Below are 219,306 nucleotides of genomic sequence, written 5' to 3' on the forward strand. Positions count from 1 at the left end.
TACGAGTACCGCGTTCCCGACGACGCGGGGACACGGAGCGGCCCGAAGGGCGTGTTCGTCTGGCACATGCGCGTCGCCGACGAGCGCCCGTTCGAACCCGACGGCGAGGTCGACGCGCGCCAGTGGGCCACCCCCGCCGCAGCGCTCGAACGGCTCACCTACGAGACCGAACGGGCGCTGGTCAGACGGGCGTTCGAACCCAACGACTGAGCACAGATTTTGGATAGAAATACATGTTACTGGTTTTTCGACGCGCGTCGGTGTGTGGACCGTACCCAAATTGGGGGGTCGACATCAAGACTTATTAGCCCGACCTCGTTATGCCCGTTCCACCGTGATCCGCACCTCGGCGGACGAGCCTGCAACCCACACCGTTCACCACGCCTACCCCAACGGAGGCATTACCTGAATGGTCCGCGGATTCGAGCACGGAGTGCTCGATAGTTCGGGCGACCACCGCACGCCGGCCCATCCGGCGTGCGACGCGGTCGCATCCTCGGGAGACGGTGAACACGCGCGGGTCGGTGCCGCTGATGACTCGGCGAACGGGCTGTTTTCGACGTGCCACTCCACGCGAGTGCACGCGAACGCTACTGCGTACTGATAACAACGAGAACCATGAGCTCTCAGTCTCTCAGTCACGTCCAGAAGTCGTTCCTGAAGTACCAACACATCCTCGTGTTCATCGCTCCCCTGCTGTTCCTCGCCTCGGTGTTCACCATGGCACCGACGCCGTCGGGTGCAGGCATGGAGTACTGGCTCCAGTACTGGTGGCTGTTCCCGGTGTTCCTCACCGGCGCGACCATCGTGAACACGGTCGGCATCAGCGGGTCGGCGCTCTTCGTCCCGTTCCTCATCTTCATCTTCCCCATCTTCGCGCACCCGCTCGACTCGTCGACGCTGGTGAAAGTTGGCCTCATCAGCGAGGCGTTCGGCCTCTCCAGTTCGGCCGTCGCTTTCATCCAGTACGGCCTCGTCGACCGGCGACTGGCGCTGACGCTCGTCGGCGGCTCGATTCCGTTCGTCGTCGGCGGCGCGCTCCTGTCGTTCGTCATCCCCGACGTGGTGTTCCACGCGCTGCTCGGAATCGCGCTGCTCGCCGCGTCCTACCTGCTGTTCAACGCCGACCTCGGCCACGACGAACCCGGCTCGTCGGACTCCGACCACGCCGCGGCCACCGACGGCGGCACCGTCTCCGCGAGCCTCCCCAACGACCCCGGTAAGCTCGGCCCCGCGGGCGTCCACACGGCCGACGACGGCACCGTCACCCGCGTCGACCGCGAGGGCGACGACTACACCTACACCCGCGGCGGCTACCTGCGCCGCTTCGCCAACTACAGCGTCGGCGGGATGTTCCAGGGCCTCGCCGGCTTCGGCGTCGGCGAACTCGGCATCATCTCGATGCTCAGCACGAAAGTCCCCGTCCGCGTCGCCATCGGTACGAACCACATCGTGGTCGCGCTGACCGCCATCCTGGCGTCGCTCGTCCACGTCTTCGGCGGCGGTATCGTCGGCGGTCACTCGTTGAGCCTCGCGACGACGCCGTGGAACATGGTCGTCTTCACCGTCCCCGCGACGGTCCTCGGCGGCCAAATCGCCCCCTACGTGTCGAACGCGCTGGAGACCGACGTCATCAAGAACTTCGTCGGCGTCCTCTTCGCCGTCATCTCGATTGCGCTGTTCATGATGGCGCTGGGCATCTAACGACCCACTCGAACCGTTTTCACCGGCACCACTTTCACAGTCCTCGATTCTGAACCCTCACCCATGTACGACCACATCCTGCTTCCGACCGACGGTAGCGACGCGACCGATGCGACCATCGAGCACGCGGCGACCCTCGCCGAAACGTACGGCGCGACGGTCCACGTCCTGTCCGTGGCCGACTCGCGTAACCGCTTCGAGTCGCCCTCGGCCGGCATCGCGCCGGACGTGTGGGAGAAGTCCGAACTCGACCGCGCGGAGTCGGCGGCCGACGCCGCCGTCGAGGCGCTCCCTGACAGCGTCGCGACCGAACGCATCGTCGAGGAGGGCGTGCCTCACTCGACTATCGTCGACTACGCCGCCGACGCCGAGGTCGACCTCGTCGTGATGGCGACCCACGGTCGAACCGGCCTCGACCACTACCTCGTCGGCTCCGTCACGGAGCGCGTCGTCCGCCAGTCCGACGCACCGGTGTTGACCGTCCGCGCGGCGGACGAAAAATAAGCGCTGCGACCCCTCGCGGTCCGCGTTACTCGAACTCTTCTGCCAGCGCGGCGCGGTGCTCGCGGCGCTTCTGAAGCGCCGCGTCGCGCAGTTCGCGCTCCTCTTGGGAGTCGCAGACGAGGTCCGGAACCGGAATCGGTTTCTCGTCGTCGTCGAGCGCGACGAAGGGGAAAAAGGAGGTGATGGTCTCGCGGCGGTCGCCCTCGCTCGGTCGCTCGGCGGTCACGTCGACCTTGATGTCCATGCTGGTGCGACCGGTGTCGAAGACGTACGCCTCGACGGTCACCACGTCGCCCACGTCGATGGGTGCGAGGAAGTCCACGTGGTCCATCGACGCCGTGACTACCTGCCGCTCGGCGAAGCGTCGCCCGGCGATGGCCCCGCAAACGTCCATCCACTCCAGAATCCGCCCCCCGAGGGCGCGTCCGAGGTTGTTCGTGTCGTTGGGCATCAAAATCTCGCTCATCTCGGCGCGGGACGCCGACAGCGACCGCGTGCCGACCGACGACTGCTGTTGCATACCACACGGTCGGAGTCGGACGTGGTTAAATTATTCTACGTGGTGAAAAATAGAAATAAAGGTGATTAATCGCTCGGGTTGTCGATTGTCGACAAACGCGCCTCACATTTCAACAACCTAGACAATTAATAGTGTTTATTACGTATCGAACGGTGTCTGCGCGAACCGCAGACCGGTGGTGGGACGCCGACGCCCGTCTCTCGCCTGCGTTCGAGGGAACGTTCCCGAGGGTTCCGACTCCCGTTCGACCGCGACGAGCGACGGGGAATCAGTCGCCGATTCCGACTCCGACGACCCGAGCGGCTCCCGTTTCACGTCCGTCCCGCGCCTCGCCGAACCGCGACGGCCGGACGACGGGGCTCGCGCCGGTCGCCCCGCAGACCGGACACGACGCTGCACCGGCCCCTCGGCGCGTCGGTGGAATCGCGACTGCTTCGCGTATTCGATTTTTGGCTCACTCGACCCGCTCAGCCTCGACGCCGCCGTCTTCGATTTCGATGTCGACCGCGTCGGCGGAGATGTCCGCCGTCTCGATGCCGTCCAACTCACCGAGTATCTCACTGATGTCGTCGAGGCCGAGGAGTTCGCGGGTCTCCTCGTCGAACGCCTTGCTTTCGAGGCCCGCTGCCTGCTGTATATCGGAGCCGGTCAACCCCTTTCCGTAGCGGCCGAGCAGCGACGTGAGTTCCTGCGGGAGGATGTACGTCGTCGACGGCGAGGTTCCGATGTTCCCCAGCGTCTCCATGCCCTTGTCGATGATGGCGCGCTCGCCCATCGACTCCGCCGCGCGGGCCCGCAGAACCGTCGAGATGGCGTCACCCTGCGCTTCGAGAATCTGTGACTGCTTTTCCCCCTGCGCGCGGATGATGTTCGACTGCTTGTCGCCCTGCGCCTTCTCGACGGCGGAGCGACGTTCGCCCTGCGCTTCGAGAATCATGGCGCGGCGGCGGCGCTCGGCGGAGGTCTGTTGTTCCATCGCGGTCTCGACGTCCTTCGAGGGCTTCACCTCGCGGACCTCGACGGATTCGACGCGGACGCCCCACTCGTCGGTCGGCTCGTCGAGTTCCCGGCGGATGCGCGCGTTGATGTGGTCCCGGCGCGCCAGCGTCTCGTCGAGTTCCATGTCGCCGAGGGCGGCCCGCAGCGTCGTCTGCGCGAGCAGCGAGACGGCCCGGCGGTAGTTGTCGACCTGCAGGAAGGCGCGTTCGGGGTCCATCACGCGGATGTAGACGACGGCGTCCGCCGTCACGGGGGAGTTGTCCTCCGTGATGGCCTCTTGGGAGGGCACGTCGAGCGTCTGGGTTCGCATGTCGAAGCGGTAGGTCTTCGAGACGAACGGCGGGACGACGTTCAGCCCCGGTTCGAGGATGCCCTTGTAGTCGCCGAACACGGTCAGCGTCCGCTTTTCGTACGCCTGCACGATTTCGACCGCGTCGTACACCGCGGCGACGGCGAGCGCGAGGACGACGTATCCCGCGAGCGTCAGCGGCGTGACGGGGAAGACGACGACGGCGAGGCCGAAGACGATCACCGCGACGGCGAGGGGACCAAGCCAACGCGGGATTCGGCCGGGCTCGCTGTCGACCCGCCCCGCGCCCGACGACGAAGACGACGAGGACGCCGAGAGCTTCCCGAGTTGGTAGAACAGGCTGTCCATGGTGGAGAGTGACACCGAAGCGGAATAAAGCTACCCGGCCACCAGCTATTTGTCCGCGAACGCCCGACCGCCCCGTATGCGAACGAACCGCGGCCGAATCGACGTGGAGGACCTGCTGAAAATCATCCTCCTGCTCGTCCTCGTCTGGCTCGTGCTCGAAATCATCGGCGAGGTGCTCGGGCTGTTCGGCGCGTTGCTCGGCCCGCTCCAGCCGATTCTGGGACTCGTCGTCGCGGCGCTCATCGTCCTCTGGCTGCTCGACCGAATCTGACCCCCCGCGGCGACGATACGCCTTTGTGTCTCTCGCGTGAGTCACGGGCGTGTACAGTCTGAACGTCCCGGTTCCGGGGCGGGTCGCCCGCCTCGCGTCCGACCTGTTTCCGTACCTCGCCCCGTTCGACCGGGTTCGCGACCGGCACACGCTCGTCTGCAAGCGGTTCGAAGACACCGAGTTCGACCGCTTACACGAACAGTTGCGGCGCGTGCTCGCCGGTCAGCCGGCGTTCGAAGCCCGCGTGACCGACATCCGGTTCTTCGAAGCGCCGCCGCGCGGAGCCGCGCCAGTCGTCTATCTCGCTGTCGAGAGCCCCGGCCTCGCCGACCTGCACCGCGCGCTCACTGACGAGTTCGGCGCTGTCGACGGACTGGAGGGCGACGAGTACGTCCCGCACGTCACGCTCGCCCGCGGCGGCAGTCTCGCGGACGCCCGCGCGGTCGCGAGCCAGTCCATCGAGCCCGTCGAGTGGACCGTCTCGCAGCTCGACATCTACGACTCGTCGTTCCGCGAGACCGCGGACTCGATTTCGCTTCCGGCCTGACGGCGGCGATTCGACCGCGTCGCCGTCGGCGAAGCGACGACCGCCGGTGTGTCGCCCCGCCCCGTCAGTCGCGCGCCCGGAGCCGCATCCCCATCGGCTCTTCGGGGTGCATCGTCAGCGACCCGCGAAGCGAGAACGGCTCGTCGCGGACGTAGTCGAGTTCGTACCGCTGGGCGACGGTGCCGAGGATGAGCCGCCCTTCGAGCAGCGAGAGGTGCTTACCGATGCAGTGGCGCGGCCCCCCGCCGAACGGGAAGTACGCGAAGCGCGGGCGGTCCCCGGCCCGCTCGGGTGCCCAGCGGTCCGGGTCGAACGAAAGCGGGTCGTCCCACCAGCGCTCCGACCGGTGGACGACCCACTGCGGGAGCATGATGGCCGAGCCTTCCGGGACGCGGTAGCCGCCCAGACGAACGTCCACCTTCGGCTCGCGGAACATGACGTACACCGGCGGGTACAGCCGCATCGCCTCGTTCAGCACGCGTTCGGTGTACTCCAGCTTCCGCACGTCTTCGAACGTCGGCGTCCGCCCGCCGAGCACCTCGTCCAGTTCGCGGTGGAGCTTCGCCTCCGCCTCGGGGTGTTGCGAGAGCAGGTACCACGCGTACGTCAGCGTCAGCGCCGTCGTGTCGTGGCCCGCGAGGAGCATCGTCATCAGCTCGTCGCGGAGGTTCTTTTCGGTCTGCTCGCCCTCGTCGTGGGCGCGGAGCAGAATCGAAAGCAGGTCCATCGGCCGGTCGTCGCTCGTCGCGTCGGCCGACACCGACGACGCCGGCGTCTCGCCGTACTCGGTCCCGCGGCGCTCCTCGACGATGTCCCAGACGAGCGATTCGAGTTCGGACAGCGCCTCCTTGTACTGGCGGTTCTCCCGCGTCGGGGCCCAGTCGGGCGTCAGGAACCGAAACGGGTCGGGTTCGAACCGCGCCCCGAGCGGTTCGAGGTTCTCCTGTACCCGCCGAATGCGCTCGTCGTCGAGATCGGTGCCGAACATGGCGTCGACGATTATCTCGACGGTCAGCCGCGCCATCTCCAGTTGCACGTCGACCACGTCGCCGTCGCCCCACGACGACAGCATCGACTCCGTCCGGTCGGTCATCATGCCGGCCATCGTCGAGATGCGCCGCACGTCGAACGCCGGCTGGGCGAGTTGGCGCTGTTTCTTCCACGTCGCACCCTCGCTCATGAGCAGGCCGTCGCCAAGCAGGTCGCCGATGGCGCGGTCCTGGAACTGCGGCTTCCTGAACTTCGACGCCTCGCTCACGAGCACCGTCTCGACGTCCGCCGGATTCGTGAGCATGTAGGTGTCGAGCGGGCCGAGGTCGAAGTGGACCACGTCGCCGTAGGCGTCCGCGACAGCCGTCAGGAACGTAAACGGGTCGCGGGCGTACTGTCTGCTCGCGCCGAACAACGGGAGGCCCTTCGGTCCGGGAGGGGTCGCACTCATCACCCTGTGTTGGTTCGAACAGGTAAGAATTGCACGGCGGTCGCGACCGACGTTTCCGTGCCGACCGCGACCCGCTCAGGGCCGCGGCGGGTCGCCGTCGTAGGCGTCGCGGTCGTTGTAGAAGTTCAGCATCGCGAACTTGAGCTTGTTCGGCGCGATGTCGACCATCTCGGCGCGCTCTTCGACCGGGAACGACCCGCGGACGCCGTACTTGCCCATCGAGGAGCTCTCGCGGGTGTAGCGCTTGTCGGCCAGCACGCGGACGCCGAAGTCGTCGGGCGCGCGGATGACCCGGCCGAGCGCCTGTCTGGTCTTTCGAATCGTCGGAATCTCGACGGCGTAGCGCCAGCCGGCGTCCTTCTTGCCGCGATAGGCGCGGTCGTAGGCGTCCTGTACCGCCTCCAATCGCTCGGAGAGGTGCGGGTAGGGCACGCCGACGACCACGACCGTCCGGGCGTCGTCGCCGTCGAAGCTCACGCCCTCGGCGAGCGTCCCCCAAAGCGAGGTGAGAAGCACCGCGCCGTCCTTGCCGACGAACTCGCGGCGAAGCTCCTCGGCGCGGACGCCCGGCTCGTCCAAGAACAGCTCCGCGTCGACGTCTGGGTTCGCCCGTAGGCGCTCGTGGTAGCGCTCCGCCTCGGCGTACGACGGGAAGAACACGAGCGTGTTGCCCGGCGTGAACGTGGCCGCGTCGGCCAGCATCCCCTCGATGGTCTCCTGCGTGCTCGGCTCGTCGCGCTCGGAGGAGAACAGCGCGGGCAGCGACACCGAAAATGTCCGGCGGTTCTCCTCGGGGTATTCGAGGCCGTAGGCCATCGTGACGGGGTTTTTGAGGCCAAGAGTCCCCTCCGTCACGTCGAACGGGCGGAGCGTCGCCGACATCAGGATGCTCGCGTGGACCTCCTCGAACAGTTCTTTCGTGACCTCGCGCGGGATACAGGTGTACAGCTCCGCGCGGCCGTAAATCTCGTCGGTGCCGCCGTCGCGCCGGACCGACAGCATCGGATGGCGGCCGAGTTCGCCGCCCATCTCCGTCCAGTCGGCGATGAAGTTCGCCGCCTGTAGCGTCTGGCACTCCTTGCGCGTCGTCGCCTCGCCGTTCTTGTACGCGTCTTCGTACTGCTCGTCTAACTGCTTGCCCAACTGGAGGGCGAGTTCGACTTCCACGTCGATGCCGCGGCCCTCGTAGGACTGCAGGAACTCCATCGTCAGGTCGTCGCGGCGGCCCTGATTGGCGATAGAGAGGTCGTACCAGTTCTCGCCGACCTGCTCGCGCTCGCCGAAGCCGAACGCTTCCTCGTAGCTGTCGCGAAGCGAGTCGAGGAACGTCCCGATGACGTTGCGGGCGCTCTCGGCCCGCGAGTCGTCCTCGTCTTCCAGCTCGTTCATCGCGCTCTCGAGCGTGTTCTCGGTGAGCGCGCGACTCGCGTGGTCGCGGGCCGCGCTCTCGATGTTGTGCGCCTCGTCGAACACCGTAATCACGTCGTCGGGGTCGCGGTCCAACCACCGGAAGAACTGCTCGCGTATCATCGGGTCGAGCAGGTGGTGGTAGTTGCAGACGACGAGGTCGATGCCCTCCATGCCCTCCTTGAGGAGTTCGTAGCCGCAGAGGTTCTGTTTCCCGGCGTACTCGAAAATCTCGTCGGGCGTCCGCACGTCGTCGAACAGCCACTGGAAGAACTCGTCGGTGTTCCGCGCGAGATTGTTGTAGTAGTGCTCGCAGTAGTTGCCCTCCTTCAACTCCTCTAGCTCGTCGTCGATGCTGTCGAGTTCGTCCGTGACGGCGCTTCGCGCGTCGGCCGCGCCGGACTCGCCTTCGCGCATCCCGTCGAGGAGCGACTGCGCCTGCTCGGAGAGCTCGGCCTTGTCGGACTCCTTTTCGACGATGCTCCGGGTCGTATCGCGGAGGGTCTGGCACTCCTGAAAGCCCACGTCGATGTGGCACATCGAGGACTTCCCGCGGAACACCACCGCGCGGATGGCCTCCTCTCTGGTGATGGCGCGGGCGTCCTCGACGAACTGGCGCATCTGCTGGTGGACGTTCGTCGTGATGACGACCGTCTTGTCGTGCTCGCGGGCGTACGAGAGCGCGGGCACGAGCGCGGAGATGGTCTTCCCGGTCCCGGTCGCCCCTTCGAGGAGGACGTTCCGCTCGTCGTCGAGGGCGTCTGCGATGCCGGACATCGCCGCCTCCTGGTTGGGGTACGGCTCGTCGTACGGGAAGAACCGCCACGCTCCGTCCGCGTCGCCGTCGTCGGGTGCGCCGTTGGCGTGGGCCACGGGAGAATCTCGGCCGCCATCCGATTAAAAGGCTCGGAGCCCTCGACACCGCCGGACTCGACAGGTCCGGTATAATGGTACCCCTGCGGTGCGGCGGTGCCGCCCGTCCGAGTGACCGTTATCGTGCCAGACGTTGGCACGCTAACCATGGCCTCTGAAACAGCCACGACACGACTCGAATCGACGACGGCCACCTCTTGGCGCACCGGCGTCGCCGCCGGCTCGCTCGCCGCCGTCGTCATGGGAGCGATGATGGTCGTCCAGATGCGGCCGGTCCTCGAAGTCGCTATTCCCTCGATGTACGGCTTGACGGGCGGGGCCGCCGGCTTCACCATCCACGTCGCCCACGGCGCGATTCTCGGCGTCGCGTTCGCCGGCCTCGTGAGCGCCCTCGACTTCGACCTCGACGGTTCGCTCAGGTCGCTCGGAGCGGGCGTCGGCTACGGCGTCGTCCTCTGGGTCGTCCTCGCCGTCTTGGTAATGCCCGTGTGGCTCGGTGCGGTCGGCTCGCCCGCGAACCCGCCGCTCCCGAACGTGAACGCGACGAGCCTCGTCGGCCACGTCGTCTACGGGGCCGTCCTCGGGGCGTCGTACCCCGCGCTCGACGGCGTCTTCTGAGACGCTGAAAAGAGCGGCGACCGCTGCAGACCCGGACTATTCTTCGAGCAGTTCGACGATGAGCCCTTTCTGGGCGTGCAGGCGGTTCTCCGCCTGGTCCCAGACGAGCGAGCGCTCGCCTTCGAGCACGTCGCCGGTAATCTCCTCGCCGCGGTGGGCCGGCAGACAGTGCATGACCTTCGCGTCGGTGCTCGAAAGCAGGTCCTCGTTGAGTTGGAATCCCTCGAACGCCTGCAGTTTCTCGTGGCGCTGGTCCTCCTGACCCATCGAAATCCAGACGTCGGTGTAGACCACGTCCGCGTCAGCGACGGCCTCCTCGGGGTCGGTCGTAATCGTCGGCGTCGAGCCGAGTTCCGCCGCCTTCTCGAGCACGTCGTCGTCGACGCCGTACGCCGGCGGCGTCGCCACGGTGAGGTCGATGCCGGCCATCGCGCAGCCGAGGACGAACGACTGGCCGACGTTGTTGCCGTCGCCGACCCACGCGGCCTGCACCTCGTCGAAGTCGCCGACGTGCTCGCGGATGGTGAGCAGGTCGGCGAGCGTCTGGCAGGGATGGGCGTCGTCGGTCAGACCGTTGATGACCGGCGCGTCGGAGTGTTCGGCGATTTCGAGCAGGTCCTCGTGGTCGAACAGGCGGACCATGATGGCGTCGCCGTAGCGACCCAGCACGCGCGCGGTGTCCGAAAGCGGCTCGCCGTGGCCGAGCTGGATGTCCTCGGGGCCGAGGAACAGCGCGTGGCCGCCCAGTTCGGTCATCCCCGTCTCGAAGGAGACACGCGTCCGGGTACTCGGCTTCTCGAAGAGCATCGCCAGCGTCGCTCGGGTGAGTTGCGTCTCGTCGTCGCCGGACTTGATGTCGGCGGCGCGGGTGAGGACGCGGTCTAACTCCGATGCGCTGATGTCGTCGATGTCGGTGAAGTGGGTGGTTTCGAGCATTGTGTCGTGTGTCGTGTCTCCGTGTCGGTTCGTCGTCTCGGTCGGTCGTCCTCGCCGCTCGCCTCAGTCGTCCGCGAGGCGCTCGCACACGTCGACGAGCACGTCGATGGCGCTGTCGAACTCGGCGAGGTCGAGGTGTTCGTTCGGGGCGTGGTCGAGGTCCGAGTCGCCGGGACCGTAGGTCGCCATCGGGCAGTCCCACGTGCCGGCGAAGATGTTCATGTCGCTGGTCCCGGTTTTCCGGAGGAGCCGGGGTTTCACGCCGCCGACGTTGCGGATGGCGACGCGGAACGCCCGCGCCACGTCGGTGCGGGGGCTCATCATGACCGGCGGGATGGGCTTGTTCCAGTGGACGCCGCCGCGGGTGAGTTCGCCCTCCGCGACCTCGCGCACGTCGTCGATGGAGAGCCGCGGCGGGACGCGGAACTGCACGTCCACCGTCGCCTCGACCGCGAGGCCGTCGTCGGTCGGGCCGCCGTCGAACGTTACGGGCTTGGTCGTCACCGTGTCGAAGACGCCGTCGCGCTCCTCGTCGAAGAAGTCGGCCACGCGGGACCACCACGCGACCGCGGACTGGATGGCGTTCTCCTCGGGGCGCGAGGAGTGGCCGAGTTCGCTCGTCGCGATGTACGTTCCCGAGAGGAACCCGCGGTAGCCGAGCGTGACGCCGTCCCAGCCCGAGGGCTCGCCGTTGACGACCGCGTCGGGCTCCTCGCGGTCCTCCACGAGGTGCCACGCGCCGCGCGAGGAGGTCTCCTCGCCGACGACGCCGACGAACGAGACGCCCGTCTCGACGGCCGCCGCGGCCATCGAGCAGAGCGGCCCCGTCGCGTCGACGCTGCCGCGACCCCAGAGGACGCCGTCTTCTATCTTCACCGGCACGTCGCCGGGGACGGTGTCGACGTGGGAGGTGAGAAGCACCGCGTCGTCGGCGGGCGCGCGGACGTTGCCGACCTCGTCTATCCAGACCTCGCGGTCGTGCGCCTCGAAGAACGCCTTCAGGACCTCGGCGGCCGCCTCCTCGTCGCCCGACACCGAGGGCGTCGAGACCATGTCGTAGAGGAGGTGGCGCGCGTCGACCCACTCGCCCTCGTCGAGAGCGTCGGTGTCGGCGTCTGCGCCGGAGGTCACGCTGGCGTCGGCTTCGGCGTTGGCTGTCGTCTCCGCCGTCGCCTCCGCTTCTGCTTCTGCCGCCGCTTTCGCCTCCTCGCCGTCCTCGCGGTCGATTTCGGCGTTCATGATAACACGTTCGTCATGGCGTCGACCGCGCGGTCGGCGTGTTCCTCCTCGATGACGAGCGGCGGCAGGAACCGGACGACCGTCCGGCCCGCGGGGAGCGCGAGCAACTGCTCGGACAGCGCGAGGTGTTTCAGCGTGCGGTTCGCGCCGCGTTTGACCTCGACGCCGACCATGAGGCCGTCGCCGCGGACCTCGCGGACCGGCAGGTCGTATTCCTCGACGGCGGCTTCGAGCTCCGTCGTGAGGTAGTCGCCCACCGCGGCCGCGTGGCCGGGCAGGTCCTCTTCGACGATGGTGTCGAGGGTGGCGTTCGCCGCCGCACAGACTACGGGACCGCCGGAGAACGTCGAGCCGTGAGAGGCCGCGCCGTCCGCAATCCAGTCGGCACAGAGCGTCGCGCCGAGCGGCAGGCCGTTGGCGATGCCCTTCGCGCTCGTGAGGATGTCGGGGACGACGCCGGCGTTCTCGCAGGCCCACAGCGCCCCGGTGCGACCGATACCGGTCTGAATCTCGTCGAAGACGAGCGCCGCGCCGGCGTCGTCGGTCAGGTCGCGGGCGGTCTGGAGGTACTCCGCCGCGGCGGGGTTGATGCCGCCTTCGCCCTGAATCGGCTCCAAGAAGACCGCGGCCGTTTCGTCGTCGATGGCCTCGGCGAGTTCCTCCTCGTCGCCGTAGCTGACGAACTCGACGCCGCCGGCGACCGGCTCGTAGGGCTTCTTGTACTTCTGTTTCCACGTGAGCGCGAGGCTCCCGAGGGTGCGGCCGTGGAAGGCGCGCTTCGTGGCGATAATCTTCTGGCGGCCGGTCGCCGAGCGGGCGAACTTCATCGCCGCCTCGTTGGCCTCCGTGCCGGAGTTACAGAGCCAGACGTTCGAGATACCGCCGGGCGCGAGCGTCGCCAGCTTCTCGTAGAGTTCGGTGCGGACCTCGACGGGGTACGACGCCTGCACGTAGGTCAGCTTCGCGGCCTGCTCTTGAATCGCCGAGGTGACCGCGGGGTGGGAGTGGCCGAGCGCCGCGACGGCGTAGCTCGCGCCGAAGTCGAGGTACTCGGTGCCGTCGTCGGAGTAGAGATACGGCCCCTCGCCGGACTCGATGGCGATGGGTTTCTCGTTGAAGACGAAGCCGCTCATTGTTCGGCCTCCTCAGCTTCGACCAGCGCGCCGGGCGTCACGTGCGTGCCGCCGTCGTTGAGCGCCGTCACGATGGGGTCGTTCAGGTTCGCGTCGGAGACGATGACCTCGGCGGCCCCGCCGTCGAGCGCCTCCTTCGCGGCCATGACCTTCTTCGTCATGAACCCCTCGGCGGCCGATTCGAGCGCCGAGAACTCCTCGGGCGTGTCGGCCGTCTCGATGAGCGTTGACTCGTCGTCGGGGTCGGCGTAGACGCCTTTCACGTCGGTGAGGACGACGAGTTTCGCGCCGAGCGCGCCCGCGACCGCAGCGGCGGCGCGGTCGGCGTCGGCGTTGACCGGCACGCCGTCGTCGGCGAGCATCGGAACGGTCACGACGGGCGTGTAGCCACCGTCGAGGAGGGTTTCGAGGAGCGTCGCGTTCACCGAGGTGATCTTCCCGGAGTGGTCGCCGCGTTTGATTTTCTTCTTGCCGTCTTCGATGACCCGGACGGCCGACTTGCGCGGGCCGGTCAGGAGGCCGCCGTCGACGCCCGAGAGGCCGAGCGCGTCGACGCCCGCCTCGCGGAACAGCGCCGTCAGGTCCGTGTTGAGCTTGCCGGGCATCACCATCGAGAAGACCTCCATGGTGCGCTCGTCGGTGAAGCGGCCGGAGACGCCCGAGGGCGACTCGACGTACGTCGGCTCCTCGCCGAGTTCTTCGAGCGTCTCGTCGACGGCGGTCGAACCGCCGTGGACGACGACCACGTCGGTGCCGTTGGCGACGAGGTGGGCCACGTCGGAGACGGCTCCCTTCGGGTCGACGGCCTTCGCGCCGCCGATTTTGACGACGACCGGCGGCTCGGAACCGCCATCCGTGAGTAGGTTCGCTTCGTTGTCGACGAGCTGTTCGTGTGCCGCGAGCAGTTCCTCGCGTGTGTATCCTGTCATAGTCGAAATGGTGCGTAAATCGTGGGTCGGAGCGAGCGTTCGGGGGCGGTGCGGTCAGGGCGAGCCGATGGGGTGGAAGCCGGTGAAGTCGAGTCCGGCGGTCTCCTCCAGCCCGAGCGCGATGTTGGCGGCGTGGACCGCCTGCCCCGCGGAGCCTTTCATCATGTTGTCGATGGCCGAGAAGACGACGAGTCGTCGGTTTCCGGGGTCGATTTCGAAGCCGACCTCGCCGAAGTTCGTCCCGGCGACCGACTTCGGTTCCGGGTAGCGGTAGACGCCGCCGCCGCCGGCGACGGTGCGCATGAACGGTTCGTCGCCGTAGGAGCCGCGGAACGCTTTCCACATGTCGCCCTTCGAGACGGGGCCGTCGGGGAAGACGTGACAGGTCGCCGCCGCGCCGCGGACCATGTCGACCGCGTGGACGGTAAACGAGACCGAGAGGCCGAGGTACTCCTCGATTTCGGCCTCGTGGCGGTGGCCGGTCGGCGCGTAGGGGCGGACGATGCCCGAGCGCTCGGCGTGCGACGACGCCTTGCTCGCGCCCGCGCCGCCCTCCGACGAGCCGACTTTCACGTCCACGACGACCTGCTCGTCGCCGGAGAGGATGCCGGCGTCGAAAAGCGGCTTGAGGCCGAGAATCGTCGCAGTCGCGTTACAGCCGCCCGCGGCGATGAGGTCCGCGCCGGGGAGGTTCTCGCGGTTCAGTTCGGGGAGCGCGTACTCCGACTGTTCGAGGTATTCGGGGCAGACGTGGCCGTCGTACCACTCGTCGTACTGCGCCGCCTCGGAGAGACGGAAGTCCGCAGAGAGGTCGACGACGGTGTCCGCCGCGTCCTGAAAGGCGTCGATGTGCTCCATCGAGACGCCGTGGGGCGTCGCCGTGAACAGCACGTCGACTGATTCGAGGTCCTCCGGCGAGGTGAAACGGAGGTCGAGGTGACGAAGGTTCGGGTGGACGTGACCGACGGTCTTGCGCTCGTAGGAGCGGCTCGTCGCCTGTTCGACGTCGAAGTTCGGGTGGCCGTCGAGCAGGCGGAGCAGTTCGCCGCCGGTGAAGCCGGAGCCGCCGACGACGCCCGCGGTGAGCTGTTCGCTCACGCCGAGACCTCCGCCAGCGACTGCTCGCCGTCGGCCTTCGCTTCGAGCCAGTCGACGACCGTCGCGGGAACGTCCGCCTCGACGGCGTCGTTGAGCGCCTTGAACTCGACGGTGTGGTTGACCTCGTGGACGGTGTAGTCGTCTCCGGTCTCCATGAGGTCGACGCCGAGGAGGCCGCCGCCGACCGCGTCGGACGCCTGCTTGACGAGTTCCTTCGCGCGGTCGTCGAGTTCGAACTCGTCGACGCTCGCGCCCTTCGCGGCGTTCGTGAGCCAGTGGTCCGACGAGCGGACCATCGCGGCCACGGGTTCGCCGTCGGTGGCGAGCACGCGGATGTCGCGGCCCGGCTTCTCGACGAACTCCTGGATGTAGAACACCTTGTGCTCGTAGTTCCCGAGCGTCGACTTGTGTTCGAGGATGGCCTCGGCGGCCGCCTCGGAGTCGATTTTCGCCATCAGGCGACCCCACGAGCCGACGACCGGCTTGAGGACGCAGGGGTAGCCGAACTCCTCGACGATTTCCATGGCCGAGTCGACCGTGAAGGCCACTTTCGTGTTCGGCGTGGGGACGCCCGCGTCAGCGAGCGCGAGGCTGTTTTTCGCCTTGTCGGCGCAGATGTCGGCGGTCTCGTGGGAGTTGACGACCGGGATTCCGTACGACTGCAGGAAGCGCGTGATGTAGATGCTCCTGCTCGTCGCCAGACAGCGGTCGACCACCACGTCGAGTCCGTCGAACGATTCCGGCGGCTCCGTGAGGTCGAACTGCTCTTTCCGAACGTCTATCTTCGTCACCTCGTGGCCGCGGTCGCGAAGCTCGTTGAGCAGGAGCTTCTCGTCGCGGCGAATCCGGGAATAGAGCAGTCCAACGTGCAATTTACTCTCCCCAGTCCTCTTCGAGTTCGGGCGCTTCTTCGAGTGTCACGGGGTCGAGGGAGACGACCTCAAGCTCTGCGCCCGTGGCGGGGCTGTCGATGATTTCGCCGACTTCGACGTCGGCAGGCAGCTCGATTTCCTCTCCACTCAGCGGGTCTTCCGCGGTGATGGTGTCGCTCATTACATCCGTGGCTGGTCGACGGACGGTATTAAAGCCGTCGAAAATTACACGTCGAAAATAAACGCAAAGAAGTCTCTAGCGGGTGTTATCTGTCGAATCGGCCGACAATACGGGTCAGCCGAACGACGCGTCGAGCTTGGGTGCCACGCTCACTCGACGCCGGAGACGGGACCGGTCGTCGGACCGGTCGACCCGTCCCCCGCGTCGGGCGTGGTCGTCGTCGGGGTTCCGGTCGGGGTCGCCGGAGCCCGGCCGGTCGTCGCGGCGCGGTCGCTCGCGGTCGTCGGAGCAGACCGGCGGGCGTCGCGTCGGTGAACTCAGACATAGCTCGAGACCTCCTCTTCGAGACCCTCGGCCGCCGCGGCGAGCGAGTCGCGCGCGTCGGCGACGGCGGCGGCGTCGTCCGAGAGCTCGTCGCGGGCCGTCGAGAGCGTCGCCTCCACGGCGGCGGGTGCGGGCCCGCCGACCGAATCGCGACTCGCCACGCTCTCGGTCGGGTCGAGCGCGGCTTCGACGGCCTCGGCTGTCACGTGCGTAAAGAGTGACTCACCTAATACGTCCGTAGCGACGGCGTCAAGTGTTGCCACGTCGGGCGTTCCCTCGGAGCGGGCGGCCGCCTCCGCGACGACCTCGTGGGCCGTGCGGAACGGCAGGCCGGCCATCGCCAGCAGGTCCGCCACGCCGGTCGCGGTCGAAAAGCCGTCGCCCGCGGCCGCGGCGAGTTCGTCCTCGGGCCACGTCGCCGACCCGACCGCGCCGGCGGCGACCGCGGCCGCCTCGGCCACGTCGTCGACGGTGCGGAACGCGTGTTTGTGGGCGCGCTGTAGGTCGCGGTTGTACGCGCGCGGGAGTCCCTTCAGCGTCGTCAGGAGGCCGGTGAGTTCCCCGACGGCGTCGCCCGCGACGGCGCGGACGAGTTCCATCGTGTCGGGGTTCTTCTTCTGCGGCATGATAGAGGAGGTCGACGAGTAGTCGTCCGACAGCTCGACGAGGCCCTTGTTCGAGAATATCACGAGGTCCTCGGCGAGGCCGGAGAGCGTGACCGCGTGGGTCGTGAGCGCCGACAGCGTCTCCGCGAGGAAGTCGCGGGTCGCCGAGGCGTCCATCGAGTTCTCCATCACGCGGTCGAAGCCGAGCAGGTCGGACACGAGTTCGCGGTTCACGTCGAAGGGCGTGCCCGCGAACGCCGCCGACCCGAGCGGCGACTGGTTGATGCGCTCGTACGCGCACATGAGGCGGGCGCAGTCGCGGGCGACCGCCCGTTCGTACGAGAGGAGGAAGTGCGCGACCGTCGTCGGTTGCGCGGGCTGGAGGTGCGTGTAGCCGGGCATTACCGTCTCGGTGTGTGCCGCGGCCGTCTCGAGTAACGACTCGCGCAGAGCGAGCGCGGCGTCGAGGGCCGAAAGCACGTCCTCGCGCAGACGGTAGCGGATGCAGGTCGCCACCTCGTCGTTGCGCGAGCGGGCGGTGTGCATCTTCCCGCCGTCGGGTCCGACGATGTCGATGACGGCGGCCTCGATGGCCTCGTGAACGTCTTCGCCGCCCGAAAGCGCGTCGTGGCCCGCGGCCTCGACCTCGTCCAGCGCGGCGAGAATCTCGCTCGCGACCTCGGACTCGATGATGTCCTGCGACGCGAGCATCACGACGTGCGCCCGGTCGACGGCGAGGTCGGCCTCGAAGATGCGTTCGTCGGCCGCGAGGCTCGACATGAACCCGCGGGCGGGGCCGCCGCTGAAGCGGTCCCGGCGGATGACGCCCTCGGAGTCGCCGTCCTCGCCTGCCATCTTACTCGTCGCTACCGCCGTCTGCGGCGAGTTCGGGCTTCTGCTTTTTCGCGCTCTGGTTGGCGAGGCGCGCCTGGAAGCCGTGGTACTTGGCGACGCCCGTCGCGTCGGCCTGTTCGATGCCGTCGACCGTCTCCGTGTTGAAGGAGGCGGCGGACTCGGAGTACGCGGCGTACTCGGATTTGCGACCGACCGGGCGGGCCTGCCCGCCCTCGAACTTGATGGTCACGGTGCCCGTGACGCGCTCTTGGGTCTTCTCGAGGAAGGCGTTCAGCGCGCCCACGAGCGGGGCGTCGATGAGGCCCTCGTAGGCCTTCTGGGACCACTCGTTGTCCACGGTGGCCTTGAAGTCGCGTTCCTCCTTCGTGAGGACGAGCCCTTCGAGCGCCTCGTGGGCGTTCAGGAGCGTCGTCGCGGCCGGGTGCTCGTAGTTCTCGCGCACCTTGAGGCCGAGCATGCGGTCTTCCATCATGTCGGTGCGGCCGACGCCGTGCTTGCCGGCCTTCTCGTTGAGGAACGAGATGAGTTCGAGGGGTTCCATCTCCTCGTCGTCGACGGCGACCGGGTAGCCGTCTTCGAACGCGATTTCGATGAGTTCCGTCTCGTCGGACGGCTGGTCGGTCCACTCGTAGATGTCCTCCGGCGGGACGTAGCCGGGTTCTTCGAGGTTGCCGCCCTCGATGGAACGGCTCCAGAGGTTCGTGTCGATGGACCAGACGCCCTCGTTGCCGCCCTGCACCGGGAGGTCCTTCTCGGCGGCGTACTCGATTTCCCACTCGCGGGTCATGCCCATCTCGCGGACGGGTGCGATGACTTCGAGGTCGGAGGCGCGCCAGACCGCTTCGAAGCGAAGCTGGTCGTTGCCCTTGCCCGTACAGCCGTGGGCGATACCGTCACAGTCCTTCTCTTCGGCGAGTCCGAGGATGGCCTTAGCGATGACCGGGCGCGCGAGCGCGGTGCCGAGCGGATAGCCCTGATAGTCCGCGTTGGCGCACACCGAGTCGAGACAGAGCTGTGCGAACTCCTGTTTCGCGTCGACGACGTAGTGTTCCAGCCCGAGGGCCTCGGCCGTCTCGTAGGCCTCCTCGAACTCCTCTTCCGGCTGGCCGACGTCGACGGTGACGCCGACGACTTCGTCGTATCCGTACTCCTCTTCGAGAATCGGGACGCAGACTGTTGTGTCGAGTCCGCCCGAGAACGCGAGTGCGACTTTCTTCATGTACTCGTCTGTGGCGGGGACATACAGATAAATTCTTTGCATTCAATTTCTGAAATTAAGTAGTAGAGATGCCTATAGGCACGAAAATAGGTGATTAGCGATTTCGACGTGTCCCGAAGGAGATGATGATTGTGGCCCTAAAGGGCCCGTCGTCGGGGTCGGACAGCCGCGGCTCGCAGCGGGGCAAAAGTGGCGAAGGTGCTGCGAGTCGCCATGGTTGCGAAACGCTACGACGTCTTCCCTATTAAACGCTTCCGGCGACGCAAACGTTTCCTCAGTCGAGCAACTCCCCGGCGAGTTCGACCAGTAGTTCGTTGTCGACGAGCGCGACCACGAGCGCGATAATCGCGAGCACGACGACTGCGATGACGAGCCACTCGATAAGGGTCATAGCACCCGCAACGTGGCGACTCCTCCGGTAAGTGTTCTGTGGCCGTTCGGGTCGGTCGGCGTCGACGGGTCGAAAACGCCGCGCCGGGACGAATCAGGCGCTCTCGGTCGAGGCGTCTCCGTCTGCCGCGCGGCCGCGGAACACGAGTCGCTCCACGAGGTCAGACCGCTGCATCAGCACCGTCCCGAGCGCGCTCATGACGAAGACGTAGCCGACCGCGAACGCCGGGATGATTTCGCGCATCACCGGCGTCGTCCCCGCGGCGGCCAGCGCCGCGATGACAAGCGAGAACTCGCCGCGCGGCACCAGCCCGACGCCGACCCGGAGCGACCGGTGTGCGGAGAGGTCGTACGCCCGACCGCCGAAATAGCCCGAGAGAATCTTCGACGGCGTCGACACGACGACCGCGATGGCGAGCGGGACGGCCGCCGCCGCCAACAGCGTCGGGTCGGTGCCGAGGCCAATCCAGAAGAAGAACACCGCGGCGAACACGTCGCGGACCGAGACGAGCAGGTGTTCGAGTCGCTCCCGGTGGCCGCTCGTCGAAAAGCCCATCCCGACGAAGAACGCCGCGACGGCCTCGCTCACCCCGAGCGCGAGCGCCGCACCCGAGATGGGAACGACGACCGCGAGCGCCCGCAGGACGAACGCCTCCTCGTTCTCCACGTCGAGGACGCGGGCGAAAAGCACCGTCCCGTACTGGACGGCCACGAACAGGAGGCCGAGGAAGCCGAAGGCGATGGCGAGCGAGCGACCGATGGCCGCGATGCCGCCGTCGCCGCCGAGCACGAGCGAGGTGACGACCGCGAGGTAGACCGCGATGGCGAGGTCCTCGAAGACGAGCGTCCCCAGAATCGGCTCCGACTCGGGGTCCGCAATCCATCCGAGGTCGATGAGCGTCTTCGTCACGATGGCCGACGACGAAATGTAGACGATGCCACCGAGCAGCAGCGCCTCCACCGGCGACCACCCGAGAACGAGACCGATGGCGATGCCGATGGGGAGGTTCACCGCGAGGTCGATGACGCCCGCGCGGCCGATTTTCGCTCCCGACGACCGGAGTCGGTCGAGGCTGAACTCCAACCCGAGGAAAAACAGGAGGAGGACGATACCGAGTTCCGCCAGAATCGCCACCACTTCGCCGTTCGGGACGTACGGGAGGCCGAACCGCCCGGCGACGTACGGTCCGGCGACGACGCCGCCGACGACGTAGAGGGGAATCACCGACAGGCCGACGCGGAGCGCGACTGCTCCGACGACCGCGAGGACTGCGAACAGGTAGCCGAATTCGAGCAGCGCCGCTGCCATCAGGTCCCTTTCACGAGCGCCGTGAAGTCGCGGCAGGCCGCCTTGGGACCGATGACGACGAGCGTGTCGCCGGCTTCGATCATCGTGTCGCCGCCGGGCGAGGTGATGACCTCGTCGTCGCGATCGATGGCGATGACGGACGCGCCGGTCGCCTGCCGGAGGTCGGACTCGCCGAGCGTCTTGCCCGCGACGTCGGAGTCAGCGCCGACTTCGACCCACTCGATGAGCGTGTTGTCGCCGAGGAGCGTCTCGATGGTCTCCGTCTGGACCGGCTGGAAGTACGCGCCTTCGAGGAGCGTCCCCACCTGTCGGGCCAGCTTGTCGGTGAGTTCGAACAGCTTCTCGGAATCGCTGTCGGCGCTCGGACGCCGGAACACCTCCCGTTTGCCGGTGTTGTGCGTCACGATGACGAGTCGGGAGCCGTCGCCGAGTTCTACCTCGTGTTTCTTCCCGACGCCCGGAAGGTCGCTCTCGTAGACAGTCATGACTGTCCGGTTCGTCGCCGACCGAAATAAAATCGCATCACGGACCGACACCCGAACGCCGACCGCGTTCCGTTCAGGCGACCAGCCAGAGCGTCACCGCGATGGCGGTACAGGCGACCGGCGGAATCGAGAGGTTGTCGTCGATGACGTAGCCGGCGACAACCGGTTTCACGCCGTCGGCCAGCGTCGCCCCCGCGGCTCCGACGGCCGCGGCGAGGCCGCCCGCGACGACCCCCGACACGGGAATCACGAACGGGGCGGCGAGGACGAAACAGACCGCGAACATCGCCGCGAGCGTCCGCGCCGACTTCAGTTCGCCGACCGGGGCGGAGCCGAGGAGGCCGCTTATCGGGTCGCCGATGGTGAGCATGAACATCCCCGGAACCGCGACGTGCGGGTCGAACACCAACGCGACGGCGGTCTGGCTGTAGACGTACAGCGCGTAGCCGGCGACGTTGTCCTGTTCGTACTCGCGGGTGAGTTCGTCGTAGACGACCCATTCGAGGCCGCCGAACAGTCGAAGCAGTTCGAGGACGCTGACGACCGCCGCGAGGAAGACGAACAGATACCCGAGGGTACGCCACTCGACCAGCCCGAGGAGGTACAAAAGCGGCATCCCCGAGCCGCTCGCGTGGACCAGTCGCCGTTTCACCTCGGCGGTGCTCGGTCGCCCCACGGCGGGTTACGCCTCGACGACCTCGTTCTCGTCGAGCACGTCGTCGAACGAGGCGGTGCCGGCGCGCAGGCCGACGAGCGTTCCGACGAGGTCGTCGACGGGCAGTCGGACTTGCTTTCCGCTGTCGCGCTCGCGGATGGTGACGGTGTTCGCGCCGTCGCCTTCGAGCCCGTCGCGGTCGATGGTGATGCAGAACGGCGTGCCCACCTCGTCCTGTCGGCGGTAGCGCCGACCGATGCTCCCCGAGTCGTCGTAGACGACCGCGAAGCCGGCCGCGCGGAGTTCGGCGGCCACGTCGTCGGCGAGGTCGACCAGTTCGTCGACGTTGCTCACGAGCGGGAAGACGCCGACGTTCGTCGGCGCGACCGACGGCGAAAGCGAGAGGTAGCTCCGCGCCTCGCCGTCGACCTCGTCGGTCTCGTACGCGTGCGCGAGGAGCGTGTACACCGTGCGGTCGATACCGAACGAGGGCTCGACCACGTGCGGGGTGATGTGCTCGCCCGCCTCGGTCTGCGTCTCGACCGAGAAGTTCGCCACGTCGGTGTCGACGGTGATTTCCTCGCCGTCGATGTCGAGGGTCACCTCGTCGGCGTCGAAGGCGTCGGGGTCGCGCTCGGCGAGCGTCTCCAGCGCCTCGGCCACGTCGGCGGCCTGCGCGCCGAACTCGGGCCCGAGCCTGTCTCTTATACACATCTCTGATGGCGCGAGGNAGAGATGTGTATAAGAGACAGTGCTTCGAGAGGTCGTAGTCGCTGCGGTACGAGAAGCCCGCGATTTCTATCCAGTCGCCGTCGACCTCGCTCTCGGCGTCCCAGCAGTCCGAGGAGTAGTGGGCGCGCTCGCCCGCGAGGTGCTGGCGGAAGCGGAAGCGGTCCATGTCGACGCCGACCGTCTCGTACCACTCCTGGGCGATGCCGAGGAAGTAGCCGAGCCACGCGTTGCCGATGACGCCGTCTTCGACGGCCTCGCCGATGGTCGTCTCGACGTAGTCGCCGTCGTCGGCCTCCTGCTCGGTCGCGGGGTACAGAAGCACCTCCACGTCCTCGACCGCAGAGAGGTCGGCCTCGTCGCGCTCGGGGTCGATGAAGTGCTCCAGTTCGGCCTGCGTGAACTCGCGGGTGCGGACGATGCTCTTCCGCGGCGAAATCTCGTTGCGGTAGGCGCGGCCGACCTGCGTCACGCCGAACGGGAGGCTATTGCGCGCGTACTCCTTGATGCGCGGGAACTCCACGAAGATGCCCTGCGCCGTCTCGGGGCGGAGGTAGCCGGGCGTCGAGGAGCCGGGTCCGATGTTCGTCTCGAACATGAGGTTGAAGTCCTCGACCGACTGGCCGGCGAGGTCCGCGCCGCAGGTCGGACAGACGAGGCCGAGGTCGGCGATTTTCTCCGCCGCCTCCTCGGGCGACAGTGTCTCCGCGTCCTCCAGTTCGGAGTTGTCCTCGATGAGGTGGTCCGCGCGGTGGGACTCGCCGCACTCGGCGCACTCGACGAGCATGTCGTCGAAGCCGTCGAGGTGGCCCGACGCCTCGAAGACGGGCTCGGGCATGATGGTCGGCGCTTCGATTTCGAGGTTGCCCTCCTGGACGGCGAAGCGCTCGCGCCACGCCTCTTCGACGTTGGACTTCAGGGCCGCGCCCTGCGGGCCGTAGGTGTAGAACCCGCCGACGCCGCCGTAGGCCTCCGAGGAGCCGAAGAAAAAGCCGCGTCGCTTGGCGAGTTCGGTGAGCGCTGCGGACTCGTCGCCCTCACTCATACAGCGCCTCCAGCAGGTTGATGTCGCGGACGATGCCGATGAGTTCGTCGCCGGAGACGAGCGGAATCTGCTCGATGTCCTCGCGAATCATCGTCTGGGCGGCGTCCTTGGCGGTGGCGCGCGTCGGGACGCTCACGAGGTCGTCGGTCATGAACTTCGAGACCGGCTCGGCCGGAATCTCGACGTTCCGGGTCGGGATGTAACGGTTGCCGACCGCCTTGATTCCCTCCCACATCCACTCGTCGTCCTGGTTTGCGACCGAGTCGCCGGTGCCGGCCTCGCCTTCGACGACGCGGGCGACCTCGATGATGTCGACTTCGGTCACGATGCCGGCCAGCGAGGCCTCGTCGTCGAGGACGACCGCGTAGGGAACGTTCGCGTAGAATATCTCGCGCTCGACGATGTGCAGAGGGACGTCGACGTACGTCGTGTTCACGTCGCGGGCGGCGAGGTCGCCGACCTCGGTCTCGCCGTCGATGTCGCCGCGGGCGATGGCCCGGACCACGTCGGTGACGGTGAGGATGCCCTCGATGGCGTCGCCGTCGACGACGGGGATTCGGCGCGCGCCCTCCGAGACCATCGTCGCGGCCACCGCTTCGAGGTCGTCGTCGGCGCTCGCGGTCGGCACCTCGCGGACGAGCACCGCCAGCTGGTCCTCGTCGGGGTGTTCGATGAGGTCCTCCCGAGAGATGAGCCCTCGGTACTTCGTCCCCTCGTCGGTCTCTTTCACCACAGGAACAGAAGAGAACCCACGCTCTTGGAGGTATTCCAGAACGTCGTCGCGGGTGCCCGGCAGGGACACCGTCACGACCTCCTCACCGCGGGTCATCGCGTCGGCTACTTTCATACACCCGCTTTCTTCCCCCCGCCTAATGTACTCTGCGAACGCTTTCGGCTCGTTGACAGGCGTCCGCCGTCGCTCGCGGGAGCGTCGTGAGTCCTCCGAAAACGAAAGCGGAACGGCCCCGACTCAGTTGTCGTCGCTCGCGTCGCCTTCGGCCTCGTCGTCGCCGCTGTTCGGCGCGTACCGCCGAATCGCATCGAGGTTGGGGAAGAACTTCTCGGGGTCGTCGTGTTCGACGACGCCGACGACGGTGCCGTCGAGCTTCTGCAGGTAGGTGTACATCCGCCCTTCCTCGACGGCGACGGTCGCACACTCGAGCGCCTCGCGGAGGTCCCACGCGCCCGCGAGGAAGATAGCGGTCTCGGCGTCCGGCGAGAACAGCGCCGTCACCATGTAGACGCGGCCGTCGTTCTCCGCGCGGTACACCTCGTACTCGGGGAACGACGTCGCTTCGAACAGGTCGGCGACCGTCTCGGCCTTGTCGCCGGGAATGACGTACGCGAGGCCGAACGCCCCCTCGTCGCCCTTGCCGCTGGAGGGACCGAACGGACCGCTGTCGCCCGCCGGGATGCGGACCGTCTCCCACCCGTCGGCTTCGAACTCGTCGGCCATCGCTGTCATGTCGTCGAGCGTTGCGCCCCACGCCTCGCGGCGGCGGTCCGCCTCGCCGGCGATTCGTTCGACATCGGGCGTCTCGTCGTCTCCGAGTTCGGCCATACCCGTTCTGGACGACGTATATGGTAAAAGGCATCGAAGGCCACGGGGGTCCGAGGCGGTCAGTAGTTGATGCCGAAGACGACCTCCATCGCGTACGAGGCCGCGAGGATACAGACCGACGCGAGGAGGAGTTTCCCCCCGCTCGACGGCCGCTCGTCGCTGTTCGCGGGTCGCAGTCGCGGCGGTAGTATCGCGTCGAGCGCGTTCCCGACGAGTTTCTCGACGCCGACGGGCTCGTCGCTCCCCGAAAACAGGCCGCCGTCGTTGTCGCTGTTTTCGTCGCCGCCCTTCCAGGCCGCCTTCGGGCGGACCTTCAGCGACGCGTAGCCGAACATGGCGAACCCGAGAAAGAACATGAGCCACTTCGCGCCGGGCAGTCCGTTGCCGGCGAGCGTGCTCAGGAGGGCGGTCACGACGAACACCACGCCGGTGAGGGAGACGGCGTAGACCACGGCGTCGATGGTCTTGACGCCGAAGCGGCGTGGGTCGAACTCCATGGCTATTGAACGAGCGTCTCGAAGACGGCCGCCGGCTCTTCGTACTCGGGTTCGTGACGGTGACAGAGGCTCAAGCGCCCCCGGTTGCCGACCGTGAGCTGGTCGGGTCGCTCGTGGTCACAGACGCTCCCGAACTCCTCGTGGAGGTAGGTCTGCGCGGCGTCCTCGTCGTCGTTTTCGGCGTAATCGGCGGCCTCGCGGATGTGGGTCATCACGCTCGAGGGCACGTCCAGTTCGCCGAACAGTTCGGGGATGATTTCGTCCATCCCGGCGCGGTGGCTCTCGCGGCCGAGCAGTTTCCGGACGCGGTCGCTCAACGAGGGGTCGGCGCGCGAGCGCTCCCGCAGAACTTCGCGGAAGACCTCGATGCGCTCCCAGAGCTCTGGGTCCATGTCTCTGTACGCCTCCGGGCGAATCTTCACCGGACAGCGCGTCGAGAACGGACAGCCCGCCGGCGGGTCGCGCGGGCTCGGCGGCGTCCCGCGGAGGGTGATGCGGTCGCGCTCGATAGTCGGATCCGGCTCCGGAATCGACGACAACAGCGCGTGCGTGTACGGGTTCGCCGGTTGGTCGAACATCTCGTCCGCCGGTCCGATTTCCATCATGTTGCCGAGGTACATCACGGCGACGCGGTCGCAGATGTGGCGGACGACCGCGAGGTCGTGGGCGATAAACAGGTACGTCAGCCCGAACTCGTTTTGCAGGTCTTCGAGCAGGTTGAGAATCTTCGCCTGCACGGACACGTCGAGCGCCGACACCGGCTCGTCGAGGATGATGAACTCCGGTTCGAGCGCGAGCGCGCGGGCGATGCCGATGCGCTGGCGCTGGCCGCCGGAGAACTGGTGCGGGTAGCGGTAGTAGTGTTGTTCCTGCAGGCCGACGGTTTCGAGCAGTTCGCGGACGCGCTCGCGGCGCTCCGACGGCGTCTTCCAGTCGTGCACGTCGAGCGGCTCGCGGACGATTTCGCCCACGGTCATCCGCTCGTTGAGGCTCGAATCGGGGTCCTGGAACACCATCTGTACGTCCTTGCGGAACTGCTTGAGGTCCGAGCCGGACAGCGTGGTGATGTCCGTGCCGTTGAGTTTGACCTCGCCCGCGGTGGCCTCTTCGAGGCGCATCAACGTGCGCCCGAGCGTGGACTTCCCGCAGCCGGACTCACCGACGAGTCCGAGCGTCTCGCCGCGCTGGATGTCGAACGAGACGCCGTCGACCGCTTTCACGGGGTTGCTGCCGAGGAAGCCGCCGTCCTCGTAGTAGGTTTTGAGGTCGTTGACTTCGAGGATGGTGTCTCCGCGCGCCTCGGTGCTTCGCTCTTCTTCGGTGGATGTCGTACTCATCGCGTGTCACCTCCGCGCTGTCCGCCCTCGCGGTGGACGGCGACCGCCTCCTCGGACGGGAGGTCCTCGGGGTACAGCAGACACGACGCTCGGTGGTCGTCCGCGCTGTCGCCCACGTCGACGGGGACCGGATGTACCGTGTCGCACTCTGCGAACGCCTTCGGGCACCGGGGGGCGAACCGACAGTACGTCGGGTCCTCGTTCGGTGTCGGCACGTCGCCCTCGATGGTCGCGAGGCGCTCGTCCTCGTCGAGCCCCTGTCCGGGAATGGAGTTGAGAAGCCCCTGCGTGTAGGGGTGTTTCGGCGACTCGAACAGTTCGACGACGGGTGCGCTCTCGACGATTTCGCCCGCGTACATCACGTTGACGCGGTCCGCGATTTCGGCGATGACGCCCATGTCGTGGGTGATGAACATGATGCCGAGGTCGCGTTCCTCTTGGATCTCTTCGAGGAGTTCCAGAATCTGCGCCTGGATGGTCACGTCGAGCGCCGTCGTCGGCTCGTCGCAGATGAGCAGTTCGGGGTCGCACGCGAGCGCCATCGCGATGACGGCGCGCTGGCGCATCCCGCCGGAGAACTGGTGGGGGTACTCGCGAACGCGGCGGTGCGCGTCCGGAATCCCGACCGCTTCGAGCAGTTCGATGGCCTCTTTCGTCGCCTTCGACCCGCTCAGTCCGCGGTGGAGTCGGAGCGCTTCCTTGATCTGGTTGCCGACGGTGTAGACGGGGTTCAGGCTCGTCAGCGGGTCCTGGAACACCATCGCGATGCTGCCGCCGCGGATGGAGCGCATCTGCTTCGGCGACTTGTCGAGGAGGTCCTCGCCGTCGTACATGATGCGGCCGTTCTCGATGCGGCCGGGATTTTCGACCAGCCGCATGATAGAGCGGGCCGTGACCGACTTGCCCGAACCGGACTCGCCGACGATACCCACGGTCTCGCCGCGGAAGATGTCGAACGAGATGCCGTCGACCGCGCGGATGACTTCCTTGTCGGTGTAGAACGACGTTCGGAGGTTCTCGATTGAGAGCAGGGGCTCTCCCTCGGTGCGGGTCGAACTCGCCTGTTCGGTGCTCATGCGCCACCTCCCGTGGCCGCGGCCTCGTCACCGGTGTCCGCCTGCGGGTCGATGGCGTCGCGGATGCCGTCGCCGAAGGCGTTCAGACCGGTCACGACGAGCGTGATGAGGAGGCCGGGGACGAGCGAGATGTGCCACGAGGGACTCGCGACGTACTGCTGTCCGTTCGCGATGAGCCGGCCCCACTCGGGGGTCGGCGCGGTGATGCCGAGCCCGAGGTACGAGAGCCCGGCGACGCTGATGATGATACCACCGAGACTGAGCGAGGCGTAGATGAGCATGTAGCTGAACACGTAGGGGGCCATGTGCTTGCGCATGACCTGCGTCGGCGTCTGGCCGAACGATTTCGCGGCGTCAATCCAGTCCTGCTCGGAGACCTGGAGCGCTGGCCCACGTATCGACCGCCAGATGAACGGCCAGTAGACGATACTGAAGATGAGGATGATGAGCACCGCGCCGTCGTACAACTCCCTCACCCAGGTGTTCTGGAAGATGACGAGCATCAAGATGAGGACCATGATGACCGGCAACGCCTGTATCGAGTCGGAGACTAACACCGTTGCCAAGTCTGCCAGTCCCTTGTAGTACGCCGTTATCATGGCCAAGGCGAGTCCGATGAGGCCGGCGATGCCCATGGCGACGACGGCGATGGTCAGGGATATCCTGGCCCCGAACACCACCTGTGTGAACAAGTCCTTCCCGTTTGTCGCCGTGCCGAACGGGTGGAATCTGCCGAAGTCGTCGTACGTCAGCGGCGCGACGTTCTCGTCACCCGCTCCCTGCGACCCGGAGCCGAGATTGGCCTCGCCGACGAGGACGGTCTCGACGCTCTGGGTGTCTTCGCTCCAGTAGCTGACCTCGTAGTCGTACGGCTGGAGGATGTTCTGTTCCATCGTGGTCGGCCCGAGCGTGGGCGCGAATACCGCCATGACCACAAACGTGATGACGATAATGAGCCCGAACTTGCCCCAGGAGTGGCCCCGGAAGCGGTTGACCACGTCGTCCCGCGGCGTCCAGTCGACGCGGCGGTAGTGGCGGCGGAACCGCTTGTAGCCGTTCCACGCCCACGCCAGCACCGCGAAGGCGTACGCGTAGACGACCGCGACGCGGATGGCCCACGCGACCGCGGGCGAGAGCCCGAGGAACGTGTTCTCGTAGCCGGTCCCGTTCCAGTAGCCCTGGTTCGGAATCACGTCGCGGGAGATGAGCGTCGGAATCGCGTCGAACGCCGCCTGCAGCGACTGGACGGCCGACGCGCCGGGGTCACCGGGGATGAGGTTGACGACCACGCCGGCGACGGCACCGACGACTTGGAGGATAGCGCCCAGCTCGGCGCCGATGAGGACGGCACCGATGGCGGCCCAAATCAGCGCGGGCTGGGGGTTCTCAGCGACTCGTTGTCGGAGCGGAATTTCGGTTTCGGTTGTCGTGCTCACTGTGGTTCACCCGTCGTACCCGACGCGCGGGTCGATAATCGTGTACAGGAAGTCCTGTAGGATGTTCGTGCCGACCAGGATGAGGATGAAGATAAACATCAGCGTCCCGATGAGCGGCAGGTCCCCGTTGATGGCTGCGTTGAAGAACAGCCAGCCGAGGCCGTTGATGGCGAAGACCGTCTCGACGAACACGGACCCGCCGAGAAGCAGGAACGCCTCGCCCGTGATGATGGGCACGAGCGGGATGAGCGCGTTCCGGAAGATGTGCTTCCAGACGAGCGAGCGCCCGGAGACGCCCTTCGCGCGGGCGGTCTCGACGTAGTTCGAGTTGATGGTCTCGAGGACGGCGGTGCGGCCGATGCGCATCTCGTTCCCCATCGACGCCGACCCGAGGACCAGCGCGGCCGGGGCGATCTGCTTCGTCGCCCGGACGAACGACTCGGTCCACCCGCCGGGGTCTTCGAGGAACTGTTCGACCGGCGACTGGAAGAAGCCGAGCGCCGGCGGCGTCACGACGTTCGTCCTGACGATCCACGTCTGCCACGTGAACAGGCCGTTGGTCCACGTCCCGAGCTGCGAGAGGGCCGTGACGAGCATGATGGCCAGCCAGAAGTTCGGCATCGCGCGCCAGACGATTCCGCCGAAGGAGGCGGCGTAGTCGGAGGGCGTGTTCGGGTTCAGCCCGGCGTAGAAGCCGAGGGGAATCCCGACGAACAGCGCGATGATGACCGACCAGAAGCCGAGCCAAATCGTCCGGGGCGCGTAGATTTCGATGAGTTCGTACGCGGTCGTCCCGGGTGCGATGACCCACGACTGGCCGAGTTGGAAGGTGAACAACCGATACATGAAGTCGAGGTACTGACTCCAGAGCGGCTGGTTCAACCCGAGGTTCGTCCGAATCTGTTCTGCCGCCTGTGGGTTGTATTGCGTCCCCAGAATCGCCGAAACGGGGTCGAGTGGCCCCAGGCGGATGAGGGCAAACGTAATTGTCGTCCCGAAGATGACGACAGGAATCGACATCAGTACCCTGCGGAGGAAGTACTGCCATCGACTCATGGCATCACCTCGCAGACCGTTCGAGCGGACATTATTGTACTGGTTTAATGAGTGGTATGGATATGTCTTGCGCTTCGAAGTCCTAATGTCGCAGTTTCAGCAACTCTACTGCCAGATTATACTATATAGTAGGGACTAATTGTACGCTTGTCAAAAATAACCGGACGTTTCAATTGGGACGGGACGCGAGGGTGCGCCCGTGCTACCCAGTCTTACCGGTTGAGGGTGACGTTGTTGAGCTTCTGACGGCTCGGACCCATCCCACCGAACGGTTCGATGTTGACGGTGTCGTACCAGAACGTCTCGTCCTTGCGGTTGTAGATGGGCAGCATCGCGACGTCTTCCCAGTTGGCCGTCTCGATGTCGACGTAGGCCTCGTCGCGGATCTGCTGGGCCTCGTCGGTCGGGGCCGGGTTGTTGACGACCTGCTGGTAGGCGTCGGTCGCCTGCTGGTAGGCGTCGCCGTTTTCGGCCGTCCAGTTGACGTACGAGATGGGGCCCTGCTTGGAGGTGTCTGTCTGCGGCGGGTTCAGGAGCTGCAGGAAGTTGTCCGGGGCCGGCCAGTCGGCGATCCAGCCGAGGGTGTACGCTTCGAGCTGGCCGTTGCGGCCGCGCTCGAGGAGCGTCGAGAAGTCGGCCTTCTGAATCTGCATGTTGATGTGGGCGGACGCGAGCTGGTCGCGGAGGATACTCGCCATTTCCTCCCACGTGTTGGAGTTGTACTGGGTCCACTGGACCTCGAACTGGTTGTCCTCACCGTAGCCAGCTTCCTCCATAACCTCGCGGGCGGCCTGGATGTCCGTCTCGTCCGCGTTGTACGGGTATTCGGAGTCGATGAGGTCGTTTGCGGCCTGCGCGCCACCGGGGAAGATAGTCGGCGGCGTGAAGAGCTGTGCGGGGGAGCCGCGGCCCTTGAAGACCTCCGAGACCATCTGGCCCTGGTTCAGGACGTAAGCGAACGCCTGACGGACCGGCTTCGGGACCTTCTCCATGTTGAAGCCGACGTAGAAGATCGACAGCGTCGGGACGCCGACGTAGTTGAGCGTCTTCCCGTTGCGGACGGGACCGTACTTACCGATTTCACGACCGTACTCGTCGGTCGACTCCACCTGAACGAGACCGGGGTCGTACTGCGCGGTGGGCAGTCCGAAGTAGTCCGCGTTCTCGTTCATCGCGTAGTTGTAGCGAGCCGTGTCGTCCTCGATGACCTGCCAGCGGACGTTGTCGACCTGCGCGACCTGTCCGTAGTAGTCGTCGTACTTGGAGACGGCCGCGGCGGTACCCTGCTCCCAAAAGGCGAACTCGAACGGGCCCGCGCCGATGGGGTTGTTCGAGGCGAATTCGGTGTACTCCATCTCGCCGTCGTAGCCCTCGACGTCGCCGAGGACGCCCTCGGGGAGGGCGGCGAACGAGGTGTAGGCGAACATCTCGAGGGTGTCGTGGAACGGCTCGGAGAGGTTGACGACGAGTTCGGTCTCGGTCTCGCCGACTTCGACGCCGAGCGAACCGGGCACGTAGTTGCCTTCGTCGTCCGTCTCGTGTTCCACGCCGATGGAATCGAGGATGAAGTAGGCGCGGCGGCTGTTCGAGGAGGCCGCGAGGCGCTCCCACGCGTAGATGAAGTCGGACGCGGTGACCGTCTCACCGTTGTGGTAGGTCGCGTCGGCGAGCTGGAACGTGTAGGTCGTGAAGTCGTCCGAGACCGTGTAGTCCGCGGCGAGCTCGTTTTCGACCGTCGGCAGGGCGTTCGGGTACGACATCAAGCAGTCGAAGACCTGCTGGATGATGATGCCCGACGACGTGTCGGTCGCGGCGACGGGGTCCATCGTCGTGATGGTGCCCGAGAGGATACGGTTGAACACCGAGCCGGACAGCTCCGTGCCCGTGTCCCTTCGGTCGTCGTCGCGGTGGTGGTCTCGTCGCCACCGGATTCGGTCGTCGTCGTCTCTTCACCGTCACCGCCGGTACAACCGGCGAGGGCGGCGGCCGTGGCGGCCCCACCCGTTGCCTTCAGGAAACGGCGACGCGAGAGTTTGTTAGTGTCTGGCATTCGAACCAATCTTTCCGGGCCGCGTGGATAAACTTACCGTATTCGATTTGTTTGATATAGTGTAGCGTGGAAGGGATGTAGTACCATACATAAGCGGCGAAAACTGCCACGAGAATCCCCACAGAACTCGTTTTACATTTTAAACCACTTTTCGGAACGACAGAATCGGGTAACGGGCTCCCTCTCGCCCTGCCGTTTCGGTCCACTTATATAGGGGTGTCACTATGTATCATACATGACGCCGGATGCGACGGCTTCCGTCGACGACTCGGGCGCCGAGGTCATGGCCTCGGTGGATCGCTCTCAGACGGGCCAGCGTCTTATTATCGCGGACATCTCCCGCGACGACGCGTGGCTCGCTGCTGACGTAGCCGACGCGCTCGCGCTCGACGAGTGGCGATAATCGCTCCGGCCCCGTAAGCCCGCCGCCGGACGCCCGGCGGCCAGACCATTCACATTTTAGTCCGACTCGCTCGTGGTACGCTGCATGAACGCTCGAGCGGTGACGGTGAGCGAGGAGTACCTCGCCCGCCTCGAACACGGTGCGGACTGGCGCGAGGAGATCGAGGAGTTCTGCGCGCGCAAGGACATCGAGTCCGCGTGGTTCAACGCCATGGGTGCCGTCCAAGACGCCGAACTCTGGTTCTACGACCAGACGGACCAGGAGTACCAGTCCGTGACGTTCGACGAGCCGCTCGAAGTCGCCGCCTGCGTGGGTAACGTCGCGCTCCTCGACGGCGAACCCTTCGCACACACGCACGCGATTCTCTCTCGGCGCAGCGGGCAGTCGCTCGCCGGCCACCTCGACTCGGCGACCGTCTTCGCCGGCGAAGTGAACCTCCGCGCCTTCGAGGAACCGCTCGAACGCGACCACGACGCGGTGACCGACCTCGACCTCTGGTTGTAACCGTGCGCGAGGAGGACTCCCGGTACTTCCGCCGCATCGAAGCTCGCCTCGACGAGGCGTTCGACCTCGCGGAGGCCGCGAAGGCGACGGGGTACGACCCGAGGACCGAAGTCGAGATTCCGGTCGCCAAGGACATGGCCGACCGCGTGGAGAACATCCTCGGCATCGACGGCGTCGCAGAGCGCGTCCGTGAACTCGAAGGCGAGATGTCCCGCGAGGAAGCCGCGCTCGAACTCGTGACCGACTTCGTCGACGGCAACGTCGGCGACTACGACTCTCGCGAGGGCAAAATCGAGGGCGCGGTCCGCACTGCCGTCGCCCTCCTCACCGAGGGGGTCGTCGCCGCCCCCATCGAGGGCATCGACCGCGTCGAAATCCTCGAAAACGACGACGGCACGGAGTTCGTCAACGTCTACTACGCCGGCCCGATTCGCTCGGCGGGCGGCACCGCGCAGGCCCTCTCCGTGCTCGTCGCCGACTACGCCCGGTCGCTTCTCGACATCGACGAGTACAAGGCTCGAACCGACGAGGTCGAGCGCTACGTCGAGGAGATTAACCTCTACGACAAGGAGACCGGCCTCCAGTACTCGCCGAAGGACAAGGAGTCGCGCTTTATCGCCGAGAACATGCCCATCATGCTCGACGGCGAGGCCACCGGCGACGAGGAGGTCTCGGGCTACCGCGACCTCGAACGCGTCGATACCAACTCCGCCCGCGGCGGTATGTGTCTCGTCGCGGCCGAGGGTATCGCCCTCAAGGCCCCGAAGATTCAGCGCTACCCCCGCCAACTCGACGAGGTCGACTGGCCGTGGCTTCAGGACCTTATCGACGGTACCATCGGCAAGGACGACGAAGACGCCGAAAAGGCAGACGACGCGGGTGACGACCCGGACGCCGACGAGGCCGACGCAGACCCGGCCGACGACGACGTCGAGAGCGACGCGCCGGACGGGCCGACCCGCGTCGAACCCGCGACCAAGTTCCTCCGCGACCTCATCGCGGGCCGCCCGGTGTTCGGTCATCCTTCCGCACGCGGCGGTTTCCGCCTGCGGTACGGCCGCGCCCGCAACCACGGCTTCGCAACCGCCGGCGTCCACCCCGCGACGATGCACATCGTGGACGACTTCATCGCCACCGGCACCCAAATCAAGACCGAGCGTCCCGGCAAGGCCGGCGGCGTCGTCCCCGTCGATTCTATCGAGGGACCGACGGTGAGACTCGCCAACGGCGACGTGCGCCGCATCGACGACCCCGAGGAGGCGGAGGAACTCCAGAACGGCGTCGAGAAGATTCTCGACCTCGGCGAGTACCTCGTCAACTTCGGCGAATTCGTCGAGAACAACCACCCGCTCGCACCCGCTTCGTACGTCTTCGAGTGGTGGATTCAGGACTTCGAGACGACCGAGGCCAACGTGCAGGCGCTCCGCGACGACCCCGCCGTCGACCTCGAAGAGCCGTCGGTCGAACAGGCCCTCTCGTGGGCGACCGAGTTCGACGCCCCGTTGCACCCGACGTACACCTATCTCTGGCACGACATCTCCGTCGAGCGGTTCGACACACTCGCCGACGCCGTCGCGGCGGGCGATGTCGTCGCCGCCGAAGCCGACGGCGGCACGGCCGGCGCGCTCGAACACGAGAACGAACCCGAGCGCGGGCTTGAGGGTACGCTCGTCCTCGACAACACGCCCGAGATTCGGGAGGCGCTCGAACACCTGCTCGTCGCCCACCGCCAGACTGACGAGACGCTCCGGGTCCCCGTTTGGCGACCGCTCGCCCGGAGCCTCGGCCTCACCGACGACCGCGAGCGGACGTGGGAACTCGCAGACCTCTCGGAGCGCGCCCGCGAGTGGGACGACGGCGACAACGCCGTCGAGGCCGTCAACGAGGTCGTGCCCTTTACCGTCCGCGAGCGCGCGCCCACCCGCATCGGCAACCGGATGGGCCGCCCGGAGAAGTCCGAGCGCCGCGACCTCTCGCCGGCCGTCCACACGCTGTTTCCCATCGGCGAGGCCGGCGGGAGCCAACGCGACGTGGGCGACGCCGCCAGACACCGCGGCGAGTCCGGTAGGCGCGGGCAGATTTCGGTCCGACTCGGTCGGCGCAAGTGCCCCGACTGCGGCGCGTTCGGCTTCAAGTCGAAGTGCCCCGACTGCGGCGGCCACACCGAACCCCACTACGAGTGCGACGACTGCGGAACCGTCATCGAACCCGACGAGTCGGGACGCGTCTACTGCGAGCGCTGCGAGTGGGACGTCGAGAGCGCCGAGTGGCAGGAAATCGACCTCAACACCGAGTACCGCGACGCCCTCGAACGCGTCGGCGAGCGCGAGTCGTCGTTCCAGATTCTCAAGGGCGTGAAGGGACTCACCTCGGCGAACAAGACGCCCGAACCTATCGAGAAGGGCGTCCTGCGGGCGAAACACGACGTATCGTCGTTCAAAGACGGCACCGTCCGCTACGACATGACCGACCTGCCCGTCACCGCGGTCCGCCCCGAGGAACTCGACGTGACGGCAGACCACTTCCGCGAACTCGGCTACGAGACCGACATCGACGGCGAACCCCTCCGGTTCGACGACCAACTGGTCGAACTCAAAGTTCAGGACATCGTCCTCTCGAACGGCGCGGCGCAGCACATGATGCAGACCGCCGACTTCGTCGACGACCTCCTCGAACAGTTCTACGGCCTCGACCGGTTCTACGAAATCGAAGAGCGCGACGACCTCATCGGCGAACTCGTCTTCGGGATGGCTCCCCACACCTCCGCCGCGGTCGTCGGCAGAGTTGTCGGGTTCACGACAGCAGCAGTCGGATACGCTCATCCGTACTTCCACGCTGCGAAGCGTCGGAACTGTTTCCATCCGGAGACGAAGGTCTGGTTCCGAGACGAGTCCGACCGGTGGCGATACGACGAGGTTCGATCGCTCGTCGAGGAACGGCTCGATGACCCGGAGACCGACGACTTCGGGACGCTCGTTCAGGAACTGGACGGGAACGTGTACGTCCCGTCTTTGGACAGAGACGGCCGAGAGACGATGAAACCGGTCGAAGCCGTCTCTAAGCACGTCGCACAGGACCACCTCGTACGAATCGAGACTCGTGGTGGAAGAGAACTAACGGTCACTCCGGACCACACGGTGATTCGAGCCGACGACGGCGGCTTCACTCGGATTCCCGCGCACGAACTCGACGAAGGTGACGCACTTCCGTCGCCCAAGCGCGTCGACATCGACGCGGGCCCGGCGCAGTTCGACCTGCTCGCGGAGTTCCTGCACGGTGAGTCGATACCGGTCGAAGACCTGATGATTCGGGGGCTCGGCGCGGACCGAATCCGGTCGCTCTTCGACGAGCATACCGAAGCGAGCGGCTACCTGAAACCGGTCGCTGAGCGACTCGGACGGAGCGATTCGACGGTTTACAACTGGATCGCTCGCGACAGCGTTCCGGCATCGGTATTCGTGGCAGTTCTCGGAGACGTCGAAACGGTCGTCGACGTGCTTCCGCGTGAGCTATCTCTCGGCGTTCGTCGCGATACTGCGACTGTTTCGAGAGTGCTCGATATCGACGAGGCGTTCGGAACTGTACTGGGATACTACGCCGCGGACGGCTTCACGAGAGCGTCGCCCGGAAACTTCTACCAGACGACGATCTGTATCCCGGACGAACTCGCCCGCGAACACATCCTCGACACGGTTAGCGAAGCGCTCGGTGTCGACGCGTTCGAGGAGAACGAATGGAAAGTCACGATTTCGAGTCGGCTCGTTCAGTCGCTGTTTGCGGACGTCATCGGATGCGGGTCGCGTGCCGAGGACAAACGCGTCCCGGAGTCGATACTCACCGGTCCCGAGCCGGTTCTTCGGTCCTTCCTGTCTGCGTACTTCTCCGGCGACGGAAGCGCGTCTTCGGACCGTGTCGAGATTCGCGCGCACACCGTGAGCGACGACCTCAAGCGCGACCTCGTTGCCGCGCTCAAACGCTTCGGTATCGCCTCGAAAACCTACTCCGAGCGCCGAACGCCGCAGACGGGTGCAGTAGCGGAGTTCTACGACGGAGACGAGGTCCCGACGTTCGACTCGTGGGTCCTCAAAGTCACGTCGGAGAACGTGGTTCGATTCGCCGAGGAAGTCGGTTTCCACCTCCCTCGAAAGAGCGAGGCGCTGGCGAGCGCTCTCGACGACACGGATATCCGAAGCCAGCGTCTCTTCTCGGACGGCGGCGATACGTGGCTTGACGAAGTCGTCTCGGTCGAATATCTCGAAAGCGATGTCGACCACACCTACTCGTTGACCGTCGAAGATACCAATTCGCTGGTCGCCAACGACCTCCACGTCGCGCAGTGCGACGGTGACGAGGACTGTGTCATGCTCCTCATGGACGGTCTTCTCAACTTCTCGAAAGAATACCTCCCCGACAAGCGCGGCGGGCAGATGGACGCGCCGCTCGTCATGTCCTCGCGCATCGACCCGTCGGAAATCGACGACGAGGCGCACAACATGGACATCGTGCGGCAGTACCCCCGCGAGTTCTACGAGGCGACCTTGCGGATGGAAGACCCCGACGACTGGGAGGACGAGGTCACCATCGCCGAGGAGTACTTGGGCACCGACCGCGAGTACACCGGATTCGACCACACCCACGACACCACGGATATCGCCGCCGGCCCCGACCTCTCCGCGTACAAGACGCTCGGGTCGATGATGGACAAGATGGACGCCCAGTTGTTCCTCGCACGGAAGCTCCGGGCGGTCGACGAGACGGACGTGGCAGAGCGCGTCATCGAGTACCACTTCCTGCCGGACCTCATCGGGAACCTCCGCGCCTTCTCGCGACAGGAGACGCGGTGTCTCGACTGCGGCGAAAAGTACCGGCGGATGCCGCTTTCGGGCGACTGCCGGGAGTGCGGCGGTCGGGTGAACCTCACGGTCCACCAGGGCTCCGTGAACAAGTACATGGATACCGCGATTCAGGTGGCCGAGGAGTTCGACTGCCGCGACTACACGAAACAGCGGCTCGAAGTGCTCGAAAAGAGCCTCGAGTCAGTCTTCGAGAACGACAAGAACAAGCAGTCTGGCATCGCGGACTTCATGTAAGATTCGGGTGGGTTTTTCCTCCAGGTTTTCGAGCCGAGCGGCCTTGCCGCTCGGCGAAGAAAAAGTGGACGAGAACAAGCAGTCTGGCATCGCGGACTTCATGTAAGATTCGGGTGGGTTTTTCCTCCAGGTTTTCGAGCCGAGCGGCCACGTCGCGGGGGTCTCAGTTCCGCGCCGGTCCCAATCCGTGGAAGCCGTCGGCAGCGACGACGTACACCGCCCCGTCGAGCGGGACCGCCGTGCCGACGCCCTGCGATATCACGTCAGCCACCTGCACTTCTGGTGTCTGATGTATCCATAGCCGACGTTCTTCTACAGAATCGTACGCAACTAGCTGTCCGTGTTCATCGGAGGACAATATTGTTTCTCGTGCGCGCGCGTGAGGAACGCCGTGGAAGCGCGCCGCCACTTCCTTCCCGTCGTCGCGCAATAGCGTCGCGGTCTCTCCGCCGACGGCGATGTGGAGCACGTCGTCGGCGACGACCGGCGTGCCACTCCCCGGCGCCCGCCACAGCTCGGTGCCGTCGGTCGGGGCGAGCACGAGGAGTTCGTCGTCGCGGGTGGACAGGTACGCCGCCTCTGTCGTCGCGACCGGCGTCGTCCACTCGCTCGCCCGGGATTCGACGCGGAAGCGCCGCTCGCCGGTCGCGAGGTCGACGGCGTGGACGGCGTCGTCGGTGACGACGAACACCGCGCCATCGGCGACGGCCGGCGCGCCCTTCGCGTCGCTTCCGAGGTCGTAGCGCCAGCGCTCGGTCCCGTCGCCGAGTTCGAACGCCCGTAGGTGGGTTGGAACGCCGTCGAACCCGCCGCCAGAGACGGCGGCGACGCCGTCTCCCACCGCGGGCGGGCCGTGGATGCCGTCCATCTCCGGCCCGCGCCACAGTACCTCGTCGCCGTCGGCGGCGAGGCAGAAGGCCTCGATGAACGTCGTGACGACGACCCGGTCGCCTGCGACGACGGGCGGCGAGTTTATGCCGTAGCGGACGAGAGTGGTCGCGCTCCGCTCGGCCATCGTCGAGGGGTCGCGTCGAACGAGCGCGCTCTTGTCGCGCCCGCGGCCGTGAAGGTTGTAGAGGCGCTCCCCGTCGAGGACGGGCGAGCCGCCGGCGTTCAGCCGCCAGTACTCCTCGACGACGGGGGGGACCGAGACGTCGGGATTGTAGCCGGTGTTACCCCCGTCGAACTGGTACTGCGGCCACGTCCCCGATGGCGAGAGCGCGGGGTCACCCGGTGGCGTGGCCGTCACGCGTTCGTCCGGTCCGGAGGTCGGACCGGAGGTCGTGGTTGGCTCAGCGGTGGTGGTGGTCGTCTCCGTGGTCGTCGTCGGACTCGACGACCCGCCGTCGCGGCCGAGACAGCCGGCGGCGCCGAGAGATGCACCCCCGAGCAGTTGGAGGAACCGGCGACGGCTCCGAAATCGGGACATGTTACGAGCGTGACACTGATTCGGTAAGTGTCTTGTCGCGTCCTCTAATTCTATATCGCGATATTCAGTTTATTGTTTATGCTGGGTCCACACCCCTCCGAGCATCCCGCGGATTCTTGAGGGCGAACCGGCCGTTCCTTTTTATTCGCTCGCGCGACGAATAGTCTGGTATGGCTGACGAGACACAGCCGACGGTGGGAATGACGGTGTACGCGGAGGACGGAACCGAACTCGGGAGCATCCGTGGCTTCGACGACGACGGCTTCTTCGTGACGACCCGCGACGGACTCGCCGGGATGTCCGTCGAACACGAGCGCGCGGGCGGCGAGTTCGGCGAGGCCGAGTTGATGTGGCGGTGCAGCGACTGCGGCGAGATGGGCGACCTCGACGGACTGCCCGACACCTGTCCGAACTGCGGTGCCGAGCGCGAGAAACTCTACTACTGGACTGAGGACTGAGGGGTCGCCCCCGATTCGACCGCCGCGCCGCGACACTCGCCATTTTTGTCGTCCGCTGAGTACGGGTAGCCATGCGAATTCTCGTCTTCGGCGCGGGCAGTCTGGGCACGCTCGTCGGCGGCCTCCTCGCGTCGGTCCACGACGTGACGCTCGTCGCCCGCGACCCGCACGCAGCGCGGGTGTCGGCGGCCGGTCTCGACATCGTCGGTGCCGAGTCGGCGCACGTCTCACCGGCCGCGACGACGACCGAGACGGGCCACAGCGCGGGTCTCGCACTCGTCACCGTCAAATCGTTCGACACCGCGGCGGCGGCCGACGCGCTCGCCGACTGCGACGTGGGTGCGGTGCTATCGCTCCAAAACGGGCTCACCGAGGAGATGCTCGCCTCTCGTCTCGACGCACCCGTCCTCGCGGGGACGGCGACCTACGGGGCGCGGCTCGTCGAACCGGGTCGCGTCGAGTGCACCGGGGTCGGCCGGGTCGTCCTGGGCGCGCTCGACGGCGGTCCCGACCCGCTGGCCGAGCGCGTCGGCAAGGCGTTCCGGGACGCGGGGCTCGACACGCTCGTCGCCACAGACATGCCGAGGCGGCGCTGGGAGAAACTCGCGGTCAACGCCGGCATCAACGCGGTCACCGCGCTCTCGCGGGTCGAAAACGGCGCGCTCGCGGGCGATGACGCCGGCGAACTCGCACACCGGGCTGCCCGCGAGACGGCCCGAGTCGCCCGATTAGAGCGCGTTTCGCTCCCGAACCGGGTCGCCCGCGAGGCGGTCGACCGGGTGGTCGAAAAGACCGCCGCGAACCGCTCGTCGATGCTGCAGGATGTCGAGTCGGAAAAGCAGACCGAGGTCGACGCCATCAACGGTGCGGTCGTCGATATCGCCGCCGGACACGGCTTCGAGGTGCCGACGAACCGGACGCTTGCGGCGCTCCTTCGGGCGTGGGAGCGGGGAGAAGGGATACGCTAAGACGTAGACTCGGCGTCGGTCGCTATTCGAGGTAGCCGAGGTCGCGCAGGCGGTCCTGCGTCTCGTCGTCCATCTGGTCCACTGAATCGTCCGATACGTCGGTATCGAGCGCGTCGGTCCACGCGCCGCCGATGGCGTCTTCGAACTCCGCGAGGGCGGCCTCCGTCTCGGCGACCGCCTCGTCGTCCGAATCGGCGACGTTCTCGGTCTCCTCGGGGTCGACGTCGATTCGGTAGGCCTCGTCGGGTATGCGGTCGATTCGGACGTACTTGGCGTCGGTCCGCCGCGCCGCCCGCATCCGCGAGTAGAACCGCGAGTCCTCGGGGAGTTCGATGCCGGCGCCCGCGGCCTTCTCCTCTAACTGCTTGAGTTCGACCACGGGACGAGAGTACTCGACGAAGGCGTACTCGCCGTCTCGCCGCTGGCCGGGGTCGTCGTTCGACGCCCGCGCGAACTCCCGGTAGTCGGCCGACAGGAGCGAGCGCGTACGGTCGAGGCCGACCGCGTCGTCGCCGGGGCTCGCGGGTTCGCCGCCCTCGACGCCGAGCGAGTCGAGGACCGTGTGATAGAGGTCGACCAGTTCGACCTGGTCGTCGCGTCGGTCCGCGCCGAGGTCGGGGTGTTTGACCATGAGCGGGACGTTGATGAGCGGGTCGTACAGGCAGAACTCGTGGCCGTAGAGGCCGTGTTCGCCGTGGAGTTCGCCGTGGTCGGCGCAGACGACGACCATGGTGTCGTCCCAGCGGCCGGTCTCTTTCAGGTGGTCGAACAGCCGGGTGAGTTGGTCGTCGATGTGGGCGATTTCGGCGTCGTAGAGCCCGCGGATGTCCTCCCACTCGTCGTCGTCGATCTCGTAGGCTCCGGCGTTGTACTCCTTGGAGTTCTGGCAGACCTCGGTCGAATCGACGCCGGGCGCGAAGCGCTCTTTGTACTCCTCGGGCGGGTGGTACGGCAGATGGGCGTCCATGAGGTTGACGAACGCGAAGAACTCCTCGGAGTCGTCGATGAAGTCGATGGTCTGGTCGATGACCGCGGGCGTCTTCGAGTCCGCGCCCTCGCCGCCGGCGAGGTACTCGTGGGCGGTGTTGCCGAGGCTGACGAGCTTATCGGCGAGCGTCCGGAGCGCGTCGCTGTCGTTCATCGTCTTCCACGCCTTCGCCAGCGGGCCAGACAGGAACTCGCCGGGCATGACTTCGAAGAAGTTGTCCTGGTCGGCGAAGCCGTCGGTCAGATGCGTGTACGGCGTTATCCACGCGTTCGAGGAGTAACAGGCGGTGTCGTAGCCGGCCGCCGAGAGCGTCTCGGCGAGGGTCGTCGCGCCTTCGAGGTAGGGGTTCTCCTGGTCGGCCCCGTGTTGGCTCGGGTACATCCCGGTGAAAAGCGAGGCGTGGACCGGGAGCGTCCACGGTGCGGGCGCGACGGCCTGCTCGAAGACGGTCGCCTTGTCGGCGAATCGGTCGAGCCCCGGCGTCGTCGGGCGGTCGTAGCCGTACGGCGTGAGGTGGTCCTTCCGGACCGTGTCCATGACGACGAAGAGGACGTTCTCGGGCGACTCGGCAGTCATACCCGAGGGTGGGGAGTAGTCGCCGATAAAACTCCTGTTCTCGGCCGACGACGGGACGAAAACGTCCGAAACGCCGACTTAGAACGGGGCCTGCGGGCCCTGGTCGTCTTCGATGTCGGTCGTGTCGTCGCTGGTGTCGCCGGGGAACGACGGACTGCCGCCGCGGCTGTCGCCGCCCATGCCGCCGTCGTCGCCCATGCCGGTGTCGGCGTGGACTTCGTTGATCTCGGGAATCTCCTTGACCATGCGGGTCTTGATGGCCTGGATGGTCATCGGGGAGATACCGCACCCGGAGCAAGCGCCACCGAGGAGAACGGTGACCTCGCCGGTCTCGCGGTTGAGGTCGCGGATGGCCGCGCTGCCGCCGTGCATCTGGATCTGCGGGAAGTTCCGACGGAGGAAGTTCACGACACGCTCTTTGAGGTCGTCCTCGCCGTCCTGCGTCTCCGTGCTCATGCACGCGGCTTCGAGGTGAACGTGCTTAGGCCTTTGGTTCGGGGTTACGCCTCGACGCCGAAGACCCGCCGAAGCTCGCCTTCTATCTCGTCGACGTAGCGGTCGAGGACGGCGTCGAGTTCGTCGTCGTCGATTTCGACCGCCGTCAGTCGCTCGGCGGGGTTCTCGGGGAGCCGCACGGAGAAGTCGCCGTCCTCGTAGAACGGCTCGGATTCGTTGAGAATCTGCTGGTCGACCCCGTGGATGAGCGACGAGTCGAACTCGTCGTTCATCGTCTCGAAGGCGTTCTTGTACGCGCGCTGGAGTTCGGGGAAGTAGTTGGCGTACTTGTCCTCGAACTTCTCGGGGTCGAAGTCGGTCATACCCGGAGCTTTCGGGCTCCCGGCAAAAAATCGGACGGTTGTTCGCTGGTGTTTCCGATTCTATATAGCAGAGTGTGATTTATCACGGGTAGTCTCTCGAACAGCGATTCCGCTCTCTGTGCGTCTCAAATGCGGAAAATCGAGCGACGCGGGGCGTCACTCGATGAGCGGGCTGTCCACGCGCGCGGCGGAGAGTTCGCTCGCCGCGAAGATGGACACGAGCTCGGTTATCAGTTCGTCGTACGACTCGTCGTCCTCGCGCAGCGCGTCGAGTCGCTCGACGGTTCGACGGTCCAGTTCGACCATCTCTGTCTGTACCTCCGGTTCGTAGCCGACCGGGTAGTCGTATTCGGCCTCGTTTGAGTTGGCAGTCGCCATCGTTCACCCCACTCCGGCATGCGTGCCGGTGCCATGTCATACACAAGCATCCGATATGAGGATTTCGTGGATTTCGTGCCCGAAACCGAACGCGAATCCGGTTTGGCGTCGGTTCGTCACTCTCCGATTTCGAGATATAAATCATATTCTGCTATATCGAATAGTGTTCGAGAGCGAATCAGGGAGTCATAGCCAGAATATTGGGTTGTTTAAGGACAAACGGTTTTATACTCGAACGGTTGTCGAACACTAGATACATGGCCGAATATACACTCAAACACGAGTCAAACTTCTCCAAACGTGGACAGACTAGTGACTCTTCACTGTCGAGACGCCCGATTCGTCGCGATTGCGGGCCGCACGAGCCAGACCGGTCGCGCTCCCACGAGGTGTCCGCGCCCCCGTGACGTACGACCGCCGCATTCTCATCGACGCGCTGGCGCACAGGCCGTTGCTCCGGCGGATGGTCCGGCCGCTCGTCGCAGTCGCGGCGTTCGTCGTCGCCGGCGTCGGCGGATTCAGCGCCCTCGCCGGCGCGTCCCTCGTCGACGCGGCGTTCTGGCTTCTCGACCCGACCAGCATCGAACTCCACTACCAGACGCACGAGGGGCCGGCGACGCTGGTCAAGGCGTACGCCATCGTGATTCTCACCGGCCTCATTGGAACCGGACTGTGGGCCGGCGAGACGTTCGTCTCCGCGGCCTTCGGCGGGCAGATACGCGAGGAACTCGACCAGATGAAACTCCAACGAGAGATAGCGGAACTCGAATCGCACGTGGTCGTCTGCGGCTACGGAACCTTCGGTAAGACGGTGGCGGCGCGGCTCCGCGAGATGGGGCGCGACGTGGTCGTCGTCGAGAGCAAGGAGGCGCAGTACCAGCGCGCGCTCGACGCGGACCTGCTCGCGGTCGAAGGCGACGCCCGCCGCGAGGACAGGCTCATCGACGCGGGCGTCGAACGCGCCGCGACGGTCGTCGGGGCGATCGACGACTCCAAGGTGAACATCCAAATCGCCATCGCGGCGAGCCGGTTGTCCCCCGACGCCAAACTCGTCGTCCGCGCGGGCGATCAGATGGACGAGGCGCTCGCGCGCCGCGCCGGTGCCGACGAAGTCGTCGTCCCGGAGATCGTGAGCGGCGAGCAGGTCTGTTCGGACCTCTGAACCGCCGCGCCGACCCCATCTCTCCGCCTGCTATTTGTTCACAGCGCACGCAGTTCGCCTATGCCCACCGACAAACCTCGCTACAACGACGAGGGCGTCCTGAAGAAGAAACAGTACAAACGCGAGTTGAACCGCCTGCAGGAAGAACTGGTGAAACTCCAGTACTGGATAAAGGAACACGACCTCAGGGTCTGCGTCGTCTTCGAGGGGCGGGACGCCGCGGGCAAAGGTGGCGTCATCAAGCGCATCACCCGCCGGCTCAACCCGCGGGTGGCGCGGGTCGTCGCGCTCGGCAAACCCACGGAGCGAGAGCGCGGCCAGTGGTACTTCCAGCGGTACGTCGAACAGCTTCCGACCGAGGGCGAGATGGTGCTTTTCGACCGGAGTTGGTACAACCGCGCGGGCGTCGAGCGGGTGATGGGCTTCTGTACCGACGAGGAGTACGAGGAGTTCCTGCGAACCTGTCCCGAGTTCGAGCGGATGCTCGTCCGGTCGGGCATCGTCCTCGTCAAGTACTGGTTCTCCATCAGCGACGAGGAACAGGAACGGCGGTTCCAGAAGCGAAACGAGGACCCGAAGCGCCGCTGGAAGCTCAGTCCGATGGACCTCGAAGCGCGCTCGCGGTGGGCCGACTACTCGGAGGCCAAAGACCGGATGTTCGAACACACCGATACCGACGACGCTCCGTGGCACGTCGTCAACGCGGACGTGAAGCGCCACGCGCGACTCAACTGCATCTCGCACCTGCTGGAGCAAATCGACTACGAGGACCTCACGCCCGACCCCATCGAACTCCCGTCCCGACAGGACGACACCGGTCACGAGCGCCCGCCAATCGACAGTCAAAACTGGGTTCCGGCGAGGTTCGGGTCGAATCCGGTCGACGACTGAGCGCCGTCTTCCGTCGCCGGTGGGAGATTTTGTTTCAGTCGTCGCTGTCGTCGCTATCGGCGTCTCCCAACTGCTCGCCGACGATGCGGTCCGCCTCGGCGATGAACGCCTCGACTTCGCCCTTCGGAATCGTCGCGCCCGCGGCCACGTCGTGGCCGCCGCCGTCGCCGCCGACCGATCGAGACGCCTCGCGCATGACCGCCGAGAGGTCCAACCCGTCTCGGACCATCACGTACGACCCGCGCGAGGAGACTTTCACCTCGCCTTCCTCGGTGTCGGCGAACGCGAGGACCGGAATCCCGTTTCGGGTCGCGCCGGTGCCGACGGCCATCCCGGCGACGATGCCGACGATGGTTTCGCGTATCTCGTCGCCCGCGTCGAACCACTGGAGGTTGTCTTCGACGTGGACGCCGTGTTCTTTCACCCACTGGAGGCCGTTCGAGAGGTTCTTTCGGTGGTTCCGAAGGAGCCTGCGCGCCCGGTCGAGCGCCGCGTCGCGCTCGCCGAGACAGACCGCGAGGCCCACGTCGGCGCGGTCGTAGCGCGCGGTTGCGTTCAGGAGCGTCGAGAACTCGCTCACGTCGCGGAGTTCGGTTCCCTCTTGCTCCCGAGAGAGCACGTAGGTCGTCCCCACGAGGTCGTCGATGCGGGACGCGGGCACGCCGCTGGCGATGGCGCGGCGAATCAGGGCGCTGGCGAGCGTCTGGCGCTCGTCGCCGGTGAGGTCGACCCACCGCTTCCACTCGCCGTCGTCGTCGCGGCAGGCCACGTCGAGTTCGGTGAGGAACTCGATGGCTCCGGCCTCGTTGTTCGAGATGCCGGGGATGCGAACGTCGGTCGCGTACTGGAGGAGTTTGGGGAGCGCGCGGGTCTGGCGGCCGTAGATACGGAGGTCGGTGCCCTCCTCGACGACGCCGGCCTCGACGCCCTCGTCGACGATGCCCGCGTTGGCCCCGCGGAGTTCGCCGTTCGTGTCCTGCATGTCGCCGACCGCGCCGACGACGGCGAGGGCGGCGAGGTCGCGGTTGTCGACGCCCTCGGGTTCGAGCGCCCGCGCGAGGACGTAGCTCGCGCCCGCGCCGGAGAGTTCGCTCGCGCCGTTGAGGCCGAACCGGAGCGGGTTGAGGTGGTGGTCGGTCTCGACGCCCTCGGCGGGCTGGTGGTGGTCGGCGATGACGGGGTGGAAGTCGCCCGCCGCCTCGTACTCGGCGACGATGTCGAGTTGGCCGCTCCCGAAGTCCGTGAACAGCACGGTGTCGTAGTCGGTCGCCGCGATATCGGCGACGGCGGCCTCGTCGAGTTGGCGGCAGAACACCGTCTCGAAGGGGATTTCGGCGCGTTCGAGCGCGGTCGAGGCGATGCCGGCGCTCGTCAACCCGTCGGCGTCGATGTGCGAGGCGAGGAGCACCCGGTCGGCGTCGCGGAGGCGGGCCGCGCAGGCCGCCGCGTGCTCGGCGAGTTCGGGGACGGGTCCGTCCATTGGTGTGGTACTCACGCCCTCTCCGGCATAAACGCTGGTAGTTCGGGCACGGAACCCCTTCGTTTCCACTCCAGTTCGGCGGCGAACATGTGTCGTGGTTGCCGCGGTTCGGTATAAGAAGCCTCGCCCGCGGGGCGGGGGATTGGTCGACCGCGACGCCGGTCAGATTCGCCGTCTGACGACGAACAGGAGGACGGTCGCGAGCACCGTCGAGCCGGCGACCAGCGCCCAGCCGGCCCCGTATCCCGTCGATTCCACGACGAAGCCGAAAAGCGGCGGGGCGACGAGGCCGCCGACGTTGAGCGCGGTCTGGCCGCCGGCGGTCGCCGCGCCGATGTCGCCGTCGTCGACGACGCCGCTCAGACAGGAGTAGAAGACGCCGGTCGAGCCGTGGATGGTGAGGCCGAGCGCGACGAAGACGGCGATGGTGAGCGCGAACGAGCCGCCGGTTCCGACGAGGAGCGAAAAGAGCGCGACCGCGCCGGCCAGTTGGACGAGCGCGACGGTGGCCGCGCCGCGGGCCCCGCCGAGTCGGTCCGCGAGGCTCCCCGCGCCGATGCGGCCGACGCTTCCGGTCACCTGCGTCGCCGCGAGGACGCCCCCGGCGAGGGCGGGGCCGGTTCCGACCACGTCCTGCACGTACAGGACGGTGTAGCCGAGCATCGAGAAGATGGACGCGCCGATGAACAGTCCGGCGGCGACGAGCGCGACGTAGGCGCGGTTGTCGCCGAGGCCGGCGAGCCGGGGTCGTTCGAGCCGGCCGGTTCCCGGGTTCCCGCGGTAGCGCGTCGCGAAGACGAGCGCGTAGCCGGCGGCGAAGACGCCGATTGCCCAGAACCCCACCTGCCACGCCGCGACGACGGCGACGCCGGTGACGACGAGCGACGACGCTCCGCTACCGAGGGTGACGCCGACCTGTTTCAGCCCCATGGCGAGGTTCTTGCTCCCGGCGGGCGCGGCCGCGACGATGCCGCGGTTCGACGCCGGCATCGCGGTCGAGTACGCTGCCCCGAGGAGCGCCACCGTCACCAACAACAGGAGATACGACGGCGGCGCGAACGTGACGCCGACCAGCGCGACTGCGAGCGCCAGCAGGCCGACGACCATGACGGGCTTTTCGCCGTAGCCGTCGACGGCCGCGCCGCTGGGGAAGAGAAACACCGTGTAGCCGAGCAGGCCGGCGGTCAGAAAGAGACCGACGAGCGACTCGGAGACCGAAAACGCCTCGCGGACGAAGCCGGTCGCCGCGAAGATGGCGTAGTAACAGAGGCTCGCGGCGGTCTGCCAGCCGGCGACCGAGCCGACGGCGCGCCACGAGCCGTCTCTCGTCTCGGCTCCCGCCTCGGTTCCCGTCACGTCACTCGTGATACGTCGGCGCGGCCGTCTCGACCGCGGCCACCGCGAGTGACTCGAACGTCGCCTCGTCGGGGACGACGGTCACGTCGATGCCGTGGGACGCCGCGGTGTCGCGGGTCGGCGGCCCGATTGTGCCGACGACGGCGTCGTTCAGGCCGGCGATGGCCTCCTCTCGGATACCTCGCTCCGCGGCGGCGTCGAGGAAGTGTTCGACCGTGAGCGACGAGGTAAAGAGGGCGGCTTCGAGGTCGCCGGCCGCGGCCAGTTCGGCCGACTTTCCCGCTCCCTCGGGGCGGACGAGGCGGTAGAGCACCGTTTCGTGGACGTCCGCGCCCGCGTCGCGCAGGCCGTCGGTGAGGACGGGACTGCCGTGGTCGCTCCGGGCGACTTCGACCGTCGCGCCGTCCACGTCGGGCGCGAGGTGGTCGACCAGTCCCGCCGAGGTGTACTCGTCGGGGACGCGGTCGACCGTCCAACCCGCGTCGCGGGCGGCGTCGGCGGTCGCGGGGCCGATGCAGCACAGCACCGCGTCGCCGGGTTCCCAGCCGTCGGCGGCGAGGAGTTCGACGCCGGTCTTGCTCGTTAGGACGACGAACTCGCCGGCCTCGGGCGTCGCGCCGGTCGGTTCGATTGCGAGCATCGGGTCGGGGACCGGGGTCGCGCCGAGCGAGTCGAGGAGTTCGACGGCGCGCTCGATGCGGTCGTCGTCGGGCCGGAAGACGGCCGCGCGGACCTGCTGGCTCATTCGTCTCCTCCCGAACCTCCCGCGGTCGCGTCAGTCTCGGCGATGGCGTCCGCGCCGCCGCCCTGCAGGAACTGCTTCACGCGGTCGCGAGTCGCGGCGACCTCGCCGATGACGGTGATTGCGGGCGGTTCGATGTCGGCCTCGTCGCGCACGTCGACGATGGTGTCGAGGGTGCCGGTGGCGACGCGCATGTCGGGCCACGTGGCCCGCTCGATGAGGGCGACGGGCGTGTCGCCGTCCATCCCCGCCTCGCGGAGCTCGGCGGTGTACAGCGGGAGTTTGCCGACGCCCATGAGCACGACGAGCGTCCCGCCGGTCGCGGCGAGCGCGTCCCAATCGACCGCTGACTCGTCTTTCGTCGGGTCCTCGTGGCCGGTGACGAACGACACCGACGAGACGTGGTCGCGATGGGTGACGGGGATACCCGCCGCGCCGGCCCCGGCGACCGCCGAGGTGATGCCCGGCACGACTTCGAAGGGAATCCCGTTGTCGGCGAGGTGTTCCATCTCCTCGCCGCCGCGGCCGAAGACGAACGGGTCGCCGCCCTTCAGGCGCACCACGTCCTTGCCCTCGCGGGCGAGTTCGACCAGTCGGTTGTTCGTGTACTCCTGCGGGGTCCACTCGCCGCCGGCGCGCTTGCCCACGTCCTCGCGCTTGTCGGCCGGAATCATCCCGAGAATCTCCGGGCCGGGAAGCTTGTCGTGGAGGACCACGTCAGCCTCGTCGATGAGGCGGGCGGCCTTCATCGTCAGCAGTTCCGGGTCGCCCGGGCCGCTACCGACGAGGTGGACCGTGCCGACGCCGTCGCCGTCGGTCGCGTCGCCGGTCGACCGTTCCTCCGCCGTCCCGGGTTCCGCGTCGTCGGCCGTCATCTCACTCCTCGGCCTCCTCGCGGGCGGCGTCGACTAACTGGCCGGCACCACGGTCGCGCAGGGCCGCCGCGAACTCGCGGGCGGCGTTAGCGTGGTTGCCGACGGGGAGGTCCCGAGAGGTCTTGATGGACTCCGAGCCGTCCGTCGCGAGCACCTGCACGTCGACGTGGACGTGCTCGCCCTGCAGGAGGGCGTGGACCCCGACCGGGGCGATACAGCCGCCGCCGAGTTCGGCGAGAATGGTCCGCTCGACGGTCGTCTCGACGCGGGTCCGCGGGTGGTCGAGTTTGTCGCGGATGAGGTCGATGACCTCCGAGTCTGCGGCGGTCACGGCGATGGCCCCCTGTCCGGGCGCGGGGACGAACGTCGTCCGCGGCAGGCGCTCGTAGTTCACCTTCTCCGAGAGCCCGCTGCGCTTGAGTCCCGCCTCTGCGAGGACGATGGCGTCGTACTCGGTTTCGACCTTCCGACCGAGCGCCTGCCGTTCGAGCTCGGTGAGCCCCTCGAACCACTCGTCTGCGGTCTCGTCGAACGCCTCTTCGTGGTCGGTCTTGCCCTTCTTCTCTTGCCGTTCTTTGTCGTTTTCGACGCGGGCCTCGTGTTCGCGCTGGAGGTGCGTCGCCAGCAGTTTCTCGATGCGGGTGTCGACGTTGCCCCGGAGCGGTTCGACTTCGAGGTCGTCGCGGTAGTTCAGCAGTTGGGCCTGCCGGCGGAGCGACGACGTGCCGACGACGGCTCCCTCCGGCAGGTCGTCGATGCCGTGGCCCTCTGCCGTGACGAGCACGTCGCCGGCGGGCGCGCGCTCGGGAACGCCCGCGACGACGAGGTCGGCGGGCTTCTCGGTCGGCATGTCCTTCATCGAGTGGACCGCGGCGTCGACCTCGCCGTCGAGGACGCGCTCGTCGAGCGCGCGGACGAACGCGCCGGTCTTGCCCAGTCGGTGGATGAGTTCGTCCTGAATCCGGTCGCCCGTGGTCTCGACTTCGACGAGTTCGACGTCGAGTCGGCGGCCCGCGAGCGCCCCCTGCACGCTCGCGGCCTGCGCGCGAGCGAGCGCCGACCCTCGCGTCGCCAAGCGAAGTGTTGTAGTCATACGCGTCAGTCCGGCCCCCGCGTTGAAAAGCCCTCCAGTTCGCTCCCGCGCGCCGGGTCGAATCCGAACGGAAGACCGATACAGTCCCCGTGCGACGACCCGGACGATGCCCTCCCTCGATTCGGTCGTCCGGCAGGTCGGCGACCTCGTCGTCGTCGCGCTCCTCCTGTTCGGCCTGACTTCGGTCGTCGCGCCCCTCGACCTGCTCCTCTCGGCGCTCGGCGTCGAACCCCCGTGGTTCGCCGGCCTCGCCGCGGCCGCGCTCGTCGCACTCGCGCTCCTCCTCGCGCGCCCGCTCCGCCTCCGCCTCGTCGCCCGCGTCTGGGGTATCGGCCTCGTCGTGACCGCCGTCTGGATTCCGCTGTTGGTCCTCTTCGAACTCCAGGGGAACCCGGTCGGCATCCTCGTCTCGTGGGCGGTCTGTCTCGGCGTCGGCGTCGCCCTGACCTATCCGCCGCTGTGGCGGGCGGCCGAGGCGCGACTGCGGGCCGAGTGACCGGGTTCGCGCCGGGTCGCAGTCACGGCGAGTGACTCTCGCTCGCACGGCCGAATCGCGCCCGTATCGAAGTGCCGAACAGTTATGCGCCTCCGCGGCGACGCCTCCGACGTGAACAGGTCCGTCCGTCTCGCGCTCACCTTCGGCGTCGCGTTCGTCGTCGCGCTCCCGCTCGGATTCATCTTCGCGCCGGACCCGACGGGGGTCGTCCCGCTTTTCCTCACCGTCGGACTGGCCGCCGTCTTCGGACTCCCGGCGTACCTCGGGCTCTCTCGGGCGATCGCGTCGTAAAAAAGCTCCTTCGGCGGGTCGCAGGGCGGGACGCGCCTACAGCGCTTGCTTGTACGCTTCCAGCGTCTCCTCGATGTCCTCGTCGGTGTGGGCGTAGGAGACGAACTGCGACTCGAACTGGTTCGCCGTGAGGAACACGCCCTGGTCTTTCATCTCCTGCCAGAAGACGCGCTCCCAGCGGTCGGTCTCCGCTTTCGACACGTCCGCGCCGGTCTTCGGGCAGACGTCGTAGTTGGGACACGACTCGACCTGCGCGCAGCCGTCGGCGCAGGCGTCGGCGCGCTCGGCCGTCCCGTGGCGCGTGAACACCGTCTTGAACATCGAGTCCGTGCCGACGACGGTGTACTCGGGGGCCTGGTCTTCGAGGATGTCCGTGATGCCCGACCGAAGCTTCTCGCCGAGGCGGTCGACGTGTCCGTACACGTCGTTTTCCGCGGCGTACTTCAGGTACTCGTGGCCCGCGGCCATCGTGACCGGATGGCCCGAGAAGGTTCCCGACTGGAACACGTCGCCGCCGGGGGGGAACTGCTCGACGAGTTCGGCCTTCCCGCCGACCGCGCCGACGGGGAAGCCGCCGCCGATAATCTTTCCGAACGTCGTGAGGTCGGGCGTGACGCCGAACTTGCCTTGGGCGCACTGGAGGCCGCCGACGCGGAAGCCGGTGATAACCTCGTCGAAGATGAGGAGCGCGCCGTGCTCTTCGGTGACGTCGCGGAGGGCTTCGAGGTAGCCGTCGACGGGGTGGACGATACCCGTGTTCGCCAGAATCGGCTCGGTCAGCACCGCGGCGATGTCCTCGCCGTGTTCCTCGAACACCTCGCGGACCGTCTCCTCGTCGTTGAACGGGACGGGGATGGTGTGTTCGGCGAACGAGGAGGGGATGCCGGGCGTCGAGGGCTTCGCGTTCCCGGGGCCGCCCTCGACGAGCGTGGACTCCTGTGCGCCGTGGTAGCCGCCCTGCATGACGACGATTTTGTCGCGGCCGGTGACGCCGCGGGCGAGGCGGACCGCCGAGACGGTCGCCTCCGTGCCGGAGTTGACGAACCGCAGCATCTCGACGGAGGGGACGTGTCGCGCGACGAACTCGGCGTGTTCGACCTCGATTTCGGTCGGCGCGCCGTACATCGGCCCGGCCGCGGCGTGCTTCTGGACCGCCGACTGGACGGGTTCGGGGGCGTCGTGGCCGTAGAGGAGCGGCCCGTAGCCCAGCACGTAGTCGATGTAGCGGTTCCCGTCGGCGTCGATGACGTGCGCGCCGTCGCCGCGCTCGACGAAGAACGGGTACGGTTGCGTCGCCCGGACCGAGGAGTTCACGCCGCCCGCGAGCACGGACAGCGCGCGGTCGTACAGCGCCCTTGACTCGTCGTGGTTCATGCGCGCCGGTTCGACCGCTCGCGGGAAAGACCTTACTGGGTCGGCCGCACCTGCCACCGGCGAACCAGTAGACGACACGGCCGGCATGAACTGTCGGGTGTCGGGACTGCGGCGCCCACCGAGACCTACCTCGCCGTCCCGTCGGCGGCGGCCTCAGCGCCGTCGGCGTCGTCGGCCTTCTCCACCGACCCGGCCAGGAGCAGTCCGACCGCGTCGTTGAGCGCGTGGATGCAGGCGAGCGCGACCACGTCGCGCACGAGGAGGTACACGACCGTCGTCAGGAGCGCGGGGACGGCGATTCTGGCGACCGCGCCGCGCTCCCAGCCGACGGCGTGGCTCGCGGTGAACGCGGCGAACGAGACGCCGCCCGCGAGAAGCGGGCTGCCGGTGAGTTCGAGGAGCCGCTCGACGGCGTAGCCGTGGAACAGCACTTGCTCCGTGACGCCGGCGGTCCCGGCCACGAAGAGCCGGTGTCTGACCGACAGCGAGGCCAGTCCGGTCATCCCCTCGTCGAGGCCGCCCACGCCGAGTCGGTCGAAGACGGGCGTCGTCACCGCGTTCGCGGCGAACAGGAGGAAGACGCCGCCGCCGACCACCGCGACGAACGCGAGGGGGTCCAGCGAGCGGCCGGTCATCGAGGACAGCGGTCGCCCCTCGACGACGAGGACGTAGCCGCACAGGAGGGCGAAGACGGCCCACTTGTTCGCGTCGCTGACGAGGAGGTCGGCGCGGAGGTCGTCGGGTTCGGAGAGGTACCGGTCAGCGAGCAGTCCGGCGACTGCCATTCCGAACAGCGCGACCGCGAGTCCGCCGAGGACCGCGACAGTCACCACGTGGAGCCACCGCTCATCGTCACGACGCTCGGTGCGGAGCGGAAAAACGGTTTCGCGTGGGTTCGGCTCTCGCCCCGCGAGGGGCCACCGGTACGTTCGACCGAACCGATATAACCCCGTCGCCGGTCGGAGCGACGGGCGTGGGGACGGTACGAGGACCGCCGACAGAGAACGAGCGGCTCAGACCGCGTCGCGTCCGGTCTTGCCGGTGCGGACTTGGACGGCGCTCTCGACGGGGAAGGTGAACACCTTCCCGTCGCCTTTCTCGCCCGTGTGGGCGGCGTCGGCGATGGCGTCGACCACGTCGTCGGCCGGGATGTCGGCGACGACGCACTCGACTTTGACCTTCTGGTGGAGGTCGACGGTGTACTCCTCGCCGCGCCACTGGCTCTTTTTCGCGGGCTGAGAGCCGCGGCCGGAGACGTTGGTGACGGTCAGCGACGGCGCGCCGATTTCGGCGAGCGCGGTCTTCACGTCGGAGAGCTTGTCGGGGCGGATAACGGCCATGACGAGCTTGATGTCGCCGTCGTTCGGAAGGTCGGAATCACTCATAACTCAGTCCTCCCGGCCCGTCGTCATGAATCCATCCCCGCTCGGGACGCCGGAGCCGTCGGTGCGGATGCCGGTGTCGGCGTCGGGCGAACCGAACTCGGGGTAGGTGTCGACGCCGTGTTCGGCGGTGTCGAGCCCCTCGCGTTCGTGGTCCGAGGAGACGCGGACCTGTCCGATGGCCCGGAAGCCGCCGAAGACGACTGCGGTCGCGGCGAACGTCCAGACGGCGATGACGCCGACGCCGATGACCTGCGGGACGGCGAGCGAGACGAAGGACGCGCCGTCGTGCCACAGCGGGACGGCGAACACGGGGTAGAGGAGCGCACCGAGGATGCCCGCGGAACCGTGAACGGGGAAGACCGCGCACACGTCGTCGATGTGGAGGCGCTTTTCGACGAACTCGAAGACGACCGGGAGCTGTGCGCCGGCGAGGAGGCCGACGGCCAGCGCGCCCGGCCAGACGATGTCGTCCGCGATGGCGGTGACGCCGACGAGCCCGGCGAGGAGGCCGTTTGCGACGTAGAGCGTGTCGACCTTGCCGGTCTTGTACATGGCGACGCCGCCCGCGCCGATTGCGCCGGCGGCCATGCCGAGAGTCGTCACGAGGGCGACGCGGCCGACGTAGGCGAAGGAGCCGAGCGTGACCGCGCCGTCGGCGTACGCGAGGGGCGCGGCGGCGGTGCCGACGTTGAAGCCGTACCAGCCGAACGCGAGGATGAGCGTGCCGAGGACGGCGAACGTGATGGAGTGGCCGGGAATGACGTTCGCCGTGCCGTCGGGCTTGAAGCGGTTCATGCGTGGGCCGATAATCCACGCCGCGGTGAGGCCGGCGATGCCGCCCATGCCGTGGACGATCATGCCGCCCGCGAAGTCGTGGAAGCCGAGGGCGTCGAGGAAGCCGCCGCCCCAGGTGAAGCCGACGACGACGGGGTAGATGACGCCCGCGATGAGGATGGTGTACGTGAGGTACGCCCGGAGCCGGGCGCGGCCCGCCACGGCACCGGAGACGATGGTGGCGGCGGTCATGGCGAAGACGGCTCCGAACAGCCAGTCAACCCACGCCGTCGTCGCCGAGGCGTCGGGCGCGTAGAGGCTCATGAACGCCCCAGAAATCGTCGTCGCGGGACCGCCGGTGAAGGCGGCGACGATGGACGACACCGCCGCGCCGAGCAGGAAGAACACGATGACGCCGATACTCCACGTCAGCAGGTTCTTGGTCAGTTGGTTGGCGACGTTCTTCGCGCGGACCTGCCCGGCTTCGAGCATGGCGAAGCCGGCGTGCATGAAGAAGATGAGGAACGTGACCGTGAGGACCCACACGAGGTTCACGCCCTCGACGACCGAAGCGAGGTCGGCCTGCAGGGGTGTCAACATACGATTCCTCCGGCGAACAGTTCGAGCTGTGAAGTTGGACAGTCGTTCATATTGGTGCTCGATTCGCGACCGAATGTCTCGCGAACCATGAGAGATGCTATCTACAGACGTTCATATAACGGTTCGCGTTGACAAATGACCACAAAAAGACGTTCTGAGAGACGTATGTCCGATATAGGATGAAGTATGTGTTGTATAAGGACGTAAGGCTAGCACTCAGTAAACAAATGTTGCCACGTAATCCGACGAATGTAGTGTAGAATTAGTAATAGGAATAGTTCGGGGGCGTTCATCGAACCCCAGTCGGGTGCGCACTCACGCGGGCCGCGGCGGGAGTGGCAAACAGAGACGTCGAGCCGGTTTCGGTCGCAGGTGCGCGCTCAGACTGCCGGGTTGCCCTCCTTGCCGGTGCGGACTTGGACGGCGCTCTCGACGGGGAGGACGAACACCTTTCCGTCGCCTTTCTCGCCCGTGTGGGCGGACTCAGCGATGGCCTCGACCACGTCGTCGACGGGAATATCGGCGACGACGCACTCGACTTTGACCTTCTGGTGGAGGTCCACGGTGTACTCCTCGCCGCGCCACTGGCCCTTCTTCGCGGGCTGAGAGCCGCGGCCGGAGACGTTGGTGACGGTCAGCGACGGCGCGCCCGCCTCGGCGAGCGCGGTCTTCACGTCGGAGAGCTTGTCGGGGCGGATGATGGCCATCACCATCTTGATTCCCTGTTCTTCGTCGCTCATTGGCTGTCACCTCCGTTGGCTTCGACAGCTTCGTCTTCCTCGACGCCGCCGTCGGTGCGCACGTCGCTGCCGCCGTCGGTCGCCGTGGGCGAGCCGAGTGCGCCGTCGGGACCGGCGTCGCCGACGAATTCGGGGTAGACCGAGACGCCGTGTTCGCCGACGTCGAGGCCTTCGACTTCCTCTTCTTCCGAGACGCGGAGGCCGAAGGCGGCGTCCGCGATGGCGAAGACGACCGCCGAGGCGAGGATGGTCCACGCGGCGATGACGACCACGCCGATGACCTGCATCGCGAGCTGGGTTCCGGAGAAGCCGCTCACCGCGAAGACGGGAATGAGTGCCGTGCCGACCGCGCCCGCGACGCCGTGGACGGCGAAGACGCCACACACGTCGTCGATTTTGAGCGAGTCGACGGTCCAGCGGTACGCCGGCAGGACGATTGCGCCGCCGAGCGCGCCGAGGATGAGACCGCCCCACCACGTGACGTGGGGGACGGCGCCGGTGACTGCGACGAGACCGGCGAGCAGGCCGTTGGCCATCCAGAGGGGGTCGGGCTTGCCCTGGTAGCTCGTCGAGACGATCATCGCGGCGACCGCGCCGGCGCCCATGCCGAGGGTCGTCACGAGGGCGACGCGACCGAGCGCGGCACCCATGAACTCCAGACCGCCGCTTTCGGTGGTCGCGAGGACCGTCGCCTGCGTGCCGACGTTGAAGCCGTACCAGCCGAACGCGAGGATGAGCGTGCCGAGGACGGCGAGCAGCATCGAGTGGCCCGGGATGGGCTGGCTGTCGCCGTTGGCGTCGAAGCGACCCTTACGCGGGCCGACCATCTTCGCGCCGACGAGGCCGGCGATGCCGCCGCACATGTGGACGACGGTCGCGCCGGCGAAGTCGAGGTAGCCGACGCCGAGGGCGGCACCGATGTAACCGCTCCCCGAGAGGAGGCCACCGGACCACGTCATGCCCTGCACGACGGGGTAGATGAGCCCGGTGATGGTGGCCGCGAAGACGATGTACGCGCGGAAGTCCATGCGTTCTGCGACCGCGCCGGAGACGATGGTGGCGGCGGTCATGGCGAAGACGGCTCCGAAGAGCCAGTCAATCCACGCGCCGGAGTCGCCGATGTACGAGAACGCGGCGGCGACGTCGAAGCCGCCGGGCGACGTGAGGCCGCCGACGATTGTCGCGACCCCCGCGCCGACGAGGAAGTAGACGAGCACGCCGAGCGCCCAGTCGGTCATGTTCTTCATCAGTACGTTGCCCACGTTCTTCGCGCGTACCTGCCCTGCCTCTAAGAGCGCGAAGCCCGGCTGCATGAAGAAGATGAGGAACGAGACGACGAGGATCCAGACGTAGTTGACCCCCTGTGCGATAACGCTCGGGTCGACCTGTAGTGGAATCACGACTGCCCACCCCATGCGGCCACGAGTGACCGTTCAGCTACTTTTGCTCCGTATCCGTGTGGATTCTGGTGCTTCATCACGGTTCGGCTTCATGGTGAGTTAGTACATAAAGTGTGGGGTTGATTTTGTCAAATTTAGTGGGACGTAATACCACAACTGCACAAAATAGGCTAGAATATTACGCATATAAGGTTGTATATCGTCCAAGGATTTTGAGATTCTCGGGTCTTCTGTGGACGAACGTTCAGGAAAATGTTGCCTGACAAGTGTGTTTTGGCCGTGCGCACCGCGGTATCGTGTCACGTAGTTCGGAGTTCGAATTGGCGGGTTCGGGGCGTTCGACTCGGCCGTCGACGCCTCAGTCGAGCTGCCGCGCCACGCGCTCTGCGAAGTACGTGATGATGAGGTCCGCGCCCGCCCGCTTCATCGACAGGAGCGACTCGTGAGCGACCCCATCGAGGTCCAACCAGCCCTTCTCGGCGGCGGCGTGGAGCATCGCGTACTCGCCGGAGACGTTGTAGGCGGCGACCGGGTGGTCGTAGCCCTCGCGGATGGCGCGGACGATGTCGAGGTACGGCAGGCCCGGCTTGACCATCAGCACGTCCGCGCCCTGTTCCACGTCGAGCGCGACCTCGCGGAGCGCCTCGCGGGCGTTCGCGGGGTCCATCTGGTAGTGCCGCCGGTCGCCGAAGGCCGGCGCGCCGTCGGCCGCGTCGCGGAAGGGACCGTAGAAGGCGCTCTCGTACTTCGCGGCGTAGGACATGATGGGAACCTCGTCGCGGCCGGCGTCGTCGAGGGCGGCCCGAATCGCGCCGACCATCCCGTCCATCGAGGCCGAGGGGGCGACCATGTCAGCGCCCGCTTCGGCGTGGGAGACGGCCGTCTCCGCGAGCAGGTCGAGAGTCGGTCCGTTTTCGACGGTTAACGTCGGGTCGTCCTCGGCGTGGTCCTCCAGGACTCCGCAGTGGCCGTGGTCGGTGTACTCACAGAGACACACGTCGGTGATGACGTAGGCGTCGGTCTCGGCGGTGATGGCTCGAACTGCCTCCTGTACGACTCCGTCTCGCGCGTACGCGCGCGAACCCTCTGCGTCTTTCGACTCGGGGATGCCGAAGACGATGACGGCCTCGACGCCCGCCTCGCGGACCTCGGCGACGCGGTCGGCGGCCTCGTCGACCGGCACGCGCTCGTGACCCGGCATGGACTCGATGGGGACGCGCTCGTCAGTCGTCGCGTCCACGAAGACTGGCGCGACGAGGTCCGTCGCGTCGAGGGTCGTCTCCGAGACGAGCGGGCGAATCCCGTCGGTTCGAAGCCTGCGGGGACGGTCGGTGAACTCCATACACCGGGTTCGGCTGGCGGCGGCAAAATGCCGTCGCTCCCGTCGCTTCGCGCCGCATTATCCACCCCATAATGAACACAGTACCGTTCGAACCGCGCACACGACATGAGCGCCTTCACCGCCCAACTCCCCGACGTCCTTCGGGAGCTCCTCGCTTCCGACCTCGCTCTCGTCGCCCTCTTTTTCGTGTTCGTGCTGGAGGGTGCGATGCTCCTCTACGTCGCGCCGAGCGAACTCCTCGTGCCCGGGGCGCTGGTGCTGGTCGGCGAACGACTGTTGATTCCGATTCTCGCCGTCGCCGTTCTGGGCGCGACGCTCGGTCAGGTCGCGCTGTTCTCGGTCGCCAAACGGGGCGGCCGCGAGTACCTCCTCTCGCGGTCGTGGTTCCGCGTCGGCGAGGACTCGCTCGACCGGTTCGACGGCTGGTTCGACCGCTGGGGGCCGGTCGTCGTCCCGCTGAGCAACGCGATGCTGTTCACGCGCGGGATGCTCACCGTTCCGGCCGGTCTCTCGGATATGTCGACGAAGCGGTTCGTCGCCCTCTCGGCGGCCGGAACCGTCGTGTTCGAGAGCGCGCTCGCGGCGCTGTACGTGTTCGGCGGACAGGTCCTCGCGTAGACGGGTTCTCCGTCGCGGGCAACGCTCGGCGTCGCGGGGTAGGAAGGCGTTAGTGGAGGGACACCTGCTGACCGGCCGCTACTTTGTTCGATTAATGTCGAGTTTTTCCTTCAGGGCGGCGAGTTCCTCGGATTCGGCGAGTTCCTCGACCCGCTTGCGGAAGTGTCGCTCGCAGAGACCGACCTTAATGTGGTCCTTCTCCGCGGCGTATGCGGCCTCACGGTCGCAGTAGTGACACTGCATATCCCCCCTTCAGTTCCGATAGGATTTAACTCTACGCCCCACGGCACATTCGGAGTTATTCACGGACTAACACGGTTAGAGACCGTCTACCGCCGCGGCGAACCGAGCGAAGTCGGCCGCCGGCGGTCCGGCGCGGCCGAGGGTTTCGTCGTGGGCGTCGCTCCCGCCCGTGGCGAACAGGTCGTAGCGTTCGATGGCCTCGTCAACGAGGTCGCGGTCGACTGCGAAGCCGTATGGGTAGTAGCGTTCCACGGCGTCGAGGTCGGCACAGAGGTCGAGCGCGCCCGCCGGGTCGCGGTAGCGGAACGGGTGCGCGAGGCCGACCACGTCGCAGGCGTCCCGGAGGGCCGCCACGCCATCGTCGAACGTCGGGAGTTCGCGCGGGACGTAACAGGGGCCGTCCGCGCCGATGAGCTCGTCGAACGCCCCTTGGTAGTCGTAGGGAGCGTCGCTGGCGTCGATAGCGCGGGCGACGTGCGGCCGACCGACGCCGTCGTGGATGTCGATGTCGAGGCTGACTCCGATCTCGGCTTCGACCGCCGCGACGATGTCGCTGGCGCGCTCCACGCGGTTCCGCTGGAGGCGCTCGACCGTCTCGACGAGGGCGGGTCGCTCTCTGAGCCCGTAGCCGAGGAGGTCGACCCGACGGTCGCCGGCGTCGACGCGCAGTTCGATGCCCCGAACGATAGTCACGCCGTCGCGTTCGATAACCGGGGCGTCGAGGTCCGGGTGGTAGCGGTCGTGGTCCGTCACGGCCACCACCTCGACCCCGCCCGCGCGGGCCGCGTCGGGGAGCGCGTCGATAGTGAGCCGGCCGTCCGAGGCGGTCGTGTGGAGATGGAGGTCCGCGACCGGCGGGCTGTCGTCCATGCCACGTGGTCGGGGCGAGGGAGGGACAAACGTTGCGCCCAGTATATCATTAAGGACGATTAAGGACTGCAAGGGCACTAATCAAATACATGGAAAATCATTAAGAATGATGACGACACAGCTGTGGGTGTAATGCGCCTGAACGGACTCGGCGACGCCATCGATCGCCACGAATACCCGATTAGCTCGACCGACTTCGCCCAACGCCACGGCGACGAAGTAATCGAGCTCCAGAACGGTCAGGAGACTGTCGCACAGATCCTGGCCCGTCTCGGCGACGAGACGTACACGTGCCCGCAGGACGTGCGGGACGCCCTCTTCACCGGCGTCGGTCACGAGGCGATCGGTCGTCGATACTACAGCGACCGCGACCCGTCCCCGCTCGGTGAGAACGGGCCCGAGATGGTCTCGTTCTGAGGCAGGCTCTCGTCTCGTCTCGATTTTTTCTTTCTGACTGCGACCCGTGAGCCGTCGGCTCGGGGTCGGGTTCGGCGACTCGACCGCGCGCCCGCGATGCGCTCGGTCCACAACCGGTCAGAACGAACGTCAGTCAGCGAGCCACGGCAGGTCCACCGGGACCGACCCCTTCGAGTAGCCTTCGACCTGTCCCGACGGGCGGAGCCGGAAGACCACCGCGGGTCGGTGCCGCACGTCGGGCTTCTCGCCCATGATGGCGGACCAGTCGTCGTCGGGGAACGACGAGCAGTCGACGAACAGGGTCACGCCGCCGCCGTGTTCGGCGAGTTGGCCCTCGCCGTTAGTCTTGGTCTGTGCCGTGTCCCGAATCGCGGCGATTGGGTTGCTCACGGAGCGTCGGTTCGGCGGGAGCGGCCGCGTCACCTCGATGAGCGCGCCGCCCGCGGGGGTGTTCTCCGCGCGGAAGTCGATGGAGTGGCCGGTCGTCACGGCGATTTCGGGCGTGATGTCGTACCCCGCCTCGTCGAGGAGGTACGCCACGTCGAACTCGCCCATCGCCGCGGCCATCCGTATTGGGTCGAAGTACTCCGAGGTGCCGAGCTTTCCGGCCATGACCTCGCGGTACTCGTCGAGGACGCCCGTGGCGAAGAACGACTCGTAGAACTCCAGGGCCTCCTCACGGGTCGCGTCCGGGAAGCCCGCCGCGTGGTCGTAAAAGAACTCGCGGGTCGTCTCGCGGCCGTCCTTCGAGAGGAACACCGGGAGGAAGAACCACGAGAGGTGCGGATAGGGCTTCAGCCACGGCGACTGGTCGAACAGCTCGGCGATGAGTTCGCGCTGGGCCCACCGAGAAACCTCGAAGGGGGCTTCGTCGAAGCCCTCCTTGTCGGTCCGCCACAGCGAACTCGGCGTCTCGGTGTTGCCTATCCAGTAGGCGTGGTCGTCGGCCCACGCGAAGAGCGCGGTGTCGCCGTTGTCCATGTCGAACCGACGGGCCTCGTACCCCTCGGGCGGTGCGTACCACGGTGCACCCATCTCTGCGCCGAGGTTGGCGTCGAGCGGCTGGAAGATGTCGCGGGTGATGCGCGAGTCGTCCCAGCGTCCGGGGGCGTAACGAAAGCGAAGCGGGCGTGCCACACACGGTGTAGTTCGGCGATTGTTTTTACCCTTTCCTGCCGCGGGGCCTGTTTTCGGCCACTCCCTCCCCCTTCTGCCCTCGGTTACCTCCGGATATCCCCGAGTATCACGATTGTGAATCTCTCCGATAGCTATATGTGGCACACACCCACATGGTAAGTCGAACCATGTCAATGGGGGCATACGACGAAGCCGAACACGAACGCCGCGAGCGGATGACGAGCCAGGTCGAACCCGGGACCGACGACGACCGGAAGACCTACCGCGGGAGCGTCGAGTACGACTCCGGCGACTCGACCGATGCGCTGCTCAAACAGTTCAAGCGGATGAAGTCCGACGACTGACCCGTACCCTCTCTGTTCCTGCGTACCCTCACGTCCTCGTCAGCGCCGCGGCCGTCACCGACACGACGGTCACGGCGACGACGTGCCCGCCGACCGCGAACAGGAGCACCGGCTGGTCTGCGACGAACGGCAGCAACAGCATCTGCGCGACCGCGAAGCCGACGTTCAGGAGGTTCACCCGCCTGACCGTCCCGGCGGTCGGACCGTCGAACCGATAGCGGACCGCCCCCCAGAGGCCGACGACGGCCGCCCACCACGACGTGCCGATTCGGTAACAGAGGTCCCAGAGAACGAGCAGCGTCAGGTAGACGACCACGACCGGCGGTTCGGGGCCGAACAGCGTCGTCATGAGCGCCGTCCCCGGCTGTTGCGGGTCGAAGACGAACAGGTGCGTCACGAGCGCGACGAACGCGAGCACGCCGAGGACGACCTCGATGCTCGACCCGAAAAGCAGGCGTCGATAGGGCGCGGGCACCCTCGCGGCGCGGGTCCACTCGCCCATGCGGAGCATCACGACGCTGCCCGCGGCCGCGACGACGATGGCCGCGGTGCCCGCGACCGCCGCGGCCCACAGGTCGTACACCCACGCGAAGACGAGCACGGCGACCTCGAAGACGGCGATTTGGAGGGCGATAGCGCCCGCTTCGCCGATTCTCACGCCCGGGAGCGCGCCGACGATGCTCTCGTACACCCACGTCTCGCCGTACTCCGGGGCGTCGTTCATATCCCGCCCCTACGGCCCCGCGGTATATCAATCGCTGCCGCGCTCGGGGCGCGCAGGCGGGCGGTTCGAGTCCCGTTCACGTCGGGGTCGTCGACGCCGGTTCGGCGGCTCGCTCCCGCAGCTCGCGCTCCTCACGGAGCGCCCGCTCGACCGCGGCGTCGAACGTCGTCTCGTCCACCTCGACGATGTCGCGGATGCGGTCGTCGCCGACGACGACGGGATTTTTCAGCCCCTCGATGAGCGGTCGGGCGACCCCCGTGTCCACGTCGGTCACGAGGCCGATCCAGTACGACGAGAGCCGCGGCGTCAACACGGGCACGGCGACGATTCGGGGCGCGTGGCCCAACTGCGCGCCGACGCGCTGGAGCATCTCCCGGTAGGTGAGCACGTCCGGGCCGCCGATTTCGTAGGTCTCGCCCGCCGTCTCGGGATGGTCGAGGACGCCCGCGAGGTAGGCGACAACGTCGGTGATGGCGATGGGTTGACACCGCGTTTCGACCCACTGCGGCGTCACCATGACCGGGAGGCGCTTGGCGAGTTGGCGCACCATCTCGAAGCTCGCGCTCCCCGCGCCGACGATGATGGCCGCCCGGAGGGTCGTCAGTTCGGGCGACCCCGACGCGAGGATGTGTTCGACCTCGCGGCGCGACCGAAGGTGCGGCGAGAGCTGGTCGCGGTCCTCGCCGAGACCGCCGAGGTAGACGATTCGTCCGACTCCGGCGGACTCGGCGGCGTCGACGAAGTTGCGGGCGGCGAGCCGGTCGCGCGCCTCGAAGTCGCCGCCGGAGTGCATCGAGTGGATGAGGTAGTACGCCGCGTCGACGCCAGCCATCGCGGGGGCGACCGTCGCCGGTTCGAAGATGTCGCCTTCGACCACGTCCACGCCCGGCGGACCGTCGTAGCGCGCCGCGTCACGGACGAAGACGACCACGTCGTGGCCGGCGTCGAGGAGGAGGGGAACGAGGTGCCGACCGACGAACCCGGTCGCACCGGTCACGAGCACTTTCATGATATACGGTAGCGCCGCTCACGATGTTAACGTATCGCTCGTTGACCCGACCGCGGTCCGTCCGCCCCCGTCGCTCGCCACCCGCGGTTCAGTCGTCGCGGCGAACCGCGTCCCAGCCGGGGGTTTCCGGCGCGCCGCGAGCGACTTCGACCTCGTCGGGGTCGGGTGCCTCGTCGGCCGCGCTCCCGAGACGACCGGCGACCGCATCCCACGCCGCGACGGCTTCGTTCGCCCACGACTCGCTTTCGAGCGTCTTCGCACGCGCTCGCGAGGCGCGGTCGTCGTCGACCTCCGTCGACCCGGGGTGCGACCCGACCGCGACGCCGACGAACTCCGCGCGGTCCTCCGGGGTCAGGTCGCGAGTCTCGAGGTGCTCGATGGTTCCCGCCAACCGCTCGGGCTCCGGGTGGACGAACACCTTCGCGCCGAGGGCGTGTGGGCCGAGGAGCAGGCCGTGAAGGTCGTCCGGGGGTGCGTCGTCGAGCAGACGCTCGCCCCCGTGGTGTCGCTCGACGCGCTCGCACTCGGTCTCCTGTCCGAGGACGAGGTTGTGCCCCGGATACTCGGCGCACTCGTCCGGATAGAGCTCGGTGTCGTGGATGCGGCACTGGAGGGTCTCGGGGTCGAGAAACGCGCAGGCGCGGAGCCACGTCCGCTCCAGACCGAACGGCGCGACGGGCTTCGGCGGCTTGCGCATGCCGACGAAGAACGCCGGCTTCCCGGCGATTGCGGCGACTTCGACGCCGTCGATTTCGACGCCCTCGCCCGGCGACGCTTCCCACAGCCGCGGGGTGAGGACGTCGCCCAGTCCGGCCTCGACGAAGTCCCGAATCTCGTCGCGGGTCAGCGGAACGAGGTTGTAGGTGTCGTCGAGCGGCGCGCGCGGCCCGCGGCGCTCGTGGTCGAGCGGGACCGGCGCGACCGGTCGCCAGTCGATACAGCAGCCCGCACAGCCTTCGCAGTCGACGCGCATGCCCCGAAAGTTATACGCCAGCCGACAAGAAGCTCCCGGCGGGTCGGTCGTGTCGGCCGATTACGCGCCCGGCGTCGCGGCGGGGCGCTTTTGCCGCCTCGGGCCCTCGGTTCTTCCATGACCTCCGAACCGTGCGACGCCTGCGGGAAGGGCGTCCGCATCGCCGGCGGCATCGGCGACCTCTGGAACTTCCCCACCTCCTCGTCCGGGGGAATGACGCTGGAACTCGTCGACGGCTCCGAGCACTTCCTCTGTTTCGACTGCATGGAGCGACTGCCGGGCGACCGCGAACCGACCGCTGAGGACGTCGCGGCGCTTTAGACCCGAATTCTACCGGTTTATCGACGCCACGACCGCACCCCGGAGCGGTGGATTTAGGCCCGTCCGAAGACTCCACCAACCGTGGATCCGTCGCGCATCATCGACTCGTTTCCGGCCCCCAGTTTCCGCGGCGCGCAGGAGCAGGCCCTGCGCGACATCCGGGACGCCTTCGCCGACGGCAACGACGTGGTCTTGGTCCGCGCGCCGACCGGGAGCGGCAAGTCGCTGCTCGCCCGCGCCATCGCGGGCTCGGCGGCGACCGTGGACGAGACCTCGCCCGCGCAGGCGACTGACGCCTACTACACGACCCCGCAGGTGTCGCAACTCGACGACGTGGCCGAGGACGACCTGCTTTCGGACCTCAAGATAATCCGCGGCAAGTCCAACTACAACTGCATCATCCGCGGCGAGGAAGACACCCCGGTCGACCGCGCTCCCTGCGCCCGCAAGCGCGGCTTCGACTGCTCGGTCCGGCACCGCTGTCCGTACTTCTCCGACCGCGCCATCGCCTCGAACCGCCAAATCGCGGCGATGACGCTCGCGTACTTCATGCAGACCGCCGGCTCCGACGTATTCAGAAAGCGCGACGTGGTCGTCGTCGACGAGGCCCACGGGCTGGCCGAATGGGCCGAGATGTACGCGACCATCGACCTGAAACCCCGGACCGTCCCGGTGTGGGACGACATCGGCGTGCCGGACGTCGCGGCCGCGGGCGACCCCGTCGAGCGCGCCTCGCGCTTCGCGGAGACGCTCGTCGGCGTCTGCAAGCGCGAGAAAGACGAACTGCTCACGCAGTCCGAACTGACGCCCGAGGAGGCCGCCCGCCGCGACCGCCTACAGGAACTCATCGGCGAACTGAAGTGGTTCGTCGAGGACTACCGCGACCCCCAGAGCCCGACGACGTGGGTCGTCGACCAGCACGACGGCGAGGGGTCGCCCATCGCCATCAAGCCGCTCGACCCCGCGAAGTACCTCCAGCACACCGTCTGGGACCGCGGGAATAAGTTCGCGCTCCTGTCGGCGACCATCCTGAACAAGGCGGCGTTCTGCCGCTCTGTCGGCCTCGACCCCTCGAAGGTCGCGCTCGTGGACGTCGAACACACCTTCCCCGTCGAGAACCGACCGCTGTACGACGTGACGCAGGGGAAGATGACCTACGAGCACCGCGACGAGACGCTGCCGAAAATCGCTCGCCTCGCCGTCCGCCTGATGGCGAAACACCCCGACGAGAAGGGCCTGATTCACTGTCACTCCTACGCGATTCAGGCGGAGCTTCGCCGCCGCCTCGCCGAGATGGGCCTCGGCAACCGCGTCCGCGGCCACGACCGCGACGACCGAAACGTGGAACTGGAGACGTGGAAGGCGACCGACCGACCGGAGGTGTTCCTCTCCGTGAAGATGGAGGAGGCGCTGGACCTGAAAGGCGACCTCTGTCGCTGGCAGGTGCTCTGCAAAGCGCCCTATCTCAACACGAACGACTCCAGGGTCGCCCGCCGTCTCGAAGACGGCCAGTGGGCGTGGTACCGCCGCGCCGCCCTCCGGACTGTGATTCAGGCGTGCGGCCGGGTCGTGCGCGCGCCCGACGACTACGGCGACACCTACGTCGCCGACAGCAGCCTGCTCCAACTGTTCGACAAGACGCGGACCGACATGCCCGACTGGTTCGCGGCGCAGGTCGACCGGATGACGAAACCCGACCTCCCGGAGTTCGACCCCGTCGCGGCGGGCGGCCGCGGGGGCAACGCGGGCAACGCGCTCGGTGGGACCGCGAATCTCGGCGGCTCGACGAGTCGGTCGTCCGGAGCGTCAGGTGGTAGCGCTGGCTCGCGGGGCGGTTCGACTCGCGGGTCGGGTTCTTCGGGGAGTCAAGCGGGTGGTTCCGGCGACACGTCGTCCGGCGGTTCCGGCGGTCGCAAGAGCGGTGGCTCGTCCGGCGGTTCGGACGACGGCGGCCGGAGCAACCACCCGCTTTCCGACGTGTGGGGCGAGTGATTACAGGAAGAGGCTAGCCCCAGAGAGCAGCGCCGACCCAATCATGAGCGCGACGAGCGTCAGCGCGATAACCTGCTGTCGGTCCATGGCTGTGGGTTGGGTGGCCGATAATTAACGCTTCTGCACCGGTTCGCACGAGTGATAACATCGTCTCCCGAGACTGCGCCATCTCGGCGGTGTCATGTCATCTCGTCCCGTTCGAACGGCAAAAATCGCCATAGTGTCCAAGAGAGTCGCCGCCTCCGACACATTTCCTCAATGATTGTTAATGTGTTTGGCCGTTTGGCGAACGAGATGCGGAAATAGAGTGAAGTTTGTAAAGCTATAGTTCTCCTAACTTTGTCTTTGACACGCTTTCTCACGAAATAGTTAACACCAATGCCATTGAATGATGGAGTATCGGCCATGCACACCAACGCACTCGCCACGGCGATGACACTGTATCGTAGTGGGACGCTCACACTCTCGCAGGCGGCCGCCCGCTCCGGCTACTCCGAGGACGACCTGCTCCTCGCTCTCCAGCGCCACGGTGTGCCCGTGCACGAAGACGACGCTCCGGCCGCGTCCCTCTCGACGGACCGGCCGGCCAGCGCCGACTGATTCTGCTCCGTCGTTCGATTATCTCCCGTTCCTGAGCGACCGCTTTTCGTGTTCAATTGCCGGTCGCCGACGATTCGTAAAAACGCAAACGCCGTCGCCACCGCGTTCCGTCTCTCTTCGCTGCGGTCTGCTTACTCCTCGTCCTCGTCGTCGACGGCCTCGTCCGGGAGGATGTGCAGTCCCGACTGGCTCTTGAGGACCGGCACCATCGCGGCGTCGGCGTCGAAGTAGTCCGGCCGAGGGATAGTCTTCGCCTCGTACGTCTCGGGGTCGAGCACCTGCACGGCGTGTTCGTCCTCGACGGTGACGACGGTGGTCTCCGCCGCATCCTCGACGGAGCCGAGGTCCTCGGCTTCGGGCCGCTCGCCCTCCTCGAACTCCGACTCGTAGGGGTCGCCCGAGGTGAGACGCGTCCCCTTGAGCCGACCGCGGTTGCTCCGCACGAGGACCGGCCCGTCGCCGTCTTCGGGGTCGATGACGTCGCCGGCGGTGAACCGCGGCAGGCGGGCGACGAACGTGACGCGGTAGACCTCGTTGCCGTCGCCGTCCTCCGTGACGAGCGTCGGGTGCTCCTCGATGGTGCCGCCGAAGCGCTCGCGAATCTGCTTGGCGACACCGCTTCCCATCTTGTTGGTCGAAATCTTGATGTTCGGGCCGTTGGGCGTCCGTTTGATACTCGAGATGAACGCGTCTCGGTCGCCTTTCTCCTCGCGCTCCGCGATGTAGGACTCGGCGATTTCGATGGCCGTCTCGGCCTCGTCCGTCGTCGGCGTGCGGTCGTCGGCGCGGACCTGCACGAGGCTGGCGAAGTAGCCGCCGGCGATGCGGCCACAGCGCTGGCACGTCTCGCGAGCGATGCTCACCGGGACGACGACGGACTCCTCCAGCGGCGTGCCGCGGACGACGCCCGAGAAGTGGCAGTGCATCCGGATGTTGTTCTCGTCGATCTGCTCGGGTTCGACGCCCCAGCGGACCTCCTCGGCGTTGAGGTGGACGCCGAGCGAGTTCGACACCTCCTCGATGGCGATGTCGGTGTAGTCGCGCGCGCCGACGTCGACCCACCGGTTGCCCCGGTGAATCGCGCCGCACTGCGCGCAGACGCGGACCTGCACCTCGTCGGGTGCGTCCACGAGGTCGAAGTCCTCGAAGTAACACGAGTCGCAGAGCACGTCGTCGCGCTCGCGCGGCATCCCGGGGAGCGGTTCCGGTCGCTCCGGAACCGGGTCACCGCACCGAGGGCAGAAGTCGCGGGATTCGCTCATTGACGGCTCTAGTCCGTTCGACCGCTTAAGTTCGGCGTCACGGCCGCGCCGGTGACTCCCGGCTGTCGTCGATATGTGCCTCGGCAGCCGTGAGCCGTCTCAGTCCCCGTCCGCCCCGTCGCGGAGGTACGACGCGGCCTCCTCGTCGGAGACCTGCGCGAAGTCACGGTAGAACGCGCCGACGGCCCCGAACGCCTCCGGCGACTCGACTGCGACGACCGCGTCGCACTCGGCTTCGAGGTCCGAGAGGGTGTGCGGGGGCCCGACCGGAACCGCGAGGACGACGCGCTCCGCGCCGCCGGCGACGACCTGCCGCAGGCACGCTCGGGCGGTCGCGCCCGTGGCGACGCCGTCGTCGACGACGACGACGCGCTTTCTGGCCACGTCGGGAAGCGGGTCGCCGCCGCGGTACAGCGACACCTTCTCTCTGGCCGCTCCGGCCTCGCGCTCGCGCTCGCGGTCGAGGTAGTCGTCGCCCACGTCGAGGTACGAGAGCAGGTCGTCGTTCCACCACGCGCTCCCGTCGCCCGCGACCGCCCCCACGGCGAGTTCGGGGTTGTCGGGCGCGCCGACCTTGGACGCGACCACCACGTCGAGCGGCACTCTGAGGCGGTCTGCGACCTCCCTGCCGACCGGGAGCCCGCCCCGCGGGATGGCCAACACGAGGTCGGCCGCCTCTTCTCGCTCGTCGAGCAGGTCCGCCAGTCGGCGGCCCGCGTCTTCCCTATCGGCGAACATGTCACCCGGAACTACGCGCTCCCGCGGCAAAACGATATGTCCCGATTCTTCACGACCCGGGCGCTCGCGTGCGACACCTTCGCACTCCAACAGCGTTTATTAGCCGGATTACTAATCACGTGGTATGAACTGGAAACCGGACTGGGGACTTCGCGGGCGGATGGCGCTCACGATGTTCCTCCTGTTCGCCCTCTACATCGTCTTCGCGGGGGTGTTGTTCGCCTACTTCCAGAAGCTCGCCGTCATGGCCGGGTTCATGGGCGTCTTCCTCTTCGCGCAGTTCTTCTTCAGCGACAAAATCGCGCTGTACAGCATGGGCGCGAGCGTCGTCGACGAGGACGACGGCCCGCAGGCGCGGAAGCTCCACGCGATGGTCGGTCGCCTCTCTCAGCAGGCGGACCTCCCGAAGCCGAAGGTCGCCATCGCAGACACGCGCGTCCCGAACGCCTTCGCGACGGGGCGCTCCCAGAAGAGCTCGGCCGTCTGCGTGACGACCGGCCTGATGGACACCCTCGACGACGACGAGTTAGAGGGCGTCATCGCCCACGAACTCGCGCACGTGAAGAACCGCGACGTGATGGTCATGACCATCGCGTCGTTCCTCTCCAGCATCGCCTTCCTCATCGTCCGCTGGGGCTGGTTCTTCGGCGGCGACGACAACCGACAGAACGCCCCGGTCATCGTCGCCATCCTCGCGTCGCTCGCCGTCTGGATAATCTCGTACCTCCTGATTCGGGCGCTCTCGCGGTACCGCGAGTACGCCGCCGACCGCGGGGCCGCCGTCATCACCGGCCGCCCCTCGGCGCTGGCGTCCGCGCTGCTCAAGATTTCGGGCCGGATGGACAGCGTCCCGAAGCGCGACATGCGCGACACCTCGGAGATGAACGCGTTCTTCATCATCCCCATCAAGTCGGACTTCATCGGTCGCCTGTTCAGCACGCATCCCTCCACCGAGAACCGCGTCGAGCGCCTCCGCGACATGGAGCGCGAGATGGAGACCGTCTAAGCGCCGATGGGACTGTTCGATTCATTCCGCGCCATGCTCGGCATCAGCGCCGAGTCCGATGCGACCACCAAAGCGGACCCCGAGGACCTCTTCGGGATGAGCACCGCCTACCTGACGATGGAGGCGGACCTCCGGTTCGACTCGGCCGACGAGGCGGCGCTGTGTTTCTCTTCCGTCGATAGCACCGACTTCGCCGACACCGTCGACGCCGTGGAGGACATCCTCACCGCCGGGGGCGAAGAGACCGGCACCGAGTTCCGCCGCCACACCGACGGCCACGGCTACAACTGGGTCGTCCTCGCCGACGACGACCCCGAGGACCTCGTGACGAGCGTCCACTTCGCCGCCGACGAGTTCATCGAGCGCGGCTACGGGTCGCGCCTGCTCGCCGCCCTGTTCGGCTTCGAGCGCGACGGCGACCGGGCCTACTGGATTTACTCGTTCCGCCGCGGGGCGTACTACCCCTTCGCCCCGCAGGGCACCTCGACGCGGAACCAGAGTCTGGAGTTCAAGCTCGAATCGGTCCTCGACGGCGAACTGACGATAGAGGACGACGAGAGCTACTGGTACCCGCTGTGGCCGTCGACGCGGAACGGCCACCCATGGGAGTGACCACGAACTCGCGCTCCTGACTCGCTCCCGACACACTCCCGACCCACTCTTTCGATTCGGTTCTGGTTCTACCTCCGTACGAGCCCGTACTCTCAGTCGACTTCGGAACCCTTCCAGTCTCTCGTCCGTTCGTCTCCGCCTCCGCGACATCGCCCTTGAACCTCCGCAACCGCCCGACTACCGACCCCACCACGCCCCTCAATTTCACTTTCACCCTGCTGTTAACGAGGGTTTATGAGGGTATAGGCGGAACGACTGGGTATGGCAGAAGACGACCTCGAAAGTCTCCCCGGCGTCGGCCCCGCGACGGCCGACAAACTCACAGATACCGGCTACGACACCTACCAGTCCATCGCGGTCGCCAGCCCCGGCGAACTGTCGAACAAGGCCGATATCGGCTCCAGCACGGCCTCCGACATCATCAACGCGGCCCGCGACGCGGCCGACGTGGGCGGCTTCGAGACCGGTTCCATGGTCCTCGAACGACGCCAGCAGATCGGCAAGCTGAGCTGGCAGATCGACGAGGTGGACGAACTCCTCGGCGGCGGCCTCGAAACGCAGTCCATCACCGAGGTGTACGGCGAGTTCGGTGCCGGGAAGTCCCAGATCACCCACCAGCTCGCGGTCAACGTCCAGCTCCCGCCGGAACTCGGCGGCCTCGGCGGCGGCTGTATCTTCATCGACTCCGAGGACACGTTCCGCCCCGAACGTATCGACGACATGGTCCGCGGCCTCGAAGACGAGGCGCTCGAAGCGACGCTCGAGGACCGCGAGATGGAGGGCTCCATCGACGACGAGGAGACCATGAAGGCGCTCGTCGACGACTTCCTCGACAAGATTCACGTCGCGAAGGCGTTCAACTCCAACCACCAGATTCTCCTCGCCGAGAAGGCCAAGGAGCTCGCCGGCGAGCACGAGGACACCGAGTGGCCGGTGCGCCTCCTCTGTGTCGACTCGCTCACCGCTCACTTCCGCGCCGAGTACGTCGGCCGCGGCGAACTCGCGGAGCGCCAGCAGAAGCTCAACAAGCACCTCCACGACCTGATGCGCATCGGCGACCTGTTCAACACGGGCATTCTCGTCACCAACCAGGTCGCGTCGAACCCCGACTCCTACTTCGGCGACCCGACTCAGCCCATCGGTGGCAACATCCTCGGTCACACCTCGACGTTCCGTATCTACCTCCGCAAGTCCAAGGGCGACAAGCGTATCGTCCGCCTCGTGGACGCGCCGAACCTCGCCGACGGCGAGGCCATCATGCGCGTGCAGGACGCCGGTCTCAAGCCCGAGTAAGCCGACGTTAGCCCGCGAAGTTAGCCGGGCGACGTTACACGACTCCACGAACCCCGTTCCCCACACGCTCTCCGTTTTCACCACACTCTCCCTGCCTCCTCACCGCCCCGAGCGGCCGCGCCGTCCCTCGGTTCCCACAATGTTGGAAACAGCTCGCAATACTATCCCGTCGGCGCCCCACCGTTTAGGTAGGTGAACTCCATGACGAACCGAATCGTAGTCGTTGGCGGTGGCACGGGTGGGACGGTGGTTTCGAACCGTCTCGCCGAGGAACTCGCGTCGGAGATAGACGACGGCGACGTGGAGGTATCGCTCGTCTCCGACGACACGAAACACGTCTACAAGCCGGTGTTCTTGTACGTCCCGTTCGGAGCCGCGGAACCGGAGGACGGCGTTCGCGACCTGCGGGACCTCGTCGACGAGCGGGTGAACATCGTCACCAACCGCGTTCGCCGGGTCGACACCGACGAAAAGCGCCTCTACTGTCAGGACGGCGACGAGGTGCTCGACTACGACACGCTCGTCCTCGCGACCGGCGCGAAGCTCGACCCGGACGCAGTCCCCGGCTTTCGGGAGGGCGCACACCACTTCTACAGCGCCGAGGGGGCCGAACGGCTCCGCGACGCCCTCGCCGAGTTCGACGGCGGCCGCCTCGTCTTGAGCGTCGTCGGGACGCCCCACATGTGTCCGGCCGCGCCGCTCGAATTCACGTTCATCGTGGACGACTGGCTCCGGAGCCGGGGACTGCGCGAGGACACCGACCTCGTCTACACGTACCCGATGGCGCGGAGCCACGGGAAGCCCGAGGTCGCCGAGTGGGCCGACCCCATTCTGGCCGAGCGGGGCGTCCGCGTCGAGACCGACTTCGTCGTCGACGCCGTCGACCCGGACGAACGGGTCGTCTCGGCGAAGAACGGCGCGGAAGTGGGCTACGACCTGCTCGTCGGCATCCCGCCACACCGCGGTGATGAGCTAATCATCGATTCCGGCCTCGGCGACGCTGGCTGGGTCGACGTCGACCAGCGGACCCTCCGCGCGACCGCGACCGAGGACGTGTACGCCATCGGCGACACGGCGGCGCTCCCCATCCCGAAAGCCGGGAGTGCGGCGCACTTCCAGGCGTTCACGGTCGCGGAGCGAATCGCCGCGGAAGTCCGGGGTCGCACGCCGACGAAGCGGTACGACGGCAAGACCGTCTGCTTCGTCGAGACCGGCCTCGACGAGGCGTCGTTCGTCTCGTTCGACTACGAGACGCCCGCGACGATGCGCCAGCCGTCGAAGCCCATCCACTGGGCGAAACACGCGTACAACGAATCGTACTGGCTGACCGCCAGGGGGATGCTCTGAGGTGAGACCAATGCAGGACCACGAATCAACCACAGCGACCGAACAGACGGTGCCCGACGAACTCGTGCGGGCCATCGAGAACAACCCGGAGGAGGTCGCACTCCTCGTCGAGCGACTCGGCCTCGTCAACGACCTCATCGACGTGCTCGAACTCGGCGTCGGCGCGCTCGACGACGAGATGGTGCGGTCGCTCGCGCGGACCGGGACCTCCCTCGCCGAGGTCGCCGACGACGCCTCCGACCCCGACACCGTCGCCGGAATGAAGCGCCTGCTTCGCGCCGTCGGCGACGCGGAGGACGCGGAGGCGACGCCCGTGGGCGCGGTCGGCCTTCTGCGGGCCACCCGCGACCCCGAGGTCAAAGCGGGGCTCGGCTACCTCGTCGCGCTGGCGGCGGCGCTCGGCGCGGGGACGGACGAAGAATAGCTCGACTCGCGCTCGGTTCGGCGGGTCGCCGATTCACCGCTGGCGGGAGGCGGCTCAGTCGTCGTCGCCTTCGGTCTTCGTCTGCTCGATTTCTATTTCGCCGTCGTGAATCTTCGCGCCGTCCTGTGCGACCTGTCGCGCGAGGACGGCGCACTTGATGCGCATCGGCGAGATGTCGACGCCGAGCATCTCGGTGATGTCGTCGGTGTCCATCGCTTCCAGCTCCGAGAGCGTCGTGCCCGGCAGTCGCTGGGTGAGCATACTCGCGGACGCCTGACTGATGGCGCAGCCATCGCCGGAGAACGCGACGCGCTCTATGGTCTCGCCGTCGTCGGCGAGCTGCACGTCCATCGTAATCGTATCGCCGCAGGAGGGGTTCTCCCCGGTGTGGGTGAACGTCGGCGACTCCAGCCGACCGTGGTTCCGGGGGTTCTTGTAGTGGTCCATTATCTGCTGACGATACATGTCTGAGCCAATGCCCATTGGTGTTCGTCGGGGCTACGCCCGAGCGCCGTAAAAGGATTCCGGGGCCGGCGAATCGGCCGAATTCGTCGCTTACGTCGGACCCGCCGCCGACGCGTCCGCGGCCGCCTCCGCGTCGTACTTCGTCCACTTCTTTTCGACGTCGCGATTCGCCACGACGACGGTGTCGCCCTCGTCGTTCTCGAAGCGCGTCTTGCGGAGTTCGATGGAGCTGACCGTCCCCGTCACCGGGTCCGATTTCACGCGGTCGCCGGGGTTGAAATCGGGGTCTCGAAGCAGGTAGACGCCCGCCACCGTGTCGGCTATCATGTTCGACAGCGCGTAGGAGACGCCCAGCGCGATGAAGCCGGTCGCGGTACCGAGGCTCGCCGCGATTTCCGTCATCCCGACGATGTTCAACAGCGCGAGCGTCGCGCCGAACCAGAGGAACACGCCCGCGACGGCGACCCCGAGTTCGACCACGAGGTCCTGCTCTTCGGGGTACAGCCCGTCGAGCACGCCGCGGACGACGAACAGTATCGCCTTGATGCCGACGTAGGCGAGCGCGAGGAAGACGACCGCGGTGAGCACCTTCGGCGCGGCGTCCTGCACCGCGGTCCCGAACTCCGCGACGGTTTCGCGGAGCGTCTCGACGAGGAAGCCGGTCAGCGACTGGAGCATACGCTCCGACGACGTGTCAGCGGGACAAATGTATTGGGACGGTCGCGCTCCGACACCGCGAAAAACCGGGTACTCAGGCGAACAGTTCGCGAGCGGCGTCGATAGCGTCGACCAGTTTGTCGACTTCCTCTCTCGTGTTATAGATGTAGAAGGACGCTCGCGTCGAGGCCGCCACCCCGAGTTTGTCGTGGAGCGGCTGCGTACAGTGGTCTCCGGCGCGGATGGCGACGCCCTGCTCGTTGAGGATGCTCGAGAGGTCGTGGGCGTGGACGCTGTCGAGGTTGAACGCGACGAGGCCGCCGCGGTCGTCGCCCGGCGGGCCGTAAATCTCGATATCGTCGAACTCGCTGAGTTGGTCGTAGGCGTACTCCGCGAGCAGTTCCTCGTGGGCCTGGACGTTCTCCATGCCGATGTCGTCGAGGTAGTCCACGGCCGCGGCGAAGCCGACGCCCTGCGCGATGGGCGGCGTGCCCGCCTCGAACTTCCACGGGAGGTCCTCCCACGTGGAGTCCTCGTAGGTGACGCTCCGAATCATCTCGCCGCCGTAGAGATACGGCTGCATCTCCTCGAGGATGTCGCGCTTGCCGTAGAGCGCGCCGATGCCCGTCGGGCCGCACATCTTGTGACCCGAGAAGGCGAAGAAGTCGGCGTCGATGTCCTCCACGTCGACCGGGCGGGTCGGGACCGACTGCGCACCGTCGACGAAGATGTACGAACCGACCTCGTGAGCCATGTCCGCGAGTTCGGAAACCGGGTTGACGGTTCCGAGGGTGTTCGAGACGTGGACGACCGAGACCATCTTCGTGGAGTCGTCGATGAGTTCCTTCGCGTGCTCCATGTCGAGGCGGCCGTCGTCGTCGACGCGGATGTAGCGCACCTCGGCACCGGTCTTCTTGGCTATCTGCTGCCACGTGACCAGCGAGGCGTGGTGTTCCATCTCGGTCATGACGACCGAGTCGCCCGGCCCGAGTTCGTCGAGGCCCCACGCGTAGGCGACGAGGTTCATCGACTCGGTGGTGTTCTTCGTGAAGACGACCTCCTCGCGGCCGCCGGACGCGCCGATGAACTCCGCGACGCGGTCGTGGGCGTTCTCGTAGGCGACGGAGGCCTCCTGACTCAGGTGGTGGATGCCGCGGTGGACGTTCGAGTTGTAGCCGTGGTAGTAGTCGACGATGGCGTCGACGACCTGCTCCGGCGTGTGGCTCGTCGCGGCGTTGTCGAGATAGACGAGCGGCGTGTCGTCGTCGTCGTGTTCACCCGGCGTCGAGATGTCGCCGCCGACCTTCCGCTCGAGGATGGGGAAATCCGCGCGGATAGCGTCGACGTCGACGGGGTACGACTCCTGCACTCTCATTGGGTGTGAGTTACCCCCGTAGGCACAACACGTCTTCGGTCCGCACGCGGCTCTGCAACCGATTTCGGTTTCGTCAGCCGGCAACTGTGGCCGGTGGCGGTGACGCAATCGCGATGCGGTGGCGACGTGTCGCTCACTCGCCCAAACGAATCAAGTAGCTCACGCCCGTTCATCCACCAATGTCGAACGCCACCTCGTCCTCGCTCGCGTTTTCGAGCCTCGACGCGCTTCCGACGCAGCTCGCGATTCTGGACGAGGACGGCGTCATCCTCTACACCAACCGCGCGTGGCGGGAGTTCGGAACCGAACACGACTATCAGGGCGACAGCAGTTCGGTCGGCACGAACTACCTCGGGGTCTGCGACCTCAGCACCACCGACGACGCGACGACGGCCAGCCAGGGTATCCGCGCCGTCATCGACGGCGAGAGAGACGAGTTCTCCTTCGAGTACCCCTGCGAAACGCCCGACGAGCGCCTCTGGTTCACGATGCGAGCGACCCGCTTCGTCGACGACGGCGACACCTACGTCCAGATTGTGCACCTCGACATCACCGACCGAAAGCGCGCGGAACTGGAGGCCGAAGAGAAGGCCGAACGCCTCCAGAACCTCGCCCGGATGCTCTCGCACGACCTCAGAAACCCGCTTTCGGTCGCGGCTGGGTACGTCGAATCGCTCCTCGACGAGACGGCCGCCTCCGACCGACTCGAACGCGTCGCGGGCGCGCTCGACCGGATGGACGACATCATCACCGACGCGCTGGTGTTGGCCCGCCACGACACGGTCGAAGGGCTGTCGACTGTCGACCTCGAAACCCGCGCGGCGGCCGCGTGGGAACACGTCGAAACCGGCACGGCCACGCTCGTCGTCGCCGACTCCGTCGAGTTCCGGGCGGACTCGAACCTGCTGGGACACGTGTTCGAGAACCTGTTTCGGAACTCGGTCGAGCACGGCGCGAGCGACGACGACCTGACCGTGACGGTCGGCGTCCTCGATGGCGACGCGGCCGAAGCGGGCTTCTACGTCGAGGACGACGGCGTCGGCATCCCCACGGAGACGCGCGACGAGGTGTTCGAAGCCGGTTACTCCACGGGTGAGGAGGGGACGGGTCTCGGCCTGTCAATCGTCGCGCAGGCGGTCCGCACTCACGACTGGGACGTCGCCGTCACCGAGGCCGAGGGCGGTGGCGCTCGCTTCGAGATTACGGGTGTCGAGCGGCCGGCGTAACAGGCCGGAACCCCGAAGAAACTGGGTTTCGACGGCGGCTCAGCGGAGCCAGAGCAGTTGCGCGTGGAGCGTGCCGCCGACTTCGAGGACGGCCTCCTCGTCCACGAGGCCGGCGTCGATGGCGACCGAGACGGACTCCTCGCCAACGATGTTGGCGACGGTCGCGCGGGTGAGGCTGTCCACGACGGCGTCTTCGTCGGCGGTCTCGGCCTCGTCGCCGCCGTAGAAGTCTTCCGTCACGTCCAGCGAGACGCCGTCGTCGGTGTAGGTCTCGCCGATGCAGTCGGGGTCGCAGACCGAGACGAGGAGCCCCTCGGGGGTCTCCCGCTCGCGGAGGAGCATCCTAGTACTCCTCGACGAGCTCCGCTTCTGCCTGCTCGCGGAGGTCGTCGGCCTGCTGCTGGGCCTGTTCTGCTTCCTCGTCGCGGCCGAGCTCTTCGAGCGCGCGCGCCTTCTCCTCGTGGACGCCCGGAGTGCGCATCCCGAGGCGGATGGCGTTGTCGAAGGCGTTGACGGCGTCCTCGTTGAGGCCGCGCTCGTGGAGGAAGAAGCCGCGGTTGTACCACGCCTGCGGGAAGCGCGGGTCGAGTTCGACGGCGCGCTCCGCGTGGTCGAGCGCGTCGGCCGTCTGGCCGGCCTCCCAGAGCGCGTACGCGAGGTTGGTGTGGGCCGTCGCGGCGTGCTCGCTGTCGTCGTCGAGTTTGAGCGCCTCTCGGTAGGAGCCGATGGCCTCGTCCCACTCTTCGAGTTGGCCGTGCGCCGCGCCCTTGTTGACCCACGCCTCCTGGGCGATGTTGTCGTCGTCGCCGGCGTACCGAGCGACGCGTTCGAACGCCCCCGTGGCCTCCTCGAAGCGGTTTATCTGCATGTACGAGAGCGCCACGTCGAGCAGTTTCTCGATGTCGACGTTCTCGGGGTCGATGTTCCGCTGGTCGAGGATGTCGGTCAGGACGCGCGAGTCGACCGGGTCGACCTTCGTCGGGTCCACCGAGAGTTCGGGCGGGTCGAGCGAGAAATCGGAGTAGTCCTCGTCGAACCCCTGCCCTTCCGAGAAGCGGTGGGGTCGCTTGCCGTCGTCGGTCATATAGCCGCGCTTGGGCGTCACGGCGGTTAAACGCTACGTCAGCGGGACGACACCGACCGCTTTTTAGCCTCCCGCGGGCGAGCGTCTCCGAATGCCCGCGCCCCCGACGACGGTCGTGTCGTTCGTCCGGCACGCCCACGCACCGTACGTCCCCGACGCCGAGCGCACCCGCGGCCTCTCGCGTCGCGGCCGCCGCGACGCCGCCCGCGTTACGGCCCGCCTCGCCGACCTCGCGGACGTGGTCGCGACCAGCCCGTACGAGCGCGCCCGCGCCACGGTCGAGGGCGTCGCCGACGCGGCGGACGCCCCGCTCATCGTCGACGAAGACCTCAGAGAGCGCGAACTCGCGGGGTCGCACGTCGACGACTTCGAGCAGGCGGTCGAACACCTCTGGGCGAACCCGAACGCGTCGCACCCCGGCGGCGAGTCCCACGCCGAGGCGCAGGCGCGGGGCGTCGCCGCCGTGGACCGACTCGTCGAGGCCTACCCCGACCGCCACGTCGTCGTCGGCACCCACGGGACGCTCATGGCGCTCGTGTTCAACGCCTACGACCCGCGCTACGGCCGCGAGTTCTGGCCGGGCCTGACGATGCCCGACGTGTACGAGGTGACGTTCGTCGACGGCGAGGCGTTCAGCATCGCCCGGACGTGGACGCCCGAGGGGGACGACCGCGCGGGCGACGCCGACCGCGACCCGGCGGAACGTTAACGTCCGATTCGGGTCAAACATCTGCCATGCGTTGCTTTCTCGCCGTCGACCTTCCGGACTCGCTCGCGGCGGGCGTCGCCGCGGTGCAAGACCGGCTTTCGGACGCGGACGGGCTTCGATTCACCGACCCCGCGGGGGCGCACGTCACACTGAAATTCCTCGGAGAGCTGTCGTCGGACCGCGTCGGCGAGGTGGAAGACGCGGTCGAATCGGCTGTCGACGCCGCCGGGGTCGACCCCTTCGACGCCTCGGTCGGCGGACTCGGCGTCTTTCCCTCGCTGGACTACATTCGAGTCGTCTGGGCCGGCGTCGACGACGGCGCAGCCGAGCTGACGCGACTACACGAGGCTATCGAGCGCGAGACGACGGCAATCGGTTTCGACCCCGAAGAACACGACTTCACGCCGCACGTCACGCTCGCCCGCATGGACGACGCCCGCGGGAAGGGCCTCGTCCGGCGCGTCGTCGAGGACGAGTCGCCGACGGTCGGAACGTTTCGGGTGCGCGAGGTGCGACTGAAGAAGAGCGAACTCGGTCCCGACGGTCCCGAGTACGAGACGGTGACGCGGTTCTCGCTGTGAGGCGCGTCAGTCGTCGGTCGACCGCCGCCCGCGACGGCGGTCCACGATACGCCGCAGTTCGCCCCGAATTACCTCGCGTTTGAACAGGAGGAAGCCGGCGAAGATGAGCGCGAAGCCGGCGACGGTGGCGCGCGTCGGCACGCGCCCGAGGACGGTCCAGTCGGCGAGGGCGGCGAAAAGCGGGATGACGTATTCGAGGAGGCTCACCTCGATTGGGCCGACCCGGTCGAGGAGCCAGAAGTAGAGCAGGAAGCCGCCCGCGCCGGCGACGACGGCGAGGTAACCCGTGGCGACGAGCGTCGTCTGGGTCCACGCCGCGTCGGCGGCGGACTCCCACGGGAGGGCGGCACTCGTGACGTGGAGCGTGACCGCGCCGACGAGCATCATCCACGCCTGCACGGAGAGCAGCGACATCTTCGTCTCGCTGTCGTGGGTCAGTACCGCGCCGAGGGCGAAGGCGATGGCCGACCCGAACACGAGCGCCGCGCCGACGAGATTCGACGACAGCAGGTTCTCCGGGTCCGGGTTGGCGATGACGACGAGCCCCAGAAAGCCGAGGACGAGCCCGACAATCTGATGCGCAGACACCCGCTCGCGGGTGGCCGTCAGGCGGGTGAGCGTCGGCGTCGCGAGCGGGATGATGCCGAGAAGGACCGAGGCCACGGACCCGGGGACGTACACCTGTCCAGAGAACAGGAGCGCGTGGTGGGCCCCGATGCTGAACACCCCGCCGGCGAGAATCGGTCGCCACTCGTCGCGTGCGGCGGGGCGGACCCGGTCACCGCGGGCGACGGCGACGGCGAACAACAGGAGCGCAGCCACGTCGAAGCGGACCGCGCCGAGAAACGCCGGCGGGACGGTCCGGAGGGCGATGTCGGTGGCGAGGAAGGCGCTCCCCCAGACGGCGGAGAGCGCGAGGAAGGCGACGGCGGTTCTGGCCCGACTCATTCGCGTCGGCTTTCGCGCCGACGGTACTGAATGAGTCGGTTCGGCCGCCCCGCAGCCGTGCCGCCGGCCCGGGAGAACACCGGGTTCTCGCCGATTCGGGCGTGCGGACGCCCCTCACACGTCTGAAACGCGAAGGAACAAGATTTTATGCGGAGGATGGAAAGTACAGCCCACTATGGGTAAGAAGTCGAAGTCTAAGAAGAAGCGTCTGGCGAAGCTCGAGCGCCAGAACAGTCGTGTCCCCGCGTGGGTCATGCTCAAGACGGACATGGAAGTCACGCGAAACCCCAAGCGTCGCAACTGGCGGCGAAGCAACACGGACGAGTAAGCAATGAGCGCAAACGACTTCGAGGAGCGCGTCGTCACCGTCCCGCTCCGAGACGTGCAGGCGGTTCCGGCACACGAACGCGCGGGCCGCTCGATGACGCTCATCCGCGAGCACCTCGCGAAGCACTTCAAGGTCGACGCCGAGAACGTGCGTCTCGACACGCAGATCAACGAGGACATCTGGGCGCACGGTCGGCAGAGCCCGCCGAGCAAGTTCCGCGTCCGCGCCGCGCGTTTCGACGAGGACGGCGAGTCGGTCGTCGAAGCGGAACCGGCCGAGTAAACGGTGCTTCGCGCCTCCTTCGCCGGTTCGTCCTACATCGGCGTCTTCGCTCGCGCGACCGACGACGCGCTGTTGGTCCGCCCGGACGCCGACGACTCGCTCGCCGAGCAGATGGCCGAAGAACTCGACGTGCCGCTGGTCAAGACGACCGTTGGCGGGTCGGGAACGGTCGGTGCGTTAGCGACGGGTAACGAGAACGGACTTCTCGTGTCGAGCCGCGCGACGTCCCGCGAGAAGGAGGCCCTCACCGACGCCGTGGACCTCCCGGTCTACGAGCTTCCCGGTCGCATCAACGCCGCCGGCAACGTCGTTCTCGCGAACGACTACGGCGCGTACGTCCACGCGGAACTCTCCGACGAGGCCGTCTCGGCCGTCGAGGAGGCCCTCGAGGTCCCCGTCGAACGCGGCGACCTCGCCGACGTTCGAACCGTCGGGATGGCGGCCGTCGCCAACAACCGCGGCGTCCTCTGCCACCCGAAGTCGCGCGAACCCGAACTCGAAGCGCTCGAAGCGCTCCTCGACGTTCGCGCCGACATCGGCACCATCAACTACGGCGGTCCGCTCGTCGGCTCCGGCCTCGTCGCCAACGACGAGGGCTACATCGTCGGCGAGGACACGACCGGCCCCGAACTGGGTCGCATCGAAGACGCCCTCGACTACATCGACTGAGGGCCTCGCGTCCCCCCGTTTCTCGCTTCAGTTTCGCTCCGAGTAGGAAGACCTTTCCCGCTCGCCACCCGACCGACGTGCATGAGCCAGTTCATTATCGCGGGCAGCTTCACGAGCCGTGGCGTCGTCCACGAGTTCACGAAGACTGTGGAAGCACCGAACGAGAACGTCGCACAGGAACGCGCCTTTTCGCTCATCGGGAGCGAGCACGGAATCAAGCGTACGAAGGTCGAACTCAACGAGGTGTCCGCAGCATGATGGGTGGCGGTCAGCAGCAACTTCAGCAGCTCTCCCAGGAACTGCAGGCCCTCGACGAGGAAATCGAATCCCTCGAAGGCGAGGTTTCGGACCTGAACGACGAGAAGGACGAGATCGACGAGGCCGTCGAGGCCATCGAGACGCTCGAGACGGGCTCGACGGTACAGGTCCCCCTCGGCGGCGACGCGTATCTCCGCGCCGAAGTCCAGGACATCGACGAAATCGTCGTCTCCCTCGGCGCGAGCTACGCCGCCGAACAGGAACAGGGTACGGCCATCGAGACCCTGCGACGCAAGCAGGACGCGCTCGACGAGGAAATCGCGAGCATCCGCGGCCAGATCGAGGAGCTCGAAGAGGAGAGCGACGAGATCGAAGAGCAGGCGATGCAGGCCCAACAGCAGATGCAGCAACAGCAGATGCAGCAGATGCAGCAGATGCAGGGCGAGGGCGGCGACGGCGACGACGAGTAAGGTAACCCCCACCTCCTACTATTCAGATGTTCGACGGACTGAAGAAGAAACTCAACCGCTTCCGTAACGACGTTGAAGAGACCGCCGAAGAGAAGGCCGAAGCGGCGGCCGACGAGGCCGAGACCGAGGCCGACGCGGAAGCGGAATCAGCACCAGCAGACGCGGCGGTCGAACCCGAGGCGTCCGAACCCGCTGACACCGACTCCGTCGGCGACGCGGACGCCGATTCCGAAGCCGACGCGGTCGAGGACGCCTCCGCGGACGCCGAACCGGCGACCGACGCGGACTCCGCGCCCGAACAGGCCGCGGCGACCGCGGAGGGAGACGCCGACGCCGAACCGGCGACGGCGACGGCCGACCAGCAGATGGCCGACGAACCGGCGGCAGACGCGGACGAACCGGCGCCTGACGAGGCCGAGCAGCGCGAGTCGCTCGCTTCCGACGCCGCGAAGGCGGCGCTGACCGAGGAGGACGACGATTCGTCCGGTCCGGGTCGGCTCCGCCGCGCCGCCGCGTTCGCCACGGGGAAGGTCGTCATCGAGGAGGAAGACCTCGAAGACCCCCTCTGGGAACTCGAGATGGCGCTCCTCCAGAGCGACGTCGAGATGCAGGTCGCAGAGGAGATTCTCGAGACCATCCGCGAGAAGCTCATCGGCGAGACGCGAAAGCAGGTCCAGAGCACCGGGCAACTCGTCTCCGAGGCGCTTCACGACGCGCTCTACGAGGTCATCAGCGTCGGGCAGTTCGACTTCGACCAGCGCATCGCCGAGGCGGACAAGCCGGTCACGCTCATCTTCACCGGCATCAACGGCGTCGGCAAGACGACGACCATCGCCAAACTCGCCCGCTACTTCGAAAAGCAGGGCTACTCGACGGTGCTCGCCAACGGCGACACCTACCGCGCCGGCGCGAACGAGCAGATTCGCGAGCACGCGGAGGCGCTCGACAAGAAGCTCATCGCCCACGAGCAGGGCGGCGACCCGGCGGCGGTCATCTACGACGGCGTCGAGTACGCCGAGGCCCACGACATCGACATCGTCCTCGGCGACACGGCGGGTCGGCTCCACACCTCGAACGACCTGATGGCGCAGTTGGAGAAGATAGACCGCGTCGTCGGCCCCGACCTCACCCTCTTCGTGGACGAGGCGGTCGCCGGGCAGGACGCGGTCGAACGCGCCCGGCAGTTCAACGACGCGGCCGCCATCGACGGCGCGATTCTGACGAAGGCCGACGCCGACTCCAACGGCGGCGCGGCCATCTCCATCGCGTACGTGACGGGCAAGCCCATCCTGTTCCTCGGCGTGGGACAGGGCTACGACCACATCGAGAAGTTCGACCCCGAACAGATGGTCGAACGCCTGCTCGGCGAAGACGAGTAATCGGTCCGTCGTTCTTTTCTCGCGGACGCCTCACTCCAGTACGAGCACGACCCCGAGCAGCAGCATCGTCCCCGCGCCGACGTAGTTCAGCGCGCTCGCGACCCGCGTCTCCGCGAGTCTCGACCCGAGTCGGTTCGCGCCGAGCGCGACGACCGAGAGGTACAGGGCCGTGAGGACGGCGTAGGTCGCGCCGAGACTCGCCATCCGTATCCCGGTTCCCGCGCCCTGTCCGGCGAAGCCGGGGAGGAACGCGAGGAAGAACAGCGCGACTTTCGGGTTGAGCGCGTTGACGAGGACGCCGCGCCGAAAACTCGCCCCGGCGTCGGTCTCGACCGAGGGGTCGAACTCGTCGTTCCGGAGGGCGGTGACGCCGAGGTAGCCCAGATACGCCGCGCCGACGTACTTGAGCGCCGCGGCGGCCTCGGGGACGGTTCGAAAGAGCGCCGCCGCGCCGACCGTCGCGAGGAGCGTGTGAAAGAGGACGCCCGTGGCGATGCCGAGCGCCGACCGGACGCCCGGCCCGCGACCGTCGAGGCCGCGGGCGAGGACGTACATCGTGTCGGGGCCGGGCGCGAGGATGAGCGCGACCGCCGCGCCGCAGAAGGCGAGATAGGTCGCGGCGTCGAGGCCGAACGCGAGCGTCGTCATCGCCCGGGCCTACGATTCGTCGCGGGAAGTAGCTCAGGGGTTCGCGTCGGGGTTCGACGTCGAGTCCGAATCCGAGTCCGCGTCCGCGTCTGCGTTCGATTCCGGTGTCGGGACCACCTGATTGCGGAGCGTTGGTGTTTTGCCTTCCGACGCCGACGCCAGTCGCCCGACGTTCTCGGCGAGGATGTCGGCGACCCGCGTCCAGTAGTGCGGCGTGTGGCCGGAGACGTGCGGGGTGATGTAGACGTTCTCGAAGCCCCAAAGCGGGTGGTCTTCGGGCAACGGCTCCGGGTCGGTCACGTCGAGCGCGGCGGCGCGGAGTCGGTTGCTTCGGAGGTGCGAGACGAGGGCGTCGGTGTCGACGATACCGCCGCGGGCGACGTTGACGAGGATGGCGTGTTCGGGGAGCGCGCTCAGCGCCCGCCGGTCGATGAGATCGCGCGTCTCGTCGGTCAGCGGGCACGCGACCACGAGGAAGTCGGTGCGGACGAGCGCCGACTCGAGGTCGTCGAACCCGAGTACCTCGTCGGCCGGGCCGCCCTTCTCCGGCGTGTAGCGGACGCCGATGGTCTCGACGCCGAACGCGTCGAGTCGCTCGACGACCGCTTGGCCGATGGCACCGAGGCCGACCACGGTGGCCGTCGAGCCGCGCAACTCGCCGTGCGACTGGAAGTGTCGCCACTCGCGGCGTCGCTGGCGACGGAGGCCCTCGTCGAGTCGGCGGGTAATCATGAGCAGGGAGCCGAGGACGTGTTCGGCGATGTTGGGGCCGTGGACGCCGGAGGCGTTGGTGACGAGGACGCCGCGCTCGCGGAGTGTCCCCAGCGGGAGGTGGTCGTAGCCGGCGGCCGCGCCGGCGAACAGTCGGAGTTCGTCGGCGGCGGCGAGCACGTCGTCGGGGAGCGACGTGCTGGTGATGACGGTCGCGTCGCGCGCGGCGTCGAGCGTCTCGGCTGTCGTCTTCGGGTGGCGGACGGTCGCGTCGGGCAGGCGCTCGCGGAGGGCCGCGGCGTACTCCGACGCCGGGATTCCGTGCGTGGGGCGGTCGAGGACGAGAATCGTGGTCATCGAGTGCGTTGTCGGTGCCTCGCGCGAAAGGTCTTCGGCCCGCTCGCGCTCAACGCGACGGATAAAGCCTTTACCGACGCGACGGCGTAGGAAGGGACAATGGTACTCGACAATCTCGGGAGTTCCCTCCGCGGCAGTCTCGATAAACTGCGAGGGAAGTCCCGCCTCGACGAGGACGACGTTCAGGAGATCGTCAAGGAGATACAGCGCTCCTTGCTCTCCGCCGACGTCGACGTCAGCCTCGTCATGGACCTCTCGGACTCTATCAAGACCCGCGCGCTGGAAGAAGAGCCGCCGGGCGGCACGAGCGCGCGCGACCACGTCCTGAAAATCGTCTACGAGGAACTCGTCGGCCTCATCGGCGAGTCGACGGAGATTCCGCTCGAATCGCAGACGATTATGCTCGCCGGCCTCCAGGGGTCGGGGAAGACGACCACCTCCGCCAAGATGGCGTGGTGGTTCTCGAAGAAGGGACTTCGCCCCGCGGTCATCCAGACCGACACCTTCCGACCCGGCGCGTACGACCAGGCCAAGCAGATGTGCGAACGCGCCGAGGTCGACTTCTACGGCGACCCCGACTGCGACGACCCGGTCCAAATCGCCCGCGACGGCCTCGAAGCGACCGAGGACGCCGACGTGCACATCGTCGACACGGCCGGTCGCCACGCGCTCGAAGACGACCTCATCGCCGAAATCGAGGAGATAGAGGGCGTCGTCCAGCCCGACCTGAACCTGCTCGTCCTCGACGCGGCAATCGGCCAGGGCGCGAAAGAACAGGCCCAGCAGTTCGACGAGTCCATCGGTATCGGCGGCGTCGTCATCACCAAGCTCGACGGGACGGCGAAGGGTGGCGGCGCGCTGACCGCCGTCAACGAGACCGATTCGTCTATCGCCTTCCTCGGCATGGGCGAGACCGTTCAGGACATCGAGCGCTTCGAGCCGAACGGCTTCATCTCCCGCCTGCTCGGCATGGGCGACCTGAAACAGCTCTCCGAGCGCGTCGAACGCGCCATGTCCGAGACCCAGGCCGAAGACGAGGACTGGGACCCCGAGGAGATGATGAAGGGGAACTTCACCCTCAAGGACATGCAAAAGCAGATGGAGGCGATGAACAAGATGGGACCGCTCGACCAGGTGCTCGACATGATTCCGGGCTTCGGTGGCGGCATCAAAGACCAGCTTCCGGACGACGCGATGGACGTGACGAAAGACCGGATGCGCGCGTTCGAGGTCGTCATGGACTCGATGACCGAAGAGGAACTGGAGAACCCGCGTAAGGTCGGTGCCTCCCGCGTCAAGCGCATCGCGCAGGGGTCGGGACAGGACGAGGAGACGATTCAGGAACTCCTCGAACAGCACCGCATGATGGAACAGACCATCAAGCAGTTCCAGAACATGGGCGACGGCGACATGCAGCGCATGATGAAGAAGCTCCAGAATCAGGACGGCGGCGGCGGCATGGGCGGTCTCGGCGGCATGGGTCCGTTCTAACTTCGCAGTTCCCGTTCTATTCCCCGTTTTCTGCGATTCTAATTCTACGACGCCGCGACCGCGCGGTTCTCGCGGCTCGCCGTGATACCGCCGACTTTTAACGCTCGGGGCCGTCACACCCCACAATGACCGTGCGAGACGTGGCGGTTGAGGCCTACAAGGAAGCCTTGCCCGCGCTCACGGCCAGCCTCGTCGGCGGCCTCATCGCCGGTGTCGTCCTCGGCGGGATGCGGGCCGAACTCCGGGCCGTGCCGGGGCTTCTCGTGCTCGTCCCCGCGCTCTTGGCGACCCGCGGGAACGTCTACGGCTCGCTCGGCGCTCGCATCGCCACCGCACTCCACCAGGGGCTCATCGAACCCCGCGTCACCGGCGGCGACGAGCGCCTCCGGGCGGCCGCGACGGCCGCGCTCGCCAACGGCGTGCTCACGAGCACGTTCGCCGCCGTCGTGGCGTACTTCCTCCTCACGTTTCTCGGCAGTCGGGTCGCGCCGCTCCCGATTCTCGTCGGCGTCGCCATCGTCGCCGGGTTGCTCTCCGGCATCGTCCTGACCGTCGTCGTCGTCAGCGTCGTCTTCGCGGGTTATCGCCGCGGGCGCAACCCCGACACCATCGTCGGTCCGGTCGTGACGACCACCGGCGACGTGTTCGGCATCCTCTTTTTGCTCATCGCCGTCAGAACCGTCCTCGCCGTCGCGGGGGTGTTCTGAGTGCCGACGGAGTGGACCGTCCGCGCCATCACGCGGGCGATGCTCCCGGTGCTCCTCGTGCTCACGCTCGTCGAACTCGGCAGCGGCCTCGTCCTCGGGAGCTTCGAGGCACAGCTACTCCGCTACCCGTCGCTTCTCGTGCTCGTCCCCGTCACCATCGGGACCGCGGGGAACCTCGGGAGCGTCCTCGCGGCGCGGCTGTCCACGTCGTTCCACCTCGGGACGCTCTCGTTTTCGCCCCGCGACGACGAACTCGCGGGCAACGCCGTCGCCACGCTCGCCCTCGCGGTGACGGTCTTCCCCGTCATCGGCGCGGGCGCGTGGGCCGCCACGTTCCTCGTCTCCGGCGACACGTCGCTGGCCCTGCGGACGGTCGTCATCGTCGCCCTGTCGAGCGGAATTTCGCTCGCGGTCCTCGCGGTTCTGGTGACGTTTTCGGCGACCTACGTCGCCTACCGGTTCGGCCTCGACCCCGACGACGTGGTCATCCCCGTCGTCACCAACGTCTGCGACGTGCTGGGCGTCCTCGTCCTGTTCGGAGTGGCGCAGGTGCTCGTCTGACCCCGATGCTCGAACCGCCTCCCGCCGACCGACGCCGATTAGTTCGCTCGGAACCGACCCTCGCTCGTGCAGTCGTCGGCCGTCCTCCCGGTGCTGTTCGAGGTGCTCCCAAGAGTCGCGCGCATCGCCGCCTACATCGCCGTGGGCGTCTTCGCCGCGAACCTCGTCGTCGCCTTCGGCCTCGTCGAGCGCATCGCCGGGCTCTCCCGGTATCTGACGAGTCCCGCGAACCTCCCGGACGAGGTCGGGACGGCCATCGTCACCACCGCCGCCTCGACGACGGCGGGCTACGGCATGCTCGCGGAGTTCCGCGAGTCGGGCGTCCTCGACGACCGGGCGACCCTCGTCGCCGTCACCATCAACACGTTCTTCGGGTTCGTCCAGCACATCTTCACGTTCTACTGGCCGGTGCTCATCCCCATCCTCGGCCGCGAGGTCGGCTTCATGTACGTCGGCGCGCGGGCGGCCATCGCGCTCGCCATCACCGCGACCGGCGTCGTCGCCGGCGCAGTGCTCCTTTCTGACCGCAATACGACCCCGGTCGCCGTCGCCGAGACCGACGGCTCGGGCGGCGTGGTCGACGCGGCGGCCACTTCGGACGGCGAGACGACCGATTCAGCCGACGCGGACGACACCGACGACTCCCTCCGAGAGATGCTCGAAGACGCCGCGCGGAGCACGTGGACGAAACTGCGGCGCATCGTCCCGCGACTCGCCGTCGTCTACGTGGCCGTCACGCTCCTCCTGCGGACGACCGACCTCGAATCGTTCGCGGCGCTCGCCAGCCCGCTGACGAACCTCGTCGGCCTGCCGGGCGCGGCGGTTCCCGTCGTCGTCGCCTTCGCGTTCGACACGACGACGGGCGCGGCGACCATCGCGCCGGCCATCGGCGAGACGTTCACGCCGAAGCAGGCCGTGGCGACGATGCTCATCGGCGGCATCATCTCCTTCGCCGTCTCGACGTTCAAGCGGTCGATTCCCTTCCAGTACGGCATCTGGGGCCCCGAGTTCGGGTCGAAGGTTATCGCCGTCAACACGGGGCTAAAAATCGTCTTCATCGCCGTCGCGGTGGCGCTGCTGGTCGCCTGAGCGGCCGAGAAGACGTTGTCTGCGATTCAGCGGTCGTTCGGGTCGACCGGTCGCCCGTCTTCGGTCGGCGGCGCGATGTAGTCGATGACCTCGTCGACCGAGGGGTCGCGGACGGTCACGTGGACCTCGATGTCGCCGAGTTCGTCGGGGTTGCCGACGGAGAAGTTGACGACGCCCTTGAACGCGGCCTGCTTTTTCAGCGCGAACGAAAAGCCGTCGTCGTCGCGGCGCTTCGCGAACTCGCGGCGGGCGGTGTCGAGGATGGCCTGCTCGTGGAGGCGCTCGGAGAACCGCTCCAGTTCGTGGGTCTCTCCGACGAGCGTTCCGGGTTCGTGTTCGAGTTCGACGCCGGGGAAGATGTTCTCGACGGCGTCGCCGACACGGTCGGTGACCTCGGTGTCGCGGACGGGCACCTCGATGCGGACGTCGACGCTGTAAATCATGCTCACGCGTCGGCCTCCGCGACCGCCTCGGGCCCCTCTTCGAACAGTTTCGTGATGGTCTCGCGGTATTCCGCCAGCGTGCCGGTGTTCTGGATGACCACGTCGGCGCGGTCCATCGCGTCGCCCATGCCGAAGTCGAGTTCGCGGCGCTCGCGCTTTTTCAGCGCCTCCACGTCGGTGTCGCTGTCGTCGCGGTCGCGGTCGAGCAGGCGCGCGGCGCGCGTCTCGAACGGCGCTTCGACGCTCACGAGGACGAAGTCGTCGCCGAACGCCTCGCGGAAGCGGTCGAGTTCGACGCCCGATCGAAGCCCGTCGACGAGCACCGCGTCGTTCGATTCGAGGTGCTCTTCGACCATCGGCAGGGACCGCGCGGCGATGGCGTCGTCGCCGTCTTCCTCGCGGAGCGCGGTCGCTATCTTCCCGTGGTCCGTCGCGGGGTCGAGCCCGCGGCGGCGACACTCCTCGCGGATGACGTCGCCCATCGTCACCACGGGCACGCCCGCTTCGCGGGCCACCTCGGCGAGTTCGCCCTTGCCGCTTCCCGGCAGGCCGACCGTCCCGATGACTCTCATAGCCGGTGTTACCGCGTTGGCGCTGTTAAAGCCTCCCTTCACGTCGCTTCGGGTGGCGGGTTTCGCCGCTCTCTCGTCGCCGACTCGGCGCACCCCGGCACCCCGTCGCTTTTCGCCTCGGCCCGCGTACTACGCGTATGTCTCAGCGCTCGTTCGTCGTCCGCGCCATCTGGTTCGTCTTCGTCGGCTGGTGGGCGACGCCGGCCGTCGTCAACGTCGCGTGGTTCCTGAACGCGACCGTTATCGGTATCCCGCTCGGCGTCGCGCTCATCAACCTCGTTCCGACGGTGCTCTCGTTGAAAGAGCCGAAAACCCGACTCGACCCCGACTCGGGCCGCGGCCAGCGGTCGGTCGTCGTTCGAGCCGTCTACTTCGTCTTCGTCGGCTGGTGGCTGAGTTGGGTCTGGGCGAACGTGGCGGTGCTGTTCACGCTCACCATCATCGGCCTCCCGGTCGGCATCTGGATGCTCAACCGGCTCCCGGCGGTCACGTCGCTGTACCGGTTCGACGGGTAGGTCGGGACGGGTAGAACCCGATTCGTTTTTCTTGCAGGGCCGGTTTGTGGGCATCGAGGGCGCGTAGCTCAGTCGGACAGAGCGTCGGACTTCTAATCCGATGGTCGCGGGTTCGAATCCCGTCGCGCTCNGATTCGTTTTTCTTGCAGGGCCGGTTTGTGGGCATCGAGGGCGCGTAGCTCAGTCGGACAGAGCGTCGGACTTCTAATCCGATGGTCGCGGGTTCGAATCCCGTCGCGCTCGCTCGTCGCCTTCGGCTCCTCGCTCGCGCGACGGACATCGCAAACGCTTCGCGTTTGCTCAATCCCGTCGCGCTCTTTTGGTTGGTCGTCGCGCTCTTTTGCTGTGACTGTCCGCCGAGCGACAGCGTCGGCGGTCTCGCCTTCTCCAGCCCTAAACNAATCCCGTCGCGCTCTTTTGGTTGGTCGTCGCGCTCTTTTGCTGTGACTGTCCGCCGAGCGACAGCGTCGGCGGTCTCGCCTTCTCCAGCCCTAAACTGTCTCTGTTCTCGGCGACTATCGGAGCCTGCTCCCGGGTAGTCGTTGGCCAGTCGAGTTAGAAAGACAACATCTTCTTGGTCGGGAGGTACGATACACTTCCCATGGACGTTCTCGGCATCGTCGCCGCGGCGGTCGTCTTCGGCGTCGCCGCCTACAATTTCGCGACGAGCCTCGACGGCCGATTCGCGAGACCCCTGTTCGGTAGTCTGGGACTCGTCGCCGCGACGCTCTACGTCATCGACAGATTCGGCATCGCGGCGTCGCTCGGACTGGACGTCTCCCGCGGCCTCCACCTCGTCGCGGCTCTGCTCGTGGTCTCGGCGCTAGTCGATTTCCTCGCTCGTCGTGCGGGTGCAGACGCTTCCGAGTCGTCGTGAACGCCGCGATTCGCCGTTATTCTCATTACGTGACGGCGAGTTGTCTCTTGTATGGTTTTCGCGTCCGACTCCCCGTTCGGAGGTCGGTTCGAACAGACGATAGACAGCGCGGTCGTCTACGGCAACGCCGAGATGGAGTCCGTGCTGCACGAGGGACCGGTCCGCGTGCTCGTCAACGGCTGGGTCGAGGTGCCGGGCGGCCGGTATCTCTCTCCGCACGCGGTCCACCACATCGACACGCGAGTGTCCGAGTGACGCCGTCGCCGTCTCTCAGACGAGCGACAGTTCCCGGCCGCACTCGGGACACTCGTCGTCGACGATAGTCACCGGCACGTCGCAGTCCGGACAGAACTCGCGGTAACACGCCCTGTCTCCCATACGTACCGCTACCACGGGAGCGGTGGTGAACGTTGGGGCGAACCGGAGGACCGAGCGTCGGCCGGCCCGTCACTCGTCGTCGACGTCTTTTCCCGGGCCGGCGAAGTTCGCGCCGAGTTCGGTACCGTAGCGCCGGGCGTAGACGCCGGGGACCGCGAGGAGATCGCTCGGCGCGCCCGACTCCACGACGACGCCGCCGTCGGCGACGTGGACCCGGTCGGCGTCGCGGACGGCGGCCGCGCTATCGGTCGCTACGACGAGCGGGGCGTCGGCCCGCCGCATCGCGGCGAGGGTAGCGCGGAGGTTCGACGGGGAGGCACTACGGGGCGCGCGGACTACTAAGCCGACACCGGGGAGGAGCGTCGTCGCGAGCGCCGCCGCCTCGGAGAGCCGAGGCGCGACGACGGCGAGAAACGGCGGCCGATTCGTGGGTGTGGTCGCGTCCGAGGCGGCGGCGTCCGCCGAGGACTCGGGAGGGGACATACACCCTGACAGATGCCGTCGCGGGAGATAAGTATAGAGACGAACACCGGCGGTTCACGAACTATTCCGGACGTTTTATAGATATTTGTCAACTTCAGCAACGAATCGGTTGCCGATACACCGACCGTTTCGCGGTGTCTGGTGACGATGCGATGCGGGCGCTCGATTAACGGCGTCCCAATCGCCGCGCGAGCGGACAAAGCAGATGCTAACGGACGTGAATCCGCAAAAAACAGCGTGAATTCGGCCGACGATTCGAGTCGATGCGAAGGTCAGGGTGTGGGTGTGTAGTGGCCTACTGGGGCGCTCACATTGCGCCGCCCATGCCGCCCATACCGCCCATGCCACCCATGCCGCCGCCCATGCCGCCGGGCGCGCCGCCTTCGTCGTCGTCGCCGCCGGTCTGGCCACCGGAGAGGTCGCCAGCGGCGATGACGTCGTCGATGCGGAGAATCATGACGGCGGCTTCGGTCGCGGACTCGATAGCCTGGGTCTTGACGCGGAGGGGCTCCACGACGCCCTCTTCTTCCATGTCGATGACCTCGCCCGTGTAGGCGTCGAGGCCGGCTGCGAACTCGCCGCCGTCGTGGCGCGAGCGCAGGTCGACGAGGGAGTCGATGGGGTCGAGACCGGCATTCTCGGCGAGGGTGCGCGGGATGATGTCCAGCGCCTCGGCGAACGCCTCGACGGCGAGCTGCTCGCGGCCGCCGACGGAGTCGGCGAACTCGCGGAGCTGCAGGGAGAGCTCCGTCTCGGGAGCGCCGCCGCCGGGGAGAACCTTGCCGTCTTCGAGCGTCGTGCGGACGACGCCGAGAGAGTCCTCGATGGCGCGCTCGAGCTCGTCGACGACGTGTTCCGTGCCGCCGCGGAGGATGAGCGTGACGGATTTCGCGTCCTCGACGTCCTCGACGAAGATGCGCTCGTCGCCGCCGACGTCCTTCTGACCGACGGAGCCGGCGAAGCCGAGGTCGTCGGCCTCGATGTCGTCGAGACTGCTGACGACGCGGCCGCCCGTCGCGCGGGCGAGACGCTTGAGGTCGGAGGACTTCGTACGGCGGACCGCGAGGATGCCCTCCTTCGCGAGGTAGTGCTGCGCCATGTCGTCGATGCCGTCACCGACGAAGACGGCGTCAGCGCCGACCTCGACGAGTTGGTCGACCATCTCTTTCAGCTGCTTTTCTTCCTGGTCGAGGAACTGCTGAAGCTGGTCGGGGTCCGTGACGTTGACTTCTGCGTCGATTTCGGTCTCGCGGACTTCCAGCGCGTCGTCGAGGATGGCGATGTTCGCGTCCTCGACGGCGTAGGGCATGTTCTCGTCGACGCGTTCCTTGTCGACGATGACGCCCTCGACGAGTTCGGAGTTGTCGATGGTGCCGCCGACGACCTTCTCGATGGAGACGTTGTTCGTGTCGATGCCGTCGTCGTCCTTGACGGCCAGCACGGCGTCGACGACGAGTTCGGAGAGCAGGTCCTTCGCGGACTCCGCGCCCTTACCGGTCATCGCCGTTGCGGCGATCTTCGTGAGGGTCTCGCGGTCGTCCTCCGTGACCTCGATGGCGTTGTCCTCGAGGACTTCCTTGGCCTTCTCGGCGGCCTGGCGGTAGCCCTGCGCGATGGTCGTCGCGTGGACGTCCGATTCGAGGAGCTCCTCGGCCTGGTCGAGGAGTTCACCGGCGATGATGACGGCCGTCGTCGTGCCGTCTCCGACCTCGTCCTCCTGGGTCTCGGAGACTTCGACGATCATGTTGGCCGCGGGGTGGTCGATGTCCATCTCCTTGAGGATGGTGACGCCGTCGTTCGTGACGACGACCTGCCCGCCGGAGTCGACGAGCATCTTGTCCATCCCTTTGGGGCCGAGCGTCGTGCGTACGGCCTCTGCGACGGCCTTCCCGGCCGTGATGTTCATCGACTGCGCATCCTGACCGGATGTGCGCTGCGAGTCCTCGCCCAGAATGATCATGGGCTGACCCTGCTGCATTCGCTGGCTCATAGTCATCGCCTGATTGTTTGTGATTCTATAAAAAAGCTTCGTTTATTGGTATGCCAAAACGCAACACGGTGGGGTGGTCGAGACTCGGGGACGGCGGACGATTACGCGGGTTTATGTGTGGTTCTCGGTGGGCGGTCTCGTCAGTCTCGAAGCGAGTGCGGTGAAAAGACGATGCGGGCGAGTGCCGTGTCGGCGGTGGACTCGTCGGCGGTGGCGTCTCAGTTGTTCTGCCGGACGTTGAAACCCTGGGTCAGGTCGTTGTGCTTCCGTTCGAGGAAGGAGTACACCGCGCCGTGGGGCGCGCCGTCGAGAATCATCTCGACGGCCCGACGGACGACTTCGACCTCCTCGGGCTGGCCGATGATGCCGAGCGTCGAGCCGTAGATGACCACGTCCGCGCCGGTCAGCTCTTCCATGAGTTCGCGGGTGCGGCCGTTCTCGCCGATGAGGCGGCCCTTCTGCCGCCGCATGTCGTTTTTGTTTCGGGTGTGCCGGTCTATCTCGATGAGTTCGAACATCATCATGTCGTCGTCGAGGAGCGCCATCGCGTCCTCCGGGGCGAAGCCGCGGCCGACCGCTCGAACCACGTCGGGGGCGACCATGCCGAGTACGGGGTCGCCGACGCTGTCGATGGCGACGCTTCCGTTCTCCGAGTCCACGTCGAGTCGGACTTCCGCGCGACTCTCTATCTCTCGGAGCGTCGAGCCACCTTCGCCGATGAGAACACCGATACGGTCCTGCGGCACCTTGACGTGCTGCATATCTCCCGATACCCGTCGGAGTGGTTTAAGCGTTCGCTCGGCGGGTCGCCGCGTGTCTCGGTCGCACACCCCGCCTCGCGGCGGGTTCGCGTCTCTACTCGCTCTCGTCTTCGTCGGCCGTGACGAACTCGAACAGCGAGTCGCCGTCGGCGTCGGCACCCTGCCGCCGGAAGAAGTTGGCCACGTTGCGGCAGTCCCGCCGGAGGAACTCCTCGGCGTTGGGGTGGTGGACCGTCACCGCCTGTCCGAGGTCGATGACGACGAGTTCGCCCTCGTGGATGATGAGGTTGTACTCCGAGAGGTCGCCGTGGACGAGGCCGGCGCGGTGGAGTCGGCGCATGTACTCGCGGACGACCTCGTAGGCGGTCTGGGGGTTCTCGACGCGAACCTCCGAGAGGCGGCGCGCTCGGTCGTCGACGACGCCGACGAGTTCCATGACGAGGACGTTCCGCTGGACTGCGATAGGCTTCGGCACGCGCACGCCGGCGCGCTGGGCGCGTTCGAGGTTGGCGAACTCCTTTCTGACCCACGCGCGGACGACCTGCCCCTTGTCGTGGCCGATGTTCTCGAAGCGCGGGTCGCCTTCGAGATAGTCGCGCATGTGCCGGAAGTCGGAGGCGTTGATGCGGTATATCTTGACCGCCACGTCCGAGTCGTCGCCGCCGAGCGCCTCGAAGACGTTGGCCTCCTTCCCGGTCGAAATCGGCCCGCCGAACGCGTCGATGTACCCGTCTTGGACGAGTTTGTAGATGGCGGCGAAGGTCGCGTCGTCGAACACCGACTGTTCGACTTTGAACTGGTCGGCGTCCTTCAACCGTATCCGGAACTCGTCGAAGTCGCGGTCCTTGCGGCGCGCGATGCGGTCCGCCTCGTCGTCGGAGACGTCTATCTCCTCCCACTCGTCGCCGAACGCCTCGCCCTCTTGGGGTTCGACCATGCCGAACTCGTCAGTCATTGGACTAGGGCTACGAGAGGCGAGATGAAAAGGGCACAGGCTCCGGTTTCGGTGTCGCTCGCTAACCAATCGGCGCGCTCGAACGCGTTACTGGATGTGGCCTTCGCGGCGGAGTTGGTCGGCTTCGGACTTCTCGTAGCGCCAGCTCACGTCGGCCTTCTCGTCCTGCCAGTCCCACGGTTCGACGAGCACCACGTCGTCTTCTCGAATCCAGATTCGCTTCTGCATCCGTCCGGGAATGCGAGCGGTCCGCTCGACGCCGTCGGCACAGCGGACGCGAATACGATTGGCCCCGAGCATGTTCGTCACGACGGCGAACACTTCGTCGTCGTTCGGCATTCGAAGGTCTCGGCGGCTCTCGTTCTCGTCGTCGCTCATGCGCGAGCGTTCGACGTGAGCATGGTTAAATCCGCCGACGTTCGACCGGTAGGAAGCGTCGGACGGAACGACGCGTTTAGGGCGGTCCCGAAACGCCGTCGTGGTATGCTCGACAAACTCGGCACGAAGGGTATCGCCGGCGTCGTCTCGCTGCTCTTGGGTATCGGTATCGTCGCCTATCAGGCACCCGTCGTCGCGGCGGGGCTCGCGTTCGTCGTCGCCGGCCTCGGTCTCGTCGCCAGCGGTCTCGCCGAGGGCGTGATGAAGATGTTCGGCATGGCCTGACGACCCGCCGAATCCCGACTCTGCTCACAGCGATTCGCGGAGGAACGAGAACACTCGCTTTCTGACTGCGGGATAGTGGTACGACGAGTGGAGGAAGACGTGGTCGGCCGCACTGACCCTGTCGTATTCGACCGTAGCCCCGACCGCGTCGAGCGCGTCCGCCAGTCGTGCACTCTGGTCCGGCGCGACGACCGAATCCTCGCTCCCGTGGAGCAACAGCGTCGGCGGCGCGTCGGCGTTGGGGGCGACCCCTGAGTCGGGGTCGCCATCGACATCGGTAATCGGCGAACACCGACGCAACTCGGCGGCCGACGGTCGGCCATCGAACAGCGGCAGCGACTCCCCGGCGCGCTCGTGGTCGTCGGCTCGGAGGTCGTAGACGCCGGAGACGCCGACAGCGGCGTCGATTCCGGTCCGCCGCCCGAACTCGTCACCGTCCGAAAGCGCCGCCAGCAACGCGAGGTGCGCCCCCGCGGAGTGGCCGACGACGGCGACGGCGTCCGGGTCGATACCGAACTCGTCGGCGCGGTCGACGACCCAGTCGATACCCTCGCACACGTCTTCGATTTGCGCGGGGAACGGCGCTTCGTGGCCCAGTCGGTACGACACCTCGGCCGCGACGAACCCCTTGTCGGCGGCGTCGAGCGCCCAGCGGGCGAACTGGCCGGTGGAGCCGGTCTCCCACGCGCCGCCGTAGACGAAGACGACGAGCGGGCGGGACGCCTCGGCCGCCGGCGACGCTGTCGTTTCGGCTATCTCGGTCGCTGCGGGCGATTCGGGGCAGTACACGTCCGCGGTCAGCGTGCGCTCCTCGCGGTCTGCGACGGTTCGGTTTCGATGAACGAGAACGTCGGAAGGGCGGGGCATACCGAGTCGTCGGGTCGGCAGCTTCTATCGGTTTGGGAGACGGCGAGTAGCGGGTCGTCGAGAAGGGGTGAACTACCGGCGGGGCGCGGCGATTACTCGGCTATCTTCGCGCGACCCGGCTCGATGAGTTCGTCGAGGTAGTTCGCGAGCGCGCCCTTCGCGTCGGCGGGGTGGAGTTCGCCGGATTCGAGGTCGGCCTCCAGCGTCTCGTAGTCGTCGTATTCGAGGTTCCCGCCGTACTGCTCGGGGCGCTCGACGACGACCCGCTGGAAGCGCGGGAAGACGTGGTACTCGAAGATTTGGAGGACGGGGTTCTCGCGTTCCTCGCCCTCCTCGGTCGGGTCGGGGTCGGCCGTCGGCGGGCAGAACGCGCCGTTGACCTTGTCTTCGATGTCCTCGGTGGAGTCCTCCATCGAGATGGTGACGCCCTCGGAGGAGGACATCTTGCCGATGCCCGTGCCGAGGTCCGCGATGAGCGGCGTGTGCATGCAGGTCGGCGACTCCTCGCCGATGCTCGGGAGCGTGTCGCGGGCGAGCATGTGGACCTTGCGCTGTTCCATCCCGCCGATGGCGAGGTCCACGTCGAGGTAGACGATGTCGAGCGCCTGCATGATGGGGTAGACCGCCTGCGCGACGGTGACGCCGTCGCCGCTTTTGATTTCGGCCATGGCGCGCTCGGCGCGCGAGAGAGTCGTCTCCAGTTCGAGCGCGTGCAGGTCGAGGACGTAGCTCTCGTCGAGCTGGTACTCCGAGCCGAGGACGAACTCCGTCTGGCTCTCGTCGAGGCCGTAGGCGATGAACTGCGCTTTCATCCGCTCGGCCGTCTCGCGAATCTCCTCGAAGGTGCCCTTGCCGTTGAGGTAGGCGTGTACGTCGGCCAGCAGCACGACTACCTCGAAGCCCGCCTCTTGGAGGTCGATGAGCTTGTTGGCGGTGAGCATGTGACCGATGTGGAGGACGCCGGAGGGCTCGTAGCCCACGTACGCTCGCTTGCCCTCGGGGTCGTCGGCCAGCGCGCGCACTTCGTCCTCCGTGACCACTTCGGAGGCGTTCCGAGTGATCAGGTCGTATGCGTCCATACCTGTTCGGTGTCGGGGATGTGGGATATGACTTCTGATAGGGATTACCGCAGAAACGTGTCGCGTCCCTCGTGAGAACCGCCCCCTCGCCACCCGGCGTCGCAAATCGGCCGGCCGGCTACGATACTCCCTCTGAAACGCCGCGCGCGGGCGAAACGGACAACACGTACCGGTCCCAACTCCGGGTGATGTCCGACTCAGGAAACACGACGCGTGCGCCCGTCATCATCTTCGCCGCGCTCATCCTCGTCGTCTTCGGTCTGCTCGCGGCCATGTGGGCGTCGGTCCGCGGCGGTGACCTCCTCCCGTACATCCTCGGCTTCGCGGTCTACTTCCTCGCGTTCCACATCTACCTCCCTTATCGGGTCCACAAGGACGCGACGTTCAAGGGGCGAAACGCGACGTTCTGGGCCGCCTTGGCTTTCTTCGTGCCGCTCGTCGGCGCGGCGCTGTACTTCGTGGTCGCCGTCGTCGTCGGCCACGACGCGACCGCGGAGTGACGACCCTCGGCGGCCGCGGCTCTCGTCACCGTCTTCAGTGGTGCCAGAACCGATTTACGAACAGCCGCGCATCCCGTCGGTATGCTCTCCGACGACGCGAACCCGATTCGTCGATGGCTCGTGGTCATCTCGCTGTTTCTCGCTCTCCTCACGTACCTCGTCTCCTCGAGTGTGTCCGGTGTCTACCTCGACAACGTCATCCGTCTCGTCTCGGGCGGCGCCGCGTTGGCTATCGGTTTCCTGTTGGTCGTCTCGCTCGTTCGAGCGTGACCGCGGGAGCGAAACCGCGAATGAGGTCCGCCCACGCGTCTCACTTTCGGCCGGTCACCGCCGGTTCTCGGCGCGGTGTTCGGAGATAATCTGGTCAACCATCTCCTCGCGCTGTTCCTTCTGTCGCTCTTCGGCGCGCTCCTTCCAGTCGTCGATGGCGGCGGCCACCTCGGACTCCTTCGCCACGGCGAGTTCGTCTATCTCCTGAATCGTCACGCCGTCGGCCGGTGCGACCGGAATATCGGCCTCGAACAGCACCTCGTCCGCGACCTCCGAGAGGTTGCCCGACCGGAGGACGACCTTGGGGTCGAACTCGGCGAGTCGCTCGGCGGTGGTTCGTCCGGCCCCGCTGGCGTCGCGGAGGTAGACCACGTCGCCCGCGGCGATGCCGTACTCCTCGACGGTGTGGTCGAGCGCGCCGTTGGTGAACTGCTCGACGATTTTGACGGGCACGAGATTTCCGCCGGATTCGTTCGCTTCGCTCTCTCTTCCGGCGACTTCCCACTCGCTGTCGCTCGTGAGAATCCCGTTCGTGTTCACGTCCGCGAAGTTCGAGTGGTCGAGCTTCCACAGCGACTTCAGCTGGTCGAGCTTGTCTGCGAGCTCCGCCTTGTCGGATTCGAGCGATTCGACTTTCCGCTCTAACCGACCGTTCTCGCGTTCCAGTCGGGTAACTTCGCGGCGCTCGCGGGCCTCGCGACGCTCCTCGCGGCGGGCGTCGGAGAGTTCCTCCTTGTACTCCTCGATGGTCTCGTCTTTCTCCTCGATGGTCGACTTCAGGTCCTCGACGTGCGATTCGAGGCGCTCGACCCGCGACCGCAACTCCCGAATCTCGCGTTCTTCGGGCGTGAGTTCGGGTTCCTCGTGAGCCTCCTCGTCGGCGTCGTCGGGGTCGCCCCCGTCGCCGTCGTCGGCCATCTCGCGGAGAACGGCCTCGACCGACTCCTCGCTGGCGAGGACGCGGGCGATGACCTCCTCGCGGTCCACGTCGGCGGGCACCTTCCGGGAGATGCGCTCGAACTGGTCTTCGTGGGCGTCGAAGGCGAACAGCGCCGCCGCGAGGGCGTCGCGCTCGTGGTCGTTGTCGTAGTCGATGTCGCGGGTCCGGTGGAGTTTTTCGTCGACGGGGATGTCGCTCGCGGGAGCCCAGCCGGCGGCGTCGAAGCTTCGCCGGAACTTCTCGACCGTCTCGGGCATCGGCTGCACGTCGGCGGCGACGAGACTCGGTCGCCCGCGCTCGATGAGCCACTCGATGACGGCGGCGGTATCGGCGGTTCGCGTCGAGTGCACGTCGAGGACGCGCCCGTCGAGGCCGACGACGGCGACGGCGGTGGTCGTGCCGGGGTCGATGCCGACGATGACGCGGTCGCGGCGCTTCACGAGCGGTTCGAACTCGATGCCGTCGCGGCGCTCGCGCTCGATTTCGACGCGGGTGTCGCCCGAGCGGTGGGTCGACACGGGGATGTCCTCGGGCCGCGCTTCGACGGTAAACAGCGCCTGCGAGTAGCCGCCGTACTTCTCGGTCACGTCCCGTTCGTAGTCGAGGTTGGCCTCCTTCAGCGAGGACTCGACCTCGCGGGACTGCTGTTTGACCGACCCGTGGATGCGGCGCGTGTAGCGGTCCTGACTCCACCCGCCCTTACCGGTCGAGCGGCCGCGAGAGACCTTCACGGTCGTCGTGTTCTCGAATGCGGCGACCTCGTAGCCGACGTTGGCGAGGGCGAGCCGGGCCGCGGCTTCGGCCTCCTTCATCGGGTCTTTGCCGTAGGGGACGCCGTGGCGCGAGGCGACCCGCGAGAGCGGTTCCGGTCGCTCCGCGCCGGTCACTTGCACCAACTGCGTCTCGTGGGGGAGCCACCGCAGGAAGCGGACTAAATCGTCCTTGTCGGTCGCCAACTCGTACATGTTGTCCGTGGCGACGACGCGCGGTTCGTCGCGCTCGATGAGGCGGCGTAACTTGCGGAAGGAGACCACGTCTCGTTCGATTCGGACCTCGTCTGACTCGGTGTCTCGGGTGTCCAACACGACCAGCGCGTACGACGGCGAGTCGCCGCGGATATCGCCGCTCTGGATGTCGACGCCGAAGACGACCGAGTCGAGCGCACTCGTCCGGTCGTTCACGACGGCGACTAGGGTCGCGCCGAATATATACTCCACGCCGGTTGCGGATACCGACTCGCCTCGGGTGTCGCGTTTGCCCGTCTCGGCCGACGACGCCGTTGCCACCGACGACACCGCCGCCGCGACCCGCGATTGACACGAAACAAACAAGTTTCGGCTATTTGAAAGTAGAGTGATGAGTTCTGACATCCCCGACCCGCCGTCGGTGACCTCCCGGTCGCTGACGCGCATCGCCCTCATCGGTGTCGTCGCCCTCCTCCTTATCGCCGCCCCAATCGCCGGGCTCCTCGCGTGGGAACCCGTCGAGGAAGGGAACGTCAAGGTGGTCAAGAAGTGGGGCGCGACCACCGGCACCGTCTTCGAACCCGGCGCGCACTTCGTCAACCCCGTCTCGCAGTCGACCTCGTCGCTGTCGGTGCGACCGCAGTCGTACACGATGTCGTCGTCGACGAGCGAAGGCGACAGGCGCGGCGACGACGCCATCACCGTCCTGACCGAAGACGGCCTCCGGACGGACATCGACGTGACCGTCCGCTACCGAATCGACGCCGGACAGGCGGTCGAGTTCTACCGCAACTACCGGACGCTCGCCACCGCCGAAGAGCGCCTGATTCGCCCGTCGATTCGGTCGGTGCTCCGGACCGAAGCGGGCCGACTGCCCGTCACCGTCATCTACACCGGCGAGGGTCAGACCCAGTTGAAGGCCGCCGCCGAGCGTGAACTCGCCGAGGAGTTCGCCGACGACGGCCTCATCCTTGAAGCGGTGCAGGTCCGCAACGTCGAACTCCCCGCCGAGTACGCGCAGGCGGTCGAACAGAAGGAAATCACCGAACAGCGCCGCCAGCAGAAGCAGGACGAACTCGCCGTCGAGGAACTCGAAGCCGAGCGCAAGCGCATCGAGGCGCAGGGGCAGGCGGACGCCAACCGCATCCTCGCGGAGTCGCTGTCCGACGAGGTGCTGGCCCAGAAGTACATCGAGAAACTCGACGAGACGGACACCGTCTACATCCCGGTCGGCGACGGCGGCTACCCGCAGTTCGTCCGGTCGCTCGATAGTGACGGGTCGTCCTCGTCGGGTTCGTCCGCCGGTTCGTCGTCGGACACTACCTCGGCGTCGTCGAGGTCGTCGACCTCGTCCGGCTCCGAAAACGAGACGAGCAACTGACGCCGTCGATGCGTCTCCTCCGTGAACTGGCCGCCGCGGTCGTGTTACTCGTCATCGTCGGCGTCCTCGCCCGCTCCGGTGTCGGCCGGTTCGTCCTGCCGGTCGTCGGCCTCGCGGTCGTCGCGGCGCTCGTGGCGCTCCTGTCCAAGCGCCCGGCGTATCCGCGGACGGCCGTCGGCCCGCGGACGAGAATCATCGAGTCGGCCGTCGAGTCCGCGGACGTCGCCTGCGTCGAGTGCGGGTCGCCCGCGACGGCGCGCCGGCGCTACGTCCGCGAGTGGGTCGTCCTCGGGGTCCCCGTCGTCCTCCTCGACGACGGCGAGAACCCGGTCTGCGACGCCCACCGCGACTGACCCGACCTCGCTTTTTGGCTCGACGGCCCGTTCAGCGGCCGCTCAGACGAGCCTGCCCGTCGAGACGAACTCGACGCGCCCGCCGACGCGGACCGCCACCTCGTCGCCGCGGTCCTCGGCTTCGAGGTGGAGGTGCGACGGCCGGCCCATCTCGTAGCCCTGCTCGACCGCGATCTCGATTTCGTCGTCTCCGAAGTAGCGATGGCGGGCGAGATAGCCCGCGAAACAGCCGTTCGCGCTCCCGGTCGCGGGGTCCTCGGCGACGCCGTGGCCGGGCGCGTACATCCGCGCCGCGAAGTCGTTCGCGTCGTCGCGGGGGTCCGGACAGAACAGAAAGAGGTTCTCGACGCCCACGTCGTCGAAGAACGACCGGTACGCCGGGGTAAACACCTCGCTCCGAGCGAGCGCGTCGCGGTCGCAGAGCGGAATCATCACCGCCGGGAGACCGGTCGAGACGACCTGTATCGGCCAGTCGGCGTCGAAGTCGGCCGCGTCGAGCGACAGCACCTCGGCGAGCGTCTCGCGGTCGAGTTCCGCGCCGAACGTCGGCGCGTTCTGCGTCATCCAGTACTGCTCGCTGTCGCTTCCGTCGGACCGGACCTCGACCGAAATCGGACCGACGCCGAGGTTCAGCGTCACCCCGTCGCCCGCGCCGAAGTGTTCGCGGAGGACGGCGGCCGTCCCGAGCGTCGGGTGTCCGGCGAACGGAATCTCGCCATCCGGCGTGAAGATACGAACGTCGTAGCCATCGTCGGGCGACCCGCCCTCGATGAACGTCGTCTCCGAGTAGTTCATCTCGTTGGCGAGCGCGGCCATCTGGTCGGAACCGAGCGCGTCCGCCCCCTCGAAGACGGCGAGTTGGTTCCCGGCGTACTTCGCCGTGGCGAACACGTCGACGGTGTGGAAGGCGTTCTGCGGCACACCGGCGGATGCGCCCGGGCGGGAGAAAAGTGTACTGTGGCCCCTCGAACTACTCCCCGGTCTCGGCTCCGCCGCCGTCGCTGTCGGCGTACGGAACCTCCAGTTTCTGGCCGTCCTCGGCGACGAACGCCTCGCCGTCGTAGACCTCGCGGGCCTGTTCGAGAAGCGGGCTCGGGTCGGCGGCGTACCGGGCGGAGATGTGCGTCAGCGCGAACCGCCGAACGTCGGCGTCGCGGGCGATTCGGGCGGCCTCGCGGGCGGTCGAGTGCGCGGTCTGTTTCGCCCGCTCCGCCTCCTCGTCGGTGAACGTCGCGTCGTGGACGAGCAGGTCGGCGTCGCGGGCGACTTCGACGGTCGAATCGAGCGGGCGGGTGTCGCCGGTGTAGACGACGGTTCGCCCGGGTCGGGGGTCGCCGACGACCTGCTCGGAGCGCACGACCGTGCCGTCTTCGAGTTCCACGTCCTCGCCGGCGTGGAGGCGACCGAACGCCGGACCGACGGGAACGCCGAGTTCCTCGGCCTTCTCGCGGTCGAACCGGCCGGGGCGGTCGTCTTCGACGAGGGCGTAGCCGACGGAGGCGGTCCGGTGTTCGGTGTCGAACGCGCGGACCTCGTAGTCGTCGGCGCGGTAGGCGACGTTGCCGGGGCGGACCTCGTGGACGGAGACGTGGAAGCCGGGTTGATAGCCGCCCGCGTGGACGAGCTTTTCGAGGTGGCGCTTGCTCCCCGGCGGGCCGTGGATGGCCAGCGAGTCGTCGCGGTCGTTGAAGTCGAGCGTCTGAATCAGGCCGGGGATGCCGAGGATGTGGTCGCCGTGGAGGTGGGTGACGAACAGGTGGCTGACGCCGAATCCGGTCCCGTAGCGCATCATCTGGCGTTGGGTTCCCTCCCCGCAATCGAACAACAGGCGCTCGCCGTCGCGGTTCACGAGGAACGCGCTCGGCGCACGCGCCGTGGTGGGGACGGCCCCGCCGGTCCCGAGGAAGGTCGCGCGCATGGACATGCACCACAATGATAGCGGCGGGACTAAACGTGCGTCGAATCGGTCGCGGCCTCGGGGCTCGCCCGCGGGAAACCCGAGTCCGCCCGACGGCCCGGACCGACCGATTCTTACCCGACCGTCTGCTACCGGAGTCCAATGGACGCGCCGCTGTGGACCGAGACGCACGCGCCGGGGCTCGAAGACCTCCCACAGCCGGAGGTCCGCGAACGCCTCCGACGCGCCGTGGACGAACCGATGAACCTCGTCGTACAGGGCCCGCCGGGCGTCGGCAAGACCGCCGCCGTCCGCGCGCTGGCTCGCGAGGCGCATTCGGACCCCGAAAACGACCTCATCGAACTCAACGTCGCGGACTTCTTCAATCGGACGAAAAAGCAGATTCGCGCCGACCCGCGGTTCGAGCAGTTCCTTGACGGCCGCAGTCGCATGGCGAAACGCGACATGATAAACCGCGTGCTCAAGGAGTCCGCCAGCTACGCCCCGATGTCCGGCGAGTACAAGACCATCGTCCTCGACAACGCCGAATCCATCCGCGAGGACTTCCAGCAGGCGCTCCGCCGCGTGATGGAACAGCACCACCGGACCACGCAGTTCGTCATCACCACCCGCCAGCCCTCGAAGCTCATCCCGCCGATTCGCTCGCGGTGTTTCCCGGTCCCCATGCCCGCGCCCGACGACGACACGCTCGAAGCCCTCCTCGCGGACATCCTCGACGCGGAGGGCGTCGACTACGACGACGGCGGCCTCCAGTTCCTCGTGGACGCGTCCAACGGGAACGTCCGCAAGGCCATCCTCTCGGCCCAGCGGACGGCCACCGAGGCCGACGAGGTCACGATGTCCACGGTCCACGCCGCCCTCGGCGACGTGGGCTTCGACGACGAGCTGAAGACGCTCCTCATCAACGCCCGCGAGGGCGACATCAAGGACGCCCGCAAGACCCTCACGACGCTCCTCGACGACGAGGGCTACGAGGGACAGGAGCTCCTGGCTGACATCCTCCGCGTCGCTGACTCGACCCCCGAGCGCTTCGCCGACGGCGAACTCGCCCGCCTGCACGAACTCGCGGGGCAGGTCGACCTCGACATCTCGACGGGCATCGACGACCGCCTGCACATCACCCACCTCCTCACGAGTTGGGGCGCGGACGTCCGCGGCGAGGCATAATGAAGTTCGCACCGGGCTACCGACGGTTCGCGCTCCCCGCCTTCGTCGGCGCGGCGCTCGCGTCGTTCGTCTTCCCGCCGCTCGGGGCCGTTCTCCTCGCCGTGGGAGCGTTCGTCCTCTGGTTCTTCCGTGACCCCGAACGCTCGCCGCCCGACGAACCGGGCGTCGTCTCTCCCGCCGACGGGCACGTCTCCGTGATTCGCGTCGAGGACGGCCGCGTCCGCGTGGGCGTGTTCATGAACGTCACCGACGTGCACGTCAACCGCGCGCCCGTCTCCGGCGCGGTCCGAACCGTCACCCACCGCCCCGGCGCGCACAAGCCGGCGTTCTCGAAGGACTCCGACCGAAACGAGCGCGTCGACATCGAGGTTGCGGACGAACGTGATGGCGAGTACGAGGTGTCTCTCATCGCCGGGGCGTTCGCCCGGCGGATTCACTCGTACGTCGCACCCGGCGACGAACTCGTCCGCGGGCAGAAACTCGGCCACATCGACTTCGGCTCCCGGGCGGACGTGCTGTTACCCCCGGAATACGGCTCCGAGGACGTTATCGTCGAGAAGGGCGAGTCGGTGCGGGCGGGCGAGACGGTACTGGCGCGGCGGGAGTGATGCACCGACTTCCCCCGCCTGAATGACAAGAAATTAACACGCAGACGGCGTTGCGGGCGGCATGTCCTCCACAGTCCACGAACCGTCCCAACCCTCCGCACGGACGCCGTCGCCGTGGTGGTACGGCGTCGCCCTGTTCCCGATTTCGGTCCTGCTTGGCGCACTCATGTTCCTGGCTACCTGGGGATTCGTGCCTCTCGGCCGACTCGGGTCCGAAGCGATGATGCTCAGTTTCTTCGCTATCGTAGTTATCGTGGACCTCATCGGCGTTCTCGTCGGTCTCTTGGTCACGATTTTGCTCGGTATCGACCTGCACGCAGTACGGGGGTCGGGTGTGTCGTGGCGACCGAGTTGGCTCTGGGTCGGCGCGGGACTGATCCACTTCGTCGGGGGCGTGTTCTCGCCCCTGTTCGTCGTCTCGGTGCCGCTTCTGTCGTACTACTTGTATCGACGGGGCAAGCGCACCGGGTCGCCGAGTTTCTGAGTCCGAGTTCCCGCACCTCGACGCCGACGGAATCGGACGCGCCGGTCTCATCGGGCAGACCGGACCGCACCCCACACAAGACACTTAACACAACAACTATTTGACAATCTATGCAGCGCAGAGGTGTCCTCGCGTCTCTCGGCTCGCTCGCCCTCCTCTCCGGGTGTGTCGGTGGCTCAGACGAGTCCTCGTCTGAAACGAAGACCGAGACGAAGACTGCAACGACGACCACCGCCAACCCGGAGACGACCGAGTCCGGGCAGGCCGCGACCACCACGGACGAGTGCGGGTGGCCGCAGTTCTGCGAAGGGTCGGAACTCGTTCGCGTGCGGGTCAGCGGCGGCTTCTCCGGCGAGGTCGTGTTGAAGCCCGCGTGCCGCGAGGACGACGTGGAACTCTCGCCGGGCGAGACGGAGACGCTCACCCGACAGACCGACGCCGAGACCTGCGACGTGACACTCCTCGTCGACGGCGAGGTGGCGTACGACGAACGGATTCAGGACTACGAGTTCGTGATGTTGCGTGTCGGCTCGGACGGCGACCTCACGCTCCAGAAGGAAGAGCTGTAGCGGCCTCGGTCGCCTCGACTACCGGAGCGTCTCGACGGCGAGCATCGCGACCGACACGACGAGCGAGAGGACCGCCACCACGAGACCGAACAGGTAGGACGGGTTCGACACGTCCGGGTTCGACAGGAGCGACACCAGCAGGAACGACGACCCCATCGCGACGATAGCCATCGCTCGCGGGTTGGGGTCGTACGCCTCGGCGAGGGTTTCTCGAACCGTGCGCGACATGCCTTCGCTTCGACGCGCCGGACGATAGTCCTGTCGCGCGATTGAATAGTGGGTCGTCGACCGCGACTACGACCGCGGTTGTGGCCGCGACCTGCGACCACCGGCACCGCCGTCGATTCCGACTACCGATGGAGCAGATGCACGTACCGCACCAGCGACCGGTGAACTCGCCGTTCGAACACCCGTTCGACCTCCCAGCCGGCGTCTTCCGCTTCCTCGGTCCACGACCGGTCGGCGACCATCACGCACTCGGGGGCGACCCGGCGGACCTCCGCCAGCGCCCCGCCGACGAGGTCCGAAAGCGAGTGGCGCGCGATTTTCGACTGCCGGCCGTAGGGGGCGTCGAACACCGCGCCGTCCATCGAGTCGTCGCGGAGGGGGAGCGCGGTGGCGTCGCCGCGGACCACGTCGCCGTCGCCGACGTAGTGGCGCAGGTTCTCACGCGCGCCGCCGACCATCTTCGCTTGGGCGTCGACGCCGACCACGTCGGCGCCGACGAGGCCCGCTTCGAGGAGGACGCCGCCGGTGCCGCACATCGGGTCCAGAATCCGGGCGTCGGGCTCCGCGCCGGCCATGTTGACGAAGGCGCGGGCGTCCACGGGGGCCATGCTCCCCGGCTGGAAGAACGGTCGGTCGGTCGGTTTCCGGTCGGCGAAGTCGCGGACGGTCTCGACGGTGGTCCAGCCGACGAGACAGGTGTCCTCGGAGAAGTAGACCCGAAGCACGTGGTCGGGGTCGTCCAAATCGACGCCGAAGCCGCGGTCGACGAGCGCCGACCCGAGTTCGCGCTCGGCGTCGGTCGTGCTGATGCCCGTGAGTCCTCGCACGTCGCGGGCGCGGACGGCGACGGTTCCTTCGCGGTCGATGTTCGCGGCCGCGACGACGGCGCGCGCGGCGTCGATGTCGGGGTCGCAGCGACCGACCAGTTCGACGACGCGCCGGGTGTAGGCGAGTCGCCTCGCGCGCTCCGGTTCGACGCCGCGGGCGGTGGCGAGGCCGGGGGCGACGACCGTCACGCCCGTCGCGGCCGACTCGGCCTCGCGGGCGGCGAAGGCGTCCTCCTCGCCGGCGAGTTCCAATCCGTACACGCTCGGACCTGACGGGCCGCGGAAATGAGGGTATCGGTCGTCGTCGCACCCGCGAGCGCGGTGACGCGCACTCCGACCGATGGCGACGCCGCCGAACGTGACAATCCGGCGACGGCGAGACTTATACTGGCCGCTCCGAATCCTCCCGCATGGCCTCTCTCGACGCCATCCTCTGGGGCGCGGCGGCGCTCGCCTACGGCCTCGGCGACTACGTCACGACCGTCCTCGGTGTCAGGATGGCCGGCGTCCAGGAAGGAAATCCAGTCGTGCGACTCATCTCGGGCGGCGACCCCGGACCCGGCTCGTTCGCGGTGTTAAAACTCGTCTCCGTCGCCCTGTTCTTCGCCGCCTACTGGGTGCTCAGACCGGCCGTCGCACGGCTCGCAGTTCCCATTTCCTTGACACTTCTCGGTGCGGTCGTTACCGTTCGGAACGTCCGGATTATTCGTCGCCGCGCGTAAGCTGTCAATTCCTTGCACCAATCTTTTTAAACCTTAAATACGTGACTTAAATCGTTGTATGACCGACCCCAAGGACACAATCAACATCGAAAACGTCGTCGCCTCCACGGGAATCGGCCAAGAGCTCGACCTCCAGAGCGTGGCGATGGACCTCGAGGGCGCCGACTACGACCCCGAGCAGTTCCCGGGACTCGTCTACCGCACCCAAGATCCGAAGTCCGCGGCGCTCATCTTCCGGTCCGGAAAAATCGTCTGCACCGGCGCGAAGTCGACCGCCGACGTGCACGAGAGCCTCGAAATCGTCTTCGACAAGCTCCGCGAGCTTCAGATACCGGTCGACGACGATCCCGAAATCACCGTCCAGAACATCGTCACGAGCGCGGACCTCGGCGAGAACCTGAACCTCAACGCCATCGCCATCGGCCTCGGTCTCGAAAACATCGAGTACGAGCCCGAACAGTTCCCTGGACTCGTCTATCGCCTCGACGAACCGAGCGTCGTCGCGCTTCTCTTCGGGTCGGGCAAGCTCGTCATCACGGGNACATCGAGTACGAGCCCGAACAGTTCCCTGGACTCGTCTATCGCCTCGACGAACCGAGCGTCGTCGCGCTTCTCTTCGGGTCGGGCAAGCTCGTCATCACGGGTGGGAAGAAGCCGGAAGACGCCGAAGCAGCGGTCGACGTCATCATCTCGCGCCTCTCCGAACTCGGTCTCCTGAACGGGTCGTTCTAACCTCGTCGGGTCCTCCCGAGCGCGCCGCGTAACCGGGACCCGAATCGACCGAATCTAAGTCAGTCGCGTCCCTCGGACCGATATGGACGCGCTCACCTTGCAGACGGCCGCCGGTGCGCCGGTCACGGCCGTCGCCGGAACGTTCGCGCTGTTCGCGCTGTTCCTCTCTCTCACCGCCCACATCGCCGCGCGGAATATCCTCGGCGACGTGGAACTCAAGAAGGCGTTCGCCGTCGGACCGGTTCCCGCGGCCATCGCCGTCGTCTTCACCACCTTCGGGTGGAACTCCTTCGTCGCGCTCGCGCTCGCAATCGGGCTCGACTTCGGCTTCGTCAAGTACCTCTACGGCCGGTCGAACCGCCTGTCGGCGTACGTGGTGACCATCCACTTCGTCGTCTCGGTGCTCCTCGGCCTCGTCCTGTTCGGTCTCACCGTCATCCTGACGAGCGCGCCCATCTGAGGTCGCGCTCGCCGTACTTTCTTGCCCGCGGCCGCTGAATCTCCCGTCGTGTCTCCCCGCCGTCTCCTCTGGAACGACATGGAACGCCGGCCGCGAGCCCCGTTTCGACTGCTCGCGACGCCCGTCGTCTTCGTCCTCGTCTCGCTCGTGGTCGCCCTCTCGCTCTCGGCCGCCCTCGGCGCTCTCGCCGAATCCAGTCGACTCGTCGCGCTCGTCGTCTCGCTCGTCTCTGTCGGGGCGAGCGGTCTCGCCGCCCTCGTCGTCGCGCGGTACGTCGACCGGCGGACCGTCACGGACCTCGGTCTCCGGTTCGACCGCGAGTGGGCGGTCGACCTCGCGTTCGGCCTCGCGCTCGGAACGGGGTTGATGACCGCCGTCTTCGTCGTCGGCGTCGCGGCGGACTGGATTGCGGTCTCCTCCGTCCCGCTCGGCGTCGACCGACTGCTCGGCGTCGGCTCGCTCCTCGCGTTCTTCGTCGTCGTCGGCATCGCCGAGGAACTCCTGCTTCGGGGCGTCGTCCTCACCGATGTCGCCGAGGGCCTCCGCTGGCGATTCGGCCCGGACGCGGCGGTCGCCGGCGGCCTCGCGGTCTCGTCGGCGGTGTTCGGCGTCGCTCACTACACGAACCCGAACGCGGGGTTCGCCAGCACGACCAGTATCACCCTCGCGGGCGTCATGCTCGGCCTCGGCTACGCGCTCACCGGCGACCTCGCCATCCCGACGGGCATCCACATCTCGTGGAACTTCGTCCAGGGCGGCGTCTTCGGCTTCGCGGTCAGCGGCCTCGACTTCGGCACGTCGCTCGTCGAGACGACGGAACGGGGTCCCGACGTGATTACCGGCGGCGCGTTCGGCCCAGAGGCCGGCCTGCTCGGCGTCGGCGCGATACTGCTCGGCGCGGTCTGTATCGCGGCCTACGTCCGGGCGCGCCGCGGCGAACTCGGGTTCGAGCCGTCGGTCACGGTGCCGGACCTGCGCTGGAAGGAATAACGGGCGCGACGGGCGCGTCGATTACTCGACTAACCGCTCGATTTCGGTGACGAGGATGCCGCTCGCGCCGACGTTCTTCAGGTCGCTGACGACCTCGAACACGTCGCGTTCGTTCACGACGGCGTGGACGGCGACCGTCGAGTCGCCGGCGACGTCCATCACGGTCGGGCCGCCGAGGCCGGGGATGACCTCCTTCACCTCGTCGAGTTTCTCGCGCGGCGCGTTCATCATCAGATAGCGCTTGCCCTCCGCAGAGCGGACGGATTCGAGCGCCATGAGCAACTGCTGGACCTTCGGGTCGTCGACCACGTCGGGGCGGGCGAACAGGCGAACCGACGACGACAGCACCTCGTCGATGACTGCGAGGCGGTTCACCCGGAGGGTCGTCCCGGTCGAGGTGATATCGATGATGGCGTCGGCCATCTCGACGTGCGGCGTCAGTTCGGTCGCGCCCGTGACCTCGACGACCTCGGCGTCGATGCCCTCCTCCTCGAAGTAGGTCCGCGCGATGTGCGGGAACTCGGTGGCGACGACCTTGCCCGACACGTCCGCGACGGTCTCGATGTCGCCGTCCTCGGGCGCGGCGAGGACGAGCCGACACTTCCCGTACTCCAAATCGAGCAGGTCTTCGAGTTCGTGGCCCGACTCGCGGACCTGGTCGAGTCCCGTGATGCCGACCTCGGCGGCCCCGTCGCGGACGTACTCGGGGATGTCGGCGGCGCGGGCGAACAGCACGGTCACGTCGGGGTCGACGGTCCCGGCGTAGAGTTTGCGCTCGGCACCGTTGTCGAGGTGCAGCCCCGCACGCTCCAGAAGTTCTATCGTCGGTTCGTGCAGGCGGCCCTTGTTGGGCACGGCGATTCGCATACCTCTCCGTCACGTCCCGGAGGTAATTGACTTTCGCAAGCCGGAACGGTTTTTGACACGTCTACGAAGTGTCACCTATGGCTCCCGTCTCCTTCGCCGGCGCGCTCGTCGGCGTCTCCCTCCTCGGTGCCGGCTGGTCGCGCCTCAGCGCCGGCCGCCTCGAACGCCGAGACGCGTCTGTCCAGCGGTTCAGACAGCGAGTGCGAAGCAACTGGCTCTACGCCGCCGTCCTGTTCGTCGGCGTCGTCTGGTGGACGAACGCGGACCGGGCGGTCCTCACCGCCGCCGGTCTCCCGGCCGACTGGCCGTGGACGGTTCTCGGCTGGGCGCTCATCGCCGTCGGTGCCGCAGTCGTGGCGACCGTCTCGTACTTGGGCGCGTTTCCCGTGGCGAGGCGCGTGCGGGGCGTCGATATGGGCGCGGGGACGGCCGCCGCGAAGATGTTCCGCTATCACCTCGTCATCGCGGCGCTCGTCTTCTGCGTGGTGACCGTTGTTCAGGCCGAACTTCGGTACGCGGAGACTAACGGCATACTCACGCTTTTCGCCCTCGGAACGGCCGCATACGTCTTTTCGACACCGCTCGTCGGCGTCTCGCAGACGACGACGGTTCCCGACGACACGACGCGCGAGCGACTCGACCGCCTGTGCGACCGCGCCGGTCTCTCGGTCGCTCGGATTCGACTCCTCGACGGCGGCGGTCACCGCTCGGACCACCTCACCCGCGGGCCGGTCGGTCGGCGGACGCTCTTTCTCACCGACTCGCTTCTCGACCGCTACGACGACGAGACGGTCGCGGCGCTCTTGGCGCTCGATGCCGCGCGTCTCGGCCGGTTCGTCTACGAACTCCGACTGTTCACCGTGACTGCGGTCGCCGGACTCGTCGTCTGGGGTGTCGGTCGGTCGCCGTTCGGGTTCGCCCTGTCGTTCTTGGCCTTCGCCGGTGTCGGCGTGATACTACTCGTGACCGGCGAGTACGCGAGCAAACGGCTCATCTACCGGGCTGACGAGGCGGCGGCAGAACGGGTCGGCCGCGCGGTCGTCGCCGACGCGCTCGACGCGACCGCGGACGAGGTTGACACCGGCCGCGCGGGGTCGCGCCTCTCGTTCGAGCCGTCGCTGGCGTCGCGCATCGAGCGACTCCGAGACGGCTCCGGCGCGGGCGAGGCGGGGGCGTAGAGACGCCGCTCCGCGGACCCGAAGTTATCCTTCGACGAGGTGGTCGAGCAGGCGGTCGAACCGGTCGACGAACCGTTCTGGAAGCGACGGCGACACGTCGTCTAAGAGCCGGGTCGTCCGCTCGGGGTGGGTGAGGACGAGCGTCACGCGGTTGTGCAGGTCGCGTTCCTTGCGGACCACGTCGCGTTCGACGAGGTGGTCGAGGTGCCACTCCAGCGTGCTGCGGGCGACGCCGATGTCGTCGGCCACGTCGTCGGGGCGGGCGTCGCCGTGTTCGAGGAGGTGGCCGAGGATGTCGCGGGCGGTCTCCCGGCGGACGAGCGCGAGCGCGCCGCGCTCCCACGCGTCGAACTCCGGCGGGAAGTAGTGCGTCCGCCCGTAGAACTCGGAGCGGCGGACCGTCTCGTCGGAGAGCAGTCTGCGGACGTGGTGTTGTACCTGGCCGGGAGCGAGGTCGAGCGCGCGAACGAGCTCGTTGAAGTGGACTCCCGGATTGTGCTTGATGTGGTCGGCGACGCGGGTTCGTGTCTCACTCATGGGTCGTTGACCCCCGCCTCGCGCTCGATGCTCCGGGCGTAGTAGATGGCCGCGAGGACGAGTCCGGCCATCACGAGGTCCAAGAGGTGTTCGACCACGTGGTGGTCGAACTCGGAGAGGACGCCGCCGAGCGTCAGCGCCGCGACGGCCGCCCGCGACGCAAACGCCAAGAGCGCCAGCGCGACGAGCAGGTGCGACCGCGTCCGTCGCCGGAGGAAGACGGCGACGCCGAGTGCGGCCAGCGTCACCGACGAGACTCCCGCGAGGACGACAACCGCGGTCATCCACGGACTGCCCGCTTGGACGTGCCCCGGAACGAGCGCGAGGTTCCACGGGGGCTCCATATCCCCTCATACTGGGGGTCCGAACCTAAGGGGGCATGCTCGTTCTCGATTTTCGGGAATCGGACTACCGCCGGTATTCGGCCCGCTCACCGGCGAAACCGACGGTCGCCTCTCGCGGCCGCGAGACGGTGGATTCACCACCCCGCCGGCCCGAACGAGCGACATGAACACGCTCCGAATCGCGGGCGGACAGGTGCTCCGCCCCGACGCGACGGTCGAGGACGCGGACGTACTCGTGGACCGAGACGAGGGGACTATCCTCGACATCGGCGCGGACCTCGACGCCGACGAGACGCTCGACGCCGAGGGCTGTCTCGTCACGCCCGGTCTGGTGAATGCTCACTGTCACGTGGCGATGACGCTCCTGCGCGGCTACGCCGACGACAAGCCGCTCGACGCGTGGCTCCGCGAGGACATCTGGCCCGCCGAGGCCGCGCTCACGCCCGAGGACGTGCGCGTCGGCGCGGAACTCGGCCTCGTGGAGATGATTAAGTCGGGGACCACCGCGTTCGCGGACATGTACTTCCACGTCCCCGAGGTCGCCGCCGCGGTCGACGAGGCCGGCCTCCGCGCCCGCCTCGGCCATGGCGTCGTCACGCTCGGGAAAGACGACGAGGACGCGCGGGCCGACATCGACGAGAGCCTCGACGTGGCCCGCGAGTTCGACGGCGCGGCCGACGGCCGGATTCGGACCGCCGCGATGCCGCACTCGCTGACGACGGTCGCGGAGGACTACCTTCGCGAGTTCGTCGCCGACGCGCACGCCGAGGACATCCCGGTCCACTACCACGCCAACGAGACGACAGACGAGGTCGACCCCATCGTCGACGAGCGCGGCGAGCGCCCGCTGTCGTACGCGAAGGAACTCGGCATGCTCACCGCCGACGACTTCCTCGCCCACGGCGTCCACGTCGACGACGCGGAAATCGACCTCCTCGCCGACGCGGGCACCGGCGTCGTCCACTGCCCGGCGTCGAACATGAAACTCGCCTCCGGCATGGCTCCCGTCCAGAAACTGCTCGACGCGGGCGTCACGGTTGGTCTCGGAACCGACGGCGCGGCCTCGAACAACGACCTCGACATGTTCGACGAGATGCGCGACGCCGCGATGCTCGGGAAACTCGCCGCCGCCGACGCGAGCGCCGTCGCCGCCGGCGACGTGGTGCGGATGGCGACCGCCGGCTCGGCCGACGCCATCAACCTCCCCGGCGGCGCGCTCGAAGTCGGCGGCGCGGCCGACCTCGCCGTCGTCGACCTCGACGCACCGCACCTCACGCCCGCCAACGACCTCGTGAGTCACCTCGCGTACGCCGCCCGCGGCTCCGACGTTCGCCACACGGTCTGCGACGGCCGGGTGCTGATGCGGGACCGCGAGGTGCTGACGCTCGACGAGGACGCCGTGATGGCCCGCGCCAGCGAGGCGGTCGCGTCGCTCCGCGAGCGCGTCTGAATCGCCGCCGTCCGGTCCGCCGCCGCACCGCCCTCCGACCTCGCTACCCGGCCAACTCGATGCGCAGTCCGTCGTCGGTCACGCTGACCTCCATGCGCTCGAACGTCCGGTGGTACTGCGCGACGTGTCGGCCGTCGCTGTGGTCGACCATGATTGATTTCTCGAACAGCGACGCCTCGTGGAGCCGCTTGACCTCCCGGTAGGCGGTCGACAGCGGCACGTCGGCCCGACAGCTCAGCTCCTTGACCGTCAGCGGCTCGTCGGCGACGCGCAAGAGGTCGGGAACCGCGGGGGCGCTCATCAGGGCGAACAGCTCCTGCTCGGCGACCGTCTTGCCGTTATCTATGACGAGCATCGGCCCTCGGCGATACAATCTCCCCGTTGACACTTGTAGATTCGGGGGCGGCGACCGCCTTCGGTAGGGTTTTCGGACCCCTCTCCGAACCCACGGGTATGAGCGAACACTACGCTCCCGTCTCCGAGCACCTCGACGACGTCGAGGCCGCCCGGACCGAGGGACGACGCAAGATGGACTGGGCGCTCCAGCACATGCCCATCCTGCAGGAGCTCCGCGAGCAGTTCGAGTCGGAACAGCCGCTCGACGGCGAGGTCGTCGGCATGGCGATGCACGTCGAGGCGAAGACGGCGAACCTCGTCGAACTGCTGGCGCTCGGCGGCGCGGAAGTCGCCATCACCGGCTGCAATCCGCTTTCGACCCACGACGACGTGTCGGCGGCACTCGACGCCAACGACGACATCACCTCCTACGCCGTCCGCGGCGTCGACGAGGAGGGCTACTACGCGGCCATCGACGCCGTCATCGCCCACGAACCGACCGTCACGGTCGACGACGGCATGGACATGGTCTTCACCATCCACGAGGAGTACCCCGAACTCATCGAGACCATCGTCGGCGGGGCCGAAGAGACCACGACCGGCGTCCACCGACTCCGCGCGATGGACGAGGACGGCGAACTGAACTACCCCGTCTTCGCCGTCAACGACACGCCGATGAAGCGCCTGTTCGACAACGTCCACGGCACGGGCGAGTCGTCGCTGGCGACCATCGCCATGACGACGAACCTCTCGTACGCCGGCAAGAACGTCGTCGTCGGCGGCTACGGCTACTGCGGCAAGGGCGTCGCCAAGAAGGCGTCCGGCCAGAACGCGAACGTCATCGTCACCGAGGTCGACCCCCGCCGCGCGCTCGAAGCCCACATGGAGGGCTACGACGTGATGCCGATGGAGGAGGCCGCGAAGGTCGGCGACGTGTTCATCACGACCACCGGCAACCGCGACGTCATCACCCGCGAGGACTTCGAGAACATGAAAGACGGCGTCCTCCTCGCGAACGCCGGTCACTTCGACATCGAAATCGACCTCGACGCGCTGTCGGACCTCGCGGTCGACGAGTACGAGGCCCGCGACGGCGTCGACGCCTACGAACTCGAAGACGGCCGCCGGCTGAACGTCCTCGCCGAGGGCCGCCTCGTCAACCTCGCGTCGCCCATCGCGCTCGGTCACCCGGTCGAGGTCATGGACCAGTCGTTCGGCGTGCAGGCCGTCGTCGTCCGCGAACTCGTCGAGAACGGCGACGCCTACGACGCGGGTGTCCACGACGTGCCCGACGAACTGGACCGCGAAGTCGCCGAAATCAAGCTCGAAGCCGAGGGCATCGAGTTCGACTCGATGACCGACGAGCAGCGCGAGTACATGGGTAGCTGGGCCCACGGAACGTAAGCCGACTCGCTCCCCCACACCCCGCGCGCTGACCGTTTTTCTACTGTTCTCGACCGCGCTCGGTCCACTCGCCGGCCCGCCAGACGCACGCGACGCCGCCTATCCACGCCGCGAGCCGCATCGCCTCGATAGCCGCGTCGGACGGCGTTTTCCACCCCCAGCCGGTCGGGACGCGTTCGCTTTCGACCGGCTCGACGACGTAGTACCGCCCCTCGGACTCGACGTAGTGCGTCTCCGTCTCGTACAGCTCCGACCCACTCACCGTGCTACTGCCGTTTCGGACGGCGTCGCGGACGTACCGCGGCGACTCGTCGAGGTCCTCCGAGAGATTTCGTCTCACCGTCTCGGTCGACACCGGGTGGAGCGAGAGCGTGAGAGTGCGCCCGTCGAGGGTCGCGTTCGGTTCGAAGTAGCGGCCGTCGGCCCGGACGTAGTCGAACGACCAGAACTCGGGATGGACGTCGCGGTCCGGGTCCAACTCGAGTTCGACCGGGTCGCCGCGGGCCATGTCGATGATGCTTGCGCACTCGGCCGACTGGAGGGGGTTCCACCCGCACGATTTGACCCGGTAGAACGCGTCTGCGGTGTGCGGGAGGTAGTCCACCGCCGACGCCTCGTAGGTGTACGTCTTCTCGGAGGAGACGCCGTCGGGATAGAGGTACAGCGGGTTCGCGAGGAGGGCGACCCCGAGAACGAGGAGGACGACGGCGCGCCGGTTCTCGCGGTTCATACGGACAGTATCCGTCAGCCGATGGATAGCTCTGGTGGCGCGTCTCCTTCGACGCCGGCTTCAGTGCGCGGCCATCCCCGAGAGGACGTTGACGCAGTAGACACCCGCGAGGATGAGAAGCAGGCCGACGACGCCAGTCAAGTCGACCGGTTCGTCGAACACGACGACGCCGATGGCCGCGACGCCGACGATGCCCAGCGCGGCCCACGTCCCGTACACCACGCCGATGGGGAGTTCTTCGAGCGTCAGCGAGACGAGGTAGAACGCGAGTCCGTAGCCGACCACCACGCCGAGGCTCGGGAGGGGCTTGGAAAAGCCCGCGGACAGTTTGAGCGCGGTCGTTCCGACCAGCTCCGACGCGATTGCGCCGGCGAGTAACGCGTACGGGTTCATGTCTGTTGGTCACGACACGACCCCGATGAGCGTTCTGCAATCGCCCACCACTTGCGCTCCGTTGCTCGCCGCCGAACGGGAAATATCAAACTACTAACGTGTGGGCGAGAGAGCCCCGCCCATGACCGAACTCGGGGAACTCGGCCTGTCGAACTACGAGGAGAAGGCGTACCGGACGCTCCTCGTCACGGGTGCCGCGACAGCCGCGACCGTCTCGGACGCGAGCGGCGTCCCGAACGGCCGGGTTTACGACGTGCTCAACGGGCTTCGGGCGCGCCGGTTGGTCCGAGCGCAGTCGACCCAGCCGACGCGATACGTCGCCGTCGACCCGGCCGCGGCGGTCGAGCGACTGCTGGCCGAGCGCGCCGCGGAACTGCGCGAGGAGTGGACGCGGTATCGCGACGTGGCCGACGCGGTCCGGTCGAACCTCCTGCCGACGCCGCCGGCCGACGGGAGCGTCTGGCTCGGCCGCCTCGGCGGCGACGAGATGCGGACGGCGATGCACGAGCACGTGCGGGCGGCGACCGAGTCCGTCTCGGCCGCGGTCGGCCCGCCGTACGAGCGGGCCTCGTGGGAGACGCTCCGCACGGAGTTCGACGCGTTCTTCGAGGGCGCTCGCGACGACCTCGACGTGTCGCTGCTCCTCAGCGACCCCGTGCTCGACTCGCTCCCCGACGAGTTTCGGGAACTCGTGGCGTCGAAGCCGCAGACGGTTCGAGTCCGGTGCCTGCCAAGCCTGCCGGTCTCGTTCGACGTCGTCGACGGGACAGTCGCGTCGGTCGACATTCCGCACCCACAGTCCGCCGCCGACCGCCTCGGCGTCGTCGTGGTGACGGACGCGGCAGTCGTCGACGAGTTCGCTCGCCAGTTCCGAGCGCTGTGGCCCGACGCCGTCCCGCTTTTCGAGTGACGCCGGCGTTCCGGTGGCGCTCTCGGACGACGTTCGCCCCATTTATCACCGCCCGCGGCCGACTCCCGACCATGTCTTCGAACAGAAAGGGAGACCGACGCGAGCGCGAACTCGTCAACCGCCTCGACGAGGCCGGGTTCGCGGTCATGCGCGCGCCCGCCTCCGGGAGCGCGACGACGCGCGAACTCCCCGACGTGCTCGCGGGCAACGGCGAGGTGTTCTACGCCATCGAGGCGAAGGCCTCCAGCGGTCGCCCTATCTACCTCGACGGCGAGGAGGTCGAAGCGCTCATCTACTTCTCGCAGAACTTCGGCGCGAAGGCCCGAATCGCCGTCCGATTCGATCGCGAGGACTGGTACTTCTTCCATCCCGGCGACCTCTACGTGACCGACGGCGGGAACTACCGCGTCAAAAAGGAGACGGCGCTGGCGGAGGGCGAGGACTTCGAGTCCTTTACCGGCGGGCCGACACAGACCAAACTCGGCGACGACTGAGGTCGCGCCCCGAGTCTCTTCACCCTCCGCGTTCGCTCACGCCCGAGCGAGTCGCTCACCGAGCGTGCGAGCGCCGACGAACCCGCGCTCGACGCGACTGAGCCGCGAGGCGGGGAACCGATAGGCGTGCAGTCCGCCGAGGTCCGAGAGGCCGGCGTTCACCGGCAGCGAGTCGAGGTAGACGGCCTCGAAGGTCGGTTCGTGGTCGCCGTAGTCGCGGTTGCTCTCGAACGCGGCGACGAGTTTCCCCGTCTCGGTCGGCGTCTCGTCGGCTCGGGTGCCGAGCGCCCGCGTGACGACGAGGAGACCGCCGCTCTCGCGGTCGCGGACGAGGTCGCCGGCGCGGTGTTCGTGGTCGCGGCAGAGTTGGGGCCCCGTCGCGTCCATCGGGACGAACGTCTCGTCGCCGCAGACGGCGCAGGTGGCGCTCCGGCGCCCCGGCGGCGGGACCTCGCCACGGGTGATTTCGATGGCGACCCGGCGGAGGTGCTTACAGCGGACGTGTCGGATGGCGTTGTCGGGGCAGGTGCAGGTGCGGGCTTCCACGTCGACGACGTAGGTGCCGCCGTCGGTCTCGACGACGTAGCGACCGTCGCGGAGCGGTCGGACGGCCATCGGTTCGACGCGGGCGCGGCGGGCGCGACCGGCCAGTCCGTCGGACGGGAGCGTGGTCTTGCGGCGCACCGGGCGGCGAGTCGACGCGGGTGTGTGTGCGATGTGCGTCATGGTGGTGCGGGATTCCGACCCTACCAGCGGCTGTTCGGGGTCAGTTTCCGTCACCTGTGTATAGGTTCTCGAACGACCTAAACCCTCGTTTCACGTGGAAAATCGGGCGCGTGAGTGGCTCTCGTCGGACATCCGCCCATCGAAGACCTTTTAGAACGGCCGCGGATACGTCGTCGCATGGCTATCGAAGCGGAGATGCGGCGGAAGATTGCCGTCTCCATCGTCGCGGTCGGGGTGTTCATCGCCCTCATCGTCGGCATCGGTGCGACCTACAACCAGAGTGGACTCATCTCCACCGGCGGGTTCGCACTCGTCGGCGCCATCACGGCGTTCGTGCTCGTGATGGCTGGTATCGGCGTCTGGCTGTCGCGTTCTTCCTAATCCTCTCGGTCGGTTTCGGCGACCCGGTCGTCGCCACGCCAGCGCTCGACGCGCAGCCGCGGCGCTCGTGGGTTGGGTACGTCGTCAGCACGGACTCCGTCAGTCGGCGGCTTCGTCCGCAGCGACCGCGTCCGCGTCGTTCGTCGCCGTCTCGAAGTACTTCATCGGGTGCTTGATGGTGTCACAGCGGTCGTCGCGGTTCACACAGAGGTCGTACGCCTGCATCGTCTCGCAGGTCGGTGGCGCGTACTGCGACCCGCTCGAGTCCGCGAGGACCGTCGCCCGCTTTTCGAGTTCCTCGGCGTTCGCGTCGCCGACGACGCCACCGACTTCCTCGGGTTCGAGGCCGACGCCGACGAGGAACGCCGCGAGCGCGAACGCCGCCTCGTTCGGGAGGTCCTCGCCGTCCTGCGCCCGCGCCAACAGCGCCCCGACGCAGGGCGGGAAGTGGTCCGGGTCGACCGAGTCGACGTAGACGACGTTGACCGCGCCGCGGTCCGAAAGCAGGTTCCGCAGGCGCTCGACGTGGGGTTTGAGCGCGTCGGCGAGTCGGTCGCCCGCGTCGCTGCCGCGGACGGCGAAGGGAAGCCCCTCTGCGACCCGGCGGCGGACCGCCTCGCGGAGCAGTTCCGAGAGCTCCTCGCGGGTGACGCGGACCGCGCCGTCGGCCAGCGAGCGGTTGACGAGTCGCCAGTCCGCGCCCCAGTCGGTGTCGGAGTAGGTGAGGTACGGTCCCACGTCGACCCAGTAGTGGTCGGGCGCGCGTCGGCTGTTCCGATTCCGGTTCGACCCGGCCCGCACCGCGCCGTCGAGGTCGAACTCGCGGAGGAAGTCGTCGAGGCTCGCGCGGGCCTCGCCGTGGACGTCGTCGTCGCCGGCGTCGAAGTCGGCGAGCATGCGCTCGTAGGCCGTGTCGGCCTCGGCGCGGGCGTACTTGTCCACCGCCGCGGGCGTCTCGACGAGCGAGACGATGATGCGGGAGATGGGGTACGAAAGCAGTTCCGTCTGGGTGTCCCACCCGTAGGCCTCGTCGGGGTCGGGCTCGACGGTGCCCTCCATGAGGGCGCGTTCGACGCGCTCGACGCCACGCTCGACGGCCGGGGCGTCCTCGGCGACGAGCGTCGCGATGGCGACGTCGGCCGATTCGACCGCCTCTCTGGCCGCGGCGAAGAACGGGTATCGGGCGTGGAGCGGGCGCATCCGCATACCGCCACGTTCCGGGTGCCCACCGATAAACGCGACGGATTCGGTGGTGGCGGGCGCGGGCCGTGCAGTCGAGTCCCGTGGCGGGGTGTCGCCGGCGACGGCGCATCACACAACCTATTACCGACCACTTCCTCAGGCTCTCACGTGCCGCACTTCGACTACCCGTGTCCGGACTGCCGCGCCACCACCAGTCTCCACGACGCCGACTGCCGCTTCGAGGGGACCCCGTGGGTCGAAGTCGAGCGCGCCTACGTCGACATCGTCTCGGTCCTCGCTGGCGGCCCGTGCGACGAGGAGACGCTTCGCCGCGAAGCGCCGGGCGAGTGGGGGCCGCTCCAGCAGGCCGCGCTCCGACGACTCAAGCGCGACGAGCGGGTGTCGGAAGCGAACTCGGGCGTCCTCCGCCTTCTCACCGCCGAGGAGTTCAGAGAGGAGGTGTCCGAGCCGACCCGGGAACCGATGCGGACGCTCCACCAGTACGGGAGCGTCCCCGGCTGTCACGACAACGCCGTCTTCGCCATGATCGCGTGGTACGAGATGGTCGGCCTGTCGTGGCCCGAGACGCGCGAAAACGTCGTCAACTGGCTCCGCGACACCGGCGCGTGGGACCGCGGCGGCTTCGAGGAGGCGACGCCCGCCGAACTCGTCGAGAAGAAGCGCCACGTCTACGACGCGGGCTACGGCTGGAAGGAAAAGGCCGTCTCGGCCAAGCGCGTCATCGACAGATACCGTTCCTGAGCGCCGACCCAGTTCTCCCTTCGACACAACGTTCCCTTCGATTCTCCCGCTAACCCGGCGTAACCGTTAGGCGTTTCTCGCGCGTTTGTGGTGTCGTGAGTGCCCCCGAGTCCGCCGTCTCTTCCGACGCCGAGTTCCCCGAGGAGTCGCGGGGAACGCGACGCGCCCTCGCGGTCGTCATCGCCGTTGTCTTCATCGACCTTCTCGGGTTCGGCGTCGTCATTCCCATCCTCCCGTTCTACGTCCGAAGCTTCGGCGTCAGCGACGTGTACATCGGGTTCTTGGCGGCGTCGTACTCGCTCATGCAGTTCCTCTTCGCGCCCGTCCTCGGCCGCATCTCCGACCAGCGGGGCCGCCGGCCGGTCATCATGCTGTCGCTCGTCGGGAGCGTCCTCGCGTGGACGGTCTTCGGCGTCGCCGGCGAAATCGGCCTGCTGTTCGGCACGACGCTCGCGGTGGCGACGCTGTTCGCCTCGCGGATGCTCGCGGGGGCGATGGGCGGCAACATCGCCACCGCGCAGGCGTACATCGCCGACATCACGCCCCCGGCGCGGCGGGCCGGCGCGCTCGGCCTCGTCGGCGCGTCGTTCAGCCTCGGGTTCATCTTCGGGCCGGCTCTCGGCGGTCTGATGGCCTCCGAACCGGTCGTCACCACCGCCCGCGACCTGCTCCCGTCGTTCGTGCCCGCGACGCGGTTCTCGCTGCCGAGTTTCACCGCGGCGGCGTTGAGCCTCGTCAGCCTCGGCTTCGCGTTCGTCTTCCTGCGCGAACCCGAGCGCACCCGCGCGCCGGCCGGCACGCCCGCGACGACGCTCGTCTCGCAGTTCCGCACCGCCCTCGCCGACGACGACCTCCGGGGACTCGTCGTCTCCTTTTTCGTCGTCTCGGTCGCCTTCTCGGGGATTCAGGTCATGTTCATCCCCTTCGCGGCCGACGTGTACGGCTACGGCGAGACCGAGACGGCGCTGTTTCTGACCTACATCGGCCTGCTCGGCACGCTGAATCAAGGGGTCGTCGTCGGCCGACTCGCCCGGCGGTACTCGGAGGCGAAACTGGCGGTCGTCGGCGCGGTCGGACTCCTGATCTCGCTCGCGTTGCTCCCCTTTTCGCCCGACATCGGGGCGGTGCTCCCCGCGGTCGGCGGCCCGCCGTGGCTCACCCGCGAACTCGTGGCGCTCCTCCTCGTCGGGGCGCTCCTGTCGTTCGGCAACGGGATGTTGAACGTCTCGCTGTCGACGCTCGTCTCCACGTCGGCGTCGGCCGACCAGCAGGGCAACGCCTTCGGGGTCACGCAGGGCGCGGGAAGCCTCGGCCGGACGCTCGGCCCGCCGTCGATGGCGGCGCTGTACGTCCTCGCGTACTGGTCGCCGTTCGTCGTCGGGGCCGCGCTCATCGTGCCCGTGGTCTACGTCCTCGCGTCCGTCGCGCGCCGGCCGCGGGCGGAAGCGCCCTGAGTGCCTGAGTGTCGCGGCCGCGATACGGGGAAACCGCCGCTCGAATTTCGCCGCGGCCCGCAAGTGTTACGAGCGCCGAGTCTGAGGTTTATCCGTGCCTTCGGTCGCCGCCGTCTCGCCGCTGGTCGTCCTCTGCCTCGTCGCGGCGCTCGTCTCCGTCTCCATCGCGGCCGTCGCCTGGCGCGAGGGCACCGAACCCGGTTCGAAGTCGCTGTCGGTCCTCCTGTTTTCGGCGGCGCTCTGGGCCGGTTCCTACGGCGTCGCGCTCACGGTGTTCGACCCCGCGCTGCGGTTTTGGTTCCAACTCCCCATCGACGTCGCACAGGCCGTCATCGCGCCCGCGTGGTTCGCCTTCTCACTTTCGTACACCGGCCGCGGTGAACTCCTCTCGCGGCGGCTCATCGCCGGCCTCCTCGTGTTCCCGGCTATCACCGTCGTCGCGCTCGCGACGAATCCGAGTCACGGCCTGCTGTGGACGAACTACCACATCGACCCGGTGTTCGGCGCGGCCACGGTGCGGTTCGACCCGAACCTCTGGTACTACCTCCACGCGGTGTACGGCTACGTCATCATCGGCTCCGGGCTCGTCCTCATCATCGAGATGCTGGTCGAACGGCTCTCGCACTACCGCGAGCAGGCGGTCACCCTCGCCATCGGCTCGACCGCGCCGACGGTCGCCCACGTCGCCCACACCTTCGGCATCGGCCCGCTTCAGATGGTGAACTTCACGCCCATCGCCCTCGCGGTGACGGGCGCGACGTTCGGCCACGCGCTCTACCGGTTCCAGCTGTTCGGGCTCTCGCCGGCGACCGGTCGGCTCGGCCGTCGCGCCGCCATCGACGACGTGGCCGTCGGCATTCTCGTCCTCGACCGCGAGCACCGCGTGGTCGACGCCAACGAGACCGCCTCGTCGCTCCTCGACCTCGACCCGGCGTCGGCGTTCGACCCGCTGTCGTCGGTGCTTCCGGGCGTCGACCTCGATGAGGACCGACAGCTCGTGGACGTGACGGTCGACCGCCGCCGCCGGACCTACGAGGTGACGCTCTCGCCGGTGACGGACCAGCACGGCCGCCGGCTCGGCCGGACCGTCACCGTCTCCGACGTGACGGGGCGGGTCCGCCGCCGCCAGCGCCTCGAAGTCCTCAACCGCGTCCTCCGGCACAACCTCAGAAACGACATGACGGTCGTCATCGGCTACGCCGACATGCTCGCAGAGCGGCTCCCGGCGGACCAGCGCGACCCCACCGACACGATACGAGCGCGGTCGAACAAGCTCCTCTCGCTCGGCGAGAAAGCCCGGACCGTCGAGCGGGTCATGGCCGGCATCGACGGCGGCAGCCGCTTCGACGTCGCCGCGACGGTCCGAACCTGCGTCGCCGAGGTCCGCGCGGAGTTCGACGCCGGCTCGGTCGACGTGGACGCCCCCGAGTCGCTGCCGGTCTCCGGGAGCGAATCGGCGGCGAAGCTCCTCGTCCGCGAACTCGTCGAGAACGCGCTCGAACACGGCGGCGACGACCCGACCGTCTCCGTGTCGATCCGGGCCGCCGACGCCGACCTCGTCCTCGTCGTCGAAGACGACGGCCCGGGCGTCCCCGACTACGAGCGCTCCGTGGTCGAGACCGGCGGCGAGTCGCCGCTCCAACACGGCAGCGGCCTCGGTCTCTGGGCGGTCCGGTGGACGGTCGACGCGCTCGGCGGCGACCTCACTTTCGACGTTCGGGGCGGGCGAGACGAGACGGACGGCGGAGCCGGAGACGCGACCGACGAGTCAGCGGGCCGCGGCGACACCGGCACGACGGCGACGGTTCGACTGCCGTACTGGTGTCGTGACGAGGCGGACGACGCCGCCGCTGGCGGGTGAGAATCGAGAGAAACGAGTGGGACGGCTCGGGTGGTCGGTGAACGACGCGGTGGCCGAAACGTCCGCTCAGTCGCTCTGGATGCGCGGGGCGAGCATGTACGTGATGGTGCCCATCCCTTCTGCAATCTGGTAGTGAAGCTTGACCGGGAACTCCTCGCCGAGTTCGACGGTGACCTCGGCGTCGGTCGGAATCGCCTTGTTCATGTCCTTCAGGTAGTCCAGCGAGAACAGTGAGTCGGCCGCGCCGGCCTCGATGCTGATGAGGTCCGCCGGGGGAAGCGACAGATCCACGTCGTCGGTGTCGCCTTCTGCCTCGATGTGGAACGTCTCTTCCGCGGCGTCGACGCGGAGGCGGATGTGGTCGGAGACCATGTCGGCCGCCTTGATACCGCGGTCGAGGTGCGTCCCTTCGAGGACGATGTCCGCGGCGAGGTCGAGGTCCGGGATGTCGGGTTCCTGGCGAATCGAGTCGGGGTCGATGAGCGCGAGCGTGTACGACAGCCCGTCGATGCGGATGTTGAGCTTGCGCGTCTCCTCGTCGAGCGTGAGGTGGATGAGGTCGCCCGAGCCCGCCATCCCGGCGACCTCTTCGAGGCGAGAGAGGTTGACGCCGATGACGCCGCCGTCGGCTTCGTAGGATTCGAATGCCGCCGCGTCGAGCGTGAGGTCCACCATGCCGACGTTCGCGGGGTCGACGGCGCGGATGGAGAGACTCTCCTCGTTGAGTCGAATCTTACACTCGTCGACGAGGACGCTCACGGAGTCGAGCGCGTCCCGGAGCGTCGCGGCGCTCACGATGGCCTTGAACATATGTGCCGTCGTACGACAGCGGTCTTAAAAATACTCCTGATTTGGACTCACCGCAATATGATGTTCGCACGCTCTCCCGCGTGCGCGCTCCCGCGAGTGCCCCATCGCTCCCGTCGACTCCCCATGTGTGTTGTTGTCACTGTTCGGCTATGCAGCTAATCGACCGATTTCTGGAGTCTCGGGCTTCAAAGCACTCAAATAGCTGATTGTGTAACTCCCGGCTATGGCGAACGACGAGACGAAGACAGCCGCCCGCCGACGAGGTGCCGAGAGATGAGCGACGCCGCCGACGCCGACGCGACTTCCACCCGCGTCGCCTTCGTCTGCGTCCAGAACGCCGGCCGGAGCCAGATGGCGACGGCCTTCGCCCGCCGGGAGCGCGACGAGCGCGGCGTCGGCGACCGAATCGAGGTCGTCACCGGTGGCACCGACCCCGCCGACCACGTCCACGACGAGGTCGTCGAGGTCATGGGCGAGCGGGGGTTCGACCTCGCCGACGAGACGCCCCGCGCAATCGAGCAGGACGAGATTATGCGCGTCGACATCGTCGTCACGATGGGCTGTTCGGCCGAGGGTATCTGTCCGATGACGTGGCGCGGCGACGCCCGCGACTGGGCCCTCGACGACCCCGACGGGCGGGACCTCGACGCGGTCCGGGCGATTCGCGACGACATCGAGGGGCGCGTTGCGGCGCTGTTCGACGAACTCGTCGGCGACGACTGAGCCCGACCGCCTCGACGCCGACGCCGCCGCATGTGGGACTGTTCCGCACGCTTCACGGCGCAAGCCGAAGCCGGTATACGGCCTGATACGCTACTGCTGTCAAGACCATGGCGCGCAAGGACCACTACTACAACAAGGCCAAACAGGAGGGCTACCGCGCCCGCTCGGCCTACAAGCTGAAACAACTCGACGGGGACGCGGGGCTGTTCGGCCCCGGTAACACCGTCGTCGACCTCGGTGCCGCCCCGGGCGGGTGGCTGCAGGTCGCCTCCGAGGCGGTCGGCGACCACGGCAAGGTCGTCGGCGTCGACCTCCAGCGAATCCGCGGCATCGACCGCGACAACGTTCAGACGATTCGCGGCGACATGACCGAAGACGAGACGAAAGAGGAGCTGACGGCCGTCATCGGCGAGCGCGGGGCCGACGCCGTCGTCTCCGACATGGCGCCGAACATGACCGGCGAGTACTCGCTGGACCACGCTCGCTCCGTCTACCTCGCCCGGCAGGCGTTCGAGGTCGCACAGGAACTGCTGGCGACCGGCGGCGACCTCGCCGTGAAGGTGTTCGACGGCCCGGACGTCGCGGACCTCCGCGCCGACATGGAACGGGAGTTCCAGTACGTCCGGTCGATGCGGCCCGACGCCTCCCGCGACAGCTCCTCAGAGCAGTACCTCGTCGGCAAGCACTTCCTCACCGCCCCGGTCCGCAAGGGCGACGAGATCGAGGTCGAAATCGTCGACGTGGGCAGCGAGGGCGACGGCATCGCCAAGGTCGAGGACTTCACGCTCTTCGTCTCCGGGACGGAGGCGGGCGACACCCCGACGGTCCGCGTCACCGACGTGAAGCCGCGGTTCGCCTTCGCCGAGCCGATAGACGACTGAGCGCGCCGATTTCACGCTCATCGCGCCTGCGCGCCCCCGTATCGACGGCTCCGCGTGTTCCGTCCGATTTGTGCCTCACTTCGGGCAAAAATTATTATCCATTGACACAATTCTGTTCGTGAGTCCCCATGTCAGCAGACACCACGACCGCCGAGTCGCGACCGCTGTTCACCGGCCTCCCGTCGGGTATCGCCCCGTACGTCGCTCTCGTCGGGGCGCTGGCCTCGACGTACGTCCACCTATCGATGGCCCCGATGTTGCTCCAGTTCGACCAGACGCAGGCGGTGCTGTTCGTCCTCGCGGGCGTCGGCTTCCTCGCGGGCACCGCCGTCTACCTGAGTAAGTTCTGGCGGCGCGAGTTCTACCTCGTCGCCATCGCGTTCGCGCTCGCCCAAATCGTCGCCTGGGTCGCCATGAGCGGGCGGGTCAGCGACATGGCGATTCTCTCGAAGGGCGGCGAGACCGTTTTCGCCGTCGCGGCGGCGTACCTCTACCTGAACGACCCGTCGGACACTGACGCGGCGGCCTGAGCGCGCGCTATCGCTCTCGCCGGCCCCGCGTCCCAGCGTCTCGTCGCCCCGCCGTCTTTCTCAGTCGTACACCACGAGGTCGAGCCGGAGGCCCGTCCGGCATCCCTTCCAGCCGCCGCGGCAGGCTCCGGTGGCGAGGATGTCGCCGAACGACGTGTACGTCCCGCAGTTCGGACAGCGAACCCCCATCTCCATCCCGTCCCGCTCGGTGAGCCTGTGGCGGTGCTCGTCGGCCATACGTCGTGTGGTATGCTACCAAAAGAGATAAGCCGTCCGTCGTCCCGAGAACGCCTCAGTCCGCGACCCAGCCGTCGGCCGCGGACTCGTCGTCGTCGCGCAGGAGCGCGACGGTCCCGTAGACGAACGGGGTGTCCACGACTGCGATGAGGAGTTTCAGGAGGTACTGACCGACGGCGAGGCCGACGAGAACGTTCCACGGAAGCACGTCGCCGATGCCGAGGACCGTCGGCGCGACGTAGAACGCGACGCCGACGAAGATGACCGTGTCGATGGCCTGACTCGTCGCCGTCGAGACGATGTTGCGGAGCCAGAGGAACGCGCCGTCGGTCATGTCGCGGATGCCGTGGAAGACGACGACGTCCCAGTTCTGGCTCACGAGGTATGCCAGCAGGCTCCCGGCGACGACGTTCGTCCCCGACGACAGCACCGTGGCGAACTGCTCGGCGAACTCGGGGTTCGCGGCGGGCGCGGCGATGGTGCTCCAGACGAGTCCGAGGAGGACGAAGTTCATGACGAAGCCGACGTTCACCATGACCTGCGCCGCCCGGCGACCGTACAGTTCGGAGTAGCAGTCGGACGCGAAGAAGGTGAGCGCGTACGCCAGCGCCGCCCCCGGCATCAGGATGGCCGCGCCGACGTACGGGAGTTCGCCGATTGCGGCCGGCAGGGGAATCGCGAGCAGTTTCGACGCCGTCAACTGCGCCGTCGTCAGCGCGGTGACGAACAGGCCGACGAGCGCGACTTGCCCGACGGCCGACCGCCCCTCACTCATCTTCGACGAGGCGATTGTGTCGGTCGTCTATCTCGTCGAGGATGTCGAGCGTCTTCCGGATGGACGCCCGAACCGCATCGCTCCGGTTCACGAACTTCTTGTCGTCGCCGACGTGCTCGTCCAAGTCCGCGAGCAGTTCGTCGGGAATCTCGACGCTTATCTTGGCCATACTCTGCGATTCTCACGAGAATACTTAACGCCTTTTCAACGGTCTCAACGGCGATATTTGGCGCGTTTTTCGGGTCGGCGAGTCGGCGCGCCGGTCGCTGTGGTACCGGTCTTCACTCCGCTGCGCCGCGGGCGGGCGAGAGATCGCGCCGGCCGCCGACCGTCAGCACGAACAGGATGCCGAGACCGACGCCGTAGGCGGCCATCAGCGGGAGCGTTACCATGAACATCGTCGTGATGCTCGCGGGGGTGAACACCGCCGAGATGGCGAGGATGAACACCGTGACCTCGCGCCAGCGCTTCCGCATCATGCGGTAGCTGATGCCGGCGGTGTTGAGAAGCACCATCAGGATGGGGATGTCGGCGAGGAGGCCGATACCCGCGGTGGTGAAGAAGATGAGCCAGAAGAAGTTGGTGATGCGGTAGGAGATTATCATGTTCGCCGCGATGGCGTCCTCGACGAGGAACGTGATGACCGTCGGCGCGACGTAGCTGTAGCCGAGCGCGAAGCCGCCGAGGAGGCCGCCGACGAGCGCGCCGGTCCACAGGAAGACGGTCCGACGGCGCTTGCGGATGATGTTGCGTTCCCGGAGCGCGGGCCACGCGAAGTACGCGACGAGCGGCAGGGTCGCCAGCACGGCCAGAATCGTCGAGAACTTCACCTCGAAGATGAGCGCCTCCATCGGGTGGAGCGCGACGACGTTGAGGACTTCTTCCGGCGTCACCGCGGCGGGTAGTCGGCCGAGGAAGTCCTCGTAGACGTCCCTGATGCCGCCCGTGTAGAGCCAGCCGAACGTCGACGCGAGGACGAGCATGAACCAGCCGACGACCCAGAACGCCCGCGAGGTGACGGAGTCGACGATGAACGCGATGTCGGTGTAGTAGCCGCCGATATCGTCCTCGTCGGTCTCGCCTCCGGTCAGTTCGGAGAAGAACGCGCCGCCCGCGCGGGTCGTCCGGTCTTCGAGTTCGCCCGGTTCGTCTTCGGCCGCGGCCGCCTCGGCTTCGCGGTCCGCTTCGGCCTCGTCGAACCGGTCGATGAGGGCCTGCGCTTTGGCCTTGTCGCCGTCGTCGATGGCGGCTGACGCGAGGCTCATAATCTCGTCTTCGTCGCGGTCGGCGAAGACCTCGGGCGGCGCGGCGCGGACGCCCGCCACGTCGAGCGCGGAGAGGTCGAGCTTCGAGGGGTCGCCGACGCCGACTTCGGTCCGTTCGAGCCGCTCGATGTCGCGGTAGACGAGGTAGGCGAGGCCGAACGCCAGGCCGACGACGCCGCCGGCGACGACGAACGCGCCCAGCACGAGCCCCGAACCGGGGTCGAGGAACACGTAGTCGCTTCCGACCGCGGCGAGTCCGTCGTTGACGAGACCGACGCCGCCGTACTCGTAGAAGGCGTAGACGAGGAGGCCGCCGACGACGCCGACGCCCGCGAGGAGGTTCCAGTGGTGAGTCGCCGTCGCCTTGACGTCCATCTTCTCGCTGCCGCGTTTGGCCGTGACGACCACGCGGGCGAGATAGAGGCTGAAGGCGTACAGCGTGATGACGGGTACCGCCCACATGATTTGGGTGAACGGGTCCGGCGGGGTGAACAGCGCGCCGAACGCGAAGATGCCGACGACGGCGTGCCGCCACTTGTCGCGGAACAGTTCGTAAGGGACGATTTCGGCGTAGGAGAGCGCGGTCATCGCGAGCGGAAGCTGGCTCGCGAGGCCGAACGAGAGCGTGAGCAGGAAGATAAACTGCGCCCACTTCACGATGGAGTAACTCGGCGTGAAGCCGGCCGACAGCGCGTTCTGCGCGAGGAACGCGAACGTGAACGGGAAGAAGACGAAGTAGCCGTAGGCGACGCCCGCGGCGAACAGCACGACCATCGTCAGCCCGATGAGCGCGAGTTTCCACGGCGCGACGGGCGATTTCGGCCACGCGCCGCGGGCTTTCAGCGCGTCCCGCGAGACGTAGATGAACGGCGGGAGTGCGAAGAGAACCCCTACGACGAGTCCGATTTTCGCCTGCAGGAGAATGACGTCGAACGGCGTCTGGGCGATGATGCTGACGTCGCCGGCGATGCTGGCGTCCATCTGTGCCTTGGTCACGCCCCGGAAGAACTCCCAGACGTAGAGTCGGAGCGCGTAGAACGTTCCGAGGAACCCGACGAGGAAGACGATGAAGACCTTCTGGAGGTCTTTTTGCGCCGCTCGGAGCATCGCACCGGCGGTCTCGCGGCCCGCCGCGATGGTCTGTTGGGTGTCCTCGTCGAGGGCGCTGGACATACGTACGTGGCGAAAGCAGTCTGGCGGTTATCAATCTTTTTCACCGCGGGCGTGATTTCGGCTCCCTCGACGCGCCTCCTCGGCGCGATGCGAAAAGACCTATAACTGGCCGGAAGCGTAGGACACCTGAATGGCGGACGAGGAGCGCGACACAGGGCTCTCTGCGGCCGACGACGAGACGGACGCCTCGGACGACGCCGACCAGCGCTCGTCCGACGAGTCTGACGACGACGGGTCTTCGTCGTCTGACGGTCCGGTTTACGGTCGAGTCACCCCGCGAGACGAGACCGTTACCGACGGGTCTGCCGACGACGCTTCCGACGACGCCGATACCGACGAGACGGAAGACGACGCCGGCGACGCCGACACTGATGCGGCTCCCGAAGAGGACGCGGACGATTCTGCTTCCGAAGAGGACGCGGACGATTCTGCTTCCGAAGAGGACGCGGACGATTCCGATTCGGATGACGGCGTCGAGGACTCCGACGCTGATGCCGATTTTTCCGGAAGTACCGGTGATAGCGACGATGCCGACAACTCCGACGACGAACCGCGTCTCCTCGCCGACGACGAACACACCTCGCACGTGCCCGAGGGGACGTACGACGATTCGAGCGACGAGTCGTCCGACGACGCCGGACCGGACGCGGCGGCCGACGGCGCGAGCCCGGCGCTGACCGGCGAGGACGAGGTGGGCGGCGTGGCTCCGTCGTCCGTCTCCGTCGAGGACGCCGACTTCGACGACCCTGAGTTCGAGGGCGACGACTTCGACGACGAAGACGTTGGTGGCCTCGTCGGCGAGGCACCCGAGAGCGACCAGGAGATGCCGCTGACCGCCCACATCGAGGAGATGATTCGCCGGTTGGCGGTCGTCCTCGGCGTCGCCGGCGCGATTACGCTCGTGCTCTTCCCCGGCGCGGACATCCTCAACGCGCTCGTCGACACGCAGGCCGCCTTCGGCATCCACATCCCGAGCGCGACCGACGTTATCAACTTCCTCTGGAACTCCCACATCCCCGGCGCGGACACCATCGTGGACCGCCGGCCGCGGCTCTACGGTCCGCTCGAACTCATCCTCACCAAACTGAAGGTCGCCGGCCTCGCCGGCACCGTCATCGGCCTCCCCGTGTTCGTCTACGAGACGTACCTGTTCATGCGCCCCGGCCTCTACCCGAAAGAGCGCAAGTACTACCTCGCGGCCGTGCCGACGAGCCTCATCCTCGCGCTCGTCGGCGTCCTGTTCGCGCACTTCGTGGTGCTCCCGGCCATCTTCGCGTACTTCACCTCCTACACCGAGGGGACGGCGGTCGTCGCGTTCGGCCTCAAAGAGACGTTCAACCTCATCCTCATCCTGATGGGCTACATGGCGGTCGTCTTCCAGATTCCGCTGTTCGTGGAACTGGCCATCATGATGAACCTCGTCACTCGGCAGTGGCTCGAAGACCGCCGTCTGCTGTTTTGGGGCGCGTTCCTCGGCCTCGCGTTCCTCGTCAGCCCCGACCCGACGGGGATGGCACCCATCATCATCGGCGCCACGATGATTGTCCTGTTCGAGGGGACGCTCGCGGTCTTGCGTTGGACCGGAAACTGACACCGGTCTGCCCTTCGTTTCTTCCTCGTTCCTTCCTCGTTCCTCCGCCAGTTCTCTCCGTTTCTGCCGAACGCTGACCGGTCAGAAGACCTATTTCAAAATGGTTAGAAAACACACACGATGGCCGACCTCATCGCCCTGTCGGTGGTCGCCCTCCCGCTCTGGTTCGTCGTGAGCGTCTGGGCCGGCATCGACGCGACCAGACACAGTTCGCACAACGCCTTCCTCTGGGGCCTCTCGGTGTTCGTCGGGGGGATTCTGGGCTTGGCGCTGTACCTCAACCTCGGGCGCGACGAACCCGGGATGGGCCGCGGCACGCCCGGTCATTCGGGGTCGCCGAACGGCGTCCCGTCCGCCCGCACCGAGACCGTCTCCTGTCCAAACTGCCACTCGCTGGAGGAAGCCGACCGGGACACCTGCCGTTTCTGCGGCGAGTCGCTGTAACGCGTCGAACATCCCGGAGAGCGCGAGGAATCACGCCGCGTTCGAGGACTCCGTACCCTCTCGCTCCTCGGCCGCGACCGCTCCCTCGACGCGCGTCTTCAGCCCCTCGTTCATGGCGACGAACCCCGCCCGGGTCTGCTCGCCGACGAACCGCAACAGGAGTCCGGCGAAGACGCCGGAGAACGTCTCCGCGTGCTCGAAGCGCGTGCGCTCGCCGCCGTCGAGCGGTTCGAGGCGGAACCGGTGTTCGCCGTCGAACAGCCCCGGGAAGACGAGGTGGCCGAGCCAGCGCAGTTCGCGGTGGTTCTCGCAGCGGACCACGTCGGGTTCGAACTCCGACTCGCGGCCGCCCGGCGGCCGCAGGTGGACGGTGAGCGTCGCGCCCTCGTTCGGTCGCCCGGCGATTCGCATGAACGGGTTCCACTCGGGGTAGCGGTCGAAGTCGACGAGGGTTTCCCACACCCGTTCAGGTGGGGCGTCTATCTCGATGCTCGTCTCGATTTCGTGTGCCATACCTAACAGTTGGCGCGCCGAGACCGTGAATCTCGCGCGGAACGTTCATTGCCGATGGGGAGAGAGACGGACGTATGGCAACCCTCCTTCTCGCCAGACACGGCGAGACGACGTGGAACCGCGCCGGGCGCGTACAGGGGTGGGCCCCCGTGTCGCTCACCGAGCGCGGCCGCGCGCAGGCCGACGCCCTCGCGCGCCACGTCGCGGACTCCTACGAGGTCGACCGCCTCGTCTCCTCCGACATCGAACGCGCCCAAGAGACCGCCCGCCCCATCGCCCGCGAACTCGGCCTCGAACCCGTCCTCGACTCCGCGTGGCGCGAGCGCGACGTGGGCTCGCTGCAGGGACTGGAGTTCGACGAACTCACCGACCGCTACCCGCAGTACGCCCTCTCGGCGGTCGGCACGCCCGCCGCCCGCGAGCGTCCGCCGAGCGGTGAGAGCCTCGTCGAGGTCCGCCGACGCGTCCTCAACGCCCACGAGGGGCTCGCTGACTCGCTCGACGCCGACGAGACGGTGCTCGTCGTCAGCCACGGCGCGCCGATTCGGCTGTCGCTCGGTGAGGTGAAGGGCCTCGACATCGTCGAGGCGATGCTGTCGCAATCGCTCGACAACGGTGGCCTGTGTGAGTTCGAAGTCGAACTGAGCGACGACGGTGACGAACCGCCCATCCACGTCGTCGCCGAGAACGAGACGCGGTTTCTGACGACGTAGGTCGGTTCGGCGGTCTGGTCCGAGTTTCTGACTGTTATCTCTCAGCTACTTCCGCATCGGGTAGTCCTGCGCGAACACGTCGTCCACGAGGAGGTCGTCGCCCGAGTCGGCGTCCGCCTCGGCCGCGGGGCTGACGCTTCCCGTCCGGTAGCCGTGGAGGTCGAGCGTGACGTGGTCGAAGCCGGCGTCCTTCAGGTGGTCGCGGGCGGCGCGGACGAAGTCGGCGTCGAGGGCGCGGTCGAGTTCATCCGGCGCGACCTCGATGCGGGCGAGGCCGTCGTGGTCGCGGACGCGGAACTGCTCGAAGCCCCACGTGCGCAGAATCGTCTCGGCGCGTTCGACCCGCGAGAGCCGCTCTTCGGTGACTTCGAGGCCGGTCGGAATCCGCGAGGAGAGACAGGCCATGGAGGGCTTGTCGGCGACCGACAGGTCGTACTCGTCGGCGATGGCGCGGACCTCCTCTTTCGTGATGTCGTGGGCGAGAAGCGGCGATAGCACCTCCAACTCCTCGACGGCGCGGAGGCCGGGGCGATGGCCCTCGCCGGGGTCCGAGGCGTTCGTCCCGTCGCAGACGGCTTCGATGCCGCGGTCGCGGGCGGCCTCGTACATCCGGCCGAGGCGCATCGTCCGGCAGTGGTAACACCGGTCGTCGTCGTTGGCGACGAAGTCGGGGTTGTCCAACTCGGAGAACTCGACGGTCAGGTGTTCGATGCCGATTTCCTCGGCGACGCGCTTCGCGTCGTCCAACTCGGCGTCCGGGAGGGTCTCGCTTTTCGCGGTGCAGGCGACCGCGTTCTCGCCGAGCGCGTCGTGGGCGAGTGCGGCGACCACGCTGGAGTCCACGCCGCCCGAAAAGGCGATGAGGACGCTCTCGCGCTCCGCGAGCGCCTCGCGTACTGCGTCGGCCTTCGCCGCGGTATCTCGCTCGCTCATGGCCTCCCTTCCCGGCCGACGGTCAAAAGCCCCTCGTCCCCGGCGCGAACGACCGCGAAGGGCGCACGCGCCCCCGAATCGGACGAGACGAGCGCTCCCGCGGCGGCGCGACCGGCGCGTCGTCCCGGAGTCACCACCCCGCGACTTTTTGTCCTATGCCGCGATAGGTCCGGCCGAATGGACTTCGAGACCATCCCGGGCGTCGGCGAGAAGACCGCCGCCGCGCTCGCGGAACTCGACGACGCCGAGCGAGCGCTCACCGACGGCGACGTGGCGGCGCTCGCGCGGGCACCGGGGCTCACGGAGGGCAGGGCGGCGGCCATCGCCCGCGGGGCGATTCGCCGCGACCACGACGACTCCGGCGGCTTTCTCGCCACCGACCGCGCCTCGGAAATCTACCGCGACGCGCTCGGTCTCCTGCAGGCGCGGACGGTCACGACGTACGCCGAGAAGCGACTGGAGACGCTGTTTCCCACCGGGTCGGCCTCGCGTATCGAGGAGGTCCGGACGTTCGCGGCCGACGCGACCGACCTCGACCCCGACCCGGACGTGCTCGCGGCGCTGGCGGGCGTCGAACCCCTCGCGGACCCGAAGCCGCGTCGCGTCCGCGAGCGCTGTATCGCCACCGCCGACGCGGAGCGCTACGCCGCCGCCAAGGAGGCGTTCCCCGAACTCTCAATCGAGGTCGTCGAGGACGGCCGCGACATCGCCGAACTCGCGCGGTCGTACTCGACGGTGGTCGTCCTCGACGAGTCGTTCGCCGGCATCGACGTCGACGGCGACGTGCGCGTCCTCCCCGACGCCGCCGAGCGGACCGACGAGGTCGTCCCCGAGCGACTGCTCGCCTTCTTCGCCGCGAACCGCGAGGCGCTTTCGGCCGCCGCCGCGGTTCACGAGGCCGCCGGACTCTCTCCGCCCTGTGACCTCGCCGACCTCCGCGACGCCCTGTCCCGATTGGCCGACGACGGGACCGTCCTCGGCGACGACGAACTCGAACGCCTCTCGAACGCGGTCGACGACCTCGACACGGCCGTCTCGACCGCCGAATCGGTGGCCAACGACCGCCTCCGCGACGTGATTCGCGAGCGCGACGTGACCATCGAAGGGACCGACTTCCTCTCGCTCGTCGAGCAGGGCGCGCGCGTCGATTCCCTGCTGTCGCGCGAACTCGAAGACGAGTTCGACGAGGCGCTTTCGGCCGCCCGCGACCACCTCGTGGAGTCGCTGTCGCTCCGCCCCGGCGAGGCCGACTTGACAGAGCGCGTCTTCCCCGAGGACCCGTCGTTCCCGCTCGGCCACGACGAGGAGGCGGTCGGCCAGCTCCGGACCGAACTGAAGGCCGCCCGCGACCGCCGCGCCGCGAAGCTGAAAGCCGACCTCGCCGCCGACCTCGGCGACCTGCGCGACCCCGTCGAGACGCTGGTCCGCGACGCGCTCGAACTCGACGTGCGCCTCGCCGTCTCGCGGTTCGCCCGCGACTTCGACTGCGTCTTCCCCGAGTTCACCGGCGCGGCCGGCGACGACGGAGCCGGCTCGTTCGCCATCGAGGCCGGCCGCTCGCCCCTCCTCGACGTGGACTTCGCGGACGTCGACCCCGTGGACTACGAGGTGTCGGGCGTCACGCTCCTCTCAGGCGTCAACAGCGGTGGGAAGACCTCGACGCTCGACCTCGTGGGACTCGTCGTCGTCCTCGCGCACATGGGACTTCCCGTGCCCGCCGAGTCGGTCCGGCTCTCGCGCTTTTCCGAACTCCACTACTACGCCAAGTCGCAGGGAACCCTCGACGCCGGGGCCTTCGAGAGCACGCTCCGCGACTTCGCCGCGCTCACCGACGGCGCGGCCGACCGGCTCGTCCTCGTGGACGAACTGGAGAGCATCACCGAACCCGGCGCGTCGGCCAAAATCATCGCCGGCATCCTCGAAGAACTCGCGGAACAGGGCGCGGCGGCCGTGTTCGTCTCGCACCTCGCCGGCGGCATCCGCGAGGCCGCGGACGTGCCGGTCGCTGTGGACGGTATCGAGGCGGTCGGGCTGGAAGGCGGCGAACTCGTCGTCAACCGCTCGCCCGTGAAGGACCACCTCGCGCGGTCGACCCCGGAACTCATCGTGGAGAAACTGGCCGGCGAGAACGAGACCAGCTTCTACGGGCGACTGTTGGAGAAGTTCGACTGACGCGACCGTCTGTGGCGACGTTCGACTGACGCGGTCGCCCGCGTCGACGCACGATTTATATTGACTTGCCGACAACTTCGCCCGTGCCCTCCGATTCGCTCTCCCCCGAGGAACGACAGCAGTACGATCTCGTCTACCACGCCACGAAGAACGCCATCTGGGACGTGCTCGGGACCGCGGTCTACCTGTTATTTCTGGTGTTCGGCGGGTTCCTCGTGCTGTTCGTCTTCGTACTTCCGGCGCTTAGTGCGCTCTCGCAGACCGGCGGAACGCCGGTCGTCCTCGGCGTCGGCGCGGTCGGACTGATTCTGTTCGTCGCCATCGGCTACCGAATCGTCCGGCTCCTTCAGTAAGTGACGTATCGGCTCGCGACTTCCCACCGAACCGTGGCGACGACGCGCACGCGTCCGCCCCCTGTCGGACGCCGCCGCGGTAAACGATTAAGTCCCCCGCGCGTGGTACTTCACTCGATGAGGGAGGACCCCGAAGAGGGGATGCTGTCGTGGGACGAGACCGTGTTCCGCGACGAACACGTCTTCGAAATCGACCACGTTCCGGAGACGTTCAACCACCGCGAGAGCCAACTGCGGAGCCTGAAGTACGCGCTCCGGCCCGCGGTCCGCGGCTCTCGCCCCCTGAACACGATGGTGCGTGGGCCGCCGGGGACGGGCAAGACCACCGCGGTCCAGAAACTGTTCGGCGAGTTGGGCACGCAGTCGGGCGTCCGGACCGTCCGGGTGAACTGCCAGGTCGACTCGACGCGCTACGCGGTGTTCTCGCGCGTCTTCGAGCACATCTTCGAGTACGAACCCCCGTCGTCGGGCATCTCGTTCAAGAAGCTGTTCGGCCAGATAACCGACCGCCTCGTCGAGGACGACGAGGTGCTCGTCGTCGCGCTCGACGACGTGAACTACCTGTTCTACGAGAACGAGGCGTCCGACACGCTCTACTCGTTGCTCCGCGCCCACGAGGCGCACTCCGGCGCGCGCATCGGCGTCATCATCATCTCGTCGGACCTCTCGCTCGACGTCATCGACGAACTCGACGGGCGCGTCCAGAGCGTCTTCCGGCCCGAGGAGGTGTTCTTCCCCCGCTACGACGTGGACGAAATCGTCGATATCCTCCGCGGTCGGTCGAAACGCGGCTTCCACGAGGACGTCATCGGCGCGCCCGAACTCGACCAGGTCGCGGAGTTCACCGCCGACAGCGGCGACCTGCGAGTCGGCATCGACCTGCTTCGGCGCGCCGGTCTCCACGCCGAGATGCGCGCCTCCCGCACGGTCGACATGGAGGACGTGGAGGCGGCCTACGACAAGTCGAAGTACGTCCACCTCTCGCGGTGTTTGCAGGGACTTTCGGACCCCGAACGCGAGCTCGTCCGGGTCGTCGCCGAGTACGACGGCGAGCGCGCCGGCGCGGTGTACGACGCCTTCAACGAGGAGACCGGCCTCGGCTACACGCGCTACTCCGAACTCGTGAACAAACTGGACCAACTGGGCGTCATCGAGGCGCGCTACACCGAAATCGAGGGGCGCGGCCGGACCCGCGCCATCTCGCTGGCTTACGACGCGGACGCGGTCTTGGACCGCCTCTGACGCCGCCGCTTTCGGGACCATTTTTACTCGCCGGCCGAGTCGGCTGAGCCATGAAGACTACCGGCGGAACCGACGCGCAGAAGCGCCGCGCTGCGGAGGCGGCGGTCGAAGCGGTCGAAGACGGAACCGTCGTCGGCCTCGGCACCGGCAGCACCACCGCCTTCGCCATCCGCGCCATCGGCGACCGCGTCGCCGACGGCCTCGACGTTCGGGGCGTCCCGACCTCCTTCGCGTCCCGCGAACTCGCCCGCGAGTGCGGCATCCCTCTCGCCGACCTCGACGAAGTCGACGCGGTCGACCTCGCCATCGACGGGGCCGACCAGGTGGCGACGACCGACGGTGCGCTCGTCAAGGGCGGCGGCGCGGCCCACGCCCGCGAGAAGGTGGTCGACGCCTTCGCCGACCGATTCCTCGTCGTCGCCGACCCGTCGAAGACCGCGGAAACGCTCTCGCGGCCCGTCCCCATCGAGGTGCTCCCGTCGGCGCGGACGACCGTCGCCGCGGGCGTCTCCGACCTCGGCGGCGAGTCGACGCTCCGCCGCGCCGAGCGCAAGGACGGTCCCGTCGTCACCGACAACGGGAACCTCGTCCTCGACTGCGAGTTCGGCGCTATCGCCGACCCCGAGTCGCTCGCGGCCGACCTCGCGTCGCTTCCCGGCGCGGTCGAACACGGCATCTTCGTCGGCCTCGCGGACGCGGTCTACGTCGGCACCGACGACGGCGTCGAAGTCACCGAATACTGACTCGGTTGGTCCGGCGCTCGAACCGTTCTGAGGTGGACCGAGTGGTCCGGCGCTCGAACGGACGCCTTCGACCGGCGCGGCTCACGGGATGAGTCGACTCACTTCGCGGGACACAACCGGCGCTCACCGGCCGGCGATAAAAGAACGAGAGGTCTAAAGACCGAGTTTACAGGTCGCGGGGCTGGACCGTCTTACGGTCGTTCTGCTCAGCGCGGCGAGCAGCGTCTTCGAGAAGCTCCTTGACTTCCTCGTCGAGAGCGTCGTAGAAGTCCGAGGCCACGTTCTTGTCCTTGAGCGCTTCCTTGACGGCTGCCTTGACAATGAGGTCTGCCATACAGAATGTCCTACCGATTCTCCTTTAATAAACTTTCCTATATTGGACGTTAATACCGCCGGATTTGGGGGTTATGGCGCTTCTATGAGGACGGATTTATCGGGAACAATCTCCACTTATATATGCTTTATCCCCGCGAGGGCGGAACGACGGGTATGAGTACGCCTCGGGCCAACGTGCGGCCATATGCGCGACATCTTGGAGGCGGTCGCGGACGGTTCGCTCTCGCCCGCCGAGGCGGAGGTACGACTCTCCGGCTACGCGACGACCGACGCGGGACGGTTCGACGCCGCCCGAGAGACGCGGCGCGGCGTCCCCGAAGCGATTCTCGCGGAGGGGAAGACACCCGACGAGACGGCGACGCTGGCCGTCGCGGCGGTCGAAACGAGCGGTCGGGCGCTCGTCACCCGGGCCGACACCGCTCACGCGGAGGCCGTCGCCGACGCCCTCCCGGACGCCGACATCGACCGCGACGCCCGGGCGAAGACCGTCGTCGCGGCCGCGCCGGACTTCGAGCGCCCCGACCTCGACGCGACCGTCGCTATCGCCACCGGCGGCACCTCCGACGCCGAGGCCGCGGGAGAGGCGGCCGCGGTCCTTCGCGAGATGGGCGTGGACGTCGAACGCATCGAGGACGTGGGGGTCGCCCACCTCGGTCGCGTGCTCGACCACCTCGACACGCTCCGCGAGGCCGACGTGGTCGTCGTCGCCGCCGGCCGCGAGGGCGCGCTGCCGACCGTCGTCGCCGGACTCGTCGACACGCCCGTCATCGGCCTGCCCGTCTCGACGGGCTACGGCCACGGCGGCGACGGCGAGGCGGCCGTCCTCGGGATGCTCCAGTCCTGTACCGTGCTCTCCGCGGTGAACGTCGACGCCGGCTACATCGCCGGCGCGCAGGCCGGACTCATCGCCCGCGCGGTCTCGGACGCCCGCGACGACGCCTGACTGGACGTTATTCTCCACCTCGTGGTCGTGCGCGATTTCGCGTGCGTACGCACACGCGCGAAGCCCTCATATGGGTGGGGTACTGTGTGTCATACACCGGCTTGGTGGCTGCCGGACCGCAACAATGCCAGTCTGTGACCACTGCGGGTCACACGTCTCCGAGCGCTTCGCACGCGTGTTCGCCGACAAGGACGGTCAGGTTCTCGCCTGTCCCAACTGCTCGGCGAACGCGGGTATCGCGGAGGTCGCTCGGCAGCGTGCCCGCACCGCATGACCACTGAAGCGAGAAAAGACCACCACGCGAAGCCAACACCTCGTGCACGAGGTCGGGCGGTGGGTTCATACCCGCGCCCCTGAACCATTCTCTCGTGCACTTCGTCTACGTCATCGAGTGCAGCGACGGCTCGCTGTACACCGGGTACACGACCGACGTGGAGCGACGCGTCGCGGAACACGACGCTGGCGAGGGCGCGAAGTACACCCGCGGCCGGACGCCGGTCGAACTCGTCCACGTCGAGGAGTTCGACTCGAAGTCGGCGGCCATGTCCCGTGAGTACGAGATAAAACAGCTCCGCCGCCGGGAGAAACAGCGGCTCGTCGAGTCGTGAGCGCGTCCCCTCCCCGTCGGCTCGTAACGTAGTTTTTTGCCCCGCCGCGGAGTGGTGCGCGTATGGACGAAATCTCATTCGGGACCGACGGGTGGCGCGCCACGCTGGACACCTTCACCGACGACCGCGTCCGCATCGTCGGACAGGCCGTCGCCGACTACCTCGCCGACGAGGGCTTCACCGCCCCGGTGCTCGTCGGCTACGACGCCCGCGAGACCTCGCCCGGCTTCGCGGAGTCGCTCGCCGAGGTCGTCGCCGGCAACGGTTTCGACGTGCTCCTGCCCGAGCGGGACTGCCCGACCCCGCTCGTCGCCTACGCCATCGCCGAGCGCGGCCTCTCGGGGGCACTCATGGTCACGGCCTCGCACAACCCGCCGGAGTACAACGGCGTGAAGTTCATCCCCTCGGACGGCGCGCCGGCGCTCCCCGACGTGACCGACGCGGTCGCCGAGCGACTCGCCGAACCGGACCTCCTGCCAGAGTCCGAACGCGGGACCATCGAGCGCGTCGACGTGGTCTCCCCGCACGCCGACCACGCCATGGACCTCGTCGGCGACGACCTCTCGGACCTCACGGTCGTCTACGACGCCATGCACGGCAGCGGCCGCGGCGTCACCGACGCGCTGCTCGAAGCCGCCGGCGCGGAGGTCGTCCGCCTACGCTGCGAGCGCGACGCCGACTTCGGCGGCATCTCACCGGAGCCCTCCGCGGAGAACCTCGAAGGTCTCGCCGAGGCGATGGCCGAACACGACGCGGACCTCGGGGTCGCCAACGACGGCGACGCCGACCGCATCGGCATCGCCACGCCCGACCGCGGCGTCCTCGACGAGAACCTCTTTTTCGCCGCCGTCTACGACTACCTGCTCGAATCCGACTCCGGGCCGGCTATCCGGACCGTCTCGACTACGTTCCTCATCGACCGCATCGCCGAGGCCCACGGCGAGGAGGTGTTCGAGACCGCGGTCGGCTTCAAGTGGGTCGCCGACGGCATGCGTGAGCACGACGCGCTCATGGGCGGCGAGGAGTCCGGCGGCTTCTCCGTCCGCGGGCACGTCCGCGAGAAGGACGGCGTTCTCATGGGCCTGCTCGCGGCGGCCGCGACCGCCGAAGAGGACTTCGACGCCCGCCTCGACCGCATCGAGGCCGAACACGGCGAAATCGTCGCCGACAAGATAAGCGTCGCCTGCCCCGACTCCGAGAAGGCGCGCGTCATCGACGACCTCGAGGACGTGCTCCCCGAGACGGTCGCCGGCCGCGACATCGCCAAGGTCGTCACGCTCGACGGCTTCAAACTGCTCTTAGAAGACGGCTCGTGGCTCCTCGTCCGCCCCTCGGGCACGGAGCCGAAGATGCGCGTCTACGCCGAGGCCGGGAGCGAAGACGCAGTCTCGTCGCTCCTCGAAGCCGGCCGCGAACTCGTCGAACCGCTCGTCTGAGCGGGCCGTTTTCAGGGCTCTCTCGTCTCTTCTTCGTCGCCGACGGGTCTGACGACCCCGCGGTACGCCGGCGTGAAAAGCGGGAGCGTCTCCGCGTGCTCGGTCAACGAGACGCCGTCTCCCGCGGCCTCGACGAGGTCCGCGGCCTGAAGCTTCGGCAGGTGGACGTGGACGATTCCGACCTCGGCCTGCTGGACGACCTGCACGTCCACCTCGTCGGGCGGCAGGTCGGTCGTCCGCACCGCGAGGGCGACCGCGAGGTCCCAGACCGACGTCGGCTCCGTCCGGTCGTGGAGGTACTCCAACACGTAGCGGCGCGACGGGTCGGAGAGCGCGTCGAACACGCGGTCCCAGTCGGTCAGGATACGGTCGCTCCGGTCACGCTTTGCCATGGGCTTGACTTCCTAGCCCTTGACGACCGGCGGCTAAATCTGTGTCGGTTGGTAACATCCATCAATCTCTGAAGCCGCTACGCGTTCCGGAGGACGCCGCGAAATCGGTCGTCGCCCGCGCCCGTGTCTGCGACCGCTCTCGCGTCCCCACCTCGCTCTTCGATGTCGAACCCGAGCGACTCGTAGAACGGTCGGACGCCCTCGTCGAAGTCGGCGACGAGTCGTCCGCTTCGGTCGACAGCCGCCCGGACGAGCGCGGTTCCGACGCCCCGCCCGCGGCGACTCGGTGAGGTTGCCACGGCCTCGACATAGTCGCCGTCGAGCGCCAGCGCGCCGACGACGCGGCCGGACGCCTCGGCGACGAGACAGTCGCCCGCCGCCAGTCGGTCGCGGATATCGCCCGCGTCGGCTTCGAGCAGTCCGGCGTCGAGGACGCGCATCACGGCCACCAGTTCCCCGGGGTCGCCCTCGCGGACGCGGACTCCGTCGTCGCTCCGGGTGGTGTCGTCGTCGGCCCTAGCGGTGTCGTCCATGCCGCCGACTACCCGCCTTTGATGAGGCGGAGCACCTTCACGCGGTCGACTTCGACGGGCTGGTCTTCGGGGACGGGGCGGCCGTCGACGAGGACGGTCACCTCGTGTGGGCTGAGGTCCACCGCCCGCACGAGGTCCGCGTAGGTCCCGCCGTCGCCGACGGCGACCTCGCTGGTCTCCTCGCCGACGACCTCGACGGTCACGTTCATGGTCGCTCGTGGGTCGGGCGCGGGTTTCAGTCCGTCGGCTCGGCGTCGCGGCGGCCCCGCGACCCGGCGTTCGACCTGCCGCCGGGTCGGTGCCACACCGGCTCTCCGTCTCGCACGGTTTATGTGCGGGGCGGTCGGTAGAACGGATATGAGCGAGGCCGCGGAGTCGGGCGACGCCCCGGCGGGTCGTGAGATCTGGATCGAGAAGTACCGACCGCAGACCTTCGACGACGTCTACGGACAGGACGACATCGTCGAGCGCCTGCGGAGCTACATCGAGCGCGACGACCTGCCGCACCTCCTGTTCGCGGGACCGGCGGGCGTCGGTAAGACCACTTCCGCGACGGCCATCGCCCGCGCCATCTACGGTGACGACTGGCGCGGCAACTTCCTCGAACTCAACGCCTCCGACGAGCGCGGCATCGACGTGGTCCGCGACCGCATCAAGAACTTCGCGCGCTCGTCGTTCGGCGGCCACGACTACCGCGTCATCTTCCTCGACGAGGCCGACTCGCTGACGAACGACGCGCAGTCGGCGCTCCGCCGGACGATGGAGCAGTTCTCCGACAACACCCGGTTTATCCTCTCGTGTAACTACTCCTCGAAGATTATCGACCCCATCCAGTCGCGCTGTGCGGTGTTCCGTTTCTCCCCGCTCGGCGACGACGCCGTCGCGGAACAGGTCCGCGACATCGCCGCGGCCGAGGACATCGAGGTCACCGAGGACGGCCTCGACGCGCTCGTCTACGCCGCCGGCGGCGACATGCGCCGCGCCATCAACTCCCTGCAGGCCGCCGCGACGACCGGCGAAGTCGTCGACGAGGAGGCCGTCTACATGATTACCTCGACGGCCCGCCCCGAGGACATCGAGGAGATGGTTCGGGCCGCCATCGACGGCGAGTTCACGACCGCGCGCAAGCAGTTAGAGACGCTCATCGTCGACACCGGGATGGCCGGCGGCGACATCATCGACCAGCTTCATCGCTCCGTCTGGGAGTTCGACCTCGGCGAGCGCGAGGCCGTCCGCCTCATGGAACGCATCGGCGAGGCCGACTACCGCATCTCCGAGGGCGCGAACGAGCAGGTCCAACTCGAGGCGCTCCTCGCGTCGCTCGCGCTCTCGCAGAACTGAACTGAACTGGGCCGACTCGGCCGCGCCGGCCGCCGCACTCCCCGGTCTCTCCTCGTTTTCGCCTCACGCCCGGAACTCGAAGCGCGCGCCGCCCGCCGTCCCCGACGTCACGATAGCCGACCAGCCGTGGGCCTCGGCGATGGATTCGACGATTGCGAGCCCGTAGCCGATGCCGTCGTCGCCGGTCGTCTCGCCGGGCTCGAACACCTCGTCGCGGCGCTCGGGGTCGATGCCGGTGCCGTCGTCTTCGACGTAGAAGCCGCCGTCGACGCCGCCGACCTCGACGCGAACGTCGCTTCCGGCGTGTTCGACCGCGTTCCGAAACAGGTTGGCGAGCAGTTCGGCGAGGCGGTCCTCGTCGGCGTCGACGACGACCGACTGGCAGGTGAGTAACTCGGCGTCTTCGGTCTCGGTGGTCGCCCACGCCTGCCGGGCGACCGCCCCGAGGTCCACGCGCTCCGTCTCGTCGACCAGTTGACCGCGGCGGGCGAGCGACAGCAGGTCGTCGATGAGTTCCTCCATCTGTTCGAGCGCCCGCTTGGCCGTATCGAACCGCGACTCCGCGCCGGTCTCGCGGGCGAGGTCGAGGTTCCCGCGGGCGACCGAAAGCGGGTTCCGAAGGTCGTGGCTCACGATGTTCGCGAACTCCTCCAATCGCTCGTTCTGTCGCTCTAACTCGCTTTCGCGGGTCTTCCGCTCCGTGATGTCGGTGTAGATGGCGTACCCCGACCCACGCTCTTCGCCGGGCGACAGCGGGACGACGTTCAGGATGAACTCGCGGACGCCGCCGTCGGTCCGACGGCGGACCTCGCCGCGGTAGCTCTCGCCGGCGGCGACGAGGAGTTCGGGGATGGTTTCGTCGGCCCTCGGTTCGGGCACCGGGTCTGGGTCGGGCTCCGGCGGGACGATTCGCCCCAGCAGGTCGCTTCCGACCACGTCGTCGGCGTCGTAGCCGAAAATCGACTGGAACGCCCGGTTCACGTCGCGGACGGTGACCGCGCCGCCCTCGACGTCGTAGGCGACGGCGGCGTCGGAGACGTGCTCGAACAGCGCAGTCGAGCGGTCGCGTTCCTCCCGGAGCCGCGATTCCGCGCGGATGCGCTCGGCCGTGACCGCGACGTGCGCCATGAGGAGTTCCGTCAGTTCGGCGTCTCGCTCGTCGAACGCGCCGGGCGTGAACGTCGTCGCCTGAAAGACGCCGAGGTCCCCGATGGGGACGCTCAGGACCGCGCGGTACATCCGCTTGACCGGCCGCGCCTCGGGGTGGTCGCGCACGTCGTCGGTGATGTCCGTCTCCCCCGACAGGTACACCTCGGCCGCGATGCCCCCGTCGTCGAGGGGGACGCGCTCTGCGCCGTCGGCCGGCGCGTCGGACGAGATGGCCGCCGGGACGATGTAGTCGCCCTCGACGAGGCCCACGTAGCTGATGTCGAACTCGAGGATGTCGTCCGTGATTTCGACGGTCCGCTCGAACAGTTCGTCGAGGCTCGTCGCCGCGGCCAGTTCGGTGGCCCCCCGGTGGAGCCGCTCTATCTGCTCGCGGCTCTGTCGAAGCGCGGCCTCGGACTCGATGCGGCTCCGCGTCTCGGAGACGTAGGACACGAGGAGTTCGGCCAGCGTGAGGTCGGTCTCGTCGTACGCGCCGACCTCGTTGGAGATGGCCTGAAACACGCCGTCGTCGCCCAGCGGGACGCTCACCGCCGAGCGGTACGCGGGGTCGTCGGGGTCGGCCACGGGGTGGTCGCGCACGTCGTCCACGAGAAACGAGCGTTTGGTCCGGTGCGTCTCCCCGAGCAGGCCCGTGTCCGAGGGAATCGGCCCCGTCCCGGCCATATCGTCGTTGTTGGCGGCGACGTAGAAGCTGTCCCCGTCGTGGACGAAAAACGAGGTGTTGTCGAACTCGAGGATGTGCTCCGTGAGGCCGATGGCGCGCTCGTAGAGTTCCTCGACCGTCCCGGCCGTGATGAGGTCCGTCGTCCCCTCGTAGAGCCGCTTGAGCCGGTCCCACTCGGCGTCGTTTCGGGCCAGCGCCACCTCCTCGGCGTCTCTGTCGGTGGTCGATGCGAGCACCCATCGAACCTGCGATTCGAGCCCGGAGCGGTCGCCGCGGCTGACGTAGGCGTCGAACCGCTCGGGCCGCTCGACAGTCGCTGGCGGGACGTCGGTGTACAGAATGGTCGGCACGTCGTCGGGAACCGATGCGTCGGGGTCCGTGACGACGGCGCAGGCGGCGTCGGACGGGTCGTTCTCGTCACTCGTTGACGTCACCGTGACCCCGTCGCCGAGGTCGATATCGTCGAAGTCGTCGTCCACGAAAACCGTTGGTTCCGTCGCGTGCACGGCAGTCTCCCTATCGAACGACAACGAGAAATATAATCGTTGCGGCATGTTTCCAATCACCAAGAACGAGCCGAGGTGGGCGATACACGGCGTCGAGGCGGGAGTCACCCGGTCGACTGCTCAGTTTAGCGACCAGAAGCCGTAGTTGAGCACGGTGGCGAAGCACGTCCACAGGAGATAGGGAACGAGGAGCGCGGCGGCGCGTCGGTCGACGGCGTCGAACTCGCGCATCGTCGCCAGAATCGCGAGGATGAGGACCGCGATGACCGCGAGGCCGAGCGCGGGCGACTGCAGTCCGAAGAACGCCGCGGACCACGCGACGTTGACGACGAGGTGACCGACGAAGACGGCGAGTGCCCGTTCGCGGCGGGGATGGTCGCTCCGGGAGACGAGCCACGCGGCGACGCCCATCAGGGCGAACAGCGTCACCCAGACCGGGCCGAACACCCAGTTCGGCGGGGCGAACCACGGGCGGGCGAGCGTCGCGTACCACGACCCGATGGCGGTCGCGGTGAAGACGCTCCCTACCGCGCCCGCGAGTTGCGCGAGGACCACCCACGCGAGCAGTTCGACCGCCGGTCGCCGACGGAGCGAGGCGAGTTCCATACTCCTCGTTGGTTCGGGAGGGAAAAGAACGACACGGCCCGTGCGGGCGAAATTGAGGGGAATCGGGCGTCTGCGCCCATTTCCCGGAACTGTTTTACCCGACGGTAGACCAGAGTTTGGCAATGAGCGAACTCGAAGCGGAGTACCGCCTCGACTACTTCGAGGAGGAGGGCTTCTACCGGAAGCAATGCCCCGTGACGGGCGTCCACTTCTGGACACGAGACCCCGACCGCGAGACCTGCGGTGAACCGCCCGCCGACGACTACACCTTCATCGACAACCCCGGCTTCGACGAGGAGTACACTCTCGAAGAGATGCGCGAGAAGTTCCTCTCTTTCTTCGAGGAACACGACCACGAGCGCATCGACCCCTACCCGGTCGCCGCGAACCGCTGGCGCGACGACGTGCTCTTGACGCAGGCATCTATCTACGACTTCCAGCCGCTCGTCACGTCCGGCGAGACGCCGCCGCCGGCCAACCCGTTGACCGTCTCCCAGCCCTGCATCCGGATGCAGGATATCGACAACGTGGGCAAGACCGGCCGCCACACGATGGCGTTCGAGATGATGGCCCACCACGCGTTCAACGCCCGCGAGGAGGCCGGCGACAAGTACGCCTACGAGGGCGAAGTCTACTGGAAGGACGAGACGGTCCGCCTCTGCGACGAGTTCTTCGAGTCGCTCGGCGCGGACATCTCCGAAATCACCTACATCGAGGACCCGTGGGTCGGCGGCGGCAACGCCGGACCGGCCTTCGAAGTCCTCTACCGCGGTGCCGAACTCGCCACCCTCGTCTTCATGTCGATGAAGCAGGACCCGGACGGCGAGTACGAACTCAAGGACGGCAACACCTACTCGCCGATGGACACCTACATCGTCGACACCGGCTACGGGCTCGAACGGTGGACGTGGGTGTCCCAGGGGACGCCGACGGTGTACGAGGCCGTCTACCCCGACATGATTGAGTTCCTGAAGGACAACGTCGGCATCGAACACACCGACGAGGAGGAGGAACTCATCCACCGCGCGGCGAAGCTCTCGGGCCACCTCGACATCGACGAAATCGACGACCTCGCAACCGCGCGCGCCGGAGTCGCGGGCGAACTCGGCGTCGACGAGGCCGAACTCACGGCCCTGCTCCGACCGCTCGAAGACATCTACGCCATCGCGGACCACTGTCGCACCCTCGCGTACATGTTCGGCGACGGCATCGTCCCCTCGAACGTCGGGACGGGCTACCTCGCCCGCATGGTCCTCCGGCGCACGAAGCGCCTCGTGGACAACCTCGGCGTGGACGCCCCGCTCGACGAACTCGTGGACATGCAGGCCGAGCGCCTCGACTACCAGAACCGCGACACCATCCGCGACATCGTCCGCAGCGAGGAGCGCAAGTACAGAAAGACGCTCGAACGCGGCTCCCGCAAGGTCCAGCAGCTCGCCGACGAGTACGCCGACAAGGACGAGCCGATACCGCTCGACGAACTCATCGAGCTGTACGACTCCCACGGCATCCAGCCCGACATGGTGCAGGAAATCGCCGAGGAGCGCGGCGCGACCGTCGACATCCCCGACGACTTCTACTCGCTCGTCGCCGACCGCCACGAGCAGGTCGACGGCGAGGACGAGGCCGTGGAGCGCGACGACCGCCTCGGCGACCTGCCGGCGACGGACAAGCTCTACTACGACGACCAGGAGCGCACCGAGTTCGAGGCCGTCGTCCTCGACGTGTTCGAGCGCGAGGAGGGCTACGACGTGGTCCTCGACCAGACGATGTTCTACCCCGAAGGCGGCGGCCAGCCCGCCGACCACGGCTCGCTCGCCACCGACGACGCGACGGTCGAGGTGACCGACGTGCAGATAGCGGGCGATGTGGTGCTCCACCGCACCGACGACGACCCCGGCAAGGGCGAGTTCGTCCGCGGCCAACTCGACGCCGAACGCCGCCGTCGGCTCATGCGCCACCACACGGCGACCCACGTCATCGGCCACGCCATCCGGACGGTCCTCGGCGACCACATCCGGCAGGCCGGCGCGTCGAAGGGCGTCGACCGCTCGCGGCTCGACGTGACCCACTACGAGCGCATCACCCGCGAGGAGGTCACGCAGATAGAGCGCGTCGCCAACGAACTCGTGATGCGGAACATCCCGGTCAAACAGGAGTGGCCGGACCGCCGCGACGCCGAGAAGAAGTACGGTTTCGACCTCTATCAGGGCGGTATCCCGCCGGGCGAGCAGATTCGCCTCATCCACGTCGGCACCGACGTGCAGGCCTGCGGCGGCACCCACGTCAAGCGCACCGGCGACATCGGGGCCATCAAGGTGCTGACGACGGAGCCCGTTCAGGACGGCGTCGAGCGCGTCGTCTTCGCGGCGGGCGACGCGGCCATCGAGGCCACCCAGCGCACCGAGGACGCGCTGTACGGCGCGGCCGACGTGCTCGACGTGAACCCCGCGGACGTGCCCGAGACGGCAGAGCGCTTCTTCACCGAGTGGAAAGAGCGCGGCAAGACCATCGACCGCCTGAAGACGGAACTCGCCGAGGCGCGCGCCGCGGCGGGGGCCGACGAAATCGACATCGACGGCACGCCCGCCGTCGTCCAGCGCCTCGACGGCGACGCGGACGAACTCCGCGCGACCGCGAACGCGCTGGTCGAGGAGGGCAAAGTCGCCGTCCTCGGCTCCGCCGCGGGCGGGAGCGCCCAGTTCGTCGTCGGCGTTCCCGACGGCGTCGGTGTCAACGCCGGGCAGGTCGTCGGCCAACTCGCCGGGAAGGTCGGCGGCGGCGGCGGCGGCCCCGCGGACTTCGCGCAGGGCGGCGGCCCCGACGTGGACGCGCTCGACGACGCGCTCGACGAGGCTCCCGACGTGCTCCGCGCGGTTTTGAACGCCTGAGTCGGTCGCGCGACCGGCCCGGGTTCGCGTTCGCTTTCGTTCCCGCTTACCCCGCGTCCGCGAGACGGACGCCCTAAGTCGCTCGCCCGCCGAGCCCCCGGTATGCCCACGGCAGTCGCGGACGGGGTCGAACTGTACTACGACAGCGAGGGCGACGGCGAGACGGTCGCCTTCGTCGGCGACGCGGGCTACGGCGCGTGGCAGTGGGGCTGGCAGCACGCCGCCGTCGCCGGCCCCTACGAGAGCCTCGTGACCGACCTCCGCGGGGCCGGCCGCTCCGACGCGCCCGCGGGGCCGTACTCGGTCGAGACGCTCGTCTCCGACCTCGTCGCCGTCCTCGCGGACGCGAACGTCAGGAAGGCTCACCTCGTCGGGTTCGGCCTCGGCGGGTTGGTCGCGCTGGAGGCCGCGCGGACGACGAACCGCGTTCGGAGCCTCGTCCTCGTCGGCACCGCCGCCTCGGGAGACGGTATCGACCCCGAACCGCTCTCGGCCGCGCCCGACGTCCCAGCGGCGCTCCGCGAGTCGCTCGCGCCGGCGCTCTCCGAGGAGTTCCGGGCGGAACAGCCGGACGTGGTCGACCAACTCGTCTCGTGGCGCGAACGGGAAGACGCCGACCCCGAGGCGTGGGCCGCGCAGGCCGCCGCCGTCGCCGACTACGACGCCGGTCCGCTCTACGAGGTGACGGTTCCGACGCTCGTTCTCCACGGCGACGACGACCCGGTCTGGCCGGTCGAGGGGGGCCGCGCGCTGGCCGAGGGACTCCCGCGCGGCGAGTTCGAGTCGTTCGCGGGCGCGCGCCACCTCGTCACCGTCGAGCGGTCGCGGCTCGTCAACGACGCGCTCGTCTCCTTTCTCGAATCGCTCGACGACGACTGAGCGACGCTCCGTCGCGTTCGCTCCGGATTCGTCGCCGACGCGCCCCGTCCCAGGTGCCGGCAGAGAGCGTTCCGGGCGCAACTTCTTTAGAGCCGCACCGACTGTCTCTCCACGATGACCCGCCCGCGACTCGCGTTCTTGGACGCCTCCCACGGCGATTCGAGCACGTTCCGAAACTTCAGGCGCGAACTCGACGCCGACCTCGTCGAGTTCGACGTGACCGACGGCCGCCTCCCCGACCACTTCGACTACGACGGCGTCGTCATCACCGGCTCGTCGTCGTCGGTCTACTGGGACGAGGCGTGGATTCGGAACCTCGTGTCGTGGGTCGCCGACGCCGACGAGCGCGGCCTCCCTCTCTTGGGCGTCTGTTTCGGTCACCAGGTCGTCGCGGCGGCCCTCGGCGGCACCGTCGAGGACATGGGCGAGTTCGAACTCGGCTACAACGAAATCGAGCGCACCCGCGCCGACGACGAGGACGACATCCTCACCGGCATCGGCGAGCGCTTCACCGTCTTCACCTCCCACGGCGACCGGGTGAGCGAACTCCCGCCGGGCGCGGAACTCCTCGCGCAAAACGAGTTCGGCGTCCACGCGTTCCGCCGGAGCCACGCCTTCGGCGTCCAGTTCCACCCCGAGTACGACACCGACACCGCCGAGGCCATCGCGAGGCAGAAAGACTTCCTCCCCGACGAGCGGCTTCGGTCGGTCATCGACGGCATCACGCCGGAGAACTACGCCGCCGCCTGCGAGGCCAAGCGCCTGTTCGACAACTTCGTCACCTACGTCAACCGGACGAACGCGGGTTCGGTCGAATCGGCGGCCTGAGCGTTCCGCCAGCCGCGAGCCGTTTTCGAGTCGCATCCGAGCCGCCGTCGAGTCGTGCCCCTCTCGCTGCCGGGCCGCGCCTGCCCCGCTTTCGTCACCGACTTTTCGGTCGTCCGTCTTCCCCGAATCTCGACCGAGCGAATCGCTTTTCACCGCGCCGGGCGCAGGGTCTATCATGCTCGATTATCTGGAATTGGAGGGCGACCTGACCGGCGAAGAGAAACTCGTCCGCGACGAGGCCCGCCGCTTCGTCGACGAGCAGGTCAAACCCGACATCGGCGAGCACTACGAGGCCGGGACGTTCCCGACCGAACTCATCCCGCAGATGGGCGAACTCGGCTTCTACGCGCCCAACCTCGACGGCTACGGTCTCCCCGGCCTCGGCGAGCGCGCCTACGGCCTCCTGATGCAGGAGCTCGAAGCCGGCGACTCCGGCCTCCGGTCGATGGCGAGCGTGCAGGGCTCGCTCGTCATCTACCCTATCCACGCCTACGGCTCCGACGAGCAGAAACAGCGGTGGCTCCCGAAACTCGGGTCGGGCGAGGCGGTCGGCTGTTTCGGCCTGACTGAACCGCAACACGGCTCGGACCCGTCGGGGATGGAAACCCGCGCCGAGCGCGACGCCGACGGCTACGTCCTCAACGGCTCGAAGACGTGGATTACGAACTCGCCCATCGCGGACGTGGCGGTCGTCTGGGCGCGCGACGTGTCGGCGGAGGGGTCGCCGGTCCGCGGGTTCCTCGTCGAGACCGACCGAGACGGCGTGACGACGAACAAAATCGAGGGCAAACTCTCGATGCGCGCGTCGGTCACGGGCGAAATCGGCCTCGACGACGTGCGCGTTCCCGAGGAGGACGTGCTCCCCGGCGTCGAGGGGATGAAGGGGCCGCTTTCGTGTCTCACGCAGGCGCGGTTCGGCATCGCGTGGGGCGTCGTCGGCGCGGCCCGCGACGCCTTCGAGGACGCCCGCCAGTACGCGAAGGACCGAGACCAGTTCGGCGGGCCAATCGCGCGGTTCCAACTCCAGCAGGGCAAACTCGCCGAGATGGCGACCCAAATCACGAACGCGCAGTTGATGGCCCATCGCCTCGCCGACCTCAAAGAGCGCGGCGACCTGCGACACCAGCAGGTGTCGATGGCGAAGCGACACAACGTCCGCGTCGCCCGCGAGGTGACCCGAACCGCCCGCGAGATGCTCGGCGGCAACGGCATCACGACCGACTACTCGCCGATGCGCCACATGGAGAACATCGAGACCGTCTACACCTACGAGGGGACCGACGACATCCACACGCTCGTCCTCGGCGCGGACCTGACGGGAATCGAAGCATTCCACTAGGGCTCGGGAGCGGACGCCCCCGTGGCTTTCGCTGTTGTGCGTGACTCATGACAACAGTACACATACATTTATATCTTCCCGCCCATAGGTTACGATAGAGGCCCCACAATGACCACATCGGCCCAGGACCGTCCGACGGCGCTCGACCTCTCTCGTGAAGAGACGTGGGTCGTCCACGCCGCCTTGCTCGACGCCATCGAGCGGGCGGTCGATGCAGACGAAGAGCCGACGCCGGCCCCAAGCCTGCTCGCGCGGGTCGAGGCCGGCGACGAAGATTTCGACAGCGCCGAACTCGACTATCTCGTAGACGCCCTCCGAACCTATCGGAAACAGGCGCCCGCTCGGGACGACCACCACATCTCGCGCGTTCTCGAGCACATCGAGGCCGCGCGGGCGTAGTCGCCCGACGGACGTCCGGCCCGCTGACTTCCTTTCGATTCCACCGAGGCCCCGAGCGGCCGCGCTCGCGTCTCACCGTCCTCCCGTCCCGCGCGATACCAATTATCGTTTGACATTACGATATGGAAAATAACTTATCCGGCCTCTGAATTGAGGCGGTCGATGCGATCCTCCAACCGATCCGCGCTACTGACGACGACCCTCCTCGTCGCCGCCGTCCTCGCGGCGGCGGTGATGCCCGCGGCCGCCGCCTCGGGCCACTACGAGTTCACAGACGACGCGTACACGGCCGAACAGGGTGAGGTGGTCTCCATCACGCTCTCCGGCGCGTCGGACGCGAACAACACGTCCGCGGCGCTGGCCGGCGAGAACAACACCGTCCCCCTCCGCATCGGCGGCGAGGACGTGAACTTCGCCGTCAACGCGACGGTAGTCGACGAGAACCGCGACGGCAACGTCACCCTCGAACTGAACACCTCGACGGCGGGACAGGCGAACGCCTCGTCGTACCTCACCGCCGCCGGCAACGACTCGGTGAACGCGACGCAGACGACCGAGGCGCTCCCGGCGACGCTCGACGCGGGCGACTACTCGCTCGCGCTCGGCCCGGCGAACAACTCGACTGACACGGCGACGCTCTCGCTCCAGGCGGCGGAGACGACCGAGACGACCGAGACGACCGAGCCGACCGACACCGAGACGACCACAACGGCGGACGAGACGACCGAGACGACGACGACGAACGCGTCGGCCTCGGCGACGACCGAGACGACCGGTACCAGCGACACCGGCATCCCCGGTTTCAGCGCCGTGCTCGCCGTGGTGGCGCTCCTCGCGGCCGCGTTCCTCGCGGTTCGTCGCTGACGCTCTCCGGTGCTCAGCACCGACTCCGAAACCACCCTCGAACTCGACTCCGTCCCCGATTTTTCGCGTCGGCGATGCGGACGTTTTAGTACGCGGTACGGCCAACGCCCGGCAATGGCTATCGACTCGAACTTCGACCAGAACCGGGAACGAGCGGGCGAGGAAAACGGCGTCGCCGTCTGGGGCCCCGTCGAGCCGCCGGAGAAACTCGGCATCCACGGCACCCACGTCGCCGTCGACTACGACATCTGTCTCGCGGACGGCGCGTGCCTCGAAAACTGCCCCGTGGACGTGTTCACGTGGGTCGACACGCCCGACCACCCGGTGAGCGAGCGGAAGGTCGAACCGACGAACGAAGACCAGTGTATCGACTGCATGCTCTGTGTCGACATCTGTCCCGTCGACGCCATCGACGTGGACGCCTCGCGGCAGGCCTGACACGAAGACCAGACGTTATCTCTCCCCGCCGCGTCGCGTCGGCCATGGGACTCATCCACACCGCCCTCGTCGTCTCGGACATCGACGCCACGCTCGACTTCTACGCCGACCTCGGTCTCGAACAGACCAACGAGTTCGAACTCGACGGCGTCCGGAACGTCTACGTCGGCAGCGACGACACCGACATGGAACTGCAGTTCAAGTACGACCCGACCTCGTCGGCGCGCGTCGAACCCGCCGGCATCGACCACGTCGCCGTCGAGGTCGCGGACGCCGACCGCGCCTTCGAGGACATCGTCGAGGCGCAGTCGCCCGACATCGTGAAACCGCCGGTGGACATCGACCCGGTGAACGCCCGCGCGGCGTTCGTGAAGGACCCCGACGGCTACGTCGTCGAAATCGTCTCCATCGAAGACTGAACTCACCCGCGGTACCGACTCGCCTCGGCCGCTGATTTTCGCCGACGCCGACGCTTCACTCACCCGACGGGCTCGCCGCGGCGAACAGGTATTTGTTGCCAGAGCGTCAATACGAAGTCGCTATGTCTGAGGACGTAACCGCGCTGTTGAAGCGCGCCTATCAGGACGAGACCGAGACCGTGATGAACTACATGACGAACTCCATCGTCCTCGACGGCGTCCGGGCGGAGGAGATAAAGGAGTCCCTCCAGACTGACATTCAGGAGGAACTCACCCACGCGGAGCAGCTCGGGAACCGGCTGAAGCAACTCGACGAGCAGCCGCCGGGCTCGGCGACCTTCGAGGCGCGCCAGCACGACCTCCAGCCGCCGGAGGACAGCACGGACGTGCTCGCCGTCATCAACGGCGTCCTCACCGCCGAGGAGGATGCAATCGAGACCTACCGCGCGCTCATCGACGCGGCGGAGGAGGCCAACGACCCCGTCACCGAGGACCTCGCCGTGACCATCCTCGCCGACGAGGAGGCCCACCGGACCGAGTTCCGCGGCTTCAAGAAAGAGTACGACCGCGAGTAACCCCGCACGCGGCGGCCGGCCGCGCTCGCGACGTTCGGTGTACTGCCTGCGGAACCTACGACTCCGAAGTTCTTCATTTCAAAAAACGCGCCGGAACGGAGAAATATCTAACAAATTATCATCTGTTACAAAAGTAGTACTCCCAGTTCTTCGAAACGGGGCTTTGCTTTTATCCACCGGTCGCTCGAACGACGGGTATGAGCACTGAACGCGGCAAGGGAACGGTCGCAATCGTCGGGGGTGCCGGCGCAGTCGGGTCGAGCACGGCGTTCGCGCTGATGGAGAGCAGTCTCGTCGGCGAAATCGTCCTCGTCGACGTCGCCAAAGAGCGCGTCGAGGGCGAGGCGATGGACCTCAACCACGGCTCGTACTTCACGTCGCCGGTCCGCGTCCGGACGGGCGACTACGAGGACTGCTGGGACGCCGACGTGGTCATCGTCACCGCCGGTGCCAGCCAGAAACCGGACGAGACCCGCCTCGACCTGATGGAGCGGAACGCCGACATCTTCGCCGACATGATTCCGCAGATTACGGAGGGGTTGAACGACGACGCCGTGATGCTCATCGTCACCAACCCCGTGGACGTGCTCTCGTACGTCACGTGGAAGGTGTCGGACCTGCCGGCCGAGCGCGTCATCGGCTCCGGAACCGTCCTCGACACGTCGCGGTTCCGCCACTCGCTCAGCCGCGAGTTCGACCTTGACCCGGCGAACGTCCACGCGTACGTCGTCGGCGAGCACGGCGACAGCGAGGTTCTCGTCTGGAGTTCGGCGAACCTCGGCGGCATCCCGTTCGAGTCGTACGCCACCCGTCACGGCGTCGGCGACGTCGACGCGCTCAAAGCCCGCGTCGAAGAGGAGGTCCGCGAGGCCGCCTACGAAATCATCGAGCGCAAGGAGCGGACGAACTACGGCGTCGCGCGCTCGGTGGCCGCGACCACGGAGCGCATCCTCGGCGGCGACAACTCCATCCTCACCGTCTCGACGCTCGTCTCGGGCGAACACGGCATCGACGACGTCTACATGAGCCTCCCGTGTACCGTCAACCAAGGCGGCGTCCGCGACGTTCACGAGTTCGACCTCTCTGCGGCCGAGACGGCGGCGCTCCGGGAGTCGGCGAGCGTCATCCGCGAGTCCATCGACCGCTTGGACGTAGAATAGAAGCGAAAGAAGCGAAGCAAACGGAACAGCCGCGCCGCCGGCTCAGTCGGCCGACGCGGGCGTCGTGTCCGCGTTCGCCCCCGTCGCGGCGGCCTTCGCGTTGAGCGCCTCCACGACGAGTTCGGAGATGTCCACGATGTCGATATCGTCCTCGTAGCTCCCGGTCTTGCGGCCGTCTTCGTACATCGTCGCGCACATCGGGCAGGCGACGACGAAGCGCTCGACGCCGCCGGTCGTGTCGTCGAGCGCCTCGCGCAGGCGCTCTTCGGACGGCTTCGACTCCTCTTCGTGGTCCATCCAGAGACCGCCGCCGCCGCCGCCGCAGCAGAACGACTGGTCACGGTTGCGCGGCATCTCGGCGAGTTCGACGCCGGTCGCGCGGATGACCTCGCGGGGCGCTTCGTACTCGCCGTTGTAGCGTCCGAGGTGACACGGGTCGTGGTACGTCACCGTCTGGGCGGCGAGTTCGTCGCCCGCGAGGCCGAGGCGGTCGTCGCCGACGAGGCGTTCGACCAGTTGGGTGTAGTGGTACACCGGGTAGTCGAACGAGTCGTCCATCTCCGGGTACTCGTTTTTGAACGTGTTGTACGAGTGCGGGTCGGTGCAGACGATTTTGTCGAAGTCGCAGTCGGCCATCGCGGCGACGTTGTCCTCGACGAGCATCTCGTAGAGGCCCTCCTCGCCGACGCGGCGCACGTCGTTGCCGTCGTGCTGTTCGTCCTCGTAGAGGATGCCGTAGGAGACGCCCGCTTCCTCGAAGATGCGGGCCACCGAGCGGGCGACGGCGCGGTTGCGCTCGTCGTAGGAGGGGTAGTCGCCGACGTACCAGAGGAATTCGACCGATTCGTCGCGGGCGTCGGGAACCTCGAAGTCGAGGTCGTCAGTCCAGTCGGGCCGCTTGCGCTGAGGGTCGCCGAAGGCGTTGCCGTTCTGGAAGATGTTCATCATCGCCTCCTGTACCGGCTCTTGCTGTTGGCCCGTCTCGGTGAGCCGGCGGTTCATCTCGGTGAAGTGCGTCAGGTGCTCGATATCGACCGGACAGGCGTCCATGCAGGCCATGCAGGCCATGCAGGACTCCATCGATTCGGCGTCGACGACGGAGGTGCCGCCGTCCGCGACGATGTCGATGGAGTCGCCGCCGGCGTCGACCGACTCGCGGTAGGTCTTCAAGTCGAGAATCACGTCCCGCGGGTCGAGGTTGCGGCCGGAGGCCTCCGCCGGGCAGGCGTCGGTACAGCGGCCGCACTTCGTGCAGGCGTCCATGTCGAGCATCGCCTTCCACGAGAAGTCGTCCTCGGAGACGTAGCCGATTTCGTCCGGCGGCGTGTCGGCCGGCACCTTCGGGAGGCGCGTGCCCGCCTTCTCGTCTGCGGTGACGATGTTGGCGAAGGAGGTGAGCATGTGCAGGGGCTTGGCGTAGGGGACGGCGGCGACGAACGCCAAGGCGAGGAGCGCGTGGGACCACCAGCCGAACCAGTAGAGCGTCTGTGCGAGGCCCTGGCTCATGCCCCCCGCGTCGAACACGAGGGCGACGAAGTAGCCGACGAAGCTCACCGTCTCGAACTCGGGGAACTCCGTACCGACGATGCGGATGCCTTCGAGGACGTAGCCGCCGACGCCGAGGAGAAACAGCGTCCAGACGAACGCGGCGTCCTCGAAGCCGGTGTGTTTACCCCACAGCCGCGGGTGTCGGACCCCGTAGCGCCGCCACAGCGCCATCCCGACGCCGACGACGAACAACAGGCCCATGAGGTCCATGACGAACGAGTACGAGAGGTAGAAGTCGCCGACGAAGAAGGAACTGCCAGTCACCCGCCGCCACACGTCGATGTCGATGGCGAGGATGGTCGTCCCGATGAGGAGCGTCAGGAAGCCCCACATGATGAAGGCGTGCATCACGCCGGCGAACCGGTCGCGCTTGAACTGCTTCTCGTTGGAGAACACCACTTTCGCCGCCCGGACCGTCCGTCCCGGCAGGTCGGACAGCCGGTCGAACGGGTCTTCACCACCCCGCGCGTATCGAGCGAACCGCTCGTACACCCCGTAGAGGAAGACGAGCGACGCGATGGCGGCGAGGCCGTAGAAGAGCGCCTCGCCGACCGGACTAATCGTCCAGAACGTCTCTCGCGTAACATCCGCCTGTGCCGCAAAGTCCATAATCAATCACCGGAGAACGGAGGGTTAAATCTTGCCACCCGAGGCGTGTCGGTCGGCGGATTACGAGCGCCCCGGGGACCTCAGAGCGCAAGGCTGGCGAGGAGCGCGACGGCGAGGACGAGCCCGGGCGCGTCGCGCCGGCCGAACCGAATCTCCGGGAGCGTCGGGTTCCAGGCGAAACACCGCGCGCGGAGGGCGAGCGCGAGCGCGTCGGCCCGCGCGAACGACCGCCGGAGGCCGCCGGCGGCGACGAGCGAGAGCCGCTCGTCCAGCCGTCGCTCGCTCCCGAGGCGGGCCGCCTGCGCCTCGCGGACGCGGAGCAGGTCGCGGCGGACCAAGGGAAGAAACCGGAAGACGAGGGCGACGCCGACGCCGAGCGCGACGCCGACGCGACCCGGGACGAGCCGCTGAATCGCCGCGCGGGACTCGCGCACGGGCGTCGTCCTGACGTACGCCGCCGCGACGAAGAAGACGAGCAGCACGCGGACGCTGGCGAGCGCCGGGTCCACGGCCGCCTCGGGGTCGAACCACGGCGCGCCGAGGCGGGCGGCCTCGACGACCGGACCGAGCGCGAGGAACGGAATCGCGTAGCGGAGGTCGCTGAGGGCGGACACCGGCGAGGTGTCGGCGGCGCGGAGACAGCCCGCGGCGACGACGCCGAGGGCGACGAGCCCGACGGGCGTCGTGTGCGCGAAGCCGGCCGCCGCGAAGGCGACCTGCACCCCGAGCTTGGTCCGCGGGTCGAGTCGGTGGGCGAGGCTGTCGCCCGGTTCGTAGGTCAACACGGCGGGCGGACGTCGAGGTCGGGGAGGCGGTCTGCGGCCTCGTCGGGCGCGGCGTCGAGGGCGACGTCGCCGTCGGCGAGAACGACCACGCGGTCGGCCAGTTCGGCCACGTCGCGCAGGTCGTGGGTGACGACGACGAGGCTCGTCCCCGCGGCGCGGAGGTCGCGGAGGCGCGCGAGCACGGAGCGCCGCGCGGGTTCGTCGAGGCCGGTGAACGGTTCGTCCAAGACGAGGTGGTCGGGTCGCATCGCCAGCGCGCCGGCGATGGCGAGGCGTTCGACCTCGCCGCCGGAGAGGGCGTCGACGCGCTCGTCCTCTCGGCCGTCGAGGTTGACCGCGGCGAGCGACTCGCGGACGCGACGGTCGATTTCGTCGCGGTCGAGCCCGAGGTTCTCCGGGCCGAACGCCACGTCAGCCCCGACGGTCGCGGCGACGAGTTGGTCCTCGGGGTGCTGGAACACCATCGCCACCGCGGTTCGGGCGGCGACGAGGTGGTCCGAGATGGAGCGGCCGTTGACCGAGACCGCGCCCTCGTCGGGGTCGAGCAGACCGTTGAAGTGCCGGACGAGCGTGGTCTTGCCGGAGCCGTTCGCGCCCGCGACGATGACGCACTCTCCGTCGTCGATGGCGAGGTCGACCCCGTCGACCGCGATAGTGCCGCCGTACCGGTGGACGAGGCCGTCGACGCGAATCATCTACTGGGCGGCGATGGCGTCGGAGCGGACGATGCCGACCGCGGCGGCGATTTTGAACGCCTCGGCGGGGATGAACGCGGCGGAGGCCGTCCAGAAGGCGGATTCGAGGCCGACGCTCTGGACGTACGCGAAGCCGAGCGTCCCGAAGGCGTAGACGACGACGGTGCCCGCGACCATCGCGCCGACGAGGCGACCGGTGCTCACGCGGTAGTCGCCGATGTCGACGCTGCCGTGGACGACGAGGCCGACGATGACCGCGGCGACCGGGTACGCCCAGAGGTAGCCCGCGGTCGGGCCGATGAGCGGCGCGAGCCCGGCCGAGCCGCCGGCGAACACCGGCGCGCCGAGGCCGCCGGCCGCGAGGTAGAGCGCGATGGAGCCGCCGCCCCAGACGGGGCCGAGGAAGATGCCCGCGAGGAAGACGACGAGCACCTGCATCGTCACCGGAATCGGCGAGACGGGGTTCGGGAACGAAACGTAACTGCCCGCGCCCATGAGCGCCGCGAACAGGGCGGCGCGGGCGATGTTGCCGACGAGTTCGTCGCCGACGAGTTCGACTGACTCGTGTTCGGTTGCCATGTCCATCGCTGTCTCGTAAACCCTGTTTAACTTATCGGTTTACAGAGTGCGTGGGCGGGGTCGGCCCTCGGTCTCGTCGGCCGATTCGAGTCGTCTCCCGGCGCTTGGCGGCTCCCGGGTCAGCATCATTAAAGACGCTGGGCGTGCCATTCTCCGGGTATGGACGAAAAGACCGCCGAGCTTCGCGACATCTTCATCGAGGCGACTGGGTCGGACACCGTGACCGAACAGCAGTCCGAGTCGCGCGGGTCGCTCGCCGACGTGGACGACCCCGAAGCGGTCCGCGAGCGCGTCCGCAACACCGTGGCGACGATGCGCGAGCGCTACGCGTTCGACGCCGACTTCGACGACGATGCGCTCGTCGCGCTCGTCGTCGGCTACTTCGACGGCGACGCGGACGCCGACCTCGCGGTCGAACTCGACGCGTCGCCCGAGGCGGTCCGCACCGCCCGGTTCGACCTCCACCTCGTCCGCGACGCCGACCGCGAGTTCCCGTTCGACGCCGACCGCTTCGACAACCTGCTCGTCGACGGCGCGGACGACGAGACTATCGCCGAGACGCTCGACGTACCCGTCGAAGTCGTCGCCGAGTGCCGCCCCGTCGCCGAGGCGGACATCCGCTCGAGCCGGGCCAACTACCGCTTCCGCGACGATTTCGCGGAGCTGTTGACCGACGACGACCTCTCGAATCGGATGGCCGAGGACGCCCGCCGCGACGGACTTCGCGAGGCGACCGAGGACATCGAGACCGACGTGTCGCTGTAGCGGCGGCCGCTGTGACCCCTCGGGCCGCGCGAGTCCCGGCGCGCGGCCGACCCGTCGGGACGACGGAGGGTCGGCCGAACGACGAAGGTTCTTAACCGATTGGGGACATACCCTTGTGCGATGGCGCAGGCCCCCCAGAACCGAGACCTGACGGAGCGGTTCATCGAGTTCTACCGCAACTACTATCGAGAGGAAATCGGAAAACTCGCACAGCAGTACCCGAAGGAAAAGCGGTCGCTGTACATCGATTACGACGACCTCTATCGGTTCGACGCGGAACTCGCAGACGACTATATCACGAAGCCCGGCCAGTTCCAAGAGTACGCGGAGGAGGCCCTGCGCCTGTTCGACCTCCCCGCGGACGTGAAGCTCGGTCAGGCGCACGTCCGGATGCGCAACCTCCCCGAGACGGTCGATATCCGGAACATCCGGGTCAACGACGACCACATCGGGACGCTCATCTCGGTGCAGGGAATCGTCCGCAAGGCGACCGACGTGCGCCCGAAAATCACGGAGGCCGCCTTCGAGTGCCAGCGCTGCGGGACGATGAGCTACATCCCGCAGGGCGACGGCGGCTTTCAGGAACCACACGAGTGTCAGGGGTGCGAGCGTCAGGGGCCGTTCCGCATCGACTTCGACCAGTCGAACTTCATCGACTCCCAGAAGCTGCGCGTCCAGGAGTCCCCCGAGGGCCTGCGCGGGGGCGAGACGCCGCAGAGCATCGACATCAACCTCTCGGACGACGTGACCGGCAAAGTCACCGCCGGCGACCACGTCACCGCGGTCGGCATCCTCCACATCGAACAGCAGACCTCGGGCAACGAGAAGACGCCCGTCTTCGACTACTACATGGAGGGCATCTCGCTCACCATCGAGGACGAGGAGTTCGAGGACATGGAGATATCCGACGAGGACGTGGCCGAAATCGTCGAACTCTCGAACGACCCGGCCATCTACGAGAAGATGGTCGAGTCCGTCGCGCCCGCCATCTACGGCTACGAGCAGGAGAAGATGGCCATGATTCTCCAACTGTTCTCGGGCGTCACGAAACACCTGCCCGACGGGTCGCGGATTCGCGGCGACCTGCACATGCTGCTGATAGGGGACCCCGGAACTGGCAAATCGCAGATGTTATCATATATCCGACATATTGCTCCCCGCTCGGTCTACACGTCCGGTAAGGGTTCGTCCTCGGCGGGTCTCACCGCCGCCGCCGTCCGCGACGACTTCGGCGACGGCCAGCAGTGGACGCTCGAAGCCGGCGCGCTCGTCCTCGCGGACAAGGGTATCGCGGCGGTCGACGAGCTGGACAAGATGCGGCCCGAGGACCGCTCCGCGATGCACGAGGGGCTCGAACAACAGCAGATTTCGGTCTCCAAGGCCGGCATCAACGCGACGCTGAAGTCGCGGTGTTCGCTCCTCGGCGCGGCGAACCCGAAGTACGGCCGCTTCGACCAGTACGAGCCAATCGGCGAGCAGATCGACCTCGAACCCGCGCTCATCTCCCGGTTCGACCTCATCTTCACGGTCACGGACGACCCCGACCCCGACGAGGACTCCAAGCTCGCGGACCACATCCTCAAGACCAACTACGCGGGCGAGCTGAACACCCAGCGGACGAACGTCGCCAACTCCGAGTTCACGGAACAGCAGGTCGACGCCGTCACCGACGAGGTCGCGCCCACCATCGACGCGGAGCTCCTCCGCAAGTACATCGCCTACGCGAAGCGCACCTGCTACCCGACCATGACCGACGAGGCCAAGCAGGTCATCCGCGACTTCTACGTGGACTTCCGCGCCCGCGGTGCCGACGAGGACGCGCCCGTCCCCGTGACCGCCCGGAAGCTCGAAGCGCTCGTCCGGCTCGGCGAGGCGTCCGCTCGCGTCCGCCTCTCGGACAAGGTGACCCGCGAGGACGCAGAGCGCGTCACGGGCATCGTCGAGTCCTGCCTGCGCGACATCGGCATGGACCCGGAAACCGGCGAGTTCGACGCCGACATCGTCGAGACCGGCCGCTCGAAGACCCAGCGCGACCGCATCAAGAACCTGCTCGAACTCATCCGCACCATGCAGGAAGAGTACGAGGAGGGAGCGCCCCACGAGGAGGTCCTCGAACGCGCCAACAGCGAGCTGAACATGGACGAGAAGACGGTCAACGACCAGCTGGACAAGCTCAAGATGAAAGGCGACATCTACGAGCCCCGCGGCGACGTGTACCGCGCGACCTGAGCGCCCGCCCTCGATTTCTCGACTGTCACGAACTCCGTACTGTCCCGACTTCCACACTATCTTGGCGAGCGGACAGTCTCGAACGCGTGTCGTTTATTTGCACCAACACCCCTATGTAATCTGAAAGTCATGTAGTACGCATGAATCGTCGAGCGTATCTGGCGACCGCGGGTGCACTCTTTCTCGCGGGATGTTCGTCAGCGGACGGTGGGGAGACGACGACGGAGGAGCCGACGACGACTGCCACGCCGACGGCGACGGAAACTCCGACTACGACCACGACTGAGGAGCCGACGACGACGACGGAGGAGCCGACGACCGAGACGACCACGGAAGAGCCGGACAGGGTGGACCGAATTCTCGGCCTCGCCGTGGAAGACCTCGACGCTGCGGTCGAGGACTTCGCGTCCGTGGCGGGCGAAGACGGCGGCTTCCACGACCTGAACGCCACGACGCAGTTCTCGTTCGAGGACGACGCCGAGTCGCTGTACCTCGCGCGCGGCCACTTCAACACGCTCGACCAACTCGACAAGACCGACGCTCAGCGGGCGCGTCTCGGGCGTCTCCGACGCGCCTTCTGGTTCCTCTGGTGGACGGGTAAGACCCACGAGAACGCCAATCAGGCGTTCTACCGCACCAACAACGCGGTCTCCAGACTGTACGGCGAGGAGTTCAACCGAATCGACACGCAGGTCCGACAGATAGCGGAGGCGCTCGAACCGACGCGAGAGACGCTCAACAGCTTACGGCAGGAGTCGGAGGCCGACGCCCTCGACGAACTCACCGCCCTCGAACCGGCGGACTACGGGCGGAAGGTCGACTTTTTCGAGCGGGAGATCGGTCAGTTCGAGGCCTTCGCTGACGACATCGTCTCGTTCCGCGACGCGACCCGACGATTACAGGACGGGTTCGACGAGTACCTCGGCGAGAGCTACGGCGACGCCACCGGGTCGTTCTTCCGGGCGATGAGCGCGTTCGAGGACGTGAACGCGCGGGTTTCGGAACGCGACCCCGTGGCGGCAATCGCCTCCCGCTCCGAGGAGTTCGCCTGTCTCACCGACGCGATGGCGCGGGCCAGCGAGGTGCTCGACGAGGCGGCGACCGCGGGCGACAACGACATCCCCGAAAAGCAGACCGCCCTCGAAAGCGAGGCGCGAGAGGCCTTCGCGGACTGCGACCTCGTGGCGGAGCAGTTCACGTTCGTCGCCGACTTCTTCGAGGAGCTACCGGACGAACGCTCCTGAGACGGCCGTTCGACTCGCGACCGTCTGCGACCGACCCGCGCGGAACCGACGAACTTAGTGGAGCGTGCGGCGACGGGACAGACGACCGATGGACCGAATCTCCGCCATCCGCAACATCGAAGACGCCATCCGCGACCTCGAATCGGGCGACGCGGACCTCGCCAGCACCGAGCGTCGCGTCGTGACCGTCCTCCGGACGTTCGCGACGGAGTTCGAAGACGACGCCGGCGACGGGACGCTCGACGCCTGGACGGCCGTCGGCGACGACCGCGCGGAGGGGCTCGTCGTCCTCGCCGCCGACGAGGTCGACGCGCGGACGCGGGTCAGAGACCTCCTTGACGAGGCGGCCGGCGACGCCGACGACGTGACGTTCTCGGTCGAGCGCGTCTGAGGCGAGACGAGTCGCGCGGAGATTCGAACTCGGGTGAGACGCCGCCGTCTCCCCTGTCTGTGACAGTCGACTGACGCGAGAGCGCCGCTGTCGAACGATTTTTCTCCCGACTCCGTGACCGAGCGTGCGTGCTGTTGGTCGTGACTTACTCGCAGGCGGCGCGGACGACGCTTCGGAACATCTGTCGGACCCACGACGAGGTCGTGGTCCGTCGACTGGGTCGCGCCGCGCTCTTCGACGAGACGGAGTTGGCCGCCTTCCTCGCGCTTCGGCTTCGGGAGAAACACGACGAGGCCGTGCAAATCGAGCGAACCGAGCCGTTCAACGAGTTCGCGGCGGTCCCGGACGCGGTCCGCGAGGCCGCGGCCGCCTACGAGGACCGCGAGTCCCCAGCGACGCCGTACAGCAAGTTCGCCTCGGGCACCGACTACCCGTCGGCCGCGGAGATGCAGCGCCGCGAGCTATGAGGCTTCGGCTTCCCGACGGGACCGTCCACGAAGGACCGGCTATCGACCTCGCCGACGGACCGTTCGACGTCGGTGCCGACGAGGTCGTCGCCGCGATACGGGGGGACGACGGGGACGACGGGGACGACGCGACCGGCGCGCTCCGAATCGACTGTCCGCCGCCGGGTCCCGGGTACGACCGCCTCGGTCGGATTCCCGTCTCGAAGCCGACACCGTCCCGCGGCTGGCTCCTCGCGGCGGTCGGTCGGTCCCGCGGGCTTCGCTCTCCCGTCGCCGACGACCTCGGCCGACTCGAAGCGAAACTCGCCGAGCGCCGCGACGATGGGGTCGAAGGGGAGGCGGACGAACACGAATCCATCGACACGTCCGCGGCCGCGCTCCGCGAGGCCCGCCGCCGCGTCGCCGCCGCCGGCGAGGACGAGTCCCGACTCAGAGAGCGCGTCGCAACCCTTCGCGGTCGGGTGAACGCTCACCGAGACGCTGGCGACGACGAGGCGACTGAGACAGCGCAATCGGAACTCGTGGAGGTCGCGACCGAACTCTCCGAGGTCGAAACCGAACGCGTCGCGGCCGAACAGCGGCTTTCGGCGCTCGAACGGGCGGCCCGAACCGAGCGAGACAGCCGCGAGGCGCGACTCAAACTCGAAGACGCGGTCGAGAACCGCCGTCGGGAGGCGCGGGCGTACTTCGCGGCCGAACTCGGCGATGCGTTCGAGGCGGCGCTCCGGAGCCTCGTGGCGACTCCGCCGCTGATGGCGACTGCGGAGTCGCCCGCCTCGGTGGCAGACCTCGAATCGGACCCCGTCGCACGCGCGCTCGCCGCCGTCCGCCTCGCCGACCTGTCCGCCCCGGTCGTCATCTCGTGCGGCCGGTTTTCGGACGCCGAGGCCGCGGCGAACTGGCTCGACGCGCCGGTCATCAGATGCCGGCCGAACGACGGGTGAGCGAGCCACACCGGGCGTTGATTTATATACGAAGCGGCGGCCAGCCCCGCCATGCACTCCGATATCGACGTGACCGTAGACGACGGCGTCGCCCTCGTCTCGGTCCGAGTCCACAACGACGCGCCGGTCGACCGGCGCGTCAGGCTTCGCAACCGACTCGACGGGTCGGTGCTCCCGCCGCGTCGCGCCGGCGTCCCCGAAGCCGGATGGGACGACGACGGGTTCGAAGGCGTCGTCCCCGCGAGTTCGACGGTCGCGCTCGGCTACGCCGTCTCCCCGTCGTCGACGGCCGACCGCGACGCCGCCGCCACCGACTTCGACGCTCGACCCGGGTGCGCGGTCGATATCGACGTACTCGGCCGCGCCGACGGGTCGGAGCAGGCCACCGGTTCGACCCCCGAAGACGCGGTTCGAACGCTCGGTTCGGCGCGACCGCCGGCCGATGCAGTTCCCGTCTCTTCTGACCTGCCGCCGACGACGCGGGAGTCGGAGACGCCCGAACCGACACCTAGCACGACGAGCGACGCGTCAGATGGCGAGCGCCGCGAGCCCCTTCCGAGTCCCGCATCACAGACCCACTCCGAACGTCCCGAACCGTCCGAACAGCCCACGGACGCCGACGTGTCGGCGGCGGTCGGGACTTCCGAGGAACGCGGCCGCGAGACTGAGCAGTCGCTCGGGTCGGAGCCACTGGAGCCGCCGGAGCCACTGGAGTCGCTCGCGGCGTTCGAGCGTCGCATCGACCTCGCCGAGCGACTGGACGGCGCGTCGGTCGCGGCCGCCGCGGCGGCGCTCTCAGAGGCCGACGCCGGCGTCGAGGCGCTCGAATCGCTCGATTCTGACCGGGAGCGCCTTCGCCGGCTAGCGGCGCGCGCGACGGCGCTCGCGGACCGCGCCGCCGACGCCGACCCCGACGTGGACGCGCTCCGGAGGCTCGCGTGATTCTCGCGGTCGTCTCCGGGAAGGGCGGCGTCGGGAAGTCGACGCTGTCGTTCGAACTCGCGGCGGAACTGGGCGCGGTCGTCGTCGACGCCGACCTCGGGATGGCAAACCTCCCGTACGCGCCCGGTCCAGACCTCCACGACGTGCTCGCGGGGCGCGCGGACCCGCTCGAAGCCGTCCGCTCGAGCGGCCCGGTCTCGATTCTGCCGTGCGGTCGGACGCTCGCCGGTGCGCGGGCGGCCGACGTGCGCCTCCTCGCCGACGCGCTTCACGCGGTCGAAGCGGCCTACGGCGACGTGGTCGTGGACTGCCCCGCGGGGATGCGCGCCGACGCCGGCGTTCCTCTCACTATTGCCGACGCCTGCCTCGTGGTCGCGTCGCCCAAGGGGTACGCGCTGGCCGACGCGGTGCGGACCCGCGAGCTCGCGCGCGAACTCGACTGCGGGCTCGCCGCCGTCGCGGTCAACCGCGTCGTCGACGAGGTGCCGCTCGACGCCTTCGCTGACGTGCTCGGCGCGCCGGCGACGGCGGTCCCCGCGGACTCTCGACTGGCCGAGGCGGTCGAGCGGTTCGAACCGGTCGTCGCGTCGTCGCCGAAGAGCCTTCCCAGTAGTCGCGTTCGAGAACTCGCGGACGCGGTTCGCGTAAGCGGTCGGTAGAAACGTCGTCTCGTCTTCGGTCCGTTCGTGCGGACGCAGTTCGATTCTCGCGTCTTCCTCGCCGTCGTCTCAGTTAGCGAGTCTCGTCGCCTGTCGGCGTCGGCTCACTCGCGGAGCGCCACGTACGTCTTGCGGAGCGTTACGGGCGTCACGTCGGCCACGTCGGCGGCCTCGGCCTGCGTGCAGTCTTCGCCGCGGTCGCGAGCCGCGGTGTAGAGACACGCCGCGGCGACGCCGCAGGGGTTCTTGCCGCCAACGACGCCCTCCTCGCGGGCTTCGGCGACGTACTCGCGCGCCCGGCGCTCGGTGTCGCTGTCGAGGTCGAGCTTGGTCGCGAACCGCGGCAGGTACTCGGTCGGGTCGGCGGGCGCGACGGGGAGGCCGAGGTCGCGGTTGAGCGCGCCGTAGGCCGCTTGATGTTCCGCCTCAGTGGCCTTCGACACGTCGCAGACCTCCTCGACGCTCCGGGAGACGCCGGCGACGCGGCAGGCGGCGTAGACGCAGGCCGCGGCGAACCCTTCGAGCGAGCGCCCGCGCAAGAGGTCCTCGTTCTGGGCGGACTCGAACAGCGAACACGCCTGGTCGCGGATGTGGTTCGGGAGCGACAGCGCGCTCGTCACGCGGCGAATCTCGGTGAAGGCGTACACCTGATTGCGCTCGCGCTTGGTCGAGATGCGAGCGCGATTGTGCTGGCGGCGCATGCGGGCGAACTGCCGGCGCTTGCGACCCTTGATACGCGTCGAGCGACCGATTTCGGTCGACAGGCCGCGGTCGTGGCGCGAGCGGGTGAGCGGCGCGCCGGTGCGGGCGGGGTTCCGGTCGTCGTCGGCGAACGAGCGCCACTCGGGGCCGTGGTCGATGCGGTACTCCGAGACGACGAGACCGCAGTCGGTACAGACCGTCTCGCCGGCTTCGAAACCGAGGTGTCCGTCGCATTCGGGGCAACCCTGGGGGGAACGTGCTTCGCTCATCACAATTGAAAATTGGTCGCGAACGGGTATTTAAACACGGGTTGAATCGGGTGTATAACCCCGATTGCTGCCGCTAGAGCCTACCGATAACCGGTGGGTTACAGACTCAATTTTGATACTGATTAGGAACGCTTTTACTCGGTAGGTGCGGACCACCGAGCGATGGGACTGTCGGATATCGCCGCCGCGTTAGAGACGACGACGACTGAACAGCGCTCGCGCTGCGTTCCGACTGTCGACGACACCGGTGTTTCCCTCCGCGAGCGCTTCGAGGCGCACGCAGACGCGCTCCCCTGTGCGCCTGCGGCCGCGGAGCGGGTTGTCGAAGCACACGGGTCGGGCACGTCAGTCGGCGAGAGCGCGAGCGACGCAGGCGTCGCTCCGGTCACGGCGGCGAAAGTCTTGCACCGTTGCGGCGAAGCGGGCGTGATTCCCCTCGCACCCGAGGCGCGACGCATCGTCCGCGATTGGATCGACGGACGAATCTCGCGCGCCGACGCGCTCGCGCTCACCGGCGCGGAGCCGTCGGAGTTCGCACTCGCGACGTACGTCGAGACGCACGACCCCATCGACCCCCTCGTCGAAGCCGTCGAGGGCGCGCTGACCGACCGCACCGACGCGGCCGTCGCGAAGCGCGACTCGCTGGCCGAGACCATGAGTTCGGTCACCGACATGCAGTTCTGACGCGGGACACGCCTCCCCACCTCCCGTTTTCACGCTCGCGAGCGGCGGCGCTCACCAGCCGTCCGTCTGTACTCTCGAAACTCGCTCGGCGCGTCGCGCGATTCAGCGACGGACGTACTCGCCGACCGAGGTGAGCACGCCGCCGGCGGCCGTCACCGAATCGAGTTCCACGTCGAGGAGGACCTCCGCGACTGCGGCGACGCCCGCCGCGAGGTCGGCGTCGTCGCGGCACGCCGGCGCGTCGGCGATGTCGTTCGCCTCGGTCTCGGGAACAATCACGTCCGCGTCGCCGAGCGCGCCGAGCGTGGAGACGACCGCGTCGATATCAGCGCCGATGTCGGCGGCCCGGGCGCTGAGACGACCGATGGCGTCGGCACCGCGGTCCGTGGCGGGCGCGACGAGCGCGACGCTGTCGCAGGCCGCGGCGGCGGCGACGGTCTGATTCGACGCGAGGAGCGGCGCGTCGACGAGCACGTGGTCGAAGCTGTCTGCGGCCTCGGCGATGCGACCCTCGAACGCCCGTGCGGCATCGGGGGTCATCGCCCGCGCGAGTCGCTCGAACGGGGCCGCGGCGGGGCAGACGGCGACGCGTCCCTCGGTGTCGGTCTCGAAGTCTACCAGCCCCGACTCCAGCGGCACGTCCGCCGCGTCGGTGACGAGCGACGTCGCGTCGGGGTCGAGCGCTCCCGAGACGTAGTCCGAGAGCCCCTGCGTGGCGAACGCCGCGTCGAGGACCGCAACGTCGCGGCCGTCGGTCGCGAGCGCCGCGGCGAGTTCGAGCGTCAGTCGGGTCGTCCCTGCGCCGCCGGCGACGCCGACGAGCGCGGTGGTTCTGGGGGGAATCGGCATACCGCGACTGGTCGGGTTCTCGAATTAATAGCTTCGGTCGGCCGGAATTGGTGTCGCCGGAGGACACTATTCAGCTCGCAAAGATGATTTTGACGGCCGGCGGTGGGGCTAGACCGACCACTCGTCGTCGGCCGCGTCAGGGTCAGAACCCGGCACGGCGTCCGTACAGGCCCGGTAGAAACAGACCTTGTAGGTTCGCCCGACGAGCGTCGTGACCGTCGAGGCGACGGCTAGGACGGCGATGTCGACCGCCGGCATCGGCGCTTGGAACGCCGTCACCGCGCCGGCGACGGTGGTCGCCCCGTCGAGGCTGACGAGCCAGAGGACCGGCAGGTCGACGACCGAGGTTGCGACGGTCGCCACGACCGCGTAGCCGACGACGTGCCGGAGGTTGCCGAAGACGAAGTCGACGCTGCGGCTGAGCGACCCGCCCGCGGTCTTCCCGTCGAAGACGACGGCGGTGTCGAAGAACGTGAAGAGGTAGACGACGGCCGCGAGGGCCGCGAAAGCTGCTCCGGCGGCGGCGAGTTCGACGAGCGTGAGGCTCGCAGAGCCGTTCAGAACCGCGTCGATTCGATCGAAGCCGATGTAGCCGACGACGCCGCCGCCCACGACCAGCGCGACGATCATGATGACGAGGCCGGAGAGGATGCTCGCACCGAGCAGGCTGACGTAGTAGCGCTGTGCCGCGGTAGACGCACGCAGGTCGGTGTCGGAACCGGGTCGCGCGCCGTCGATGACGGTGTAGAACGCGCCGATGAGCGCCGGTGAGCCGAACAGTACCAGGATCGCCCCGACCACACTGACGAGACCGGTGGCGTTGTTCAACGCGCCCATAAGCCCGAACGTGAGGGCGAACGCGACGAGCACGGGCGTCTTGGTGACGACTTGGAGGGTCGTTCGAAACGATTGGAGGACTGTCACGTCTGCCGGTACTCACGGCGGCCCTATGTGTTTTTACATCGACACGATTTGTTGGTGAGCGCGGCGCCGGCAGGAGAGGTCGGTTCCGTCAGCCCGAGATGGCCGCCTCGATGTCGGCCAGTTCCTCGTCGGAGAGGTCGGGTCGCTCGCCCGCGACGGCGTGGATGGGACTGCCGCCGTCGCCCTCGAACCGCGGGACGATGTGGACGTGGACGTGGTCGACTTCCTGGCCGGCGGCGGGGCCGTTGTTGATGCCGACGTTCGTCGCGTCGGCGTCGACCGCCGCCTCGACGCGCGGGACGAGGTCGTTCACGGCGGCGAAGAGGTCGGCGGCCGCGTCGGCCGGCACCTCGTCGAGTCGGGCGTGGTGCTCCTTCGGGACGACGAGCGTGTGGCCGGGCGCGAGCGGGTTGGCGTCGAGGAACGCCAGCGAGTGTTCGGTCTTGTGGACGATTCGGCCGGGGATGTCGCCGTCGACGATGGCGCAGAAGATGCAGTCGGACATACGTGGCACGTCGATTGGCGGGAAAAAGAAAGTTCGCACCGGTTCGGGGTCGGGGACGCGTCAGTTCCGCTCGGTGGACCGTTCGCGGTCGGCGGCGTCGTATTCGCGGCCGACTCCGGCGTTCCCGTTGTCGGTGGCCGCGCCGACACCGTCACCGCCGTTACCTCCGTCACCGCCGAACCGCGCCCGAATCCGCGCCAGTCGCTTCTTCACGCCGGCGACGAACAGGTCCATCGCCTTCAGGACGGGGCGGAAGACGACTTCGAGAATCAGGTCAGCGATGAGGTCGCCGAGCATCGGTGTGGTCGAACCATGTCATTCCACGGTCATGAATATGCGGGGTGTCGGTCGGTGCGGTCGGCGTCGTCGACGCGGCGGCCTCAGGGGAGACGCGATTCCAAGTCGGCTAGGTACTCGTCTAACTCGTAGCCGAGTCGGGAGAGCCACACGTCGCGGTACGAGGGGTGCAAAAGCGGGAGTACGGTGTAGCCGAACCGCTCGCTCTCGACGGGTTCGAGGACGGTATCGAGAAAGCCGTCCAGCGAGGTGTCGTCGAGCGAGAGGACGCTTTCGGTCGCGTGGCGGCCGGTCGGAACCACCACGTCGGGGTTGACGGCTTCGAGTTCGGCGACGAGGTGGTCGCGGCAGTTTTCCTTTTCCGCGGCCGTGGGCGCGCGGTTCGACCCCTCGCCGTCCGAGGGGAAGCACTTGACCGCGTTCGTGTAGAAGACGCCCGACTCGTAGCCGACGGCGGCCATCGTCTCGCGGATGCGGCGGCCCGAGTGCCGGGCCGTGTAGGACATCCCGGTCCAGTTGCCGCCCCGCCAGCGGTCGGCGTCGGGATTGCCCGCACCCGGCGCTTCGCCCACGACCATCACGGTCGCGTCGTCGGGACCGACGCCCCACGAGATGCGGTTGCGGCACTCGACGAGCGCCGGACAGCGGTCGCAGTCGGGCTCGAGGACGAGCGTCTCGTCGTCGTCGGGGAACCGCGGGTCGGCGTCGGCCATCTACTCCGTCAGGGGGAGCACGATGCCGAAGATAATCGGCGAGAACAGGACCAGTGCGATGCCGAGCCACTCGGCGTCGAAAAACAGCGTGCGCTCCCAGCCCGGAAGTGCGCCGCCGTTCATCGCGAGCGCGACTTTCGCGCCGACAGCGCCGAACAGGAACAGCGCGAGCCCCAGTCCGAGGCCGGTCTTGGTCATCCGCGGGTAGTCGATGTCTCCGTAGCGTCCCATAGTATTCCGAGATACGGGGACTGGGAAAACCGTTTCGAGAGACTGTGTGATATGTTACCGTTCGAGTTCGTCGGCGAGAACGGGGGCCACAGATACCTCGCTCACGTCGCGCTCGATGGTGTCGGTGCCGACGACGCGTTCGATACCGGCGCGCGCGAGTTTCGTGCGGGCGTTGCGGGCGAGAAGCGGGTGGACGGTCGCACAGAAGACGCGCTTCGCGCCACCGTCTGCGAGGACGGCGACGGCCTCGCTCATGGTCGACCCGGTGGCGATGATGTCGTCGGTGATGACCACGTCGCGGCCCTCGAAGTCGGCGTCGCTCGGCGTGATTTCGACGTCGGTCCCGGAGTGGCGCACCTTCTCGAAGTAGTCGGTCTCGCCCTCGCCGTAGGCGTCGCGGACGGTCTCGGCGATGCCGATGGCCCCCGAATCGGGCGACAGAAACAGCGGGTCGTCGAGCGCGGGGAGTGGTTCGGCGAGTCGCCCGGCGGCGTCGACGATGTCGACGGGCACGTCGAAGAACTCCGAGACGGCGTCCTCGTGGGGGTTGACGAGCACGACGCGGTCGGCCGTCGTGCTGACGGCGCGGGCGACCGCGCGGGCCGAAATCGGGTGGCCGGCCTCGAACGCCTTGTCCTGTCGGGCGTAGCCCATGTACGGGATGACCGTCGTGACCTCGGACGCGCCGGCCTCGCGGACCGCGTCCTGCAGTTGGAGGAGTTCGACGTAGGCGTCGTTGCTGGCGGTGCTGGCGACGATGGTGGCGGCGTCGGCGTCGAAGTCGGGAACGGCGGCCAGCGTCTCGCCGTCGGGGAAGCGGTCGTACTCGACGGCCGCGAGCGACTCGCCGAGTTCGGCGGCGAGCGCGGCCGCGAGTGCCTGGGAGGATGCGCCGGGTACGAGCATACCCGTTCGTCTCTCGTGGGGGGTAAAACCGCTTTTCGTTGCGTACAGCCGCGTCGCGTGTCAGCGAACCGCGACGCCGACGGTGTCCAATCCGAGCACTTGCGTCCGCCAGTCGCCCCCGGTCAGCCGAACGCAGAAGCCCCCCGCGTCGGTGACGGCGTAGGCGGCGCGGGCGTCGTGGGCGAGCGCGACGACCGTCTCGTCCAGCGGAATCGGGGCGGCGTTCCACTCGTCCGACTCGTCGTCTCGCGCGACGACGCCGTCCGGTCCGACCGCGTGGGCGCGGCCGTCCGGCATCGACGCGACCGCCGAAAACGCCCCGTCGAGCGCGTCCATCCAGCCGTTGCCGAGCGCGTACAGCCCCGAGTCGGTCGCGGCGAGCGGGGTTCCCGAGTCGCCGCCGAGACGGCCCGCGGGGTCGGACACGTCGCTCACGCCGTCCAAGCCGACGTGCGAGAGACCGTCGTCGCCGATGCGGTAGACGCCGTCTTCGGCCGCGACGAGGCTCCCGTCGAGGGCGCGGACCGATTCGACTTCGCCGAGGTCGGTCCACCCGGACTCGTCGAAGCGGGCGACACGACCCGAGTCGGCGGCGGCGACGACGCGATTCCGGTGGAAGCCGACGGCCGTCGCGGGCCCGAAGCCGAGTTCGTGGTAGTCGTCGCCCCGGACGAGCAGTACGTCCTCGTCGGTGGCGACGGCGACTTCCCCGGGCGACCCGGCGGCGTCCCGCGCGGCGCACCGGCGGTCGACGCGGAAGCCGCCGACGAGGTCGTCGGACACGTCGACGGTCACGACCCCGACGCCCGCGGCGACGTACACCGTCTGCTTGTCGGACTTGTCCGCGTACACCCGCTTTTCGTCGATAGAGAGGTCGAAATCAGCCATCCGTTGGCCCGAGGTTCGCGGCGGGGTTCGGAAAGGATTGTGGTCGTTCCCGCGGCGCGGCGACGGGTCGGACGGGCGCGCGGCCGAGAAGTGTGATTACAGAAATTCCCGCACGTCGGAGTACCACATGTCGTGGTGGTCGAGTTCGCCGAGCGCCTCGGCCACGTCGACCGCGAGGACGTGCCAGCAGCGCTCGCCCTCGTCGGGGTCGAGGTTGTACTGGGAGTCCTTGCAGGTACAGCCGCGGTCTTCGACCACGTACTCGTCGTCGTAGCCGACGACCACGTCGAAGTCGCGGTAGCGCTTCACCCGTCGCTCGGAGACGGCCTCGATGGCCGTGACGCCCCGGTCGCCGTGGGCGTCGACGATGGCCTGCACGATCTGCGGCGAGAGCCGCCCGGCCGCTTCGAGGGCCGCTCGCCAGTCGTCGGCCGAATCCACGCCCCCGATTTCGTCGGTGGCGGTGAAAACGCATTCGATGCCGCGGGGGAGGACGCCCGCCACAGCCGCGGCGCACAATCGCATCGCAACCGGTTTCCGCCCGCGCGGGCGACTGCGGGTATGCACGTGAGCGAGGGAGGCGTCGAAATCGAGGTTCCCGACGCCCGCGACGGGGCGTCAGCGGGGACCGGCGACGATGTCTTCTACAACCCCACACAGGAGTTGAACCGGGACATCACCGCGGCCGTCCTCCGCGCCTTCCGCGAGCGCGAACCCCGCGCCGAGAGCTACCTCGACGCGATGGCCGCCTCGGGAATCCGGGGCGTCCGCGCCGCCGCCGAGGGTTACGACGTGACCTGCGCCGACCTCGACACCGACGCCGTCGAACTCGCCCAGTCGAACCTCGACCGCGCCGGCAACGGCGGCGAGGCGGTCCACCGAAACGCCAACGCCCTCATGTACGACTCCGTCTTCGACGTGGTCGACCTCGACCCCTTCGGCACGCCGATGCCCTTCGCCGACCCCGCCTTCGCCAACACTCGCGACCTCGTCTGCATCACCGCTACGGACACCGCCCCGCTGTGCGGCGCACACCAGAAAAGCGGCATCCGGAAGTACGGCTGTCTCCCGCAGAACACCGACTACCACCCCGAGATGGGCCTTCGGACGCTCCTCGGCGCGATGGTCCGCACCGCCGCCCGCTACGACAAGGCCGCCGTCCCGGTTCTCTCGCACGCGACGCGCCACTACGCGCGGGCGTACCTCGAACTCGACGAGCGGGCGACGAAGGCCGACGAACTCCTCGAATCGACCGGCTTCGTCTACCACTGCGAGGACTGCCTCCACCGCGAGGCCGAGCACTCGCTCATCGCCCACCCGCCCGAAGCGTGCGCCAACTGCGGTTCCACCCGCATTCTCGAAGCCGGCCCCATCTGGCTCGGCCCCGTCTCCGAACCGGCGTTCGCCGAGGCCGTCCGCGACGAGGTGACGGAGGATTTCGGCACCGCGAAACGCGCCCGCAAACTCCTCGACACGCTGGCGGTCGAACTCGACACGCCGACTCACTTCGACCAGCACCGCCTCTGTAAGCTCTGGGGGCGCTCGGCCTCGAAGATGGAGACCTTCCTCGAAACGCTCCGCGACGCCGGCTACGACGCCACTCCCGCGCACTACCACGGCACCGCGTTCAAGACCGACGCGACGGTCGCGGAGATACGCGAGGCGACCGCCGCGCTCGACCCCGAAGCCTGAGCGACGGGTGCTCGTAACCGGCTCACGCCGCCGCGTCGGCGGGTAGCTTCTTTGTCTCCCGTGTCGTTTTGGTGATACGTGAGCGCCAAGATTCGAACCGTCGTTCCCGTCGCGCGGGCCGTCGTCGACACGATTCGGGAGAAGGAAATCTCGTTTCTCGCGGCCAGCATCTCGTACTACGCGCTCGTCTCGCTGATTCCGCTTCTCGTGCTCGGCGTCGTCGTCGCCACCGCGGTCGGCGGCGCGGAGTTGCAGGCGCAGCTCCAGACGCTCGTCGAACGGTACCTCGTCCCGACCGGGCAGGACCTCGTCGAGGAGGCCCTCACGGACCGAGCCGGACAGGGTAGCGTCGGAGCGGTGAGCCTCGCGCTGACGGTCTGGGGCGCGCTGAAGCTCTTTCGCGGCCTCGACATCGCGTTTTCGCGCATCTACGGCTCCGAGGCCGGCGGTCTCCTCGACCAACTTCGAGACGGCACCATCGCCCTCGCCAGCATCGGCGTCGGCACCATCGGCGTCGCGGTGCTGACCGCGCTGCTCGGCCTCCTCGACGTGCCGTTCCTCCAACTGCTCTCGCCGCTCCTGTTGCTGCTCACGCTCTGTGCGGCGTTCTTCCCGCTGTACTACGTCTTCCCCGACGCCGACCTCTCGCCGCGGCAGGTCGTTCCGGGAACCGTCTTCGCGGCCGTCGGCTGGACCGTTCTCGGAATCGGGTTCGGGGTGTACGCGTCGGTGGCCGGCGCGTCGGTCGCGGGCGCGCTCGGGACGCTCCTGTTGCTCGTGACGTGGTTCTACTTCTCGGGGCTCATCCTGCTTTCGGGCGCGGTCGTCAACGCGGTCCTCGCGGGGGTCGGCGGCGACGCGCTGCCCGCGGAACCGCGTGACCCGCCGGGGGGACCGCCCGGAGTGGACCGGCAGGTACAACATACGGGAGGCCGACATGACGCTCGTACGGATATGAGCGACGACCGAGGTGACACCGATGGGCCGCGGACGGAGGACGCCGGCGACGCGGAGACCGGCGCGTCCGTCTCCCCGCGCGGCGCTCCCGACATCGAGGAGCTGGAATCGCAGGTCGAGGAACTCCGCGCCGACCTCGACGCGTTCGAGGACGACGTGACGGACCGGACGGTCGAAAAGCCCAAGCTCGAAGCCGAGTTGAAGCGCTACGTCCGCCGTCGGATGCGCCGCGGCAAGGCTCGCGGTTGGGGACCCTACCTCGTGCTCGGCTACGGCGTCGTCCTCACGCTCGGCGCGTTCTACTACCTCCAGTCGGACCTCATCGCGGTCGTCGCCATGCTCATCATCTTCCTGTCGACGCTCGGGCTCTACGTCCTGTTCGTCATCTTCGGCATCGGCCTGAACGCGCTCGGCCTCCCCGGCCGCGCCGTCGACGCGGTCCGCGAACGCCGCGGCTGAGATGTTCCGGTCTGCACTCGCGCTTCAGACTCGCGGGTTCGGCGAGCTAGCGCTCGCGGACGCGCCGGATGCGCTCGTCTTCCTGTTCGGTCTCGTCACCCAACTCGGCGACCAGTGGTTCTTCTTCGTCGCGTTCACGTCGCTGTACTGGCTCTGTCGCCCACGAATCACGGCCCGTCCACGGCGAACCGCGGCCGCCTTCGTCGGCCTCGCGCTCGGGTCGCTGGCGCTCGTCACCGCGCTGAAAGTCGGCTTCGCCCTGCCGCGACCGCCGACCGCGGCCGTCGCCGATGCCCCCGCGTGGCCGTCGCCGCTCTCGGACCTGTTCGTGTCGTTTACCACCGACGACGGCTTCGGCTTCCCGAGCGGCCACGCCCTCGGGACGACCGTCGTCTACGGGGCCGCGGTCTCGCTTCTCGACGTGTGGAACCGCCGCCGCCGGCTCGTCGCCGCGGCGGTCGTCGTCGCCACCGTCTCGCTCTCGCGGATTTTCCTCGGCGTCCACTACGGCGTCGACATCGTCGTCGGCGTCCTCCTCGGCCTGGTCTTTCTGAAGACGGTCTTTTCGGTCGCCGCCGCGGACGACCCCGACGCGGCCGGCCACCTCGAGCCGGCGCGGCTGTTCGCTATCGCGGCCGGCCTGAGCGTTCTCGCGCTCGCGGTGGTGTTCGCCACGGGCGTCCCCGGACACACGGAAAACGCCGCGGCGGCCCTCGGCGGGTCGCTCGGCGGCCTCGTCGGCTGGGCGCGACTCGCCGACCACGAGTCGCTGCCGACGCTGTCGCCGCCGGTGGCGCTCGTCGCATTCCTCGGCGCGGGCGGCCTCTGGGTCGGCGTCGACGTGGCCGACGCCTCGGTCCCGGTGACGGTGTTCGCCACCGGGGCGGTGGTCGCGTTCATCCTCGTCGCGCCGAAGTTACAGGGCCGAATCGGGCTCGGCGACGGGGCGACCCAGCGCGCCGACTGACTCGGGCGACGCCGACGGCCGACGCGAGGCTGGCGCTTCCCTTTTCGGACTGCACCGGTTCCGCGACCGCTCACAACCCAACGAGCTTCGCGAGTCCGGTCGCGACTCGGCCACCGCGGCAACGACGGCTCGCGTTCGGTCTCGGCGCGGCGCTGCCGCTCTCCGGCGAGCGGTCGCAAAAGAAAAATCGGTGTGAGGCGTGCGCGACGGTTAGAACGTCTCGAGGTACCGGTCGAGTTCCCACTGGGAGACCGAGACGAGGTAGTCCTTGAACTCGGAGCGCTTGGCTTCGACGAACTTCTCGTAGACGTGGTCGCCCAGGGCCTCCTGGATGACTTCGTCCTCTTCGAGGGCGTCGACGGCAGCACCGAGGTCCTTCGGGAGCGTCTCGATGCCGTATTCTTCGCGCTTTTCCTCGTCGAACTCGTAGATGTTCTCGCGGACCGGGTCGGGGCACTCGAGACCTTTCTCGATGCCATCGAGACCGGCGTGGAGGAGCGCGGCGAGCGCGAGGTACGGGTTACAGGACGGGTCGGGGAAGCGGGCCTCGATGCGCGAGGCGGCCGGCGTGCGGGCGGCCGGCTTGCGGATGAGCGCCGAGCGGTTGCGGTCGGACCACGCGATGTAGACCGGCGCTTCGTAGCCGGGGACGAGGCGCTTGTAGGAGTTCACCGTCGGGTCACACACTGCCGTCACGGCAGGCGCGTGGTCGAGGATACCCGCAGTGAACTGCTTCGCAGTCTCGCTCAGGTCGAACTCGTCGTCGCCGTCGTGGAACGCGTTCTCGCCGTCCTGGAACAGCGAGATGTGCGTGTGCATACCCGAGCCGTTGATGCGGGCGATGGGCTTGGGCATGAACGTCGCGTGGAGGTCGTGTTCGGCCGCGATGGCGCGAACGACGGACCGGAAGGTTGCGACGTTGTCGNCCCGAGCCGTTGATGCGGGCGATGGGCTTGGGCATGAACGTCGCGTGGAGGTCGTGTTCGGCCGCGATGGCGCGAACGACGGACCGGAAGGTTGCGACGTTGTCGGCCGTCGAGAGGGCGTCGTCGTACGTGAAGTTGATCTCGTGCTGGCCCTCGGCGACCTCGTGGTGCGAGGCTTCGATGTCGAAGCCCATGCTCTCGAGTCCGTAGATGATGTCGCGGCGCACGTCGGACGCGAGGTCCTTCGGCGCGAGGTCGAAGTAGCCGCCGGCGTCGTTCGTGACGGTCGTCGCGCGGCCGTCTTCGTCTTCTTCGAACAGGAAGAACTCCGGTTCGGGGGCAGCGTTCACGTCGTAGCCCATCTCTTCTGCGCGCTTGATAGCGCGCTTGAGGACGCCACGCGGGTCGCCGCTGAACGGCTCGCCGGTGGAGGTGTTGAAGACGTCACAGATGAGGCGCGCGGCGGCGCTGTTTTCCTTCTTCCGCCACGGGAGGACGGCGAACGTGGACGGGTCGGGTTCGAGGCGCATGTCGGACTCCTGGATGCGCACGAAGCCGTCGATGGAGGAACCGTCGAAATAGATGCCTTCGGTGAACGCCTTTTCGGCCTGTGAGGCCGGGATGGAGACGTTTTTGACCGTTCCGAGAATGTCGGTGAACTGGAGTCGGAGGAAGTCGACATTCTTCTCTTCGATCTCGTCGATGACTGCCTGTGCCTCGTCGCTCAGGCCGCCGTCGGTGAGTGCGTTGTCTTCCGTCATTTTCCTGAACACGCGATTCGAACACCCGCACTATAAAGACCTTTCCGCTTAATGCAATTCCCCGCACCTCGCCACAGAATTGGATATTCGTAAAATTCTAATCCCCCGGGACGGTGTGTAGATGTAATGACGTACGAAAACCTCGACGCGAAGCTCATCAACGCACTCCTCGGCGACGGCCGGGCGAGCCTGCGAAGCCTCGCCGAAGAACTCGACGTGTCGGTCACGACCGTCTCGAATCACCTGCGAGACCTCGAAGACGAAGGCGTCATCGAGGGCTACACCCCCCGCGTCAACTACGACGCGCTCGGCTACGACGTAACCGCCGTCATTCAGCTCAAAGTCGAGGGCTCTGCGCTCCCCGAAATCACGGAGCGCCTCCGCGCCGAAAAACAGATGATTTCGGTGTACGAGGTCACCGGCGACTACGACATCATCGCCATCGGCAAGTTCCGTGACACCGACGGCATGAACACGCAGATCAAGAAACTGCTCACGGACGCGGACATCCGCGAGTCCAACACCTCGGTCGTGCTCAACGCCGTCACCGAAAACGAGCAGTTCGAACTCGACCTCGACCAGTAACGCCGTCAGACGATTCGCGTTTTCACGTCTCGCATCTCCGACTTGCAGTAGGGACACCGATACCTCGTGTCGAAGCCGTCGGGCGTCGTTTTCGTCGTGGTCTCTATCTCGTGGACCGCCACGTCGCGTCCACACTCTCGGCACTGGACCGCTGGCATCGGTTCGTGTTCATCGACTATTCGAAATAAACCTACTGGGGTCTGTGTATTGTTGTCACACGTCTGTCTATAGACGGAAGGGCACCGCTTCGACTGGAGAACCCGCGGACTTCGGTCGAGACAGACCGAATCTGTCCCCGCGTCTCGGTGCCGATTTCGGCGACTGTTCGAAGGCTCCCGTTTCGACTGGAAAATCCGACGACGACGAGCGATTCTCCGGCCGATAAACCGGAGACGAAATGTTGCGAGTTGTCCGCGAACAGGACGGTGCGCGGTCGACCCGGTCAGAACTCGTCTTCGAAGACGAACGTGCCGTTCCGCTGGACGACCTCGCCGTCGACCTCGATGACCGACTCCTCGGACATGTCGACGATCATGTCGACGTGCTCGGCGCTCTCGTTGAGTTCGTTGTCCGCGCCGACCGTCTCGGGGTACGCCGAGCCGACGGCCATGTGGACGGTGTCGCCCATCTTCTCGTCGAACAGCATGTTGTAGGTGAACTGGTCGATGCTGCGGTTCATGCCGATACCGAGTTCGCCGAGGTAGCGCGCGCCCTCGTCGGTGTCGAACACGCCGTCTAAGACCTCCTCGTTCCCCTCGGCGGAGTAGTCGACGACCTCGCCGTCCTCGAAGCGGACGCGGACGCCGGAGACCTCGCGGCCCTGTCGGTACAGCGGCAGGTCGAAGTAGACCTCGCCGTTCACGGAGTCCTTCACTGGCGCGGTGAACACTTCGCCGCCGGGGAGGTTGTGCTCGGCCGTGTCGTTGATGGCCGTGTTGCCGGCGATGCTCATCGTCACGTCGGTCTCGTCGCCCGACTTGATGCGGACCTCGTCGCCGTCGTTGAGGATGTCGACTAACTGCTGTTGGAGTTCGCCCTGCGCGTCCCAGTCGAGGGTGACGGCGTCGTAGACGAAGTTCTCGTAAGCCTCTGTGCTCATGCCGGCGAGCTGGGCGCTCCCTTTCGCGGGGTACTGGGTGAGACACCAGCGCTTCGAGAGCATCTCGCCTTGCACGGGCTTGTACGCCCGCTTGTACGCGGCGTTCGTCTCCGGCGGCACGTCGCTCTGCTCGGTGGCGTTCGTCTCGCCGCGGACGCGGATGATGACGTCCGTCTCCTCGTAGAGCGCCAGCACGTGCTCGGGCGTCTCGTAGTCGTCGTCGCCGGCGCGGAGGAACGCGCGGGTAAAGCGCGGGTTCGCGTCCATCGCGACGACGTTCGCGCCGCGGTCGCCGAGCAGTTCGTGGACGGCCGTGACGAGGTCCTCGGCCACCGAGGGCGCGGAGATGACGACGTTGTCGCCGGCCTCGACGCTCGTGGAGTGGTCGACGATGGTCTGTGCGTGCTCGCGGATGCGCGGGTCCATACCGCGTCGTGTGTGTCCCCGGGGCAAACACCTTTCGAAGCGCAAATATTGCGCCGGCGGACGGGGAACGCCACGCGGACCACCGTTTATTTCTCCGTCGGCGCGGTCTCTCCGCGCATGATAGACCTCCGAAGCGACACCGTCACGCTCCCGTCCGACGAGATGCGCGAGGCCGCCCGGGACGCCGACGTCGGCGACGACGTGTACGGCGACGACCCGACCGTGAACGAACTCGAAGCGCGCGCCGCCGAGTTGGTCGGCAAGGAGGCCGCGCTGTTCGTGCCGTCGGGGACGATGGGCAACCAAATCGCCGCCCGCGTCCACGCCGACCCCGGTCAGGAGGCGCTCGTGGACGCGAAGGCACACGTCTACAAGTGGGAGGTCGGCGGCTTCGCCCAACTGTCGGGGCTGCAGGTCCGCGCCTACGACGCCGGCGAGCGCGCCGCGCCGACGCCCGAGCAGGTCCGCGACCACGCCCGCGAGGAGTCGCTGCACGTCGCCGGCACGGGCGTCCTGTGCCTCGAAAACACCCACAACGCCCGCGGCGGCGTCGCGGTTCCGAAAGCCGACGTCGACGCCGCGGCCGACGCCGCCCGCGACCTCGGGATTCCGGTTCACCTCGACGGCGCGCGCCTGTTCAACGCCTGCGTCGCCCTCGACGAGGACCCGAAGGCGATGGTCGAGGGCGTCGATACGGTGATGTTCTGTCTCTCGAAGGGGCTCGGTGCACCCGTTGGCTCGATGCTCGCCGGTTCCGAGGCGTTCATCGAGGACGCCGTCCGCGTCAGAAAGCAGTTCGGCGGCGGCATGCGACAGGCCGGTCTCATCGCCGCGCCGGGGCTCGTCGCGCTCGACAATATCGACCGCCTCGCCGACGACCACGAGAACGCCCGCGTCCTCGCCGAGGGTCTCGACGCCGTCGCCGGCCTGTCGGTGCCGACGCCCGATACGAACATCGTCGTCGTCGACTCCGCGGGCGCGGGGCTGACGGCCGAGGAGTTTGTGAGTCTGTGTGAGGGCGTGGATATCCTCGGCGGCACGTTCGGCGAGTATCACACCCGGTTCACGACGAACCTGAACGTCTCGCAGGAGGACGTGGAGACGGCGGTCGAACTCGTCGCCGACGCGGTCGAGTCGCGATAAGGAGCCTCAGCCAGTCGCGAGCGCGACGACGAACCACAGCACGCCACCGAGGGCAAGTGCGACACCCATCGCCTTCCCCAGCCGCCGTTGGAGTACCTCCGCCTTCGCTGGTGCCTCCGTCCACTCCCGGGGCGAAACCAGGCTCCTCGCGGACATCGGTCGCCTGTACAGGTAGCCGCCGGCGGCGACGAACATGACCGAGGGAACGACCTGTGCGGGGTCCATCTACAGTTCGGGTTCGATGTAGACGAAGTGGACCCGTTCGTCGGCCGCCTTGAGTTCGGTCTCGATTTCGCTGATGTGGTCGTCTATCTCCTCGGTGTCGAGTTCGGGGTCGAAGCTCACGTCGAGGGCGACGAGGAGTTTCTCGGGGCCGACGTAGCTCGCGCGGAAGTGGTCGATGTGGACGACCCGCGGGTCGTTTTTAACGATGTTGCGGAGGGCCTGTTCTTCGTCCATGGGGACGCTCTCGCCGATGAGGAGGCGCTTGTTCTCCCACGCGAGCGCGATTGCGAAGCCCATGAGCAGTATCCCGATGAGGAGCGCCGCACCGGCGTCGAACAGCTCGTTACCCGTGAGTTCGGTGAGGCCGATGCCGACGAGCGCGAGCATCGCGCCGACGAGGGCGACGGTGTCCTCCGTGAACGCCGTGAGCGTCGTCACGTCGCTCGTCTCCCGGAACGCCTCCACGAGACCGCTCCACTCGTACTCCTCCATCTGCCGGCGGAGTTCGGCGTTCGCCTTCAGGAACGCGTAGCTCTCGAAGGCGATTGCGCCGAGGAGGATGGCGACGTTGATCAACACGGGCTCGATTTCGAAGCCGAGCAAGAAGAGCGCCTCTCCGCCACCGCCGTGGCCGGGGTGCATCAGGGCGTCGTAGCCGTGCTTGGCCGACTCCCAACCGGCGATACCGAACAGCATCACGGAGACGAGAAACGAGTAGAAGAACTGTGATTTCCCGTAGCCGAAGGGGTGCGACTGCGTCTCGTCGCGCTTGCTGTCGCGGATGCCGATGAGGAGGAACACCTGGTTACCGGTGTCGGAGATGGAGTGATACGTTTCGGAGAGCATGGAGGGACTCCCGGTCGCGAGATAGCCGAGGAACTTGAGAATCGCAATCGCCCCGTTCGCGAAGAGCGCGGCGACGACGACGGACGTACTGCCTGCCATATCGTGGGCCACTCCCCCCGCTCGGATAGAGCTACCGACGAGGAACCGGGACACCGCTCGCCGACCGCGGCGGCGACGCCGACACCGACGCCGCAGCCGGTAGGTTTCAATCCCTCCGGCGCTTACCCCGGCGCATGCTCGTTGTCGTCTCCGACACCCACAGCACGGACGGCCATCGACTGACGAACCGAACCCTCGACGCGGTCCGCGAGGCGGACCTCGTCGTCCACGCGGGCGACTTCATGCGCGAGTCCGTCCTCGACGCGTTCATCGACGAGGCCGACGCCTTCCTCGCGGTCTACGGCAACAACGACGGCTCCGAGATTCGCGACCGGATTCCAGTCGCGCGAAACGTCACCTACGGCGGCGTCGAGTTCGCGGTGACTCACACCCGACGCGGCGGGAACACCGCGCTTTCGATGTTCGGCCGCGAGCGCGGGGCCGACGCGGTCATCTTCGGCCACAGCCACCGGCCGGGCTTCGACGGCACCGGGCCGATTCCGCTCCTCAACCCGGGGAGTCACGCCCAACCGCGAGGCAACCGCAAGGCGCACGCGGAACTGGAGGAACTGCCGGACGGCGGGCTCCGCGGGCGACTCGTCACCGTCGACGGCGACACCTTCGAGACGTTCCGTATCGTCCCTGACGAGTAATACAGTGGGGTCCGGCGGAGGGCCGGAAGAATCAGCGGGAACAGGCCGGGAAGCCTGTTGGGGACAGTCCGAGGCCACGCGAGACGACGGGGTGAGGGGCAGGGGCACGGATGGCAGTCCCGTCGCCGTTGGGGGGCCACGCGCGACCTCGTACTCACTCCTACGGGTGACGGTATCAAATACGCACCGTAAGCTCAAACAACCGTTTTAGTCACGCAGCACGCCCACCGCGACCCACGCGAGAAGCACGGTCAGCCCCCCGAGGAAGAACAGCGTCCCCGGCGAGAGCGACCCGATAGTCTCGGCGAGCCCCCCCGACCCGCTCGTGAACTGCGCCGCGGTCTCCGTGACCGTCTGTGCGGCCGTCGTGTCCGGAACCGCCGTCGGCGTCGGCGTCGCGGTCGCGGTCTCCGCGACGGTCTGCGTGGCTTCCGTCGCCGTCCGCGTCGTCTCGGCCGCGGTCCGGGTCGCCTCCGCGGTCTGCGTCGTCGAATCCGCCGTCGTGGTCGCCTCGGCGATGCTGAACCCGCCGCCGCCGTCGGTCGTCGTCGTCGCGGTCTCAGTCGCCGTCTGCGTCGTCGAATCCGCTGTCGTGGTCGCCTCGGTCGCCGTCGTCGTCGTGGCCGAATCGGCCTGATAGGTCGCGTTGAGATCGCCTCCCGACCCGCCGCTTTGGCCGGCTTCGGAACCGCCAGCGCCGTCCGCACCGCCGGCCGAGGTACCGAAGCCGAACGGGAGCACCGACCCGGTTCGAGCGAGCCGATTTACCACGGCCGCGCCGATGCCGAGGACGCCGACGCCGCCGATGAGGCGCGTGAGCGCGCCTTTCAGTCCCTTCGTCTCGTCCTCGCGCCCGGCGACGACGACGAGCGCCCGGTCCGCGGGGGTGTACACCTTCATCTCGCGACCCTTCTCGGAGTACCTCGTGTCCGCGACCTCGATGAGGCCCGCTTCCGAGAGGTTCCCGAGGTGGTACTGGACGTTCTGGAGGGACGTGTCGACCTCGGTGGCGAGGTCGGAGGGCGTCGCCGGCGACTCGTGGAGCGACGCGAGGACCGACCGGGCGGTCGACGAGGAGATAGCTCCGAGCAGGTCGTCCGCCTCGTCGCTGTCGAGGCCGATAACCTTGGGATCTCGGTCGTCCCGGTTGTCGTCCGGGTCGCCCGGGCTGGAGGGGATGAGGTCGGCCATCAAATCGGCGTTACTCGCGTTTTCCCATGAGTGTTCGTATTCTTTCACGACCCGTCGCCGAAATTGCTATACCTCGTGCCCGCCGAACCCATCCACATGACCGACCCTTTGGTCGTAGACGGCCTCGTCGACTTTCTCGCGGGGGATCCCGTGTTCGTCGGGCTGCTCGTCGCGTTGTTGCTCTTCGTCTTCTTCGGGTATCTCCTCGTCCGTCGGACGCTCCTCGGCCTGAGCGAGGGGTACGACGAGGCGCGCCGCCGCTGATGGACGGGACAACAGCCGACGCCGACGACCGCCGAGGTGTCGCCCCGTGGTAGCCGCCGCGACGCTCGCCACGTTCGTCGTCGCCGCCCTCGCCAGCCTGTTCATGGCGTGGGCCATCGGCGCGGGGTCGTCGGGTTCGACGCCCTTTGCGCCCGCGGTCGGAGCCAACGCCATCTCGGTGATGCGCGCGGGCTTCATCGTCGGCCTGCTCGGGTTCGCCGGAGCGTTCCTGCAGGGCGCCAACGTCACCAACGCCGTCGGCACCGAACTCATCGGCGGCGTCACGCTGACCGCGGGGGCCGCGGTCGTCGCGCTCATCACCGCGGCGGTGCTCGTCGCGCTCGGCGTCTTCGCCGGCTACCCAATCGCCACCGCCTTCACCGTCACCGGCGCGGTCGTCGGCGTCGGCCTCGCAATGGGCGGCGACCCCGCGTGGGCGAAGTACCAGCAAATCGTTTCGCTGTGGGTGCTCACCCCCTTCGTCGGCGGCGGGGCGTCGTACGCGACCGCCCGACTCCTCCGCGCCGACGGCGTCTCCGAGCAGTGGACCGTCCCTGCGCTCGCCGGAATCGTCGGGCTACTCGTCGCCAACATGGAGTTCGCGGGGCTGGGCGGCGCGGCGGGCTCGGCCTCGGTCGCCCGGGCCGCTGCAGTCGAGGCGGCCGGCCTCGTCGGCCTCGGCGAGACGGTCTGGTTCGTCGCCGCCTCCCTTTTCGTCGCGCTCGTCGCGGCCGCGGTCGTCGGTCGCTGGGTGACGACCGACAAGACCCGCGGTCAGCGGCGATTCCTGCTCGTCCTCGGCGGCCTCGTGGCCTTCTCGGCGGGCGGCAGTCAGGTCGGCCTCGCTATCGGGCCGCTCGTTCCCCTGCTGGACGTGGTCGCGGTCCCGCTCCCGGCGCTCCTCGTCGGCGGCGGAGTGGGTCTCCTCGCTGGGTCGTGGACCGGTGCGCCGCGCATGATTAAGGCGCTCGCGCAGGACTACTCCTCGCTCGGGCCGCGGCGCTCCATCGCGGCGATGATTCCCTCGTTCGCTATCGCCCAGACCGCCGTCGCCCTCGGCGTTCCCGTGTCGTTCAACGAGATCATCGTCAGCGCCATCATCGGCTCCGGCTACGCCGCCGGCGGGTCGGGCGTCTCCCGGCGGAAGATGCTGTACACGGTCCTCGCGTGGGTCGGTTCGCTCGCGCTCGCGTTCGGGCTGGGCTACGGCGTCTTTACGCTCGTGTCGAGCGTACTCGGTCTGTGAACGTTCGTGGATTCCGCGTCGCGCTCGCCACCCTCGTTTCTGCCCTCTGGGCCGTCTTCGGCGTCTACCACGTCGCGATGGCGGTCGTGACCGGCATCTCGCTCCGCGGGTTCGCCTTCGGAGCCGTCGGACTCGGCGCGTTCGCGCTGGCGATTCGCTTCCGCGGGCGGGCGCGACGCCTCGGCGACGGCACCGCCGACGTGACCGGATTGGCGTTCCTCGCGTTGGCGTCGCTGGCGCTCGTGGTTCTCTCGTTTACGCTGCTCGGGTGAGTCGCGTCGACGACGGTTCGAAAACGAGTTCGGTCGAGGTCGGGACGAATTGGGCTCGGTCGGGTCGGACCGGTCAGGTGTCGGGCTCGACTTCCGCTTCCTCGTCGCCGCCGTTCTCGTCGTCGCCGTTGCCGTCGGCGGCTTCGATGCCTGAGTTGGTTCGGATGCGCGCTTTCATGATGCGCGTGTTGTCGACCTGCTCGATGCGGATGACGATGTCGTTGTAGCTGATTTCCTCGCCTTCCTCGACGAGACGACCGGCGCGGTTGAAGATGAAGCCGGCGAGCGTCTCGAACTCCTCGCCCTCGGGGAGTTCGATGTCGAGCATCTCGTTGACCTCGTCGATGTTGACCTCGCCGCGGACGAGGTAGGTGTTCTCGTCGACCGACTCGAACGGCTCTTCCTCGTCGCCTTCGAGGATGTCGCCGACGATTTCCTCGACCATGTCTTCGAGGGTGATGAGCCCCTCCGTGGTCCCGAACTCGTCGATGACGACGACCATCTGCATCCGCGTATCTTGCATCTCGGCCATGAGTTCGTCGACGTTCTTCGACTCGGGCACGTGGAGCGTCGGCGAGACGATGTCGGCGATGCCGACGCCGCGTTCGCCGTAGTACTTCTCGCGGACGAGGTTCCGGATGTTGACGATACCGATGATGTTGTCGAGGTTACCGTCGTACACGGGGACTCGCTCGTGGTCGGCCTGCACGCACGTCTCGATGGCCTCGTCGATGGTTGCGTCCTTCGGGACGGCGGTCATGTCGAGGCGCGGGGTCATGACCTCCTTCGCGATCGTCGAATTGAACCGGAAGATGCGGTCGAGCATCTCGCGTTCTTCCTCCTCGATGACGCCCTCGCGCTCGCCTGTCTCGATGAGGTTCTGAATCTCGTCGCGGGTGACGTAGGTCGTCTCGATGGCGGTCTGACCGCCGGTGACCTTGTTGATGACGCGGGTCAGGTAGTCGAAGAAGACGACGAGCGGGAGCAACAGCAGCTCGGCGTATTTCAGGGGCCGCGCGATGCGGAGGGACCACGACTCGGTGTTTTCGACCGCGTAGGACTTCGGCGCGCTCTCGCCGAACAGCAGGACGATCGCCGTAATCCCGAACGTCGCGATTGCGACCGCCTCTCCCTGTTGGAAGCCGACGAAGACGAGCAGCCCGGTCGATATCGAAGACATCGCGATGTTCGCGATGTTGTTTCCGACCAGAATGGTCACGAGAAGCCGGTGCGGGTCGTCCTTGAGCGCTTTCACCCGCTCCGCGCCCGGTACACCGTCTTCGACCATCGAGTCGACGCGGTGTTTTGCGAGCGAGAACATCGCAATCTCGGACGAGGAGAAGAACGCCGAGAGGCCGATCAGGACGATGATTCCGATCACGCCGAGGACCGTTATCGTCGTGTCGTCCAGCGGAATGTTCGAGACCTGTGCGGCCGCGAGTGTCGTGGCTGGTGGTAACTGTAGCGGCGGCAAACCCATGTAACTACACTGTCTTGCGCGGGACCGGAATTAAGAGTTGCCCTCGATCCCCTCTCGGTCGGCGTCTCGTCCGCCCTCGCTGGTCCGGTCGGCGAACCGACGGCGAACCGATATTGCGGCGCGGATGCCCGCGAGCGAAGGGCTTAGGCGACGCTCTTCCCAACAGCCGCCCATGGCAGACGAGCAACCGGCGATTACGCTGTACCGACTGCAGGCGTGCCCGTACTGCGAGCGGGTCGTCCGCACGCTCGACGACCAGGGCCTCGCCTACCAGTCGCGGTTCGTCGAGCCGATGCATTCCGACCGGAACGTCGTCAAGCGCGTCTCGGGCAAGCGCTCGGTCCCGGCCATCGTGGACGACAACACCGGCGTCACGATGTCCGAGTCGGCGAACATCGTCGAGTACCTCGAAAACACCTACGGGGAGGGTGCCTGATGGTCGACTTCGACGTCGTCGACCTCCCCGACCACGACGCGCCGGCGACGGGCGACACCGCCCCGGACTTCACCCGCCCGCTCGTCAACGACGAGTTCTGGGAGGACGCGTCCCTCTCGGACCTCACCGACGACGGCCCCGTCCTCCTCGTGTTCCACACGATGGCGGGCGCGTTCCCGGCGACGTACGTCTGGAACGAACTCCGCGACCGCGGCGTCCCGGAGGACGTGCAGGCGGTCGGCGTCTCAATCTCGTCGCCCTACGAGCACAAGGCGTTCCTCGAAGAACGCGACGTGGACGCCCGACTGTTCTCTGACCCCGCGGCCGACGTCGCGGCCGACTACGACCTCGAACACGACCTCGACGGGATGGCCGGCGTCACCGAACACCGCCCCGCCGTGTTCCTCCTCGACGAGGAGCGGACGGTCCAGTACCGCTGGGTCGCCGCCGAGTGGCCGGATTTCCCGGACTACGAGGAACTCGCTGACGCGCTCGCCGGCCTGTAAGTCCCGCCGCTCGAAGCGACGCACGCGGGCCGAGCCCTCGGCCCCGCCCGTACCGACCCGCGTGCCCCGCACGGAATCGCCGTTTCGTCACGCTTTTTCGCCCGTTGCCCGTCCGTTCGTCCATGAGCGACGACGACGTACAGCGTGCCGCCGCCTCCATCCGCCGCGGCGAGGCGGTCGTCTACCCGACCGAGACGGTCTACGGCATGGGCGCGGACGCGACGAACGCCGACGCGGTCGAACGCGTCTTCGACATCAAGGGCCGCGACCGAGACAAACCGCTTTCCGCCGGCTTCCCCGACGTGGACGCCGCGCTGGAGCACGTCGTCGCCGACGACCGCGAGGAGGCGTTTATGCGCCGGTTCCTCCCCGGGCCGGTGACGGTCGTCGTGGAACGACGCGACAGTCTGCCGGACGCACTCGTCGCCGGGAAAGAGCGCGTCGGCGTCCGCGTCCCCGACCACGAACTCGCGCTCGCCCTCTTTCGCGCGTCCGGGACGCCCGTCACCGCGACCAGCGCCAACCGCTCCGGTACCGGGAGCATCACGCACCCCTCGCAGCTCTCCGACGAGATTCGGGAGGCGGTCGCCGTCGTTCTCGACGGCGGGACGACGCCCGGCACCGAGAGCACCGTCGTCGACCCCGGCCGCGGCGTCGTCCACCGCCGCGGCGCGATGGCCGACGACATCGAGGCGTGGTTAGACGAACACGCCGCCGACGCGTAGCCCGACGGGCGTGCCAACGAGGCGACGCGTAGCAGGCGGCGTCGCCGCCGCGGCGACGAGCCTAACCTCACCGGCTGAGCCCCACCTCACCGACCGAGTAGCGACGCCAACGACCACGTTTTCACGCCGCACCGCTCCCGGTAGGCGCACGACTCGCACTTCGCGGAGTTCCGCAACCGCGACGGGACGAAGTCGAGGTCGCGGGCGATGCGGAGCGCCCGGCGGTAGGCCGCCTTGTTCCCCGTGGTGAGCCTGACCGTCCGCACGACGCCGACCGCCGGATACTCGACCAGCGCCCGCGGTATCGATGTTTCGCGCTCCCACGCGAGCGCCTTCGCCAGCGCGACGGCCCGGACGCGCTGGGGTTCCCAGACGCCGCGCTCGGGCGGTTCGCCCGGCGAGACGAGTGAAGGAACGGGCGGCTGGTCGTCGCCGGGCGACCGCACGAGTTTGTGCGCGATGCCGCGGCAGTCTTTCCCCGCGAGGAACACGTCACGGGCGACGGGGTCGGTGAGGGCGCCCCAGTCGTCGCGCTCGCGGAGTCGAGCGAGGTTCTCGCGGTACGCCGACGCCGACACCGAAATCGGACGCGCCGCGAGTTCGTCGCCGGGAGCGTCGAGCAGGTCGGGATACTCGAAGGCGAGCGAGCGAACCTCGCGGACCGCGGGCGGCGGCGCTCGGTCGTCGTCGCGGCGGGCGTAGTAGAGTTGTCGCGGACAGTACGCGGCGCGGGCGAGGTCGGACGCGGCGACGAGGGAGGACACGGGACGGGCTGGCTCCGTTATCAGATAAGAAGGTTCGCGCGAGCGCGCCGCAGCGGCGGCGGGGCCGAACACCCGCACGCGTCGTCCGACTCGCCGCCGTGCGTGAATTAATACGGCCGCGCCCCTTGGCATACTGACATGGCATCGACCGCCGCCGGCTCGTGGCTCCGGATGACGCGTCCCGAACTCGCCGTGTTCGTCTCCGGGGTCACGAGCATGGGTTTGGAGATTCTCGCCGGTCGGATGGTCGCCCCCGAGTTCGGCAGCAGCATCTACACGTGGGGAAGCATCATCGGCGTCTTCCTCGCGGCGCTGAGTCTCGGCTACCACCGCGGCGGGCAGCGGGCCGCAGAGGCCTCGAACGGCGCTCTCGTCCGCGTTTTCATCGGCACCGCGGCGTACATCGCGGGCGTCATCCTCCTCGGCGACCTGTTCATCCAGTCGACGACGAGCCTCCCTCTCCCGAGCCGATTCGCGTCGCTCCCGGCGATTACGCTCCTGTTCGGGCCGCCGACGTACTTCCTCGGCTTCATCAGCCCCTACGCGGCCGAACTCTCCGGGCGGTCCGACGTGGGCGCGGCGTCGGGCCACGTCTACGCCGTCGGCACCGTCGGCAGCATCATCGGCGCGTTCGCTACCACGTACTTTCTCATCCCCTCTCTGAGCGTCACCAACATCGGGCTCGTCTTCGGACTCATCTCGGTCGTGACGGCGCTCGCGCTCGCCCGCCCCGACATCGGCCGCGACGAGGCGGTCTGGAGCGTCGGTATCGCCGCCGTCCTCGTCCTCGCGTCTCTGACCGGCGGCATCGGCCTCGACTCCCGCGGAGCCACCGTCTACCACACCCAGACCGCCTACCAAGAGCTTCGCGTCGCCGACGCGGGCGGGACGCGGACGCTCTACCTCGACGGCCAGCCCCACAGCGCGATGGACCTCGACGACCCGACGCGGCACGTCTTCGACTACACCTCGTACTTCCACGTCCCCTTCCTCTTGTCCGACGACATCGACCGCGTGTTGTTCGTCGGCGGCGGCGGGTTCACCGGCCCGCGCGTGTTCTTGGAGAAGTACCCGAACGTGACGGTCGACGTGGTCGAACTCGACCCCGAAGTCGTCTCCGTCGCCGAGGAGTACTTCGGCGTCGAGGAGTCGCCGCGGCTCAACGTCCACACGATGGACGGCCGGCAGTACCTCCGGGAGACGAACCGGACGTACGACCTCATCGTCCTCGACGCCTACCGGAAGGACAAGGTCCCGTTCCAACTGACGACCCAGGAGTTCATGCAGCTCACCGCGGACCGCCTCGACGAGGACGGCGTCCTGTTCGCCAACGTCATCTCCGCGCCGAGCGGCCCGGCTTCGCAGTTCTACCGCGCGGAGTACAAGACGATGCGGTCGGTCTACCCGCGGGTGTACAGCTTCCCCACCGCGGGGAGCGTCGTCGTCCAGAACATCGAGGTCGTGGCGACGAAAGACGAGACGCTCGTGACGGCCGAGGAGCTACAGGCGCGCAACCAGCGCCGCGACATCGGCATCGACCTCGCGGCCGAACTCACGTCCTACCGGAACGACGAACCTACCGGCGACGTGCCGCTTCTCACCGACGACCGCGCGCCCGTCGACAGTCTCCTGGACCCGATGGTCGGTCAGCGCTACGTCGTCCAGCGGACGAACGAGACCGAACAACGCGAGGCCGACAGGAACGCAACCACTCGGGGTGCAGTTACCGGTACGGCCGTGAGGGCGGCGTAAGCGATGGTTCACGACAGAATCCACGCGAGGGAACCGACCCACGACCGCGATCGCTGGACCGAGGGCGTCGTCGAGTCGGTCGCCGAACGCGACGGTCACTGGGTGGTCCGCGCGCGCCCGGCCCGGAACGGACGCGAGGGAGACGATTCAGTCGAACTGGTCGTCACCCTCGCGGTCCGCGACCTGTTTCTCCGCCGGCTCGATGTCGCCGCCGGCGAGTCGCCCGTCGGCTGTCGGTTCTGGTACCGAAAGAAGCGACGGTAACTCCGCGGCCGCGACCGCAAACTCGACCCGAGGGCCTGAAACACGGGTCGGCCGGGGGTCGATGCCGGTTAGTTCGTCGTTTCGAGGGCTTTTTGATACATACGCGGCCCGGCGACGGCGGCCGTTCCGAGCACCATGAGCGAGGCACCGACGCCGAGGCGCTGCCCCGGGGCGACCGCGGACGCGACCACGCCGGTCACGACCGCGAGACCGGCGAGGAACATGACCCCGCCGAGGACATCGAGCGGCTGGATTGACATCTCTGTCGAGAGATTCCTCGCTCGTCTCAAAAGTCTTCTCGCCGTCGTCCTGCGATTCTCCGACGGTTGTCACTCTTTGGCTCATCACGTTGTTCTTCGCACAAAGAGTGGGACCGCCCGGATTTGAACCGGGGTCACGGGCACCCAAGGCCCGAAGTATACCAGGCTAACCCACGGTCCCGCACATACGACTCTCCCCGTCGCGGAGTAAAGGGTTTCGTTCCGCCCCGTCAGGTCAGGGGGAAGAAGTACGCGACGCCGAGCGTCGTCACGACCCCGAGGAGCAACTGTAGCGGGCCGCCGACGCGGATGTAGTCCGTGAACTTGTAGCCGCCGGGGCCGTAGACGAACAGGTTCGTCTGGTAGCCGACGGGGGTCATGAAGGCCGTCGACGCCGCGAACATGACCGCGAGGACGAACGAGAACGGGTCGGCTCCGAGGGTCGTCGCGGCCTCGATGGCGACGGGAATCATGAGCACGACGCTCGCGTTGTTCGAGATGACGTTCGTCAGGAGCGCCGTCACGAAGTAGAACACGCCGAGGACCGCGATAAGGGGGAGGTAGTCGCCGGTCATCACGACCAGTTCGGCGAGGAGTTCGGCGGCCCCGGAGTTCTCCATCGCGATGCCGAGCGGGATGACGCCCGCGAGGAGGAAGATCACGTCCCACTGAACGGCGTCGTACAACTCGGTCGGCCGGAGACACTTCGTGGCGACCATGGCGAGCGCGCCGAGGAGCGCGGCGACGACGATGGGGAGAAAGTCGAGCGCGGCGAGCGCGACGACGCCGGCGACGATGCCGACGGCGACCGGAATCTTCGATTCGCGGTAGTCGTGGCGCTCGATTTCCTGGGCGACGATGAAGTTGCGGTTGTTGTCGAGACGTTCGATGCTCTCGACGGTCGCCTGCACGAGCAGCGTGTCGCCGACGCGGAGCGGGAGGTTGTCCATCCGCCGGCGGATGAGTTCGCCGCCGCGACGGAGCGCGAGCACGGTCGCGTCGTACCGCTGTCTGAAACTCGCCGAGGCGAGCGACTCGCCGACCAGCGCCGACCCCGGTGCGACGACGACCTCGACGAGGTTCTGGCCGCGGTCGGCGAGTTCGAGTTCGTCTTCGGTGACGGTCGCCGGCACGAGGTCGAGTCCCTCCACGTCGAGCAGTTCGACGAGCGTGTTGCGGTCGGTCCGGAGGGTGAACACGTCGCCCGGCTGAATCTCCTTCGGGCCGAGCGGTTCGAGGAAGACGCTCTCGCCGCGGATGAGTTGGAGGAGGTCCACGTCGAACTCGGTCTCGACGAGCGCCCGCTGGACCTGCTGGCCGACGAGCGGGGAGTCCTCGCGGACGACGACCTCGGTCAGGTACTCCGCCATCTCGAACTCCTCTGTCAGGTCGCGCCGGGGCTCGATTCGCGCCGGCGTGAGCCGCCGGCCGATTGTCATGAGGTAGACGACGCCGACGACCATGACCACCGCACCGAGCGCGGTGAACTCGAACATCGTGAAGGGCGCTTCGCCCGTGATGCGCGAGTAGACGTCGCTGGCGAGGATGTTGGTCGAGGTCCCGATGAGCGTCAGCATGCCGCCGAACATCGAGGCGTACGACAGCGGTAAGAGGAGCTTCGAGGGCGAGGTCCGCCCGCGTTCTGCGAGGTCGGTCACCATCGGCAACAGGATGGCGACCGCGGCGGTGTTGTTGATGAACCCGGAGATGGGGCCGACGAGGCCGACCGTCGCGCCGAGTTGTCGCAGTTCGCTATCGCCGGTGAACGTCGATATCTTCGCGCCCAGTAGCTGAATGATGCCGGTCCGCTGGACGCCCTCGCTGAGGATGAACATCGCGAGGACGGTCAGCGTCGCCGTGTTGGCGAACCCCGAGAGGGCGTCGCCGGGGTAGGATTCGAAGAGAACGATGGGCGCGCCGAGCATCCCCGCCGAGGCGAGCGCCTCCGAGGCGGGTTGAATCAGCATCAACGACACCATCACGCCGATTGCCGTCACGTCGACCGGCACGGGTTCGGTCGCGAAAAACGCCAGCGCGACGAGGATGACGGCGAAGACGACGAGGATGTCCGGCGTTATCGCTACCACGCGGTCACCGACGCGTCGGCGGCCAAAAAGCGTGCGGGATTCGGAATATCCGCCCCCGCTGAAGGCGTCCGGACGCTACCGGCCTTCCTCGTCGAGTTCGAGGTCGGCGACGATTTCGTACGGCGACGACCCCTTCCGGATACCGTCGAGGATGGCGAAGGCCTCTCTCGGCGAGAGGAACTGCCGCGTCACGGCGAGCCCGAGCGGCGTCGGGTCGAGGCCGTCGATGAAGCCCCACTCCAAGAGCTTCCCCACCGCGTGGGTCGTCGGCACCTCGCCGAGCATCCGGCTGTTGAGCGCCTTCGCCTTCTTGCCGGCGACGACGATGTTCGCCAGCGTCTCTTCGACCGCCGAGGACTGGTCGTACACCGTCCGGACCTCCTCCATCTCGCCTTTGAGGAGTTTGAACGCGACCTCGTCTTCGGTCATCTCCATCGTGTTGTGATAGCTCGCGTCGGGTTCGACGAGCAGGTAGACGACGCCCTTGTCGTGGTAGTCGGGGCGGCCGGCGCGGCCGAGCATCTGGCTGAACTCCTGGACGGAGAGCCACTCGATGCCCATCGCCAGCGTGTCGAAGATGACCTGCGACGCCGGGAAGTCGACCCCGGCGGCGAGCGCGGCGGTCGTCACGACGGCCGCGAGGTCCTGATTGGCGAACTGTCGCTCCACCCGCTTTCGCTGGCCGTAGTCCAAGCCGGCGTGGTACGCCGCGGCGTTGTAGTCCATCTTCCGGGCGATTTCGTGGCACCGCCGCCGCGAGTTGGTGAAGATGATGGTCTGGCCGCGGTAGCCCTTCGAGGACTTCGAGTCGAACGCCTGCCGCACGAGGCGGTTTTCGATTCGCGGCTTTTCCTGCCCGTCGGCGAAGGTGACGTGGCGCTCGATGGGGACGGGGCGGTCCTCGTACTCGACGAGGTTGGCCCGGAGGGTCTGTGCGAGCCACTTCGGGTTGCCGACGGTCGCAGAGAGGTAAATCCACTGCGCGCCGCCGTAGCTCTCGCGGCGCTTCGCGCGGGCCTCGCAGTAGTGTTTCAGGCGGGCTATCATCCCGTCGAGGCGGTGGCCGCGCTCTTCTTCTTTCAGGGTGTGGACCTCGTCGATGACGACCGTGCCGATGTCGCCGAGGTCCTTGCCCGTCCGGAGCGCGTGGTCGATGCCCTCGTAGGTGCCGACGATGACGTCGGCGTTCGGGTCGAATCGGTTGCCGTCGTCGTTGATTCGGCTCGCGCCGACGCGGATGGTCACCTTGCCGAGGTGGCCGTAGCGCTCCTTGAAGTCCTCGTGCTTCTGGTTCGCGAGCGCGACCAGCGGGACGAGAAACAGCATCTTCCCGTCGTCGTTCAGCATCCGGTTGATGCCGGCGAGCTCGCCGACGAGCGTCTTCCCGGTCGCCGTCGCGCTCACGACGAGCTGGTCGTCGCCGTCGAGCAGCCCGTTGTCGATGGCGAGGCTCTGGACGGGAAGCAGGGTGTCGAAGCGCTCGGTCAGCATCGACTTCAGGTTCGGGTGGAGGTCGAGCGTCTCCGTCTCGACCAGCTCCACGTCCTCGGTCGTCGCGCTGATGGTGTCGAACTTCGTCAGGTCGGGGTCTAACTCACCCTGCAGTAAGTTCGTGATGCGGGTCAGGTCGCCCGTCTCGTAGAGCAGTTCCTCCAGGCGCTCTTGGGCGGCCTGCGTGAGCCCGCCCGCGAAGGAGAGTTCGCCCTCCAGTTCTTGGACGGCGCAGTCGCGACAGATGTGCTCGTGTTCGGCCTTGATGGCCGTGTCGTCGGTGATGGGCGAGTACCGGCCGTTGACGGCGCAGCGGCGGCAGGTCCGCACCGTCAGCGCCTCCAACTGGTAGCCGTCGAGCATCTCTTTCAGCTCGTCGCGGCCGTCTTTCGGCGTCTGCTGAGAGATGCGGATGCGGGCGGCCGACCGGGCGAGTTCGACGAACTGACTCGGGTCGCGCGGCGAGTCGTCTCCCTTCCGAGTCACCAGAAAGCGCAGGGGTCGAGGCCCCGCGTTCGTCTCTTTGAGTTCGAGCTTGCCGCGGAGCACCCGCTTTCCGTCCCGGCGGGCGACGACGAGGTAGTCGTCTCCCGTCTGGTGGAGAAAGAGCGTGTCGACGCGGGTGACCTGTTTAGACACGGTGCCTGCTACGGCGACGTGGTATTTCAGCGATTCGCCTGCGAACGCTCAGGCTCGATAGCGACCCGCATGCGGCTTCGTACTCTGGCCGCCGCGGCCGCCGCGTCCTCGTCCACGCTCAGACGTCGGCGTCGTCGGCGAGTTCGATGGCGTCGTCGCCGTTGGGGACCGCACAGAGGAACGACCCCTCTCCGTCGGACTCGTTTCGGTACCAGTGGACGACGCCGGCGGGAATCAAAAGCGAGTCGCCGGCTTCGACCTCGTACTCCTCGTCGCCGATGCCGACGACGTACCGACCCGAGAGGACGTACTGCTCGTGTTCGACCTCGTTGGTGTGTTTCGGCACCGTCGCGCCGGGGTCCAGGACGAACCGCCGGATTGCAAAGTTCGGCGCGCCGTCGGCCTCGGAGACGAGGACGCCCTTCGACATCCCGTCGGCCGCGCCGACCCGCTCGTACTCGATGTCCGCGCCCCGCTTGACCACCGGCTCCGGTCGGGAATCACTCATATCTCCCCGTCGATTGCCCGCCTGCGTAAGCATTTCCCCGTCTCTTCGCCCTGACTGCTTAAGGCCCCTCCGGGGTTACTACGGGTATGCGAGGAATCCGCATCGGTAGCGCCTTCGGCATCCCGATAAAGCTGGACCTCACGTTCCTCATCGTTCTCCCGCTTTTCGCGTGGCTCATCGGCTCGGACGTGACGAATCTCGCGCTCGTCGTCAACGACCTCTTCGGCTCGAACATCGACGGCGTGGCCATCTCCGCGGGGTCGATGCAGTGGATACTCGGAAGCGCGGCCGCCATCGGGCTGTTCGCCGGCGTCCTGCTGCACGAGTTCGGCCACTCGCTCGTCGCCATGCGCTACGGCTACGAAATCGAGTCCATCACGCTCTGGCTCTTCGGCGGCGTCGCCCGGTTCAAGGAGATTCCCGAGGACTGGAAACAGGAGTTCACCATCGCCGTCGCCGGCCCGCTCGTCTCGGTCGCCATCGGCGTCGTCTCCTACGCCGGCTTCCTCTTGCTCCCCGAGTCGCAGGCCCCCGCGCAGTTCGTCCTCGGCTACCTCGCGCTGGTGAACGTCTCGCTCGCCGTGTTCAACATGCTCCCCGGCTTCCCGATGGACGGCGGCCGCGTCCTCCGGGCGCTCCTCGCGCGGAACCGCCCGCACGCGAAAGCGACGCAGATGGCCGCCGAGGTCGGCAAGGTGTTCGCGTTCCTCCTCGGCCTGTTCGGCCTCTTTTTCAACCTGTTTCTCGTCGCGCTCGCCTTCTTCATCTACATGGGCGCGTCCGGTGAGGCCCAACAGACCGTCCTCAAGGCGACGTTCCAGGACGTGGTCGTCCGCGACATCATGACCAGTCGCGAAAACCTCGACGTGGTCGACGAGAGGACCTCAGTCGCGGAACTCCTCGAACGCATGTTCGTCGAGCGCCACACGGGCTACCCGGTCCTCAGAAACGGCAACCTCGTCGGCATGGTCACCCTCGACGACGCCCGCGGCGTCAAGGAGGTCGAACGCGACGCCTTCCGCGTCGACGACATCATGAGCGACGAACTAACGACCATCACCCCCGACGCCGACGCGATGGACGCCATCGCGCTCATGCAGGAACGCGGCGTGGGTCGCCTCCCGGTCGTCGACGAGACGGGTGACCTCGTCGGCCTCGTCTCCCGGTCGGACCTCGTCACCGCCTTCAACATCATCCGCAGTCGCGGCTCGCTCGACGCCATGCCCCGGTCAGACGCTGGACTCGCCCAACTCCGCTGATTCGCCGACCGGCTCTCAGTTCTCGGGAGCGTCGCTCCCCGCTCTCTCCTCGCGCGCCGCCGTCACTGCCGCCTCGCTATCGTAGAGGTCGACCGTCGCGTTCGCCCGGAACCACGCCACGGCCTCGTCGAGCACCGCCGGGTCGCCGCCGGTGAGTTTGATTCGGGTCGGCCCGCCGCTGTTGGGGTAACTACCGACGCCCACGCCGAAGCGCTCGGCGACGACGCCGAGTTCGCGGGCGACGGCCCCCTCCGGCGCGTCGGCGTAGCACTCCCGCGACTCCACGTCGCCCGCGAACCGCTCGGCGATGCCCTCGAACATCGGCTTCATCTCGTCGGGGATGCCCGGCAGGACGTAGACGTTCCCCGCCCGACAGCCGGGTGCGAGGCCCTCCTCGTTCGGGAGCACCTCGGCGTCGGCGGGCATCGACGCGTACCACTCCGGTTCGAGGTCGAAGTCGATGTCCGGCCGGCGTTCGAGAATCGCCGCGATGGTCGATTCGACCTGCGTTTCGGCCTCGTCGTTGACGACGAACGCCCGGTCGAGGCCGGCCGCGACGGCTTCCATCGTGATGTCGTCCGGCGTCCCGCCGAGGCCGCCGGTGACGAGGACTGCGTCGAAGGCGGCCGCCCAGTCGGCGACCGTCTCGGCGATGACCTCGTGGTCGTCGGGGACCGTCTGAATCCGCGCCACCGTCGCCCCGCCCTCGGTGAGTCGCCGGGCCAACCACGTCGCGTTCGTGTTCTCGATGTCCCCCGCGAGCAGTTCGTTGCCGACGGTGAGGATGGCGGCCTGCATGGCCGGGTCGTAGGACCCCCGATAGAAAGACGTGCTCGTTTCCGGCGTTCCCTTCGGGTTGTCGGCGACGGCCGCGCTATCGACGGTTCGTGGCGGCTCGCGCTCGGTAGTTCGAGCGCGGAAAAGCGAGGTGGACCGGCGACGACCTGCGGAACCGGCCGGTCAGCCCGTCGGTACCGTTGGGCCGACGGGCGCTTCGTTGTCCTCCGGGTCGCCGCGGTTGAGTATCGCGTCGCGGATGCGGTCGAACACCGAGTTGTCCGCGCGGAGTTGGGTTCTCATCCCAAGTGGTATGTTTGTTCATGACACACTTGGGTCTGGTGGGAGTCCCAATCGGGGGTGTTGTCAGTCTTGGTACGAGAATTGAACGCCGTGAGGCTCCACCTCACGTATTCACGCTCGTTTCACTCGCGTGAACCTCGGTCGCTTCGTTCGCTCTCGTTCACTTCGCTCTCTGGTTCAATTCTCTCGGTTCGACTTCGCACATTCTCGTGAGTTCTCGCGGTGCTCGCTGACGCGAGCACACGCTCGAAAGAGTGAGAATGTGAAGAAGGTCCAGGTGCGAGAATTGAACCTCGTTCGCAACAAGTTGCTCACTGGTTCAATCTCGCAGCCATACCTCACCGTAAATTTCGAGACGGGCTCGCACACGCGACGCGGTGCTCACCGGTCGAAATTTAGAGAAGAGGTCCAGGTGCGAGAATTGAACCCGCGTCTCAGCCTCCACAAGGCTGAAGGATAGTCCACTACCCCAACCCGGACACGCTGCAATCCTTCCTAATCCGCTACGACTAAAATACGTTACGCTACGGTCCCGGAATGACAGTACGTAACAGAGCTCACCCACGTCGACGACGCCGCGCCGGCGAGCGGGACGCTTTTGCCGCGGAGGCCCGAAGCTGCGGGTAGCAGTGGCTATCACGGACAAGATCTATCTCAAAAATCACCGCCAGATCGTCTCGCAACTGGATACGAACATCCCCAAGCGCGTCTTCAGCGGTGCGACCCTCGAAATCCTCTACTCCGGCGAGGGGCTCGCCAAGGTGGACGACGCCACCCGCGACCGCCTGCTCGACTTCGCGCAGGACTTCCTCGACTGCGAAAATTCGGACGACATCTACACCGGCTACCCCGAACGCCAGTTCATCGAGTACCTGCTCGAACTCCGCGCGCAGGGGCTCGGCCCCGACGCCATCGTGGACGTGATGAGCGACGACTACATGGTGTACGCCTACCCCGGCGACGTGCTCTCGTTCCTCGACGACGCGGTCCGGACGCTCGAATCGGTCGAGGCGCTCGCGGACGTGGAAGGGGACAGAGAGATGCAGGACGACGCACGACGGGCGAAGCAGGACCTCGTCGGTCCTCGCTGAATCGGACCCGCTACCGCGAATCGACAACAGCGCAGAGAGCGCCGGCGGTCGGCCGGCTTAGCCGAGGCGGAACGACGGCTCGTCGCCCGTGTCGAGGTCCTCCAGTTGGATGACCTCTTCGACGTCGTCGTGGTCGTTTTCGACCTGCTCGCGCAGGTAGTTCACGTAGCCCTTGTGCTCTTCGAGCTGCTCGCGGAGGTGTTCGGCCTCCAGTTCGAGGCGCTCGTGCTCGCGGATGAAGCTCTTGGGAACCTCGACGGTCGGGGGGAACGACTCGTCTTCGCCCTCGCGCAACTTCTCCAGTTCGTGCTTGGGGACGACCTGCACCTGACCGTCGTGGGCAACTAACGTGTCCACGTAGTCGCGGAAGACGGCGGACAGGGAGATGTCCCGCTCTTCGGCTATCTCCCGAAGGGTCTCGAACGCGTCTTCGTTGACGCGAAACGAGATGGTCTTGTTCTTGTTGCCCATGATATTCGTCGGTCCGTGGTGAGGCCACTTAATGGTTCGTCAGACGAGGGGTCTCGGGCGTCGCGATTCGTCGCAAAAAGGGGCGTGTGACGGTGGAAATCGGCCGTCAGTCGGGGTTGGATACGTTCGGTGGGTTCGGCGACCGGTGCGCGTCCCGCTGACGCGCCGGGTCGCGGCCGGGGCGTTCGCTTACGCGCTCAGCTCGTCGGCCTGTTCGAGGCTTTCGAGCGCGGCGATGGCGGCGCGCTTGTACTCCTCGGGGTCGAGGTCGTAGTGCTCGCGGGCCATCCGCGCGTACTCGTTGCCCTCGTCGTCGAACGCCGCGATGCGGTCGAGCGTCTTGTCCGCGGTCTCGGTCACCCAGCGGTCGCGCGTGGCCGCGTCGACCTCGGTGATGGACTCGGGTCGGACGGAGACGTTGATGCTGCCGTCGTCGGTCTCGTACGTCCGCGGCTTGCCGACGACCGCGACGTAGGCGGGCGCGTCGAGGTCGCGCAGCGCGCTGGCGGCCTCGGGCTGGTACTGGCCGGCGTAGACGAAGAACGTCCCCGTCGGGTCGACGATGCGACCCCGCCAGTACTCGTTGTCCTCGCCGACGTCTTCCTTCTCGGTCAGCGTGCCGACGAGGAAGACGCGGTTCGCGCTCTCTCCCGTCGGAAGCAGCAGGTAGACGGGCGCGCGCTCGTCGTCGGACTCCTTGAACGTGTAACCGGCGTCGTTGAACTCCTGTGCGAAGACGCGCCGGGCGACCTCTCGGGTGGGGATTTCGTTGGAACTCATTTACATCGACCTCGCTTTGATGAGCAGCTCTTCTGCGTCCGCTGGCTCGCTCAGCCGCTCGACTTCGTTGGCGAGCACGTACCGACCCAGCGTCGGGCCGGTGACGCGGTAGTAGAACCCCACGAGGTCACCGCGCATCTCCTCTTCGACGATGGTGGTGTCGAGGGCGTCCATGGCCATCTGCTTCGCCTCGTCCAGTTCGATACCGGTCAACTCCTCGGTCATCTCACGGTTGAAGATGACTTCGTGGACCTCGTCGCCGTCGTCGACGACGGCCTTGATGCGGAGGTCGAACTCGCCTTCGACGCTGCCGTGTTCGGAACAGCGCCCGTTCTGGAGGACGCGCGTGCAGCCCTCCTCGGGACAGCGCTTGATGAGGCCGCTCCCGGACTGGATGTCCACGAGCGCGCCCTCGACGCTGGTCGAGTCGTCGCCGACTTCGATCTCCTCGTCGAGTTCGGTGATGCTCGTCGTCCGGTTGAGCTTCACGGAGAAGTTGCCCTGGTACTCGTCGGTGACGACGTTGCCGAGCGCGTACGATTTCCCTTCTTCGAGTTCGGGGAGTTCGGACGTGGTGAACGAGACGAACTTCATCCGCCCGGAGTCGTCGCCGAGCAGGCCGACCTGCGCGATGGACTCGCTCCGGGGTTCCCAGAGTTCGACGACCTTCGCGCGCACGTCGACCCACTGCTCGTCTTCGTCGATGTCGTTGAGCAGGGTCTGTTCGTTTCCGCCGGAGCCGCCGGCGAGCTCGTCGCGCTCGATACCGGCCTCGTCGAGGTAACTGTTGACGACGCTCCGCCGCGCTTCGTCGACGGGGACGCGGTACTCGGTGACGAGGCTCTCTAATCGTTCTTCGACTTCGTCCGCGGACACGTCTAGGTGGTCCGAGAACTGGTCGGCTATCTCAGCCGCATGGGTTCGCAAATCAGTCATGGTCTACCTCGCCTCCACCTTGGTTTCCATTGGGAGGCATACTGACCTTGGATGCGTACTCATATAAAAAGTTGCAAACGGCGCAGTGAAAGTGAACGTCGCGGCCGAGAGCGCGCCAGAACCGCCGCACCGAGCGAGGAATTGATAGCCTCGGGGCACGCACTCGACAGCATGGACGACCGCCTCGAAAGCATCATCCGCAGCGCCGCCCGCACCGCCGGCAAGCGCTACGAAGAGGCCAAACGCGCCTATCGAGACGGTCGGGACCCGTCTCCGACGCACTCCCTCCCGCGGGACGCCGAGGGTCGCGCGAAAATCGTCTGCCGCCGCCACGCCGAGCGCCGCGCCGTCGCCGTCGACGCGAAGGGCCGTCCCGCCTGCTTCGACCCCGACCACCCCGACTGTCAGGGCTGTGTCGAGGACATTCGCGAGGGGATGGTCGAGACGTGGTAGGCGACGTGGTTGGAGACGTGGTACGGTTTTGAGGCTGTAGCGCCACCCTCCGACATGGACCGACCACTCGTCGCGCTCGTCCTCGCCGGCGGCACCGGCACCCGCCTGTACCCCGCGAGCCGGAGCGACCGGCCCAAACAGTTCCTCCCGCTCGGCGGCGACCGCTCCCTCCTCACCGAGACCGTCGCCCGCGCCGACTTCGCCGACCACGTCGTCGTCTCGACGCGGCCCGCGTTCGCGGACGACATCCCCGACCACGCGCCCGACGCCGAGGTCGTGGTCGAGCCCGCGGCCAAGGACACCGGCCCGGCGCTCGTCTACGCGACCCACCGAATCGCCGAGTTGTACGACGACCCGGTCGTCGTCGTCCTGCCGAGCGACCACCACGTCGGCGACGGCTTCGCCGAGGCGATGACCCGCGGCGCGCGCGTCGCCGCCGACACCGGTGCGCTCGTCGCCTTCGGCGTCGACCCGACCCGTCCGGACACCGGCTACGGCTACATCGAACCCGGCGCGGACCGCGGCGACTACCGCGACCTCGCCGCGTTCCACGAGAAACCGGACGCCGAGACGGCCGCCCGCTACGTCGACGAGGGCTACCTCTGGAACGCCGGGATGTTCGCGTGGACGCCCGACGCGCTGTTTGCCGCCGTCCGCGACTCGCCGCTCGCGCCCCTCCTCGACGCCCTCGACGACGGCGACACCGACGCCGGCTTCGAGGCGGTCGAGGGCGTCAGCATCGACTACGCGGTGATGGAACGCGCCGCGGACGCGGCGGTCGTGCCGGTCCACTTCGAGTGGGACGACCTCGGCTCGTGGGACGCCCTCGAACGAATCGTCGACGCCGACGAAGACGGCAACGTCGCGCTCGGTGACGACCCGGTGTTCGTCGATGCCGCGGACAACGTCGTCGCCACCGACGGCGCGAACGTCTCGCTCGTCGGCGTCTCCGACCTCGCGGTCGTCGCGTGGGGCGACCGCGTGCTCGTCGTGCCGAAAGAACAAGCGCAGAAAGTGCGCGACGCGGTCTCTATCCTCCGCGACCGCGACGCGTTCTGAGACGGGTCGAGCGCCGCGTCAGGCGCTCCGCAGTCGCCCGCCGTCGACCGGCACGCACGCCCCGGTGACGAAGCTCGCGCGGTCGCTGGCGAGGAACGCGACCACGTCGCCGAGTTCGCGCGGGTCGCCGACGCGACCCAGCGGAATCCCGTCGGACCACGAGTCGAGACCCTCCTCGTAGGTCTCGTGGTCGCCGCGCTCGACGGCCGCCTCGACCAGTTCCTCGATGCGACTCGTCTCGTGTGCGCCCGGCAGCACCGCGTTCACCCGCACGCCCGGCGCGAGTTCGCGCGACAGCGACTTCACGAGGCCGATGACGCCGCGGCGGACCGCGTTCGAGAGGATGAGGTCGTCGATGACCTCCCTGACCGACGTGGAGGTGATGCAGGTAATCGTCCCCGCGTCGCTCGCTTCGAGGTGCGGCCGGGCCGCCCGGACGGTCCAGACGGCGCTCATGACGAGCATGTCGAACGCGCCGTACCACTCCTGTTCGGTCAGGTCGGCGAACCCGCCCGGGGGCACGCCCCCGGCCGAGGTGACGACGTGGTCGACGCCGCCGAACTCCTCGACGGCCGCCTCGACCAGCGACTCGACCTCCCGTTTGCTCGTGATGTCGGTCTCGACGCCGAGCACGTCGCCGTCGAGGTCACTCAGTTCCGATTCGGTCGCCGCGAGGCGCTCGGGGTCGCGCCCGCAGACGACGACGTTCGCTCCTTCGTCGGCCAGCGCCGCGGCGCTCGCGCGCCCGAGGCCGGCCGAACTCGCCGTGACGACGACCGTGTCGCCGTCGAGTCCGAGTTCCATGCGCGGGCTGACGACCGCCGCGAGCAAAAGCGTGGGCCTCGCGGCACGTCGTGGGGTGAACCGAGGTCGCCGGCTGTGAGAGCGATTCCAGCGCGGGCGCGCGGTCAGATTCCGTCAGCGTGCCGACGGACCCGGACGCGCCCGTCGCTCGTGACCCCGACGAACAGCTGTTCTTTGATTTCCCGCCCCTCGACCGCGTCGCCGGCCGCGTCGGAGACGATTTTCATCAGGTCCGGCGCGGTCTGGTTCACCTTCACGCCCGCCTCGTCGCAGGCGTCGTACACCTGCTTGGGCACGTCGTAGAGGTCGCTTCCGGCGGGGACCTCCACGCGGACCGGCGCGGTGAGCGCGTCGACGAACGTCACCGTCTCGCGGGCCTTCTCGACGTTGGCGCGGGCGCTGGCTTCGATACTGGAGACGTTCGCCCGCGAGGTGCCGAGGGAGTCGGCGATAGTCGACTGGCGGACGTCCCGCTCGCGCAGCGCGAGCACCTCCGCTTGCCTCCGGGTGAGGACGCTCGTCTCCGGGTCGAACCCGGCTCTATCGAGGAGTTCGTCTACGTCGGGGACCGTCTCGTCGTCGCGTCCGGCGTCGCTCATACCACGGGGTAGGTCTCGGGGGTGAAAAAAGATACAGCAGGCTGACTGTCCACGGGACGCCGCCGACGAGTCGGCGTTATTCGCCCCAGAAGTTGTCTCGGCTCCCGAGCGCCTCGGGGCGCTTCGGGCCGTCGCGACCGCTCGATTTGGACTTGGATTCGGTGTCGGCTCCGGTCGCCTCGCCCGTCTCGCCCGTCTCGCCCGCCTCGCTGTCTTCGGCTTCGGGGTCCAGCGGCAGGCGCTCAACGATTTTCTTCGCGCGGGCGTGGCTCCCCTTCACCCGGTCGATGCGGACGATGGCGCGCGCATCCGGAAGCAGTCCGTCGACGAAGACGATGAAACCGTCTTCGGTCCGACCGACTCCCGCACCGCTCTCGTGGATGTCCTCGACGGTGACGATAACCTCCTCGCCCGGCTTGACGGGCTGCTGTTTGAGCTCGTAGATGGGGCGCTCGTAGTGGTCGCACCACTCCGCGCCGCCCCGGTCGCCGTAGTACTGGCACCCCATGCCCGCGATTCGTTCTGAGAAGCTCGGGCAGTCGTCCGCGAGTGGACAGTCGGACATGCGGGGAGGTACACTAGGGGCACTCTAAACGCTTGCGGGTAGCCCGCCGCCCGCCGAAACGCTTTCCGTCGCTCGCCCGAACCCCGCGGTATGGCAGAACGCGTCCCCGAGTTCGCACTCCTCATCGGCGTCTTCCTCGGCCTGTCTGCGACCGTCTCCGCGGCGGTCCTCTCGGGGACGCTGTTTCGCCCGCTCCTCTTCGGTGCCGTCGTCTGCTACCCCTTCGCCGCCTTCGGCGTCCTCCGGTCTGACGACCCCTCCGAGGCGCTCCCTCCGCGAGTCGTCCTCGGCCTCGGCGCGGCCATCGGGCTGTTGACCGCGACGACGGCCGTCTTCGAACGGGCGACGGTCGAACCGCTCGATGGCGTGTTCGCCGCGGTGGTGGTCTCACTTCCGCCCGTCGCCTACGCGGTCCGGTTCGGCGCGGACGTGAACCCCCTTTCCCCGGTCCAGTCGCTCGTCTGTTGTGCGGTCGTCGGCGCGGCGTTCCTCGCGGTCGCGCCCCGCCTCGGGACGGTGAGCGCGCTCCTCGGGTTCGTCCTCGGGCTTTCGGGAGCGCTCTACGCCGACGCCCGCGGGTTCCGGCCGACGCACCGTCAACAGCGCGTCGGTATCGCCTCAGGCGCGCTCGTCGGCGTATCGGTCGCGGGTGCCGGCGTCGCGATGCGTCTCCCGCTCGGACCGACGACGGCCGCGGCCGCGGCGCTCGCGCTCACGCCGAGTCTGTTCGTCGCGCTCACGAGAACCCGGACGCGGCGGCACCACCGCTTTCGGTCGTGATGGCACCGTGACAGTTCGGAGGAAACAGAGGGAAACTCAGGCCAGTGGCGTCCGCTCGACGACAGTCCCGGTCCCACCTTTTTCCGGAGTTCGCTCACGCTCACTCCGCAAAAATCTGGACCAAAAACGGTGACACTCAGGCCAGCGGCGTCCGCTCGACGACCGTGCCGGTCCCACCTTTTTCCGGAGTTCGCTGGCGCTCACTCCGCAAAAATCTGGACCAAAAACGCCCGAATTCAGGCCAGTGGCGTCCGCTCGACGACCGTCCCGTCGTAGGTCGGGTACTGCTCGACGATTTCGCCGTCGTCCACGTCGCCGTCTTCTATCATCTCTTCGAGGAGCCACCACGCGACCTCGACGTGGTTCGACTTGATGCTGTAGAACTCGTCGGGGACGCCGAGTTCGATGAAGCGCTCGGCGGGCGTGTAGGTCTTGCCGTAGACGAGCGTGCCGTCGTCCGTCACCTCGTCGAACGGCCGGCGGAGGTTGCGGGCCATGCGCTTCAGGCGGTTTCGGTGCTGGGCGGCGTCCTTGAACACGGAGGTACAGAAGTAGACGCGCTCGTGGTCGCCCATCTCGTCGAGGATGGCCTCCTTCGAGCCGTCGACCGCCGACATGTGGCCGTCCTGCAGTTCGTAGCCCTTCTCCTGCATCCGGCGGTAGTTACCGTCGGACATCTCGAACTCGTTGATGTTGCAGAACTCCGCGGCCCCCTCGTCGAGGAAGTCGAGGAACTCCCGTTCCGCGCGGATGCCCGGAATCTCGAACGCCGGGGTGAGGCCCTCCTCGCGGGCGATGTAGAGGATGTCCTCCCACTCGGTGCCGTGCATGTCGCCCCAGAGTTCGAGCGGCGGGTGGAAGCGAATCTCGTCGAGGCCGGCCTCGGCGAGGCGCCGCATGTTCTCGCGGCCGCCCGTGATACCCGTATAGAGGTGGATGTGGTGGTCCTCGCCGAACTCGTCTTTGAGAAGCGAGATGTAGCGGCAGGTCTTGTCGAGCGCCTCCTGGGGTTCGCCGCCGGTGATGGACGAGCCGAGCGCGTCCATGCGTTTCGCCTCCTCGATGACGTCCGCGTCGGACTCGACTTTCCGCTCGTTGGCATACACGTCGGTGACGTTCTTGCGATTCTCGCCGAGCGGGCAGTAGAAACAATCGCGCTGGTCGCAGTACCCGTAGACGAACAGCACCATCTTACCGCCCATGGCGCACTGTTCGCATCCCTTCGAGATCATTCGATTACGGAACCGTACTTGGCGCATCGTCAAAAGGCGTCCGACTTTGCCCTGGAACCTTCCCCCTCGCCGGTAGGGTTATTGTTGTATATGACTGACAATACAGCATGTCTCTCGGTTCCGTCGTCCGCGCTGAGGGTCAGGTCCGGGTCCTCATCGTCGACGACGACCCCGAGACCGCGGCAGACACGGTTTCGGTACTCGACGGATGCGACAGTCTCGACGTCGCGGCGGTCGACGACCCGACCGCGGCGCTCGACGCGCACGCCGAGTCGCCGTTCGACTGTATCGTCACCGAGTTCGAGTTCGACGGCACCGCCGGTCTCGACACGCTCCTTCGCGTCCGCGAGTCGCCGAACCCGCCGCCGGTGATTCTGTTCACCCGACTCGACTCCGAGGACGTGGTCCACGAGGCGTTCGCCGCCGGCGTCGCCGACGTGGTGGACAAGCGATCGACCGACGTGAAGCTCGCGGTACTCGCCCACCGTATCTCGAACGCGGTCGTCGCGGCTCGCCAGTCGGCCGAACTCGACGAGCTGTACGCGTGGCTCCGGGTCATCGCCGAGCAGTCGCTCGTCGGCCTGTACGTGATACGCGACGGCCGAATCGAGTTCGTCAACGAGTACCTCTCGAACCTGCTCGGCTACGACACCGACGAGGTGGTCGGTCGTCCCATCACCGACTTCATCGTCGAGGAGGACCGCGCCATCGTCGACGAGAGCCTGAGAAACAGAGACCACGGCAGCGTCGAATCGATGTCGTACACCGTCCGCGTCAGCGACCGCACCGGCGAGTTGACCACGCTGGAAATCACCGGCCAGCGGGCGGCTGTCGACGGTGAGCCGGTCGTCGTCGGCACCGCCATGGACGTCACGGCCCGGCTGGAGTCCGAACGGCTCCTCAGGCGCTCCGAGCGCCTCACCAGACAGATCATCTCGTCGCTCCCGGACATGGTGTTCATCTCGGAGCCGACCGAGCTCGACGTCGTCTACATCAACGACCAGTTCGAGAGCGTCTGGGGGCGAGACGTGTCGCTCCTCTACGAGAACCCGCATTCGTTCCTCGAACTCGTCCACGTCGACGACCGCGACCAACTGCGGCGAGCCATCGACGAGATGTTCGTCGACATCCGAGACGGTGCCGTCGACGAGCAGTACGAGTTCGAGTTCCGGTTCATCCCCGAGGGGAGCGAAACCATCCGTTGGGCGAACGCCCGCGCGGTCCCGCTCCTCGACGAGAACGGCGACGTGACAAACATCCTCGGCGTGATGTCCGACCTGACGGAGCGCATCAGCCACGAGCGCGAACTCGCCCAGCAGAACGCCCGGCTCGACGCCTTCGCCCGCGTCCTCTCACACGACATCCGCGGACCGTTGTCGGTCGCGCAGGGCCGGCTCGAACTCGCCCGCGACCTCGCTGAC

Annotated in this window: 242 protein-coding genes, 4 tRNA genes and 5 pseudogenes (2 of these 251 cut by a window edge); 121 read left to right on the forward strand and 130 right to left on the reverse strand. The window is 67.6% G+C overall.

Going from position 1 to position 219,306, the window contains the following annotated elements:
- The 3 genes from C457_RS00565 to C457_RS00575 form a co-directional block, all read left to right on the forward strand.
- On the forward strand, positions 1–210 hold the 3' end of the coding sequence (locus tag C457_RS00565) for an NUDIX hydrolase (protein WP_008090980.1). Its footprint begins 210 nt before the window's first position; only the last 210 of its 420 coding nucleotides appear in the window; its start codon lies beyond the left edge, outside the window; its stop codon occupies positions 208–210.
- Positions 211–618: 408 nt separating this feature from the next.
- Positions 619–1,704, forward strand: a complete 1,086-nt coding sequence (locus C457_RS00570; protein WP_008090981.1) for a sulfite exporter TauE/SafE family protein — start codon at positions 619–621, stop codon at positions 1,702–1,704.
- Between the two features lie 63 nt (positions 1,705–1,767).
- Positions 1,768–2,208 (forward strand): universal stress protein, encoded by a 441-nt coding sequence (locus C457_RS00575; protein ID WP_008090982.1) that lies wholly within the window; start codon positions 1,768–1,770, stop codon positions 2,206–2,208.
- Positions 2,209–2,233: 25 nt separating this feature from the next.
- Here the strand turns inward: C457_RS00575 and C457_RS00580 are convergent, their stop codons facing one another.
- Positions 2,234–2,728, reverse strand: coding sequence for an acyl-CoA thioesterase (locus C457_RS00580; RefSeq protein ID WP_008090983.1), 495 nt, complete (start codon positions 2,726–2,728; stop codon positions 2,234–2,236).
- Between the two features lie 454 nt (positions 2,729–3,182).
- The gene (locus C457_RS00585) at positions 3,183–4,385 is read right to left on the reverse strand and encodes an SPFH domain-containing protein (RefSeq protein WP_008090984.1); all 1,203 of its coding nucleotides are present in this window, start codon (positions 4,383–4,385) and stop codon (positions 3,183–3,185) included.
- Between the two features lie 76 nt (positions 4,386–4,461).
- On the opposite strand from C457_RS00585, the gene C457_RS00590 reads away from it, so the two are divergent.
- Both C457_RS00590 and C457_RS00595 read left to right on the forward strand, forming a co-directional pair.
- Positions 4,462–4,656, forward strand: a complete 195-nt coding sequence (locus C457_RS00590; RefSeq protein WP_004974006.1) for a DUF7554 family protein — start codon at positions 4,462–4,464, stop codon at positions 4,654–4,656.
- Between the two features lie 49 nt (positions 4,657–4,705).
- A complete protein-coding gene (locus C457_RS00595; protein ID WP_008090989.1) occupies positions 4,706–5,203 on the forward strand; it encodes a 2'-5' RNA ligase family protein in 498 nt (165 codons plus the stop codon).
- A 64-nt stretch (positions 5,204–5,267) separates the two neighbouring features.
- Here the strand turns inward: C457_RS00595 and C457_RS00600 are convergent, their stop codons facing one another.
- Positions 5,268–6,644 (reverse strand): cytochrome P450, encoded by a 1,377-nt coding sequence (locus C457_RS00600; RefSeq protein ID WP_049913333.1) that lies wholly within the window; start codon positions 6,642–6,644, stop codon positions 5,268–5,270.
- A 75-nt stretch (positions 6,645–6,719) separates the two neighbouring features.
- Positions 6,720–8,924 carry an ATP-dependent DNA helicase gene (locus C457_RS00605; RefSeq protein ID WP_008090993.1) on the reverse strand — a complete coding sequence of 735 codons (2,205 nt, stop codon included), beginning with the start codon at positions 8,922–8,924 and terminating at the stop codon, positions 6,720–6,722.
- Between the two features lie 147 nt (positions 8,925–9,071).
- On the opposite strand from C457_RS00605, the gene C457_RS00610 reads away from it, so the two are divergent.
- Complete coding sequence (locus tag C457_RS00610; RefSeq protein WP_008090996.1) at positions 9,072–9,542, forward strand: hypothetical protein; 471 nt, start codon at positions 9,072–9,074, stop codon at positions 9,540–9,542.
- Positions 9,543–9,578: 36 nt separating this feature from the next.
- Here C457_RS00610 and argF read toward each other — a convergent pair whose 3' ends face one another.
- From argF to C457_RS00715, 21 genes and pseudogenes are all read right to left on the reverse strand, one after another.
- Positions 9,579–10,478, reverse strand: a complete 900-nt coding sequence (gene argF, locus C457_RS00615; protein ID WP_008090997.1) for an ornithine carbamoyltransferase — start codon at positions 10,476–10,478, stop codon at positions 9,579–9,581.
- Between the two features lie 63 nt (positions 10,479–10,541).
- Entirely contained in the window at positions 10,542–11,717 is a 1,176-nt protein-coding gene (locus C457_RS00620) for a [LysW]-lysine hydrolase (protein WP_008090999.1), read from the reverse strand.
- Complete coding sequence (locus tag C457_RS00625; RefSeq protein WP_008091002.1) at positions 11,714–12,850, reverse strand: aspartate aminotransferase family protein; 1,137 nt, start codon at positions 12,848–12,850, stop codon at positions 11,714–11,716. Before C457_RS00625 ends, C457_RS00620 begins: the two co-directional genes overlap by 4 nt.
- A complete protein-coding gene (locus C457_RS00630) occupies positions 12,847–13,779 on the reverse strand; it encodes an acetylglutamate/acetylaminoadipate kinase (RefSeq protein WP_008091004.1) in 933 nt (310 codons plus the stop codon). Before C457_RS00630 ends, C457_RS00625 begins: the two co-directional genes overlap by 4 nt.
- A 54-nt stretch (positions 13,780–13,833) precedes the next feature.
- The gene (argC, locus tag C457_RS00635; RefSeq protein WP_004973998.1) at positions 13,834–14,877 is read right to left on the reverse strand and encodes an N-acetyl-gamma-glutamyl-phosphate reductase; all 1,044 of its coding nucleotides are present in this window, start codon (positions 14,875–14,877) and stop codon (positions 13,834–13,836) included.
- Entirely contained in the window at positions 14,874–15,749 is an 876-nt protein-coding gene (lysX, locus tag C457_RS00640; RefSeq protein WP_008091006.1) for a lysine biosynthesis protein LysX, read from the reverse strand. The genes argC and lysX overlap by 4 nt, the downstream gene beginning before the upstream one ends.
- A gap of 1 nt (position 15,750) precedes the next feature.
- Positions 15,751–15,930, reverse strand: a complete 180-nt coding sequence (gene lysW / locus C457_RS00645) for a lysine biosynthesis protein LysW (protein ID WP_004045057.1) — start codon at positions 15,928–15,930, stop codon at positions 15,751–15,753.
- Between the two features lie 317 nt (positions 15,931–16,247).
- Positions 16,248–17,714, reverse strand: coding sequence for an argininosuccinate lyase (gene argH / locus C457_RS00650; protein WP_008091017.1), 1,467 nt, complete (start codon positions 17,712–17,714; stop codon positions 16,248–16,250).
- A 1-nt stretch (position 17,715) separates the two neighbouring features.
- Positions 17,716–18,933 (reverse strand): argininosuccinate synthase, encoded by a 1,218-nt coding sequence (locus C457_RS00655; RefSeq protein ID WP_008091019.1) that lies wholly within the window; start codon positions 18,931–18,933, stop codon positions 17,716–17,718.
- Positions 18,934–19,417: 484 nt separating this feature from the next.
- On the reverse strand, positions 19,418–20,632 hold the full coding sequence (locus tag C457_RS00660) for a cation:proton antiporter (RefSeq protein WP_008091020.1): 1,215 nt from the start codon (positions 20,630–20,632) through the stop codon (positions 19,418–19,420).
- Positions 20,632–21,117, reverse strand: coding sequence for a cation:proton antiporter regulatory subunit (locus C457_RS00665; RefSeq protein ID WP_008091022.1), 486 nt, complete (start codon positions 21,115–21,117; stop codon positions 20,632–20,634). The genes C457_RS00660 and C457_RS00665 overlap by 1 nt, the downstream gene beginning before the upstream one ends.
- 73 nt (positions 21,118–21,190) lie before the next feature.
- Positions 21,191–21,793 (reverse strand): dolichol kinase, encoded by a 603-nt coding sequence (locus tag C457_RS00670; RefSeq protein ID WP_049913334.1) that lies wholly within the window; start codon positions 21,791–21,793, stop codon positions 21,191–21,193.
- A gap of 9 nt (positions 21,794–21,802) precedes the next feature.
- Positions 21,803–23,546: pseudogene (glyS, locus tag C457_RS00675) on the reverse strand (glycine--tRNA ligase); the annotation flags it as partial.
- Positions 23,539–24,393, reverse strand: a complete 855-nt coding sequence (locus tag C457_RS00680; protein ID WP_004968794.1) for a CBS domain-containing protein — start codon at positions 24,391–24,393, stop codon at positions 23,539–23,541. The gene C457_RS00680 and the pseudogene glyS, both read right to left, overlap by 8 nt.
- A gap of 123 nt (positions 24,394–24,516) precedes the next feature.
- Positions 24,517–25,107 carry a DUF7529 family protein gene (locus C457_RS00685; protein WP_008091031.1) on the reverse strand — a complete coding sequence of 197 codons (591 nt, stop codon included), beginning with the start codon at positions 25,105–25,107 and terminating at the stop codon, positions 24,517–24,519.
- 59 nt (positions 25,108–25,166) lie between these two features.
- On the reverse strand, positions 25,167–25,604 hold the full coding sequence (locus tag C457_RS00690) for a DUF7555 family protein (RefSeq protein ID WP_008091033.1): 438 nt from the start codon (positions 25,602–25,604) through the stop codon (positions 25,167–25,169).
- 2 nt (positions 25,605–25,606) lie between these two features.
- Positions 25,607–26,941 carry an ABC transporter ATP-binding protein gene (locus C457_RS00695; protein ID WP_008091035.1) on the reverse strand — a complete coding sequence of 445 codons (1,335 nt, stop codon included), beginning with the start codon at positions 26,939–26,941 and terminating at the stop codon, positions 25,607–25,609.
- Positions 26,938–28,017: an ABC transporter ATP-binding protein gene (locus C457_RS00700; RefSeq protein WP_008091037.1), complete on the reverse strand. Its 1,080-nt coding sequence runs from the start codon at positions 28,015–28,017 to the stop codon at positions 26,938–26,940. Before C457_RS00700 ends, C457_RS00695 begins: the two co-directional genes overlap by 4 nt.
- Entirely contained in the window at positions 28,014–29,453 is a 1,440-nt protein-coding gene (locus C457_RS00705; RefSeq protein ID WP_008091039.1) for an ABC transporter permease, read from the reverse strand. Before C457_RS00705 ends, C457_RS00700 begins: the two co-directional genes overlap by 4 nt.
- 6 nt (positions 29,454–29,459) lie before the next feature.
- Positions 29,460–30,509 (reverse strand): ABC transporter permease, encoded by a 1,050-nt coding sequence (locus C457_RS00710; protein WP_008091041.1) that lies wholly within the window; start codon positions 30,507–30,509, stop codon positions 29,460–29,462.
- Positions 30,510–30,721: 212 nt separating this feature from the next.
- A pseudogene (locus tag C457_RS00715) lies at positions 30,722–32,559 on the reverse strand (ABC transporter substrate-binding protein).
- Between the two features lie 235 nt (positions 32,560–32,794).
- Here C457_RS00715 and C457_RS20475 point away from each other — a divergent pair.
- The 3 genes from C457_RS20475 to C457_RS00725 all read left to right on the forward strand — a co-directional run bounded on the left by C457_RS20475 (position 32,795) and on the right by C457_RS00725 (position 38,556).
- Positions 32,795–32,962, forward strand: coding sequence for a DUF7556 family protein (locus tag C457_RS20475; protein WP_004973981.1), 168 nt, complete (start codon positions 32,795–32,797; stop codon positions 32,960–32,962).
- Positions 32,963–33,046: 84 nt separating this feature from the next.
- Positions 33,047–33,466 (forward strand): PPC domain-containing DNA-binding protein, encoded by a 420-nt coding sequence (locus C457_RS00720; RefSeq protein ID WP_004973980.1) that lies wholly within the window; start codon positions 33,047–33,049, stop codon positions 33,464–33,466.
- A gap of 2 nt (positions 33,467–33,468) precedes the next feature.
- Entirely contained in the window at positions 33,469–38,556 is a 5,088-nt protein-coding gene (locus C457_RS00725; protein ID WP_008091047.1) for a DNA polymerase II large subunit, read from the forward strand.
- Positions 38,557–38,719: 163 nt separating this feature from the next.
- Here C457_RS00725 and C457_RS00730 read toward each other — a convergent pair whose 3' ends face one another.
- Positions 38,720–39,985 (reverse strand): outer membrane protein assembly factor BamB family protein, encoded by a 1,266-nt coding sequence (locus tag C457_RS00730; RefSeq protein ID WP_008091048.1) that lies wholly within the window; start codon positions 39,983–39,985, stop codon positions 38,720–38,722.
- A gap of 170 nt (positions 39,986–40,155) precedes the next feature.
- Between C457_RS00730 and C457_RS00735 the strand changes: the two genes are divergently transcribed.
- Positions 40,156–40,443, forward strand: coding sequence for a DUF7130 family rubredoxin-like protein (locus C457_RS00735; protein WP_008091050.1), 288 nt, complete (start codon positions 40,156–40,158; stop codon positions 40,441–40,443).
- Between the two features lie 71 nt (positions 40,444–40,514).
- Positions 40,515–41,411 carry a ketopantoate reductase family protein gene (locus C457_RS00740; protein ID WP_008091053.1) on the forward strand — a complete coding sequence of 299 codons (897 nt, stop codon included), beginning with the start codon at positions 40,515–40,517 and terminating at the stop codon, positions 41,409–41,411.
- 22 nt (positions 41,412–41,433) lie between these two features.
- Here C457_RS00740 and C457_RS00745 read toward each other — a convergent pair whose 3' ends face one another.
- From C457_RS00745 to C457_RS00760, 4 genes are all read right to left on the reverse strand, one after another.
- Positions 41,434–42,975: a sulfatase gene (locus C457_RS00745; protein WP_008091054.1), complete on the reverse strand. Its 1,542-nt coding sequence runs from the start codon at positions 42,973–42,975 to the stop codon at positions 41,434–41,436.
- Positions 42,976–43,053: 78 nt separating this feature from the next.
- Positions 43,054–43,431, reverse strand: coding sequence for a NifU family protein (locus tag C457_RS00750; RefSeq protein WP_008091056.1), 378 nt, complete (start codon positions 43,429–43,431; stop codon positions 43,054–43,056).
- Between the two features lie 44 nt (positions 43,432–43,475).
- Positions 43,476–43,793: a DUF5783 family protein gene (locus tag C457_RS00755; protein ID WP_004973973.1), complete on the reverse strand. Its 318-nt coding sequence runs from the start codon at positions 43,791–43,793 to the stop codon at positions 43,476–43,478.
- Between the two features lie 156 nt (positions 43,794–43,949).
- Complete coding sequence (locus C457_RS00760; protein WP_008091059.1) at positions 43,950–44,171, reverse strand: DUF7557 family protein; 222 nt, start codon at positions 44,169–44,171, stop codon at positions 43,950–43,952.
- A 463-nt stretch (positions 44,172–44,634) separates the two neighbouring features.
- Here C457_RS00760 and C457_RS00765 point away from each other — a divergent pair, with 463 nt between their 5' ends.
- Positions 44,635–45,333, forward strand: a complete 699-nt coding sequence (locus tag C457_RS00765; protein ID WP_049913348.1) for a potassium channel family protein — start codon at positions 44,635–44,637, stop codon at positions 45,331–45,333.
- Between the two features lie 60 nt (positions 45,334–45,393).
- A complete protein-coding gene (gene ppk2 / locus C457_RS00770) occupies positions 45,394–46,224 on the forward strand; it encodes a polyphosphate kinase 2 (RefSeq protein ID WP_008091063.1) in 831 nt (276 codons plus the stop codon).
- Between the two features lie 34 nt (positions 46,225–46,258).
- Here the strand turns inward: ppk2 and C457_RS00775 are convergent, their stop codons facing one another.
- From C457_RS00775 to hemC, 5 genes are all read right to left on the reverse strand, one after another.
- On the reverse strand, positions 46,259–47,704 hold the full coding sequence (locus tag C457_RS00775; protein WP_008091064.1) for a single-stranded-DNA-specific exonuclease RecJ: 1,446 nt from the start codon (positions 47,702–47,704) through the stop codon (positions 46,259–46,261).
- Between the two features lie 162 nt (positions 47,705–47,866).
- Positions 47,867–49,060 carry an MFS transporter gene (locus C457_RS00780; protein WP_008091066.1) on the reverse strand — a complete coding sequence of 398 codons (1,194 nt, stop codon included), beginning with the start codon at positions 49,058–49,060 and terminating at the stop codon, positions 47,867–47,869.
- 1 nt (position 49,061) lies between these two features.
- Positions 49,062–49,805 carry a uroporphyrinogen-III synthase gene (locus C457_RS00785; protein ID WP_008091068.1) on the reverse strand — a complete coding sequence of 248 codons (744 nt, stop codon included), beginning with the start codon at positions 49,803–49,805 and terminating at the stop codon, positions 49,062–49,064.
- A complete protein-coding gene (gene cobA, locus C457_RS00790; RefSeq protein ID WP_008091070.1) occupies positions 49,802–50,677 on the reverse strand; it encodes a uroporphyrinogen-III C-methyltransferase in 876 nt (291 codons plus the stop codon). The genes C457_RS00785 and cobA overlap by 4 nt, the downstream gene beginning before the upstream one ends.
- Position 50,678: 1 nt before the next feature.
- Entirely contained in the window at positions 50,679–51,752 is a 1,074-nt protein-coding gene (hemC, locus tag C457_RS00795) for a hydroxymethylbilane synthase (RefSeq protein WP_008091071.1), read from the reverse strand.
- A gap of 124 nt (positions 51,753–51,876) precedes the next feature.
- Between hemC and C457_RS00800 the strand changes: the two genes are divergently transcribed.
- Together C457_RS00800 and C457_RS00805 are read left to right on the forward strand one after the other, a co-directional pair.
- Positions 51,877–52,266: a hypothetical protein gene (locus C457_RS00800; RefSeq protein WP_008091072.1), complete on the forward strand. Its 390-nt coding sequence runs from the start codon at positions 51,877–51,879 to the stop codon at positions 52,264–52,266.
- Between the two features lie 111 nt (positions 52,267–52,377).
- A complete protein-coding gene (locus C457_RS00805) occupies positions 52,378–52,557 on the forward strand; it encodes a hypothetical protein (protein ID WP_233514260.1) in 180 nt (59 codons plus the stop codon).
- 36 nt (positions 52,558–52,593) lie between these two features.
- Here the strand turns inward: C457_RS00805 and hemL are convergent, their stop codons facing one another.
- The 7 genes from hemL to hemB all read right to left on the reverse strand — a co-directional run bounded on the left by hemL (position 52,594) and on the right by hemB (position 60,172).
- Positions 52,594–53,931: a glutamate-1-semialdehyde 2,1-aminomutase gene (gene hemL / locus C457_RS00810; protein ID WP_008091076.1), complete on the reverse strand. Its 1,338-nt coding sequence runs from the start codon at positions 53,929–53,931 to the stop codon at positions 52,594–52,596.
- 125 nt (positions 53,932–54,056) lie between these two features.
- Complete coding sequence (locus C457_RS00815) at positions 54,057–54,764, reverse strand: CPBP family glutamic-type intramembrane protease (protein ID WP_008091078.1); 708 nt, start codon at positions 54,762–54,764, stop codon at positions 54,057–54,059.
- Positions 54,765–54,944: 180 nt separating this feature from the next.
- Positions 54,945–55,316 carry a P-II family nitrogen regulator gene (locus C457_RS20850; protein ID WP_004973960.1) on the reverse strand — a complete coding sequence of 124 codons (372 nt, stop codon included), beginning with the start codon at positions 55,314–55,316 and terminating at the stop codon, positions 54,945–54,947.
- Positions 55,317–55,319: 3 nt separating this feature from the next.
- A complete protein-coding gene (locus C457_RS00825) occupies positions 55,320–56,690 on the reverse strand; it encodes an ammonium transporter (RefSeq protein ID WP_008091081.1) in 1,371 nt (456 codons plus the stop codon).
- A 380-nt stretch (positions 56,691–57,070) separates the two neighbouring features.
- The gene (locus tag C457_RS00830; protein WP_004973958.1) at positions 57,071–57,430 is read right to left on the reverse strand and encodes a P-II family nitrogen regulator; all 360 of its coding nucleotides are present in this window, start codon (positions 57,428–57,430) and stop codon (positions 57,071–57,073) included.
- On the reverse strand, positions 57,427–58,845 hold the full coding sequence (locus C457_RS00835) for an ammonium transporter (protein ID WP_008091084.1): 1,419 nt from the start codon (positions 58,843–58,845) through the stop codon (positions 57,427–57,429). Before C457_RS00835 ends, C457_RS00830 begins: the two co-directional genes overlap by 4 nt.
- A gap of 343 nt (positions 58,846–59,188) precedes the next feature.
- Positions 59,189–60,172 (reverse strand): porphobilinogen synthase, encoded by a 984-nt coding sequence (gene hemB, locus C457_RS00840; RefSeq protein ID WP_008091086.1) that lies wholly within the window; start codon positions 60,170–60,172, stop codon positions 59,189–59,191.
- Positions 60,173–60,277: 105 nt separating this feature from the next.
- Here hemB and C457_RS00845 point away from each other — a divergent pair, with 105 nt between their 5' ends.
- A complete protein-coding gene (locus tag C457_RS00845) occupies positions 60,278–60,790 on the forward strand; it encodes a DedA family protein (protein WP_008091088.1) in 513 nt (170 codons plus the stop codon).
- Between the two features lie 78 nt (positions 60,791–60,868).
- Here C457_RS00845 and C457_RS20480 read toward each other — a convergent pair whose 3' ends face one another.
- Both C457_RS20480 and C457_RS00850 read right to left on the reverse strand, forming a co-directional pair.
- Positions 60,869–61,033 carry a DUF6757 family protein gene (locus C457_RS20480; RefSeq protein WP_004045157.1) on the reverse strand — a complete coding sequence of 55 codons (165 nt, stop codon included), beginning with the start codon at positions 61,031–61,033 and terminating at the stop codon, positions 60,869–60,871.
- 75 nt (positions 61,034–61,108) lie between these two features.
- Positions 61,109–61,903 (reverse strand): PHP domain-containing protein, encoded by a 795-nt coding sequence (locus tag C457_RS00850; protein ID WP_008091110.1) that lies wholly within the window; start codon positions 61,901–61,903, stop codon positions 61,109–61,111.
- Between the two features lie 132 nt (positions 61,904–62,035).
- On the opposite strand from C457_RS00850, the gene C457_RS00855 reads away from it, so the two are divergent.
- Entirely contained in the window at positions 62,036–62,320 is a 285-nt protein-coding gene (locus C457_RS00855; RefSeq protein ID WP_004973953.1) for a DUF5789 family protein, read from the forward strand.
- 129 nt (positions 62,321–62,449) lie between these two features.
- On the opposite strand, the gene C457_RS00860 is transcribed toward C457_RS00855, so the two are convergent.
- Positions 62,450–63,457, reverse strand: coding sequence for a DUF5784 family protein (locus tag C457_RS00860; protein WP_008091113.1), 1,008 nt, complete (start codon positions 63,455–63,457; stop codon positions 62,450–62,452).
- A 167-nt stretch (positions 63,458–63,624) separates the two neighbouring features.
- Between C457_RS00860 and C457_RS20485 the strand changes: the two genes are divergently transcribed.
- A complete protein-coding gene (locus C457_RS20485; protein WP_162832760.1) occupies positions 63,625–63,801 on the forward strand; it encodes a DUF5786 family protein in 177 nt (58 codons plus the stop codon).
- A 28-nt stretch (positions 63,802–63,829) separates the two neighbouring features.
- Here C457_RS20485 and C457_RS00865 read toward each other — a convergent pair whose 3' ends face one another.
- The 3 genes from C457_RS00865 to C457_RS00875 all read right to left on the reverse strand — a co-directional run bounded on the left by C457_RS00865 (position 63,830) and on the right by C457_RS00875 (position 66,507).
- The gene (locus C457_RS00865; protein WP_008091117.1) at positions 63,830–64,525 is read right to left on the reverse strand and encodes a DUF7530 family protein; all 696 of its coding nucleotides are present in this window, start codon (positions 64,523–64,525) and stop codon (positions 63,830–63,832) included.
- 76 nt (positions 64,526–64,601) lie between these two features.
- Entirely contained in the window at positions 64,602–65,534 is a 933-nt protein-coding gene (locus C457_RS00870; RefSeq protein WP_008091119.1) for an NAD(P)H-binding protein, read from the reverse strand.
- Between the two features lie 88 nt (positions 65,535–65,622).
- Positions 65,623–66,507, reverse strand: a complete 885-nt coding sequence (locus C457_RS00875; RefSeq protein WP_008091120.1) for a YkgJ family cysteine cluster protein — start codon at positions 66,505–66,507, stop codon at positions 65,623–65,625.
- A 117-nt stretch (positions 66,508–66,624) separates the two neighbouring features.
- Between C457_RS00875 and C457_RS00880 the strand changes: the two genes are divergently transcribed.
- The 3 genes from C457_RS00880 to C457_RS00890 all read left to right on the forward strand — a co-directional run bounded on the left by C457_RS00880 (position 66,625) and on the right by C457_RS00890 (position 69,420).
- Entirely contained in the window at positions 66,625–66,828 is a 204-nt protein-coding gene (locus C457_RS00880; RefSeq protein ID WP_004045177.1) for a DUF7561 family protein, read from the forward strand.
- An 81-nt stretch (positions 66,829–66,909) separates the two neighbouring features.
- Positions 66,910–68,820, forward strand: a complete 1,911-nt coding sequence (locus tag C457_RS00885; protein ID WP_008091124.1) for a helicase C-terminal domain-containing protein — start codon at positions 66,910–66,912, stop codon at positions 68,818–68,820.
- A gap of 405 nt (positions 68,821–69,225) precedes the next feature.
- Complete coding sequence (locus C457_RS00890) at positions 69,226–69,420, forward strand: DUF7317 family protein (protein ID WP_008091125.1); 195 nt, start codon at positions 69,226–69,228, stop codon at positions 69,418–69,420.
- A gap of 131 nt (positions 69,421–69,551) precedes the next feature.
- On the opposite strand, the gene C457_RS00895 is transcribed toward C457_RS00890, so the two are convergent.
- Together C457_RS00895 and C457_RS00900 are read right to left on the reverse strand one after the other, a co-directional pair.
- Positions 69,552–70,682, reverse strand: a complete 1,131-nt coding sequence (locus C457_RS00895) for a 60S ribosomal export protein NMD3 (RefSeq protein WP_049913336.1) — start codon at positions 70,680–70,682, stop codon at positions 69,552–69,554.
- Between the two features lie 99 nt (positions 70,683–70,781).
- Complete coding sequence (locus tag C457_RS00900; protein WP_008091127.1) at positions 70,782–71,420, reverse strand: phosphoribosyltransferase; 639 nt, start codon at positions 71,418–71,420, stop codon at positions 70,782–70,784.
- Between the two features lie 124 nt (positions 71,421–71,544).
- Here C457_RS00900 and htpX point away from each other — a divergent pair, with 124 nt between their 5' ends.
- From htpX to C457_RS00925, 5 genes are all read left to right on the forward strand, one after another.
- Positions 71,545–72,426 (forward strand): zinc metalloprotease HtpX, encoded by an 882-nt coding sequence (gene htpX, locus C457_RS00905; protein WP_008091128.1) that lies wholly within the window; start codon positions 71,545–71,547, stop codon positions 72,424–72,426.
- 6 nt (positions 72,427–72,432) lie between these two features.
- Positions 72,433–73,038, forward strand: coding sequence for a PspA-associated protein PspAB (gene pspAB / locus C457_RS00910; protein WP_008091129.1), 606 nt, complete (start codon positions 72,433–72,435; stop codon positions 73,036–73,038).
- A gap of 261 nt (positions 73,039–73,299) precedes the next feature.
- Positions 73,300–74,331, forward strand: coding sequence for a DNA repair and recombination protein RadA (gene radA, locus C457_RS00915; protein ID WP_008091130.1), 1,032 nt, complete (start codon positions 73,300–73,302; stop codon positions 74,329–74,331).
- Positions 74,332–74,532: 201 nt separating this feature from the next.
- Positions 74,533–75,678 carry an NAD(P)/FAD-dependent oxidoreductase gene (locus C457_RS00920; protein WP_008091131.1) on the forward strand — a complete coding sequence of 382 codons (1,146 nt, stop codon included), beginning with the start codon at positions 74,533–74,535 and terminating at the stop codon, positions 75,676–75,678.
- Positions 75,679–75,688: 10 nt separating this feature from the next.
- Positions 75,689–76,102, forward strand: coding sequence for a DUF1641 domain-containing protein (locus C457_RS00925; protein ID WP_008091132.1), 414 nt, complete (start codon positions 75,689–75,691; stop codon positions 76,100–76,102).
- Positions 76,103–76,156: 54 nt separating this feature from the next.
- Here C457_RS00925 and sufU read toward each other — a convergent pair whose 3' ends face one another.
- The 3 genes from sufU to sufS all read right to left on the reverse strand — a co-directional run bounded on the left by sufU (position 76,157) and on the right by sufS (position 78,593).
- Entirely contained in the window at positions 76,157–76,585 is a 429-nt protein-coding gene (sufU, locus tag C457_RS00930) for a Fe-S cluster assembly sulfur transfer protein SufU (RefSeq protein WP_008091133.1), read from the reverse strand.
- Between the two features lie 72 nt (positions 76,586–76,657).
- Complete coding sequence (locus C457_RS00935; RefSeq protein ID WP_008091134.1) at positions 76,658–77,245, reverse strand: mechanosensitive ion channel domain-containing protein; 588 nt, start codon at positions 77,243–77,245, stop codon at positions 76,658–76,660.
- Between the two features lie 73 nt (positions 77,246–77,318).
- A complete protein-coding gene (gene sufS, locus C457_RS00940) occupies positions 77,319–78,593 on the reverse strand; it encodes a bifunctional cysteine desulfurase/selenocysteine lyase SufS (RefSeq protein ID WP_008091136.1) in 1,275 nt (424 codons plus the stop codon).
- A gap of 185 nt (positions 78,594–78,778) precedes the next feature.
- On the opposite strand from sufS, the gene C457_RS00945 reads away from it, so the two are divergent.
- Positions 78,779–79,825, forward strand: coding sequence for a PAS domain-containing sensor histidine kinase (locus C457_RS00945; RefSeq protein WP_008091138.1), 1,047 nt, complete (start codon positions 78,779–78,781; stop codon positions 79,823–79,825).
- Positions 79,826–79,864: 39 nt separating this feature from the next.
- On the opposite strand, the gene C457_RS00950 is transcribed toward C457_RS00945, so the two are convergent.
- Entirely contained in the window at positions 79,865–80,167 is a 303-nt protein-coding gene (locus C457_RS00950) for a DUF424 domain-containing protein (RefSeq protein WP_008091140.1), read from the reverse strand.
- A gap of 1 nt (position 80,168) precedes the next feature.
- The gene (locus C457_RS00955; RefSeq protein ID WP_008091141.1) at positions 80,169–80,909 is read right to left on the reverse strand and encodes a tetratricopeptide repeat protein; all 741 of its coding nucleotides are present in this window, start codon (positions 80,907–80,909) and stop codon (positions 80,169–80,171) included.
- A gap of 91 nt (positions 80,910–81,000) precedes the next feature.
- Between C457_RS00955 and C457_RS00960 the strand changes: the two genes are divergently transcribed.
- Both C457_RS00960 and thpR read left to right on the forward strand, forming a co-directional pair.
- Positions 81,001–81,618 carry a histidine phosphatase family protein gene (locus C457_RS00960; protein ID WP_008091143.1) on the forward strand — a complete coding sequence of 206 codons (618 nt, stop codon included), beginning with the start codon at positions 81,001–81,003 and terminating at the stop codon, positions 81,616–81,618.
- A gap of 26 nt (positions 81,619–81,644) precedes the next feature.
- On the forward strand, positions 81,645–82,199 hold the full coding sequence (gene thpR / locus C457_RS00965; RefSeq protein ID WP_008091145.1) for an RNA 2',3'-cyclic phosphodiesterase: 555 nt from the start codon (positions 81,645–81,647) through the stop codon (positions 82,197–82,199).
- A gap of 6 nt (positions 82,200–82,205) precedes the next feature.
- On the opposite strand, the gene C457_RS00970 is transcribed toward thpR, so the two are convergent.
- A complete protein-coding gene (locus C457_RS00970; protein WP_008091146.1) occupies positions 82,206–83,147 on the reverse strand; it encodes a DMT family transporter in 942 nt (313 codons plus the stop codon).
- A gap of 175 nt (positions 83,148–83,322) precedes the next feature.
- Here C457_RS00970 and C457_RS00975 point away from each other — a divergent pair, with 175 nt between their 5' ends.
- From C457_RS00975 to ftsY, 6 genes are all read left to right on the forward strand, one after another.
- Complete coding sequence (locus C457_RS00975) at positions 83,323–83,475, forward strand: 50S ribosomal protein L39e (RefSeq protein WP_004045214.1); 153 nt, start codon at positions 83,323–83,325, stop codon at positions 83,473–83,475.
- Between the two features lie 3 nt (positions 83,476–83,478).
- Entirely contained in the window at positions 83,479–83,757 is a 279-nt protein-coding gene (locus C457_RS00980; RefSeq protein ID WP_004045216.1) for a 50S ribosomal protein L31e, read from the forward strand.
- A 3-nt stretch (positions 83,758–83,760) separates the two neighbouring features.
- Positions 83,761–84,426 carry a translation initiation factor IF-6 gene (locus C457_RS00985; protein ID WP_008091149.1) on the forward strand — a complete coding sequence of 222 codons (666 nt, stop codon included), beginning with the start codon at positions 83,761–83,763 and terminating at the stop codon, positions 84,424–84,426.
- An 81-nt stretch (positions 84,427–84,507) separates the two neighbouring features.
- Entirely contained in the window at positions 84,508–84,684 is a 177-nt protein-coding gene (gene rpl18a / locus C457_RS00990; RefSeq protein ID WP_004973929.1) for a 50S ribosomal protein L18Ae, read from the forward strand.
- The gene (gene pfdA / locus C457_RS00995; protein ID WP_008091152.1) at positions 84,684–85,154 is read left to right on the forward strand and encodes a prefoldin subunit alpha; all 471 of its coding nucleotides are present in this window, start codon (positions 84,684–84,686) and stop codon (positions 85,152–85,154) included. The genes rpl18a and pfdA overlap by 1 nt, the downstream gene beginning before the upstream one ends.
- 26 nt (positions 85,155–85,180) lie before the next feature.
- A complete protein-coding gene (gene ftsY, locus C457_RS01000; RefSeq protein WP_008091154.1) occupies positions 85,181–86,533 on the forward strand; it encodes a signal recognition particle-docking protein FtsY in 1,353 nt (450 codons plus the stop codon).
- Between the two features lie 30 nt (positions 86,534–86,563).
- Here ftsY and C457_RS01005 read toward each other — a convergent pair whose 3' ends face one another.
- A complete protein-coding gene (locus C457_RS01005) occupies positions 86,564–87,181 on the reverse strand; it encodes a LysE family translocator (RefSeq protein WP_008091156.1) in 618 nt (205 codons plus the stop codon).
- A gap of 33 nt (positions 87,182–87,214) precedes the next feature.
- Positions 87,215–88,249: a D-2-hydroxyacid dehydrogenase gene (locus C457_RS01010; protein WP_008091158.1), complete on the reverse strand. Its 1,035-nt coding sequence runs from the start codon at positions 88,247–88,249 to the stop codon at positions 87,215–87,217.
- A 99-nt stretch (positions 88,250–88,348) separates the two neighbouring features.
- On the opposite strand from C457_RS01010, the gene C457_RS01015 reads away from it, so the two are divergent.
- The 4 genes from C457_RS01015 (at position 88,349) to C457_RS01030 (ending at position 92,097) form a co-directional block, all read left to right on the forward strand.
- Entirely contained in the window at positions 88,349–89,740 is a 1,392-nt protein-coding gene (locus tag C457_RS01015) for a signal recognition particle protein Srp54 (protein WP_004973923.1), read from the forward strand.
- A gap of 125 nt (positions 89,741–89,865) precedes the next feature.
- On the forward strand, positions 89,866–90,447 hold the full coding sequence (locus tag C457_RS01020; RefSeq protein ID WP_008091160.1) for a magnesium transporter: 582 nt from the start codon (positions 89,866–89,868) through the stop codon (positions 90,445–90,447).
- Positions 90,448–91,008, forward strand: a complete 561-nt coding sequence (locus C457_RS01025; RefSeq protein ID WP_008091162.1) for a magnesium transporter — start codon at positions 90,448–90,450, stop codon at positions 91,006–91,008.
- 66 nt (positions 91,009–91,074) lie between these two features.
- Positions 91,075–92,097 (forward strand): hypothetical protein, encoded by a 1,023-nt coding sequence (locus C457_RS01030; RefSeq protein ID WP_008091164.1) that lies wholly within the window; start codon positions 91,075–91,077, stop codon positions 92,095–92,097.
- A gap of 26 nt (positions 92,098–92,123) precedes the next feature.
- Here the strand turns inward: C457_RS01030 and C457_RS01035 are convergent, their stop codons facing one another.
- Both C457_RS01035 and C457_RS01040 read right to left on the reverse strand, forming a co-directional pair.
- Positions 92,124–92,540 (reverse strand): RNA-binding domain-containing protein, encoded by a 417-nt coding sequence (locus C457_RS01035; protein WP_004973919.1) that lies wholly within the window; start codon positions 92,538–92,540, stop codon positions 92,124–92,126.
- 2 nt (positions 92,541–92,542) lie between these two features.
- Positions 92,543–93,112, reverse strand: a complete 570-nt coding sequence (locus tag C457_RS01040) for an AAA family ATPase (protein WP_008091167.1) — start codon at positions 93,110–93,112, stop codon at positions 92,543–92,545.
- Between the two features lie 137 nt (positions 93,113–93,249).
- Here C457_RS01040 and C457_RS01045 point away from each other — a divergent pair, with 137 nt between their 5' ends.
- The 5 genes from C457_RS01045 to C457_RS01065 all read left to right on the forward strand — a co-directional run bounded on the left by C457_RS01045 (position 93,250) and on the right by C457_RS01065 (position 94,759).
- Complete coding sequence (locus tag C457_RS01045) at positions 93,250–93,627, forward strand: YccF domain-containing protein (protein ID WP_004973917.1); 378 nt, start codon at positions 93,250–93,252, stop codon at positions 93,625–93,627.
- Between the two features lie 57 nt (positions 93,628–93,684).
- A tRNA-Arg gene (locus tag C457_RS01050) sits at positions 93,685–93,757 on the forward strand.
- Between the two features lie 39 nt (positions 93,758–93,796).
- A tRNA-Arg gene (locus C457_RS01055) sits at positions 93,797–93,870 on the forward strand.
- A 358-nt stretch (positions 93,871–94,228) separates the two neighbouring features.
- Positions 94,229–94,504: a hypothetical protein gene (locus tag C457_RS01060; protein ID WP_008091170.1), complete on the forward strand. Its 276-nt coding sequence runs from the start codon at positions 94,229–94,231 to the stop codon at positions 94,502–94,504.
- A gap of 51 nt (positions 94,505–94,555) precedes the next feature.
- Positions 94,556–94,759 (forward strand): hypothetical protein, encoded by a 204-nt coding sequence (locus C457_RS01065; RefSeq protein ID WP_008091171.1) that lies wholly within the window; start codon positions 94,556–94,558, stop codon positions 94,757–94,759.
- 192 nt (positions 94,760–94,951) lie between these two features.
- Here the strand turns inward: C457_RS01065 and C457_RS01070 are convergent, their stop codons facing one another.
- The 5 genes from C457_RS01070 to eif1A form a co-directional block, all read right to left on the reverse strand.
- Positions 94,952–95,365 carry an ABC transporter ATP-binding protein/permease gene (locus tag C457_RS01070; protein ID WP_008091173.1) on the reverse strand — a complete coding sequence of 138 codons (414 nt, stop codon included), beginning with the start codon at positions 95,363–95,365 and terminating at the stop codon, positions 94,952–94,954.
- Positions 95,366–95,672: 307 nt separating this feature from the next.
- Positions 95,673–97,325, reverse strand: a complete 1,653-nt coding sequence (gene thsA, locus C457_RS01075) for a thermosome subunit alpha (RefSeq protein WP_004973912.1) — start codon at positions 97,323–97,325, stop codon at positions 95,673–95,675.
- Positions 97,326–97,573: 248 nt separating this feature from the next.
- Positions 97,574–98,116: a KH domain-containing protein gene (locus C457_RS01080; RefSeq protein ID WP_004973911.1), complete on the reverse strand. Its 543-nt coding sequence runs from the start codon at positions 98,114–98,116 to the stop codon at positions 97,574–97,576.
- A 94-nt stretch (positions 98,117–98,210) separates the two neighbouring features.
- Entirely contained in the window at positions 98,211–99,071 is an 861-nt protein-coding gene (rio1, locus tag C457_RS01085) for a serine/threonine-protein kinase Rio1 (protein WP_008091174.1), read from the reverse strand.
- Positions 99,072–99,158: 87 nt separating this feature from the next.
- Complete coding sequence (eif1A, locus tag C457_RS01090) at positions 99,159–99,449, reverse strand: translation initiation factor eIF-1A (RefSeq protein ID WP_004045248.1); 291 nt, start codon at positions 99,447–99,449, stop codon at positions 99,159–99,161.
- Between the two features lie 105 nt (positions 99,450–99,554).
- On the opposite strand from eif1A, the gene C457_RS01095 reads away from it, so the two are divergent.
- A complete protein-coding gene (locus tag C457_RS01095) occupies positions 99,555–99,734 on the forward strand; it encodes a DUF7470 family protein (RefSeq protein ID WP_004973908.1) in 180 nt (59 codons plus the stop codon).
- Between the two features lie 24 nt (positions 99,735–99,758).
- Here C457_RS01095 and C457_RS01100 read toward each other — a convergent pair whose 3' ends face one another.
- Positions 99,759–100,601, reverse strand: a complete 843-nt coding sequence (locus tag C457_RS01100; RefSeq protein WP_008091176.1) for an alpha/beta hydrolase — start codon at positions 100,599–100,601, stop codon at positions 99,759–99,761.
- A 92-nt stretch (positions 100,602–100,693) separates the two neighbouring features.
- Positions 100,694–101,680 carry a tyrosine--tRNA ligase gene (locus C457_RS01105; RefSeq protein ID WP_008091178.1) on the reverse strand — a complete coding sequence of 329 codons (987 nt, stop codon included), beginning with the start codon at positions 101,678–101,680 and terminating at the stop codon, positions 100,694–100,696.
- Positions 101,681–101,868: 188 nt separating this feature from the next.
- Between C457_RS01105 and C457_RS01110 the strand changes: the two genes are divergently transcribed.
- Both C457_RS01110 and C457_RS01115 read left to right on the forward strand, forming a co-directional pair.
- On the forward strand, positions 101,869–102,180 hold the full coding sequence (locus C457_RS01110; protein WP_008091179.1) for a hypothetical protein: 312 nt from the start codon (positions 101,869–101,871) through the stop codon (positions 102,178–102,180).
- 81 nt (positions 102,181–102,261) lie between these two features.
- Positions 102,262–102,450 (forward strand): hypothetical protein, encoded by a 189-nt coding sequence (locus C457_RS01115; protein ID WP_008091180.1) that lies wholly within the window; start codon positions 102,262–102,264, stop codon positions 102,448–102,450.
- Positions 102,451–102,504: 54 nt separating this feature from the next.
- On the opposite strand, the gene C457_RS01120 is transcribed toward C457_RS01115, so the two are convergent.
- Entirely contained in the window at positions 102,505–104,571 is a 2,067-nt protein-coding gene (locus tag C457_RS01120; RefSeq protein ID WP_008091182.1) for a DUF460 domain-containing protein, read from the reverse strand.
- Positions 104,572–104,746: 175 nt separating this feature from the next.
- Between C457_RS01120 and C457_RS01125 the strand changes: the two genes are divergently transcribed.
- Together C457_RS01125 and C457_RS01130 are read left to right on the forward strand one after the other, a co-directional pair.
- Positions 104,747–105,736 carry a prohibitin family protein gene (locus C457_RS01125; protein WP_008091184.1) on the forward strand — a complete coding sequence of 330 codons (990 nt, stop codon included), beginning with the start codon at positions 104,747–104,749 and terminating at the stop codon, positions 105,734–105,736.
- A gap of 8 nt (positions 105,737–105,744) precedes the next feature.
- Positions 105,745–106,089 carry a hypothetical protein gene (locus C457_RS01130; protein ID WP_008091186.1) on the forward strand — a complete coding sequence of 115 codons (345 nt, stop codon included), beginning with the start codon at positions 105,745–105,747 and terminating at the stop codon, positions 106,087–106,089.
- Between the two features lie 42 nt (positions 106,090–106,131).
- Here C457_RS01130 and C457_RS01135 read toward each other — a convergent pair whose 3' ends face one another.
- On the reverse strand, positions 106,132–107,010 hold the full coding sequence (locus tag C457_RS01135; protein WP_008091188.1) for a PhzF family phenazine biosynthesis protein: 879 nt from the start codon (positions 107,008–107,010) through the stop codon (positions 106,132–106,134).
- Positions 107,011–107,059: 49 nt separating this feature from the next.
- On the reverse strand, positions 107,060–108,007 hold the full coding sequence (gene rnz, locus C457_RS01140; RefSeq protein WP_008091190.1) for a ribonuclease Z: 948 nt from the start codon (positions 108,005–108,007) through the stop codon (positions 107,060–107,062).
- Between the two features lie 141 nt (positions 108,008–108,148).
- Between rnz and C457_RS01145 the strand changes: the two genes are divergently transcribed.
- The 4 genes from C457_RS01145 (at position 108,149) to C457_RS01160 (ending at position 110,835) form a co-directional block, all read left to right on the forward strand.
- A complete protein-coding gene (locus C457_RS01145) occupies positions 108,149–109,174 on the forward strand; it encodes an AAA family ATPase (protein ID WP_008091192.1) in 1,026 nt (341 codons plus the stop codon).
- Positions 109,174–109,782 (forward strand): protein sorting system archaetidylserine decarboxylase, encoded by a 609-nt coding sequence (locus tag C457_RS01150; RefSeq protein WP_008091193.1) that lies wholly within the window; start codon positions 109,174–109,176, stop codon positions 109,780–109,782. Before C457_RS01145 ends, C457_RS01150 begins: the two co-directional genes overlap by 1 nt.
- Positions 109,783–109,843: 61 nt before the next feature.
- On the forward strand, positions 109,844–110,266 hold the full coding sequence (locus tag C457_RS01155; RefSeq protein ID WP_008091195.1) for a hypothetical protein: 423 nt from the start codon (positions 109,844–109,846) through the stop codon (positions 110,264–110,266).
- Between the two features lie 110 nt (positions 110,267–110,376).
- The gene (locus C457_RS01160; RefSeq protein ID WP_008091197.1) at positions 110,377–110,835 is read left to right on the forward strand and encodes a hypothetical protein; all 459 of its coding nucleotides are present in this window, start codon (positions 110,377–110,379) and stop codon (positions 110,833–110,835) included.
- 18 nt (positions 110,836–110,853) lie between these two features.
- On the opposite strand, the gene C457_RS01165 is transcribed toward C457_RS01160, so the two are convergent.
- Together C457_RS01165 and C457_RS01170 are read right to left on the reverse strand one after the other, a co-directional pair.
- Positions 110,854–111,063: a hypothetical protein gene (locus C457_RS01165; RefSeq protein ID WP_008091199.1), complete on the reverse strand. Its 210-nt coding sequence runs from the start codon at positions 111,061–111,063 to the stop codon at positions 110,854–110,856.
- 122 nt (positions 111,064–111,185) lie between these two features.
- A complete protein-coding gene (locus C457_RS01170) occupies positions 111,186–112,142 on the reverse strand; it encodes a methyltransferase domain-containing protein (protein WP_008091201.1) in 957 nt (318 codons plus the stop codon).
- A 158-nt stretch (positions 112,143–112,300) separates the two neighbouring features.
- Here C457_RS01170 and C457_RS01175 point away from each other — a divergent pair, with 158 nt between their 5' ends.
- The 5 genes and pseudogenes from C457_RS01175 to C457_RS01190 all read left to right on the forward strand — a co-directional run bounded on the left by C457_RS01175 (position 112,301) and on the right by C457_RS01190 (position 114,794).
- Complete coding sequence (locus C457_RS01175) at positions 112,301–112,612, forward strand: DUF5658 family protein (protein WP_008091202.1); 312 nt, start codon at positions 112,301–112,303, stop codon at positions 112,610–112,612.
- Positions 112,613–112,670: 58 nt separating this feature from the next.
- A pseudogene (locus tag C457_RS01180) lies at positions 112,671–113,150 on the forward strand (TATA-box-binding protein); the annotation flags it as partial.
- Between the two features lie 5 nt (positions 113,151–113,155).
- Complete coding sequence (locus tag C457_RS21120) at positions 113,156–113,344, forward strand: hypothetical protein (protein ID WP_083864262.1); 189 nt, start codon at positions 113,156–113,158, stop codon at positions 113,342–113,344.
- 82 nt (positions 113,345–113,426) lie between these two features.
- On the forward strand, positions 113,427–113,804 hold the full coding sequence (locus C457_RS01185; protein ID WP_008091204.1) for a DUF7473 family protein: 378 nt from the start codon (positions 113,427–113,429) through the stop codon (positions 113,802–113,804).
- Positions 113,805–113,825: 21 nt separating this feature from the next.
- Positions 113,826–114,794: a CPBP family intramembrane glutamic endopeptidase gene (locus C457_RS01190; protein ID WP_049913339.1), complete on the forward strand. Its 969-nt coding sequence runs from the start codon at positions 113,826–113,828 to the stop codon at positions 114,792–114,794.
- Positions 114,795–114,815: 21 nt separating this feature from the next.
- On the opposite strand, the gene hisG is transcribed toward C457_RS01190, so the two are convergent.
- Positions 114,816–115,661, reverse strand: coding sequence for an ATP phosphoribosyltransferase (gene hisG / locus C457_RS01195; protein WP_004045274.1), 846 nt, complete (start codon positions 115,659–115,661; stop codon positions 114,816–114,818).
- 77 nt (positions 115,662–115,738) lie between these two features.
- On the opposite strand from hisG, the gene C457_RS01200 reads away from it, so the two are divergent.
- Entirely contained in the window at positions 115,739–116,839 is a 1,101-nt protein-coding gene (locus tag C457_RS01200) for a hypothetical protein (RefSeq protein ID WP_008091209.1), read from the forward strand.
- 24 nt (positions 116,840–116,863) lie between these two features.
- Here C457_RS01200 and C457_RS01205 read toward each other — a convergent pair whose 3' ends face one another.
- Both C457_RS01205 and C457_RS01210 read right to left on the reverse strand, forming a co-directional pair.
- A complete protein-coding gene (locus C457_RS01205; RefSeq protein ID WP_004045277.1) occupies positions 116,864–117,376 on the reverse strand; it encodes a winged helix-turn-helix transcriptional regulator in 513 nt (170 codons plus the stop codon).
- Complete coding sequence (locus C457_RS01210) at positions 117,373–117,720, reverse strand: DUF7471 family protein (protein WP_008091217.1); 348 nt, start codon at positions 117,718–117,720, stop codon at positions 117,373–117,375. Before C457_RS01210 ends, C457_RS01205 begins: the two co-directional genes overlap by 4 nt.
- Before the next feature lie 163 nt (positions 117,721–117,883).
- On the opposite strand from C457_RS01210, the gene C457_RS01215 reads away from it, so the two are divergent.
- On the forward strand, positions 117,884–119,170 hold the full coding sequence (locus tag C457_RS01215) for an amidohydrolase (RefSeq protein ID WP_008091218.1): 1,287 nt from the start codon (positions 117,884–117,886) through the stop codon (positions 119,168–119,170).
- A 43-nt stretch (positions 119,171–119,213) separates the two neighbouring features.
- Here the strand turns inward: C457_RS01215 and C457_RS01220 are convergent, their stop codons facing one another.
- Positions 119,214–119,525 carry a helix-turn-helix transcriptional regulator gene (locus tag C457_RS01220; RefSeq protein WP_004973886.1) on the reverse strand — a complete coding sequence of 104 codons (312 nt, stop codon included), beginning with the start codon at positions 119,523–119,525 and terminating at the stop codon, positions 119,214–119,216.
- A gap of 98 nt (positions 119,526–119,623) precedes the next feature.
- Here C457_RS01220 and C457_RS01225 point away from each other — a divergent pair, with 98 nt between their 5' ends.
- Positions 119,624–120,910 (forward strand): adenosylhomocysteinase, encoded by a 1,287-nt coding sequence (locus tag C457_RS01225; RefSeq protein WP_008091222.1) that lies wholly within the window; start codon positions 119,624–119,626, stop codon positions 120,908–120,910.
- A 40-nt stretch (positions 120,911–120,950) separates the two neighbouring features.
- Here C457_RS01225 and C457_RS01230 read toward each other — a convergent pair whose 3' ends face one another.
- Both C457_RS01230 and C457_RS01235 read right to left on the reverse strand, forming a co-directional pair.
- Positions 120,951–121,640: a hypothetical protein gene (locus C457_RS01230; protein ID WP_008091224.1), complete on the reverse strand. Its 690-nt coding sequence runs from the start codon at positions 121,638–121,640 to the stop codon at positions 120,951–120,953.
- Positions 121,641–121,700: 60 nt separating this feature from the next.
- Positions 121,701–122,033 (reverse strand): DMT family transporter, encoded by a 333-nt coding sequence (locus C457_RS01235; protein WP_008091226.1) that lies wholly within the window; start codon positions 122,031–122,033, stop codon positions 121,701–121,703.
- A gap of 121 nt (positions 122,034–122,154) precedes the next feature.
- Here C457_RS01235 and C457_RS01240 point away from each other — a divergent pair, with 121 nt between their 5' ends.
- Both C457_RS01240 and hjc read left to right on the forward strand, forming a co-directional pair.
- A complete protein-coding gene (locus C457_RS01240; protein ID WP_008091228.1) occupies positions 122,155–122,943 on the forward strand; it encodes a TrmB family transcriptional regulator in 789 nt (262 codons plus the stop codon).
- Positions 122,944–123,014: 71 nt separating this feature from the next.
- Positions 123,015–123,437, forward strand: coding sequence for a Holliday junction resolvase Hjc (gene hjc, locus C457_RS01245; RefSeq protein ID WP_004973874.1), 423 nt, complete (start codon positions 123,015–123,017; stop codon positions 123,435–123,437).
- 36 nt (positions 123,438–123,473) lie between these two features.
- Here the strand turns inward: hjc and C457_RS01250 are convergent, their stop codons facing one another.
- Positions 123,474–124,121: an SWIM zinc finger family protein gene (locus C457_RS01250; protein ID WP_008091231.1), complete on the reverse strand. Its 648-nt coding sequence runs from the start codon at positions 124,119–124,121 to the stop codon at positions 123,474–123,476.
- A 219-nt stretch (positions 124,122–124,340) separates the two neighbouring features.
- Between C457_RS01250 and C457_RS01255 the strand changes: the two genes are divergently transcribed.
- Complete coding sequence (locus C457_RS01255; RefSeq protein WP_004973872.1) at positions 124,341–124,544, forward strand: DUF7472 family protein; 204 nt, start codon at positions 124,341–124,343, stop codon at positions 124,542–124,544.
- A 99-nt stretch (positions 124,545–124,643) separates the two neighbouring features.
- On the opposite strand, the gene C457_RS01260 is transcribed toward C457_RS01255, so the two are convergent.
- Entirely contained in the window at positions 124,644–125,744 is a 1,101-nt protein-coding gene (locus tag C457_RS01260; RefSeq protein ID WP_008091232.1) for a DNA primase eukaryotic-type large subunit, read from the reverse strand.
- 150 nt (positions 125,745–125,894) lie between these two features.
- Here C457_RS01260 and C457_RS01265 point away from each other — a divergent pair, with 150 nt between their 5' ends.
- The 3 genes from C457_RS01265 (at position 125,895) to C457_RS01275 (ending at position 129,803) form a co-directional block, all read left to right on the forward strand.
- Complete coding sequence (locus tag C457_RS01265) at positions 125,895–126,488, forward strand: DUF7474 family protein (RefSeq protein ID WP_004973869.1); 594 nt, start codon at positions 125,895–125,897, stop codon at positions 126,486–126,488.
- A gap of 95 nt (positions 126,489–126,583) precedes the next feature.
- Positions 126,584–127,942, forward strand: a complete 1,359-nt coding sequence (locus tag C457_RS01270; RefSeq protein ID WP_008091233.1) for an MFS transporter — start codon at positions 126,584–126,586, stop codon at positions 127,940–127,942.
- Between the two features lie 94 nt (positions 127,943–128,036).
- Positions 128,037–129,803, forward strand: coding sequence for a histidine kinase N-terminal 7TM domain-containing protein (locus C457_RS01275; RefSeq protein ID WP_008091234.1), 1,767 nt, complete (start codon positions 128,037–128,039; stop codon positions 129,801–129,803).
- Between the two features lie 66 nt (positions 129,804–129,869).
- Here C457_RS01275 and C457_RS01280 read toward each other — a convergent pair whose 3' ends face one another.
- Positions 129,870–130,613, reverse strand: coding sequence for a DNA polymerase sliding clamp (locus tag C457_RS01280; RefSeq protein ID WP_008091235.1), 744 nt, complete (start codon positions 130,611–130,613; stop codon positions 129,870–129,872).
- A 273-nt stretch (positions 130,614–130,886) separates the two neighbouring features.
- Between C457_RS01280 and C457_RS01285 the strand changes: the two genes are divergently transcribed.
- From C457_RS01285 to C457_RS01295, 3 genes are all read left to right on the forward strand, one after another.
- Complete coding sequence (locus C457_RS01285; RefSeq protein WP_008091236.1) at positions 130,887–131,336, forward strand: arsenate-mycothiol transferase ArsC; 450 nt, start codon at positions 130,887–130,889, stop codon at positions 131,334–131,336.
- 107 nt (positions 131,337–131,443) lie between these two features.
- Positions 131,444–132,217: a 23S rRNA (uridine(2552)-2'-O)-methyltransferase gene (locus C457_RS01290; RefSeq protein ID WP_008091237.1), complete on the forward strand. Its 774-nt coding sequence runs from the start codon at positions 131,444–131,446 to the stop codon at positions 132,215–132,217.
- Positions 132,218–132,345: 128 nt separating this feature from the next.
- Positions 132,346–132,747 carry a DUF7475 family protein gene (locus tag C457_RS01295; RefSeq protein ID WP_008091238.1) on the forward strand — a complete coding sequence of 134 codons (402 nt, stop codon included), beginning with the start codon at positions 132,346–132,348 and terminating at the stop codon, positions 132,745–132,747.
- 60 nt (positions 132,748–132,807) lie between these two features.
- On the opposite strand, the gene C457_RS20490 is transcribed toward C457_RS01295, so the two are convergent.
- The 4 genes from C457_RS20490 to C457_RS01310 all read right to left on the reverse strand — a co-directional run bounded on the left by C457_RS20490 (position 132,808) and on the right by C457_RS01310 (position 136,197).
- Positions 132,808–132,984: a hypothetical protein gene (locus C457_RS20490; RefSeq protein ID WP_004968931.1), complete on the reverse strand. Its 177-nt coding sequence runs from the start codon at positions 132,982–132,984 to the stop codon at positions 132,808–132,810.
- Positions 132,985–133,039: 55 nt separating this feature from the next.
- The gene (locus tag C457_RS01300) at positions 133,040–133,759 is read right to left on the reverse strand and encodes a queuosine precursor transporter (protein ID WP_008091242.1); all 720 of its coding nucleotides are present in this window, start codon (positions 133,757–133,759) and stop codon (positions 133,040–133,042) included.
- Entirely contained in the window at positions 133,752–133,928 is a 177-nt protein-coding gene (locus C457_RS01305; RefSeq protein ID WP_004045298.1) for a ribbon-helix-helix domain-containing protein, read from the reverse strand. The genes C457_RS01300 and C457_RS01305 overlap by 8 nt, the downstream gene beginning before the upstream one ends.
- Before the next feature lie 112 nt (positions 133,929–134,040).
- The gene (locus tag C457_RS01310; protein ID WP_008091246.1) at positions 134,041–136,197 is read right to left on the reverse strand and encodes a twin-arginine translocase subunit TatC; all 2,157 of its coding nucleotides are present in this window, start codon (positions 136,195–136,197) and stop codon (positions 134,041–134,043) included.
- A 130-nt stretch (positions 136,198–136,327) separates the two neighbouring features.
- Between C457_RS01310 and tatC the strand changes: the two genes are divergently transcribed.
- Both tatC and C457_RS01320 read left to right on the forward strand, forming a co-directional pair.
- Positions 136,328–137,788, forward strand: coding sequence for a twin-arginine translocase subunit TatC (gene tatC / locus C457_RS01315; RefSeq protein ID WP_008091247.1), 1,461 nt, complete (start codon positions 136,328–136,330; stop codon positions 137,786–137,788).
- 120 nt (positions 137,789–137,908) lie between these two features.
- Positions 137,909–138,232 (forward strand): hypothetical protein, encoded by a 324-nt coding sequence (locus C457_RS01320; RefSeq protein WP_008091249.1) that lies wholly within the window; start codon positions 137,909–137,911, stop codon positions 138,230–138,232.
- Between the two features lie 30 nt (positions 138,233–138,262).
- Here C457_RS01320 and C457_RS01325 read toward each other — a convergent pair whose 3' ends face one another.
- Entirely contained in the window at positions 138,263–138,745 is a 483-nt protein-coding gene (locus tag C457_RS01325; RefSeq protein WP_008091251.1) for an SRPBCC domain-containing protein, read from the reverse strand.
- A gap of 74 nt (positions 138,746–138,819) precedes the next feature.
- On the opposite strand from C457_RS01325, the gene C457_RS01330 reads away from it, so the two are divergent.
- The gene (locus C457_RS01330) at positions 138,820–139,458 is read left to right on the forward strand and encodes a histidine phosphatase family protein (protein WP_008091253.1); all 639 of its coding nucleotides are present in this window, start codon (positions 138,820–138,822) and stop codon (positions 139,456–139,458) included.
- Between the two features lie 45 nt (positions 139,459–139,503).
- Here the strand turns inward: C457_RS01330 and larE are convergent, their stop codons facing one another.
- Positions 139,504–140,391: an ATP-dependent sacrificial sulfur transferase LarE gene (gene larE / locus C457_RS01335; protein WP_008091255.1), complete on the reverse strand. Its 888-nt coding sequence runs from the start codon at positions 140,389–140,391 to the stop codon at positions 139,504–139,506.
- Between the two features lie 177 nt (positions 140,392–140,568).
- Between larE and C457_RS01340 the strand changes: the two genes are divergently transcribed.
- From C457_RS01340 to rpiA, 4 genes are all read left to right on the forward strand, one after another.
- Positions 140,569–142,563, forward strand: a complete 1,995-nt coding sequence (locus tag C457_RS01340) for a MutS-related protein (RefSeq protein WP_008091258.1) — start codon at positions 140,569–140,571, stop codon at positions 142,561–142,563.
- Between the two features lie 83 nt (positions 142,564–142,646).
- On the forward strand, positions 142,647–142,916 hold the full coding sequence (locus tag C457_RS01345) for a hypothetical protein (protein ID WP_008091260.1): 270 nt from the start codon (positions 142,647–142,649) through the stop codon (positions 142,914–142,916).
- A gap of 117 nt (positions 142,917–143,033) precedes the next feature.
- Positions 143,034–144,158, forward strand: coding sequence for an ORC1-type DNA replication protein (locus tag C457_RS01350; protein ID WP_004973842.1), 1,125 nt, complete (start codon positions 143,034–143,036; stop codon positions 144,156–144,158).
- Between the two features lie 50 nt (positions 144,159–144,208).
- The gene (gene rpiA, locus C457_RS01355) at positions 144,209–144,901 is read left to right on the forward strand and encodes a ribose-5-phosphate isomerase RpiA (RefSeq protein ID WP_008091262.1); all 693 of its coding nucleotides are present in this window, start codon (positions 144,209–144,211) and stop codon (positions 144,899–144,901) included.
- A 166-nt stretch (positions 144,902–145,067) separates the two neighbouring features.
- On the opposite strand, the gene C457_RS01360 is transcribed toward rpiA, so the two are convergent.
- A complete protein-coding gene (locus tag C457_RS01360; protein WP_004045310.1) occupies positions 145,068–145,235 on the reverse strand; it encodes a DUF1931 family protein in 168 nt (55 codons plus the stop codon).
- 186 nt (positions 145,236–145,421) lie between these two features.
- On the opposite strand from C457_RS01360, the gene larB reads away from it, so the two are divergent.
- From larB to C457_RS01375, 4 genes are all read left to right on the forward strand, one after another.
- Positions 145,422–146,180: a nickel pincer cofactor biosynthesis protein LarB gene (gene larB, locus C457_RS01365; protein WP_008091263.1), complete on the forward strand. Its 759-nt coding sequence runs from the start codon at positions 145,422–145,424 to the stop codon at positions 146,178–146,180.
- A gap of 124 nt (positions 146,181–146,304) precedes the next feature.
- Positions 146,305–146,454 (forward strand): DUF7563 family protein, encoded by a 150-nt coding sequence (locus C457_RS21210; RefSeq protein WP_187367346.1) that lies wholly within the window; start codon positions 146,305–146,307, stop codon positions 146,452–146,454.
- A gap of 94 nt (positions 146,455–146,548) precedes the next feature.
- Positions 146,549–146,788, forward strand: a complete 240-nt coding sequence (locus C457_RS01370) for a GIY-YIG nuclease family protein (RefSeq protein WP_004973837.1) — start codon at positions 146,549–146,551, stop codon at positions 146,786–146,788.
- A gap of 62 nt (positions 146,789–146,850) precedes the next feature.
- Positions 146,851–148,224 carry a phosphoglucomutase/phosphomannomutase family protein gene (locus C457_RS01375; RefSeq protein WP_008091265.1) on the forward strand — a complete coding sequence of 458 codons (1,374 nt, stop codon included), beginning with the start codon at positions 146,851–146,853 and terminating at the stop codon, positions 148,222–148,224.
- Between the two features lie 11 nt (positions 148,225–148,235).
- Here the strand turns inward: C457_RS01375 and C457_RS01380 are convergent, their stop codons facing one another.
- From C457_RS01380 to samp2, 3 genes are all read right to left on the reverse strand, one after another.
- Positions 148,236–148,616, reverse strand: a complete 381-nt coding sequence (locus C457_RS01380) for a DUF7344 domain-containing protein (protein ID WP_008091266.1) — start codon at positions 148,614–148,616, stop codon at positions 148,236–148,238.
- 77 nt (positions 148,617–148,693) lie between these two features.
- Entirely contained in the window at positions 148,694–149,149 is a 456-nt protein-coding gene (locus C457_RS01385; RefSeq protein WP_008091269.1) for a GNAT family N-acetyltransferase, read from the reverse strand.
- Between the two features lie 8 nt (positions 149,150–149,157).
- Positions 149,158–149,358, reverse strand: a complete 201-nt coding sequence (samp2, locus tag C457_RS01390) for a ubiquitin-like small modifier protein SAMP2 (protein ID WP_004973827.1) — start codon at positions 149,356–149,358, stop codon at positions 149,158–149,160.
- Positions 149,359–149,506: 148 nt separating this feature from the next.
- Here samp2 and C457_RS01395 point away from each other — a divergent pair, with 148 nt between their 5' ends.
- A complete protein-coding gene (locus C457_RS01395; protein ID WP_008091272.1) occupies positions 149,507–150,490 on the forward strand; it encodes a replication factor C small subunit in 984 nt (327 codons plus the stop codon).
- A gap of 63 nt (positions 150,491–150,553) precedes the next feature.
- On the opposite strand, the gene C457_RS01400 is transcribed toward C457_RS01395, so the two are convergent.
- Together C457_RS01400 and C457_RS01405 are read right to left on the reverse strand one after the other, a co-directional pair.
- The gene (locus C457_RS01400; protein WP_239640730.1) at positions 150,554–152,803 is read right to left on the reverse strand and encodes a GAF domain-containing protein; all 2,250 of its coding nucleotides are present in this window, start codon (positions 152,801–152,803) and stop codon (positions 150,554–150,556) included.
- Between the two features lie 147 nt (positions 152,804–152,950).
- On the reverse strand, positions 152,951–153,436 hold the full coding sequence (locus C457_RS01405) for a TspO/MBR family protein (RefSeq protein WP_008091276.1): 486 nt from the start codon (positions 153,434–153,436) through the stop codon (positions 152,951–152,953).
- A 122-nt stretch (positions 153,437–153,558) separates the two neighbouring features.
- On the opposite strand from C457_RS01405, the gene alaS reads away from it, so the two are divergent.
- From alaS to C457_RS01455, 10 genes are all read left to right on the forward strand, one after another.
- Positions 153,559–156,327, forward strand: coding sequence for an alanine--tRNA ligase (alaS, locus tag C457_RS01410; RefSeq protein WP_008091278.1), 2,769 nt, complete (start codon positions 153,559–153,561; stop codon positions 156,325–156,327).
- A gap of 102 nt (positions 156,328–156,429) precedes the next feature.
- Complete coding sequence (locus tag C457_RS01415) at positions 156,430–157,206, forward strand: alpha/beta fold hydrolase (protein WP_008091279.1); 777 nt, start codon at positions 156,430–156,432, stop codon at positions 157,204–157,206.
- A gap of 114 nt (positions 157,207–157,320) precedes the next feature.
- Positions 157,321–158,034, forward strand: coding sequence for a type 1 glutamine amidotransferase (locus C457_RS01420; protein WP_008091281.1), 714 nt, complete (start codon positions 157,321–157,323; stop codon positions 158,032–158,034).
- A gap of 175 nt (positions 158,035–158,209) precedes the next feature.
- Entirely contained in the window at positions 158,210–159,373 is a 1,164-nt protein-coding gene (locus C457_RS01425) for an acyl-CoA dehydrogenase family protein (protein ID WP_008091283.1), read from the forward strand.
- Between the two features lie 108 nt (positions 159,374–159,481).
- Positions 159,482–159,772, forward strand: a complete 291-nt coding sequence (locus C457_RS01430) for a DUF7853 family protein (RefSeq protein ID WP_008091285.1) — start codon at positions 159,482–159,484, stop codon at positions 159,770–159,772.
- 162 nt (positions 159,773–159,934) lie between these two features.
- Entirely contained in the window at positions 159,935–160,636 is a 702-nt protein-coding gene (locus C457_RS01435) for a DUF7827 domain-containing protein (RefSeq protein ID WP_008091287.1), read from the forward strand.
- A gap of 114 nt (positions 160,637–160,750) precedes the next feature.
- Complete coding sequence (locus tag C457_RS01440) at positions 160,751–161,074, forward strand: 4Fe-4S dicluster domain-containing protein (RefSeq protein ID WP_008091289.1); 324 nt, start codon at positions 160,751–160,753, stop codon at positions 161,072–161,074.
- A gap of 44 nt (positions 161,075–161,118) precedes the next feature.
- Positions 161,119–161,493 (forward strand): VOC family protein, encoded by a 375-nt coding sequence (locus C457_RS01445; RefSeq protein ID WP_004973805.1) that lies wholly within the window; start codon positions 161,119–161,121, stop codon positions 161,491–161,493.
- Positions 161,494–161,615: 122 nt separating this feature from the next.
- Positions 161,616–162,068 carry a ferritin-like domain-containing protein gene (locus C457_RS01450; RefSeq protein WP_008091293.1) on the forward strand — a complete coding sequence of 151 codons (453 nt, stop codon included), beginning with the start codon at positions 161,616–161,618 and terminating at the stop codon, positions 162,066–162,068.
- A gap of 197 nt (positions 162,069–162,265) precedes the next feature.
- Complete coding sequence (locus C457_RS01455; RefSeq protein ID WP_008091295.1) at positions 162,266–163,228, forward strand: L-lactate dehydrogenase; 963 nt, start codon at positions 162,266–162,268, stop codon at positions 163,226–163,228.
- A 42-nt stretch (positions 163,229–163,270) separates the two neighbouring features.
- Here the strand turns inward: C457_RS01455 and C457_RS01460 are convergent, their stop codons facing one another.
- The 4 genes from C457_RS01460 to C457_RS01475 form a co-directional block, all read right to left on the reverse strand.
- Positions 163,271–165,385, reverse strand: coding sequence for a (Fe-S)-binding protein (locus C457_RS01460; protein ID WP_008091297.1), 2,115 nt, complete (start codon positions 165,383–165,385; stop codon positions 163,271–163,273).
- An 80-nt stretch (positions 165,386–165,465) separates the two neighbouring features.
- Positions 165,466–166,170: an energy-coupling factor transporter transmembrane component T family protein gene (locus C457_RS01465; protein ID WP_008091298.1), complete on the reverse strand. Its 705-nt coding sequence runs from the start codon at positions 166,168–166,170 to the stop codon at positions 165,466–165,468.
- A complete protein-coding gene (locus C457_RS01470) occupies positions 166,164–166,865 on the reverse strand; it encodes an energy-coupling factor ABC transporter ATP-binding protein (RefSeq protein ID WP_008091301.1) in 702 nt (233 codons plus the stop codon). Before C457_RS01470 ends, C457_RS01465 begins: the two co-directional genes overlap by 7 nt.
- Positions 166,866–167,444 (reverse strand): biotin transporter BioY, encoded by a 579-nt coding sequence (locus C457_RS01475; RefSeq protein WP_049913340.1) that lies wholly within the window; start codon positions 167,442–167,444, stop codon positions 166,866–166,868.
- 159 nt (positions 167,445–167,603) lie between these two features.
- Here C457_RS01475 and C457_RS01480 point away from each other — a divergent pair, with 159 nt between their 5' ends.
- The 8 genes from C457_RS01480 to C457_RS01515 all read left to right on the forward strand — a co-directional run bounded on the left by C457_RS01480 (position 167,604) and on the right by C457_RS01515 (position 175,085).
- Positions 167,604–168,209, forward strand: a complete 606-nt coding sequence (locus C457_RS01480) for a hypothetical protein (RefSeq protein WP_008091304.1) — start codon at positions 167,604–167,606, stop codon at positions 168,207–168,209.
- Positions 168,210–168,329: 120 nt separating this feature from the next.
- A complete protein-coding gene (locus C457_RS01485; protein ID WP_008091306.1) occupies positions 168,330–170,438 on the forward strand; it encodes a minichromosome maintenance protein MCM in 2,109 nt (702 codons plus the stop codon).
- A 140-nt stretch (positions 170,439–170,578) separates the two neighbouring features.
- Positions 170,579–171,682, forward strand: a complete 1,104-nt coding sequence (locus C457_RS01490; protein WP_008091308.1) for a hypothetical protein — start codon at positions 170,579–170,581, stop codon at positions 171,680–171,682.
- Between the two features lie 88 nt (positions 171,683–171,770).
- On the forward strand, positions 171,771–172,073 hold the full coding sequence (locus C457_RS01495; protein ID WP_008091312.1) for a DUF7854 family protein: 303 nt from the start codon (positions 171,771–171,773) through the stop codon (positions 172,071–172,073).
- Positions 172,074–172,201: 128 nt separating this feature from the next.
- Positions 172,202–172,540: a DUF7855 family protein gene (locus tag C457_RS01500; protein ID WP_008091314.1), complete on the forward strand. Its 339-nt coding sequence runs from the start codon at positions 172,202–172,204 to the stop codon at positions 172,538–172,540.
- Complete coding sequence (locus tag C457_RS01505) at positions 172,537–173,484, forward strand: DUF7856 family protein (protein WP_008091316.1); 948 nt, start codon at positions 172,537–172,539, stop codon at positions 173,482–173,484. Before C457_RS01500 ends, C457_RS01505 begins: the two co-directional genes overlap by 4 nt.
- 51 nt (positions 173,485–173,535) lie before the next feature.
- Positions 173,536–174,426 carry a DUF7857 domain-containing protein gene (locus C457_RS01510; protein WP_008091318.1) on the forward strand — a complete coding sequence of 297 codons (891 nt, stop codon included), beginning with the start codon at positions 173,536–173,538 and terminating at the stop codon, positions 174,424–174,426.
- Positions 174,423–175,085 carry a P-loop NTPase gene (locus C457_RS01515; protein WP_008091320.1) on the forward strand — a complete coding sequence of 221 codons (663 nt, stop codon included), beginning with the start codon at positions 174,423–174,425 and terminating at the stop codon, positions 175,083–175,085. Before C457_RS01510 ends, C457_RS01515 begins: the two co-directional genes overlap by 4 nt.
- A 104-nt stretch (positions 175,086–175,189) precedes the next feature.
- On the opposite strand, the gene C457_RS01520 is transcribed toward C457_RS01515, so the two are convergent.
- On the reverse strand, positions 175,190–176,056 hold the full coding sequence (locus C457_RS01520; protein ID WP_004973774.1) for a transcription initiation factor IIB: 867 nt from the start codon (positions 176,054–176,056) through the stop codon (positions 175,190–175,192).
- A gap of 162 nt (positions 176,057–176,218) precedes the next feature.
- Here C457_RS01520 and C457_RS01525 point away from each other — a divergent pair, with 162 nt between their 5' ends.
- Entirely contained in the window at positions 176,219–176,740 is a 522-nt protein-coding gene (locus C457_RS01525; RefSeq protein WP_008091324.1) for a DUF7858 family protein, read from the forward strand.
- A 102-nt stretch (positions 176,741–176,842) separates the two neighbouring features.
- Here C457_RS01525 and C457_RS01530 read toward each other — a convergent pair whose 3' ends face one another.
- The 9 genes from C457_RS01530 to C457_RS01570 all read right to left on the reverse strand — a co-directional run bounded on the left by C457_RS01530 (position 176,843) and on the right by C457_RS01570 (position 182,494).
- Positions 176,843–177,589: a cell division inhibitor gene (locus tag C457_RS01530; RefSeq protein ID WP_008091326.1), complete on the reverse strand. Its 747-nt coding sequence runs from the start codon at positions 177,587–177,589 to the stop codon at positions 176,843–176,845.
- A gap of 108 nt (positions 177,590–177,697) precedes the next feature.
- A complete protein-coding gene (locus tag C457_RS01535; RefSeq protein ID WP_008091328.1) occupies positions 177,698–178,513 on the reverse strand; it encodes a DUF7847 domain-containing protein in 816 nt (271 codons plus the stop codon).
- 88 nt (positions 178,514–178,601) lie between these two features.
- Positions 178,602–179,018, reverse strand: a complete 417-nt coding sequence (locus tag C457_RS01540) for an HIT family protein (RefSeq protein ID WP_008091330.1) — start codon at positions 179,016–179,018, stop codon at positions 178,602–178,604.
- Between the two features lie 60 nt (positions 179,019–179,078).
- Entirely contained in the window at positions 179,079–179,315 is a 237-nt protein-coding gene (locus C457_RS01545) for a hypothetical protein (RefSeq protein ID WP_008091332.1), read from the reverse strand.
- Between the two features lie 83 nt (positions 179,316–179,398).
- Entirely contained in the window at positions 179,399–180,028 is a 630-nt protein-coding gene (locus tag C457_RS01550; protein WP_008091334.1) for a uracil-DNA glycosylase, read from the reverse strand.
- Positions 180,029–180,259 carry a DUF7860 family protein gene (locus tag C457_RS01555; RefSeq protein WP_004973761.1) on the reverse strand — a complete coding sequence of 77 codons (231 nt, stop codon included), beginning with the start codon at positions 180,257–180,259 and terminating at the stop codon, positions 180,029–180,031.
- A gap of 54 nt (positions 180,260–180,313) precedes the next feature.
- Positions 180,314–181,165 (reverse strand): ribose-phosphate diphosphokinase, encoded by an 852-nt coding sequence (locus C457_RS01560; protein ID WP_008091335.1) that lies wholly within the window; start codon positions 181,163–181,165, stop codon positions 180,314–180,316.
- Positions 181,166–181,225: 60 nt separating this feature from the next.
- Positions 181,226–182,053 carry an HVO_0234 family beta-propeller protein gene (locus C457_RS01565; protein ID WP_008091336.1) on the reverse strand — a complete coding sequence of 276 codons (828 nt, stop codon included), beginning with the start codon at positions 182,051–182,053 and terminating at the stop codon, positions 181,226–181,228.
- A 96-nt stretch (positions 182,054–182,149) separates the two neighbouring features.
- The gene (locus tag C457_RS01570) at positions 182,150–182,494 is read right to left on the reverse strand and encodes an SWIM zinc finger family protein (protein WP_049905024.1); all 345 of its coding nucleotides are present in this window, start codon (positions 182,492–182,494) and stop codon (positions 182,150–182,152) included.
- Positions 182,495–182,614: 120 nt separating this feature from the next.
- On the opposite strand from C457_RS01570, the gene C457_RS01575 reads away from it, so the two are divergent.
- The 3 genes from C457_RS01575 to C457_RS01585 all read left to right on the forward strand — a co-directional run bounded on the left by C457_RS01575 (position 182,615) and on the right by C457_RS01585 (position 186,128).
- Entirely contained in the window at positions 182,615–183,745 is a 1,131-nt protein-coding gene (locus tag C457_RS01575; RefSeq protein WP_008091338.1) for a tRNA (guanine(26)-N(2))-dimethyltransferase, read from the forward strand.
- Positions 183,746–183,823: 78 nt separating this feature from the next.
- Positions 183,824–185,161 carry a YihY/virulence factor BrkB family protein gene (locus tag C457_RS01580; RefSeq protein WP_008091339.1) on the forward strand — a complete coding sequence of 446 codons (1,338 nt, stop codon included), beginning with the start codon at positions 183,824–183,826 and terminating at the stop codon, positions 185,159–185,161.
- Position 185,162: 1 nt separating this feature from the next.
- On the forward strand, positions 185,163–186,128 hold the full coding sequence (locus tag C457_RS01585) for a phosphatase PAP2 family protein (protein ID WP_008091340.1): 966 nt from the start codon (positions 185,163–185,165) through the stop codon (positions 186,126–186,128).
- A 210-nt stretch (positions 186,129–186,338) separates the two neighbouring features.
- Here C457_RS01585 and C457_RS01590 read toward each other — a convergent pair.
- Positions 186,339–186,965 (reverse strand): annotated as a pseudogene (locus C457_RS01590) (glutamine synthetase); the annotation flags it as partial.
- A gap of 106 nt (positions 186,966–187,071) precedes the next feature.
- Positions 187,072–187,815: pseudogene (locus tag C457_RS01595) on the reverse strand (glutamine synthetase family protein); the annotation flags it as partial.
- A gap of 126 nt (positions 187,816–187,941) precedes the next feature.
- Between C457_RS01595 and lrp the strand changes: the two are divergent.
- Positions 187,942–188,400, forward strand: coding sequence for an HTH-type transcriptional regulator Lrp (gene lrp / locus C457_RS01600; protein ID WP_008091341.1), 459 nt, complete (start codon positions 187,942–187,944; stop codon positions 188,398–188,400).
- Positions 188,401–188,405: 5 nt separating this feature from the next.
- Here the strand turns inward: lrp and C457_RS20495 are convergent, their stop codons facing one another.
- Together C457_RS20495 and C457_RS01605 are read right to left on the reverse strand one after the other, a co-directional pair.
- Positions 188,406–188,558 (reverse strand): hypothetical protein, encoded by a 153-nt coding sequence (locus tag C457_RS20495; RefSeq protein ID WP_004045356.1) that lies wholly within the window; start codon positions 188,556–188,558, stop codon positions 188,406–188,408.
- 284 nt (positions 188,559–188,842) lie between these two features.
- Complete coding sequence (locus C457_RS01605) at positions 188,843–189,925, reverse strand: aminopeptidase (protein WP_008091345.1); 1,083 nt, start codon at positions 189,923–189,925, stop codon at positions 188,843–188,845.
- 117 nt (positions 189,926–190,042) lie between these two features.
- Between C457_RS01605 and C457_RS01610 the strand changes: the two genes are divergently transcribed.
- Positions 190,043–191,068, forward strand: coding sequence for a threonine aldolase family protein (locus C457_RS01610; protein WP_049913341.1), 1,026 nt, complete (start codon positions 190,043–190,045; stop codon positions 191,066–191,068).
- A 6-nt stretch (positions 191,069–191,074) separates the two neighbouring features.
- Here C457_RS01610 and C457_RS01615 read toward each other — a convergent pair whose 3' ends face one another.
- The gene (locus C457_RS01615) at positions 191,075–191,293 is read right to left on the reverse strand and encodes a hypothetical protein (RefSeq protein WP_008091350.1); all 219 of its coding nucleotides are present in this window, start codon (positions 191,291–191,293) and stop codon (positions 191,075–191,077) included.
- Positions 191,294–192,238 carry a cation diffusion facilitator family transporter gene (locus C457_RS01620; protein WP_008091352.1) on the reverse strand — a complete coding sequence of 315 codons (945 nt, stop codon included), beginning with the start codon at positions 192,236–192,238 and terminating at the stop codon, positions 191,294–191,296.
- Positions 192,239–192,372: 134 nt separating this feature from the next.
- Between C457_RS01620 and C457_RS01625 the strand changes: the two genes are divergently transcribed.
- Positions 192,373–192,891: a metallophosphoesterase gene (locus C457_RS01625; RefSeq protein ID WP_008091355.1), complete on the forward strand. Its 519-nt coding sequence runs from the start codon at positions 192,373–192,375 to the stop codon at positions 192,889–192,891.
- Between the two features lie 207 nt (positions 192,892–193,098).
- Here C457_RS01625 and C457_RS01630 read toward each other — a convergent pair whose 3' ends face one another.
- Positions 193,099–194,082 (reverse strand): ArsR/SmtB family transcription factor, encoded by a 984-nt coding sequence (locus C457_RS01630; protein ID WP_008091357.1) that lies wholly within the window; start codon positions 194,080–194,082, stop codon positions 193,099–193,101.
- Between the two features lie 96 nt (positions 194,083–194,178).
- On the opposite strand from C457_RS01630, the gene C457_RS20500 reads away from it, so the two are divergent.
- The 3 genes from C457_RS20500 to C457_RS01645 are packed head-to-tail and all read left to right on the forward strand — an operon-like array spanning position 194,179 to position 195,864.
- Positions 194,179–194,346: a DUF7859 family protein gene (locus tag C457_RS20500; protein WP_162832761.1), complete on the forward strand. Its 168-nt coding sequence runs from the start codon at positions 194,179–194,181 to the stop codon at positions 194,344–194,346.
- Between the two features lie 46 nt (positions 194,347–194,392).
- The gene (locus tag C457_RS01640; protein ID WP_008091362.1) at positions 194,393–195,592 is read left to right on the forward strand and encodes an inorganic phosphate transporter; all 1,200 of its coding nucleotides are present in this window, start codon (positions 194,393–194,395) and stop codon (positions 195,590–195,592) included.
- Positions 195,589–195,864 carry a hypothetical protein gene (locus C457_RS01645; RefSeq protein WP_008091365.1) on the forward strand — a complete coding sequence of 92 codons (276 nt, stop codon included), beginning with the start codon at positions 195,589–195,591 and terminating at the stop codon, positions 195,862–195,864. The genes C457_RS01640 and C457_RS01645 overlap by 4 nt, the downstream gene beginning before the upstream one ends.
- Before the next feature lie 73 nt (positions 195,865–195,937).
- Here C457_RS01645 and C457_RS01650 read toward each other — a convergent pair whose 3' ends face one another.
- Positions 195,938–197,344, reverse strand: coding sequence for a hemolysin family protein (locus C457_RS01650; RefSeq protein WP_008091368.1), 1,407 nt, complete (start codon positions 197,342–197,344; stop codon positions 195,938–195,940).
- 172 nt (positions 197,345–197,516) lie between these two features.
- Here C457_RS01650 and C457_RS01655 point away from each other — a divergent pair, with 172 nt between their 5' ends.
- From C457_RS01655 to C457_RS01665, 3 genes are all read left to right on the forward strand, one after another.
- Positions 197,517–197,780, forward strand: a complete 264-nt coding sequence (locus C457_RS01655; RefSeq protein ID WP_004973724.1) for a glutaredoxin family protein — start codon at positions 197,517–197,519, stop codon at positions 197,778–197,780.
- Complete coding sequence (locus C457_RS01660; protein WP_008091372.1) at positions 197,780–198,286, forward strand: redoxin domain-containing protein; 507 nt, start codon at positions 197,780–197,782, stop codon at positions 198,284–198,286. The genes C457_RS01655 and C457_RS01660 overlap by 1 nt, the downstream gene beginning before the upstream one ends.
- Positions 198,287–198,408: 122 nt before the next feature.
- Entirely contained in the window at positions 198,409–199,011 is a 603-nt protein-coding gene (locus C457_RS01665) for an L-threonylcarbamoyladenylate synthase (RefSeq protein ID WP_008091375.1), read from the forward strand.
- A gap of 86 nt (positions 199,012–199,097) precedes the next feature.
- Here the strand turns inward: C457_RS01665 and C457_RS01670 are convergent, their stop codons facing one another.
- Positions 199,098–199,775 carry a CRISPR-associated protein Cas4 gene (locus C457_RS01670; RefSeq protein WP_008091376.1) on the reverse strand — a complete coding sequence of 226 codons (678 nt, stop codon included), beginning with the start codon at positions 199,773–199,775 and terminating at the stop codon, positions 199,098–199,100.
- A gap of 138 nt (positions 199,776–199,913) precedes the next feature.
- Here C457_RS01670 and C457_RS01675 point away from each other — a divergent pair, with 138 nt between their 5' ends.
- Together C457_RS01675 and C457_RS01680 are read left to right on the forward strand one after the other, a co-directional pair.
- A complete protein-coding gene (locus C457_RS01675; RefSeq protein ID WP_008091377.1) occupies positions 199,914–201,527 on the forward strand; it encodes a spermidine synthase in 1,614 nt (537 codons plus the stop codon).
- Between the two features lie 3 nt (positions 201,528–201,530).
- Positions 201,531–201,791, forward strand: a complete 261-nt coding sequence (locus tag C457_RS01680; protein WP_008091378.1) for a DUF7861 family protein — start codon at positions 201,531–201,533, stop codon at positions 201,789–201,791.
- Positions 201,792–201,859: 68 nt separating this feature from the next.
- On the opposite strand, the gene C457_RS01685 is transcribed toward C457_RS01680, so the two are convergent.
- The 5 genes from C457_RS01685 to C457_RS01705 form a co-directional block, all read right to left on the reverse strand.
- Positions 201,860–202,051: a hypothetical protein gene (locus tag C457_RS01685; RefSeq protein ID WP_004973703.1), complete on the reverse strand. Its 192-nt coding sequence runs from the start codon at positions 202,049–202,051 to the stop codon at positions 201,860–201,862.
- A gap of 108 nt (positions 202,052–202,159) precedes the next feature.
- Positions 202,160–202,232, reverse strand: a tRNA-Pro gene (locus tag C457_RS01690).
- A gap of 49 nt (positions 202,233–202,281) precedes the next feature.
- Positions 202,282–204,138: an SLC13 family permease gene (locus C457_RS01695; RefSeq protein WP_008091379.1), complete on the reverse strand. Its 1,857-nt coding sequence runs from the start codon at positions 204,136–204,138 to the stop codon at positions 202,282–202,284.
- 75 nt (positions 204,139–204,213) lie between these two features.
- Complete coding sequence (locus C457_RS01700; RefSeq protein ID WP_008091380.1) at positions 204,214–206,268, reverse strand: DEAD/DEAH box helicase; 2,055 nt, start codon at positions 206,266–206,268, stop codon at positions 204,214–204,216.
- Positions 206,269–206,386: 118 nt separating this feature from the next.
- Positions 206,387–206,776 carry a cupin domain-containing protein gene (locus C457_RS01705; RefSeq protein ID WP_008091382.1) on the reverse strand — a complete coding sequence of 130 codons (390 nt, stop codon included), beginning with the start codon at positions 206,774–206,776 and terminating at the stop codon, positions 206,387–206,389.
- An 86-nt stretch (positions 206,777–206,862) separates the two neighbouring features.
- On the opposite strand from C457_RS01705, the gene C457_RS01710 reads away from it, so the two are divergent.
- Entirely contained in the window at positions 206,863–208,035 is a 1,173-nt protein-coding gene (locus C457_RS01710) for a M50 family metallopeptidase (protein ID WP_008091384.1), read from the forward strand.
- A 15-nt stretch (positions 208,036–208,050) separates the two neighbouring features.
- Here the strand turns inward: C457_RS01710 and C457_RS01715 are convergent, their stop codons facing one another.
- Together C457_RS01715 and C457_RS01720 are read right to left on the reverse strand one after the other, a co-directional pair.
- Entirely contained in the window at positions 208,051–208,833 is a 783-nt protein-coding gene (locus tag C457_RS01715) for a competence/damage-inducible protein A (RefSeq protein ID WP_008091385.1), read from the reverse strand.
- Positions 208,834–209,521: 688 nt separating this feature from the next.
- Positions 209,522–209,594 (reverse strand) — tRNA-His (locus C457_RS01720).
- 150 nt (positions 209,595–209,744) lie between these two features.
- On the opposite strand from C457_RS01720, the gene C457_RS01725 reads away from it, so the two are divergent.
- Positions 209,745–210,206: a DUF5814 domain-containing protein gene (locus tag C457_RS01725; protein WP_008091389.1), complete on the forward strand. Its 462-nt coding sequence runs from the start codon at positions 209,745–209,747 to the stop codon at positions 210,204–210,206.
- 57 nt (positions 210,207–210,263) lie between these two features.
- Here the strand turns inward: C457_RS01725 and C457_RS01730 are convergent, their stop codons facing one another.
- The 3 genes from C457_RS01730 to C457_RS01740 form a co-directional block, all read right to left on the reverse strand.
- Positions 210,264–210,677: a ribbon-helix-helix protein, CopG family gene (locus C457_RS01730; protein WP_004044633.1), complete on the reverse strand. Its 414-nt coding sequence runs from the start codon at positions 210,675–210,677 to the stop codon at positions 210,264–210,266.
- Positions 210,678–210,866: 189 nt separating this feature from the next.
- Entirely contained in the window at positions 210,867–211,457 is a 591-nt protein-coding gene (locus C457_RS01735) for an RPA family protein (RefSeq protein WP_004973682.1), read from the reverse strand.
- Positions 211,458–212,393, reverse strand: a complete 936-nt coding sequence (locus tag C457_RS01740) for a replication factor A (protein WP_004973680.1) — start codon at positions 212,391–212,393, stop codon at positions 211,458–211,460.
- Between the two features lie 171 nt (positions 212,394–212,564).
- On the opposite strand from C457_RS01740, the gene C457_RS01745 reads away from it, so the two are divergent.
- Both C457_RS01745 and C457_RS01750 read left to right on the forward strand, forming a co-directional pair.
- The gene (locus C457_RS01745; protein WP_008091399.1) at positions 212,565–212,846 is read left to right on the forward strand and encodes a DUF7091 family protein; all 282 of its coding nucleotides are present in this window, start codon (positions 212,565–212,567) and stop codon (positions 212,844–212,846) included.
- A 54-nt stretch (positions 212,847–212,900) separates the two neighbouring features.
- Positions 212,901–213,905, forward strand: a complete 1,005-nt coding sequence (locus C457_RS01750; RefSeq protein WP_008091401.1) for a mannose-1-phosphate guanylyltransferase — start codon at positions 212,901–212,903, stop codon at positions 213,903–213,905.
- An 18-nt stretch (positions 213,906–213,923) separates the two neighbouring features.
- Here C457_RS01750 and C457_RS01755 read toward each other — a convergent pair whose 3' ends face one another.
- From C457_RS01755 to C457_RS01765, 3 genes are all read right to left on the reverse strand, one after another.
- A complete protein-coding gene (locus tag C457_RS01755; protein ID WP_008091403.1) occupies positions 213,924–214,709 on the reverse strand; it encodes an SDR family oxidoreductase in 786 nt (261 codons plus the stop codon).
- A 104-nt stretch (positions 214,710–214,813) separates the two neighbouring features.
- Positions 214,814–215,308, reverse strand: a complete 495-nt coding sequence (locus tag C457_RS01760; RefSeq protein WP_008091405.1) for a Tfx family DNA-binding protein — start codon at positions 215,306–215,308, stop codon at positions 214,814–214,816.
- Positions 215,309–215,384: 76 nt separating this feature from the next.
- On the reverse strand, positions 215,385–215,873 hold the full coding sequence (locus tag C457_RS01765) for a TRAM domain-containing protein (protein ID WP_049913342.1): 489 nt from the start codon (positions 215,871–215,873) through the stop codon (positions 215,385–215,387).
- A gap of 90 nt (positions 215,874–215,963) precedes the next feature.
- Here C457_RS01765 and C457_RS01770 point away from each other — a divergent pair, with 90 nt between their 5' ends.
- Complete coding sequence (locus tag C457_RS01770) at positions 215,964–216,653, forward strand: hypothetical protein (protein ID WP_008091409.1); 690 nt, start codon at positions 215,964–215,966, stop codon at positions 216,651–216,653.
- 236 nt (positions 216,654–216,889) lie between these two features.
- Here the strand turns inward: C457_RS01770 and C457_RS01775 are convergent, their stop codons facing one another.
- Complete coding sequence (locus C457_RS01775) at positions 216,890–217,885, reverse strand: radical SAM protein (RefSeq protein ID WP_049904989.1); 996 nt, start codon at positions 217,883–217,885, stop codon at positions 216,890–216,892.
- A gap of 107 nt (positions 217,886–217,992) precedes the next feature.
- Between C457_RS01775 and C457_RS01780 the strand changes: the two genes are divergently transcribed.
- A protein-coding gene (locus C457_RS01780) for a PAS domain S-box protein (RefSeq protein WP_008091411.1) crosses the window boundary here: on the forward strand, positions 217,993–219,306 show its 5' portion. It continues 576 nt past the right edge of the window; the window shows 1,314 of its 1,890 coding nt (coding positions 1–1,314); it begins with the start codon at positions 217,993–217,995; the stop codon falls past the right edge of the window.

Source organism: Haloferax prahovense DSM 18310 (assembly GCF_000336815.1).
Classification (GTDB): domain Archaea; phylum Halobacteriota; class Halobacteria; order Halobacteriales; family Haloferacaceae; genus Haloferax; species Haloferax prahovense.

What these genes read in the sequence shown, in the direction of transcription:
- C457_RS00570 (WP_008090981.1), top strand. Translation starts at nt 619, where the DNA reads ATGAGCTCTCAGTCTCTCAGTCACGTCCAGAAGTCGTTCCTGAAGTAC.
- C457_RS00575 (WP_008090982.1), top strand. Translation starts at nt 1,768, where the DNA reads ATGTACGACCACATCCTGCTTCCGACCGACGGTAGCGACGCGACCGAT.
- C457_RS00580 (WP_008090983.1), bottom strand. Translation starts at nt 2,728, where the DNA reads ATGCAACAGCAGTCGTCGGTCGGCACGCGGTCGCTGTCGGCGTCCCGC.
- C457_RS00585 (WP_008090984.1), bottom strand. Translation starts at nt 4,385, where the DNA reads ATGGACAGCCTGTTCTACCAACTCGGGAAGCTCTCGGCGTCCTCGTCG.
- C457_RS00590 (WP_004974006.1), top strand. Translation starts at nt 4,462, where the DNA reads ATGCGAACGAACCGCGGCCGAATCGACGTGGAGGACCTGCTGAAAATC.
- C457_RS00600 (WP_049913333.1), bottom strand. Translation starts at nt 6,644, where the DNA reads ATGAGTGCGACCCCTCCCGGACCGAAGGGCCTCCCGTTGTTCGGCGCG.
- C457_RS00610 (WP_008090996.1), top strand. Translation starts at nt 9,072, where the DNA reads ATGGCCTCTGAAACAGCCACGACACGACTCGAATCGACGACGGCCACC.
- argF (WP_008090997.1), bottom strand. Translation starts at nt 10,478, where the DNA reads ATGCTCGAAACCACCCACTTCACCGACATCGACGACATCAGCGCATCG.
- C457_RS00620 (WP_008090999.1), bottom strand. Translation starts at nt 11,717, where the DNA reads ATGAACGCCGAAATCGACCGCGAGGACGGCGAGGAGGCGAAAGCGGCG.
- C457_RS00625 (WP_008091002.1), bottom strand. Translation starts at nt 12,850, where the DNA reads ATGAGCGGCTTCGTCTTCAACGAGAAACCCATCGCCATCGAGTCCGGC.
- C457_RS00630 (WP_008091004.1), bottom strand. Translation starts at nt 13,779, where the DNA reads ATGACAGGATACACACGCGAGGAACTGCTCGCGGCACACGAACAGCTC.
- lysW (WP_004045057.1), bottom strand. Translation starts at nt 15,930, where the DNA reads ATGAGCGACACCATCACCGCGGAAGACCCGCTGAGTGGAGAGGAAATC.
- argH (WP_008091017.1), bottom strand. Translation starts at nt 17,714, where the DNA reads ATGGCAGGCGAGGACGGCGACTCCGAGGGCGTCATCCGCCGGGACCGC.
- C457_RS00655 (WP_008091019.1), bottom strand. Translation starts at nt 18,933, where the DNA reads ATGAAGAAAGTCGCACTCGCGTTCTCGGGCGGACTCGACACAACAGTC.
- C457_RS00660 (WP_008091020.1), bottom strand. Translation starts at nt 20,632, where the DNA reads ATGGCAGCGGCGCTGCTCGAATTCGGCTACCTGTTCGCAGTCCTCGCG.
- C457_RS00665 (WP_008091022.1), bottom strand. Translation starts at nt 21,117, where the DNA reads ATGACTGTCTACGAGAGCGACCTTCCGGGCGTCGGGAAGAAACACGAG.
- C457_RS00680 (WP_004968794.1), bottom strand. Translation starts at nt 24,393, where the DNA reads ATGAAAGTAGCCGACGCGATGACCCGCGGTGAGGAGGTCGTGACGGTG.
- C457_RS00685 (WP_008091031.1), bottom strand. Translation starts at nt 25,107, where the DNA reads ATGGCCGAACTCGGAGACGACGAGACGCCCGATGTCGAACGAATCGCC.
- C457_RS00690 (WP_008091033.1), bottom strand. Translation starts at nt 25,604, where the DNA reads ATGGAGTTCGACCCACGCCGCTTCGGCGTCAAGACCATCGACGCCGTG.
- C457_RS00695 (WP_008091035.1), bottom strand. Translation starts at nt 26,941, where the DNA reads ATGAGTACGACATCCACCGAAGAAGAGCGAAGCACCGAGGCGCGCGGA.
- C457_RS00700 (WP_008091037.1), bottom strand. Translation starts at nt 28,017, where the DNA reads ATGAGCACCGAACAGGCGAGTTCGACCCGCACCGAGGGAGAGCCCCTG.
- C457_RS00710 (WP_008091041.1), bottom strand. Translation starts at nt 30,509, where the DNA reads ATGAGTCGATGGCAGTACTTCCTCCGCAGGGTACTGATGTCGATTCCT.
- C457_RS20475 (WP_004973981.1), top strand. Translation starts at nt 32,795, where the DNA reads ATGACGCCGGATGCGACGGCTTCCGTCGACGACTCGGGCGCCGAGGTC.
- C457_RS00720 (WP_004973980.1), top strand. Translation starts at nt 33,047, where the DNA reads ATGAACGCTCGAGCGGTGACGGTGAGCGAGGAGTACCTCGCCCGCCTC.
- C457_RS00730 (WP_008091048.1), bottom strand. Translation starts at nt 39,985, where the DNA reads ATGTCCCGATTTCGGAGCCGTCGCCGGTTCCTCCAACTGCTCGGGGGT.
- C457_RS00735 (WP_008091050.1), top strand. Translation starts at nt 40,156, where the DNA reads ATGGCTGACGAGACACAGCCGACGGTGGGAATGACGGTGTACGCGGAG.
- C457_RS00740 (WP_008091053.1), top strand. Translation starts at nt 40,515, where the DNA reads ATGCGAATTCTCGTCTTCGGCGCGGGCAGTCTGGGCACGCTCGTCGGC.
- C457_RS00745 (WP_008091054.1), bottom strand. Translation starts at nt 42,975, where the DNA reads ATGACTGCCGAGTCGCCCGAGAACGTCCTCTTCGTCGTCATGGACACG.
- C457_RS00750 (WP_008091056.1), bottom strand. Translation starts at nt 43,431, where the DNA reads ATGAGCACGGAGACGCAGGACGGCGAGGACGACCTCAAAGAGCGTGTC.
- C457_RS00755 (WP_004973973.1), bottom strand. Translation starts at nt 43,793, where the DNA reads ATGACCGACTTCGACCCCGAGAAGTTCGAGGACAAGTACGCCAACTAC.
- C457_RS00760 (WP_008091059.1), bottom strand. Translation starts at nt 44,171, where the DNA reads ATGGCGACTGCCAACTCAAACGAGGCCGAATACGACTACCCGGTCGGC.
- C457_RS00765 (WP_049913348.1), top strand. Translation starts at nt 44,635, where the DNA reads ATGGTCCGGCCGCTCGTCGCAGTCGCGGCGTTCGTCGTCGCCGGCGTC.
- ppk2 (WP_008091063.1), top strand. Translation starts at nt 45,394, where the DNA reads ATGCCCACCGACAAACCTCGCTACAACGACGAGGGCGTCCTGAAGAAG.
- C457_RS00775 (WP_008091064.1), bottom strand. Translation starts at nt 47,704, where the DNA reads ATGGACGGACCCGTCCCCGAACTCGCCGAGCACGCGGCGGCCTGCGCG.
- C457_RS00785 (WP_008091068.1), bottom strand. Translation starts at nt 49,805, where the DNA reads ATGAGCCAGCAGGTCCGCGCGGCCGTCTTCCGGCCCGACGACGACCGC.
- cobA (WP_008091070.1), bottom strand. Translation starts at nt 50,677, where the DNA reads ATGACGGCCGACGACGCGGAACCCGGGACGGCGGAGGAACGGTCGACC.
- C457_RS00800 (WP_008091072.1), top strand. Translation starts at nt 51,877, where the DNA reads ATGCCCTCCCTCGATTCGGTCGTCCGGCAGGTCGGCGACCTCGTCGTC.
- hemL (WP_008091076.1), bottom strand. Translation starts at nt 53,931, where the DNA reads ATGAACCACGACGAGTCAAGGGCGCTGTACGACCGCGCGCTGTCCGTG.
- C457_RS20850 (WP_004973960.1), bottom strand. Translation starts at nt 55,316, where the DNA reads ATGAGTGATTCCGACCTTCCGAACGACGGCGACATCAAGCTCGTCATG.
- C457_RS00825 (WP_008091081.1), bottom strand. Translation starts at nt 56,690, where the DNA reads ATGTTGACACCCCTGCAGGCCGACCTCGCTTCGGTCGTCGAGGGCGTG.
- C457_RS00830 (WP_004973958.1), bottom strand. Translation starts at nt 57,430, where the DNA reads ATGAGCGACGAAGAACAGGGAATCAAGATGGTGATGGCCATCATCCGC.
- C457_RS00835 (WP_008091084.1), bottom strand. Translation starts at nt 58,845, where the DNA reads ATGGGGTGGGCAGTCGTGATTCCACTACAGGTCGACCCGAGCGTTATC.
- hemB (WP_008091086.1), bottom strand. Translation starts at nt 60,172, where the DNA reads ATGGAGTTCACCGACCGTCCCCGCAGGCTTCGAACCGACGGGATTCGC.
- C457_RS00845 (WP_008091088.1), top strand. Translation starts at nt 60,278, where the DNA reads ATGAGCGCCTTCACCGCCCAACTCCCCGACGTCCTTCGGGAGCTCCTC.
- C457_RS20480 (WP_004045157.1), bottom strand. Translation starts at nt 61,033, where the DNA reads ATGCAGTGTCACTACTGCGACCGTGAGGCCGCATACGCCGCGGAGAAG.
- C457_RS00850 (WP_008091110.1), bottom strand. Translation starts at nt 61,903, where the DNA reads ATGGACGACAGCCCGCCGGTCGCGGACCTCCATCTCCACACGACCGCC.
- C457_RS00855 (WP_004973953.1), top strand. Translation starts at nt 62,036, where the DNA reads ATGCGCCTGAACGGACTCGGCGACGCCATCGATCGCCACGAATACCCG.
- C457_RS20485 (WP_162832760.1), top strand. Translation starts at nt 63,625, where the DNA reads ATGTCAATGGGGGCATACGACGAAGCCGAACACGAACGCCGCGAGCGG.
- C457_RS00865 (WP_008091117.1), bottom strand. Translation starts at nt 64,525, where the DNA reads ATGAACGACGCCCCGGAGTACGGCGAGACGTGGGTGTACGAGAGCATC.
- C457_RS00870 (WP_008091119.1), bottom strand. Translation starts at nt 65,534, where the DNA reads ATGAAAGTGCTCGTGACCGGTGCGACCGGGTTCGTCGGTCGGCACCTC.
- C457_RS00875 (WP_008091120.1), bottom strand. Translation starts at nt 66,507, where the DNA reads ATGCGCGTCGACTGCGAAGGCTGTGCGGGCTGCTGTATCGACTGGCGA.
- C457_RS00880 (WP_004045177.1), top strand. Translation starts at nt 66,625, where the DNA reads ATGACCTCCGAACCGTGCGACGCCTGCGGGAAGGGCGTCCGCATCGCC.
- C457_RS00890 (WP_008091125.1), top strand. Translation starts at nt 69,226, where the DNA reads ATGCACACCAACGCACTCGCCACGGCGATGACACTGTATCGTAGTGGG.
- C457_RS00895 (WP_049913336.1), bottom strand. Translation starts at nt 70,682, where the DNA reads ATGAGCGAATCCCGCGACTTCTGCCCTCGGTGCGGTGACCCGGTTCCG.
- C457_RS00900 (WP_008091127.1), bottom strand. Translation starts at nt 71,420, where the DNA reads ATGTTCGCCGATAGGGAAGACGCGGGCCGCCGACTGGCGGACCTGCTC.
- htpX (WP_008091128.1), top strand. Translation starts at nt 71,545, where the DNA reads ATGAACTGGAAACCGGACTGGGGACTTCGCGGGCGGATGGCGCTCACG.
- pspAB (WP_008091129.1), top strand. Translation starts at nt 72,433, where the DNA reads ATGGGACTGTTCGATTCATTCCGCGCCATGCTCGGCATCAGCGCCGAG.
- radA (WP_008091130.1), top strand. Translation starts at nt 73,300, where the DNA reads ATGGCAGAAGACGACCTCGAAAGTCTCCCCGGCGTCGGCCCCGCGACG.
- C457_RS00920 (WP_008091131.1), top strand. Translation starts at nt 74,533, where the DNA reads ATGACGAACCGAATCGTAGTCGTTGGCGGTGGCACGGGTGGGACGGTG.
- C457_RS00925 (WP_008091132.1), top strand. Translation starts at nt 75,689, where the DNA reads ATGCAGGACCACGAATCAACCACAGCGACCGAACAGACGGTGCCCGAC.
- sufU (WP_008091133.1), bottom strand. Translation starts at nt 76,585, where the DNA reads ATGGGCATTGGCTCAGACATGTATCGTCAGCAGATAATGGACCACTAC.
- C457_RS00935 (WP_008091134.1), bottom strand. Translation starts at nt 77,245, where the DNA reads ATGCTCCAGTCGCTGACCGGCTTCCTCGTCGAGACGCTCCGCGAAACC.
- C457_RS00945 (WP_008091138.1), top strand. Translation starts at nt 78,779, where the DNA reads ATGTCGAACGCCACCTCGTCCTCGCTCGCGTTTTCGAGCCTCGACGCG.
- C457_RS00950 (WP_008091140.1), bottom strand. Translation starts at nt 80,167, where the DNA reads ATGCTCCTCCGCGAGCGGGAGACCCCCGAGGGGCTCCTCGTCTCGGTC.
- C457_RS00955 (WP_008091141.1), bottom strand. Translation starts at nt 80,909, where the DNA reads ATGACCGACGACGGCAAGCGACCCCACCGCTTCTCGGAAGGGCAGGGG.
- C457_RS00960 (WP_008091143.1), top strand. Translation starts at nt 81,001, where the DNA reads ATGCCCGCGCCCCCGACGACGGTCGTGTCGTTCGTCCGGCACGCCCAC.
- thpR (WP_008091145.1), top strand. Translation starts at nt 81,645, where the DNA reads ATGCGTTGCTTTCTCGCCGTCGACCTTCCGGACTCGCTCGCGGCGGGC.
- C457_RS00970 (WP_008091146.1), bottom strand. Translation starts at nt 83,147, where the DNA reads ATGAGTCGGGCCAGAACCGCCGTCGCCTTCCTCGCGCTCTCCGCCGTC.
- C457_RS00975 (WP_004045214.1), top strand. Translation starts at nt 83,323, where the DNA reads ATGGGTAAGAAGTCGAAGTCTAAGAAGAAGCGTCTGGCGAAGCTCGAG.
- C457_RS00980 (WP_004045216.1), top strand. Translation starts at nt 83,479, where the DNA reads ATGAGCGCAAACGACTTCGAGGAGCGCGTCGTCACCGTCCCGCTCCGA.
- rpl18a (WP_004973929.1), top strand. Translation starts at nt 84,508, where the DNA reads ATGAGCCAGTTCATTATCGCGGGCAGCTTCACGAGCCGTGGCGTCGTC.
- pfdA (WP_008091152.1), top strand. Translation starts at nt 84,684, where the DNA reads ATGGGTGGCGGTCAGCAGCAACTTCAGCAGCTCTCCCAGGAACTGCAG.
- ftsY (WP_008091154.1), top strand. Translation starts at nt 85,181, where the DNA reads ATGTTCGACGGACTGAAGAAGAAACTCAACCGCTTCCGTAACGACGTT.
- C457_RS01005 (WP_008091156.1), bottom strand. Translation starts at nt 87,181, where the DNA reads ATGACGACGCTCGCGTTCGGCCTCGACGCCGCGACCTATCTCGCCTTC.
- C457_RS01010 (WP_008091158.1), bottom strand. Translation starts at nt 88,249, where the DNA reads ATGACCACGATTCTCGTCCTCGACCGCCCCACGCACGGAATCCCGGCG.
- C457_RS01015 (WP_004973923.1), top strand. Translation starts at nt 88,349, where the DNA reads ATGGTACTCGACAATCTCGGGAGTTCCCTCCGCGGCAGTCTCGATAAA.
- C457_RS01020 (WP_008091160.1), top strand. Translation starts at nt 89,866, where the DNA reads ATGACCGTGCGAGACGTGGCGGTTGAGGCCTACAAGGAAGCCTTGCCC.
- C457_RS01035 (WP_004973919.1), bottom strand. Translation starts at nt 92,540, where the DNA reads ATGATTTACAGCGTCGACGTCCGCATCGAGGTGCCCGTCCGCGACACC.
- C457_RS01040 (WP_008091167.1), bottom strand. Translation starts at nt 93,112, where the DNA reads ATGAGAGTCATCGGGACGGTCGGCCTGCCGGGAAGCGGCAAGGGCGAA.
- C457_RS01045 (WP_004973917.1), top strand. Translation starts at nt 93,250, where the DNA reads ATGTCTCAGCGCTCGTTCGTCGTCCGCGCCATCTGGTTCGTCTTCGTC.
- C457_RS01060 (WP_008091170.1), top strand. Translation starts at nt 94,229, where the DNA reads ATGGACGTTCTCGGCATCGTCGCCGCGGCGGTCGTCTTCGGCGTCGCC.
- C457_RS01065 (WP_008091171.1), top strand. Translation starts at nt 94,556, where the DNA reads ATGGTTTTCGCGTCCGACTCCCCGTTCGGAGGTCGGTTCGAACAGACG.
- C457_RS01070 (WP_008091173.1), bottom strand. Translation starts at nt 95,365, where the DNA reads ATGTCCCCTCCCGAGTCCTCGGCGGACGCCGCCGCCTCGGACGCGACC.
- thsA (WP_004973912.1), bottom strand. Translation starts at nt 97,325, where the DNA reads ATGATCATTCTGGGCGAGGACTCGCAGCGCACATCCGGTCAGGATGCG.
- C457_RS01080 (WP_004973911.1), bottom strand. Translation starts at nt 98,116, where the DNA reads ATGCAGCACGTCAAGGTGCCGCAGGACCGTATCGGTGTTCTCATCGGC.
- rio1 (WP_008091174.1), bottom strand. Translation starts at nt 99,071, where the DNA reads ATGACTGACGAGTTCGGCATGGTCGAACCCCAAGAGGGCGAGGCGTTC.
- eif1A (WP_004045248.1), bottom strand. Translation starts at nt 99,449, where the DNA reads ATGAGCGACGACGAGAACGAGAGCCGCCGAGACCTTCGAATGCCGAAC.
- C457_RS01095 (WP_004973908.1), top strand. Translation starts at nt 99,555, where the DNA reads ATGCTCGACAAACTCGGCACGAAGGGTATCGCCGGCGTCGTCTCGCTG.
- C457_RS01100 (WP_008091176.1), bottom strand. Translation starts at nt 100,601, where the DNA reads ATGCCCCGCCCTTCCGACGTTCTCGTTCATCGAAACCGAACCGTCGCA.
- C457_RS01105 (WP_008091178.1), bottom strand. Translation starts at nt 101,680, where the DNA reads ATGGACGCATACGACCTGATCACTCGGAACGCCTCCGAAGTGGTCACG.
- C457_RS01110 (WP_008091179.1), top strand. Translation starts at nt 101,869, where the DNA reads ATGTCCGACTCAGGAAACACGACGCGTGCGCCCGTCATCATCTTCGCC.
- C457_RS01115 (WP_008091180.1), top strand. Translation starts at nt 102,262, where the DNA reads ATGCTCTCCGACGACGCGAACCCGATTCGTCGATGGCTCGTGGTCATC.
- C457_RS01125 (WP_008091184.1), top strand. Translation starts at nt 104,747, where the DNA reads ATGAGTTCTGACATCCCCGACCCGCCGTCGGTGACCTCCCGGTCGCTG.
- C457_RS01130 (WP_008091186.1), top strand. Translation starts at nt 105,745, where the DNA reads ATGCGTCTCCTCCGTGAACTGGCCGCCGCGGTCGTGTTACTCGTCATC.
- rnz (WP_008091190.1), bottom strand. Translation starts at nt 108,007, where the DNA reads ATGCGCGCGACCTTCCTCGGGACCGGCGGGGCCGTCCCCACCACGGCG.
- C457_RS01145 (WP_008091192.1), top strand. Translation starts at nt 108,149, where the DNA reads ATGGACGCGCCGCTGTGGACCGAGACGCACGCGCCGGGGCTCGAAGAC.
- C457_RS01150 (WP_008091193.1), top strand. Translation starts at nt 109,174, where the DNA reads ATGAAGTTCGCACCGGGCTACCGACGGTTCGCGCTCCCCGCCTTCGTC.
- C457_RS01155 (WP_008091195.1), top strand. Translation starts at nt 109,844, where the DNA reads ATGTCCTCCACAGTCCACGAACCGTCCCAACCCTCCGCACGGACGCCG.
- C457_RS01160 (WP_008091197.1), top strand. Translation starts at nt 110,377, where the DNA reads ATGCAGCGCAGAGGTGTCCTCGCGTCTCTCGGCTCGCTCGCCCTCCTC.
- C457_RS01165 (WP_008091199.1), bottom strand. Translation starts at nt 111,063, where the DNA reads ATGTCGCGCACGGTTCGAGAAACCCTCGCCGAGGCGTACGACCCCAAC.
- C457_RS01175 (WP_008091202.1), top strand. Translation starts at nt 112,301, where the DNA reads ATGGCCTCTCTCGACGCCATCCTCTGGGGCGCGGCGGCGCTCGCCTAC.
- C457_RS01185 (WP_008091204.1), top strand. Translation starts at nt 113,427, where the DNA reads ATGGACGCGCTCACCTTGCAGACGGCCGCCGGTGCGCCGGTCACGGCC.
- hisG (WP_004045274.1), bottom strand. Translation starts at nt 115,661, where the DNA reads ATGCGAATCGCCGTGCCCAACAAGGGCCGCCTGCACGAACCGACGATA.
- C457_RS01200 (WP_008091209.1), top strand. Translation starts at nt 115,739, where the DNA reads ATGGCTCCCGTCTCCTTCGCCGGCGCGCTCGTCGGCGTCTCCCTCCTC.
- C457_RS01205 (WP_004045277.1), bottom strand. Translation starts at nt 117,376, where the DNA reads ATGAGTGAGACACGAACCCGCGTCGCCGACCACATCAAGCACAATCCG.
- C457_RS01210 (WP_008091217.1), bottom strand. Translation starts at nt 117,720, where the DNA reads ATGGAGCCCCCGTGGAACCTCGCGCTCGTTCCGGGGCACGTCCAAGCG.
- C457_RS01215 (WP_008091218.1), top strand. Translation starts at nt 117,884, where the DNA reads ATGAACACGCTCCGAATCGCGGGCGGACAGGTGCTCCGCCCCGACGCG.
- C457_RS01220 (WP_004973886.1), bottom strand. Translation starts at nt 119,525, where the DNA reads ATGCTCGTCATAGATAACGGCAAGACGGTCGCCGAGCAGGAGCTGTTC.
- C457_RS01225 (WP_008091222.1), top strand. Translation starts at nt 119,624, where the DNA reads ATGAGCGAACACTACGCTCCCGTCTCCGAGCACCTCGACGACGTCGAG.
- C457_RS01230 (WP_008091224.1), bottom strand. Translation starts at nt 121,640, where the DNA reads ATGAACCGCGAGAACCGGCGCGCCGTCGTCCTCCTCGTTCTCGGGGTC.
- C457_RS01235 (WP_008091226.1), bottom strand. Translation starts at nt 122,033, where the DNA reads ATGAACCCGTACGCGTTACTCGCCGGCGCAATCGCGTCGGAGCTGGTC.
- C457_RS01240 (WP_008091228.1), top strand. Translation starts at nt 122,155, where the DNA reads ATGACCGAACTCGGGGAACTCGGCCTGTCGAACTACGAGGAGAAGGCG.
- hjc (WP_004973874.1), top strand. Translation starts at nt 123,015, where the DNA reads ATGTCTTCGAACAGAAAGGGAGACCGACGCGAGCGCGAACTCGTCAAC.
- C457_RS01255 (WP_004973872.1), top strand. Translation starts at nt 124,341, where the DNA reads ATGGCTATCGAAGCGGAGATGCGGCGGAAGATTGCCGTCTCCATCGTC.
- C457_RS01260 (WP_008091232.1), bottom strand. Translation starts at nt 125,744, where the DNA reads ATGCGCCCGCTCCACGCCCGATACCCGTTCTTCGCCGCGGCCAGAGAG.
- C457_RS01280 (WP_008091235.1), bottom strand. Translation starts at nt 130,613, where the DNA reads ATGTTCAAGGCCATCGTGAGCGCCGCGACGCTCCGGGACGCGCTCGAC.
- C457_RS01285 (WP_008091236.1), top strand. Translation starts at nt 130,887, where the DNA reads ATGAGCGACGCCGCCGACGCCGACGCGACTTCCACCCGCGTCGCCTTC.
- C457_RS01290 (WP_008091237.1), top strand. Translation starts at nt 131,444, where the DNA reads ATGGCGCGCAAGGACCACTACTACAACAAGGCCAAACAGGAGGGCTAC.
- C457_RS01295 (WP_008091238.1), top strand. Translation starts at nt 132,346, where the DNA reads ATGTCAGCAGACACCACGACCGCCGAGTCGCGACCGCTGTTCACCGGC.
- C457_RS20490 (WP_004968931.1), bottom strand. Translation starts at nt 132,984, where the DNA reads ATGGCCGACGAGCACCGCCACAGGCTCACCGAGCGGGACGGGATGGAG.
- C457_RS01300 (WP_008091242.1), bottom strand. Translation starts at nt 133,759, where the DNA reads ATGAGTGAGGGGCGGTCGGCCGTCGGGCAAGTCGCGCTCGTCGGCCTG.
- C457_RS01305 (WP_004045298.1), bottom strand. Translation starts at nt 133,928, where the DNA reads ATGGCCAAGATAAGCGTCGAGATTCCCGACGAACTGCTCGCGGACTTG.
- C457_RS01310 (WP_008091246.1), bottom strand. Translation starts at nt 136,197, where the DNA reads ATGTCCAGCGCCCTCGACGAGGACACCCAACAGACCATCGCGGCGGGC.
- tatC (WP_008091247.1), top strand. Translation starts at nt 136,328, where the DNA reads ATGGCGGACGAGGAGCGCGACACAGGGCTCTCTGCGGCCGACGACGAG.
- C457_RS01320 (WP_008091249.1), top strand. Translation starts at nt 137,909, where the DNA reads ATGGCCGACCTCATCGCCCTGTCGGTGGTCGCCCTCCCGCTCTGGTTC.
- C457_RS01325 (WP_008091251.1), bottom strand. Translation starts at nt 138,745, where the DNA reads ATGGCACACGAAATCGAGACGAGCATCGAGATAGACGCCCCACCTGAA.
- C457_RS01330 (WP_008091253.1), top strand. Translation starts at nt 138,820, where the DNA reads ATGGCAACCCTCCTTCTCGCCAGACACGGCGAGACGACGTGGAACCGC.
- larE (WP_008091255.1), bottom strand. Translation starts at nt 140,391, where the DNA reads ATGAGCGAGCGAGATACCGCGGCGAAGGCCGACGCAGTACGCGAGGCG.
- C457_RS01340 (WP_008091258.1), top strand. Translation starts at nt 140,569, where the DNA reads ATGGACTTCGAGACCATCCCGGGCGTCGGCGAGAAGACCGCCGCCGCG.
- C457_RS01350 (WP_004973842.1), top strand. Translation starts at nt 143,034, where the DNA reads ATGAGGGAGGACCCCGAAGAGGGGATGCTGTCGTGGGACGAGACCGTG.
- rpiA (WP_008091262.1), top strand. Translation starts at nt 144,209, where the DNA reads ATGAAGACTACCGGCGGAACCGACGCGCAGAAGCGCCGCGCTGCGGAG.
- C457_RS01360 (WP_004045310.1), bottom strand. Translation starts at nt 145,235, where the DNA reads ATGGCAGACCTCATTGTCAAGGCAGCCGTCAAGGAAGCGCTCAAGGAC.
- larB (WP_008091263.1), top strand. Translation starts at nt 145,422, where the DNA reads ATGCGCGACATCTTGGAGGCGGTCGCGGACGGTTCGCTCTCGCCCGCC.
- C457_RS21210 (WP_187367346.1), top strand. Translation starts at nt 146,305, where the DNA reads ATGCCAGTCTGTGACCACTGCGGGTCACACGTCTCCGAGCGCTTCGCA.
- C457_RS01375 (WP_008091265.1), top strand. Translation starts at nt 146,851, where the DNA reads ATGGACGAAATCTCATTCGGGACCGACGGGTGGCGCGCCACGCTGGAC.
- C457_RS01380 (WP_008091266.1), bottom strand. Translation starts at nt 148,616, where the DNA reads ATGGCAAAGCGTGACCGGAGCGACCGTATCCTGACCGACTGGGACCGC.
- C457_RS01385 (WP_008091269.1), bottom strand. Translation starts at nt 149,149, where the DNA reads ATGGACGACACCGCTAGGGCCGACGACGACACCACCCGGAGCGACGAC.
- samp2 (WP_004973827.1), bottom strand. Translation starts at nt 149,358, where the DNA reads ATGAACGTGACCGTCGAGGTCGTCGGCGAGGAGACCAGCGAGGTCGCC.
- C457_RS01395 (WP_008091272.1), top strand. Translation starts at nt 149,507, where the DNA reads ATGAGCGAGGCCGCGGAGTCGGGCGACGCCCCGGCGGGTCGTGAGATC.
- C457_RS01405 (WP_008091276.1), bottom strand. Translation starts at nt 153,436, where the DNA reads ATGGAACTCGCCTCGCTCCGTCGGCGACCGGCGGTCGAACTGCTCGCG.
- alaS (WP_008091278.1), top strand. Translation starts at nt 153,559, where the DNA reads ATGAGCGAACTCGAAGCGGAGTACCGCCTCGACTACTTCGAGGAGGAG.
- C457_RS01415 (WP_008091279.1), top strand. Translation starts at nt 156,430, where the DNA reads ATGCCCACGGCAGTCGCGGACGGGGTCGAACTGTACTACGACAGCGAG.
- C457_RS01420 (WP_008091281.1), top strand. Translation starts at nt 157,321, where the DNA reads ATGACCCGCCCGCGACTCGCGTTCTTGGACGCCTCCCACGGCGATTCG.
- C457_RS01425 (WP_008091283.1), top strand. Translation starts at nt 158,210, where the DNA reads ATGCTCGATTATCTGGAATTGGAGGGCGACCTGACCGGCGAAGAGAAA.
- C457_RS01430 (WP_008091285.1), top strand. Translation starts at nt 159,482, where the DNA reads ATGACCACATCGGCCCAGGACCGTCCGACGGCGCTCGACCTCTCTCGT.
- C457_RS01435 (WP_008091287.1), top strand. Translation starts at nt 159,935, where the DNA reads ATGCGATCCTCCAACCGATCCGCGCTACTGACGACGACCCTCCTCGTC.
- C457_RS01440 (WP_008091289.1), top strand. Translation starts at nt 160,751, where the DNA reads ATGGCTATCGACTCGAACTTCGACCAGAACCGGGAACGAGCGGGCGAG.
- C457_RS01445 (WP_004973805.1), top strand. Translation starts at nt 161,119, where the DNA reads ATGGGACTCATCCACACCGCCCTCGTCGTCTCGGACATCGACGCCACG.
- C457_RS01450 (WP_008091293.1), top strand. Translation starts at nt 161,616, where the DNA reads ATGTCTGAGGACGTAACCGCGCTGTTGAAGCGCGCCTATCAGGACGAG.
- C457_RS01455 (WP_008091295.1), top strand. Translation starts at nt 162,266, where the DNA reads ATGAGCACTGAACGCGGCAAGGGAACGGTCGCAATCGTCGGGGGTGCC.
- C457_RS01460 (WP_008091297.1), bottom strand. Translation starts at nt 165,385, where the DNA reads ATGGACTTTGCGGCACAGGCGGATGTTACGCGAGAGACGTTCTGGACG.
- C457_RS01470 (WP_008091301.1), bottom strand. Translation starts at nt 166,865, where the DNA reads ATGATTCGCGTCGACGGCCTCGTCCACCGGTACGGCGGCACTATCGCG.
- C457_RS01475 (WP_049913340.1), bottom strand. Translation starts at nt 167,444, where the DNA reads ATGGCAACCGAACACGAGTCAGTCGAACTCGTCGGCGACGAACTCGTC.
- C457_RS01480 (WP_008091304.1), top strand. Translation starts at nt 167,604, where the DNA reads ATGGACGAAAAGACCGCCGAGCTTCGCGACATCTTCATCGAGGCGACT.
- C457_RS01485 (WP_008091306.1), top strand. Translation starts at nt 168,330, where the DNA reads ATGGCGCAGGCCCCCCAGAACCGAGACCTGACGGAGCGGTTCATCGAG.
- C457_RS01490 (WP_008091308.1), top strand. Translation starts at nt 170,579, where the DNA reads ATGAATCGTCGAGCGTATCTGGCGACCGCGGGTGCACTCTTTCTCGCG.
- C457_RS01495 (WP_008091312.1), top strand. Translation starts at nt 171,771, where the DNA reads ATGGACCGAATCTCCGCCATCCGCAACATCGAAGACGCCATCCGCGAC.
- C457_RS01505 (WP_008091316.1), top strand. Translation starts at nt 172,537, where the DNA reads ATGAGGCTTCGGCTTCCCGACGGGACCGTCCACGAAGGACCGGCTATC.
- C457_RS01510 (WP_008091318.1), top strand. Translation starts at nt 173,536, where the DNA reads ATGCACTCCGATATCGACGTGACCGTAGACGACGGCGTCGCCCTCGTC.
- C457_RS01520 (WP_004973774.1), bottom strand. Translation starts at nt 176,056, where the DNA reads ATGAGCGAAGCACGTTCCCCCCAGGGTTGCCCCGAATGCGACGGACAC.
- C457_RS01525 (WP_008091324.1), top strand. Translation starts at nt 176,219, where the DNA reads ATGGGACTGTCGGATATCGCCGCCGCGTTAGAGACGACGACGACTGAA.
- C457_RS01530 (WP_008091326.1), bottom strand. Translation starts at nt 177,589, where the DNA reads ATGCCGATTCCCCCCAGAACCACCGCGCTCGTCGGCGTCGCCGGCGGC.
- C457_RS01540 (WP_008091330.1), bottom strand. Translation starts at nt 179,018, where the DNA reads ATGTCCGACTGCATCTTCTGCGCCATCGTCGACGGCGACATCCCCGGC.
- C457_RS01545 (WP_008091332.1), bottom strand. Translation starts at nt 179,315, where the DNA reads ATGCTCGGCGACCTCATCGCTGACCTGATTCTCGAAGTCGTCTTCCGC.
- C457_RS01550 (WP_008091334.1), bottom strand. Translation starts at nt 180,028, where the DNA reads ATGGCCGACGCCGACCCGCGGTTCCCCGACGACGACGAGACGCTCGTC.
- C457_RS01555 (WP_004973761.1), bottom strand. Translation starts at nt 180,259, where the DNA reads ATGGGACGCTACGGAGACATCGACTACCCGCGGATGACCAAGACCGGC.
- C457_RS01560 (WP_008091335.1), bottom strand. Translation starts at nt 181,165, where the DNA reads ATGCTCGTACCCGGCGCATCCTCCCAGGCACTCGCGGCCGCGCTCGCC.
- C457_RS01565 (WP_008091336.1), bottom strand. Translation starts at nt 182,053, where the DNA reads ATGGCTGATTTCGACCTCTCTATCGACGAAAAGCGGGTGTACGCGGAC.
- C457_RS01575 (WP_008091338.1), top strand. Translation starts at nt 182,615, where the DNA reads ATGCACGTGAGCGAGGGAGGCGTCGAAATCGAGGTTCCCGACGCCCGC.
- C457_RS01585 (WP_008091340.1), top strand. Translation starts at nt 185,163, where the DNA reads ATGTTCCGGTCTGCACTCGCGCTTCAGACTCGCGGGTTCGGCGAGCTA.
- lrp (WP_008091341.1), top strand. Translation starts at nt 187,942, where the DNA reads ATGACGTACGAAAACCTCGACGCGAAGCTCATCAACGCACTCCTCGGC.
- C457_RS20495 (WP_004045356.1), bottom strand. Translation starts at nt 188,558, where the DNA reads ATGCCAGCGGTCCAGTGCCGAGAGTGTGGACGCGACGTGGCGGTCCAC.
- C457_RS01605 (WP_008091345.1), bottom strand. Translation starts at nt 189,925, where the DNA reads ATGGACCCGCGCATCCGCGAGCACGCACAGACCATCGTCGACCACTCC.
- C457_RS01610 (WP_049913341.1), top strand. Translation starts at nt 190,043, where the DNA reads ATGATAGACCTCCGAAGCGACACCGTCACGCTCCCGTCCGACGAGATG.
- C457_RS01615 (WP_008091350.1), bottom strand. Translation starts at nt 191,293, where the DNA reads ATGGACCCCGCACAGGTCGTTCCCTCGGTCATGTTCGTCGCCGCCGGC.
- C457_RS01620 (WP_008091352.1), bottom strand. Translation starts at nt 192,238, where the DNA reads ATGGCAGGCAGTACGTCCGTCGTCGTCGCCGCGCTCTTCGCGAACGGG.
- C457_RS01625 (WP_008091355.1), top strand. Translation starts at nt 192,373, where the DNA reads ATGCTCGTTGTCGTCTCCGACACCCACAGCACGGACGGCCATCGACTG.
- C457_RS01630 (WP_008091357.1), bottom strand. Translation starts at nt 194,082, where the DNA reads ATGGCCGACCTCATCCCCTCCAGCCCGGGCGACCCGGACGACAACCGG.
- C457_RS20500 (WP_162832761.1), top strand. Translation starts at nt 194,179, where the DNA reads ATGACCGACCCTTTGGTCGTAGACGGCCTCGTCGACTTTCTCGCGGGG.
- C457_RS01650 (WP_008091368.1), bottom strand. Translation starts at nt 197,344, where the DNA reads ATGGGTTTGCCGCCGCTACAGTTACCACCAGCCACGACACTCGCGGCC.
- C457_RS01655 (WP_004973724.1), top strand. Translation starts at nt 197,517, where the DNA reads ATGGCAGACGAGCAACCGGCGATTACGCTGTACCGACTGCAGGCGTGC.
- C457_RS01660 (WP_008091372.1), top strand. Translation starts at nt 197,780, where the DNA reads ATGGTCGACTTCGACGTCGTCGACCTCCCCGACCACGACGCGCCGGCG.
- C457_RS01665 (WP_008091375.1), top strand. Translation starts at nt 198,409, where the DNA reads ATGAGCGACGACGACGTACAGCGTGCCGCCGCCTCCATCCGCCGCGGC.
- C457_RS01675 (WP_008091377.1), top strand. Translation starts at nt 199,914, where the DNA reads ATGGCATCGACCGCCGCCGGCTCGTGGCTCCGGATGACGCGTCCCGAA.
- C457_RS01680 (WP_008091378.1), top strand. Translation starts at nt 201,531, where the DNA reads ATGGTTCACGACAGAATCCACGCGAGGGAACCGACCCACGACCGCGAT.
- C457_RS01685 (WP_004973703.1), bottom strand. Translation starts at nt 202,051, where the DNA reads ATGTCAATCCAGCCGCTCGATGTCCTCGGCGGGGTCATGTTCCTCGCC.
- C457_RS01705 (WP_008091382.1), bottom strand. Translation starts at nt 206,776, where the DNA reads ATGAGTGATTCCCGACCGGAGCCGGTGGTCAAGCGGGGCGCGGACATC.
- C457_RS01710 (WP_008091384.1), top strand. Translation starts at nt 206,863, where the DNA reads ATGCGAGGAATCCGCATCGGTAGCGCCTTCGGCATCCCGATAAAGCTG.
- C457_RS01715 (WP_008091385.1), bottom strand. Translation starts at nt 208,833, where the DNA reads ATGCAGGCCGCCATCCTCACCGTCGGCAACGAACTGCTCGCGGGGGAC.
- C457_RS01730 (WP_004044633.1), bottom strand. Translation starts at nt 210,677, where the DNA reads ATGGGCAACAAGAACAAGACCATCTCGTTTCGCGTCAACGAAGACGCG.
- C457_RS01735 (WP_004973682.1), bottom strand. Translation starts at nt 211,457, where the DNA reads ATGAGTTCCAACGAAATCCCCACCCGAGAGGTCGCCCGGCGCGTCTTC.
- C457_RS01740 (WP_004973680.1), bottom strand. Translation starts at nt 212,393, where the DNA reads ATGACTGATTTGCGAACCCATGCGGCTGAGATAGCCGACCAGTTCTCG.
- C457_RS01745 (WP_008091399.1), top strand. Translation starts at nt 212,565, where the DNA reads ATGGACGACCGCCTCGAAAGCATCATCCGCAGCGCCGCCCGCACCGCC.
- C457_RS01750 (WP_008091401.1), top strand. Translation starts at nt 212,901, where the DNA reads ATGGACCGACCACTCGTCGCGCTCGTCCTCGCCGGCGGCACCGGCACC.
- C457_RS01755 (WP_008091403.1), bottom strand. Translation starts at nt 214,709, where the DNA reads ATGGAACTCGGACTCGACGGCGACACGGTCGTCGTCACGGCGAGTTCG.
- C457_RS01760 (WP_008091405.1), bottom strand. Translation starts at nt 215,308, where the DNA reads ATGAGCGACGCCGGACGCGACGACGAGACGGTCCCCGACGTAGACGAA.
- C457_RS01765 (WP_049913342.1), bottom strand. Translation starts at nt 215,873, where the DNA reads ATGTCCGACTGTCCACTCGCGGACGACTGCCCGAGCTTCTCAGAACGA.
- C457_RS01770 (WP_008091409.1), top strand. Translation starts at nt 215,964, where the DNA reads ATGGCAGAACGCGTCCCCGAGTTCGCACTCCTCATCGGCGTCTTCCTC.
- C457_RS01775 (WP_049904989.1), bottom strand. Translation starts at nt 217,885, where the DNA reads ATGATCTCGAAGGGATGCGAACAGTGCGCCATGGGCGGTAAGATGGTG.